General features: G+C 70.4%; 179 protein-coding genes and 2 tRNA genes. 137 read left to right on the top strand and 44 right to left on the bottom strand.

The genetic code is table 11. The annotated features are described in order from the left end of the window. Positions 1-22 precede the first annotated feature (22 nt). From pdxT to ACFWGP_RS05190, 11 genes are all read left to right on the top strand, one after another. Positions 23-664 carry a pyridoxal 5'-phosphate synthase glutaminase subunit PdxT gene (gene pdxT, locus ACFWGP_RS05240; protein WP_376930432.1) on the top strand — a complete coding sequence of 214 codons (642 nt, stop codon included), beginning with the start codon at positions 23-25 and terminating at the stop codon, positions 662-664. A 73-nt stretch (positions 665-737) separates the two neighbouring features. Beyond that, positions 738-1,451, top strand: coding sequence for a hemerythrin domain-containing protein (locus ACFWGP_RS05235; protein WP_231430868.1), 714 nt, complete (start codon positions 738-740; stop codon positions 1,449-1,451). Positions 1,452-1,521: 70 nt separating this feature from the next. Next, positions 1,522-2,058 carry a DUF1697 domain-containing protein gene (locus ACFWGP_RS05230; RefSeq protein ID WP_231430869.1) on the top strand — a complete coding sequence of 179 codons (537 nt, stop codon included), beginning with the start codon at positions 1,522-1,524 and terminating at the stop codon, positions 2,056-2,058. Between the two features lie 111 nt (positions 2,059-2,169). Beyond that, positions 2,170-2,925, top strand: a complete 756-nt coding sequence (locus ACFWGP_RS05225; protein ID WP_231430870.1) for a YebC/PmpR family DNA-binding transcriptional regulator — start codon at positions 2,170-2,172, stop codon at positions 2,923-2,925. Between the two features lie 10 nt (positions 2,926-2,935). Further along, positions 2,936-3,565 carry a crossover junction endodeoxyribonuclease RuvC gene (gene ruvC / locus ACFWGP_RS05220; protein WP_231430871.1) on the top strand — a complete coding sequence of 210 codons (630 nt, stop codon included), beginning with the start codon at positions 2,936-2,938 and terminating at the stop codon, positions 3,563-3,565. Beyond that, positions 3,562-4,185 (top strand): Holliday junction branch migration protein RuvA, encoded by a 624-nt coding sequence (gene ruvA / locus ACFWGP_RS05215; RefSeq protein WP_231430872.1) that lies wholly within the window; start codon positions 3,562-3,564, stop codon positions 4,183-4,185. Before ruvC ends, ruvA begins: the two co-directional genes overlap by 4 nt. Then, positions 4,182-5,249, top strand: a complete 1,068-nt coding sequence (gene ruvB, locus ACFWGP_RS05210; protein ID WP_231430873.1) for a Holliday junction branch migration DNA helicase RuvB — start codon at positions 4,182-4,184, stop codon at positions 5,247-5,249. The genes ruvA and ruvB overlap by 4 nt, the downstream gene beginning before the upstream one ends. Positions 5,250-5,321: 72 nt before the next feature. Further along, positions 5,322-5,732, top strand: a complete 411-nt coding sequence (yajC, locus tag ACFWGP_RS05205; protein WP_231430874.1) for a preprotein translocase subunit YajC — start codon at positions 5,322-5,324, stop codon at positions 5,730-5,732. Positions 5,733-5,924: 192 nt separating this feature from the next. Beyond that, a complete protein-coding gene (gene secD / locus ACFWGP_RS05200; RefSeq protein WP_231432322.1) occupies positions 5,925-7,547 on the top strand; it encodes a protein translocase subunit SecD in 1,623 nt (540 codons plus the stop codon). Continuing rightward, the gene (gene secF, locus ACFWGP_RS05195) at positions 7,547-8,566 is read left to right on the top strand and encodes a protein translocase subunit SecF (protein ID WP_231430875.1); all 1,020 of its coding nucleotides are present in this window, start codon (positions 7,547-7,549) and stop codon (positions 8,564-8,566) included. Before secD ends, secF begins: the two co-directional genes overlap by 1 nt. Positions 8,567-8,642: 76 nt before the next feature. Beyond that, a complete protein-coding gene (locus tag ACFWGP_RS05190; RefSeq protein ID WP_275506907.1) occupies positions 8,643-10,895 on the top strand; it encodes a bifunctional (p)ppGpp synthetase/guanosine-3',5'-bis(diphosphate) 3'-pyrophosphohydrolase in 2,253 nt (750 codons plus the stop codon). A 40-nt stretch (positions 10,896-10,935) separates the two neighbouring features. Here the strand turns inward: ACFWGP_RS05190 and ACFWGP_RS05185 are convergent, their stop codons facing one another. The 3 genes from ACFWGP_RS05185 to ACFWGP_RS05175 form a co-directional block, all read right to left on the bottom strand. Further along, positions 10,936-11,553: a hypothetical protein gene (locus ACFWGP_RS05185; protein ID WP_275506908.1), complete on the bottom strand. Its 618-nt coding sequence runs from the start codon at positions 11,551-11,553 to the stop codon at positions 10,936-10,938. A gap of 97 nt (positions 11,554-11,650) precedes the next feature. Then, complete coding sequence (locus tag ACFWGP_RS05180) at positions 11,651-12,883, bottom strand: DUF349 domain-containing protein (RefSeq protein ID WP_231430877.1); 1,233 nt, start codon at positions 12,881-12,883, stop codon at positions 11,651-11,653. A gap of 241 nt (positions 12,884-13,124) precedes the next feature. Next, entirely contained in the window at positions 13,125-14,042 is a 918-nt protein-coding gene (locus tag ACFWGP_RS05175; RefSeq protein ID WP_308191644.1) for a peptidylprolyl isomerase, read from the bottom strand. On the opposite strand from ACFWGP_RS05175, the gene ACFWGP_RS05170 reads away from it, so the two are divergent. From ACFWGP_RS05170 to aroQ, 12 genes are all read left to right on the top strand, one after another. Continuing rightward, positions 14,041-15,429: a replication-associated recombination protein A gene (locus ACFWGP_RS05170; protein ID WP_376930255.1), complete on the top strand. Its 1,389-nt coding sequence runs from the start codon at positions 14,041-14,043 to the stop codon at positions 15,427-15,429. The genes ACFWGP_RS05175 and ACFWGP_RS05170 overlap by 2 nt on opposite strands. Positions 15,430-15,662: 233 nt before the next feature. Continuing rightward, entirely contained in the window at positions 15,663-16,286 is a 624-nt protein-coding gene (rpsD, locus tag ACFWGP_RS05165) for a 30S ribosomal protein S4 (RefSeq protein WP_231430879.1), read from the top strand. A 142-nt stretch (positions 16,287-16,428) separates the two neighbouring features. Beyond that, positions 16,429-16,629, top strand: a complete 201-nt coding sequence (locus ACFWGP_RS05160) for a hypothetical protein (protein ID WP_231430880.1) — start codon at positions 16,429-16,431, stop codon at positions 16,627-16,629. Between the two features lie 59 nt (positions 16,630-16,688). Further along, positions 16,689-19,346, top strand: coding sequence for an alanine--tRNA ligase (gene alaS / locus ACFWGP_RS05155; RefSeq protein ID WP_275506909.1), 2,658 nt, complete (start codon positions 16,689-16,691; stop codon positions 19,344-19,346). 7 nt (positions 19,347-19,353) lie between these two features. Then, on the top strand, positions 19,354-19,827 hold the full coding sequence (ruvX, locus tag ACFWGP_RS05150; protein WP_231430882.1) for a Holliday junction resolvase RuvX: 474 nt from the start codon (positions 19,354-19,356) through the stop codon (positions 19,825-19,827). Between the two features lie 278 nt (positions 19,828-20,105). Continuing rightward, entirely contained in the window at positions 20,106-21,689 is a 1,584-nt protein-coding gene (gene mltG, locus ACFWGP_RS05145; protein ID WP_376930254.1) for an endolytic transglycosylase MltG, read from the top strand. Further along, a complete protein-coding gene (locus ACFWGP_RS05140) occupies positions 21,682-22,536 on the top strand; it encodes a shikimate dehydrogenase (RefSeq protein ID WP_376930253.1) in 855 nt (284 codons plus the stop codon). The genes mltG and ACFWGP_RS05140 overlap by 8 nt, the downstream gene beginning before the upstream one ends. A 21-nt stretch (positions 22,537-22,557) precedes the next feature. After that, positions 22,558-23,775: a chorismate synthase gene (gene aroC, locus ACFWGP_RS05135; protein ID WP_376930252.1), complete on the top strand. Its 1,218-nt coding sequence runs from the start codon at positions 22,558-22,560 to the stop codon at positions 23,773-23,775. Then, positions 23,768-24,286 carry a shikimate kinase gene (locus tag ACFWGP_RS05130; RefSeq protein ID WP_275506913.1) on the top strand — a complete coding sequence of 173 codons (519 nt, stop codon included), beginning with the start codon at positions 23,768-23,770 and terminating at the stop codon, positions 24,284-24,286. The genes aroC and ACFWGP_RS05130 overlap by 8 nt, the downstream gene beginning before the upstream one ends. Further along, a complete protein-coding gene (gene aroB / locus ACFWGP_RS05125; protein ID WP_376930251.1) occupies positions 24,283-25,368 on the top strand; it encodes a 3-dehydroquinate synthase in 1,086 nt (361 codons plus the stop codon). The genes ACFWGP_RS05130 and aroB overlap by 4 nt, the downstream gene beginning before the upstream one ends. A 95-nt stretch (positions 25,369-25,463) precedes the next feature. After that, positions 25,464-27,041, top strand: a complete 1,578-nt coding sequence (locus ACFWGP_RS05120; RefSeq protein WP_231430888.1) for an MFS transporter — start codon at positions 25,464-25,466, stop codon at positions 27,039-27,041. A 114-nt stretch (positions 27,042-27,155) separates the two neighbouring features. After that, positions 27,156-27,611 carry a type II 3-dehydroquinate dehydratase gene (aroQ, locus tag ACFWGP_RS05115; protein ID WP_231430889.1) on the top strand — a complete coding sequence of 152 codons (456 nt, stop codon included), beginning with the start codon at positions 27,156-27,158 and terminating at the stop codon, positions 27,609-27,611. A 26-nt stretch (positions 27,612-27,637) separates the two neighbouring features. Here aroQ and ACFWGP_RS05110 read toward each other — a convergent pair whose 3' ends face one another. After that, complete coding sequence (locus ACFWGP_RS05110; protein WP_376930250.1) at positions 27,638-28,093, bottom strand: hypothetical protein; 456 nt, start codon at positions 28,091-28,093, stop codon at positions 27,638-27,640. Between the two features lie 160 nt (positions 28,094-28,253). On the opposite strand from ACFWGP_RS05110, the gene efp reads away from it, so the two are divergent. Next, positions 28,254-28,817, top strand: a complete 564-nt coding sequence (gene efp / locus ACFWGP_RS05105) for an elongation factor P (protein ID WP_231430891.1) — start codon at positions 28,254-28,256, stop codon at positions 28,815-28,817. Further along, entirely contained in the window at positions 28,817-29,230 is a 414-nt protein-coding gene (gene nusB / locus ACFWGP_RS05100; RefSeq protein ID WP_231430892.1) for a transcription antitermination factor NusB, read from the top strand. Before efp ends, nusB begins: the two co-directional genes overlap by 1 nt. 146 nt (positions 29,231-29,376) lie before the next feature. Here the strand turns inward: nusB and ACFWGP_RS05095 are convergent, their stop codons facing one another. Beyond that, positions 29,377-30,246, bottom strand: coding sequence for a hypothetical protein (locus ACFWGP_RS05095; RefSeq protein WP_376930249.1), 870 nt, complete (start codon positions 30,244-30,246; stop codon positions 29,377-29,379). A gap of 201 nt (positions 30,247-30,447) precedes the next feature. Here ACFWGP_RS05095 and ACFWGP_RS05090 point away from each other — a divergent pair, with 201 nt between their 5' ends. After that, complete coding sequence (locus tag ACFWGP_RS05090; protein WP_376930248.1) at positions 30,448-30,963, top strand: DoxX family protein; 516 nt, start codon at positions 30,448-30,450, stop codon at positions 30,961-30,963. Here ACFWGP_RS05090 and ACFWGP_RS05085 read toward each other — a convergent pair. Further along, the gene (locus tag ACFWGP_RS05085) at positions 30,938-31,645 is read right to left on the bottom strand and encodes a hypothetical protein (protein ID WP_376930247.1); all 708 of its coding nucleotides are present in this window, start codon (positions 31,643-31,645) and stop codon (positions 30,938-30,940) included. The genes ACFWGP_RS05090 and ACFWGP_RS05085 overlap by 26 nt on opposite strands. 149 nt (positions 31,646-31,794) lie before the next feature. Between ACFWGP_RS05085 and pyrR the strand changes: the two genes are divergently transcribed. From pyrR to ACFWGP_RS04935, 30 genes are all read left to right on the top strand, one after another. Continuing rightward, the gene (gene pyrR / locus ACFWGP_RS05080; RefSeq protein WP_376930246.1) at positions 31,795-32,346 is read left to right on the top strand and encodes a bifunctional pyr operon transcriptional regulator/uracil phosphoribosyltransferase PyrR; all 552 of its coding nucleotides are present in this window, start codon (positions 31,795-31,797) and stop codon (positions 32,344-32,346) included. Continuing rightward, on the top strand, positions 32,343-33,293 hold the full coding sequence (locus tag ACFWGP_RS05075; RefSeq protein WP_376930245.1) for an aspartate carbamoyltransferase catalytic subunit: 951 nt from the start codon (positions 32,343-32,345) through the stop codon (positions 33,291-33,293). Before pyrR ends, ACFWGP_RS05075 begins: the two co-directional genes overlap by 4 nt. Next, positions 33,293-34,636 (top strand): dihydroorotase, encoded by a 1,344-nt coding sequence (locus ACFWGP_RS05070; RefSeq protein ID WP_376930244.1) that lies wholly within the window; start codon positions 33,293-33,295, stop codon positions 34,634-34,636. Before ACFWGP_RS05075 ends, ACFWGP_RS05070 begins: the two co-directional genes overlap by 1 nt. Next, positions 34,629-35,180 carry a hypothetical protein gene (locus ACFWGP_RS05065; protein WP_376930243.1) on the top strand — a complete coding sequence of 184 codons (552 nt, stop codon included), beginning with the start codon at positions 34,629-34,631 and terminating at the stop codon, positions 35,178-35,180. Before ACFWGP_RS05070 ends, ACFWGP_RS05065 begins: the two co-directional genes overlap by 8 nt. A gap of 13 nt (positions 35,181-35,193) precedes the next feature. Further along, the gene (gene carA, locus ACFWGP_RS05060; protein ID WP_376930242.1) at positions 35,194-36,366 is read left to right on the top strand and encodes a glutamine-hydrolyzing carbamoyl-phosphate synthase small subunit; all 1,173 of its coding nucleotides are present in this window, start codon (positions 35,194-35,196) and stop codon (positions 36,364-36,366) included. Next, entirely contained in the window at positions 36,366-39,656 is a 3,291-nt protein-coding gene (gene carB, locus ACFWGP_RS05055) for a carbamoyl-phosphate synthase large subunit (RefSeq protein ID WP_231430901.1), read from the top strand. The genes carA and carB overlap by 1 nt, the downstream gene beginning before the upstream one ends. Continuing rightward, positions 39,653-40,534: an orotidine-5'-phosphate decarboxylase gene (gene pyrF / locus ACFWGP_RS05050; RefSeq protein ID WP_231430902.1), complete on the top strand. Its 882-nt coding sequence runs from the start codon at positions 39,653-39,655 to the stop codon at positions 40,532-40,534. The genes carB and pyrF overlap by 4 nt, the downstream gene beginning before the upstream one ends. After that, positions 40,527-41,447, top strand: coding sequence for a guanylate kinase (gene gmk, locus ACFWGP_RS05045; RefSeq protein WP_231430903.1), 921 nt, complete (start codon positions 40,527-40,529; stop codon positions 41,445-41,447). The genes pyrF and gmk overlap by 8 nt, the downstream gene beginning before the upstream one ends. A 76-nt stretch (positions 41,448-41,523) precedes the next feature. Beyond that, positions 41,524-41,781: a DNA-directed RNA polymerase subunit omega gene (gene rpoZ, locus ACFWGP_RS05040; protein ID WP_231430904.1), complete on the top strand. Its 258-nt coding sequence runs from the start codon at positions 41,524-41,526 to the stop codon at positions 41,779-41,781. 13 nt (positions 41,782-41,794) lie between these two features. After that, positions 41,795-43,036, top strand: coding sequence for a bifunctional phosphopantothenoylcysteine decarboxylase/phosphopantothenate--cysteine ligase CoaBC (gene coaBC, locus ACFWGP_RS05035; protein ID WP_275506921.1), 1,242 nt, complete (start codon positions 41,795-41,797; stop codon positions 43,034-43,036). Next, complete coding sequence (metK, locus tag ACFWGP_RS05030; RefSeq protein WP_231430906.1) at positions 43,033-44,226, top strand: methionine adenosyltransferase; 1,194 nt, start codon at positions 43,033-43,035, stop codon at positions 44,224-44,226. Before coaBC ends, metK begins: the two co-directional genes overlap by 4 nt. A 1-nt stretch (position 44,227) precedes the next feature. After that, positions 44,228-46,186 (top strand): primosomal protein N', encoded by a 1,959-nt coding sequence (locus tag ACFWGP_RS05025; RefSeq protein ID WP_231430907.1) that lies wholly within the window; start codon positions 44,228-44,230, stop codon positions 46,184-46,186. Between the two features lie 58 nt (positions 46,187-46,244). Continuing rightward, the gene (gene fmt, locus ACFWGP_RS05020) at positions 46,245-47,177 is read left to right on the top strand and encodes a methionyl-tRNA formyltransferase (RefSeq protein ID WP_376930431.1); all 933 of its coding nucleotides are present in this window, start codon (positions 46,245-46,247) and stop codon (positions 47,175-47,177) included. Positions 47,178-47,220: 43 nt separating this feature from the next. Next, the gene (locus ACFWGP_RS05015; protein WP_376930241.1) at positions 47,221-48,636 is read left to right on the top strand and encodes an RsmB/NOP family class I SAM-dependent RNA methyltransferase; all 1,416 of its coding nucleotides are present in this window, start codon (positions 47,221-47,223) and stop codon (positions 48,634-48,636) included. A 67-nt stretch (positions 48,637-48,703) separates the two neighbouring features. After that, positions 48,704-49,363: a ribulose-phosphate 3-epimerase gene (gene rpe, locus ACFWGP_RS05010; protein WP_275506922.1), complete on the top strand. Its 660-nt coding sequence runs from the start codon at positions 48,704-48,706 to the stop codon at positions 49,361-49,363. Positions 49,364-49,392: 29 nt separating this feature from the next. Then, positions 49,393-49,656, top strand: coding sequence for a phosphoribosyl-ATP diphosphatase (locus ACFWGP_RS05005; protein ID WP_157424159.1), 264 nt, complete (start codon positions 49,393-49,395; stop codon positions 49,654-49,656). Between the two features lie 43 nt (positions 49,657-49,699). Next, positions 49,700-50,542 (top strand): ATP phosphoribosyltransferase, encoded by an 843-nt coding sequence (gene hisG, locus ACFWGP_RS05000; protein ID WP_231430909.1) that lies wholly within the window; start codon positions 49,700-49,702, stop codon positions 50,540-50,542. 9 nt (positions 50,543-50,551) lie between these two features. Next, a complete protein-coding gene (gene hisF / locus ACFWGP_RS04995) occupies positions 50,552-51,313 on the top strand; it encodes an imidazole glycerol phosphate synthase subunit HisF (RefSeq protein ID WP_231430910.1) in 762 nt (253 codons plus the stop codon). Next, on the top strand, positions 51,310-51,699 hold the full coding sequence (hisI, locus tag ACFWGP_RS04990; RefSeq protein WP_231430911.1) for a phosphoribosyl-AMP cyclohydrolase: 390 nt from the start codon (positions 51,310-51,312) through the stop codon (positions 51,697-51,699). Before hisF ends, hisI begins: the two co-directional genes overlap by 4 nt. A 42-nt stretch (positions 51,700-51,741) precedes the next feature. Then, complete coding sequence (locus ACFWGP_RS04985) at positions 51,742-53,265, top strand: anthranilate synthase component I (protein WP_231430912.1); 1,524 nt, start codon at positions 51,742-51,744, stop codon at positions 53,263-53,265. Then, entirely contained in the window at positions 53,262-53,906 is a 645-nt protein-coding gene (locus ACFWGP_RS04980) for a Trp biosynthesis-associated membrane protein (RefSeq protein ID WP_275506925.1), read from the top strand. The genes ACFWGP_RS04985 and ACFWGP_RS04980 overlap by 4 nt, the downstream gene beginning before the upstream one ends. Positions 53,907-53,941: 35 nt before the next feature. After that, positions 53,942-54,172, top strand: coding sequence for a DUF6704 family protein (locus tag ACFWGP_RS04975; protein WP_231430914.1), 231 nt, complete (start codon positions 53,942-53,944; stop codon positions 54,170-54,172). Then, on the top strand, positions 54,173-54,943 hold the full coding sequence (gene trpC / locus ACFWGP_RS04970) for an indole-3-glycerol phosphate synthase TrpC (protein WP_231430915.1): 771 nt from the start codon (positions 54,173-54,175) through the stop codon (positions 54,941-54,943). A 1-nt stretch (position 54,944) separates the two neighbouring features. Continuing rightward, positions 54,945-56,153, top strand: coding sequence for a tryptophan synthase subunit beta (gene trpB / locus ACFWGP_RS04965; protein WP_275506926.1), 1,209 nt, complete (start codon positions 54,945-54,947; stop codon positions 56,151-56,153). Further along, the gene (trpA, locus tag ACFWGP_RS04960) at positions 56,150-56,944 is read left to right on the top strand and encodes a tryptophan synthase subunit alpha (protein WP_376930240.1); all 795 of its coding nucleotides are present in this window, start codon (positions 56,150-56,152) and stop codon (positions 56,942-56,944) included. Before trpB ends, trpA begins: the two co-directional genes overlap by 4 nt. A 76-nt stretch (positions 56,945-57,020) precedes the next feature. Then, positions 57,021-58,013, top strand: coding sequence for a prolipoprotein diacylglyceryl transferase (gene lgt / locus ACFWGP_RS04955; protein ID WP_376930239.1), 993 nt, complete (start codon positions 57,021-57,023; stop codon positions 58,011-58,013). 163 nt (positions 58,014-58,176) lie between these two features. Then, the gene (gene gltB, locus ACFWGP_RS04950; protein WP_376930430.1) at positions 58,177-62,700 is read left to right on the top strand and encodes a glutamate synthase large subunit; all 4,524 of its coding nucleotides are present in this window, start codon (positions 58,177-58,179) and stop codon (positions 62,698-62,700) included. A gap of 53 nt (positions 62,701-62,753) precedes the next feature. Then, complete coding sequence (locus tag ACFWGP_RS04945) at positions 62,754-64,211, top strand: glutamate synthase subunit beta (RefSeq protein WP_231430918.1); 1,458 nt, start codon at positions 62,754-62,756, stop codon at positions 64,209-64,211. Positions 64,212-64,287: 76 nt separating this feature from the next. Then, positions 64,288-65,703 (top strand): pyruvate kinase, encoded by a 1,416-nt coding sequence (pyk, locus tag ACFWGP_RS04940; protein ID WP_231430919.1) that lies wholly within the window; start codon positions 64,288-64,290, stop codon positions 65,701-65,703. 101 nt (positions 65,704-65,804) lie between these two features. After that, positions 65,805-66,260 carry an SRPBCC family protein gene (locus ACFWGP_RS04935; RefSeq protein WP_376930238.1) on the top strand — a complete coding sequence of 152 codons (456 nt, stop codon included), beginning with the start codon at positions 65,805-65,807 and terminating at the stop codon, positions 66,258-66,260. A 22-nt stretch (positions 66,261-66,282) separates the two neighbouring features. Here the strand turns inward: ACFWGP_RS04935 and ACFWGP_RS04930 are convergent. Continuing rightward, a tRNA-Leu gene (locus ACFWGP_RS04930) sits at positions 66,283-66,368 on the bottom strand. Positions 66,369-66,404: 36 nt separating this feature from the next. On the opposite strand from ACFWGP_RS04930, the gene ACFWGP_RS04925 reads away from it, so the two are divergent. From ACFWGP_RS04925 to rpsA, 5 genes are all read left to right on the top strand, one after another. Next, positions 66,405-67,013 (top strand): ANTAR domain-containing response regulator, encoded by a 609-nt coding sequence (locus ACFWGP_RS04925; protein ID WP_231430921.1) that lies wholly within the window; start codon positions 66,405-66,407, stop codon positions 67,011-67,013. Between the two features lie 143 nt (positions 67,014-67,156). Further along, entirely contained in the window at positions 67,157-69,844 is a 2,688-nt protein-coding gene (polA, locus tag ACFWGP_RS04920; RefSeq protein WP_376930237.1) for a DNA polymerase I, read from the top strand. A 53-nt stretch (positions 69,845-69,897) separates the two neighbouring features. Beyond that, on the top strand, positions 69,898-71,571 hold the full coding sequence (locus tag ACFWGP_RS04915) for a DUF885 domain-containing protein (RefSeq protein ID WP_376930236.1): 1,674 nt from the start codon (positions 69,898-69,900) through the stop codon (positions 71,569-71,571). Positions 71,572-71,585: 14 nt separating this feature from the next. After that, a complete protein-coding gene (locus ACFWGP_RS04910; RefSeq protein WP_231430924.1) occupies positions 71,586-72,575 on the top strand; it encodes an epimerase in 990 nt (329 codons plus the stop codon). A 152-nt stretch (positions 72,576-72,727) separates the two neighbouring features. Further along, positions 72,728-74,179 carry a 30S ribosomal protein S1 gene (rpsA, locus tag ACFWGP_RS04905; protein WP_231430925.1) on the top strand — a complete coding sequence of 484 codons (1,452 nt, stop codon included), beginning with the start codon at positions 72,728-72,730 and terminating at the stop codon, positions 74,177-74,179. Positions 74,180-74,235: 56 nt separating this feature from the next. Here rpsA and ACFWGP_RS04900 read toward each other — a convergent pair whose 3' ends face one another. Then, on the bottom strand, positions 74,236-74,847 hold the full coding sequence (locus ACFWGP_RS04900; protein WP_376930235.1) for a DUF4126 domain-containing protein: 612 nt from the start codon (positions 74,845-74,847) through the stop codon (positions 74,236-74,238). A 50-nt stretch (positions 74,848-74,897) separates the two neighbouring features. On the opposite strand from ACFWGP_RS04900, the gene coaE reads away from it, so the two are divergent. The 12 genes from coaE (at position 74,898) to ACFWGP_RS04840 (ending at position 89,061) form a co-directional block, all read left to right on the top strand. Continuing rightward, positions 74,898-75,527, top strand: coding sequence for a dephospho-CoA kinase (coaE, locus tag ACFWGP_RS04895; protein WP_231430927.1), 630 nt, complete (start codon positions 74,898-74,900; stop codon positions 75,525-75,527). A 9-nt stretch (positions 75,528-75,536) separates the two neighbouring features. Then, a complete protein-coding gene (uvrB, locus tag ACFWGP_RS04890; protein ID WP_231430928.1) occupies positions 75,537-77,603 on the top strand; it encodes an excinuclease ABC subunit UvrB in 2,067 nt (688 codons plus the stop codon). A 121-nt stretch (positions 77,604-77,724) separates the two neighbouring features. Further along, on the top strand, positions 77,725-80,616 hold the full coding sequence (uvrA, locus tag ACFWGP_RS04885) for an excinuclease ABC subunit UvrA (RefSeq protein WP_231430929.1): 2,892 nt from the start codon (positions 77,725-77,727) through the stop codon (positions 80,614-80,616). 7 nt (positions 80,617-80,623) lie between these two features. Then, positions 80,624-82,537 carry an excinuclease ABC subunit UvrC gene (gene uvrC, locus ACFWGP_RS04880; protein ID WP_275506931.1) on the top strand — a complete coding sequence of 638 codons (1,914 nt, stop codon included), beginning with the start codon at positions 80,624-80,626 and terminating at the stop codon, positions 82,535-82,537. Positions 82,538-82,568: 31 nt separating this feature from the next. Continuing rightward, complete coding sequence (gene rapZ, locus ACFWGP_RS04875) at positions 82,569-83,447, top strand: RNase adapter RapZ (protein ID WP_231430931.1); 879 nt, start codon at positions 82,569-82,571, stop codon at positions 83,445-83,447. A 31-nt stretch (positions 83,448-83,478) separates the two neighbouring features. Next, positions 83,479-84,459 carry a DNA-binding protein WhiA gene (gene whiA, locus ACFWGP_RS04870; RefSeq protein WP_231430932.1) on the top strand — a complete coding sequence of 327 codons (981 nt, stop codon included), beginning with the start codon at positions 83,479-83,481 and terminating at the stop codon, positions 84,457-84,459. A 140-nt stretch (positions 84,460-84,599) separates the two neighbouring features. Further along, entirely contained in the window at positions 84,600-85,226 is a 627-nt protein-coding gene (locus ACFWGP_RS04865; RefSeq protein WP_275506932.1) for a superoxide dismutase, read from the top strand. 93 nt (positions 85,227-85,319) lie between these two features. Then, entirely contained in the window at positions 85,320-86,324 is a 1,005-nt protein-coding gene (gene gap / locus ACFWGP_RS04860; protein ID WP_376930234.1) for a type I glyceraldehyde-3-phosphate dehydrogenase, read from the top strand. Positions 86,325-86,335: 11 nt separating this feature from the next. Beyond that, the gene (locus ACFWGP_RS04855; RefSeq protein WP_231430935.1) at positions 86,336-87,550 is read left to right on the top strand and encodes a phosphoglycerate kinase; all 1,215 of its coding nucleotides are present in this window, start codon (positions 86,336-86,338) and stop codon (positions 87,548-87,550) included. Further along, positions 87,541-88,329, top strand: a complete 789-nt coding sequence (tpiA, locus tag ACFWGP_RS04850; RefSeq protein ID WP_231430936.1) for a triose-phosphate isomerase — start codon at positions 87,541-87,543, stop codon at positions 88,327-88,329. The genes ACFWGP_RS04855 and tpiA overlap by 10 nt, the downstream gene beginning before the upstream one ends. 102 nt (positions 88,330-88,431) lie before the next feature. Continuing rightward, positions 88,432-88,683, top strand: a complete 252-nt coding sequence (secG, locus tag ACFWGP_RS04845) for a preprotein translocase subunit SecG (RefSeq protein WP_231430937.1) — start codon at positions 88,432-88,434, stop codon at positions 88,681-88,683. 12 nt (positions 88,684-88,695) lie between these two features. Next, positions 88,696-89,061 (top strand): RNA polymerase-binding protein RbpA, encoded by a 366-nt coding sequence (locus ACFWGP_RS04840; protein ID WP_231430938.1) that lies wholly within the window; start codon positions 88,696-88,698, stop codon positions 89,059-89,061. 73 nt (positions 89,062-89,134) lie between these two features. Here ACFWGP_RS04840 and pgl read toward each other — a convergent pair whose 3' ends face one another. Genes pgl through tkt form a run of 6 tightly spaced genes read right to left on the bottom strand, consistent with a single transcriptional unit; the run spans position 89,135 to position 97,249 of the window. Then, entirely contained in the window at positions 89,135-89,905 is a 771-nt protein-coding gene (pgl, locus tag ACFWGP_RS04835; protein WP_376930233.1) for a 6-phosphogluconolactonase, read from the bottom strand. Further along, positions 89,902-90,861, bottom strand: coding sequence for a glucose-6-phosphate dehydrogenase assembly protein OpcA (locus ACFWGP_RS04830; RefSeq protein WP_275506935.1), 960 nt, complete (start codon positions 90,859-90,861; stop codon positions 89,902-89,904). Before ACFWGP_RS04830 ends, pgl begins: the two co-directional genes overlap by 4 nt. Next, entirely contained in the window at positions 90,858-92,399 is a 1,542-nt protein-coding gene (gene zwf / locus ACFWGP_RS04825; protein ID WP_231430941.1) for a glucose-6-phosphate dehydrogenase, read from the bottom strand. The genes ACFWGP_RS04830 and zwf overlap by 4 nt, the downstream gene beginning before the upstream one ends. A gap of 20 nt (positions 92,400-92,419) precedes the next feature. After that, positions 92,420-94,024 (bottom strand): glucose-6-phosphate isomerase, encoded by a 1,605-nt coding sequence (locus ACFWGP_RS04820; RefSeq protein WP_275506936.1) that lies wholly within the window; start codon positions 94,022-94,024, stop codon positions 92,420-92,422. Beyond that, positions 94,021-95,130, bottom strand: coding sequence for a transaldolase (gene tal / locus ACFWGP_RS04815; RefSeq protein WP_376930232.1), 1,110 nt, complete (start codon positions 95,128-95,130; stop codon positions 94,021-94,023). Before tal ends, ACFWGP_RS04820 begins: the two co-directional genes overlap by 4 nt. A gap of 25 nt (positions 95,131-95,155) precedes the next feature. After that, entirely contained in the window at positions 95,156-97,249 is a 2,094-nt protein-coding gene (gene tkt, locus ACFWGP_RS04810) for a transketolase (protein WP_275506938.1), read from the bottom strand. Positions 97,250-97,568: 319 nt separating this feature from the next. On the opposite strand from tkt, the gene ACFWGP_RS04805 reads away from it, so the two are divergent. Next, positions 97,569-98,489 carry a heme o synthase gene (locus tag ACFWGP_RS04805; RefSeq protein ID WP_275506939.1) on the top strand — a complete coding sequence of 307 codons (921 nt, stop codon included), beginning with the start codon at positions 97,569-97,571 and terminating at the stop codon, positions 98,487-98,489. Positions 98,490-99,013: 524 nt separating this feature from the next. Here the strand turns inward: ACFWGP_RS04805 and ACFWGP_RS04800 are convergent. Beyond that, on the bottom strand, positions 99,014-99,910 hold the full coding sequence (locus ACFWGP_RS04800) for a heme A synthase (RefSeq protein WP_231430946.1): 897 nt from the start codon (positions 99,908-99,910) through the stop codon (positions 99,014-99,016). Positions 99,911-100,163: 253 nt separating this feature from the next. Between ACFWGP_RS04800 and sufB the strand changes: the two genes are divergently transcribed. The 5 genes from sufB to ACFWGP_RS04775 are packed head-to-tail and all read left to right on the top strand — an operon-like array spanning position 100,164 to position 104,275. Continuing rightward, positions 100,164-101,582 (top strand): Fe-S cluster assembly protein SufB, encoded by a 1,419-nt coding sequence (gene sufB, locus ACFWGP_RS04795; protein ID WP_231430947.1) that lies wholly within the window; start codon positions 100,164-100,166, stop codon positions 101,580-101,582. A gap of 30 nt (positions 101,583-101,612) precedes the next feature. After that, positions 101,613-102,767 (top strand): Fe-S cluster assembly protein SufD, encoded by a 1,155-nt coding sequence (gene sufD, locus ACFWGP_RS04790; protein WP_376930231.1) that lies wholly within the window; start codon positions 101,613-101,615, stop codon positions 102,765-102,767. Position 102,768: 1 nt separating this feature from the next. Beyond that, positions 102,769-103,095, top strand: coding sequence for a non-heme iron oxygenase ferredoxin subunit (locus ACFWGP_RS04785; RefSeq protein WP_231430949.1), 327 nt, complete (start codon positions 102,769-102,771; stop codon positions 103,093-103,095). Positions 103,096-103,145: 50 nt separating this feature from the next. Continuing rightward, positions 103,146-103,925 (top strand): Fe-S cluster assembly ATPase SufC, encoded by a 780-nt coding sequence (sufC, locus tag ACFWGP_RS04780; RefSeq protein WP_231430950.1) that lies wholly within the window; start codon positions 103,146-103,148, stop codon positions 103,923-103,925. 20 nt (positions 103,926-103,945) lie between these two features. Then, positions 103,946-104,275, top strand: a complete 330-nt coding sequence (locus tag ACFWGP_RS04775) for a metal-sulfur cluster assembly factor (RefSeq protein ID WP_231430951.1) — start codon at positions 103,946-103,948, stop codon at positions 104,273-104,275. A gap of 66 nt (positions 104,276-104,341) precedes the next feature. On the opposite strand, the gene ACFWGP_RS04770 is transcribed toward ACFWGP_RS04775, so the two are convergent. Next, positions 104,342-106,402 (bottom strand): M3 family metallopeptidase, encoded by a 2,061-nt coding sequence (locus ACFWGP_RS04770; protein WP_376930230.1) that lies wholly within the window; start codon positions 106,400-106,402, stop codon positions 104,342-104,344. 106 nt (positions 106,403-106,508) lie between these two features. On the opposite strand from ACFWGP_RS04770, the gene ACFWGP_RS04765 reads away from it, so the two are divergent. Both ACFWGP_RS04765 and ACFWGP_RS04760 read left to right on the top strand, forming a co-directional pair. Beyond that, positions 106,509-106,949: a YdeI/OmpD-associated family protein gene (locus ACFWGP_RS04765; protein ID WP_376930229.1), complete on the top strand. Its 441-nt coding sequence runs from the start codon at positions 106,509-106,511 to the stop codon at positions 106,947-106,949. Between the two features lie 9 nt (positions 106,950-106,958). Continuing rightward, positions 106,959-107,780: a methyltransferase domain-containing protein gene (locus tag ACFWGP_RS04760; RefSeq protein WP_376930228.1), complete on the top strand. Its 822-nt coding sequence runs from the start codon at positions 106,959-106,961 to the stop codon at positions 107,778-107,780. A gap of 24 nt (positions 107,781-107,804) precedes the next feature. Here ACFWGP_RS04760 and ACFWGP_RS04755 read toward each other — a convergent pair whose 3' ends face one another. The 7 genes from ACFWGP_RS04755 to ACFWGP_RS04725 all read right to left on the bottom strand — a co-directional run bounded on the left by ACFWGP_RS04755 (position 107,805) and on the right by ACFWGP_RS04725 (position 116,473). After that, the gene (locus ACFWGP_RS04755) at positions 107,805-108,029 is read right to left on the bottom strand and encodes a hypothetical protein (protein WP_231430955.1); all 225 of its coding nucleotides are present in this window, start codon (positions 108,027-108,029) and stop codon (positions 107,805-107,807) included. Further along, a complete protein-coding gene (locus ACFWGP_RS04750) occupies positions 108,029-108,475 on the bottom strand; it encodes a GNAT family N-acetyltransferase (RefSeq protein WP_231430956.1) in 447 nt (148 codons plus the stop codon). The genes ACFWGP_RS04755 and ACFWGP_RS04750 overlap by 1 nt, the downstream gene beginning before the upstream one ends. 8 nt (positions 108,476-108,483) lie before the next feature. Next, the gene (valS, locus tag ACFWGP_RS04745; protein ID WP_376930227.1) at positions 108,484-111,066 is read right to left on the bottom strand and encodes a valine--tRNA ligase; all 2,583 of its coding nucleotides are present in this window, start codon (positions 111,064-111,066) and stop codon (positions 108,484-108,486) included. 119 nt (positions 111,067-111,185) lie between these two features. Beyond that, positions 111,186-112,952: a nickel ABC transporter ATP-binding protein NikE gene (gene nikE / locus ACFWGP_RS04740; protein WP_376930226.1), complete on the bottom strand. Its 1,767-nt coding sequence runs from the start codon at positions 112,950-112,952 to the stop codon at positions 111,186-111,188. Continuing rightward, complete coding sequence (locus ACFWGP_RS04735) at positions 112,949-113,815, bottom strand: ABC transporter permease (RefSeq protein ID WP_376930225.1); 867 nt, start codon at positions 113,813-113,815, stop codon at positions 112,949-112,951. The genes nikE and ACFWGP_RS04735 overlap by 4 nt, the downstream gene beginning before the upstream one ends. After that, positions 113,812-114,810 carry an ABC transporter permease gene (locus ACFWGP_RS04730; RefSeq protein ID WP_376930224.1) on the bottom strand — a complete coding sequence of 333 codons (999 nt, stop codon included), beginning with the start codon at positions 114,808-114,810 and terminating at the stop codon, positions 113,812-113,814. The genes ACFWGP_RS04735 and ACFWGP_RS04730 overlap by 4 nt, the downstream gene beginning before the upstream one ends. A gap of 4 nt (positions 114,811-114,814) precedes the next feature. After that, positions 114,815-116,473, bottom strand: a complete 1,659-nt coding sequence (locus ACFWGP_RS04725; RefSeq protein ID WP_376930223.1) for an ABC transporter substrate-binding protein — start codon at positions 116,471-116,473, stop codon at positions 114,815-114,817. 123 nt (positions 116,474-116,596) lie between these two features. Here ACFWGP_RS04725 and ACFWGP_RS04720 point away from each other — a divergent pair, with 123 nt between their 5' ends. The 5 genes from ACFWGP_RS04720 (at position 116,597) to ndk (ending at position 122,804) form a co-directional block, all read left to right on the top strand. Beyond that, complete coding sequence (locus ACFWGP_RS04720) at positions 116,597-117,013, top strand: GntR family transcriptional regulator (protein WP_231430961.1); 417 nt, start codon at positions 116,597-116,599, stop codon at positions 117,011-117,013. A gap of 250 nt (positions 117,014-117,263) precedes the next feature. Next, positions 117,264-120,563 (top strand): isoleucine--tRNA ligase, encoded by a 3,300-nt coding sequence (gene ileS, locus ACFWGP_RS04715; RefSeq protein ID WP_376930222.1) that lies wholly within the window; start codon positions 117,264-117,266, stop codon positions 120,561-120,563. Next, complete coding sequence (locus tag ACFWGP_RS04710; protein ID WP_376930221.1) at positions 120,560-121,924, top strand: bifunctional folylpolyglutamate synthase/dihydrofolate synthase; 1,365 nt, start codon at positions 120,560-120,562, stop codon at positions 121,922-121,924. Before ileS ends, ACFWGP_RS04710 begins: the two co-directional genes overlap by 4 nt. Further along, positions 121,921-122,385 (top strand): DUF4233 domain-containing protein, encoded by a 465-nt coding sequence (locus tag ACFWGP_RS04705; RefSeq protein ID WP_376930220.1) that lies wholly within the window; start codon positions 121,921-121,923, stop codon positions 122,383-122,385. The genes ACFWGP_RS04710 and ACFWGP_RS04705 overlap by 4 nt, the downstream gene beginning before the upstream one ends. After that, entirely contained in the window at positions 122,382-122,804 is a 423-nt protein-coding gene (gene ndk / locus ACFWGP_RS04700; protein ID WP_231430965.1) for a nucleoside-diphosphate kinase, read from the top strand. The genes ACFWGP_RS04705 and ndk overlap by 4 nt, the downstream gene beginning before the upstream one ends. Before the next feature lie 102 nt (positions 122,805-122,906). Here the strand turns inward: ndk and ACFWGP_RS04695 are convergent, their stop codons facing one another. Beyond that, positions 122,907-123,527 carry a vitamin K epoxide reductase family protein gene (locus ACFWGP_RS04695; protein WP_231430966.1) on the bottom strand — a complete coding sequence of 207 codons (621 nt, stop codon included), beginning with the start codon at positions 123,525-123,527 and terminating at the stop codon, positions 122,907-122,909. Positions 123,528-123,799: 272 nt separating this feature from the next. Between ACFWGP_RS04695 and ACFWGP_RS04690 the strand changes: the two genes are divergently transcribed. Beyond that, the gene (locus ACFWGP_RS04690) at positions 123,800-126,322 is read left to right on the top strand and encodes an Rne/Rng family ribonuclease (RefSeq protein WP_376930219.1); all 2,523 of its coding nucleotides are present in this window, start codon (positions 123,800-123,802) and stop codon (positions 126,320-126,322) included. Here ACFWGP_RS04690 and ACFWGP_RS04685 read toward each other — a convergent pair. Further along, complete coding sequence (locus ACFWGP_RS04685) at positions 126,314-126,604, bottom strand: DUF4031 domain-containing protein (protein WP_275506949.1); 291 nt, start codon at positions 126,602-126,604, stop codon at positions 126,314-126,316. The genes ACFWGP_RS04690 and ACFWGP_RS04685 overlap by 9 nt on opposite strands. A gap of 271 nt (positions 126,605-126,875) precedes the next feature. Between ACFWGP_RS04685 and rplU the strand changes: the two genes are divergently transcribed. The 13 genes from rplU (at position 126,876) to ACFWGP_RS04620 (ending at position 135,209) form a co-directional block, all read left to right on the top strand. Further along, positions 126,876-127,184: a 50S ribosomal protein L21 gene (rplU, locus tag ACFWGP_RS04680; protein WP_231430969.1), complete on the top strand. Its 309-nt coding sequence runs from the start codon at positions 126,876-126,878 to the stop codon at positions 127,182-127,184. 28 nt (positions 127,185-127,212) lie between these two features. Beyond that, positions 127,213-127,470 (top strand): 50S ribosomal protein L27, encoded by a 258-nt coding sequence (rpmA, locus tag ACFWGP_RS04675; RefSeq protein WP_056009138.1) that lies wholly within the window; start codon positions 127,213-127,215, stop codon positions 127,468-127,470. Positions 127,471-127,557: 87 nt separating this feature from the next. After that, a complete protein-coding gene (gene obgE / locus ACFWGP_RS04670; RefSeq protein ID WP_376930218.1) occupies positions 127,558-129,093 on the top strand; it encodes a GTPase ObgE in 1,536 nt (511 codons plus the stop codon). After that, complete coding sequence (gene proB, locus ACFWGP_RS04665; RefSeq protein ID WP_275506950.1) at positions 129,090-129,872, top strand: glutamate 5-kinase; 783 nt, start codon at positions 129,090-129,092, stop codon at positions 129,870-129,872. Before obgE ends, proB begins: the two co-directional genes overlap by 4 nt. Positions 129,873-129,934: 62 nt before the next feature. Beyond that, positions 129,935-131,203: a glutamate-5-semialdehyde dehydrogenase gene (locus tag ACFWGP_RS04660; protein ID WP_275506951.1), complete on the top strand. Its 1,269-nt coding sequence runs from the start codon at positions 129,935-129,937 to the stop codon at positions 131,201-131,203. A gap of 70 nt (positions 131,204-131,273) precedes the next feature. Continuing rightward, complete coding sequence (locus ACFWGP_RS04655) at positions 131,274-131,498, top strand: hypothetical protein (protein ID WP_231430973.1); 225 nt, start codon at positions 131,274-131,276, stop codon at positions 131,496-131,498. A gap of 16 nt (positions 131,499-131,514) precedes the next feature. After that, positions 131,515-132,114 carry a nicotinate-nucleotide adenylyltransferase gene (gene nadD, locus ACFWGP_RS04650; RefSeq protein ID WP_275506952.1) on the top strand — a complete coding sequence of 200 codons (600 nt, stop codon included), beginning with the start codon at positions 131,515-131,517 and terminating at the stop codon, positions 132,112-132,114. 218 nt (positions 132,115-132,332) lie between these two features. Next, a complete protein-coding gene (locus tag ACFWGP_RS04645; protein WP_376930217.1) occupies positions 132,333-133,343 on the top strand; it encodes a hypothetical protein in 1,011 nt (336 codons plus the stop codon). A 41-nt stretch (positions 133,344-133,384) separates the two neighbouring features. Then, positions 133,385-133,747, top strand: a complete 363-nt coding sequence (gene rsfS / locus ACFWGP_RS04640; protein WP_231430976.1) for a ribosome silencing factor — start codon at positions 133,385-133,387, stop codon at positions 133,745-133,747. 116 nt (positions 133,748-133,863) lie between these two features. After that, positions 133,864-133,939, top strand: a tRNA-Ala gene (locus ACFWGP_RS04635). Between the two features lie 176 nt (positions 133,940-134,115). Continuing rightward, the gene (locus tag ACFWGP_RS04630) at positions 134,116-134,343 is read left to right on the top strand and encodes an AlpA family transcriptional regulator (RefSeq protein WP_275506954.1); all 228 of its coding nucleotides are present in this window, start codon (positions 134,116-134,118) and stop codon (positions 134,341-134,343) included. A 60-nt stretch (positions 134,344-134,403) separates the two neighbouring features. Beyond that, the gene (locus ACFWGP_RS04625; protein ID WP_275506955.1) at positions 134,404-134,835 is read left to right on the top strand and encodes a hypothetical protein; all 432 of its coding nucleotides are present in this window, start codon (positions 134,404-134,406) and stop codon (positions 134,833-134,835) included. Positions 134,836-134,861: 26 nt separating this feature from the next. Next, positions 134,862-135,209, top strand: a complete 348-nt coding sequence (locus ACFWGP_RS04620) for a hypothetical protein (protein ID WP_275506956.1) — start codon at positions 134,862-134,864, stop codon at positions 135,207-135,209. Positions 135,210-135,626: 417 nt separating this feature from the next. On the opposite strand, the gene ACFWGP_RS04615 is transcribed toward ACFWGP_RS04620, so the two are convergent. Further along, entirely contained in the window at positions 135,627-137,072 is a 1,446-nt protein-coding gene (locus ACFWGP_RS04615) for a DUF1254 domain-containing protein (protein WP_376930216.1), read from the bottom strand. Between the two features lie 883 nt (positions 137,073-137,955). Further along, positions 137,956-138,528, bottom strand: coding sequence for a TetR/AcrR family transcriptional regulator (locus tag ACFWGP_RS04610; RefSeq protein ID WP_255679931.1), 573 nt, complete (start codon positions 138,526-138,528; stop codon positions 137,956-137,958). Between the two features lie 159 nt (positions 138,529-138,687). Between ACFWGP_RS04610 and ACFWGP_RS04605 the strand changes: the two genes are divergently transcribed. From ACFWGP_RS04605 to ACFWGP_RS04565, 9 genes are all read left to right on the top strand, one after another. Next, positions 138,688-140,361 carry a CocE/NonD family hydrolase gene (locus ACFWGP_RS04605; protein WP_376930215.1) on the top strand — a complete coding sequence of 558 codons (1,674 nt, stop codon included), beginning with the start codon at positions 138,688-138,690 and terminating at the stop codon, positions 140,359-140,361. Further along, the gene (locus ACFWGP_RS04600) at positions 140,358-140,837 is read left to right on the top strand and encodes a DUF3237 domain-containing protein (protein ID WP_275506959.1); all 480 of its coding nucleotides are present in this window, start codon (positions 140,358-140,360) and stop codon (positions 140,835-140,837) included. Before ACFWGP_RS04605 ends, ACFWGP_RS04600 begins: the two co-directional genes overlap by 4 nt. Before the next feature lie 56 nt (positions 140,838-140,893). Then, on the top strand, positions 140,894-142,543 hold the full coding sequence (locus ACFWGP_RS04595) for an ABC transporter substrate-binding protein (RefSeq protein ID WP_275506960.1): 1,650 nt from the start codon (positions 140,894-140,896) through the stop codon (positions 142,541-142,543). A gap of 65 nt (positions 142,544-142,608) precedes the next feature. After that, positions 142,609-143,562, top strand: a complete 954-nt coding sequence (locus ACFWGP_RS04590; protein WP_275506961.1) for an ABC transporter permease — start codon at positions 142,609-142,611, stop codon at positions 143,560-143,562. After that, positions 143,559-144,422 (top strand): ABC transporter permease, encoded by an 864-nt coding sequence (locus ACFWGP_RS04585; RefSeq protein ID WP_376930214.1) that lies wholly within the window; start codon positions 143,559-143,561, stop codon positions 144,420-144,422. The genes ACFWGP_RS04590 and ACFWGP_RS04585 overlap by 4 nt, the downstream gene beginning before the upstream one ends. Beyond that, positions 144,419-146,104: an ABC transporter ATP-binding protein gene (locus ACFWGP_RS04580; protein WP_376930213.1), complete on the top strand. Its 1,686-nt coding sequence runs from the start codon at positions 144,419-144,421 to the stop codon at positions 146,102-146,104. Before ACFWGP_RS04585 ends, ACFWGP_RS04580 begins: the two co-directional genes overlap by 4 nt. A 38-nt stretch (positions 146,105-146,142) precedes the next feature. Further along, on the top strand, positions 146,143-146,622 hold the full coding sequence (locus ACFWGP_RS04575) for a DUF3237 domain-containing protein (protein ID WP_376930212.1): 480 nt from the start codon (positions 146,143-146,145) through the stop codon (positions 146,620-146,622). Positions 146,623-146,697: 75 nt separating this feature from the next. Continuing rightward, on the top strand, positions 146,698-148,386 hold the full coding sequence (locus ACFWGP_RS04570) for an amidohydrolase (RefSeq protein WP_376930211.1): 1,689 nt from the start codon (positions 146,698-146,700) through the stop codon (positions 148,384-148,386). 142 nt (positions 148,387-148,528) lie between these two features. Next, positions 148,529-149,317 carry a GNAT family N-acetyltransferase gene (locus ACFWGP_RS04565; protein ID WP_275505763.1) on the top strand — a complete coding sequence of 263 codons (789 nt, stop codon included), beginning with the start codon at positions 148,529-148,531 and terminating at the stop codon, positions 149,315-149,317. A 58-nt stretch (positions 149,318-149,375) separates the two neighbouring features. Here the strand turns inward: ACFWGP_RS04565 and ACFWGP_RS04560 are convergent, their stop codons facing one another. Further along, entirely contained in the window at positions 149,376-150,251 is an 876-nt protein-coding gene (locus ACFWGP_RS04560; RefSeq protein WP_275505764.1) for a GntR family transcriptional regulator, read from the bottom strand. Positions 150,252-150,266: 15 nt separating this feature from the next. Between ACFWGP_RS04560 and ACFWGP_RS04555 the strand changes: the two genes are divergently transcribed. The 9 genes from ACFWGP_RS04555 (at position 150,267) to ACFWGP_RS04515 (ending at position 161,266) form a co-directional block, all read left to right on the top strand. Continuing rightward, positions 150,267-151,604, top strand: coding sequence for an ABC transporter substrate-binding protein (locus ACFWGP_RS04555; RefSeq protein ID WP_275505765.1), 1,338 nt, complete (start codon positions 150,267-150,269; stop codon positions 151,602-151,604). A 79-nt stretch (positions 151,605-151,683) separates the two neighbouring features. Further along, the gene (locus tag ACFWGP_RS04550) at positions 151,684-152,583 is read left to right on the top strand and encodes a carbohydrate ABC transporter permease (RefSeq protein ID WP_275505766.1); all 900 of its coding nucleotides are present in this window, start codon (positions 151,684-151,686) and stop codon (positions 152,581-152,583) included. A gap of 2 nt (positions 152,584-152,585) precedes the next feature. Next, entirely contained in the window at positions 152,586-153,392 is an 807-nt protein-coding gene (locus tag ACFWGP_RS04545; protein WP_376930210.1) for a carbohydrate ABC transporter permease, read from the top strand. A gap of 37 nt (positions 153,393-153,429) precedes the next feature. Next, a complete protein-coding gene (locus ACFWGP_RS04540; RefSeq protein ID WP_376930209.1) occupies positions 153,430-154,218 on the top strand; it encodes a 6-phosphogluconolactonase in 789 nt (262 codons plus the stop codon). 61 nt (positions 154,219-154,279) lie between these two features. Further along, a complete protein-coding gene (locus ACFWGP_RS04535) occupies positions 154,280-155,239 on the top strand; it encodes an N-acetylglucosamine kinase (RefSeq protein WP_275505769.1) in 960 nt (319 codons plus the stop codon). Between the two features lie 19 nt (positions 155,240-155,258). Then, a complete protein-coding gene (locus tag ACFWGP_RS04530) occupies positions 155,259-156,596 on the top strand; it encodes a hypothetical protein (RefSeq protein WP_275505770.1) in 1,338 nt (445 codons plus the stop codon). Between the two features lie 68 nt (positions 156,597-156,664). After that, entirely contained in the window at positions 156,665-159,025 is a 2,361-nt protein-coding gene (locus ACFWGP_RS04525) for a beta-glucosidase (RefSeq protein WP_376930208.1), read from the top strand. After that, complete coding sequence (locus ACFWGP_RS04520) at positions 159,022-160,425, top strand: GH1 family beta-glucosidase (protein WP_275505772.1); 1,404 nt, start codon at positions 159,022-159,024, stop codon at positions 160,423-160,425. The genes ACFWGP_RS04525 and ACFWGP_RS04520 overlap by 4 nt, the downstream gene beginning before the upstream one ends. 13 nt (positions 160,426-160,438) lie before the next feature. After that, positions 160,439-161,266, top strand: coding sequence for an alpha/beta hydrolase fold domain-containing protein (locus ACFWGP_RS04515; RefSeq protein WP_376930207.1), 828 nt, complete (start codon positions 160,439-160,441; stop codon positions 161,264-161,266). A 364-nt stretch (positions 161,267-161,630) separates the two neighbouring features. Here ACFWGP_RS04515 and ACFWGP_RS04510 read toward each other — a convergent pair whose 3' ends face one another. Further along, a complete protein-coding gene (locus ACFWGP_RS04510) occupies positions 161,631-162,320 on the bottom strand; it encodes a TetR/AcrR family transcriptional regulator (RefSeq protein ID WP_376930206.1) in 690 nt (229 codons plus the stop codon). 179 nt (positions 162,321-162,499) lie between these two features. On the opposite strand from ACFWGP_RS04510, the gene ACFWGP_RS04505 reads away from it, so the two are divergent. The 7 genes from ACFWGP_RS04505 to ACFWGP_RS04475 all read left to right on the top strand — a co-directional run bounded on the left by ACFWGP_RS04505 (position 162,500) and on the right by ACFWGP_RS04475 (position 172,176). Continuing rightward, positions 162,500-163,831, top strand: coding sequence for an MFS transporter (locus tag ACFWGP_RS04505; protein WP_275505775.1), 1,332 nt, complete (start codon positions 162,500-162,502; stop codon positions 163,829-163,831). Positions 163,832-163,878: 47 nt separating this feature from the next. Further along, positions 163,879-166,560: an alpha-L-rhamnosidase gene (locus ACFWGP_RS04500; RefSeq protein ID WP_275505776.1), complete on the top strand. Its 2,682-nt coding sequence runs from the start codon at positions 163,879-163,881 to the stop codon at positions 166,558-166,560. A gap of 73 nt (positions 166,561-166,633) precedes the next feature. Continuing rightward, on the top strand, positions 166,634-167,872 hold the full coding sequence (locus ACFWGP_RS04495; RefSeq protein WP_275505777.1) for a glycoside hydrolase family 1 protein: 1,239 nt from the start codon (positions 166,634-166,636) through the stop codon (positions 167,870-167,872). Then, positions 167,869-168,702: an SDR family NAD(P)-dependent oxidoreductase gene (locus tag ACFWGP_RS04490; RefSeq protein WP_275505778.1), complete on the top strand. Its 834-nt coding sequence runs from the start codon at positions 167,869-167,871 to the stop codon at positions 168,700-168,702. Before ACFWGP_RS04495 ends, ACFWGP_RS04490 begins: the two co-directional genes overlap by 4 nt. 3 nt (positions 168,703-168,705) lie before the next feature. Then, the gene (locus ACFWGP_RS04485; RefSeq protein ID WP_376930205.1) at positions 168,706-169,578 is read left to right on the top strand and encodes a sugar phosphate isomerase/epimerase family protein; all 873 of its coding nucleotides are present in this window, start codon (positions 168,706-168,708) and stop codon (positions 169,576-169,578) included. A gap of 133 nt (positions 169,579-169,711) precedes the next feature. After that, positions 169,712-170,515: an SDR family oxidoreductase gene (locus ACFWGP_RS04480; RefSeq protein ID WP_275505780.1), complete on the top strand. Its 804-nt coding sequence runs from the start codon at positions 169,712-169,714 to the stop codon at positions 170,513-170,515. Positions 170,516-170,673: 158 nt separating this feature from the next. Further along, positions 170,674-172,176, top strand: a complete 1,503-nt coding sequence (locus ACFWGP_RS04475; RefSeq protein ID WP_376930204.1) for an MFS transporter — start codon at positions 170,674-170,676, stop codon at positions 172,174-172,176. 57 nt (positions 172,177-172,233) lie between these two features. On the opposite strand, the gene ACFWGP_RS04470 is transcribed toward ACFWGP_RS04475, so the two are convergent. Then, the gene (locus tag ACFWGP_RS04470; protein WP_376930203.1) at positions 172,234-173,451 is read right to left on the bottom strand and encodes a helix-turn-helix transcriptional regulator; all 1,218 of its coding nucleotides are present in this window, start codon (positions 173,449-173,451) and stop codon (positions 172,234-172,236) included. Between the two features lie 149 nt (positions 173,452-173,600). Between ACFWGP_RS04470 and ACFWGP_RS04465 the strand changes: the two genes are divergently transcribed. From ACFWGP_RS04465 to ACFWGP_RS04440, 6 genes are all read left to right on the top strand, one after another. Continuing rightward, positions 173,601-175,850: a glycoside hydrolase family 2 protein gene (locus ACFWGP_RS04465; protein ID WP_376930202.1), complete on the top strand. Its 2,250-nt coding sequence runs from the start codon at positions 173,601-173,603 to the stop codon at positions 175,848-175,850. A gap of 2 nt (positions 175,851-175,852) precedes the next feature. Further along, positions 175,853-177,244, top strand: a complete 1,392-nt coding sequence (gene uxaC / locus ACFWGP_RS04460; protein WP_275505784.1) for a glucuronate isomerase — start codon at positions 175,853-175,855, stop codon at positions 177,242-177,244. Beyond that, positions 177,241-178,683, top strand: a complete 1,443-nt coding sequence (locus ACFWGP_RS04455; RefSeq protein WP_376930201.1) for a mannitol dehydrogenase family protein — start codon at positions 177,241-177,243, stop codon at positions 178,681-178,683. Before uxaC ends, ACFWGP_RS04455 begins: the two co-directional genes overlap by 4 nt. A gap of 2 nt (positions 178,684-178,685) precedes the next feature. Further along, a complete protein-coding gene (gene manD / locus ACFWGP_RS04450; RefSeq protein WP_275505914.1) occupies positions 178,686-179,924 on the top strand; it encodes a D-mannonate dehydratase ManD in 1,239 nt (412 codons plus the stop codon). A gap of 5 nt (positions 179,925-179,929) precedes the next feature. Beyond that, positions 179,930-180,523: a gluconokinase gene (locus tag ACFWGP_RS04445; RefSeq protein WP_275505915.1), complete on the top strand. Its 594-nt coding sequence runs from the start codon at positions 179,930-179,932 to the stop codon at positions 180,521-180,523. 100 nt (positions 180,524-180,623) lie between these two features. Continuing rightward, entirely contained in the window at positions 180,624-180,821 is a 198-nt protein-coding gene (locus ACFWGP_RS04440; RefSeq protein WP_275505785.1) for an SDR family NAD(P)-dependent oxidoreductase, read from the top strand. A gap of 8 nt (positions 180,822-180,829) precedes the next feature. Here ACFWGP_RS04440 and ACFWGP_RS04435 read toward each other — a convergent pair whose 3' ends face one another. Together ACFWGP_RS04435 and ACFWGP_RS04430 are read right to left on the bottom strand one after the other, a co-directional pair. Further along, positions 180,830-181,354: a hypothetical protein gene (locus ACFWGP_RS04435; RefSeq protein ID WP_275505786.1), complete on the bottom strand. Its 525-nt coding sequence runs from the start codon at positions 181,352-181,354 to the stop codon at positions 180,830-180,832. A 136-nt stretch (positions 181,355-181,490) separates the two neighbouring features. Next, positions 181,491-182,267 (bottom strand): metal-dependent hydrolase, encoded by a 777-nt coding sequence (locus ACFWGP_RS04430; RefSeq protein WP_275505916.1) that lies wholly within the window; start codon positions 182,265-182,267, stop codon positions 181,491-181,493. A 135-nt stretch (positions 182,268-182,402) separates the two neighbouring features. On the opposite strand from ACFWGP_RS04430, the gene ACFWGP_RS04425 reads away from it, so the two are divergent. After that, complete coding sequence (locus tag ACFWGP_RS04425) at positions 182,403-182,900, top strand: glutathione peroxidase (RefSeq protein ID WP_275505787.1); 498 nt, start codon at positions 182,403-182,405, stop codon at positions 182,898-182,900. 92 nt (positions 182,901-182,992) lie between these two features. Then, positions 182,993-183,496: a hypothetical protein gene (locus ACFWGP_RS04420; protein ID WP_275505788.1), complete on the top strand. Its 504-nt coding sequence runs from the start codon at positions 182,993-182,995 to the stop codon at positions 183,494-183,496. A gap of 27 nt (positions 183,497-183,523) precedes the next feature. On the opposite strand, the gene ACFWGP_RS04415 is transcribed toward ACFWGP_RS04420, so the two are convergent. The 6 genes from ACFWGP_RS04415 to ACFWGP_RS04390 form a co-directional block, all read right to left on the bottom strand. Further along, positions 183,524-184,972, bottom strand: a complete 1,449-nt coding sequence (locus tag ACFWGP_RS04415) for a dihydrolipoamide acetyltransferase family protein (protein ID WP_275505789.1) — start codon at positions 184,970-184,972, stop codon at positions 183,524-183,526. After that, positions 184,969-185,988 carry an alpha-ketoacid dehydrogenase subunit beta gene (locus ACFWGP_RS04410; protein WP_376930200.1) on the bottom strand — a complete coding sequence of 340 codons (1,020 nt, stop codon included), beginning with the start codon at positions 185,986-185,988 and terminating at the stop codon, positions 184,969-184,971. Before ACFWGP_RS04410 ends, ACFWGP_RS04415 begins: the two co-directional genes overlap by 4 nt. Beyond that, the gene (gene pdhA / locus ACFWGP_RS04405; RefSeq protein WP_376930199.1) at positions 185,985-187,106 is read right to left on the bottom strand and encodes a pyruvate dehydrogenase (acetyl-transferring) E1 component subunit alpha; all 1,122 of its coding nucleotides are present in this window, start codon (positions 187,104-187,106) and stop codon (positions 185,985-185,987) included. Before pdhA ends, ACFWGP_RS04410 begins: the two co-directional genes overlap by 4 nt. Before the next feature lie 108 nt (positions 187,107-187,214). Beyond that, positions 187,215-187,709 (bottom strand): Lrp/AsnC family transcriptional regulator, encoded by a 495-nt coding sequence (locus tag ACFWGP_RS04400; RefSeq protein WP_275505792.1) that lies wholly within the window; start codon positions 187,707-187,709, stop codon positions 187,215-187,217. Positions 187,710-187,723: 14 nt separating this feature from the next. Then, positions 187,724-188,527 carry an oxygenase MpaB family protein gene (locus tag ACFWGP_RS04395; RefSeq protein WP_376930198.1) on the bottom strand — a complete coding sequence of 268 codons (804 nt, stop codon included), beginning with the start codon at positions 188,525-188,527 and terminating at the stop codon, positions 187,724-187,726. Continuing rightward, a complete protein-coding gene (locus tag ACFWGP_RS04390) occupies positions 188,527-189,684 on the bottom strand; it encodes a hypothetical protein (RefSeq protein WP_275505793.1) in 1,158 nt (385 codons plus the stop codon). The genes ACFWGP_RS04395 and ACFWGP_RS04390 overlap by 1 nt, the downstream gene beginning before the upstream one ends. Before the next feature lie 80 nt (positions 189,685-189,764). On the opposite strand from ACFWGP_RS04390, the gene ACFWGP_RS04385 reads away from it, so the two are divergent. Beyond that, positions 189,765-190,934, top strand: a complete 1,170-nt coding sequence (locus tag ACFWGP_RS04385; protein ID WP_376930197.1) for a glycoside hydrolase family 3 N-terminal domain-containing protein — start codon at positions 189,765-189,767, stop codon at positions 190,932-190,934. Between the two features lie 125 nt (positions 190,935-191,059). Further along, the gene (locus tag ACFWGP_RS04380) at positions 191,060-191,623 is read left to right on the top strand and encodes a YceI family protein (RefSeq protein WP_231430999.1); all 564 of its coding nucleotides are present in this window, start codon (positions 191,060-191,062) and stop codon (positions 191,621-191,623) included. Positions 191,624-191,730: 107 nt separating this feature from the next. Here the strand turns inward: ACFWGP_RS04380 and ACFWGP_RS04375 are convergent, their stop codons facing one another. Then, positions 191,731-192,855 (bottom strand): winged helix DNA-binding domain-containing protein, encoded by a 1,125-nt coding sequence (locus tag ACFWGP_RS04375; RefSeq protein ID WP_376930196.1) that lies wholly within the window; start codon positions 192,853-192,855, stop codon positions 191,731-191,733. 114 nt (positions 192,856-192,969) lie between these two features. Here ACFWGP_RS04375 and ACFWGP_RS04370 point away from each other — a divergent pair, with 114 nt between their 5' ends. Further along, positions 192,970-194,568, top strand: coding sequence for an ABC-F family ATP-binding cassette domain-containing protein (locus ACFWGP_RS04370; RefSeq protein WP_231431001.1), 1,599 nt, complete (start codon positions 192,970-192,972; stop codon positions 194,566-194,568). Between the two features lie 42 nt (positions 194,569-194,610). On the opposite strand, the gene ACFWGP_RS04365 is transcribed toward ACFWGP_RS04370, so the two are convergent. Genes ACFWGP_RS04365 through ACFWGP_RS04355 form a run of 3 tightly spaced genes read right to left on the bottom strand, consistent with a single transcriptional unit; the run spans position 194,611 to position 196,045 of the window. Continuing rightward, positions 194,611-195,462 carry an SURF1 family protein gene (locus ACFWGP_RS04365; protein ID WP_231431002.1) on the bottom strand — a complete coding sequence of 284 codons (852 nt, stop codon included), beginning with the start codon at positions 195,460-195,462 and terminating at the stop codon, positions 194,611-194,613. Then, on the bottom strand, positions 195,459-195,713 hold the full coding sequence (locus tag ACFWGP_RS04360) for a hypothetical protein (protein WP_231431003.1): 255 nt from the start codon (positions 195,711-195,713) through the stop codon (positions 195,459-195,461). Before ACFWGP_RS04360 ends, ACFWGP_RS04365 begins: the two co-directional genes overlap by 4 nt. Beyond that, a complete protein-coding gene (locus tag ACFWGP_RS04355) occupies positions 195,710-196,045 on the bottom strand; it encodes a DUF3099 domain-containing protein (protein ID WP_231431004.1) in 336 nt (111 codons plus the stop codon). The genes ACFWGP_RS04360 and ACFWGP_RS04355 overlap by 4 nt, the downstream gene beginning before the upstream one ends. A 104-nt stretch (positions 196,046-196,149) precedes the next feature. Between ACFWGP_RS04355 and ACFWGP_RS04350 the strand changes: the two genes are divergently transcribed. Beyond that, on the top strand, positions 196,150-196,860 hold the full coding sequence (locus ACFWGP_RS04350; RefSeq protein WP_231431005.1) for a beta-ketoacyl-ACP reductase: 711 nt from the start codon (positions 196,150-196,152) through the stop codon (positions 196,858-196,860). Positions 196,861-196,888: 28 nt separating this feature from the next. Here ACFWGP_RS04350 and serB read toward each other — a convergent pair whose 3' ends face one another. Both serB and glgC read right to left on the bottom strand, forming a co-directional pair. Further along, positions 196,889-197,551, bottom strand: coding sequence for a phosphoserine phosphatase SerB (serB, locus tag ACFWGP_RS04345; protein WP_376930195.1), 663 nt, complete (start codon positions 197,549-197,551; stop codon positions 196,889-196,891). After that, positions 197,548-198,795, bottom strand: coding sequence for a glucose-1-phosphate adenylyltransferase (glgC, locus tag ACFWGP_RS04340; RefSeq protein WP_231431007.1), 1,248 nt, complete (start codon positions 198,793-198,795; stop codon positions 197,548-197,550). The genes serB and glgC overlap by 4 nt, the downstream gene beginning before the upstream one ends. Between the last annotated feature and the right edge of the window lie 68 nt (positions 198,796-198,863).

The following is a 198,863-nucleotide window of genomic DNA, read 5'->3' as shown; positions in this document are numbered from 1 at the left end:
CGCCCCGCCGCGCGGGGGGCGGGTGGCCCCGCGCCCCCGGCGCGCCGGCCCCGTCGCGGGGGGGCCGGAAACGGCCGGACCCCGCGTCGGCGTGCTCGCCCTGCAGGGCGACTTCCGCGAGCACGCGCACGTGCTCGCCGCGCTCGGTGCGCGCGTCACGCTCGTGCGACGTCCCGAAGAGCTGGCCGAGGTCGACGGCCTCGTGATCCCCGGCGGCGAGTCCAGTGTGATGGACAAGCTGTCGCGCACGTTCGGCCTCGCCGCTCCGCTCAAGGCCGCGATCGCCGCCGGACTGCCGGTCTACGGCACGTGCGCCGGCCTCATCATGCTCGCCGACACCGTGCTCGACGCGATCGAGGGGCAGCAGTCCCTCGGCGGCCTCGACGTCGTGGTGCGGCGCAACGCCTTCGGCTCGCAGAACCAGTCGTTCGAGACCGACCTCGCGATCCCCGAACTCGGCGACGCGCCGGTGCACGCCGTGTTCATCCGCGGGCCGGTGGTCGAGTCGGTCGGTCCCGCGGCGACCGCGCTCGCGACGCTCGACGACGGCCGGGTCGTCGCGGTCGAGCAGGGGAGCCTCCTCGGCACGAGCTTCCACCCTGAGATCAACGGCGAGCACCGCTTCCACGAGTACTTCCTGTCGAAGGTGCGAACGCGCGTCTGAGCCCCGAACGGGGGAGCGGTTCTCAGTGCCGGCACCGATTCCGGCGGCGGGATGCGTCGATAGCGTCGCCCGCATGACCAGACGACTGCCGAGCACCGGGGCCGACGACCGCATCGTCGACGAGACCGGGTGCGACACGAGCGACATCTTCCTCATCCACCGCATCTTCCGCTGGGGGTATCGCGAATTGCCGAGGGCCGTGCGCGAGGTCCCGGCGGGCGACGTCCGTCGCGCCGAGACCGTCGCGCAGGCGGTCGACCGGATCGACCAGGGCCTGCACGTCCATCACGAGGGCGAGGACGAGCTGCTCTGGGATCGCCTCGAGCGGCGCGAGCCGGGGTGCTCGATGCACGTCGACGTGATGAAGGCGCAGCATGCGCAGGTCGCCGAGCTGCTCGCACTCGTCGACCCGATCGTCGCCGAGTGGCGCACGACGGCCGATCCGGCGACGGCCGAGCGGCTCGCCGCGGCGCTCGACGACGTCGGCTCGACCCTCGGCGTGCACCTCGGCCGAGAGGAGGCGGACATGGTGCCGGTCGCCGCGCGGGTGCTCAGCCAGGCCGAGTGGGAGGAGATCGGCGAGCACGGACGCAGGGCGCTGCCGAAGGACGCGATGCCCGTCCAGCTCGGCCTCATGATCGACGCCGTGCCGACGGCGGAGCGTGACGAATGGGTGCGCTCGAACCTGCCCGCGCCGATCCGCCTGCTCTGGGTGCTGCTCATGCGCCGCAAGTACACGGCGTGGCAGCGTGAGCTGTTCCCGGAGGGGATGCCCGCGCTCGTGTGAGCCCGTGCCCGGTCGCCGGGCGCGGCGGCGCGCGCTCCGCCCGTCGGCGGCGCGCGCTACGCTCGCCCACGTGAGCGAATGGATCGCCCTGCTGCGCGGGGTCAACGTGGGCGGCATCACCGTGCGGTCGGCCGAGCTCGCCGAGCTCTTCAGGGGGCTCGGCTTCGATGCCGTGCGCACCGTGCTCGCGAGCGGCAACGTCGCGTTCTCGACGGGCGCGGCGGGCGAGGCGGATGCCTCGGCGCTGAAGTCGACCATCGAGCGGGCGCTCTCCGACCGGTTCGGGTACGAGGCGTGGATCGTGCTCGTCTCGCGCGACGAGCTCGAGCGGGTCATCGCATCGTTCCCGTTCGACGACGAGCGCGAAGGCTGGCACCCGTACGTGGTCTTCTCGTCGTCGCAGGCCGCGCTCGACGAACTCTTCGCGGCGGCCGTCGGGGTCGATGCGGCCGACGACGTCGTCGCCCCGGGCGACGGGGTGCTCTACTGGCACAACCGTCGCGCACGCGGGGTCGACAGCGCGTTCTCGAAGGTCACGGCGAAGGCGCGGTTCAAACCGAGCATCACGACGCGCAACCTGCGAACGCTGCGCAAGCTCGCCGCGTGAGCACGGAGCGCGGGCGAGACATCCGGACCGTGCGCCCGAGCGCGACCCGCGCGCTCGACTAGAATGAACCGTCGGCGGGCGCCCCCGCCGAGAAGTCGATACAGGAGCAGCATGTCCGGGCATTCCAAGTGGGCGACGACCAAGCACAAGAAGGCCGTCATCGACGCGCGTCGCGCGAAGTCGTTCGCGAAGCTCATCAAGAACATCGAGGTCGCGGCCAAGCTCGGCGGCGCCGACCTGAACGGCAACCCGACCCTGTACGACGCGGTGCAGAAGGCCAAGAAGACCTCGGTGCCGAACGACAACATCGATCGCGCGATCAAGCGCGGCGCGGGCATCGGCGGCGAAGCCGTCGAGTACCTCAGCATCACATACGAGGCCTACGGCCCGTCGGGCGTCGCCCTCATGGTCGAGGTGCTGACCGACAACAAGAACCGTGCCGCCGCCGAGGTGCGCACGGGGCTCAACCGCAACGGCGGCACGCTCGCCGACCCCGGTTCGGTCGCCTACAACTTCACCCGCAAGGGCGTCATCGTCGTCTCGGGCGAGGGCACCACCGAGGACGACGTCATGATGGCGGCGCTCGAGGCGGGTGCTGAGGAGATCGAGCCGCACGCGCAGGGCTTCGAGGTCATCACCGACCCGTCCGACATGGTCGAGGTGCGCAAGGCGCTGCAGGAGGCCGGCCTCGACTACGAGTCGGCCGACATCGAGTTCGTGCCGAACCTCAAGGTCGAGATCGACGCCGACACGGCGCGCAAGGTGTTCCGCCTGATCGACGCGCTCGAAGACAGTGACGACGTGCAGAACGTCTACAGCAACTTCGACCTGACGCCCGAGGTGCAGGCCGAGCTCGAGGCGGAGTAGGTCGATCGCCATGCGGGTGCTCGGCATCGACCCCGGGCTCACCCGCTGCGGCGTCGGCGTGGTCGACGTCCAGGGCGACCGCACGGCGCGGCTGGTCGACGTCGTCGTGCTGCGGTCGCCGACCGACGCGCCGATCGAGCGTCGCCTCGCGCGCATCGCCGACGGGCTCGAGGCGATCTTCGACGAGCACCGGCCGCAGGCGGTCGCGCTCGAGCGGGTGTTCGCCCGGTCCGACGTGTCGACGATCATGGGCACGGCGCAGATCTCGGGCGTCGCGATGCTCATCGCTGCGCGCCGGGAACTGCCCGTCGCGCTGCACACGCCGTCCGAGGTGAAGGCCGCGATCACCGGCTACGGCCGCGCCGACAAGAAGCAGGTCGGGGCGATGGTGGCGCGCATCCTGGGGCTCGAGGCGGTGCCGAAGCCCGCCGACGCCGCGGATGCGCTCGCGCTCGCGATCTGCCACGCCTGGCGCACCGGCGGCGTCGCGGGGGCGGCCATCCGCGAGGAGGCGCTCGGTCGCGCGCGGGGCGGCGCGGCGACGGCGGATGCCTCGGCGCTGACCCCGGCGCAACGCGCGTGGCTCGCCGCGGAGCGCTCCGCCGCCGTGTCGGGGGCGGCCCGTAGGGTGAAGGAGTGATCTCCTCTCTCCGTGGGCGCGTGCTCGCCGCCGCCGGCAGTTCCGTCGTCATCGACGTGGGCGGCGTCGGCTTCCAGGTCAACACCACCCCGGCGCTCGTACTCGCGAGCCGCGAGGGGCACGAGCTCGCGGTGCACACCTCGCTGATCGTGCGGGAAGACTCGCTGACCCTCTTCGGGTTCGGCACCCGCGACGAGCTCGACGTGTTCGAGCTGCTCATCGGCGTGACCGGGGTCGGCCCGAAGTCGGCGCTCGGCGTGCTGTCTTCGCTCTCGCCCGAGCAGGTCGCCGAGGCCGTGCACCGTGAAGACGATGCGGTGTTCCGCAAGGTCAGCGGCATCGGGCCGAAGACGGCGAAGCTCATCACGGTCTCGCTCGCGGGCAAGCTCGCGGCGCCGGCCGCTCGCCCGACGACGGCGCCGGTCGCATCGGGCGGCGTCGCCGAAAGCGTCCTCGCAGCGCTCACCGGGCTCGGGTGGTCCGAGCGGGTGGCCGCAGAGGCACTCGACGAGACGCTCGCCACGGCGGGCGAGGTCGAGTCCACGTCGGTGCCGACCCTCCTGCGACTGACGCTCGCCCGGCTCGGTCCGGCCCAGCAGTCGGGGAGGGGCGGTCGATGAGCCGCCCCGGTGAAGACCTCACCGACCCCGGGCTCGCGTCGGAGGCGGAACTCGCGTTCGAGGGTGCGCTGCGACCCCGGAGCCTCGCCGAGTTCGTGGGGCAGACCCGCGTTCGCGGCCAGTTGCAGCTGCTGCTCACCGCGGCGACGCTCCAGCAGCGTACTCCCGACCACATCCTGCTCGCGGGGCCGCCCGGGCTCGGCAAGACGACGCTCGCGATGATCGTCGCCCACGAGGGCGGCCGCCCCCTGCGCATGTCGAGCGGTCCGGCGATCCAGCACGCGGGCGACCTCGCCGCGATCCTGAGCTCGCTCGTGCCGGGCGAGGTGCTGTTCATCGACGAGATCCACCGCATGGCGCGGTCGGCCGAAGAGATGCTGTACCTCGCGATGGAGGACTTCCGCATCGACATCATGGTCGGCAAGGGCGCCGGTGCCACGTCGGTGCCGCTCGACCTCGCTCCGTTCACGCTCGTCGGGGCGACGACGCGCGCGGGGCTGCTGCCGAACCCGCTCCGAGACCGGTTCGGCTTCACGGCGCATCTCGAGTTCTACGACGAGTCGGAGCTCGAGCAGGTGCTCGGCCGCGCCGCCGAGCTGCTCGGGCTCGACATCGATCGCGCGGCTCTCGCGGAGATCGCCGGCCGATGCCGCGGCACGCCGCGCATCGCGAACCGCCTGCTGCGCCGGGTGCGCGACTACGCGCTCGTGCACACGTCGTCGGGCTCGTTCGACGGCACCGGCCGGGCAGACATCCAAGCCGTGCGCGCTGCGCTCGAGCTCTACGACGTCGACGCCCTCGGCCTCGACCGGCTCGACCGCGCGGTGATGGAGACGATCCTCACCCGCTTCGGCGGCGGCCCGGTCGGCCTCAACACGCTCGCGGTGTCCGTCGGCGAGGAGGCCGAGACGATCGAGGCGGTCGTCGAGCCGTTCCTGGTGCGCATCGGCCTCATCACACGCACGCCGCGGGGGCGGGTGGCGACCCCTGCGGCCTGGCGGCACTTCGGGCTCTCCGAGGGCGTCGAGAGTGCGGCAGCGGTCCTTCCGATCGATGACCTATAATCCTTTGAGGCGTCACCCTCAACGCCACTCGACTTCGTGCGCGAAGCGCACCCCGGAAGGTATTTCACCCTCATGACGTTCGATCCGATCACCATCATCATGCTCGCCGTCCTGGCGGTGCTGATCTTCTTCATGTTCCGCAACTCGCGGAAGCGCCAGGCCGACGCGAAGGAGATGCAGTCGAAGGTCCAGCCCGGTGCGCAGGTGATGACGAACTTCGGCGTCTTCGGCACCATCCTCTCGATCGACGAAGACGAGAACCAGGTGCTGCTCGAGACCTCGCCCGGCACGATCCTGACCGTGCACCGCCAGACGATCGCGCGCGTCGTGGAGCCGACCGCGGTCGCTGACGAGTCCGCGACGACCGATGACGGCGAGCCGGAGTTCGGCGAGCGCGTGTCGGAGGCGCCGGCCGACGAGACGCCGAGCGACACGTCGGGCACCGACCAGTCGAACACCGACGAGACGCCCGACACCAAGTAGTCGGCGGCTCAGACTCACCCAACGAGGCTCGGCCCGCGCGATGTCGCGCGGGCTCCTGCAGAGAAAGCAGAACACGTGGCTGCACCATCGAAGCGGTCATCCCGGCCGACGCCCGTCCGCAAGGCATGGCGATCCCTCATCTGGCTCGGGGTCATCATCGCCCTCCTGTTCGGCATCAACGCGGCCGGCGTGATGTGGGGCGGCGGCTCGTGGACGCCGAAGCTCGCCCTCGACCTCGAGGGCGGCACGCAGATCATCCTCGCGCCGAAGCTCGAGACGGGTGACACGGCGTCGCAGGAGCAGCTCGACCAGGCGGTGTCGATCATCCGCCAGCGCGTCGACGCGTCCGGTGTCGCCGAGGCCGAGATCAACACCGAGGGCCAGAACATCGTCGTTCGGATCCCCGGTGAGCTCGACGACCAGACCCGTGCTCGCATCGAGCAGTCCGCGAAGCTCGAACTGCGCGCGGTGCTGCTCGCCGATGCGGCGACGAACCAGACGATCGACCCGAGCGCGAGCCCGTCGCCGACCGAGGCCCCTGCGGAGGAGCTCGAATCGACGCCGACGGCCGTGCCGACCGACGGCAGCGACCCCGCGTGGATCACGCCCGCGCTGCAGGAGGAGTTCGATTCGTTCGACTGCTCGCAGATGGACGAGACCGACGCGAGCGTCGCGCCGGCCGACGAGCCGCTCGTCACGTGCGACGTGACCCGCACGGCGAAGTACCTGCTCGGCCCCGTCGAGGCGAGCGGCGAGAACATCGTCGACGCGACGAACGGCATGGTCACCACGCAGACCGGTGCCTCCACCGGCCAGTGGGCCGTGAACATCACCTTCGACGAGAAGGGCACCGACGAGTTCGCCAAGGTCAGCACGCGGCTCTTCGCCCTGTCGGGGCAGACGCCGCGCGACCAGTTCGCGTTCGTGCTCGACGGCGCCGTCCTCACGGCGCCCGCGATGAACGGCGCGATCACCGACGGTCGCCCGCAGATCACCGGCAGCTTCACGCAGGAGTCGTCGAAGGCCCTCGCCGATCAGCTGAAGTTCGGTGCCCTGCCGATCAGCTTCACGGTGCAGTCGTCCGACACGATCTCGGCGACGCTCGGTTCCTCCCAGCTCCAGTCGGGGCTCGTCGCCGGTCTCATCGGTCTCATCCTCGTCGTGATCTACACCCTGTTCCAGTACCGCGCGCTCGGCTCGGTGACGATCGCGTCGCTCATGATCGCGGCGCTCATCACCTACCTGATGATCACGATCCTGTCGTGGCGCGAGGGCTACCGACTGTCGCTCGCCGGCATCGCGGGTCTGATCGTCGCGATCGGCTTCACCGCCGACTCGTTCATCGTGTACTTCGAACGCGTGAGAGACGAGTTGCGCGACGGCCGTCCGCTCGTCGGGGCGGTCGAGGCCGGGTGGAAGCGCGCCTTCCGCACGATCCTCGCCTCGAAGGGCGTCAACCTGCTCGCCGCGATCGTGCTGTTCATCCTCGCGGTCGGCAGCGTGAAGGGCTTCGCCTACACCCTCGGCCTCACGACGATCATCGACGTCGTCATCGTCATCCTGTTCACGCACCCGATGCTGCAGCTGCTCGCGCAGACGAAGTTCTTCTCGAGCGGCAACCCGTGGTCGGGTCTCGACCCGAACGCCCTCGGCGCCGTGTACCGCGGTCGTGCCGAGTTCCGCAAGCCGACGGCCCTGCCCGCCAAGAAGGCCGCATCGAGCGCCAAGGAGGCGCAGCGCCGGCAGACGATCGCCGAGCGCAAGGCGGCCGCCGTCGGGGCCGGCAGTACCGAGAACGAGGGGAAGGACTCCTGATGGCGAACCGTCTCACGACCTTCGGTAACGACCTCTACACCGGCAAGCGTTCGTTCAACTTCGTCGGCGGCCGCAAGAAGTGGTTCACGATCGCCGGCGTGATCGTCCTGCTCTCGGTCGTCATCCCGCTCCTGACCGGCGTGAACTTCAGCATCGAGTTCCGCGGCGGGTCGCAGTTCCAGATCTCCGGCGTCGACAACGCGACGGCGCAGCCGGCGATCGATGCGGTGGAGTCGGTCGTCCCCGACACGACCACCAAGGTGACCATCGTCGGCGACGTCGGCGTTCGCGTGCAGACCGACCAGCTCTCGCAGGACGACTCGCACGAGGTCGCCTCGGCGCTGGCCGAGGCGTACGACGTGCCCGAGTCCGAGGTCACGACCTCGTTCGTCGGCCCGAGCTGGGGCGCGGACGTCACGCGCCAGGCCGTCGTCGGCCTCATCGCGTTCGTGCTGCTGGCCGCGCTCGTCATGGCGTTGTACTTCCGCACGTGGAAGATGTCGCTCGCCGCGATCCTCGCGCTCATGGCCGACCTCGTGATCACGACGGGCGTGTACGCCGCGGTCGGTTTCGAGATCAGCCCGGCGGCGATGATCGGTATCCTCACGATCCTCAGCTACTCGCTGTACGACACGGTCGTCGTGTTCGACAAGATCCGCGAGAACACCGCCGAAGACGGGCAGGAGTCGCGGCGCACCTTCGCCGAGTCGGTGAACCTCGCGGTCAACCAGACCCTCGTTCGCTCGATCAACACGAGCGTCGTGGCCGCCCTCCCGGTCGCGTCGATCCTGTTCATCGGTGCGGGCGTGCTCGGTGCCGACACCCTGCGCGACATCTCGCTCGCACTGCTCATCGGCATCCTCGTCGGCACCTGGTCGACCGTCTTCCTCGCGGCGCCACTGTACTCGTTGCTCCGCGAAGGCGAGCCCGAGATCAAGCGCCACGACCAGAAGGTCCTCAAGGAGCGGGAGCGCGCGGGGTCGTCGGCGAGCACGGTCGAGGCGCTGCCCAGCGCATGACGTTCGCCCCCGGCGTGCGCCCTCGTGCACGCCGCACCCTCCGGAGCGGTGATAATTGAGTTCTGGAGGTGCGCGGGTGACGGAGACCGGGGTCAATTCGACGGCGTCGCTGCGCCGTCTCGTGCCGCGGATCTTCTCCAAGGCGCAGCCGTCGGGTGCGGTCGACACGCTCATCCGCACGGTGCGCATGCACCACCCGAAGGCCGACGTCGCGCTCATCGAACGCGCGTACACGGTCGCCGATCGGGCGCACGAGGGGCAGAAGCGCAAGAGCGGCGAGCCGTACATCACGCACCCGATCGCCGTCGCGCAGATCCTCGCCGACCTCGGCATCGGCTCCAAGACGGTGGCGGCGGCGCTGCTGCACGACACCGTCGAAGACACGGCATACACGCTCGACGAGGTGCGTGCCGACTTCGGCGATGAGATCGCGATGCTCGTCGACGGCGTGACGAAGCTCGACAAGGTCAAGTACGGCGACTCCACCCAGGCCGAGACGGTGCGCAAGATGATCGTCGCGATGTCGAAGGACATCCGCGTGCTGATCATCAAGCTCGCCGACCGACTCCACAACGCACGCACGTGGGGCTTCGTGCCGGCCGAGAAGGCGGCGCGCAAGGCGACCGAGACGCTCGAGATCTACGCGCCCCTCGCGCATCGCCTCGGCATCCAGGCGATCAAGTGGGAGCTCGAGGACCTCTCGTTCGCGGTGCTCTACCCGAAGCTCTACGCCGAGATCGAGAGCCTCGTGAAGCAGCGCACCCCGCAGCGCGAGGAGTTCGTGCAGAACGTCATCGACCTCGTCAATGACGACCTCAAGGCTGCGAAGATCCGCGGCAAGGTCGTCGGGCGTCCGAAGCAGTACTACTCGATCTACCAGAAGATGATCGTGCGGGGCCGCGACTTCGACGAGATCTACGACCTCGTCGGCATCCGCGTGCTCGTCAACTCGGTGCGCGACTGCTACGCCGTGCTCGGTGCCATCCACGCCCGCTGGACCCCGCTGCCCGGCAGGTTCAAGGACTACATCGCGACTCCGAAGTTCAACCTCTACCAGTCGCTGCACACGACGGTGATCGGGCCGAAGGGCCGCGCGGTCGAGATCCAGATCCGCACGCACGACATGCACCAGCGCGCTGAGTACGGCGTCGCCGCGCACTGGAAGTACAAGGAGCAGACGACCGGCAAGTCGGCCGGCGGTCCGGCGCTCGCGAACGAGACCGACATGGCCTGGCTCGCCCACATCTCCGACTGGCAGGCCGAGACGGCCGACCCGGGGGAGTTCCTCGATTCGCTCCGGTTCGAGATCGGTGCGAAAGAGGTGTACGTGTTCACGCCGAAGGGGCGTGTGATCGGCCTTCCCTCAGGGGCCACGCCGGTCGACTTCGCGTACGCGGTGCACACCGAGGTCGGCCACCGCACGATGGGCGCCAAGGTCAACGGGCGACTGGTCCCGCTCGAGAGCGAGCTGTCGAGCGGCGACGTCGTCGAGGTGTTCACCTCGAAGAACCCCGACTCCGGCCCGAGCAAAGACTGGCTCGGGTTCGTCAAGAGTCCGCGCGCCCGCAACAAGATCCGGCAGTGGTTCACGAAGGAGCGCCGCGACGAGGCGATCGAGCAGGGCCGCGACGCGATCGCCCGCGCGATGCGCAAGCAGAACCTGCCGCTCCAGAAGCTCATGAGCCAGGAGTCGTTCGCCGAGGTCGCCGCGCAGCTGCACTACGACGACGTCTCCTCGCTCTATGCGGCCGTCGGCGAGGGGCACGTCTCGACGCAGTCGGTGCTCGAGAAGGTCGTCTCGCTCGTGCGCGACATCGACGACGTCGACGAGCCCGACCTTCCGCTGCCGGCCCGTTCGCGGCCGCTTCCGCGACATTCCGACTCCGGGGTGCTCGTGCGCGGAGCGCCCGACATCCTCGTCAAGCTGGCTCGTTGCTGCACGCCCGTGCCGGGCGACCAGATCGTCGGCTTCATCACCCGAGGTGCCGGCGTCTCGGTGCACCAGGCGAACTGCCACAACGTGCAGTCGCTCATGCGCGAGCCGGAGCGGATGATCGACGTCGAGTGGGCGCCGAGCTCGAAGAGCGTCTTCCTCGTGCAGATCCAGATCGAGGCGCTCGATCGATCGGGCCTGCTCTCCGACGTGACGCGCGTCCTCTCGGAGCACCACGTCAACATCCTCTCGGCGAACGTCTCGACGTCGACCGACCGTCTCGCGCTCAGCCGCTTCGTCTTCGAGATGGGCGACACGACGCACCTCGACCGGGTGCTGAACGCCGTCCGCCGCATCGACGCCGTCTACGACGTCTACCGCGTCAGCGACGGCTGAAGCGTCAGCGACGGCTGAAGCGTCAGCGACGGCCGAACCGTCAGCGACGGCCGAACCGCGCCGAGGACGGTTCGCGCGCGAACTCCGCACGCAGCCTCCCCTCGACGCGTACCGCCGTCTCGGCGCGGCCGAGGCGCTCGAGCGCTCGGGCACGGTGCGGCAGCCGGTGTGCGTCGGCGAGACGATCGCGCACCCGTCCGGCGAAGCCGTCGCGAGCGGCGATCATGCGCGCCAGCACCTGCTCGACCGGCTCGTCGCCGATCGTCGGATCGCGCAGCAGGTCGAACGCCGTGCGCACGTCGTCGGTGCACGCGATGCCGTCGTGGCGCACGATCTCGTCGTCGCCGATCGACACCTCGCGGACCACCGCGGCACGGGCGGAGACGACGGCGACGCGGGCCTCGTGCGGCACGCAGAACTGCGCGACCTCCGGCGGAGCGTCGAGCGCGCCGTGCACCCAGGCCGCTGACAACCGCTCGATGATGAGTGCGCGGGGCGCGCGGCGGGCGACGACCGCCGCGCGCAGGCTCGGCAGGTCGGGTTCGTCGATCGGCGCCCAGGCGTCGTCGATATGGAAGAGCTCGCCGTCGATGCGGGCCGCGCACAGCTCGGCGAGCGGCAGGTCATCGGTGCCGAGCACTGCGGGAAGTCGCGCCATCACCCCATGCTGCGGTATCCGCGGTGCCGGAAACGGGCGATCGGCCGCCCTGTGGAGAACGGCCGATCACACGTGGATGTCGCGGAGGAGTCGAACCTCAGCCGCCGACGGCCTTCAGCCAGGCACGGCGAGCCTCGAGCGCCTCGCGTGCCTCTGCGGCGGCCTTGTCGTCGCCGGCCGCCTCTGCGGCGGAGAGCTCGGACTCGAGCTTCTCGATCGCCTCCTGGAGCTGACCGAGCATGCCCTCGGAACGCGCCTTCTTCTCGGGGTCCTCGCGCTGCCAGCGCTCGTCCTCCAGCGAGCGGACATGGTTCTCGACTTTGCGGAGGCGATCCTCGATCGGGCGGACCTGATCGCGGGGGACGCGGCCGATCTCGTCCCACTGGCGCTGGATGCGGTTGAGCGCGGCGCGCGCGGGCTTCGGGTCCTTCTCGCCGAGCAGGACCTCGGCCTCGGTCAGGAGCACGAGCTTCTCGTCGAGGTTCGCGCGGTACGCCTCGTCCTCCTTCGCGTCGATCTCGGCCTTGGCGTCGAAGAGCACGTCGCCCGCGGCCTTGAAGCGTGCCCAGAGCTGGTCGTCGAGCTTCTTGCCGGCGCGTCCGGCCAGCTTCCACTCGTCGAGGAGACTGCGGTAGTCGCCGACCGCGTCGGCGCCGCGCGGTGCGAGCGCCTCGGCGCGCTCGATGAGTCGCTGCTTGCGAGCGCGCACATCGCGGTGGCTCGCGTCGAGCTCGGCGAAGAAGGCCTTGCGATGCTGCTCGATGGTCGAGCGTGCGGCGCGGAACCGCTTCCACAGGTCGTTCGCCTCGCCCTTGGGAAGCCGGGGGCCCTCCTGCTGGTGGCGCTGCCAGCTCGCGAAGAGGGCGTCGAGCTCTGCGGAGGTCTGCTTCCACTGGGTCTTCGCCGGGTCTTGAGCAGCGAGCCGCTCGGCCTGCTCGACGATGCGCGTGCGCTCGGTGATCGCCTCGCCCAGCGCCGCCTTCGCCTCGGCCTGCTGCTGTTCGGTGAGCTCCTTCGTCGTGCCCGAGAGGGCCTCGAGCCGACGGGAGAGCGCGTCGAGGTCGCCGACCGCGTGGGCATCGGCGACGGAGTCGGTGAGCGCCGCCACGGCCTTCGCCACGTCGGCCGCGGGCGCGCCGCGACGCACGCGCTGCTCGAGCAGCGTGACCTGACCGGCGAGGTCGGCGTACTTGCGCTCGAAGTACGCGAGCGCCTCCTCAGCCGTGGCATCGGGGTACTGGCCGACCTCGCGTTCGCCGTCGCTCGTGCGGACGAAGACGGTGCCCGTCTCGTCGACGCGGCCCCACGGTTGCTGATCTGATTCGGTCACGGCCTCACCCTGTCGTAGGTCGGATGCCGCCATCGGCGGCGATGCTGCGGTCAAGCCTACTGAGCGGCGGACACGGGCTGTGCCGCCGCGTCGTAGGTCGGATGCCGCCATCGGCGGCGATGCTGCGGTCAAGCCTACTGAGCGGCGGTCACGGGCTGTGCCGCCGCGTCGTAGGTCGGATGCCGCCATCGGCGGCGATGTGCTGTCAAGCCTATTGCACCGGTCGAAGACGGCGCCGCGCTCACTCGATCGTGACGGAGGTGATCGTCGTGGGGACGGTCGGGGCGCCGTCGGACGCTCCATCGGCCGGTCCGGCATCGGTGATGCCCGCCCGCAGCTCGTCGAGCCCGCTCGTCACCCGACCGATCACCGTGTACCCGCCGTCGTCGGTCGGGAGCGTCGTGTCCTCGTAGACGATGAAGAACTGGCTGCCCTGGCTGTACGTGTTGCCGGGCTGGCGCGCCATCGCGATCGTGCCGGCGGGGTAGACCCCGTCGGCCGGCGCGTTCTCGATGGGGCCGTAGCTGTAGCCCGGGCCACCGCTGCCGTCGCCGTTCGGGTCGCCGCACTGCAGGACCCAGATCGAGTCCTTCGTGAGCCGGTGGCAGCTGACGCCGTCGTAGAAGCCCGACTGGATGAGGCTGATCTCGCTCGACACCGCCTGCGGTGCCGCGGCGCCGTCGAGCTCGACCCCGAGCGGGATCTCGTTGAGCGTCAGCGTCCCGGTCCAGGTCCGGTCCTCGGCGAGGTCGGCCGAGGGCACGTCGCCCTGGTTCTCGCCGGCGGCGGCCGACGGCGTCGGCGTGGCCGAGGCCTCGGGCTCCGGGCTCCCCGGGCCGCCGTTGAAGAAGAAGAGCTGCGCACCGACGGCGAGGGCCAGCACGACGACGAGCGTGATGCTCGCGATGACGTTGTCGCGCGTGCGACGCCGCTGCTTGCCGGCGTGCACCTCTTGCCTGGCCTGGTAGGTGCGGAGGCGTGCGCGTTCCTCGCGTGCCTGACGGTCGTTCGATGCCACGCCTGCTCCTTCTCGGCCGACCCCCTCGTGGGAGTGCTGCTGCGAGCCGACTCTACAAAAGCCCTCGGGCGTGCACCAATCGCCGCGCTGCACGGCGGCGCAGAAGGCGGTGTCGGATGCCGCGGCTACGCTTGATCGCATGGTGGATTCCGGCCCGGGACTGCGCTCGGGCGCGACCCCGCTCGCAGTGCGCATGCGCCCGACCAGCCTCGACGAGGTCGCCGGGCAGCGGCATCTGCTGACCCCCGGTTCGCCGCTCGTGGCGCTGGCCGGCGATCGCACCGGCGAGAGCGGGTCGGTGTCGGTCATCCTCTGGGGGCCGCCCGGTACGGGCAAGACGACGCTCGCCCAGGCGATCGCCCGATCGTCGGGGCGCAAGTTCGTCGAACTCTCCGCCGTCACCGCCGGCGTGCGCGACGTGCGCCAGGTGATGGAGGAGGCCCAGGCCAGCCGCGACCTCTACGGCATCTCCACCGTCCTCTTCCTCGACGAGATCCACCGCTTCACGAAGGCGCAGCAAGACGCATTGCTGCCGGGCGTCGAGAACGGGTGGGTGATCCTCGTCGCCGCGACGACCGAGAACCCGTCGTTCTCGGTGATCTCGCCCCTGCTGTCGCGGTCCCTGCTGCTGACGCTCGAACTCCTGAGCGACGACGATCTCGGTGTGCTCGTCGACCGTGCCGTCGCCGATCCGCGAGGGCTCGCGGGCAAGGTCGTGCTCGACCCCGAGGCGCGAGCGGCGATCGTGCGGCTCGCCTCGGGTGACGCCCGTCGCGCGCTCACCGCGCTCGAGGCCTCGGCGATCTCCGCCGCGGCCGAGCCGGCCGTGGCGGCGGAGACGTCCGACGGCGACTCCGAGTCGGGGGAGCGCGAGGCCGAGGCATCCTCGCCGGTCATCACCGCCGATGTGGTGGCGCGCGCCGTCGACCGGGCGCTCCTGCGCTACGACCGAAACGGCGACGAGCACTACGACGTGATCAGCGCCTTCATCAAGTCGGTGCGCGGCAGCGACGTCGACGCTGCACTGCACTATCTCGCGCGCATGATCGAGGCGGGCGAAGACCCGCGGTTCATCGCGCGCCGCATCATCGTGCTCGCCTCGGAAGACATCGGCCTCGCCGACCCGCAGGCGCTCGGCGTCGCGGTCGCCGCCGCCGACGCGGTGCAGTACATCGGCATGCCCGAAGGGCGCATCCCGCTCGCGCAGGCCGTGGTGCACCTCGCAACGGCGCCGAAGTCGAACGCCGCGTACCTCGGCATCGACCAGGCCATCGCCGACGTGCGCGCGGGCAAGGCCGGGCGCGTGCCGAAACACCTGCGCGATGCGCACTACCCGGGGGCGAAGCGGCTCGGGCACGGCAAGGGCTACCGGTATCCGCACGACAACGCGATCGGCGTCGTCGCGCAGGAGTACCTGCCCGACACCCTGCGCGGCGCGGTCTACTACGAGCCGACCGAGCACGGCAACGAGCGCGAGGTCTCCGCACGCCTCGCGAAGATCCGGCGCATCGTGCGCGGCGAGCGCTGAGTCGGGGCGCCGGCGGGCGTCGCGAGACGGCAGCGCCCTCGAGGTCGGCGCGCCCCCGGCGTGATACGATGGTCGCTGGCCTGAAGCCAGATCCTCGAGCGCGGCTGCGAGAGGGTCACCGGCGAGTGGGTGCGATCTGTAGCCGATCCACCCCTGGCGAATCCCTCTGACACAGATCTGCGGCGCACGAACGCGCCGCGGGTTTCACTTGAGATTCTTCCGAAAGGACATTCGTGTCGAACCGTTCCCGCAGCAAGACCCGCCTCTCCCGTGCGCTCGGCGTGGCCCTCACCCCGAAGGCCGCCCGCTACATGGAGAAGCGCCCCTACGCTCCCGGTGAGCACGGCCGCACCAAGCGCAAGGCCGACAGCGACTTCGCGGTCCGTCTGCGCGAGAAGCAGCGCCTGCGCGCCCAGTACGGCATCCGCGAGAAGCAGCTGAAGATCGCCTACGTCGAGGCCAAGCGCACCGCCGGCCAGACGGGTGAGAACCTGGTCGAGCTGCTCGAGATGCGCCTCGACGCGCTCGTGCTGCGCGCCGGCTTCGCCCGCACCATCTCGCAGGCCCGCCAGTTCGTGGTGCACCGCCACATCCTCGTCGACGGCCAGCTCGTCGACCGCCCGTCGTTCCGCGTGAAGCCGGGCCAGCTCGTGCACGTGAAGACCCGCAGCGAGGGCACCGAGCCGTTCCAGGTCGCCGCCGCCGGCGGTCACGCCGACGTGCTCCCCAAGGTTCCGGGCTACCTCGAGGTCGAGCTCGACAAGCTCCAGGCCAAGCTCGTCCGTCGCCCGAAGCGCGCCGAGGTCCCCGTGACCTGTGACGTCCAGCTCGTCGTCGAGTACTACGCGGCTCGCTGACGCAGGCTGCACCGAACAGGGGTCGCGGGGTTTCCCGCGGCCCCTGTTCCGCATTCGGCGGGCGGCCCGGCCCGCGCCACTAGACTGATCCGAGGCGTGCCGAGCGCCATGGCGTCGGCGAGAGATCGAACAGGGAGCACCCGTGAAGAGCATTCTGTGGTTCACCGTCGGCGTCGCGGCCGGATTCGTGGTCGCGCACCAGGTCAATCAGACCAAGCAGGGCCGCGACTTCTTCGAGTCGATCGACGCGAAGGCCCGAGCGTTCGGCCACGCGATCGCCGAGGGCTACCACGCCCGCGACGCCGAGCTGCGCGCCGAGGCGGGCCCCGCCGCCGAGCGCTGAGCCACCACCCCATCTCCTTCCGGCCCGGGCGACCCCGGGCTCGACCCCAGAACGGAACCATGCAGACTGCCGACATCCGCCAGCGCTGGCTGGACTTCTTCGCCGAGCGCGGCCACACCGTCGTGCCCTCGGCCTCGCTCGTCTCCGACGACCCGACGCTGCTCTTCACGGTCGCCGGCATGGTGCCGTTCGTGCCGTACCTGACCGGGCTGGTGCCCGCTCCGTACCCGCGTGCCACGAGCGTGCAGAAGTGCATCAGGACGAACGACATCGAAGAGGTCGGCAAGACGCCGCGTCACGGCACGTTCTTCCAGATGAACGGCAACTTCTCGTTCGGCGACTACTTCAAGGAAGGCGCCATCTCGATGGCGTGGGAACTGCTCACCACGCCCGAGGACGGCGGCGGCTACGGCTTCGACCCGAACGACCTCTGGGTGACCGTCTACGAAGACGACGACGAGGCGATCGAGATCTGGAAGCGCGTCGCGGGCCTGCCCGACGAGCGCATCCAGCGCCTCGGCAAGGACACGAACTACTGGCACACCGGGCAGCCCGGCCCCGCGGGACCCTGCTCCGAGATCTTCTTCGACCGCGGCCCCGAGTACGGCATCGACGGCGGTCCCGCGACCGACGACGACCGCTACGTCGAGATCTGGAACCTCGTGTTCATGCAGTACCTCATCGACGACGTGGTGTCGAAGACCGACTTCCGCATCGTCAAGGAACTGCCGAAGAAGAACATCGACACCGGCATGGGGCTCGAGCGCGTCGCCTTCATCAAGCAGGGCGTCGACAACATGTACGAGATCGACCAGGTGCGTCCGGTGCTCGACAAGGCCGCCGAGCTCTCCGGGCGCCGGTACGGCGCCGACCACGAGGACGACGTGCGGATGCGCGTCATCGCCGATCACATCCGCTCTGCGCTGATGCTCATGAGCGACGGGGTGAGCCCGTCGAACGAGGGGCGCGGCTACATCCTGCGACGGCTCCTCCGCCGCAGCATCCGGGCCATGCGGCTGCTCGGCGTCGAGGGCCCGACGTTCCGCGAGCTGTTCGCGGCATCGCGCGACGCGATGAAGTCGGCCTACCCCGAGGTCGCGCGCGACTACGCGCACATCGAGCAGCTCGCCCTCGGCGAGGAGGAGACGTTCCTCCGCACACTGTCGGCCGGAACGTCGATCCTGGACCTCGCCGTCGAGAAGACGAAGGACGCCGGGCGCGCGCAGCTCGCCGGCGACACGGCGTTCCTCCTTCACGACACGTACGGCTTCCCGATCGAGCTCACGCTCGAGATGGCCGACGAGGCCGGCCTCGCGGTCGACCGTGCCGCGTTCGACGAACTCATGACGGCGCAGCGCACCCGTGCGAAGGCCGACGCGAAGTCGAAGAAGAAGGTGCTCGCCGATCTCTCGGTGTACGCCGACTTCCGGGCCAAGGGCGAGACGGTCTTCACGGGCTACACCGAACTGGCGACCGAGTCGAGCGTGCTCGGCCTGCTCGTCGACGGCCGGCCGGCGCAGCGCGCCGTCGCCGGACAGACGGCCGAGGTCATCCTCGCCGAGACGGCGCTCTACGCGGAGTCCGGCGGACAGGCGCCCGACCAGGGGCGCATCGTCGGCGACGGCTACGAGCTCGAGGTGCTCGACGTGCAGAAGCCCGTCAAGGGCCTCATCAGCCACACGGTCAAGGTCGTCTCGGGCGAGGTCGGCGTCGGGGAGCGGGCGACGAGCCTCGTCGATGAGGACTACCGGCGAGGGGCGACCCAGGCGCACTCGGGGACGCACATCGTGCACGCCGCGCTGCGTCAGGTGCTCGGTCCGAACGCGCACCAGTCGGGCTCGTTCAACAAGGCCGGCTACCTGCGCCTCGACTACGGCTGGAACTCGGCGCTCTCGGCTGAGACGCGCAGCGAGATCGAGGAGATCTCGAACTCGGCGATTCGCGACAACCTGCAGGTCGTCACGCGCGAGCTCCCGCTCGACGAGGCGAAGGCGCTCGGCGCGATGGCGCTCTTCGGCGAGAAGTACGGCGACGTCGTGCGCGTCGTCGACATCGGCGGTCCCTGGTCGCGCGAGCTCTGCGCGGGCACCCACGTGTCGACGAGCTCCGAGATCGGCATGATCAACATCGTCGGCGAGTCGTCGGTGGGTGCGTCGAATCGCCGTGTGGAGTCCCTCGTCGGTCTCGAGGCGTTCCGGCGATTCGCTGCCGAGCGCGCACTCGTCACGGAGCTCACCTCGACGCTGAAGACGCGACCCGAGCAGCTCGTCGACCGCGTCGGCGAACTGGTGACCAGCCTCAAGGCCGCGGAGAAGCGCATTCAGGCGTTCGAGGCGAAGGCGCTGAACGACCGCGTCCCGGCGCTGGCCGCGAAGGCCACGCGTGTCGGCGACGTGCTGCTCGTGGCCGAGCCGGCCGGAGAACTGGGCTCGGGCGACGAGCTGCGCTCGCTCGCGCTCTCGGTGCGCGCACAGCTCGGCGACGTCGACGCGGTCGTCGCCCTCGCGGGCGAGGTCGGCGGCAAGCCGCTCACGATCGTCGCGACGACGCCGGGTGCGCGCGAGCACGGTGCGAACGCGGGCGCCCTCGCGAAGGCGGCCGCGGCCGCGCTCGGCGGCGGTGGCGGCGGCAAGCCCGATCTCGCGCAGGGCGGCGGCAGCGACCTCTCGGCGATCCCCGCGGCCCTCGAGGCCGTGCGCCGCGGGCTCGGCGGGTAGACGAGCGATGCGATCCGGGGCGAGGCTCGGCATCGACGTCGGGCGCGCCCGGATCGGCGTGTCGCGATGCGACAGCGGCGGGCTGCTCGCGGTACCGGTCGAGACGGTGCCGCGCTCGGCCGAGGGCGACGCCGACGTGCGACGCATCCTCGCCATCGCCGACGAGTACGAGGCGATCGAGCTCGTCGTCGGCAACCCGCTGTCGCTCTCGGGCGCGCCGACGCCGTCGACGGACGATGCCGTCGAGTTCGCGGGCCGGCTCGCGGGCGCGAGCCCCGGACGTCCGGTGCGCCTCGTCGATGAGCGACTGTCGACCGTGAGCGCGCAGCAGGCGCTGCGCGCGACCGGGAAGAAGGCGAAGCAGCAGCGTCCCATCGTCGACCAAGTCGCAGCCGTTATCATTCTGCAACATGCGATCGACGCCGAGCGCGCCTCCGGGCACGCTCCGGGTCGAACCCTCGACACCGATGAAGGGCCCTGACCCCTGTGACCCAGCTCCCCCCAGAGCACCCAGAGGCTGACGCGCTCATGCGCGACTGGCAGGCGATGCTCGCCGGCCAGCAGCCGACGACGACGAAGCCCTCGCCGGTCATGCCGCTCCCCACGGCTCCGCCGGCGCAGTCGACCTCGCCCGGCGCGCAGGCGGCACCGCCGGCGTCTCCCCGGCAGCCCGTCCGACCCGCTGCGGACCGGCCGGTTGCACCCGTCGAGCCCGCACCGGGATCCGCGGCCCCCGACGGACCTCCCGAGGGTCGGCAGATGACCCGTCGAGAAGCCCGCGAGGCCGAACAGCGCCGGGCGGCCGTCGAAGCCGCGACATCGAACGGCGCCGCGCCGGTCGCCCCCTCGACCGGTCCCACCCCGGCGGCGCCCTGGACGGGCCCCGCCCCCGCCGCAGCACCGACCGGCGCCGGAACGGCCGCGCCGTGGGACGGGCCCACGGCGACCGGTCCCGCGCCGACCACGCCGCCGACCGGACCGGCCCCGACGAGTCAGGGCCTCCCGGCCGTGGCCGAGCAGTTCGCGGCGCCGGTCTCCGCCGCCGCAGCGGCGTCGGGCCCGGTGCCGTCGATCGCCCCGGTCTCGGCACCCGGCGCGTCGCAGACCGACGCCACCGCGCTCGCGCCCGACGCTCCGGCCGCCGCCTTCGCGGCGCTGCTCGGCGGGCCCGAGACCGGCGACGGACCCGAGCCGCCGCGGCGCAAGCCCACCCGCGCCGAACGCCGCGCCGCGGCATCCTTCGACCATCACGAACCCGATGGACACGAGAAGCCCCGTCGCCGCGGAGGCTGGGGCTGCCTCATCGGCCTCCTCGTGGTCGCGGGTCTCGGCGTCGGCGCCTTCTTCTTCCTGCAGGGCCCGATCAACGCCGTCATCGAGCGGTTCCAGCCCGCCGCCGACTACGAAGGCCAGGGCACGGGCGAGGTCGTCTTCATGATCCACGAGGGCGACACGGGCGAGTCGATCGCCACGAACCTCGTCGCCGAGAAGGTCGTCGCGAGCGAGGACGCGTTCCTCGAGGCGGTCGCCGACGCCGACCCGTCGCCGATCTTCTACCCGGGCGCATACAAGCTCGCCGAGAAGATGAGCGCCCAGGCCGCGCTCGACGCCCTCGAAGACCCGGCGAGCAAGCTCGAGAACACCTTCGTGATCCCCGAGGGCACCGCGACCGTCGACGCCCTGCCGAGGATCGCAGAAGGCACCGGCATCCCGCTCGAGGAGCTCGAGGCCGCTGCGGCCGAGTCGCCGCAGTCGTACGGGCTGCCCGCCGAGGCGAAGAGCCTCGAAGGATTCCTCTTCCCGGCGACGTACACGCTCGACCCCGACGCCGACGCCCGTGCCGTGCTGCAGACGCTCGTCGACCGGCAGTTCCAGGCGCTCGACGAGGCGGGGGTCGCCCCCGAGGACCGCTGGAAGACGATCGTGCTCGCCGCCCTCGTGCAGCGCGAGGCGGGCCTCAAGGACGACTACTACAAGGTGTCCCGCGTCTTCCTCAACCGGCTCGACCCGGCGAAGTGGGAGAGCGGGCTGCTGCAGTCCGACGCGACCGTCGCCTACGGCACCGGCAACACGCACCTCGTCACGACGACCGACGCCGAGCGCGAGGACGCGTCGAACCCGTACAACACGTACGTGCACCCCGGCCTGCCGGTCGGCCCCATCTCGAACCCCGGCGACCTCGCCATCGATGCGGCGGTCCATCCCGCCGACGGACCGTGGCTGTTCTTCGTGACGTGGAACCTCGACACCGGCGAGACGATCTTCTCCTCGACCGTCGAGGAGCACGATGCCGCCGTCGAGAAGTGGCTCGCCTGGATGGAGGACCACCCCGAGTATGGCTGAGCCGCTGCCTTCTCGACCGGGCGCTCGCCTCGCGGTGCTCGGGTCGCCGATCGCGCACTCGAAGAGTCCGGCGCTGCATCGCGCCGCCTACTCGCGGCTCGGCCTGGACTGGGAGTACTCGGCGGTCGAGATGACCGGTGAGCGACTGCCGGGCTTCATCGACGGGCTGGATGACTCGTGGCGCGGCCTGTCGCTCACGATGCCGCTCAAGCAGGACGTGCTGGCGCTCGTCGACGAGGTCGACGAGCTCGTACGGCTGACGGGGGCGGCCAACACCGTCGTCTTCGACGAAGGTCGGCGGCGGGGCTTCAACACCGACGTCGGCGGGATCGTGCGTGCGCTGGGGGAGTCGGGCGTCGGCCGGGTCCGCACGGGTGCGCTCATCGGCGCGGGTGCGACGGCGGCATCGGCACTCATCGCGATGGCCGAGCTCGGCGCCCGTGAGGTGCGGGTGCTCGTGCGCCGACCGGGTTCGGCGGCGGCGCTCGGCGACCTCGGGCGGCGTGCAGGGGTCGTCGTCGACGAGCTTCCGATCGACGCGCTCGCGGAGCTCGGCGCCGGTGATGCCGAGCTCGTGATCGCGACCGTGCCGGGCGGCTCCGACCTCGGGGTCGCGCCGTCGGCGGTACTCGTCGACGGCAGCGTACTGCTCGACGTGGCCTACGACCCGTGGCCGAGCACCCTCGGCGCGGCCTGGCTCGCGCGATCGGGGCGAGTGGTGCACGGACTCGGCATGCTGCTGCACCAGGCGCTGCTGCAGGTGCGCGTGTTCGTGCACGGCGACCCGTTCACCGAGCTGCCCGACGAGGATGACGTGCTCCGCGTCATGCGCGAAGCCGTGCGCTGACGCTGTGGAAGTATAGAAGGCATGCTCCGTTGGCTCACTGCCGGAGAGTCGCACGGCCCTGAGCTCGTCGCGATCCTCGAGGGTCTTCCCGCCGGCACCCCCGTCTCACTCGATCTCATCCGCGACGATCTCGCGCGCCGCAAGCTCGGCTACGGCCGCGGCGCCCGCATGAAGTTCGAGCAGGACGAGCTGGCGATCTCGGGCGGCGTGCGTCACGGGCTCAGCCTCGGCAGCCCCATCGCGCTGCGCGTCGGCAACACGGAGTGGCCGAAGTGGCAGGAGGTCATGAGCCCCGAGCCCATCGACCCGGCGAAGCTCGGTCGTGGCCGCGGAGCGCCGCTCACCCGCCCGCGCCCCGGACACGCCGATCTCGTCGGCATGCAGAAGTACGGCTTCGACGAGGCGCGCCCCGTGCTCGAGCGGGCGAGCGCGCGTGAGACCGCCGCCCGGGTCGCCCTCGGCGCGGTGGCGAAGTCGTTCCTCGCCGAGCTCGGCATCACGACCGTCGCCCACACGCTCTCGATCGGCCCGGTGCGCGTGCCCGACGACGCGGCGCTGCCCCTGCCGGCCGACCTCGCAGCGGTCGATGCCGACCCGCTGCGCTGCTTCGACGCCGACACGAGCGCCCGCATGGTCGCCGAGGTCGACGACGCGCACAAGTCGGGTGACACGCTCGGCGGCGTCGTCGAGGTGCTGGCCTACGGTGTGCCGCCCGGACTCGGGTCGCACGTGCACTGGGACCGTCGGCTCGACGCCCAGCTCGCGGCCGCACTCATGGGCATCCAGGCGATCAAGGGCGTCGAGGTCGGCGACGGGTTCGAGACCACGCGTCGTCGCGGGTCGGCCGCGCACGACGAACTGCACCTCGCCGACGGGCGGATCGAACGTGCCAGCGATCGGGCCGGCGGCACCGAGGGCGGCATGTCGACCGGCACCGTCCTGCGCGTACGTGCCGGTATGAAGCCCATCGCGACCGTGCCCCACGCCCTGCCCACGATCGACGTCGCGACGGGGGAGCCCGCTCCTGCGCACCACCAGCGTTCCGACGTCTGCGCGGTTCCGGCGGCCGGCGTCGTCGCCGAGGCGATGGTCGCGCTCGTCCTCGCGAACGCCGTCCTCGAGAAGTTCGGCGGTGACTCCGTCGTCGAGACGCGCCGCAATCTCGAGTCGTACCTCACCGCCATCCCCGAAGCACTCCGCACCCAGGGCGCGACCGGTGCGACGGTCGCCGGTGTCTGAGCGCGCACGCCTCGCGCTGCCGATCGTGCTCGTCGGGCCGATGGGCGCCGGCAAGTCGCGCGTCGGACAGCGGCTCGCGAACGACGCCGGGGCGCCGTTCGTCGACACCGACGTGCGCATCGCCGAGCGCTACGGCCCGATCGACGAGATCTTCGACCGCGAGGGCGAGGAGTACTTCCGCATCGTCGAGCGCGAGGTCGTCGCCGAGGCGCTCCGCGAGGAGGCGGTCGTGTCGCTCGGAGGCGGCGCCGTGCTGCACGCCGACACCCGCGACGATCTCGCGTCGCTGCCGGTCGTGTGGCTGCAGGTCTCGCGCGAGGCGGTGACGCCGCGGCTCACCGGGGGCAACCGGCCGCTGATCGCGGCCGGCGGCATCGACGCCTGGGCGGCGATCCTCGAGGCGCGCCGACCGCTCTACGAGGCGGTCGCCGACCTCGCCATCGACACCTCGCGCCGCTCGGTCGCGCGGATCGTCGACGACATCACCGAGCGTTTCGGAGGAGCACGATGACCGCAGGCGACGAGCGCACGAGCATCCGGGTCGGCGGCGAGTCCGGTTACGACGTGATCATCGGACGGGGCGTCACCGCCGGCATCGCCGACGCACTCGGATCGGCGGTCAAGAAGGTGCTCGTCGTGCACCCGGCGACGCTCGGCGCGCGCGCCGCCGAACTGCGTGAATCGCTCTCCGACCGGTTCGAGGTGCTGCTCGCCGAGGTGCCCGACGCCGAGGCCGGAAAGCGCATCGAGGTCGCGGCCTTCTGCTGGCAGGTGCTCGGCCAGGCCGACTTCACGCGCAGCGATGCCATCGTCGGCTTCGGGGGTGGAGCGATCACCGACCTCGCGGGCTTCGTCGCCGGCACGTGGCTGCGCGGCGTGCGCGTCGTGCAGGTGCCGACCACCGTCCTCGGCATGGTCGACGCCGCCGTCGGCGGCAAGACGGGGATCAACACGAACGAGGGCAAGAACCTCGTCGGCGTCTTCCACGCCCCCGCCGAGGTGATCTGCGACCTCGACCTGCTCGACACCCTGCCGAAGAACGAGATCCTCGCCGGGTTCGCCGAGATCGTGAAGGCCGGCTTCATCCGCTACCCCGAGATCCTCGACACGATCGAGGCCGACCCCGAGCGGGCCACCGACCCGTCGACGCCCGAGTTCCGTCGCGTGATCGAGTTGTCGATCCGCATGAAGTCCGACGTGGTCTCCGAGGACTTCACCGAGCATGGCCTGCGCGAGATCCTGAACTACGGGCACACGCTCGGCCACGCGGTCGAACATGCCGAGCGCTACCAGTGGCGGCACGGCGCGGCAGTGTCGGTCGGACTCGCGTTCGCCGCGGAGCTCGGACGGCTCTCGGGCCGCCTCTCCGACGAGGTCGCCGACCGCCACAAGCGAGTGCTCGACCTGCTCAGCCTGCCGACGAGCTACCCGGCCGGGCGATGGAACACGCTGCTCGCGACCATGCAGCGCGACAAGAAGGCACGAGCCGGCCAGCTTCGGTTCATCGTGCTCGACGACCTCGCGAAGCCCACCGTCATGCTGGCGCCCGACCAGTCGCTGCTCTTCGCCGCCTATCAGGAGATCGCGAGCTGAACGCCCCGCCGCGATTCACAGAGATCGCGTGATGCCAGCCCCGTGACGTCGGTGCCAGACTGGCGCCCGCGCAGGGGCGCCCGAGGGGGAACGGCATGAGCAGCACGATGAAGAAGACGGCCACGGGCGCGACACTCGTCACGCTCATCCTCGTGGCGGCGGTCGCGAACCTGCCGCTCGCCGTGGCGAACGTGGCGCTCCCCGACATCGGCAAGGCGTTCGACGCATCCCAGACGGAGCTCAACCTCGTCGCGGTGGGCTACTCGCTCGGCCTCGCCGCGTCGGTGCTGTGGCTCGGCGCGGTCGGCGACCGCTACGGCCGGAAGTCGATGCTGCTCATCGGCGTGCTGCTCTCGCTGCCGGCCTGCCTCGTCGCGGCGTTCGCGCCGACGATCGAGGTGCTCATCATCGCCCGCATCGTCGGCGGCCTCGCCGCGGGCATGGCGTACCCGACGACCCTCGCGCTCATCACGGCCCTGTGGTCGGGTGCCGAGCGCACCAGGTCGATCGCGCTGTGGTCGGCGATCGGCGGCGCCATCTCCGCGCTCGGGCCGCTCATCTCCGGGTTCCTGCTGGAGATCTTCTCCTGGGGGTCGGTCTTCCTCGTGACGCTGCCCCTGATCGTCGTCGCGGTGCCGATGGTGCTGAAGTTCGTGCCCGCGCACGTGAACGAGTCGACCGAGCGGGTCGACAACCTCGGCGGCCTGCTCTCGGCCCTCATGGTCGGCGGCCTCATCCTGGCGATCAACTTCGCGGCAGTACCGAACTCGGGCACCCTCGTGCTCGGCCTGTCGATCATCGGCGCGGCGGCGCTCATCGGCTTCGTCATCCGCCAGCGCCTCGCCAAGAACCCGCTGTACGATCTGGCGATCGCGGCTCGCCCGATCTTCTGGGTCGCGGCCTGTGCGGGGATCATCGTGTTCGGTTCGCTCATGGGCGCCATGTTCATCGGCCAGCAGTACCTGCAGAACGTGCTCGGGTACACGACCGTCGAATCGGGCTTCGCGATCCTGCCGGCCGCGATCTTCATGGTCCTGCTCGCACCCCGGTCGGCGAAGCTCGTCGAGACGCGGGGCGCCCGCTTCACGCTGCTGCTCGGCTACACGGGCGTGCTCCTCGGATTCCTGACGATGCTGCTGCTCTGGCGCGAGGGCGCGCAGTACTGGGTGGTCGGCCTCGGTTACGCGTTCGTCGGCGCCGGCGTCGGGCTCGCCGGCACGCCGGCGTCGAGGTCGCTCACCGGTGCCGTGCCGGTGCGACGTGCGGGCATGGCCTCGGGCACCGCCGACCTGCAGCGCGACCTCGGCGGCGCGATCATGCAGTCGATCCTCGGTGCGCTGCTCACCGCGGGCTACGCCGCGTCGGCGACCGCGCTCATGAAGGGCTCGCCCGACGCCGACCAGATCACGAGCTCGGTGCAGAGCCAGCTGACGAAGTCGTTCGCGAGCGCGACCGACATCGCCGAGCAGTACCCGAAGTACTCCGATGCCATCATCCAGGGGGCGAAGCAGTCGTTCGAGCAGGGGCAGGACTGGGCGTACCTCGCGGGCATCATCGCGGTGCTGATCGGCGCGGTGCTCGTCATCTGGAAGTTCCCGAACGCCCAGCGGGAGCGCGAACTGCTCGCGCAGTACCACGCTGAGGATCAGGGGGAGCCGCAGCCCGCGGAGTGAGGTGGTGCGCGAGTCGGTGAGCATCGGCGGGCCGCGGGGCAGAACGGGCCGACGCGCGCGGCAGCGGTAGGCTGCCCGGATGACGAACACCACTGCCCCGAAGGGACCCGCGGCATGACCGGGCGTCGGCTCCTGCTCGTCAACGGACCCAACCTGAACCTGCTCGGCACCCGCGAGCCCGAGGTCTACGGCACCGAGACGCTCGCCGATGTCGAGCGGCTGGTCGAGGATTCGGCGGCAGTGCTCGGCTTCGACGTCCGGGCCGTGCAGAGCAACCACGAGGGCGTGCTCATCGACGCCATCCACGATGCGCGCGCCGACTGCGCCGGCATCGTGATCAACCCGGGCGGGTTGACGCACACGTCGGTCGTGCTCCGCGACGCACTCGCGGGCGTCGCACTGCCCGTCGCCGAGGTGCACATCTCCGATGTCATGCAGCGCGAGCCGTTCCGCCACCACTCGTACGTCGCCGACGTGGCCGTGGTGCACGTCGTCGGCGAGGGGGTCGCCGGCTACGCGACCGCGGTGCGCCGGCTCATCGCTGCGATCGAGGGCCAGGCCGACGGCTGACCCGATGCCGGCCGGCCGGCCGGCGTTCAGTCGCCCCGAGCGAAGTCGAGGCTCTCGACGACGATCGCCACGACGACCGCGAGTTCGGCCTCGTCGCGCGGACCGTAGACCATGAACTCCGTCCCGTGGTCCTCGTACTGGTGGGGTTCGGCCCACCCCAGCTCGGTCAACCGAGCCCCGCGCCAGGCGGGCAGCACCAGGTGCATCGAGGTGTCGGAGACTCCGTGCAGGTGCACGGGCTCGAGCCGGCCGTCGGGGAACAGCGAGGTCTCGGGGGAGCCTGCGGTCTCGACCTCGGTGAGGAACACCGCGCGCGACGACGTCGGCGACACCTGGCTGTGGCCCTCGACGACGCCGTCGAGGGCGAACACGGCCGCGACGAGCCGCCCCCACATCTCGGGCGGAGCCTGCTGGGTGAGCTGGCGCTGCGGGCCCTCGGTGGAGACCTGCGGCCGGGGGCCGCGTCGGGGAGGTGCGATCATCCCGTCAGCGTAGGTCATCGGCGCAGGCCCGGCACGAGGCATCCGCCTGCGGCCCGCGCGCGTTGGCGCTGCCGGAGCCGAGCGACTAAACTCGACCGACTGAACTCTCTCGGGCCGATCTCCGGCCGAGCCTCTTCGCAACCGAACGGATCGTATACGCATGGCAAGCACCGCTGACATCAAGAACGGCGTCGTCCTCTCGATCGACGGCCAGCTCTGGAGCGTCATCGAGTTCCAGCACGTCAAGCCCGGCAAGGGCGGTGCCTTCGTGCGCACCAAGCTGAAGAACGTCGTCAGCGGCAAGACCGTCGACCGCACCTACAACGCCGGCGCGAAGGTCGACATCGAGAACGTCGACCGCCGCGACTTCACCTACCTCTACAACGACGGCGACGGCTTCGTGTTCATGGACGCGACCGACTACGACCAGATCACCGTGCCCGCGACGGTCGTCGGCGACGCCGCGAACTTCATGCTCGAGAACCAGGCCGTCACCATCGCCCTGAACAACGGCAACCCGCTCTACGTCGACCTTCCCGCGTCGGTCGTGCTCGAGATCACCTACACCGAGCCCGGCCTGCAGGGCGACCGCTCGACGGGTGGCACGAAGCCCGCGACCGTCGAGACCGGCTACGAGATCCAGGTGCCGCTCTTCCTGGAGACGGGCACCAAGGTCAAGGTCGACACCCGCACGGGTGACTACCTCGGCCGCGTGAACGACTAGTGAGCGCACGCACGAAGGCGCGCAAGCGCGCGCTCGACATGCTGTACTCGGCCGACATGCGCCAGGTGCCGGTCGAGCAGATGCTCGTCGTCGAGGCGGAGAAGGCCGCGAACGAGCCCGAGCGGGCCGCCTCGTGGCTCTACGCGCGCGAGATCGTCGACGGCATCGTCGACCATCGCACCGAGATCGACGAGCTCATCGAGACCCACTCGCGCGGGTGGACGCTCGAGCGCATGCCGGCGGTCGACCGCGCCCTGCTGCGCATCGGCGTCTGGGAGATCGTCTACAACGACGAGGTGCCCGACCCGGTCGCGATCGCCGAGGCGGTCGAGGCCGCGACGGTGCTGTCGACCGACGACTCCGCCGGCTTCGTCAACGGGCTGCTCGCCGCGGTCTCGCACGCCAAGGCCTGATCTCCACCGCCGCCGCCATACCGCACGCGGCTCGATCGCCGCTCACGCCCGCGGGTCGCGGACGCCCCGAAGCATCCGCATCGTGTACTCGACGACCTCGCGAGGGGCGTCGTGCGTCCTGAGCGACCGACCGATCGCACGCGCGTTCACCCGGTACGCGGGGTCCCGTGCGAGCCGGCGAACCGCGCGGGCGACCGCTCGCGCCGTCGGCCGCCCCGTGTGCAGGTCGACGCCGGCGCCCGCCCATGCGACGCGGGCGGCACCTCGTGCCACCAATCCGGCCGCTCGAGGTCGTCGTCGCCCGGTCGGGCCAGCCGGCCGACGAAACGAAGGCGACCGGATGCCTCGGGGCGGGGGTTCTCGAGCTCGGCGACGCCGTTCGCGCAGACGAGTTGCGGTGAGTAGCACGCCTCGTCGAACGTCGTCGCGGTCGGCGGGAGTCCCGCCGCGAGCCGCTGCTCGGCGTACGCCCGCTGGATGGGCCTCGTCACGAGCCGGGCGACCCGGTGCAGCAGGCGGTCGCGCGCGCGGCCCGGGCCACCGCGAGCGGGCCGAAGGGCGAGCCCCGGAGGCGGCAGCGCGATGCTCGGCAACGTGAGCGGCGTGAGAGCGACCGTCGCCCACGGGGTGCCCGTCGACTCGGCCACGAGTGCCGCCCCGAGGCTCGTGGACTCCGCGACGATGACGTCCCATGGGCGCACGGCGAAGGCCGCGCGCAGGTCGTCGAACTGCCCCGAACCGGTGCGCACGAAGAGGTGCTCGACGTTGAGGAGCAGTTGCCGGGGACCCTTCCGGCCGGCGAGCGCGGGGAACGTCGCCGCGAGGTCGTGCTCGTCGAAGTCCGGCGCCGTCCGCCACCGCAGCACCTCCGCGCCGACCGCCTCGAATCGGGCCGCATACGCCTCGCCGGTGTCGACGCGAACCGAGTGGCCGGCCTCGACGAACGCCGCGGCGACCGCGGCCATCGGAGCGGCGTGACCGTGGAACGGCGTCACGGCGATCATCACGTCGGCCATGCACGATTCCACCACCGACGGTGCCACGGCCGCGGCCCGTGAACGGGGGGAGTGCGAGGCCGACCCCGAGCGCGGGCTCGGTGTCCGCCCCGAGCGGGATTCAGCGGTACTCCGGGCGACGGCGACCCGAGCCCGCGATGGGATGGGGAACCGTCGCCCCCTCGGCGTGCATCCCATCACCCAGAACCGAAAGGCTCCGTCATGTCCTCCACCACTCTCGGCACCGGTCGCACCGCACCGACCGCCGGCCTCGACCACGTCCTCGAGCGCGCCGACGCGGCCCAGGCCGTGCTGCAGCGCTTCTTCGCCCGCACCGGAGCGCCGGCCCTGCGGATCGCGCTCGGACTCGTGTTCGCCGTCTTCGGCGCACTCAAGTTCATCCCCGGCGCGAGCCCCGTCGACGAACTCGTGACGCGCACGTGGAACGCGCTCTCGTTCGGCATCGTCGACGGCTACGCGGCGATGGCCCTCACGGCCGCGCTCGAGGTGTTCGTCGGCCTCACCTTCATCACCGGCTGGTTCCTGCGCATCGGCCTGCTGGCCCTCGCGGCGACGTTCATCGGCATCTTCTCGCCGCTCGTCTTCTTCACCGGCGAGCTCTTCAGCACCGCCGGGCCGACGCTCACGGCGCAGTACATCCTCAAGGACGTCGTGCTCGTGGCCGCGGCGATGGTCGTGGCCGCTGGTGCGCTCACGCGCCCGATCCGCCGCCGTTGAGCGCACGGGCCGTACCGCCCCGGCCGACATCGCCCGAGCCGGAACGGCTCCCGCCCCGTGCGGGAGCCGTTCCGGCGTCGGCATCGTCGGCACGCTCGCCCCAGGCCGCGAGGGCGGCGGCGACGAGGCCGAGGCCGACCAGGCTGCCGTGCGGCCAGTACGTGAGCAGCACCGTCGAGCCGACGATGATCGGCAGCGTCGCCGCGAGCAGCAGCCGCTCCCAGAGCGGTGCACCGCGGCCGTTCGCCAGGGCGACGACGATCGCCCAGACGCCGATCGCGAGGAGGGCGAACAGCTCCGCGCCCCAGATCGCGTGCCACGGGGCGTCCAGCGGATGGTTCGCGTACGAGAGCGCGGTGATCGGAGCAGTGGCCAGTACGAGCCAGCCGAGCACCCGTCCGGTCCAGCCGAGCGCCGCGAAGGCCGGGCCCGTGGCGAGCCACACGAGCACGAACGACAGGGCCGAGGCGGCGCCGAACACGAGGTAGAAGTCCCCCCATCCGATCGAGGCGAGCGCCGACCGCAGCGCGTCGTAGACGGCGGAGTCGTCGAGTGCCGCGAGCCAGTCGGGCGAATCCGCGCCCGACCACACCGCCTGCTGCGGTGGAAGCAGGAAGAAGGCCCATGCCGCCGCCGCGAGGGCGGCGACCACGCACCAGGGTCTCGAAGGGTGCCGTCGCATGCCCGAACCCTAGCGCCGACCGTCGCACCGCGACAGTCCGGCGCACCGCGGTGCGGCCGCGCCGCGACATGCTGCGTGCGGCCGACCCGGTAGACTGGCTGGACTTGGCAACCTTTAAGGCCGTCCTGAGAGGCGGAGAAGGGAGTCGGTTGATGGCACGTGCTGTGCTCAGTCAGGCTGACATCCAGCGGGCGTTGACCCGCATCTCGCACGAGATCCTCGAATCGAATCGCGGGAGCCGCGATCTCGTCCTCCTCGGCATTCCGACGCGCGGCGTGTTCCTCGCCCGCCGCATCGCCGAGACCATCGCGCGCATCGAACCCGATGCGCCGGAGCCCGCGGTGCTCGCCGGCGCCGTCGACGTCACGATGTACCGTGACGATCTCGGCCGCACCCGCACCCGCACGCCCTCGCCGACGCAGTTGCCCCCGGGCGGCATCGACGGCAAGACGGTCGTGCTCGTCGACGACGTGCTCTACTCGGGTCGCACCATCCGCGCCGCCTTCGACGCGCTCGCCGACCTCGGCCGGGCGCGCGCGGTGCGCCTCGCCGTGCTCGTCGACCGTGGGCACCGCGAGTTCCCGATCCGCGCCGACTTCGTCGGCAAGAACCTCCCGAGCTCGACGCGCGAGCGCATCAACGTGCGCCTCATCGAGACCGACGGCGACGACGCCGTCACGATCGAGGGGGGCGACGAATGAAGCACCTGCTCGGCACGCGCGACCTCGCACGCGACGAGGCGATCGCCCTGCTCGACATCGCGGAGGACATGGCCGCCGTGCAGGAGCGCGAGGTCAAGAAGCTCCCGACGCTGCGCGGCAAGACCGTCGTGAACCTCTTCTTCGAGGACTCGACCCGCACCCGCATCTCGTTCGAGGCCGCCGCGAAGCGGCTCTCGGCCGACGTGATCAACTTCAGCGCGAAGGGCTCGAGCGTCTCGAAGGGCGAGAGCCTCAAGGACACCGCCCAGACCCTCCAGGCGATGGGCGCCGACGGCGTCGTCATCCGGCACCACGCGTCGGGCGCCCCGCACACGCTCGCGACGAGCGGCTGGATCGACGCGGGCGTCGTCAACGCCGGCGACGGCACGCACGAGCATCCGACTCAGGCCCTGCTCGACGCATTCACCATGCGCCGGCGCCTGCACGGCCCCGCGTCGCGCGGGAAGGGGCTCGACGGCGTGCGCGTCGTCATCGTCGGCGACATCCTGCACTCGCGGGTCGCCCGCTCGAACGTGTGGCTGCTCGACACCCTCGGTGCAGAGGTCCAACTCGTCGCGCCGCCGACGCTCGTTCCCGTCGCGACGGGCTCCTGGCCCGCCGCGGTCGGCTACGACCTCGACGCCGCCCTCGCGAGCTCGCCCGACGTCGTCATGATGCTGCGCATCCAGGCCGAGCGCATGCACGCCGCGTTCTTCCCGAACAGCCGCGAGTACACCCGCACGTGGGGGCTCGACGACGCCCGGTTCGACGCGCTGCCGCCGACTACGATGGTCATGCACCCCGGCCCCATGAACCGCGGGCTCGAGATCTCGGCCCGTGCGGCGGATTCGCCGCGGTCGACGGTGCGAGAACAGGTCGCGAACGGAGTATCAGTGAGAATGGCCGCGCTCTATCTGCTGCTGTCGGGCGAACGGGGTGAGGTCTGATGGGCGAGCGTCACCTCATCACCGGCGCCACGCTGCCGAGCGGCGAACGCGCCGACATCCTGCTGTCGGACGGCGTCATCGCCGAGGTCGGCACCATCACGGATGCCTCGGGCGCGACGGTCCACGACGCCGACGGCCTCGTGGCACTGCCCGGACTCGTCGACCTGCACACGCACCTCCGTGAGCCCGGCTACGAGCAGAGCGAGACCGTGCTGACCGGCACCCAGGCCGCCGCCGTCGGCGGGTTCACCGCCGTGTTCGCGATGGCGAACACCTTCCCCGTCGCCGACACCGCCGGTGTCGTCGAGCAGGAGGCGAGCCTCGGTCGTGCCGCCGGCTTCGCGACCGTGCAGCCGATCGGCGCGGTGACCGTCGGGCTCAAGGGCGCGGAACTCGCCGAGCTCGGGGCGATGGCGCGGTCGCGTGCGAACGTGCGGGTGTTCAGCGACGACGGCTTCTGCGTCTTCGACCCGCTGCTCATGCGCCGCGCGCTCGAGTACGTGAAGGCGTTCGACGGCGTCATCGCCCAGCACGCCCAGGAGCCGAGGCTCACCGAGGGCGCGCAGATGAACGAGGGTCCGCTCTCGGCGGAGCTCGGGCTCACCGGCTGGCCGGCCGTCGCCGAGGAGTCGATCATCGCGCGCGACGTGCTGCTCGCCGAGCACGTCGGCAGCCGCCTGCACGTCTGCCATGTCTCGACCGCCGGCTCGGTCGAGGTGATCCGCTGGGCGAAGGCCCGCGGCATCGACGTCACCGCCGAGGTCACGCCGCACCACCTGCTCCTCACCGACGACCTCGTCGCCGGGTACGACCCGCGCTTCAAGGTGAACCCCCCGCTGCGCCGCACCGAGGACACGCTGGCGCTGCGCGAGGCCCTGGCCGACGGCACGATCGACATCGTGGCCACCGACCACGCCCCGCATCCGGTGGAGGCGAAGGAGAGCGAGTGGGACGCCGCGGCCAACGGCATGGTCGGGCTCGAGTCGGCGCTGCCGGTCGTGCACGCGGCGATGGTCGAGACCGGCCTCATCGGCTGGGCCGATGTCGCCCGGGTGCTGTCGCAGGCGCCCGCCAGCATCGGCCGGCTTCGCGGGCACGGAGAGGCGATCGCCGCCGGCGCCGCGGCCGAGCTCACGCTCTACGACCCGCAGTCGAGCGGCGTGTTCGACCTCGACCGGCTCGCCGGCCGCAGCGTGAACTCGCCCTACCTCGGCCGCACCCTGCCCGGTCGCGTGGTCGCGACCTTCCATGCGGGCTACGCGACCTGCCTCGATGGACGTGCGCGTCCGGCCGACGAGGTCGCGCGACTCGCGGCCGAGGCCGCAGGAGGCGCGCATGGATAAGGTGATCGGCGCGATCGTCGCCGTCGCGGTCATCGCGCTCGTCGCCTGGCTCGTGCTCCGATCGTGGCGCCGACGAACGCGACGCGACGCGACGCTGTCGGCGCACCCGGTGCCCGCCGACCTCGGCGTCGCGACCCTCGAGTCCGAGGTGCTCTACGTCGCCACGACTCCGGCGGGCGTGCCGCTCGAGCGGCTCGCGATCCCCGGCCTCGCGTTCCGCGGGTCGGGACGTGTCGAGATCGTGCCGGAGGGGCTGGTCCTCCGCATCGCGGGGGAGCCGGTCACCTTCATCCCGGCCGACAAGCTGATCGGAGCGTCCACGGCGACGTACGCGATCGACCGTGCGGTCGAACCCGAGGGCCTCATCGCCGTCGGCTGGATCGCCGCCCTCGACGACGCGGAGGCCGAACCTCCCCGCGTCGACAGCTACCTCCGCGCCCGGTACCCGGGCGACCAGGCCCGGATCATCCGGGCCATCGACGACATCGCCGCCGCGCCCGACGCGCCGCGGCCGGAACACGAGAGCGAGGCCTCGGATGACTGAGACCGCCACCCCAATGTCAGAGCCGGCCGTGCTCGTCCTCGAGGACGGCACCCGCTACGAGGGCCGTGCCTACGGCGCCCGCGGGCGCACCGTCGGCGAGGCCGTCTTCGCCACCGGCATGACCGGCTACCAGGAGACGCTGACCGACCCGTCGTACGCCGGGCAGATCGTCATGATGACGGCGCCGCACATCGGCAACACGGGCATGAACGACGACGACGAGGAATCGAACCGCATCTGGGTGGCCGGCTTCATCGTCCGCGATCCCTCCCGGGTCGTGTCGAACTTCCGCTCGCAGCGGAGCCTCGACGACGACCTCGTGCGCTCCGGCGTGGTGGGCATCTCGGGCATCGACACCCGCGCGCTCACCCGGCACCTTCGTTCGGCCGGCGCCATGCGGGCGGGCATCTTCTCCGGTGACGATGCGCGCCTGAGCGCCGGTGAGCAGCTCGCCGTCGTGCAGGCGGGTGCCGAGATGGCGGGGCAGAACCTGTCGGCCGCCGTCTCGACCGCGGAGCCCTACACCCTGCCGGCGGAGGGCGAGCGCGTCGGCTCGGTCGCCGTGCTCGACCTGGGCGTGAAGACGTCGACCCTGCACTACCTCGCCGAGCGCGGGTTCGACGTGCACGTGCTCCCGCAGACGGCGACCGCCGACGAGATCCTCGCGATGCAGCCCGACGCGCTCTTCTACTCGAACGGCCCCGGCGACCCCGCGGCGTCCGACCAGCACGTCGAGATCCTGCGCACCGCGCTGCGCGCCGGCGTGCCGTACTTCGGCATCTGCTTCGGCAACCAGCTGCTCGGCCGGGCGCTCGGCTTCGGCACCTACAAGCTGACCTTCGGGCATCGCGGCATCAACCAGCCGGTCCTCGACCGCGCGACGGGTCGCGTCGAGATCACCGCCCACAACCACGGCTTCGCCGTGGATGCGCCGATCGACGCGGTGAGCGAGTCGAGCGAGGGCTTCGGGCGCGTCGAGGTCAGCCACATCGGCCTCAACGACAACGTCGTCGAGGGACTCAACTGCCTCGACATCCCCGCATTCAGCGTGCAGTACCACCCCGAGTCGGCGGCCGGCCCGCACGACGCGAACTACCTCTTCGACCGGTTCCGCGACATGGTCGCCCTTCGACAGGCCCAGGGCGAGTCGCCAACCACCGAGACCAGCCAGGAGGCAGGCAACTAATGCCCAAGCGCGACGACATCAACTCCGTCCTCGTCATCGGCTCCGGACCGATCGTCATCGGCCAGGCGGCCGAGTTCGACTACTCCGGCACCCAGGCGTGCCGGGTGCTCCGTGCCGAGGGCGTCCGCGTCATCCTCGTGAACCCGAACCCGGCCACGATCATGACCGACCCCGACTTCGCCGACGCGACCTACATCGAGCCGATCACGCCCGAGATCATCGAGCAGATCATCATCAAGGAGCGCCCCGACGCGGTGCTCCCGACGCTCGGCGGGCAGACCGCGCTCAATGCCGCGATCGCGCTGCACGACGCCGGCATCCTCGAGAAGCACGGCGTCGAGCTCATCGGCGCGAAGGTCGAGGCCATCCGCAAGGGCGAGGACCGCCAGCTCTTCAAGGACCTCGTGATCGAGGCGGGCGCCGACGTCGCCCGCTCGCACGTCGCCAAGACGCTCGACGAGGCGAAGGCGTTCGCCGAAGACCTGGGGTACCCGCTGGTCGTGCGCCCGTCGTTCACGATGGGCGGCCTCGGCTCGGGCTTCGCCTACACCGAGGACGACCTCGTCCGCATCGTCACGCAGGGCCTGCACGACTCGCCCACGACCGAGGTGCTCCTCGAGGAGTCGATCCTCGGCTGGAAGGAGTACGAGCTCGAGCTCATGCGCGACACCCACGACAACACCGTCGTGGTCTGCTCGATCGAGAACGTCGACCCCGTCGGCGTGCACACGGGCGACTCGATCACCGTCGCCCCGGCGCTCACGCTCACCGACCGCGAGTACCAGAAGCTCCGCGACATCGGCATCGACATCATCCGCGCCGTCGGCGTCGACACCGGCGGCTGCAACATCCAGTTCGCGGTCGACCCGGCCGACGGCCGCATCATCGTCATCGAGATGAACCCGCGAGTGTCGCGTTCGAGCGCGCTCGCGTCGAAGGCGACCGGCTTCCCGATCGCGAAGATCGCCGCGAAGCTCGCGATCGGCTACCGGCTCGACGAGATCCCCAACGACATCACCCGCGTGACGCCCGCGAGCTTCGAGCCGACGCTGGACTACGTCGTCGTCAAGGTGCCGCGGTTCGCGTTCGAGAAGTTCCCGGCCGCCGACCCGACCCTCACGACGACCATGAAGTCGGTCGGCGAGGCGATGGCGATCGGCCGCAACTTCTCGACGGCGCTGCAGAAGGCCCTGCGTTCCCTCGAGAAGCGCGGCTCGTCCTTCCACTGGGGTGAGGAGGAGCGCTCGGCCGACGAGCTGCTCGAGCTCGCGTCGGTCCCCACCGACGGGCGCATCGTCCTCGTGCAGCAGGCGCTCCGCAAGGGCGCCACGATCGAGCAGGCCTTCGAGTCGACGAAGATCGACCCCTGGTTCCTCGACCAGATCGTGCTCATCAACGAGGTCGCGGCGCACGTGGCGGCCGCCGAGGCGCTCGATCACGACACGCTGCTGCTCGCGAAGGACCACGGGTTCTCCGACGCGCAGATCGCCGAGCTCCGCGGCTTCGGCAGCGAGGCGGACGCACGAGAGGTGCGCCACATCCTCGGCATCCGACCGGTGTACAAGACGGTCGACACCTGCGCGGGCGAGTTCCCGGCGCTCACCCCGTACCACTACTCGAGCTACGACGTCGAGACCGAGGTCGAGCCGAGCGAGCGTCGCAAGGTCGTCATCCTGGGCTCCGGTCCGAACCGCATCGGCCAGGGCGTCGAGTTCGACTACTCGTGCGTGCACGCGTCCTTCGCGCTCTCGGCCGCGGGCTTCGAGACGATCATGATCAACTGCAACCCCGAGACGGTCTCGACGGACTACGACACGAGCGACCGCCTCTACTTCGAGCCGCTCACGCTCGAGGACGTGCTCGAGGTCATCCACGCCGAGTCGCAGACGGGCGAGCTCGTCGGCGTGGTCGTGCAGCTCGGCGGCCAGACGGCGCTCGGCCTCGCCAAGGGCCTCGAGGCGGCCGGCGTGCCGATCCTCGGCACGACTCCCGACGCGATCGACCTCGCCGAGGAGCGCGGGCTTTTCTCCGGCATCCTCGAGAGCGCCGGGCTGCTCGCGCCGCGCAACGGCACCGCGATCGATCTCGCCGGTGCCCAGCAGGTCGCCGAGGGCATCGGCTACCCGGTGCTCGTGCGTCCGAGCTACGTGCTCGGCGGACGCGGCATGGAGATCGTCTACGACACGGCCTCGCTCGCCGACTACTTCGTTCGCATCGAGGGTCAGGGCATCGTCGGGCCGAGCCATCCGCTCCTCGTCGACCGCTTCCTCGACGACGCGATCGAGATCGACGTCGACGCGCTCTACGACGGCACCGATCTCTACATCGGCGGGGTCATGGAGCACATCGAGGAGGCCGGGATCCACTCCGGCGACTCGAGCTGCACCCTGCCGCCCGTGACCCTCGGCCGCGCCGAGGTCGACCGCGTGCGCGAGGCGACGCGCGCGATCGCCGAGGGCGTCGGCGTGAAGGGCCTGCTCAACGTGCAGTTCGCGATCGGCGCGGGCGTGCTCTACGTGCTCGAGGCGAACCCGCGCGCGAGTCGCACGGTGCCGTTCGTGTCGAAGGCGCTCGGCATTCCGCTCGCGAAGGCCGCGAGCCGCATCATGGTCGGCGCGACCGTCGCCGAGCTCATCGCAGAGGGCATGCTGCCCGCGTCCGACGGGTCGCGCGTCCCGCTCGACGCACCGGTCGCCGTGAAGGAGGCCGTGCTGCCCTTCCACCGGTTCCGCACCCGCGAGGGCATCATGGTCGACTCGGTCCTCGGCCCCGAGATGCGCTCGACCGGCGAGGTCATGGGCATCGATCGCGACTTCCCGCGTGCCTTCGCGAAGAGCCAGCTCGCGGCCTACGGCGGCATGCCAGACTCGGGCACGGTCTTCGTCTCGGTCTCCGATCGCGACAAGCGCGCGATCATCCTGCCGGTGCTCCGCCTGCAGCAGCTCGGCTACGAGATCACCGCGACCGAGGGCACCGCCGAGGTGCTGCGTCGCAACGGCATCCGGGCGAGCGAAGTGCTGAAGTTCCACGACAAGCCCACCGCGGACGCGACGAGCGTGGTCGAGCTCATCCACCGCGGAGAGGTCGACGTCGTCGTGAACACGCCGAGCGGTCGCAGCTCGCGCGCCGACGGCTACGAGATCCGTGCCGCGGCCGTGGCCGCCGACATCCCCCTCTTCACGACCATCGCCGAACTGTCGGCCGCCGTGGCGTCGCTCGACGCGAAGGACGGCGGCTTCGAGGTGACGAGCCTGCAAGACTACGCCCGCAAGCGGGAGGAGACGGCGTGACCGACGAGCTCATCCCGTTCGGCGAGCGGCTCGGCGCCGTCTTCGCGGCCTACGGTCGGCTCTGCGTCGGCATCGACCCGCACGCCTCGCTCCTGTCGGCGTGGGGCTACGACGACTCGGCAGCAGGCGTCCGCGAATTCGGGCTGCGCGCCGTGGATGCCGCGGCCGGACGCGCCGGCATCGTCAAGCCGCAGGTCGCCTTCTTCGAACGGCACGGCGCCGCCGGCTACGCGGCCCTCGAGCGCGTGCTCGCCGAGGCGCGCGACGCCGGGCTCCTCGTGATCGCCGACGCGAAGCGCGGCGACATCGGGACGAGCGTCGACGCCTACGGCGAGGCGTGGCTGCGGCCCGGCTCGTCGCTCGAGGCCGATGCCATGACGATCAGCGCCTTCCAGGGCCTCGGGTCGATCGAATCGGTCATGGGCGCGGCCGAGCGATGGGGCAAGGGGCTCTTCGTGCTCGCGGCGACCTCCAACCCCGAGGCGGCCGCCATCCAGCGCGCCGTGCTCACCCAGTCGAGCCGCGAGGGGTCGACGGTCGCCGGCGCGATCGCCTCGGGCGTGACGAGCTGGAACCAGGGTCGTCCCGACGCGGCGGAGCGCGAGTTCGCCTCGATCGGCCTCGTGCTCGGCGCGACCGTCGACCTCTCGGCAGCGGGGATCGACGTGCACGGCGACGTGCCCCGGCCGGGTCTCCCGGTCCTCGCTCCCGGGTTCGGCCACCAGGGCGGCGAAGTCCGCGACCTGCGCGCGATCTTCGGCGCCCTCTCGGCAGGCGTCATCGTGAGCGAGTCGCGGTCGCTGCTCTCGGCCGGTCCCGACGGCCTCGCCGACGCCGTCGCGCGCCGCATCGACGAGATCGGCGCCATCGATGTCTGATCGTCCCGTCACCGCCGCCAACCCGCCCGAGGTCGACCGCGTCGCAGCCTCGCGCGCCGCCGTCGCCGCGCGACGGGCGCGCGCGGGCGTCAAGGCCGAGGTCGCCGCCTCGCGAAGGAGCCCGCTCGATGTCCTCCGCGTCGCCTACGAAGAGCCGGAGGGCGTCGAGGGGCGACTCCGGGTCACCGAGTTCCTGACGTCGATCCCCGCGATCGGCGCGACGAAGTCGGCCCGCATCATGCAGGACCTCGAGATCTCGACGTCGAAGCGTCTCGGCGGCCTCGGCCGCCTGCAGCGACGTCGGTTGCGCGAGTTCATCGCCGAGTGGGTCGCCGCCCACGGCGGCACCGGCGATCGTCTCGTGGTGCTCGCGGGGCCGACCGCGGTCGGCAAGGGCACCGTCGCCGGGTACATCCGCCAGCACCACCCCGAGGTCCGGCTCTCGGTCTCGGCGACCACGCGCGCGCCGCGGCCGGGCGAGGTCGAGGGCGAGAGCTACTACTTCGTCGACGACGCCGAGTTCGACCGCATGGTCGAGGCGGGCGAACTGCTCGAGTGGGCGACCGTGCACAACGCGTACCGCTACGGCACCCCTCGCAAGCCGGTGGAGCAGGCGATCGCCGCCGGCCAGAGCGTGCTGCTCGAGATCGACATCCAGGGCGCACGCTCGGTGCGACGTGCGATGCCCGACGCGACCCTCGTGTTCCTGCTGCCCCCGAGCTGGGACGAGCTGGTGCGCCGGCTCGTCGGCCGGGGCACCGAGACGGCCGCCGAGCAGCAGCGTCGACTCGAGACGGCGAAGGTCGAACTGGCCGCCGTCGACGAGTTCGACCACCAGGTCGTCAACCACGACGTCGGCGAGGCCGCCCAGAAGGTCGTAGACTTGATGCGACCTCGCAAGGGCCGACGCTGAGCCGTTCCCGGTTCGGCCTCCCTCGCCACGAGCTTTCGAGCGCCACGAGCGCATCCCACGATCAAGGAGTCATTCCATGGCTGAGAAGCAGTCCGGCATCATCGACCCGCCCATCGACGACCTGCTCTCGAAGGTCGACTCGAAGTACCAGCTGGTCATCTTCGCGTCGAAGCGCGCGCGCCAGATCAACGACTACTACGCCGACCTGCACGAGGGCAGCCTGTTCGACAACGTCGGCCCGCTCGTCGACTCGTCGATCGACGACAAGCCGCTCTCGGTCGCCATGCACGAGATCAACGAAGACAAGCTGCGGCTCCGCCCCCTCGGCGAGTGACGCCGAGGGCCGCATGACCCTCAACATCGTCGTCGGCATCACCGGCGGCATCGCGGCGTACAAGGCCGTCGGCGTCGTGCGGGCCCTCGTGCTCGCCGGGCACGACGTCCACGTCGTGCCGACCGAGGGAGCCCTGCGCTTCGTCGGCCGCCCGACGCTCGAGGCGATCTCGCGCAACCCGGTGCACACCGATCTCTACGAGGGTGTCGCCGAAGTGCGCCATGTCGCGATCGGCCAGGCGGCCGACCTCATCGTGATCGCGCCGGCGACGGCGAACACGATCGCGAAGCTCGCCGCCGGCCTCGCCGACGACCTGCTCGGCAACACGGTCCTCGCGAGCGAGGCGCCGGTCGTGATCGCGCCGGCGATGCACACCGAGATGTGGCGGAACCCGGCGACCCGGGCGAACATCGCGACCCTCGAGGCGCGCGGCGTCACCGTCGTCGGCCCGGCGGTCGGCCAGCTCACGGGCGCCGACAGCGGACCGGGCCGGATGGAGGAGCCCGAGGTCATCGTCGCGGCGGCGCTCGAGCGCGCGGCATCCCCGTCAGAGGGCGACCTCGCCGGACGCCGCATCGTCGTGACGGCCGGCGGTACGCGCGAACCGCTCGACCCCGTGCGCTTCCTCGGCAACCGATCGAGCGGCAAGCAGGGCGTCGCGATCGCCGAGGCGGCACGGGCCCGCGGGGCCCGCGTCACGCTCGTCGCCGCGAACCTCGAGATCGCCGAACCCGACGGCTGCGACGTACGCCGCGTGTCGAGCGCCCTCGAACTGCAGGCGGCGGTGACCGAGGCGGCGCAGGGCGCCGACGCGGTCGTCATGGCCGCGGCGGTCGCCGACTACCGGCCCGCGAGCGTCAGCGAGTCGAAGATCAAGAAGGATGCCTCGAACGACGGCCTCACTCTCGAGCTCGTCCGCAATCCCGACATCCTGGCCGGCCTCGGCGCGGCACCGCACGACGGCACGCTGCTCGTCGGCTTCGCCGCAGAGACCGAGCCCGACGACGACCGGCTGCTCGAACTCGGCCGGGCCAAGCGCCGGGCCAAGGGCGCCGACCTGCTCGTCGTGAACCGGGTCGGCTGGAGCGAGGGCTTCGCGACCGACGAGAACGCGGTCGTCGTCATCGACGGCGACGACTCGATCGTCACACGGCTTCACGGAACGAAGGCGTCGGTGGCCGGTGGCATCCTCGACGTGGTTGTCTCGAAGCTGACGAGCACCGCCGAACGCACGAAAGAAGCCGACCCCGCATGAGCGCCCTCCGACTGTTCACCTCCGAGTCCGTGACCGAGGGGCATCCCGACAAGATCTGCGACCAGATCTCCGACTCGATCCTCGACGCACTGCTGGCGGTCGACCCGCACAGCCGCGTCGCGGTCGAGACGCTCGTGACGACCGGCCTCGTGCACGTCGCGGGCGAGGTCACGACCTCGGGCTACGTCGAGATCCCCGCGATCGTCCGCGAGCGGGTCACGTCGATCGGGTACGACTCCTCGGACGTGTGGTTCGACGGTCGCTCCTGCGGCGTCTCGGTGTCGATCGGCGGCCAGTCGCCCGACATCGCGCAGGGGGTCGACCACGCCTTCGAGGCGCGCGAGCGTTCGAGCGAAGACGCGCTCGACCGGCAGGGCGCGGGCGACCAGGGCATCATGTTCGGCTACGCGACCCGCGAGACGCCCGAGCTCATGCCGGTGCCCATCTGGCTCGCGCACCGCCTCGCCGAGCGGCTCGCGCAGGTGCGCAAGGCCGGCGAGCTCGACTACCTGCGCCCCGACGGCAAGACCCAGGTCACCGTCGGCTACGACGGCCAGGTGCCGAAGACGATCGAGACCGTCGTGCTCTCGACGCAGCACTCGCCGGCGGTCTCCAACGAGCAGTTGCGCGCAGAGGTCGAAGAGCTCGTCATCCGCCCGGTGCTCGACACCGTCGAACTGGCCCGCCCCGAGCTCGCGGTGCTCATCAACCCGACCGGCCGCTTCGAGATCGGCGGGCCGCAGGGCGACGCGGGTCTCACCGGCCGCAAGATCATCATCGACACCTACGGCGGCGCGAGCCGGCACGGCGGCGGCGCCTTCAGCGGCAAGGACCCGTCGAAGGTCGACCGATCGGCGGCGTACGCGATGCGCTGGGTCGCGAAGAACGCCGTCGCGGCGGGGCTCGCGGACCGACTCGAGCTGCAGGTCGCCTACGCGATCGGCAAGGCCTCGCCGGTCGGTCTCTACGTCGAGACGTTCGGCACCGGTGCGCTGCCCGACGAGCAGATCATCGCGGCGATCCGCGAGGTGTTCGACCTGCGCCCGGCCGCGATCATCCGCGACCTCGACCTGCTCCGCCCGATCTACGCGCAGACCGCCGCCTACGGCCACTTCGGCCGTGAGCTGCCCGACTTCACGTGGGAGCGGCTCGACCGCGTCGCCGATCTCCGCACGGCCGCCGGGCTCTGAGGTGACGGGCGGCCCGGTCGCCAGGGTGCTCGTCGACTCGCCGCTGCCGCAGCTCGACCAGCTCTTCGACTACCGCGTGCCCGATCGCCTCGCCGAGGCCGCCCGGCCCGGCGTCCGGGTCCGGGTTCCGCTGCGTTCCGGGGGGCGGATCGCCGACGGCTGGCTCGTCGAGCTCGCCGCGTCGAGCGAGTACGAGGGCCGTCTCTCCGACGTCGACGATGTCGTGTCCGAGGTGCCGCTGCTGACGCCCGACGTCTGGAGGCTCGCCCGCGCGGCAGCCGACCGTGCCGCGGGCAATGCGAGCGACATCCTGCGCCTCGCGATCCCGAGCCGGTATGTGCGGGTCGAGCGCGCGTGGCGTGCCGCCGAACCCGATGCCGGCCCGTTGCCTTCCGAGGCCGTCGCCGTCGGCGGCTTCGAACCCGGTGCCGTCGAGGCGGGCATCGCGGCCGGGGAGCGCTTGTCGCTCGCCGCCGACCCGCGACCGGTGCGACTGCCGAACGGCGAGTGGGTCGGGGCATGGGCGGTCACGCTCGCGCAGGCTGCCGCGCGCACGCTCGCGGGCGACCGGTCGAGCCTCGTCATCGTGCCCGACTACCGCGACCAGGAGCAGCTCGAGGCGGCGCTGGCCGCCGTCGTCGACCCGAGACGGGTGCTGCGCACCGACGCCAGGCAATCGGGCGGCGCGCGCTTCCGGGCCTTCCTCGACGCGACCGGCGACGCGGCTCGCATCATCATCGGCAACCGGTCGACGGTGTACGCACCTGCCGCGCGCCTCGGGCTCATCGCGATGTGGGACGACGGCGACGCGCTCCAGCACGAGCCGCTGTCACCGGGGGTCCACCCGCGCGACGCGGCGCTCATCCGCCAGGAGCAGTCGGGTGCCGCGCTGATCTTCCTCGGCCACACGCGAAGCGTCGAAGTCGAACGGCTCGTCGAGATCGGCTGGGTGCGCCACGTCGCGTCGCACCGGCACACCCGGCCCCGAGTCATCCTGACCGAGCAGCAGTCGAGCCCCGAGCCGGGGTCGGCGCGCATCCCGTCGACCGCGTGGCGTCAGGCGCAGGAGGCCGTGCGGGAGGGCCCCGTCCTCGTGCAGGTCGCCCGTCCCGGGCACACGCCGATGCTCGTGTGCGACCGCTGCCGCGAACCCGCCCGGTGCGCCGCCTGCGGCGGCGGCCTCGCCGTGCCGCGGTCGGGCGGTGTCCCGCGCTGCACGCTCTGCGGCGCGAGCGCCGCCTCCTGGACGTGTCCCGTCTGCGAGTCGACGAAGCTCCGCGCCGCGACCGTCGGAGCAACCCGCACCGCCGACGAGCTCGGGCGAGCCTTCCCTCGGGCGAAGGTCGTGCTCTCCGACGGCGAGCGCCCCGTGCTGCGGGTCGGTCCAGAACCGGCACTCGTCGTCGCGACCCGCGGGGCCGAACCCATCGCCGACGGTGGATATCGTGCGGTGCTGCTCCTCGACGGCGAGCGGATGCTGCTGCGCGAATCGCTCCGCGTCGCGGAGGACTGCCTGCGCTGGTGGTCGAACGCCGCGGCCCTCGCCGCGCCGGGCGCACCAGTCTTCCTCGTCGGCGTCGCGGGCGCGCTCGCGCAGACGCTCGCCGGCTGGCGCCAGCTGGAATGGGCCGGCACCGAGCTCGCCGCCCGCCGGGCGCTGCGATTCCCGCCCGCGGTGCGGGTGGCGAGCGTCACCGCCCCGCACGCGGGCGTCGAGCGGGCGATCACCGCGTCGAAGGCGGCCGCCCCCGGCGTCGACGTGCTCGGTCCGACCCCCGCCGAAGAAGACCTCGAGCGGGCGATCGTCCGCTTCGACTACGGTGCGGGCAACGCCGTCGCGAAGGCGCTGCGGGCCGAGATGATCACGGTCGCGACCGAACGGCGCCGACCGGTGGGCGGTCGCCCGCCCCGCCGGCCCCGGGTGCTGCGCGTCCGCTTCGACGATCCCGACGTGCCGTAGCCGCACGTCGCCGAGCGAGCCCGTCGTCGGGATCCGGAAGAATGGCCGGGTGAACACCCTGCGCCTCGTCTTCGCCGGAACGCCCGCCCCGGCCGTGCCCAGCCTCGAACGCCTCGCCGCGGGCCCCCACGAGATCGTCGGCGTCGTCACGCGGCCCGACGCCCCGCTCGGCCGCAAGCGAGTGCTCACGCCGTCGCCGGTGGCGGCCGCGGCCGAGCGGCTGGGGCTTCCCGTCGTGAAGGCCGCTCGGCTCGACGACGCGGCGACGGCCGGCATCGAGGCGCTCCGTCCCGATCTGGGCGTCATCGTCGCGTACGGCGGCCTCGTGCGCGAGCCGCTGCTCTCGCTGCCGCGACACGGGTGGATCAACCTGCATTTCTCGGCGCTTCCCGCCTGGCGCGGGGCCGCTCCCGTGCAGCACTCGATCATCGCCGGCGACGCCGAGTTCGCGGCATCCGTCTTCCAGCTGGTGCCCGAGCTCGACGCGGGCGACGTCTTCGCGGTGCACCGGCGCCCGGCCGCCGACGGGCTGACCGCCGGCGGCGCCCTCGAGCTGCTCGCCGACGAGGGGGCCGAGGTGCTCGCCGCGGTGGTCGACGGCATCGCCGGCGGCACGGCGGTCGCGGTGCCGCAGGCGGGCGAGCCGAGCTTCGCGCCGAAGCTCACGATCGACGACGGCCGCCTCGACTGGACGGGTGACGCACGCGCGGTGCTCGCGAGGTACCGCGGGGTGACCCCCGAACCGGGTGCGTGGACGACGATCGGCGGCGAACGGCTCAAGGTGCTCGAGGCGCGGCCGGTCGAGTTCGGGCAGGCGGGGGAGCAGGGCGTGCTCGCCCCCGGCGAGCTGCGCCCCGAGCGCCGGCGCGTGCTCGTCGGCACCGCGACCGAGCCCGTCGAGCTCGTGCGCGTGCAGCCCGCAGGCAAGGGCGCGATGGCCGGGGCCGATTGGGCACGCGGACTCGCGCCGGAGACGCGCACGCTCGAGTAGTGGCGCATCGCCGGGCCGGGCCGGCGCCGCGTACAGTTGACGGGTGAACGACGAACGCCGCTCCCGCACGCCCGACCGCAGACGCGCACCCGCGCAGGTCAGGGTGTCGCCGCCGCGCATCGTCGCATTCGAGGTGCTCGAGGCCGTCCGCGACGACGAGGCGTACGCCAACCTGCTGCTGCCGAATCGCATCGAGCGCTCCCGTCTGACCGAGGCCGACGCCGCGCTCGCGACCGAGCTCACGTACGGGACCCTCCGGATGCTGGGCTTCTACGACGCGGTCATCGCGATCGCCGCGGGCCGTCCCGTCGACCGCATCGACCCGCCCGTGCTCGACGTGCTCCGCCTCGGCGTGCACCAGCTGCTCTCGACTCGGGTGCCCACGCACGCGGCCGTCAACGAGCAGGTCGTCATCGCGAAGCGCGTCGCGCCGACGGCGAGCGGGTTCGTGAACGGCGTGCTCCGCACGATCTCGCGCACGAGCGCCGAGGAGTGGCGCGACGCGGTCGCCGCCGAGTACGACGGCGACGCCCGCACGGCCGTGCTCGCCTCCCACCCCGAGTGGGTCGTGCGCGCCCTGCGCGCCGCGCTCGACGGCGAAGGTCGCGCCGACGAAGTCGATGACCTGCTCGAGGCCGACAACGCCGCTCCGCGGGTGAACCTCGTCGCCCTGCCGGGTCTCGGCGACGAGGATGCCGCGGCGCTCGGCACCCCGAACCGTTTCTCGCCGATCGGCTTCACGGCCGACCGGCCGCTCGCCCTCGTCGCCGCGCACGAGGGCCGCGTCCGCGTGCAGGACGAAGGGTCGCAGCTCGCAGCACTCGCCCTCACGAGGGCGGCGCCGGTCCGTCCGGGGGAGCGTTGGCTCGATCTCTGCGCCGGCCCCGGGGGCAAGACCGCGATCCTCGCGGCGGAGGCGCTCGCCGCCGATGCGACGCTCGTCGCCAACGAACTCGTGCCCGCCCGGGCAGAACTCGTGCGCCGCGCGATCGCCGGCGTCCCGCTCGAGGTCCACGTCGCCGTCGGCGACGGACGCGAGACCGCGGCCGTCGCACTCGGTGCGGAGGGCGGCTTCGATCGCATCCTGCTCGATGCGCCGTGCACCGGACTCGGCGCGCTCCGGCGCCGGCCGGAAGCACGCTGGCGCAAGCAGCCCGCCGACGTGCCCGAGCTCACGAGGCTCCAGGGCGAGCTGTTCGACCATGCCGTGCGCCTGCTCGCACCCGGCGGCGTCCTCGCCTACGTCACCTGCTCGCCGCACACCGCCGAGACGCGCGGCACCCTCCGCGCGGGGCTGCAGCGCCACCCCGAGCTCGAGCAGCTCGACACGCGCGCGGTGCTGCAGTCGGTCGCGCGCGAGCAGCTCGATCTCGCCGGCGACGCCGAGACCGTGCAGCTGTGGCCGCACCGGCACGGCACCGACGCCATGTTCATCGCGCTCGTCCGCCGCAGCGCCTGAGGGCGGCACCACGCGGCCGAGGTCGGCGCCGGCACGAGGCATCCCGCCGCTGGCTAGGCTGCTGCCCATGACGACGCGCATCAACCCGAGCATCCTGGCCGCCGACTTCGCGAACATCGAGCACGAGCTCACCCGCATCGCGACCGCCGACCTGGTGCACGTCGACGTCATGGACAACCACTTCGTGCCGAACCTCACGTTCGGTCCGCAGATGGTCGAGCGCATCCAGGCGACGAGCCCGATCCCGCTCGACGTGCACCTCATGATCGACGATCCCGACCGCTGGGCGCCCGGCTACGCGGAGCTGGGCGCTGCGAGTGTGACGTTCCATGTCGAGGCCGCAAGCGATCCCGTCGCCGTCGCTCGCCGCCTGCGCGAGATCGGGGCCCGAGCCGGCATCGCACTGAAGCCCGGGACCGAGGCCGAGCCTCTCCTCGAGGTCCTGCACGAGTTCGACCAGGTGCTCGTGATGACGGTCGAGCCGGGGTTCGGCGGGCAGTCGTTCATGCCCGAGACCATGCCGAAGCTGCGGCGCGTGGCCGACGCCGTTCGCGCTCGCGGCCTCGACGTGTGGCTGCAGGTCGACGGCGGCGTCACGGTCGACACGATCGGCATCGCGGCCGAGGCGGGGGCCGACACGTTCGTCGCCGGCTCGGCGGTGTTCCGCGGCATCCCCGAGGACCAGATCGCCGCCCTGCGGGCCGCCGCAGCGACCCACGCGCACTGACCCCTCGCCGCCACCGGTAGTCTGTGAGCGTGAAGACCTTCGACGAACTCTTCGTCGAGCTGAGCGACAAGGCCCGCACCCGCCCAGAGGGTTCCGGCACCGTGCGCGAGCTCGACGCCGGCGTGCACGCCATCGGCAAGAAGATCGTCGAAGAGGCCGCCGAGGTGTGGATGGCCGCCGAGTACCAGAGCGACGCCGAGACGGCCGAAGAGATCTCGCAGCTGCTCTACCACCTGCAGGTGCTCATGCTCGCGAAGGGGCTCTCGCCGGCCGACGTGTACCGACATCTCTGATCGCGCCATGCCCGATCAGTTCCGTCGACACGAAAGCTCAGACATGCTCAGAATCGCCGTGCCCAACAAGGGTTCGCTCGCCGAGACCGCCGCGCAGATGCTGTGGGAGGCCGGGTACACCGGTCGCCGGGACCAGCGCGACCTGCACACCGCCGACCCGCGGAACGGGGTGGAGTTCTTCTACCTGCGGCCGCGCGACATCGCGACCTACGTCGGGTCGGGCGCGCTCGACGTCGGCATCACCGGTCGCGACCTCCTGCTCGACTCCGGGTCGGATGCCTCGGAGATCGCCCCGCTCGGTTTCGGCGACTCGACCTTCCGGTTCGCAGGCCCGGCCGGCCGGTTCGCCGAGCTCGGCGACCTCGAGGGCGTCCGCGTCGCGACGAGCTATCCCGGCCTCGTCGGCGCCTTCCTCACGGGCCGGGGCGTCACCCCGTCGAAGCTCGTGAAGCTCGACGGCGCGGTCGAGTCGGCCGTGCGGCTCGGCGTGGCCGACGCGGTCGCCGACGTCGTGTCGACGGGTGCGACCCTGCGTCAGGCCGGGCTCGAGATCTTCGGGCCCGTCATCCTCGAGTCCGAGGCGGTGCTCATCGGCTCGGGCGTCGACAAGCCCGGCGCGGCGACGCTGCTGCGGCGCCTCCAGGGCGTCCTCGTCGCCCGGCAGTACGTGCTCCTCGACTACGACGTGCCGGTCGAGCACCTCGAGCAGGCGACCGCTGCGGCGCCCGGCTTCGAGTCGCCGACGGTGTCGCCCCTGCACGACCCCGAGTGGGTCGCCGTGCGCGTCATGATCCCGCGCGTCGACATGAACCACGTGATGGACGAGCTCTACGCCCTCGGCGCTCGTGCGATCCTCGTGAGCGCCATCCACGCGGCACGGTTGTGAGGTGAGCGCATGAGCCTCGCCGTCCGCGTGATCCCGTGCCTCGACGTCGCCGCCGGCCGCGTCGTGAAGGGCGTCAACTTCCAGAACCTGCGCGATGCCGGAGACCCCGTCGAGCTCGCCGCCCGCTATGCCGAACAGGGCGCCGACGAGCTGACGTTCCTCGACGTGACCGCGACGGTCGACGACCGGTCGACGACCTACGACATGGTGCAGCGCGTCGCCGAGCAGGTGTTCATCCCGCTCACCGTCGGCGGCGGCGTGCGCTCGACCGACGACGTCGCGCGGCTGCTCGGCCACGGCGCCGACAAGATCGGCGTGAACAGCGCGGCGATCGCCCGGCCCGCGCTCGTGGCCGAGATCGCCGACCGCTTCGGCGCGCAGGTCTGCGTGCTGTCGCTCGACGTCAAGCGATCCGAACGCACCGAGTCGGGCTTCGTCGTGACGACCCACGGCGGCCGCACCGAGACCGACCTCGACGCGCTCGAGTGGGCCCGGCGTGCGATCGGGCTCGGCGCCGGCGAGCTGCTCGTGAACTCGATCGACGCCGACGGCACGAAGCAGGGCTTCGACCTCGAGCTCACCGCCCTCATGCACGAGCTGTCGACGGTGCCCGTCATCGCCTCCGGCGGCGCGGGTCGCGTCGCCGACTTCCCGCCCGCGATCGCAGCGGGCGCCGACGCGGTGCTCGCGGCCTCGGTCTTCCACAACGGCGAGCTGACGATCGGCGAGGTCAAGCAGGCGCTCGCGGCCGACGGAAGGATCGTGCGATGAACGAGAACCCGTCGACCGCGGAGCAGGCGCTCGAACGTGCCGTCTTCAATGATCAGGGGCTCCTGCCCGCCGTGATCCAGCAGTGGGACACCGGCGAGATGCTCATGCTCGGCTGGATGGACCGCGAGGCGCTGCGCCGCACGCTCACGGAGGGCCGGGTCACGTTCTGGTCGCGCTCGCGCCAGGAGTACTGGCGCAAGGGCGACACGTCGGGCCACGCCCAGTACGTGCGCTCGGCCGCGCTCGACTGCGACGCAGACACCCTGCTCGTGAAGGTCGAGCAGATCGGTGCGGCCTGCCACACGGGCACCCGCACCTGCTTCGACGGCGACCCGATCGACGTCGTGCAGGGGCGGCTTCCCGATGATCCGGCGCCTGTCGGCTGACGGACCGGCCACCCCGACCGACACACGCGACGAGGAGACACGATGACCGCCACGACGACCTTCGACGAGTTCTCGGGCCTGCTCGCCGGCCGTCGGGTGGTGCCCGTCGTGCGCGAGCTCTTCGCCGACGGCGAGACCCCGGTCGGCATCTACCGCAAGCTCGCCGAGGGGCGCCCGGGCACCTTCCTGCTCGAGTCCGCGGAGCAGGGCGGCATCTGGTCGCGCTACTCGTTCGTCGGCGTCTCGTCGTACGGCGTCATCACCGAGCACGACGACCGCGTCGAATGGCACGACCACGGGCTGTCGGCGGAGCGGGCGCTCGGCGAGGCATCCCGGCTGCCGCCGCTCGCGGCGCTCGAGGCGCTGTTCGAGCGCTGGCGCACGGAGGACGTGCCGGGCGCGCCGCCGCTGACCGGCGGCCTCGTCGGCTTCATCGGCTGGGAGGCGGTGCGCCAGATCGAGCACCTGCCCGACCGGCCGCCGGCCGAGTCCTCGATCCCTGGGCAGGCGTTCGCGTTCGTCGCCGAGCTCGTGGTCATCGACCACCGCACGGGCACCGTGCAGCTCATCGCCTCGGTGCTGAACGACACCGGCGCCGACGCCCGCGAGCTGTGGGACGACGCGCAGGAGCGCCTCGACCGCATGCAGCGGGGCCTCGCCACCCCGGCGGAGGCGTGGCTGGCCGAGATCGACCTCGCCCGGGCCGCGACGCCGACGCATCGCACCGCAGAGGCCGACTTCCTGGCGGCGGTGGACCGGTCGAAGGACTTCATCCGCGACGGCGACGTCTTCCAGGTCGTCATCTCCCAGCGATTCGAGCACGAGGCGACCGCGCCGGCGCTCGACGTCTACCGGGTGCTGCGCAGCCTCAACCCGAGCCCCTACATGTACTACCTCCACCTCGAGGATGCAGCGGGCGAGCCCTACTGGATCGTCGGGTCGTCGCCCGAGGCCCTCGTCAAGGTGCAGCACGGACGCGTCTTCACGCACCCGATCGCGGGATCCAAGCCCCGCGGTGCGACCCCCGAGGAGGACGCCGACCTCGAGGCGGCGCTCGTCGCCGACCCGAAGGAGCAGGCCGAGCACCTCATGCTCGTCGACCTCGCGCGCAACGACCTCGCGAAGGTCTGCGCAGCCGGCTCGGTCGAGGTGACCGAGTTCATGCGGGTCGAGCGGTTCAGCCACATCATGCACCTCGTGTCCTCGGTGGAGGGCGACCTCGAGCCCGGTGTGAACGCGATCGAGGTGTTCCGGGCGACGTTCCCCGCCGGCACCCTCTCCGGCGCGCCGAAGCCGCGGGCGCTCGAGATCATCGACGAGCTCGAACCCGCCCAGCGCGGACTGTACGGGGGAGTGGTCGGGTACTTCGGATTCGGCGGCGACGCCGACCTCGCGATCGCGATCCGCACGGCGGCGATCTCGGGGGGTGTCGCCCGCGTGCAGGCGGGTGCGGGCCTCGTCGCGGACTCCGACCCCGCGAGCGAGTTCGAGGAGTCGCGCAACAAGGCGGCCGCGCCGCTTCGGGCCGTCGCCGTCGCCAACGCGATGCGGAGGGTGGAGTCGTGAGCCGCGCCCGCATGAAGCTCCCCGCGATCATCGCCTCCGTGGTCGGATCGGGCCTCGCCCTGCTGGCGTGGAGCCAGACCTGGTTCGGCCTCGTCCTCGCGAGCGGCACCGGCGCGCACGTGAACGCCGAGGTCATCGCGGTACCCGGCAGCGTCGCCTCCCCGGCGCTGGCCGCGCTCGGCCTCGCCGGCCTCGCCCTCGCCGCGGCGCTCGCCCTCGCCGGTCCCGCGATCAGGGTCGTGCTCGGCGTGCTCGAGATCGTGCTGGGCGGATGCCTCGTGCTCGCCGCCTGGCTCGCACTCGCCGACCCCGTGGCCGCCGTCTCGGCGTCGGTCACCGAGGCGACGGGCGTCGCCGGCGACGGACCGACGGCCGAGCTCGTGGGCGCCGCCGTGGCGACCGCCTGGCCCGCCGTCGCCCTCGTCGGCGGCGTGCTCGTCGCCGCCGCCGGAGGACTCGTGCTCGCCACAGGGACCCGCTGGCCCGGATCCTCCCGCCGCTACCGCAGCGGCCTCGAACCCGCCGACGGCGCACCCGCCGTCGAGCGCGGCGCGGCCGAGCGCGCCGTCGACGACTGGGACGAGCTCAGCCGGGGCGACGACCCGACCGATGACACGACCGGCCCCGAACCGACCCGCTAGACTTGCGGGCGAAAACCCCCGCACGAAGGAGCATCATGAGCATTGAGACCGCAGATCCCGGCCACGGACACTCGCCCGCGGCGTGGACCTCCGTCACCATCATGCTCATCGCGTTCGTGATCGGCACGGTCGCGTTCTTCCTCGACGTGCAGTGGCTCGTCTGGGCGTCGGCAGGACTCCTCGTCGTCGGCCTCATCGTCGGCTGGGTGCTTGCCCGTGCCGGCTACGGTGTCGGCGGCGCGAAGGTCGCTGAGAAGGCGCACTAGGTGCTGGCCGAGCTGACGGCGAACGCGGTCGCCGACGCGCTCGCGCGCCGTGAGACGCGTCCGCTCGACGAGGTCGAGGCCGCCGCCATGGCTCGCCCGGCCGCACTCGACGCCCTGGCCGCCCTCCGGCCGGCGTCGCACGTCAAGGTCATCGCCGAGATCAAGCGCTCGAGCCCCTCGCGCGGCTCGCTCGCCGCGATCGCCGACCCTGCTGCGCTCGCGCGCAGCTACGAGCTCGGTGGCGCGAGCGCGATCAGCGTGCTCACGGAGCAGCGCAAGTTCGGCGGATCGCTCGCCGACCTCGAGGCCGTGCGCGCCGCGGTCGCGCTCCCGGTGCTGCGGAAGGACTTCATCGCGACGCCGTATCAGGTGTTCGAGGCTCGCGCCGCCGGTGCGGACCTCGTGCTGCTGATCGTGGCCGCGCTCGACGACCGGGTGCTGCGCGAGCTCTTCGACCTCATCGTCGAGCTCGGCATGACGCCGCTCGTCGAGACGCACTCGGCCGACGAGCTCGATCGGGCCGCCGCGCTCGGCGCACGCCTGATCGGCGTGAACGCCCGCGACCTCTCGACCTTCGAACTCGATCGCGACCTGTTCGGCCGACTGGCCGACCGATTCCCGGCCGACGCGATCCGTGTCGCAGAGTCGGCGGTGCTCTCACCGGCCGACGTCGCGCACTACCGCTCTTCGGGCGCCGACGTCGTGCTCGTGGGTGAGGCGCTCGTCACGGGCGACCCGATTGCCAATCTCTCAGCATTCCTGGCGGTGTGACATGGCGCTCAGAGCGCAGACCGGTCCGTACTTCGGCGACTTCGGCGGGCGCTTCGTGCCCGAGTCCCTCGTGGCCGCCCTCGACGAACTGGGTGAGGCGTACGACCTCGCGAAGCTCGATCCGGCGTTCGGCGCCGAACTCGCGGAGCTCGGCCGGAGCTACACGGGCCGGCCGTCGATCATCACCGAGGTGCCGCGGTTCGCGAAGCACGCCGGTGGTGCGCGCATCATCCTGAAGCGCGAAGACCTGAACCACACGGGCTCGCACAAGATCAACAACGTGCTCGGGCAGGCGCTGCTCACGAAGCGCATCGGCAAGCAGCGCGTGATCGCCGAGACCGGTGCCGGCCAGCACGGCGTCGCGACGGCGACGGCGGCGGCCCTCTTCGGGCTCGACTGCACCATCTACATGGGCGAGGTCGACACCGAGCGGCAGGCCCTCAACGTGGCCCGCATGCGCCTGCTCGGCGCCGAGGTCGTCGCGGTCACGGCGGGCTCGCGCACGCTGAAGGACGCGATCAACGAGGCGATGCGGGACTGGGTCACGAACGTCGAGACGACGAACTACATCTTCGGCACGGTCGCCGGCCCCCACCCGTTCCCCGAGATGGTGCGCGACTTCCAGAAGATCATCGGCGAGGAGGCCCGCCAGCAGGTGCTCGACCTCACGGGTTCGCTGCCGACGGCGGTGGCGGCGTGCGTCGGCGGCGGCTCGAACGCGATCGGGATCTTCCACGCCTTCCTCGACGACGAGGGCGTCGGCCTCTACGGCTTCGAGGCCGGCGGCGAGGGCGTCGACACTGAGCGGCACGCGGCCACCATCACGATGGGCCGGCCCGGTGTGCTGCACGGCGCCCGCAGCTACCTCCTGCAGGACGAAGACGGCCAGACGATCGAATCGCACTCGATCTCGGCAGGACTCGACTACCCCGGCGTCGGACCCGAGCACTCCTGGCTCGCCGCCATCGGGCGGGCCGAGTACCGCCCGGTCACCGACGACGCTGCGATGCAGGCGCTGCGCCTGCTCACCCGCACCGAGGGCATCATCCCGGCCATCGAGTCGTCGCACGCGCTCGCGGGCGCACTCGAGCTCGGTCGCGAGCTCGGCGACGGCGCGACGATCCTCGTGAACCTCTCCGGCCGCGGCGACAAGGACATGGACACCGCGGCGCGGTACTTCGAGCTCTACGACGAGGAGGCCGGCGAATGAGCGCCCGCAGCACGGTCGGCCCGGTCATCGCTCGGCGCAACGTCGAGGCATCCGGAGCCCTCATCGGGTACCTCCCGGTCGGATTCCCGACACTCGACGAGAGCGTCGAGGCCGCCGTCGCCCTCGTCGAGAACGGCGTCGACGCGCTCGAACTGGGCCTGCCGTACTCCGATCCCGTGATGGACGGCCCGGTGATCCAGGCGGCGACCCAGCAGGCGCTCGCGAACGGCTTCCGCCTCGCCGACGGCTTCGAGGCCGTCCGGCGCATCACCGAGCGGGTCGACGCTCCGGTGCTCGTCATGACGTACTGGAATCCCGTCGTGCAGTACGGCGTCGAGCGGTTCGCCGACGACCTCGCCGCCGCCGGGGGAGCAGGCCTCATCACGCCCGACCTGATCCCCGACGAAGGCGCCGAGTGGATCGCCGCATCCGAGCGAACCGGGCTCGACCGGGTCTTCCTCGCGGCACCGACGTCGACCGATGCGCGCATCGCGCGCGTGGTGGAGGCGAGCCGGGGCTTCGTGTACGCCGTGTCGACCATGGGCATCACCGGTGCGCGCGCCGATGTCGACCGTGCGGCGCGTGGCGTCGTCGAGCGCCTGCAGGCCGCCGGTGCGCCCGCCAGCTGCGTGGGCGTCGGCATCTCGACGGCCGCGCAGGTCGCCGAGGTGCTCGAGTACGCCGAGGGCGCGATCGTGGGCTCGGCGCTCGTGAAGGCCCTCGCCGACGGCGGGGTCCGCGGGGCGGGCGACCTCGCCGCGGAGCTCGCACGCGGCACTCGACCCGAGTGATCGATCCAGCCCGAGTGAAGTACGCTGACTGAGGCCCTCGCGGCCGACGTCTCTTTCGAGGAAAGGCAGCCCCCGAGTGATCGCACCGCTCAGCATTCCGAGCCCCGACGAGCAGTGGCGGATTCTGGTCGAGATTCCGGTCCCGTGGGGGGTCATCCCGATCCATACCTACGCGATCTGCATCCTCATCGGCATGGTGCTCGCGGTCATCATCACGTCGCGGCGGCTCACGAAGCGCGGCGCTGAGCCGGGCATCGTAATCGATGTCGCACTCTGGGCGATCGTGCTCGGGATCATCGGCGCCCGCATCTATCACGTCCTGACGCACCCGAACGACTACTTCGCCGGACAGGAGTGGTGGCGAGCGTTCGCGATCACTGAGGGCGGAATCGCGATCTACGGTTCGCTCATCGGCGGTGCGGTCGGCGTATTCATCGGATGCCGCATCACCGGCCTCCGGTTCCTGTCGTTTGCCGACGCACTCGCCCCCGGCCTCCTCGTCGCGCAGGCGTGTGGCCGTCTCGGAAACTGGTTCAATCACGAATTGTTCGGTCAGCCCACGGACCTGCCGTGGGGACTCGAGATCGAATCGTCGAACGCCGCCTGGCCGCAGGGACTCGCAGAGGGTACGTTGTTTCATCCGACCTTCCTCTACGAGATCGTCTGGAATCTCATCGGTGTTGCGGTCATCGTCATGCTTGAACGGAAGATCAACCTGCGCTGGGGCAAGGCGTTCGCGATCTACCTCATCTGGTACGGGCTCGGTCGTTCGTTCTTCGAGTCGATCCGCGTCGACCCGAGCGAGATGTTCCTCGGCATCCGCGTGAACGTCTGGACCTCGTTCGCCGCGATCGTGCTCGGCATCGTGCTGTACCTCGTGCAGCGCCGTCGCCACACGGGTGACGAGCCCAGCCCGTACGTTCCCGGACGTGAATGGAAGGGCCCCGACGCTGAGGTAGACTCAGACGAAATCGAGTCCGACTCAGACTCTCTCGACGACGGCGTCGAGGGCGAGAACGACCCCCAGGGCGAGACGGCGGCCACAAGCCCGAGCCGTACCACCTCGTAGGCAGGCCGCCCCACCCGTTCTCCGAAGCGACGCCGCACCATGCGTCGTGCATCCCCGTGTAGGGCCGATGGCGTCCCCGCTTCCCCTTAGTTGATGAGGACGGTTCCCTGTGTCGCTCACTCCTCCCTTCTCGCGGTTCGGAACCGTTCCGCCTGCCCAGGGCATGTACGACCCCGCCGCGGAGAAAGACGCGTGCGGCCTCGCGATGGTCGCCACGCTCCGCGGCACCGCGGGGCATGACATCATCACCGCGGCGCTCGACGCGCTGCGGCATCTCGAACACCGCGGTGCGGTCGGCTCCGACGCCGGCACCGGCGACGGAGCGGGCATCATCACCCAGATCCCCGACGAATTCCTGCGCGCGGTGAGCTCGTTCCCGCTGCCCGAGGCGGGGGCCTACGCCGTCGGCAACGCGTTCCTGCCGGTCGACCCGACGACGCGCAGCCGCGTGAAGCAGCAGCTCGCCGAGCTCGCGGCCTCCGAGGGCCTCGAGGTGCTCGGCTGGCGCGAGGTCCCGGTGCGCCCCGACGAGCTCGGCACGCTCGCTCGCGCCGCCATGCCGGCGGTGCAGCAGCTCTTCGTGCGATCGTCCGCGACGACGTCGACGGGCGCGCGGCTCTCCGGCATCGCGCTCGACCGGCTGACCTTCCGGTTCCGCAAGCGGGCCGAGCGCGAGCTCGAGCTCTACTTCGCGTCCCTCTCGTGCCGAACCATGGTCTACAAGGGCATGGTGACGACGCTCCAGCTCGAGCCGTTCTACCCCGACCTGTCCGACGAGCGGTTCGCCTCGAAGCTGGCGCTCGTGCACTCGCGGTACTCCACGAACACGTTCCCGTCGTGGCCGCTCGCTCAGCCGTTCCGCATGATCGCGCACAACGGCGAGATCAACACCATCCAGGGCAACCGCAACTGGATGCGCGCCCGCCAGTCGCAGCTCGAGTCCGAGGTGCTCGGCGACCTCGACCCGATCCTGCCGATCGTCACGCCCGGCGCCAGCGACTCGGCCTCGTTCGACGAGGTCGTCGAACTGCTCACGCTCGCCGGCCGCAGCCTGCCGCACGCCATCATGATGATGGTCCCCGAGGCGTGGGAGAACCAGGCCGAGCTGAGCCCCGAGCGCCGCGCGTTCTACGAGTACCACTCGATGCTCATGGAACCGTGGGACGGCCCGGCCGCGATCGTCTTCACCGACGGCACGCTCGTCGGTGCGACGCTCGACCGCAACGGCCTCCGCCCCGGTCGCTACGTCGTCACCGACGACGGCCTCGTCGTTCTCGCGAGCGAGATCGGCGTGCTCGACCTCGAGCAGTCGCGCATCGTCCGCAAGGGCCGGCTGCAGCCGGGGCGCATGTTCCTCGTCGACACCGAGCACGGCCGCCTGATCGAGGACGACGAGGTCAAGTCCGAGCTCGAGCAGGCATCGCCCTGGGGCGAGTGGCTCGAAGAGGGGCGCATCCGCCTCGCCGACCTACCCGAGCGCGAGCACATCGTGCATCCGCCCGCCTCGGTCAACCGCCGCCAGCGCACCTTCGGCTACACCGAAGAAGAGGTGAAGATCCTGCTCACGCCGATGGCGAAGACGGGGCAGGAGCCGCTCGGCGCCATGGGGTCGGACACGCCCATCGCGGTCCTCTCCAAGCGCCCGCGCCTGCTCTTCGACTACTTCACGCAGCAGTTCGCGCAGGTGACGAACCCGCCGCTCGACTCGATCCGCGAAGCGGTCGTGACCTCGCTCGGCACCTCGCTCGGGCCCGAGCGCAACCTGTTGAGCGCCGGCCCCGAGCACGCACGGCAGGTCTCGTTGACCTTCCCGGTCATCGACAACGACGAGCTCGCGAAGATCGTGCACATCGACCCGATGCCCGGTCGTCGCACGACGGTCACGATCCGTGGCCTCTACCGGTTCGACGAGGGCCCCGACGCGATGCGCGACCGGCTCGCGGCGATGTGCGCCGAGGTCGACGAGGCGATCGAGGAGGGCGCGAAGTTCGTCGTGCTCTCCGACCGTGACTCGAACAAGGACCTCGCGCCGATCCCGTCGCTGCTCATGCTGTCGGCCGTGCACCACCACCTGATCCGGTCGGAGAACCGCATGAAGGTGGGGCTCGTGGTCGAGGCCGGTGACGTGCGCGAGGTGCACCACGTGGCACTCCTCGTCGGCTACGGCGCTTCTGCCGTCAACCCGTACCTCGCGATGGAGACCTGCGAGGACCTCGTTCGAGCCGGCATCATCAGCGGGGTCTCGCCGGAGCAGGCCGTGCACAACGTGATCAAGGCGCTCGGCAAGGGCGTGCTCAAGATCATGTCGAAGATGGGCGTGTCGACGATCTCGTCCTACGCCGGAGCCCAGGCGTTCGAGGCTGTCGGCCTGTCGCAGGCGCTCATCGACGAGTACTTCACCGGCACGACGTCGAAGCTCGGCGGAGTCGGCATCGACGTCATCGCAGCCGAGAACCTCGACCGCCACACCCGGGCCTATCCGCAGGACCAAGCGGTCCGTGCCCACGAGCGGCTCGCCACCGGCGGCGAGTACCAGTGGCGTCGCGACGGTTCGCCGCACCTGTTCAACCCCGAGACCGTGTTCCGGCTCCAGCACTCGACGCGCAACCGCCGATACGACGTGTTCCGCGAGTACACCTCGCTCGTCGACTCGCAGGCCGAGGAGCTGCTCACGCTGCGCGGCATGTTCGCGCTGCGCACCGGCACCCGGCCCGCGGTGCCCATCGACGAGGTTGAGCCGGTCTCGTCGATCGTCAAGCGGTTCTCCACCGGCGCGATGAGCTACGGCTCGATCTCGAAGGAGGCGCACGAGACCCTCGCGATCGCGATGAACCGCCTCGGCGCCAAGTCGAACACCGGTGAGGGCGGCGAGGACCTGGACCGCCTGCTCGACCCCGAGCGCCGCAGCGCGATCAAGCAGGTCGCGTCCGGTCGATTCGGCGTCACGAGCATGTACCTCACGCACGCCGACGACATCCAGATCAAGCTCGCGCAGGGCGCGAAGCCCGGCGAGGGCGGCCAGCTGCCACCGACGAAGGTGTACCCGTGGGTCGCCCGCACGCGGCACGCGACCGCGGGCGTAGGGCTCATCTCGCCCCCGCCGCACCACGACATCTACTCGATCGAAGACCTCAAGCAGCTCATCTTCGACCTCAAGCGCGCGAACCCGAAGGCTCGCATCCACGTGAAGCTCGTCAGCCAGTCGGGCATCGGCGCGGTCGCGGCGGGCACCGCCAAGGCCCTCGCCGACGTCATCCTCGTCTCGGGGCACGACGGCGGCACGGGAGCGAGCCCGCTCAACTCGCTCAAGCACGCGGGCACCCCGTGGGAGCTCGGCCTCGCCGAGACGCAGCAGACGCTCATGCTCAACGGCATGCGCGACCGCGTCGTCGTGCAGGTCGACGGCCAGCTGAAGACGGGTCGCGACGTCGTGATCGGCGCGCTGCTCGGCGCCGAGGAGTTCGGCTTCGCGACGGCGCCGCTCGTCGTCGAGGGCTGCGTCATGATGCGGGTCTGCCACCTCGACACCTGCCCGGTCGGCGTCGCCACGCAGAACCCCGAGCTCCGCAAGCGATTCAGCGGCAAGCCCGAGTTCGTCGTCAACTTCTTCGAGTTCATCGCCCAGGAGGTGCGCGAGTACCTCGCCGAGCTCGGCTACCGCTCGATCGACGAGATCATCGGCCGCCGCGAGCTGCTCGACGTCGACCGCGCGGTCGACCACTGGAAGGCGTCGGGGCTCGACCTCACGCCCGTGCTCGTCGGTCCCGACTTCTCCGAGGCCGACGCCCGCCGAAACGCCCGCGCTCAGGACCACGAGCTCGACGAGCACTTCGACAACGAGCTCATCCGCCGGGCCGGCATCGTCCTGGAGGAGGGCGGGTCGGTCTCGATCGAGCTGCCGATCAAGAACACCGAGCGCGCGGTAGGCACGATGCTCGGCCACGAGGTCACCTCGCGGCACGGCGAGCAGGGGCTGCCGACGGGCTCGATCGAGGTCACGCTCAGCGGATCGGCCGGCCAGTCGCTCGGCGCCTTCCTGCCCGGCGGCATCACGATCCGGCTCGAGGGCGACTCGAACGACTACGTCGGCAAGGGCCTCTCGGGCGGGCGGATCGTGGTGCGACCCGCCCGCGACAGCGGGTTCGTCGCCGAGCGCAACGTCATCGCAGGCAACGTCATCGGGTACGGCGCGACGAGCGGCAGCATGTTCATCCGCGGCATCGTGGGCGAGCGGTTCCTCGTCCGCAACTCCGGCGCGACTGCGGTCGTCGAGGGCGTGGGCGACCACGCGCTCGAGTACATGACCGGCGGGCTGGCGCTCATCCTCGGCGAGACCGGGCGCAATCTCGGGGCCGGCATGTCGGGCGGCACCGCCTACGTGCTCGACCTGCGCGAGGGACGGGTCAACCGCGAGTCGCTCGCGGCCGGCGAGCTCGAACTCCTCCCGCTCGGCAGCGCCGACGGCGAGATCGTGCGCGACCTGCTCGAGCAGCACGTCGCCGAGACCGACTCCGCGGTGGCCGCGGCGCTCCTCGCCGAGGGCGACGCCGCGTTCGACCGCTTCACCAAGGTGCTGCCGCGCGACTACGCGGCAGTGCTCCGTACCCGCCAGAGCGCGGTCGACGAGGGGCTCGACCCCGACGGCGACGTCGTCTGGGGTCGAATTCTGGAGGTGACCAATGGCTGAGATCCTTCAGACGCTGGGAACGGCTGCGCACATGAACTGCCTGGAGGTGACCAATGGCTGACCCCAAGGGCTTCCTGAAGGTCACCGAGCGGGAGCTGCCGAAGCGGCGGCCCGTACCGGTGCGCATCATGGACTGGAAAGAGGTCTACGAGCAGGGCGACCCGGCCCAGCTCCGTCGGCAGGCGGGACGCTGCATGGACTGCGGCATCCCGTTCTGCCACCAGGGCTGCCCGCTCGGCAACCTCATCCCCGAGTGGAACGACCTCATGTACCGCGGCGAAGGCCGCGCGGCGATCGAGCGGCTGCACGCGACGAACAACTTCCCCGAGTTCACGGGCCGGCTTTGCCCGGCACCCTGCGAGTCGGCGTGCGTGCTCGGCATCAACCAGCCCGCCGTCACGATCAAGCAGGTCGAGGTGTCGATCATCGACCAGGCGTTCGGCAACGGCTGGGTGCAGCCGCAGCCGCCAGGGCGTCTCACCGGCAAGACGGTCGCCGTGGTCGGCTCAGGGCCCGCCGGGCTCGCCGCGGCGCAGCAGCTCACCCGCGCCGGTCACACGGTCGCGGTCTTCGAGCGCGACGACCGCATCGGAGGCCTGCTCCGCTACGGCATCCCCGACTTCAAGATGGAGAAGAAGCACCTCGAGGCCCGTCTCGCCCAGATGACCGCCGAGGGCACCCGCTTCCGGGCGGGCATGAACATCGGCGTCGACATCACGTGGGACCAGCTCCGCGAGCGCTACGACGCCGTCGTGATCGCGACCGGCGCCATGGTCCCGCGCGACCTGCCCGTTCCCGGCCGCGACCTGCCGGGCGTGCACTTCGCGATGGAGTACCTCACGCAGTCGAACCGGCACATCGCGGGCGACGAGGTCTTCGACCAGCTCACGGCCGAGGGCAAGCACGTCGTCGTCCTCGGCGGCGGTGACACGGGCGCCGACTGCATCGGCACCGCGCACCGTCAGGGCGCGCTGTCGGTGACGAACCTCGCGATCGGCAAGCAGCCGGGGCAGGAGCGGCCCGACCACCAGCCGTGGCCGATGCACCCGACCGTCTTCGAGGTGCAGAGCGCCCACGAAGAGGGCGGCCGTCGCGAGTTCCTCGCCTCCACGGTCGAGTTCCTCGCGAACGAGGCGGGCGAGGTCCGAGCCATCCGGGTCGCCGAGACCGAGTACCTCGACGGCCGCCGCGTGCCCAAGGCGGGCACCGAGCGCGAGATCCCCGCCGACCTCGTGCTGCTCGCCCTCGGATTCACCGGTCCCGAGACGAACGAGCTCGACGAGCAGCTGCAGCTCGCGGTCACCGACCGCGGCAACCTCTCGCGCGACGCGGCGTACGCCACGGCCGAGCCGGGCGTCTTCGTGGCTGGCGACGCGGGTCGCGGCCAGTCGCTCATCGTCTGGGCGATCGCCGAGGGCCGTGCTGCGGCCGCCGCAGTAGACCGGTACCTTGAAGGCGAGACCTCGCTGCCGAGCCCCATCGCGGCGACGGCGCGCGCCATCGCCGTCTGAACCCCAGGCGCGCCGCTCGGCGCGTCGTCCGAACCACGATCAGCGCCTCGGCGCGGAACACCGGGAGTAACACCACATGAGACGAGCGAAGATCGTCGCCACCCTCGGGCCGGCGACATCGAGCTACGAGCAGATCCGGGCGATCATCGATGCGGGCGTCGACGTCGCCCGCATGAACCTCAGCCACGGCACGTACGACGTCCACGAGGGCGTCTACCAGAACGTGCGCAAGGCGGCGGCCGACTCCGGCCGTGCGGTCGCCGTCCTCGTCGACCTGCAGGGGCCGAAGATCCGCCTCGGCAAGTTCGCCGACGGGCCGCACGAGCTCGCCGAGGGCGACATCTTCAAGATCACCACTGAAGACATCCTCGGCACGAAGGAGATCGTCGGCACGACGTTCAAGGGGCTGCCGCAGGACGTGAAGCCCGGCGACTTCCTGCTCATCGACGACGGCAAGGTTCGGGTCGAGGTGCTCGAGACCGACGGCACGGTCGTCACGACCAAGGTCATCGTCGCGGGTCCCGTCTCGAACAACAAGGGCATCAACCTGCCCGGCGTCGCGGTCAACGTCCCGGCCCTCTCCGACAAGGACGAGGCCGACCTGCGCTGGGGCCTGGAGCTCGGCGCCGACCTCATCGCGCTGTCGTTCGTTCGCAACGCCGCCGACATCACCCGCGTGCACGAGATCATGGACGAGGTCGGCCGCCGCGTGCCCGTCGTCGCGAAGGTCGAGAAGCCGCAGGCGGTCGACGCGCTCGAGGAGATCACCGAGGCGTTCGACGCGGTCATGGTCGCGCGCGGCGACCTCGGCGTCGAGCTGCCGCTCGAGGCCGTGCCGATCGTGCAGAAGCGCGCCGTCGAGATCGCCCGCCGCCTCGCGAAGCCGGTCATCGTCGCGACGCAGATGCTCGAGTCGATGATCCACAGCCCCGTGCCGACGCGCGCCGAGACCTCCGACGTCGCGAACGCCGTCCTCGACGGCGCCGACGCGGTCATGCTCTCGGGCGAGACGAGCGTGGGGGAGTACCCCGTGATCACGGTGCAGACCATGGCCCGCATCATCGAGTCGACCGAACAGCACGGGCTCGACCGGATCGCCCCGCTCGGCACGAAGCCGCGCACCCAGTCGGGCGCCATCACCGCCGCCGCGGTCGAGGTCGCCGACTTCGTCGAGGCGAAGTACCTCTGCGTGTTCACCGAGTCGGGCGAGACGGTGCGCCGCATGACGCGCCTGCGCTCGAAGATCCCGATCCTGGCGTTCACGCCCGACCCCGCGATCCGACGCCGCATGGCGCTCAACTGGGGCGTCGAGTCGTTCGTGGTCTCGCGCGTCACCCACACCGACCAGATGGTCGGGCAGGTCGACGAGGCGCTCGCGAAGACCGGCAAGGCGGTCAACGGCGAGAAGGTCGTCATCATCTCGGGTTCGCCTCCCGGCATTCCGGGCACCACGAACGACGTGCGCGTGCACGTCGTCGGCGAGGTGCTCTAGCGGTTCCTCGGTGAAGGGTCGGTCAGGAATGACCGGCCCTTCGCCGTCTTCCGGGCACCGCGGCGGGATGCCTCGGTCGCGCGTCGTGGCAGAATCCGATCGTGGTCGTGAGATTCGAGTGCCGGACGGTCCTCGCCCTGAGCCCGTCGGAGGCGTTCGAGCGCTCGCTCGACATCGACCTGCACATGGCGTCGATGGCACGCTCCCGCGAGCGCGCCGTCGCCGGGGTGACGTCGGGCAGGATCGGGCCCGGCGAGCAGGTGACCTGGCGCGCGTGGCACTTCGGCGTTCCGCTCAGCATGACGAGCCGCATCACCGCGTACGACGAACCGCGATGCTTCATCGACGAACAGGTGCGCGGCCCGTTCCGGTCGTTCCGTCATGTGCACCGGTTCGAACCGACCGCCGACGGCACCGGCGCGATCATGACCGACGAGGTCGAGTTCGTCGCGCCGTTCGGCCCGCTCGGTCGGATCGCGGAGGTCGTGCTCGGGCCCTATCTGCGGCATCTCATCGAGGCTCGGAACGCCCACCTCGCGGAGCGCGGGACGGGCTGATCCGCGAACGCCGCGCGGGCGATGGTGCCGGTGGTGGGGGTCGAACCCACACGCCCTTTCGGGCAAAGCATTTTGAGTGCTCCGCGTCTGCCATTCCGCCACACCGGCCAGAGGCCTCGCCCAGAATACCGTAGGCTTTCCTGCGTGACTGACACCGAATCAACTCAGCCGGCAGCTCCGCGCCGCGTGGTCGTGGCAGAAGATGAGTCGCTCATCCGCCTCGACATCGTCGAGATCCTGCGCGACAACGGCTACGAGGTCGTCGGCGAGGCGGGCGACGGCGAGACCGCTGTGGCGCTTGCGACCGAACTGCGCCCCGATCTCGTCATCATGGACGTCAAGATGCCGCAGCTCGACGGCATCTCCGCGGCCGAGCGCCTCTCGAAGGGCCACATCGCCCCGGTCGTGCTGCTGACCGCCTTCAGCCAGAAGGAGCTGGTCGAGCGCGCGAGCGAGGCCGGTGCACTGGCCTACGTCGTGAAGCCCTTCACCCCGAACGACCTGCTGCCGGCGATCGAGATCGCCCTGGCCCGCCACGCGCAGATCATCGCCCTCGAGGCCGAGGTCGGCGACCTCGTCGAGCGCTTCGAGACCCGCAAGCTCGTCGACCGGGCGAAGGGCCTCCTCAACGAGAAGATGGGCCTCTCCGAGCCCGAGGCGTTCCGCTGGATCCAGAAGGCGTCGATGGATCGCCGCCTCACGATGAAGGACGTCTCGCAGGCGATCATCGAACAGCTCGCGCCCAAGAAGTAGGGCCCGCAGAACATCGAACGGCGGATGCCTCGACGAGCACGGTCTCGTCGAGGCATCCGCCGTTCGTGGTCGCGGCACGTGGGCCGGGGCCGGGAGCCGGCCGGACGTCCGGCGGTGTCGGCGGCCGCTTGTAGGCTGGTGCGGTGACGGACGCAGACAAGCCCACCCTCCTCGTCGTCGATGGCCACTCGCTGGCCTTCCGAGCCTTCTACGCCCTTCCGGTCGACAGCTTCACGACGCGCGACGGTCAGCACACGAACGCCATCCACGGCTTCCTCTCGATGCTGCTGCTCCTGCTCCAGAACGAGAAGCCCACGCACCTCGCGGTCGCGTTCGACGTGTCGCGGCACTCCTTCCGCACGCGCGAGTACGCCGAGTACAAGGGCACCCGGGGCGAGACCCCGCCCGAGTTCAAGGGCCAGGTGCCGCTGCTGCAAGAGGCCTTGCAGGCGATGGGGATCCAGGTCCTCGAGAAAGAGGACTTCGAGGCCGACGACATCCTCGCGACCCTGGCGGCGCGCGGGCGCACCGAGGGCTATCGCGTGCTGCTCGTCTCGGGCGACCGCGACACCATCCAGCTGGTGAACGACGACGTCACGCTGCTCTACCCGAACGCCCAGGGCGTCTCGCAGCTCAAGCGGTACGACCCCGAGGCGGTCGTCGAGCGGTACGGCATCCGCCCCGAGCAGTACCCCGACGTCGCGGCACTCGTCGGCGAGACGAGCGACAACCTGATCGGCATCACGAAGGTGGGCGAGAAGACCGCGGTCAAGTGGCTCGGGCTCTACGGCGACCTCGACGGCATCCTCGCCCACGCCGACGAGATCAAGGGCGTCGTTGGGCAGAACCTGCGCGACGAGAAAGAGAACGCGATCCGCAATCGCAAGCTCAACCGTCTCGTCGACGACGTCGAACTCGACGTCGTGATCCCCGAGCTCGCCGCGCGTCCGATCGACATCGAAGCGGTCCGCCCGCTCTTCGAGCGGCTCGAGTTCCGCACGCTCTTCGAGCGCCTGCGCAAGCTCGCGGCGGGCGAGACGAACGGCAACGGCAACGGGGCGGCGCCCGCGGCCGAGCCGGCACCGCTCATCGCCGCGCCGACGATGCCGACCTCGCAGAGCCTCGCCGGCGCCGAACTCGCGGCGTGGCTCGAGCGCGCCGTCGCCGCAGAGCCCGCGGGGCTCGGCCTCAGCCTCGAGGTCATCGACGGCCTCGTGGTGGGTGCCGGCATTGCGACGGCGACCGAGACGGTGCACCTCGCCTGGCGATCCGGCGCGGCCGAAGCAGGGCCGTTCGAGGCGTGGCTCGCCTCCGACTCCCCGAAGATCATGACCGATGCGAAGCCGCAGCTCGAGGCACTCGCGCGATCCGGTCTCGCCCTCGACGGGCTCGTCCTCGACACGCTCGTGGCCGGCTGGCTCGTGCGACCGAACCTGGTCGAGAAGACCCTGCCCGACCTCGTCGACCGCTACCTCGGCGAGACGGTGCCGCAGGCCGATCCCGCGCAGCTCGTCCCCGAAGAGGGCACCGACGCCGGCGCGCCGGAGTACGCGTGGTTCACGGTGCGCGTGGCGCCCGCCGTTCTGCGTGCCCTGCCCGAGCGGTCGCGTCAGCTGCTCGCCGACATCGAGATGCCGCTCGTCCCCGTGCTGGCCGCGATGGAGTTGCGCGGCGTGACCGTCGACCACGCCGAGCTCGCAGCGCTGTCCGCCGAACTCGGCGAGCGGGCCGCCGGCCTCGCCGAGGCCGCGTACGCGGAGATCGGTCGCGAGGTGAACCTCGGCTCGCCGAAGCAGTTGCAGGAGGTGCTGTTCGACCAGCTCGGCATGCCGAAGACGCGCGCCACGAAGACCGGCTACACGACGGATGCGAGTGCGCTGGCCGACCTCCAGGAGTCCAGCCCGCACCCGTTCCTCGGCTACCTGCTCGAGCACCGCGATGCGACCAAGCTGCGCCAGATCGTCGATTCGCTCGACAAGTCGATCGCGGCCGACGGCCGCATCCACACGAACTACGGCCAGATTGGCGCGGCGACCGGGCGCATGTCGTCGAACGATCCGAACCTGCAGAACATCCCGATCCGTACCGAAGACGGGCGACGCATCCGAAAGGCGTTCCGCCACGGTGCCGGGTACGCAGAACTCCTGACGGCCGACTATTCGCAGATCGAGATGCGCATCATGGCGCACCTCTCCGGCGACCCCGGGCTCATCGAGGCGTTCAACGCGGGCGAAGACCTGCACCGGTTCGTGGGTGCGCGCGTGTTCGCGGTCGACCCCGCCGACGTCACGCCGCTCATGCGCACGAAGGTCAAGGCGATGTCGTACGGCCTCGCCTACGGCTTGAGCGCGTTCGGCCTCTCGAAGCAGCTGCGCATCGATCGCGCTGAGGCGCAGCAGCTCATGCGCGAGTACTTCGAGCGCTTCGGAGCGGTGCGCGACTACCTGCGCGGCGTGGTCGAGCAGGCGAAGATCGACGGCTACACGGAGACGATCTTCGGCCGGCGCCGTCCGTTCCCCGACCTCAACAGCCCGAACCGCGTGCACCGCGAGAACGCGGAGCGCGCCGCGCTCAATTCGCCGATCCAGGGTTCGGCCGCCGACATCATGAAGATCGCGATGGTCGGCGTCGAGCGCGAGATCCGCGCGCAGGGGCTCGAGAGCCGCATGCTGCTCACCGTCCACGACGAGCTCATCTTCGAGGTGGCGGGCGGCGAATCCGAGGCGCTCGAGGCGCTCGTGCGAGACAAGATGGCGAACGCGGCCGAACTCAAGGTGCCGCTCGACGTACAGGTCGGGCGGGGCAGCGACTGGGAGGACGCGGCGCACTGATCGAGGGATCCTCGACGTCGACACGGGCGGGTTCGCTGTCCTAGGTTCGGAGGATGGCATCGAGTGAGCGCACCCCGACCGACGTCGACCGCATCGCCGAAGGCTGGGTCGACACGCTGGTCGACCTCGACCCGAGCATCGGCACCTACATCGGCCGGACGAGCCACGACGACCGGCTCGCCGACTACTCGCCGGCCGGGCACGAGCGGCGGGTCGCCGCGATCCGCGAGGCGGCCGCCGCGCTTCGGACCGCCGACCCGGCCGACGACGTCGACCGCATCACGGTCGCGGACCTCGGCTCCGAGCTGGAGCTAGAGCTCGCCCGGCACGACGCCGGGCTCTACCTCCGGGACCTCAACGTGATCGCGAGCCCGACGCAGGAGATCCGCGACGTGTTCGACCTCATGCCGACCGCCGAGGTCGACGACTGGTCGCGCATCGCGAATCGCCTCGGAGCGGTCCCGGGCGCGCTCGACGGCTACATCGAGACCCTGCGCGCGGGCGTCGGGGCGGGCATCGTCCCCGCGGTCCGGCAGGTGCACGAGGTCGCGGCGCAGGCGCGGCGCATCGCGAAGGCCGACGGCTTCTTCGCGACGTTCGCCGCGAGCGCGAAGGCGGGGGAGTCCGAGCTCCCCGACGCGCTTCGGCGCGACCTCGAGGCGGGCGCCGGCACGGCGAGCGAGGCGTACGACCGGCTCGCCGAGTTCCTCGAGTCCGAGCTCGCGCCGGTAGCGGGCGACGCCGATGCCGTCGGCCGCGACATCTACGCCCTCGAGTCGCGGCGCTTCCTCGGCGCCGTGATCGACCTCGACGAGACCTACGAATGGGGCATCGAAGAACTCGCGCGCATGGTCGCCGAGCAGGAGTCGATCGCCAACGAGATCAAGCCCGGGGCATCCGTTGCCGAGGCCATCGCGTTCCTCGACGACGATCCGAGCCGCAAGCTGCACGGCACCGACGCACTCCAACGGTGGATGCAGGAGACCAGCGACCGCGCGGTCGCGGAGCTCGCCGGCACGCAGTTCGACATCCCCGCCGAGATCCGCACCCTCGAGTGCATGATCGCCCCCACCCAGGAGGGCGGCATCTACTACACGGGCCCGAGCGACGACTTCTCACGGCCAGGTCGCATGTGGTGGTCGGTGCCGGAGGGCGTCACCGAGTTCGACACCTGGCGCGAACTCACCACGGTCTACCACGAGGGGGTCCCGGGTCACCACCTCCAGATCGGCCAGGCGGTCGTCAACCGCGGCCAGCTCAACACCTGGCGCCGGCAGCTCGCCGGCACGTCGGGTCACGCCGAGGGATGGGCGCTCTACGCAGAGCGTCTGATGCAGGGGCTCGGCTACCTCGACGATCCGGCCGACCGGCTCGGCATGCTCGACGGCCAGCGCATGCGCGCCGCCCGCGTCGTGCTCGACATCGGCGTGCACCTCGGCAAGCAGCGCCCCGACGGGCAGGGAGTCTGGACGGGCGACTACGCCTTCGAGTTCCTCGGGCAGAACGTCAACATGAACGAGGGCTTCGTGCGCTTCGAGGTGCACCGCTACCTCGGCTGGCCGGGGCAGGCACCCTCGTACAAGGTGGGCCAGCGCATCTGGGAGCAGCTGCGCGACGAGGTCGCCCGCCGGGAGGGCTCCAGCTTCGACATCCGCGACTTCCACCGGCGCGCGCTGGCGCTCGGCGGCGTCGGACTCGACACACTGCGCTCCGCGCTGCTCGGCTGAGTCCCGGGCGCGACGTGGCGCGTATCGTCATCGCAGGCGCGTCCGGGTTCATCGGCGCGCACCTCGTGCACCGCTACCGCGTCGCGGGCGATTCGGTGGCGACGATCGGCCGGTCCGGCGGGGACGCCTCGTGGTCCGATCCTCACGCGATCCGCCGGCTGCTCGACGGCGCCGACGTGCTCGTCAACCTCGCCGGGCGGAGCGTGAACTGCAGGTACACGCCTGCGAACCGTGAGGCGATCATGCAGTCGCGGCTGACGACGACCGCCGAACTGCGCGAGGCGGTCGCCGACGTCGACGAGCCGCCGGCCGTCTGGTTCAACTCCTCGACCGCGACGATCTACCGGCACGCCGACGACCGGCCGATGACCGAGTCGAGCGGTGAGCTCGGCACGGGGTTCTCGGTCGCCGTCGCGAAAGCGTGGGAGCGGGAGTTCTTCGACGGGGAGCTGCCGATGACCCGGCGGGTCGCGCTGCGGATCGCGATCGTGCTCGGCGACGGCAGTGCGCTGCGCCCGCTCGCGATGCTCGCCCGGCTCGGGCTCGGCGGCGCGCACCTCGACGGCCGGTGGCCGTCGTCGCGGGCGCGCCGCGGGGCCGGCACGCAGCACGTGTTCCGCACGCCCCGCGGCCGGCAGCGCTTCAGCTGGGTGCATGTCGAGGATGTCGCGCGCGCGATCGACTTCCTTCGCGACCGCGCCGACCTCAGCGGTCCGGTGAACGTCAGCTCGCCGAACCCGAGCGATGACCGCACCCTCATGCGCACCATCCGTCGACTCGTCGGTGCGCCGGTCGGCCTGCCCACGACGCGATGGATGCTCGAGCTCGGGTCGGCGGTCATCGGCACCGAGACCGAGCTCCTGCTCAAGAGCCGGTGGGTGCTGCCGCAGCGGTTGCTCGACGCCGGCTTCGAGTTCAGGTACCCCGAGCTGGAACCGGCGCTCGCGAGCATCCTCCGACCGACGGAGGGTGCCGTCGCCGCCGGCCCGGCTCGGCTCGGATGAGCCCCGGAGCCGTGCGGTTGCCGCGCACGCAGCGGTTCCGTTAGGATGGAGCGTCACTCGTGTGACATCCCTGTCCGCATGCCCATCGCGGAAACACATAACGCTCTACCGCGCGATGGGCTCGATATTGTCCTTTACGGAGCATTCACTACATGACAACCGCAACGACCAAGGCGCCCAAGCAGGTCGCGATCAACGACATCGGATCTGCTGACGATTTCCTCGCCGCGGTCGAGAAGACTTTGAAGTTCTTCAACGACGGCGACCTCATCGAGGGCACCGTCGTGAAGATCGACCGCGACGAGGTCCTCCTCGACGTCGGCTACAAGACCGAGGGCGTCATCCCCTCGCGCGAGCTTTCCATCAAGCACGACGTCGACCCCAGCGAGGTCGTCGGCGTCGGCGACACCGTCGAGGCCCTCGTTCTCCAGAAGGAGGACAAGGAAGGCCGCCTCATCCTGTCGAAGAAGCGTGCGCAGTACGAGCGCGCGTGGGGCGACGTGGAGAAGATCAAGGAGGCCGACGGCGTCGTGACCGGTTCGGTCATCGAGGTCGTCAAGGGCGGCCTGATCGTCGACATCGGCCTCCGCGGCTTCCTCCCGGCGTCGCTCATCGAGCTCCGCCGCGTGCGCGACCTCACGCCGTACCTCGGCCAGGAGATCGAGGCGAAGATCCTCGAGCTCGACAAGAACCGCAACAACGTGGTGCTCTCGCGCCGCGCGCTGCTCGAGCAGACGCAGTCCGAGTCGCGTTCGACGTTCCTCGCGAACCTGCACCCGGGCCAGATCCGCAAGGGTGTCATCTCGTCGATCGTCAACTTCGGTGCGTTCGTCGACCTCGGCGGCGTGGACGGCCTCGTGCACGTCTCCGAGCTGTCGTGGAAGCACATCGAGCACGCCAGCGAGGTCGTCGAGGTCGGCCAGGAGGTCACCGTCGAGGTGCTCTCCGTCGAGCTCGACCGCGAGCGCGTCTCGCTGTCGCTCAAGGCGACGCAGGAGGACCCGTGGCAGGTCTTCGCCCGGACCCACGCGATCGGCCAGGTCGCTCCGGGCAAGGTCACCAAGCTCGTGCCGTTTGGTGCGTTCGTTCGCGTCGCCGACGGCATCGAGGGCCTCGTGCACATCTCGGAGCTGTCGGGCAAGCACGTCGAGCTCGCCGAGCAGGTCGTGTCGGTCGGCGAAGAGGTCTTCGTCAAGGTCATCGACATCGACCTCGAGCGTCGCCGCATCTCGCTCTCGCTGAAGCAGGCGAACGAGGGCGTCGACCCCGAGGGCACCGAGTTCGACCCGGCGCTCTACGGCATGCTCACCGAGTACGACGAGCAGGGCAACTACAAGTACCCCGAGGGCTTCGACCCCGAGACCAACGAGTGGCGCGAGGGCTTCGAGGCCCAGCGCGAGAAGTGGGAGCAGGACTACGCTGCCGCCCAGGCTCGCTGGGAGGCGCACAAGAAGCAGGTTGCTGCTTCGCTCGCCGCCCAGGCTGCCGACGACTCGTTCTCGGCCGGCGGTGCCTCCTACTCGAGCGACTCGGCCGGCACGGGCACCCTTGCCGACGACGCCTCGCTCGCGGCGCTGCGCGAGAAGCTCTCGAGCAACAACTGATCGCACCTGCGACACGACTGAAGGCCGGTTCCCTCGGGAACCGGCCTTCGGCCGTTTCAGGGCGTCGTCGCGGGATGCCTCGCGGCTGCCTCGCGGCGGGCGCGACGACGCCGCACGACGAACACGAGCGCGATCACGAGCGCCACGATGCCGAAGACCACGAGCACGGGCGCCAGCACTGCGGCGAACGCGAGCGCGAAGCTCCCGGCGTCTTCCGCGGCACTCACGACCGGGCCGCCGAATCCGAGTGTCGCTGTGTTGACGACCGGCCGGGCGGCGGCCTTCGCCACGTGCACGAGCAGCGCGAGGCCGACGCCGATCGCGACGGGAACCCAGGCGTTCGAGCTGAAGAACGACCCGGGATCGGTCACGACGGCGGTCGTCGAGTCGATCCCGGTGCCGAAGACGATTCCGCCGGCGGTCGGCCTGACGACCGTCTGCACGACATCGTTCGCCGAGTCGAGACCCGGCACCTTGTCGGCGATGAACTCGACCGCGAGCAGGAGGACCAGCACGAGCAGGACCCACTCGTTCGAGAGCCACGCCCACGCGGGCGGCAGTTCGACGAGGGTCGTGAAGCGATCGAGCGCACCGAGCACGACGAGCGGGATCCAGGCGTTGAGACCGGCCGCGAGCGCGAGCCCGGTGCCGGTGAGCAGCTCGAGCATCCGCGCCTCCTCGTGGGTCGAGTCGAGTGTCGCACGATTAGAGTGGTGTCGTGTATCTGATCGGGCTCACTGGTGGTATCGCCTCGGGGAAGTCGACCGTCGCGCGCAGGCTGTACGAACACGGGGCGGTTCACATCGATGCCGACGACCTCGCCCGGCGGGTCGTCGCACCGGGCACCCCCGGGCTCGCGGCGGTCATCGCGGAGTTCGGCGAGGGCGTCCTCCGACCCGACGGCTCACTCGACCGCGCGAAGCTCGGCGAGATCGTCTTCAAGGACGACGCCGCGCGGGCCCGCCTGAACTCCATCGTCCACCCCGCGGTGCGGGAGCTGTCGTCGCGGCTTATCGCCCGCGCCGAGGCCGATGACCCCGATGCCGTCGTCGTGTACGACGTGCCGCTCCTCGTCGAGGCATCCGTCGATCACCCGTTCGATCTCGTCGTCGTGACGAACGCGCCGCGCCGCACCCAGGTGAAGCGGCTCGTCGAGGAGCGCGGCCTCGACCTGATGCAGGCCGAGGCGCGAGTCGACGCGCAGGTCGACAACACTCGGCGGCTCGCGATCGCCGACGTGGTCATCGACACCGACGGCTCGCTCGCGCACACGATGAGCCAGACCGACGCCCTGTGGGCGCGGGTCGTGGCCGAGCGCTCCGGACGCGATGTCGGAGGCCGCTCCTAGACTTGGAGCATGCAGGCCACGCGCTCAGTTCGCCCGTTCGAGGTCATCAGCGAGTATCGACCGAGCGGTGACCAGCCGCAGGCGATCGCCGAACTCGCCGGCCGCATCAACGCGGGTGAGACCGACGTCGTGCTGCTCGGAGCGACCGGTACCGGCAAGTCGGCGACGACGGCCTGGCTCATCGAGCAGGTCCAGCGTCCGACCCTCGTGCTGGCCCACAACAAGACCCTCGCCGCGCAGCTCGCGAACGAGTTCCGCGAGCTGCTGCCGAACAACGCGGTCGAGTACTTCGTCTCCTACTACGACTACTACCAGCCAGAGGCCTACGTCCCGCAGACCGATACGTTCATCGAGAAAGACAGTTCGATCAACGCCGAGGTCGAGCGGCTGCGCCACTCGACGACGAACTCCCTGCTCAGCCGGCGCGACGTCGTCGTGGTGTCGACCGTGTCCTGCATCTACGGCCTCGGCACGCCCGAGGAGTACCTCGGGGCGATGATGCCGCTGCAGGTCGGCCAACGGGTCGACCGCGACTGGCTCATCCGCAAGTTCGTCTCGATGCAGTACCAGCGCAACGACGTCGACTTCTCGCGGGGCACGTTCCGCGTGCGCGGCGACACGATCGAGATCATCCCCGTCTACGAAGAGCTGGCGATCCGCATCGAGATGTTCGGTGACGAGATCGAGGCGCTCTACAGCCTGCATCCGCTCACGGGGCAGATCGTCCGCCAGCTCGACGCGGTTCCCGTCTTCCCGGGATCGCACTACGTCGCATCGACCGACGTGATGCAGCGCGCCATCGGAACCATCCGCGACGAGCTCGACGAGCGCCTCGCCGAGCTCGAACGCGAGGGCAAGCTGCTCGAGGCGCAGCGGCTGCGCATGCGCACGACCTTCGACCTGGAGATGATGGAGCAGATCGGGTTCTGCTCGGGCATCGAGAACTACTCGCGGCACATCGACGGGCGCGCGCCCGGCGAAGCGCCGCACTGCCTGCTCGACTACTTCGCCGACGACTTCCTCGTCGTGATCGACGAGTCGCACGTGACGGTGCCGCAGATCGGTGCCATGTACGAGGGCGACTCGTCGCGCAAGCGCACCCTCGTCGAGCACGGGTTCCGGCTGCCGAGCGCCCTCGACAATCGCCCCCTCAAGTGGGACGAGTTCAAGGCGCGCGTCGGCCAGACCGTGTACCTCTCCGCGACGCCGGGCCGATACGAGATGGGCATCGCCGACGGCGTCGTCGAGCAGATCATCCGGCCGACCGGCCTCGTCGATCCGCAGATCGTCGTGAAGCCGTCGAAGGGGCAGATCGACGACCTGCTCGAAGAGATCCGCAAGCGTGCCGAGCGCGACGAGCGGGTCCTCGTCACCACCCTCACGAAGAAGATGGCCGAAGAGCTCACCGACTTCCTCACCGAGGCCGGGGTCAGGGTGCGCTACCTGCACTCCGACGTCGACACGCTCCGGCGGGTCGAACTGCTCACCGAGCTTCGCGCAGGCGTCTACGACGTGCTCGTCGGCATCAACCTGCTGCGCGAGGGTCTCGACCTCCCCGAGGTGTCGCTCGTCGCGATCCTCGACGCCGACAAAGAGGGGTTCCTCCGGTCGTCGACCTCGCTCATCCAGACGATCGGGCGCGCCGCGCGCAACGTCTCGGGCGAGGTGCACATGTACGCCGACGTGCTCACCGACTCGATGAAGCAGGCGATCGACGAGACGACGCGTCGGCGCGACCGGCAGCTCGAGTACAACCGCGTCAACGGCATCGATCCCCAGCCACTGCGCAAGCGCATCGCCGACATCACCGAGGTGCTCGCGCGCGAAGAGGCCGACACCGCTGCGCTGCTCGCGGGCCGCGACGGCCGTAAGAAGTCGCCGGTGCCGAACCTCCGTACCGAAGGCATCGCCGCCGAGGGCGCGAACGACCTCGAAGAGCTCATCCGCGACCTCAACGACCAGATGCTCGAGGCGGCCGGCGAGCTCAAGTTCGAACTCGCCGCGCGACTGCGCGACGAGGTGTCCGAGCTCAAGCGCGAGCTCCGGCAGATGGAGAAGGCGGGGCACCTGGGCTGACGGGTACGGCGGGCGCGCTGCAGTCTCGACGGGGGCGCCCGCCGGTCCGATTCGAACATCTGTTCGCCGACAGCGCATCGGTCGAGGCATCCGTGTCGGTGGGTCTCTCTAGACTCGAAGGGTGCCAGTTTCACGTCTCGATGCCCATTCGCGCCTGAGTGTCCGCGGTGCCCGCGTGCACAACCTGCACAACGTCGACGTCGAGATCCCGCGCGACGCGATGGTCGTGTTCACAGGCCTTTCGGGTTCGGGCAAGTCGTCGCTCGCGTTCGACACGATCTTCGCCGAGGGGCAACGACGCTACGTCGAGTCGCTGTCGGCATACGCCCGGCAGTTCCTCGGGCAGGTCGACCGGCCCGACGTCGACTTCATCGAGGGCCTGAGCCCCGCCGTGTCGATCGACCAGAAGTCGACGAACCGCAACCCCCGCTCGACGGTCGGCACGATCACCGAGATCTACGACTACATGCGACTGCTGTGGGCGCGCATCGGCGTGCCGCACTGCCCGGTCTGCGGCGAGAAGATCCAGCGGCAGACGGTGCAGCAGATCGCCGACCGGCTGATGGAGCTCGAGGAGGGCACCCGGTTCCAGGTGCTGAGCCCCGTGGTGTCGAAGAAGAAGGGCGAGTTCGTCGACCTCTTCCGCGAACTGGCGGCGCAGGGCTATTCGCGTGCCGTCGTCGACGGCGAACTCATCCGCCTCGACGAGCCGCCGAAGCTCAAGAAGCAGATCAAGCACGACATCTCCGTCGTCGTCGACCGGCTCGTCGCCGGGCCCGACGTGCTGGGCCGGCTCACCGACTCGCTCGAGACGGCGCTCCGGCTCACCGACGGCCTGGTGCAGGTCAACTTCGTCGACGAGTCGGGTCCTGACGCCTGGCACACCTTCTCCGAGAAGCTCTCGTGCCCGAACCAGCACCCGATCCAGCTCACCGAGATCGAGCCGCGCACCTTCTCGTTCAACGCGCCGTTCGGCGCCTGTCCCGAGTGCTCCGGCCTCGGCACGCGCATGTCGGTCGACGAAGAGCTGCTGCTCGGCGACCCGGCCCTCTCGATCACCGACGGCGTCATCCTCCCGTGGACCTCGCAGGGCAAGAGCCTCTACAACTACTACGAGAAGCTGCTCGACGGGCTCGCCCGCGACCTCGGCTTCTCCCTCGACACGCCGTGGGCCGAGCTCCCCGACGAGGCACGGCAGGCGGTCCTGCGCGGGCAGAACTTCGAGGTCAAGGTGCGCTGGCGCAACCGGTACGGCCGTGAGATGAGCTACACCTCGGGCTTCGAGGGCGTCGTGCCGTACATCGAGCGGCAGTACCTCCAGGCCGAGACCGACGTGCAGCGGGCGCGGTGGGCCGAGTACCTGCGCGAGGTGCCCTGCCCCGTGTGCGACGGCAAGCGGCTGAAGCCCGAGGTGCTGTCCGTGCTGATCCACGATCACAGCATCGCCGACGTCGGCCTGCTGAGCCTCACCGATGCGCGCGCATTCATGGACCGCCTCGAGCTCACCGATCGCGAGCAGGCCATCGGCGCCCAGGTGCTGCGCGAGATCAAGGTCCGCCTCGACTTCCTCATCCGGGTCGGCCTCAGCTACCTCGACCTCGCGCGCGCCGCCGGCACCCTCTCCGGCGGCGAGGCGCAGCGCATCCGCCTCGCCACGCAGATCGGCTCGGGCCTCACGGGCGTGCTGTACGTGCTCGACGAGCCGAGCATCGGCCTGCACCAGCGCGACAACCGGCGTCTCATCGACACCCTCGTCGCGTTGCGCGACCTGGGCAACACGCTCATCGTCGTCGAACACGACGAAGACACCATCCGCACGGCCGACTGGATCGTCGACATCGGCCCCGGGGCCGGTGTCAACGGCGGTACCGTCGTGCACTCCGGCAGCTACGACGACCTGCTGAAGAACACGCGCTCGCTCACTGGCGACTACCTGTCCGGCCGCAAAGAGATCGCGACCCCGGCGCGACGCCGGCCGATCGACCGCGACCGCATGATCTCGGTGCAGGGCGCCGCGGCGAACAACCTCCGCGGCATCGACGTCGAGTTCCCGCTCGGAACGTTCACGGCGGTGACCGGCGTGAGCGGCTCGGGCAAGTCGTCGCTCGTCAACGACATCCTCTACCGCGTTCTCGCGAACAAGCTCAACGGCGCACGCAAGGTCCCGGGCAAGCACCGCCGGGTGACCGGCCTCGAGCAGCTCGACAAGGTCGTGCACGTCGACCAGGCGCCGATCGGGCGCACACCGCGATCGAACCCCGCGACCTACACGGGCGTGTTCGACCGCATCCGCACGCTCTTCTCCGAGACGACCGAGGCCAAGGCCCGAGGCTACCTTCCGGGGCGGTTCAGCTTCAACGTCAAGGGCGGGCGCTGCGAGGCGTGCTCGGGCGACGGCACGATCAAGATCGAGATGAACTTCCTGCCCGACGTCTACGTCGCGTGCGAGGTGTGCGGCGGCAAGCGGTACAACCGCGAGACGCTGCAGGTGCACTACAAGGGCAAGAACATCGCCGAGGTGCTCGAGATGCCGATCTCCGAGGCGGCCGAGTTCTTCGAACCGATCTCGGCGATCCACCGCTATCTCAAGACGCTCGTCGACGTCGGACTCGGCTACGTGCAGCTCGGACAGAGCGCGACGACGCTCTCGGGCGGCGAGGCGCAGCGCGTGAAGCTGGCGACCGAGCTGCAGCGACGGTCGAACGGCCGCAGCGTCTACGTGCTCGACGAGCCGACGACCGGCCTGCACTTCGAAGACGTGCAGAAGCTCCTCCGGGTGCTCGGCAAGCTCGTCGAGAAGGGCAACACCGTGATCGTCATCGAGCACTCGCTCGACGTCATCAAGTCGGCCGACTGGATCATCGACCTCGGGCCGGAGGGCGGCTCGGGCGGCGGCCAGGTCGTCGCCACCGGCACTCCCGAGCATGTCGCGACGGTCGCCGAGAGCCACACGGGCTACTTCCTCCGCGAGATCTTCGACGCCGCCGCCGAGCGCGCCGACGTCGCCAGCTGAGCCGATGGTGAGCGCGCGACCGAGCTCCGACACGGTTCCGTACCGCCCGAAGCCGGGCGAGATCCCGACGAGTCCCGGCGTGTACCGCTTCCGCGACGCCGACAGGCGGGTGCTCTACGTCGGCAAGGCGAAGAACCTGCGGGCGAGGCTCTCGAACTACTTCGCTCCGCTGAGGAGCCTCCACGAGCGCACCCGGCGCATGGTCACGAGCGCCTCGTCGGTCGAGTGGACGGTCGTCGGCAGCGAGGTCGAGGCGCTCCAGCTCGAGATCACGTGGATCAACGAGTTCCATCCCCCGTTCAATGTCCGCTTCAAGGACGACAAGTCGTACCCGTACCTCGCCGTGACGATGGCCGACGAGGCGCCGCGAGCCTTCGTCACGCGCAATCGCAAGATCCGCGGCGCCCGCTACTTCGGGCCGTACCCGAAGGTGTGGGCGATCAACGAGACGCTCGAGATCCTGCTGAAGCTCTTCCCGATCCGCACGTGCAAAGACAGCGACTACCGGCGGGCGATGGCGAGCGGCAAGCCGTGCTTCGCCGGTCAGATCGGTCGCTGCTTCGGGCCGTGCTCAGGGCTCGTCACCATCGAGGAGCACCGCGAGAACGTCGACCGCTTCGTCGGGTTCATGCAGAATCAGGACCGGCGCATCGTCGGCGAGCTGACCGATCGCATGCAGGCCGCCGCCGCCGCGCAGGAGTACGAGGCAGCCGCCCGCTACCGCGACCGCCTGCAGGCGGCGAACGCCTTCTTCGAGAAGAGCGCGGTCGTGCTCGGCGACAAGGTCGACCTCGACGTCTTCGGCGTCGACCACGACGAGCTCGCCGCCGCCGTCCAGCTGTTCATCGTCCGGGGCGGTCGAGTGCGCGGCGTGCACTCGTGGACCGTCGACAAGGAGCTCGACGTGCCGCTCGGCGACCTCGTCGACTCGATCGTGCAGAACGCCTACGCCGATGGGCTGACTCCGCCGGCCGAGGTCGTCGTTCCCGAGCTCCCCGACGACGCTGCGGCGCTCGAGGACTGGCTGGGCGCGACCGCCGGACGGAAGGTGCGCCTGCGGGTGGCGCAGCGCGGCGACAAGGCCTCGCTCCTGCAGACCGCGACGCAGAACGCACGCCAGACGCTCATGCTCTACAAGACCCGTCGTAGCGCCGACTTCACGACGCGCTCGCGTGCCCTCGAAGACATCCAGGAGGCGCTCGGCATGGCCGATGCGCCGCTCCGGATCGAGTGCTACGACGTCTCGCACCTGAGCGGCACCAACATCGTGGCATCCATGGTGGTCTTCGAAGACGGCCTGCCGCGCAAAGACGAGTACCGCCGGTTCACGATCCCGCAGTCGAGCGACGACACCGACTCGATCCATCAGGTGCTCACCCGACGGTTGGCGTACCTCGCGAACGCGCACGAGGCTGCGGCCGAGCGCGAGGGAGACGCCGGCGACGCTCCCGAGCGGCGCAAGAAGTTCGCCTACCCGCCGAACCTGCTCGTCGTCGACGGCGGGCAGCCGCAGGTCGCGGCCGCGGAGCGCGCCCTGCGGGAGTCGGGAGTCCAGGGCATCTACCTCTGCGGCATCGCGAAGCGTCTCGAGGAGATCTGGACGCCCGAGAGCGACTTCCCGGTCATCCTGCCGCGCAACAGCGACGCGCTCTTCCTGTTCCAGCGGGTGCGCGACGAGGCCCATCGGTTCGCGATCACGCACCAGCGGCAGCGTCGCAAGCGCGACATCGGGTCGGTGCTCGCCGAGATCCCGGGCCTGGGCCCCGCCCGGGTGAAGGAGTTGCTGCGCCATTTCGGCTCGGTCGCGCGGTTGCGTGCGGCCGACGAGCACGCCATCGCCGAAGTGAAGGGCATCGGCCCGACGCTCGCGGCGACCGTCCACGCGCAGCTGCACGCCGATCCCGCGCCCGCACCCCGCTAGGCTGGTGTGTCGGTACGAGAAGGGGGCTGGCATGGCGGCGGGGGAGCCCGAGCGGCAGGAGATGCTCATCGTCACGGGGATGTCCGGTGCCGGACGATCGACCGTGGGCAATGCGCTCGAGGACCTCGGCTGGTACGTCGTCGACAACCTGCCGCCGCAGATGCTGCGCCCGCTCGTCGAGCTCGTCGAACGAGCCGGCACGTCGCTGCCGCGCATTGCGGCGGTCGTCGACATCCGCGGCCGTGACTTCTTCGCCGAGCTCCAGGACATCATCCAGGCGCTGCGCACCGGCGTGAACGTCCGCGTCGTCTTCCTCGACGCGAACGACGCGGTGCTCGTGCGGCGTTTCGAGGCGGTCCGCAGGCCGCACCCGCTGCAGGGCAACGGCACCCTCCTCGACGGGATCGGCGCCGAACGTGCTCGCCTCGCGACCCTTCGCGAGGCGAGCGACTTCGTCGTCGACACCTCCGACCTCAACATCCACCAACTCGCCAACCTCATCACCGAGACGTTCGCCGACGCCGACCATGCGGGCCTCCGGGTGACGATGCAGAGCTTCGGCTTCAAGTACGGTGCTCCGACCGACGCCGACCTCATCGCCGACGCCAGGTTCCTGCCCAATCCGTTCTGGAATCCCGAACTGCGACACCTCACGGGCGAAGACGCCCCGGTGCGCGACTTCGTGCTCGGCCAGCCGGGCGCCATGGAGTTCATCGACGCCTACGCCAAGGCGCTCGAACCCGTCCTCGCCGGCTACCAGCGAGAGAACAAGCGGCACGCGACGATCGCGATCGGCTGCACGGGCGGCAAGCACCGCTCGGTGGCGATGGTCCGAGAGCTGAGCGAGCGCGTCGCGAACATGCCCGGCGTCGTCGTGAGCGTGAAGCATCGCGACCTCGGTCGCGAATGACGCCGGGCCCGCAACACAGATTGGAACACAGGTGCCATTGACCGCTGATGTGAAAGAGGAGCTCGCCCGCGTCGAGGTCTCCAAGACGAGCGTACGAGTCGCGGAACTCGCGTCCGTGCTGCGCTTCGCCGGCGGACTCCACATCATCCAGAACCGCATCGCGATCGAAGCGGAGCTCGACTCGAAGACGGTCGCCAAGCGCGTCACCCGCGATCTCGGCGAGATCTACGGTGTTCGTCCCGACGTCTCGGTGATCTCGCCGTCCGGTGTCCGCCGCACCAACCAGTACCTCATCCGCGTGCTCGACGGCGGCGAGACCCTCGCCCGTCAGACGGGGCTGCTCGATGCGCGTCGCCGGCAGGTGCGCGGCCTCCCGAACAAGCTGACGACGGGCTCGCGCGACGAGATCGCCGCGGTCTGGCGCGGCGCCTTCCTCGCGCAGGGGAGCCTCACCGATCCCGGCCGCTCGGCCGCGCTCGAGATCACCTGCCCCGGCAACGAGACGGCGATGGCGCTCGTCGGGGCGGCCGGGAGACTCGGCATCTCCGCCAAGGCGCGCGAGGTGCGGGGCGTGCACCGCGTCGTCATCCGCGACGGAGAGGCGATCAGCGCGATGCTCTCGGCCATGGGGGCGACCGGCACCGTCCGCAACTGGGAGGAGCTCCGCCAGCGCCGCGAGGTGCGGGCGACGGCCAACCGGCTGGTCAACTTCGACGACGCGAACCTGCGCCGGTCGGCCCAAGCCGCAGTCGCCGCGTGCGCGCGGGTCGAGCGGGCGATGGAACTGCTCGGCGACGACATCCCCGACCACCTGCGCTACGCCGGCGAGCTCCGGCTCGCGCACCGCGATGCGAGCCTCGACGAGCTCGGCCACCACGCCGACCCGCCGATGACGAAGGACGCCGTCGCCGGACGGATCCGGCGACTGCTCGCGATGGCCGACAAGCGTGCCGCCGACCTCGGCGTCCCGGGCACCGAGGCGAGCCTGCCTGCTGATCTCGACGAGGTCTGAGCCCCAGTCGTCCTTCCCGCCGTTGCCCCGCGTGACGAGCCCCGATGGCGGCGTCGGGGTCGGGCATAGACTCGGGAGAGCGGCCGTGGAGACCCGGGTGAGACGCCCGGGTGCCCCGGCGCGTCTGACAAGGAGAAGCAATGGCTGACTACACCCTCCCCGATCTCGCCTACGACTATTCGGCGCTCGAGCCGGCGATCAGCGGCACGATCATGGAGCTGCACCACTCGAAGCACCACCAGGCGTACGTGACCGGCGCGAACACCGCGCTCGCCCAGCTCGCCGAGGCGCGCGACTCGGGCAACCTCGCGAACGTCAACAAGCTCGAGAAGGACCTCGCGTTCAACCTCGGCGGCCACGTCAACCACTCGATCTTCTGGACGAACCTGTCGCCGAACGGCGGCGACAAGCCGACCGGAGAGCTCGCCGCCGCGATCGACGACCAGTTCGGCTCGTTCGACAAGTTCCAGGCCCACTTCACCGCGACGGCGCTCGGCGTGCAGGGCTCGGGCTGGGCCGTGTTGGCGTGGGACTCGCTCGGTCAGCGCCTGATCATCGTGCAGTTCTTCGACCAGCAGGGCAACCTGCCGGCCGGGATCGTTCCGCTCCTCATGCTCGACGTCTGGGAGCACGCGTACTACCTCGACTACAAGAACGTGCGCGCCGACTACGTCAAGGCGTTCTGGACGATCGTCGACTGGGAGAACGTCCAGCAGCGCTTCACCGCAGCTGGTGAGAAGACCTCAGGGCTGCTGCTACTGTCGTAAATCGGATGGTGTCCCCGGCATCGTCCGGGGACGCCGTCGTCCGATCCGTCCATCCGTGAAACGGCGCGATCCGCGCCACGTCAGGAGACATCCGTGTCTGTAAAGATCGGCATCAACGGCTTCGGCCGTATCGGCCGCAACTACTTCCGCGCGGCACTCGCCCAGGGCGCCGACCTCGAGATCGTCGCGGTGAACGACCTCACCGACAACAAGACGCTCGCCCACCTCCTGAAGTTCGACTCGGTCACGGGCCAGCTCGACGCCACCGTCGAGTACGACGACGAGCACATCATCGTCGACGGCACGCCGATCCGCGCCTTCGCGGAGCGCGACCCCGCGAACCTCCCGTGGGGCGACCTCGGCGTCGACATCGTCATCGAGTCGACGGGCTTCTTCACGAAGGCCGCCGACGCGCGCAAGCACCTCGAGGCCGGGGCGAAGAAGGTGCTGATCTCCGCACCCGCGACCGACGAGGACGCGACGTTCGTCATGGGCGTGAACGAAGACACGTACGTGCCAGAGCGCCACCACATCATCTCGAACGCCTCCTGCACCACGAACTGCCTTGCGCCGCTCGCCAAGGTGTTCAACGACGCGTTCGGCATCGAGCGCGGTCTCATGACCACGGTGCACGCCTACACCGCCGACCAGAACCTGCAGGACGGCCCGCACAAGGACCTGCGTCGCGCACGCGCCGCGGCGATCAACATCGTGCCGACCTCGACCGGCGCCGCCAAGGCGATCGGGCTCGTGCTGCCCGAGCTCGTCGGCAAGCTCGATGGCTTCGCCCTCCGCGTGCCCGTGCCGACCGGCTCGATCACCGACCTCACCGTGACGGCCTCGCGCACCGTGACGGTCGACGAGATCAAGGCCGCCTACAGGGCCGCCGCCGAGGGGCCGCTGAAGGGCATCCTCAAGTACTCGGAGGACGAGCTCGTCTCCTCCGACATCGTCTCCGACCCGCACTCGTCGATCTTCGACGCCGGACTCGTGCGCGTGATCGGCGACCAGGTGAAACTGTCCGCCTGGTACGACAACGAGTGGGGCTACTCCAACCGCCTCGTCGACCTGACCGAGTACGTGGCCGACCGGCTCTGAAAGCGAGAAACGTGACCCTGCGAACCATCTCCTCACTCGGCGACCTCGCGGGCAAGCGCGTCGTCGTCCGCTGCGACCTCAACGTTCCGTTGAACGACGGGGTCATCACGGACGACGGCCGCGTGCGCGCGTCCGTCCCGACGATCGACGCCCTGCGCTCGCAGGGCGCCCGCGTGATCGTCATCTCCCACCTCGGTCGCCCCGACGGCGCGCCCGACCCCAAGTACAGCCTGGCGCCCGTCGCCTCGCGGCTCGGCGAACTGCTCGGCGCCCCCGTGGCGTTCGCGACCGACACGGTCGGCGAGGATGCTTCGGCGAAGGCGGCGGCGCTCGGCGACGGCGACGTGCTCGTGCTCGAGAACCTGCGCTTCAACCCGGGGGAGACCTCGAAGAACGAGGCCGAGCGCACCGCGTTCGCCGGTGAGCTCGCGGCCTTCGCCGACGCGGTCGTCTCCGACGGCTTCGGCGTCGTGCATCGCAAGCAGGCGAGCGTGTACGAGCTCGCCGAGCTGCGCCCGAGCGCCGCGGGACTGCTGATCGCCGCCGAGCTCGACGTGCTCGACCGGCTCACCGAGAACCCCGAGCGCCCGTACACGGTCGTGCTCGGCGGTTCGAAGGTCTCCGACAAGCTCGGGGTCATCGCCCACCTGCTGCCCCGTGTCGATCGCCTCCTCATCGGTGGCGGCATGCTGTTCACGTTCCTCGCCGCCCAGGGGCACAAGGTCGCGTCGAGCCTGCTCGAGGCCGACCAGATCGACACCGTCAACGGCTACCTCGCCGAGGCCGCCGAGCGCGGGGTCGAACTCGTGCTGCCGACCGACGTCGTGGTCGCGGCATCGTTCTCGGCCGATGCGGAGCACGTCGTCACCCCGGCCGACGCGATCGAGGAGACGCCGTTCGGTGCCTCCGGGCTCGGCCTCGACATCGGTCCCGAGACGGCGGCGCGGTTCGCCGAGCTCGTGCGCGACTCGAAGACGGTGTTCTGGAACGGCCCGATGGGCGTCTTCGAACTCGCCCCGTTCGCCGCCGGCACCCGTGCGGTGGCCGAGGCGCTCACCGAGGTCGACGGCCTCAGCGTCGTCGGCGGAGGCGACTCGGCCGCTGCCGTGCGCGTGCTCGGCTTCGACGACGAACGATTCGGACACATCTCGACGGGCGGGGGCGCGAGCCTCGAATTCCTCGAGGGTAAGAAGCTCCCCGGACTGGAGGTCCTCGGATGGCAGTGAAGCGCACCCCGTTCATCGCAGGCAACTGGAAGATGAACCTCGACCACCTGCAGTCGATCGCGTTCGTGCAGAAGCTCGCGTGGGCGCTCGGCGACGCGAAGCACGACTTCGCCGACGCGGAGGTCGCGGTCTTCCCGCCGTTCACCGACCTGCGCAGCGTGCAGACGCTCGTCGCAGCCGACTCGCTGTCGATCGGCTATGGCGCGCAGGACCTGTCGAAGCACGACTCCGGCGCCTACACGGGTGAGATCTCGGGCGCGTTCCTGAAGCAGCTCGACTGCGGGTACGTCATCATCGGCCACTCCGAGCGGCGCACGCTGCACGGCGAGACCGACGACGACGTGAACGCGAAGGTCATCGCCGCCCACCGCCACGGCCTCGTGCCAGTGCTCTGCGTCGGTGAGACCGCGGACGACCTCGAGGCGCACGGTGCCAGCGCGGTGCCGGTCGCACAGCTGCGCGCGGCGCTCGAGGGCGTCGATGCGGCCAAGGGCCTCGTCATCGCCTACGAGCCGGTCTGGGCGATCGGATCGGGTCAGGCGGCGACGCCCGCCCAGGCCGAACAGGTCGCCGCCGCCCTGCGCGCGGTGCTCGCCGAGATCGCCGGCGACGAGATCGCCGCGTCGACCCGCATCCTCTACGGCGGATCGGTCAAGGCGGCCAACATCGCCGCGTTCCTGCGCGAGCCGAACGTCGACGGTGCGCTCGTGGGCGGTGCGAGCCTCGACATCGACGAGTTCTCGAGCATCGTCCGCTTCAAGAAGCACGTCGGCGCCTGACCCGCGTCGGGGGTCGGCGCGAGTCTCCGACCTCCGACGCCGCGCCCGGCTATACTCGATTGTCGGCATCGACCCCCTGCGTCGTGCCCGGAAAGGTTCACCGTGGAGATTCTCCAAGTCGTGCTCGAGGTGCTGCTCGGCCTCACGAGCCTGCTGCTGACGCTGCTCATCCTGCTGCACAAGGGTCGCGGCGGCGGTCTGTCCGACATGTTCGGCGGTGGCGTCACCTCGAGCCTGGGTGCGTCGGGCGTCGCCGAGCGCAACCTGAACCGCATCACGGTGGTGCTGGGCCTCGTCTGGATCACGTGCATCGTGATCCTCGGGCTCATCACGAAGTTCCAGACCGGCGCCTGACGAGGAGGAGACATGGCATCAGGCAACAGCGCCATCCGCGGATCCCGCGTGGGAGCCGGACCGATGGGCGAGCAGGACCGCGGCTTCCACGCCGATCGCGTCGCGATCAGCTACTGGGACGCCCAGGGCAACGAGACCGTCCGGTACTTCGCGGCGAACCTGCCCGAAGAGGAGATCCCCGACGTCATCGACAGCCCGTCCACGGGGCTGCCGGCTGGTCGTGACCGTGAGAATCCTCCCGCGGTGACCAAGCTCGAACCGTACAAGACCCACCTCGCGTACGTGAAGGAGCGTCGTACCGAAGACGAGGCGGCCGCGCTGCTCGACGAGGCGCTCACCCAGCTCCGTACCCGGCGCGGGCAGCTTCCCAAAGACTGAATTCGCTCCCTGGGCGACGAGAACGGGGCGGGCCATCGGCCCGCCCCGTTCGTCGTGCGTGGGGTGATCCGCGTCAGTACTCCCGGGCGATGAGCGCCTCGGGCACCTCGGCCGCGGCGTCGCGGTCGACGAAGAACACGGTGCGCCGGCGTCCCTTGATGCCGGCGACCGGCACCTCGTCGCGGCTCGCGCCGGCGAGTGCGAGCCCGAGGGCGGAGGCCTTGTCGGCACCCGCGAGCACCATCCATACGCGCTGAGACGCGTTGAGCACCGGGCGGGTGAGGCTGAGGCGCTCCGGCGGAGGCTTCGGCGAATCGCGCACGGGGATGACCGTCTGGTCGGCGACCTCGATGCCCGACCGGTGCGGGAAGAGCGAGGCGATGTGTCCATCGGGTCCGACGCCCAGGAACGTGATGTCGAAGATCGGGTGCTCGACGCCCTCGGCGGCATGGTCGGCCAGCTCGGCCGCGTACTCGACGGCGGCCTCGTCGAGCGTCAGCCCGGAGTCGGAAGCCGGGAACGGATGCACGTTCTCGTCGGGGAGGTCGAGATCGTCGAGGAGGGCGTCGCGCGACTGGCGATCGTTGCGATCGGCATCGCCGTGCGGAACCCACCGTTCGTCGCCCCACCAGAAGTGCACGCGCGACCAGTCGATCGACATGCGAGCGGGGGAGGCGGCCACGGCCTCGAGCACGGCCGAGCCCATCGACCCGCCCGTGAGCACGACGTGCACGACGGGCTGCGCGTCGAGCAGGTCGAGCGTCTTCGTGATGAATCGCGCGGCCACCGCGCCGGCGAGCGTCGCCTTGTCGGGGTGCACGAGCACCCGGCGTTCGTTCGTCACTCGATCTCCTCCGCACCGTCGTCGGCGAGGAGCCGGAGCCCCTTCGCGATGACTTCACCGTACAGCTCGTCGGGGTCGAGTCGGCGCAGCTCATCGGCGAGGCAGTCGCGAAGGCTGCGTCGGGGGAGCGCGACGTCGTGCAGCGGCTGGTCGGGCTGACGCAGCGTCGCAACTCCCGGCACGTCGCGCACGAGCTCGATGGGGCCGCTCGGGCGATCGAGCCGCACACCGTGGATGCCGTGCGACCCCTCGTCGACGCCGGTGAGCTCGACCTCGGTCGAGCAGCCGAGCTGCAGCCGCAGCCAGGCGCCGAGCAGGGTCGTCGACGGCGAGTCGATCGCGCCCGACACGTGCACCGCGGTGATCGGCTCGTAGGGCGGCTGGTCGAGCACGGCGGCGAGCTGGGCCCGCCAGAGCGTGAGCCTCGTCCACGAGAAGTCGGCGTCACCGGGGGTGTAGCTCGCCGCGAGCGCATGCAGGGCCGCCTGCGGATCGGGCTGGGTCGAGGCATCCGTGATGCGTCGCTGCGCGATGCGCCCGAGCGGTGAGCGCCCGGGCACCGCGGGCGCGGCGCCGGGCCACCACGTGACCACCGGGGCGTCGGGCAGCAGCAGGGCCATCACGAGGCTCTCCTCGTAGCGCGCGGCGTCGCCGTGCGCGCGGAGGATGATGACCTCGCTCGCACCCGCGTCGCCGCCCACCCGGATCTCGGCGTCGAGTCGGGCTTCGATCGCGTCGGATTCGGTACCGGGCTCGATCGAGACCACGATGACGCGCATCGGATGCTCGCGCGAGGCGTCGTTGGCCGCCTCGATGGCCTCCTCCTCGGCGTCGGGCGTGGTGGCGATGACGAGCGTGAGCACCCGGCCGAGGGCGACGACGCCGCCGTCCTCCCGGATCTTCACGAGCGTCTTCGAGACCTGGCTCGTGGTCGTGTCGGGCAGTTCGACGATCATGGGCGTCTCCAAGTGCGTCCGTCGCGGGCGAGCAGCTCGTCGGCCGAGCTCGGCCCCCAGGTGCCGGGCCGGTACTGTTCGGGCTGACCCTGGGTCGCCCAGAACTCCTCGATCGGGTCGAGGATCTTCCAGCTGAGCTCGACCTCCTCCTGGCGGGGGAAGAGCGGCGGGTCGCCGAGCAGCACGTCGAGGATGAGCCGCTCGTACGCCTCGGGGCTCGCCTCGGTGAACGCGTGGCCGTATCCGAAGTCCATCGTGACGTCGCGCACCTGCATGCCGGCGCCCGGAACCTTCGAGCCGAACCGGATGGTGACGCCCTCGTCGGGCTGCACGCGGATGACGAGCGCGTTCTGGCCCAGCTCGGAGGTCTGGCTGTCGGCGAAGAGCTGCTGCGGCGCCCGCTTGAACACGACGGCGATCTCCGTGACGCGACGCCCGAGGCGCTTGCCGGCACGCAGGTAGAACGGTACGCCGGCCCAGCGCCGGGTTCCGATCGTGAGCTTCATCGCCGCGTAGGTCTCGGTCGTCGAGGCGGGGTTCATGCCGTCCTCCTCGAGGAAGCCGACGACGTGCTCGCCACCCTGCCAGCCGCCCGAGTACTGACCGCGCGCGGTGCCCGTCGCGAGGTCCTCGGGGATGCGCACGGCGGCAAGGATCTTCTCCTTCTCAGCGCGCAGGTCGGCGGCGTCGAACGAGATCGGCTCCTCCATCGCGGTGAGCGCGAGCAGCTGCAGCAGGTGGTTCTGGATGACGTCGCGGGCCGCGCCGATGCCGTCGTAGTAGCCGGCACGACCGCCGACCCCGATGTCCTCGGCCATCGTGATCTGCACGTGGTCGACGTAGTTGGTGTTCCAGATCGGCTCGTACAGCTGGTTGGCGAAGCGCAGGGCGAGGATGTTCTGGACCGTCTCCTTGCCGAGGTAGTGGTCGATGCGGAAGACCGAGTCGGGCGGGAACACGCTCGCCACGACGTCGTTGAGCTCGCGCGCCGACGCCAGGTCGCTGCCGAACGGCTTCTCGATCACGACCCGCCGCCACTGGCCGTCGCGCTGCTCGGTGAGGCCCGAGCGCTTGAGCTGCTCGGTGACGAGCGGGAACGACTTCGGCGGGATGGACAGGTAGAACGCGTGGTTGCCCATCGTGCCGCGTTCGCGGTCGAGCGTCGCGACGACGTCACGCAGGCGGTCGAACGCCGCGTCGTCGTCGAACGTCCCGGTGACGAACCGGATGCCTCGCGCGAGCTGCTGCCAGACGTCCTCGCGGAACTCGGTGCGGGCGTACTCCTTCACGGAGTCGTGCACGATCTGTGCGAAGTCCTCGTCCTCCCAGTCGCGGCGGGCGAACCCGACGAGCGCGAAGCCCGGGGGCAGGAGCCCGCGGTTCGCGAGGTCGTAGACCGCCGGCATCAGCTTCTTGCGCGAGAGGTCGCCCGTCACGCCGAAGATGATGAGGCTCGACGGCCCCGCGATGCGGTTGAGCCGGTAGTCCTTGGGAGATCGGAGGGGGTTGTGGTGCGCCGAGATCTCTGCCGAAACCACGTGCCGGTCCTTTCGTTCGGTCACCCGATGGCGTCGATGAGCGGGCCGAGGTTCGCGGCCGGGTCGGTGAGCGTCAGTGTGAGCACCGGGCGCCCGTGCTCGGCGAGCACGCTCGCGTCGCCGGAGGCCTGGGCTGCGATGAGCTGCCCGAAGGTGAACGGGCGCTCGGGGATGGCGAGGTCGTCGACCGGCGTCTGCGTGATCTGCAGGAACACGCCGACCGCGGGGCCGCCCTTGTGGAACTGGCCCGTCGAGTGGAGGAACCGCGGGCCCCATCCGAAGGTGACGGGGCGACCGGCTCGCGCCGCGATGAGGTCGCGCAGCTTCGCGACCTCGGGGTGGGCGACCCGGTCGACGTAGGCCTGGATCGACACGTAGCCGTTCGCCGGCAGCTCCTCCAGCAGGACGTCGACGGCCGAGACGAGGTCGCTCGCGGCGCCGATCACCTCAGGGGTGCCGCGCACCTCGATGCCGTCGGCGACGAACGCGGCGGGCTCGGGTGCCGGACGCGCGTCGAGGAGGCCGCGCGCGGCGACCTTCGCCGATTCGACGTCGGGCTGGTCGAACGGGTTGATGCCGAGGAGACGCCCCGCCACGGCGGTCGCGTACTCCCACACGAGCAACTGGGCGCCGAGCGTGCCCGACACGCGGATGTCGCCCGACCGGTCGTGGGTGAAGATCGAGTCTCCTGCGTCGTCGACGAGGCGCACGACCTGCAGGTCGGGGAGCGACTCGCCGAGCTCGGGGGCATCGGCGTCGAGCACCACGGGCAGGATGCCGGTGCCCTCCTTGCCCGTGGACTCGGCGATCAGCTGCTCGGCCCAGTCGGCGAACCCGACGATGTGGGTGCCGTCGGCGACGATCGCGAGCTTGTCGCGCAGCGGCGCGGTCGCGGCGATCGCGGCGCCGAGCACGAGTCCGGGGTTGTCGGGCGTATCGATCGCGAGCGAGAGCTCGATGGTCTCGGCCTCGTCGAGGATCTCCGCGATGTCGACGCCCGCGAGGCCCGAGGGCACGAGGCCGAAGGCCGTGAGCGCCGAGTAGCGGCCGCCGACGTTCGGGTCGGCGTTGAAAACGCGGTATCCGGCCGCGCGGGCCGACTCGTCGAGCGGTGAACCCGGGTCGGTCACGACGATGATGCGGTCGGTCGGATCGATGCCGGCGTCGCGGAACGCCTGCTCGTAGGCCCGGCGTTGGCTGTCGGTCTCGACGGTCGAGCCCGACTTCGACGAGACGACGAGGGCGGATGCCTCGAGCCGGTCGCCGAGCGCGGCGCGGACCTGCCCCGGCTCGGTGGAGTCGAGGACCGTGAGATCGACGCGTGCGGTGCGCGTGATCACCTCGGGTGCGAGCGATGAGCCGCCCATGCCGGCGAGCACGATGTGGCGCACGCCGGCGGCCTCGAGTTCGTCGCGCAGGGCTTCGATCTCGGCAACGAGCGGGCGCGAGACCGCGACGGCCTCCGTCCAGCCGAGGCGCTTGCCGGCCTCGTCTTCGGCCGCGGGGCCCCAGAGCGCGGGGTCCTGCGCGGTGATGCCGCTCGCCACGAGGTCGGCGACGAGTGCCGGGACCGTGCGGCGCACCGCATCGGCGGCCGCGCCCGAGACGGAGATGCGGAAGCTCATCGGGCGGCCTCCAGCGCGGTGCGCACGGAGTCGAGCAGCTCGCCCCAGGAGATGTTGAACTTCTCGACGCCCTCGCGCTCGAGGAGTGCGGTGACGTCGTCGTAGTCGACGCCCACGGTCGCGAGCGCGTCGAGCACCTCGCCGGCGCCGGCGTAGTTGCCGGTGACGGTGTCGCCCTCGACGACGCCGTGGTCGAACGTCGCCTCGAGCGTCTTCTCGGGCATCGTGTTGACGACGCCTCGGGCGACGAGCTCGGTCACGTAGAGCGTGTCGGGCAGCGTCGGGTCCTTGACACCGGTCGAGGCCCAGAGCGGGCGCTGGAGGTTCGCGCCGGCGGCGATCAGCGCCTGGGCGCGCTCGGTCGCGAACTGCTCCTCGAACAGCTCGTACGCGAGCCGGGCGTTCGCGACGCCCGCCTTGCTCTTGAGGGCCAGCGCCTCGGGCGTGCCGATGGCGACGAGCCGCTTGTCGATCTCGGTGTCGACGCGGGAGACGAAGAACGAGGCGACCGAGTGGATCTGCGACAGGTCGTGACCCGCCGCCTTCGCCTGCTCGAGGCCGGAGAGGTAGGCCTCGATGACCTCGCGGTGGCGGTCGAGGCTGAAGATGAGCGTGACGTTGACGCTGATGCCGGCGCCGATCGTCTCGCGGATCGCGTCGAGGCCCTCGACGGTCGCGGGGATCTTGATCATCGCGTTCGGTCGGTCGACCTTCGCCCACAGGGCCTTCGCCTGGGCGACGGTGCCCTCGGTATCGTGGGCGAGACCGGGCTCGACCTCGATCGAGACGCGGCCGTCGACGCCGCCGGTGCGGTCGTAGACGGGCCGCAGCACGTCGGCGGCCGCGCGCACGTCGTCGGTCGTGATGTCGAACACCGCGGTGTTGACGTCGGCGCCCGCGACGGCGAGCTCGTGCAGGTGCTCGGTGTAGCCGTTGCCCGCGGTGAGCGCGTTCGCGAAGATCGTGGGGTTCGTGGTGACGCCGACGACGTTGCGCTCGGCGATGAGGCGGGCGAGGTCGCCCGTCACGAGGCGCTCGCGCGAGAGGTCGTCGAGCCAGATGCTGACGCCGGCCTCCGAGAGGGCGGCGGTGGGGGAGCTGGTCATGGGGTGTCTCCTCTTCTGGCTCGCGTCAGGCCGACGCGAGCGATTCCTTCGCGGCGGCGACGACGGCCTCGGCCGTGATGCCGAACTCGCGGAACAGGGTCTTGTAGTCGGCGGACGCGCCGAAGTGCTCGATCGACACCGACCGGCCGCGATCGCCGACGTACCGGTGCCAGGTGAGCGCGATGCCGGCCTCGACCGACACCCGTGCCGTCACCGACGCAGGAAGCACCGACTCGCGGTACGCGGCATCCTGCTCGTCGAACCACTCGAGGCTGGGGGCGGAGACGACGCGGGCGCCGATGCCCTCAGCGGCCAGCGTCTCGCGGGCGGCGAGTGCGAGCTGCACCTCGGAGCCCGTCGCGATGATGATCACGTCGGGTTCGCCCGACGCGGCGTCGGCCAGCACGTAGGCGCCCTTCGCGGTGTTCGCGGCGCTCGCGAGCACGTCGCCGGATGCCTCGCCGTCGCCCCGCTCGAACACCGGGATGTTCTGGCGGGTGAGGGCGATGCCGGCCGGTCCGCCGCGTCGCTTCAGGATCTCGAGCCACGCGTGGGCGACCTCGTTGGCGTCGGCGGGACGCACGACGTCGAGGCCCGGGATCGCGCGGAGCGTCGCGAGCTGCTCGATCGGCTGATGGGTCGGTCCGTCCTCGCCGAGGGCGACCGAGTCGTGGGTCCAGACGAAGATCGAGGGGACCTGCATGAGCGCGGCGAGCCGGACCGACGGCCGCATGTAGTCGCTGAAGATGAGGAACGTGCCGCCGAACGCACGGGTCGGGCCGTGCAGCACGATGCCGTTCACGATCGCGGCCATCGCGTGCTCGCGGATTCCGAAGTGCAGCACGCGGCCGTAGGGGTTGCCCGCCCACTCGTGCGTCGAGTGCTCGGTCGGCACGAACGAGCCGCCGCCGTTGATGGTCGTGAGGTTCGACTCGGCGAGGTCGGCCGAACCGCCCCAGAGCTCGGGCAGCTCCGCGGCGAGGGCGTTGATGACCTTGCCGGAAGCGGCACGCGTCGACACCTCGGTGCCGCCTTCGAAGACGGGCAGCGCGTCGGCGATGCCCTCGGGAAGCTCGCCCGCCTCGAGGCGATCGAGCAGCGCCTTGCGCTCGGGATTCGCCGCGGCCCAGGCGTCGAACGTCTGCTGCCACTCGGCGTGCGCGGCAGCACCGCGCTCGCGCGCGGCGCGGGTGTGTGCGATCACATCCTCGGCGACGACGAAGCTCTCCTCGGGGTCGAAGCCGAGCACCTCCTTCGTCGCCGCGAGCTCGGCGCCGCCGAGGGCGGAACCGTGGATCTTGCCGGAGTTCTGCTTGCCGGGCGAGGGCCAGCCGATGATCGTCTTCAGGATGATGATCGAGGGCTTCGCCTGCTCGGCCTTCGCGGCATCGATCGCGCGGTGGAGCTCGTGGACGTCTTCGACGTACTCGCCGGTCTTCTTCCAGTCGACCGTCTGCACGTGCCAGCCGTACGACTCGTAGCGCTTCGCGACGTCCTCGGTGAAGGCGATGTTGGTGTCGTCCTCGATGGAGATCTGGTTCGAGTCGTAGATGACGACGAGGTTGCCGAGCTGCTGGTGGCCGGCGAGGCTCGACGCCTCCGAGGTGACGCCCTCCTGCAGGTCGCCGTCGCCTGCGATCACGTAGACGAAGTGGTCGAAGGGGCTCTCGCCGGCCGGGGCGTCGGGGTCGAAGAGGCCGCGCTCGTAGCGGGCGGCGTACGCGAAGCCGACGGCGGAGGCGAGGCCCTGGCCGAGCGGGCCGGTCGTGATCTCGACGCCGGCGGTGTGGCCGTACTCGGGGTGGCCGGGGGTCTTCGAGCCCCAGGTGCGGAGCGCCTTCAGGTCGTCGAGCTCGAGGCCGTCGCCGGCGAAGTAGAGCTGCACGTACTGGGTGAGCGACGAATGCCCCGCCGAGAGGATGAACCGGTCGCGGCCCAGCCAGGCGTGGTCGGCCGGGTCGCGGCGCATGACCTTCTGGAAGAGGAGGTAGGCGGCGGGGGCCAGGCTCATCGCGGTGCCGGGGTGGCCGTTGCCGACCTTCTCGACGGCGTCAGCCGCGAGCACCCGGGCGGTGTCCACCGCGCGATCGTCGATGGATTCCCAGTGCAGAGTTGCCACGAGGTGCAGTTCCTTCCGTTCGTGACGGCGACGGGGAACTCGTCCCCGACCCGCCGAGGACGTTGCGGCGCGGTACCGCCGGGCGCGTGAACCGGTTGGGATGCCTTGGGGGGAATCGTGGATCACGGCGCCAAGCGCGCATTCCTCAGTATATGGACTTCGTGACGCGCGATGACGGGGTATGACTCACACCGCGCAGTGTCTCGTGTGAGGGTTGCGGTGGCGCCGAACCGGGCCCGGCCGGCCGGATGGCCTAGAATCGTCGGGAGGCGGCGCGGCGCCCGGCACGAGCCTGCGCGCGCGCCTCGGAAGAGGAACGATGCAGGCAGCCGTAGACACCCGTGAAGCCCGACCGGCGATGACCGTTCGGCGCAAGCTCGCCGCCTATCTCGCGCTCACTAAGCCGCGCGTCATCGAGCTGCTGCTCGTCGTGACGGCGCCGACCATGATCCTCGCGCAGCAGGGGCTGCCGAGCCTGTGGCTGATGCTCGCGACCCTCATCGGCGGTGCCATGAGCGCCGGTTCCGCAGGGGCGTTCAACTGCTACATCGATCGCGACATCGACCGGGTCATGAAGCGCACCCAGGGGCGCCCGCTCGTCACCGGTGAACTCAGCGACCGCGAGGCGCTCGTCTTCGCGTACGCGCTGGGCGCGGCATCCATCGTCTGGCTGTGGGTCTTCACGAACTGGCTCGCCGCACTGCTCTCGCTCGCGGCGATCCTGCTCTACGTCGTCTTCTACAGCCTGATCCTCAAGCGCCGCACCGCGCAGAACATCGTCTGGGGCGGCATCGCGGGCTGCATGCCCGTGCTCATCGGCTGGGCGGCCGTCACCGGCAGCCTCGACTGGGCACCGTTCATCCTGTTCCTGATCATCTTCCTGTGGACCCCGCCGCACTACTGGCCGCTGTCGATGAAGTACAAGGACGACTACGCGGCGGCCGGTGTTCCGATGCTCGCCGTCGTGCGCGGTCGGGCGCAGGTCGGACTCCAGGTCATCCTCTACGCGTGGGCGACGGTCGCCTGCTCGCTCCTGCTGATCCCCGTTGCCGACATGGGGCTGGTGTACTCGACCGTCGCGATCGTCACGGGCGTCTGGTTCATCTACGAGACGCACCGCCTGTACAACCTCGCGATCCGGCACGTCCAGGTCTCGCCGATGCGCGTGTTCCACGGCTCGATCGCGTACCTGTCGCTGCTGTTCCTCGCGGTCGGCGTCGACCCGCTGCTGCCCTTCTGAGTCAGGGTCTCACCTCCCTTCCGGGCGCAATTTGCGCCCGTCGCCTCTTCGGAGATCGCCACCGACTCGGAAGGGTGTCAGCCCGTGGCTCCGAAAGCTGGATTATCTCCGATCGGGCGGCGTCGGGCGGACTCTGGGTACTCGAGGACGACGGCGCGCACGTCGCGAAGGACGCGCACGGCGCCGTGCCGCCGCTCGCCGCACGAGTCCACTGGTCGAGACCGCTTGTGCCGCGGCATCCCGACGCGCTCCTCGACCCGATCGAGAACGTCCTTGCGCTCGTGGCTCGTTCTGCTCGGCTACCACGTCATCAGGGTGGGCTCTCACCACGTCGTCCACGACTGGCCGGGAGTGCAGGACCGCATCGCGCGGGCGGTCGCGCAGGGCCTGCACCGGCGCTGACTGCTGTCTTTGTCATGGCATCCGGATCGGGAGTGCGACAGAGATCGGGGATCGCCGTGAACGCGGAGCGATCGGGCTCCAGGTGCCCGAACCTGCGCTGATCTCCGAAATGGTGGCGCGGGTCAGGCGGATGCCGCGACCGGGGTACGCGACACCTCGGCAGCGATCGGGCGCTTCAGGTGCAGGATGACGAGGGTCATCGCGGCAGCCGAGAGGGCGGCGAGCACCATGTGCACCCCGACGGCGAGCGGCGGCAGGCCGTTGCGCGCCTGGTAGAGGCCGACCGCGATCTGCACGAGTTCGACGACGAGCAGCGCGGTCGCCCAGCGGCGGGTCGGCAGGCCGTCGCGCCATGCGGCGATGACGAGCACGAGGGTGAGTACGAACAGCAGGTAGCCGGGCCACGCGTGCACGTGCTCGAGGACCTCGGAGTCGAAGCCGGTGCGACCGGCTGCCGCGTCGCCCGAGTGGGGACCCGACCCGGTCGTGAGGACGCCGAAGACGATCGAGATCGCGAGCACCGCGCTCGTCGCATGCGTGAGTCCCGCGTACCAGGCGGGAACGGCCCGCTCACGAGGGCCTGCGGGTTCGTCGAGACGGGCGAGGAAAGCTGCGGTGACGCAGACGAGCACGAGCGAGGAGACGTAGTGGAAGCCGACGATGAACGGGTTGAGGCCTGTCCAGACGGTGATGCCGCCGACGATCGCCTGCGCGACGATGCCGATGCCGACGATCAGCGAGAGCACGAACAGGTCGCGCCGCTCGCGCCGGATGCGCCAGACGAGCAGGAACACGATGAGGGCGAGGACGCCCACGACTCCGGTCATCGTCCGATTGCCGAACTCGATCAGCGAGTGGTAGCTCAGCTCCTCGGTGGGCACGAGCGACTCCGGCGTGCACGTCGGCCAGGTCGGGCATCCGAGACCCGAACCGGTGAGGCGCACCGCGCCGCCGGTCGCGATGATCGTCACCTGCGCGACGAAGGAGGCCCAGGCGAAGAAGCGGAGTGAACGGGGCACGCGGGTCGTTCCTGATCCGGGTCGCGCTGTGACGGGGCTGGGAGTCCCAGGACCCACACGGCGGCGACCCTATAGACTTGAGTGGTTGGCGCAACTGTTGCGACGCGCGCAAGAGCGCGGCACGCAGGCACCAGCCATCTTAGGTTCGCACTGGAGCCACCCGCACATCATCACCCGCTCACCGAGTGCCTCGACTGGCGAGGGGGATGAGCCGGACTGATAGCCGGTCGCACGGGAGGAGAAGAGGGAGAGCATGACGGACGTACTGATCGACCGCCCCGAGCTCGAAGGGCTCGGCAATTACGAGTTCGGCTGGGCCGACTCCGACGCCGCGGGGGCCTCGGCCCGTCGCGGAATCTCGCCGGAGGTGGTCGCCGATATCTCGCGGTTGAAGGACGAGCCGGAGTGGATGCTCCAGCGCCGCCAGCGCGGCCTGCAGCTCTTCGAGCGCAAGCCCATGCCGACCTGGGGCGCCGACCTGTCGGAGATCGACTTCGACAACATCAAGTACTTCGTGCGCTCGACCGAGAAGCAGGCCCAGACCTGGGAGGACCTGCCCGACGACATCAAGAACACCTACGAGCGACTCGGCATCCCCGAGGCCGAGCGCCAGCGCCTCGTCGCGGGCGTCGCGGCCCAGTACGAGTCCGAGGTCGTCTACCACCAGATCAACGAAGAGCTCGAGCGCCAGGGCGTCATCTTCATGGACACCGACACGGCGCTGCGCGAGCACCCCGAGTTCTTCGAGGAGTACTTCGGCACCGTCATCCCCGCCGGCGACAACAAGTTCGCCGCGCTGAACACGGCGGTCTGGTCGGGCGGCTCGTTCGTCTACGTGCCGAAGGGCGTGCACGTCGAGATCCCGCTGCAGGCCTACTTCCGCATCAACACCGAGAACATGGGCCAGTTCGAGCGCACGCTCATCATCGCCGACGAAGGCTCGTACGTGCACTACATTGAGGGCTGCACCGCCCCGATCTACAAGAGCGACTCGCTGCACTCGGCCGTCGTCGAGATCATCGTGAAGAAGAACGCCCGCGTTCGCTACACGACGATCCAGAACTGGTCGAACAACGTCTACAACCTCGTCACGAAGCGCGCCACGGCTGCCGAGGGCGCCACCATGGAATGGGTCGACGGCAACATCGGCTCGAAGGTGACGATGAAGTACCCGTCGATCTTCCTCATGGGCGAGCACGCCAAGGGCGAGACCCTCTCGGTCGCCTTCGCCGGCCCGGGCCAGCACCAGGACGCGGGCGCGAAGATGATCCACATGGCGCCGTACACGCAGTCGTCGATCGTCTCGAAGTCGATCGCACGCGGCGGCGGCCGCGCCGGCTACCGCGGCGAGGTCCGCGTCGACGCGAACGCCCACCACGCGGCCAACACCGTGCGCTGCGACGCGCTGCTCGTCGACACGATCTCGCGCAGCGACACGTACCCGGCGATCGACATCCGGGTCGACGACGTGCAGCTCGGACACGAGGCCACGGTCTCGAAGGTCTCGGAGGAGCAGCTGTTCTACCTGATGGCCCGCGGCATCCCCGAGGACGAGGCCATGGCGATGATCGTGCGCGGCTTCATCGAGCCGATCGCGCGCGAGCTGCCGATGGAATACGCGATGGAACTCAACAAGCTCATCGAGATGGGCATGGAAGGATCGGTCGGCTAAGCGATGACCACCGCAATGCAGAGCACCGCTATGCCCACCGCAGAGCAGCACGGGCTCGTCGCGCACTCCGACGGCGCGTTCGTCCCGGTCCAGACCCGTTCCGAGCGCTTCCGCTCCGTGAACGTCGAGGACTTCGAGCCGGTCAACGGCCGCGAGCACGAGTGGAAGCTGTCGCCCGTCGCGGCGTTCGCCGACCTGACCTCGGGTGCGCTCGACGGCTCTCGTCCCGACGTCGAGGCCGATGAGGTCGACGGCGTCGCCGTCTCGTGGATCGCCCGCGACGACGCCCGCATCGGCACGGCCGGCACGCCGGAGGAGCGCGCGAGCGCCAACGCCTGGTCGAGCTTCGACGAGGCGCTCCTCATCTCCGTGACCGGTGAGGACGACAAGGTCGCGACCGTCACCCGCTCGGGTCTCGGCGCCACGCCTCGCGCGGCCCACACGATCATCGAGATCGCGCCGAACAGCCGCGGCCTCGTCGTCCTCCGAGGCACCGGCGACGCCCGCCTGTCCGAGAACCTCGAGATCCTCGTGGGCGAGGGCGCTCAGCTCACCGTCGTCTCGCTGCAGGAGTGGAGCGACGACTCGGTGCACCTCGCGAGCCAGTTCGCGAAGGTCGGCCGCGACGCCTTCCTCAAGCACATCGTCGTCTCCCTCGGGGGCAAGGTCGTGCGGGTGAACCCCTCGACCCACCTCGCCGAGCAGGGCGCCGACGTCGAGGCGCTCGGCCTCTACTTCGCGGACGCCGGACAGCACCTCGAGCAGCAGGTCTACGTGCACCACGACGCGCCGCACACCAAGAGCCGCGTGACCTACAAGGGTGCCCTGCAGGGCGAGGGCGCGCGCACCGTCTGGATCGGCGACGTGCTCATCGGCCAGAAGGCGACCGGCACCGACAGCTACGAGCAGAACCGCAACCTCGTGCTCACCGAGGGCACGCGCGCCGACTCGGTGCCGAATCTCGAGATCGAGACCGGCGACATCGAGGGCGCCGGCCACGCGTCGGCGACCGGCCGGTTCGACGACGAGCAGCTCTTCTACCTGATGGCCCGCGGCATCCGCGAAGAGGAGGCGCGTCGCCTCGTCGTGCGTGGCTTCCTCACCGAGGTCGTGCAGAAGATCGGCTCGCCCGAGCTCGAATCGCGGCTCACCGCCGCCATCGAAGCCGAACTGCAGGGGAACTGACGTGGCATCCGTTCGTGTCTGCGCCGTCGACGAGCTCGTCGAGAACCAGGCGTCGCGATTCGTTCTGGACGGCGTGCCGATCGCGGTCGTGAAGGACTCCGCGGGCGACGTCTTCGCGATCGGCGACACATGCACCCACGGCGACATCTCGCTCGCCGAGGGCTTCGTCGAGGACGACACGCTCGAATGCTGGGCCCACGGCTCGAAGTTCTCGCTGAAGACCGGCAAGCCCCTCACCCTCCCGGCCTACGAGCCGGTTCCCGTCTACCGGGTCGAGATCGAGGGCGGCGACGTCCACATCGACCCCTCGGTCACGCTGACCGTCTGACCCACGCTGTTCCGGCCGCGGCCGGCTACCGAAAGAGAATTCCCAAGAACATGTCTGTGCTCGAGATCAAGAACCTGCACGTCAACGTCGAGACCGACCAGGGCACCCGCGAGATCCTCCGCGGCGTCGACCTCGTCATCAACGAGGGCGAGATCCACGCCATCATGGGCCCGAACGGATCGGGCAAGTCGACGCTCGCCTACACCATCGCCGGCCACCCCAAGTACACGGTCGTCGAGGGCGAGATCCTCCTCGACGGCGAGAACGTCCTCGAGATGTCGGTCGACGAGCGTGCTCGCGCGGGTCTCTTCCTCGCGATGCAGTACCCGGTCGAGATTCCCGGCGTCACCGTCACGAACTTCCTCCGCACGGCGAAGACGGCGATCGACGGCGAGGCGCCGAGCGTCCGCACGTGGGTGAAGGACGTCCGCGAGTCGATGTCGAACCTGAAGATGGACTCGGCCTTCGCCGAGCGCAACGTCAACGAGGGCTTCTCGGGCGGCGAGAAGAAGCGCAACGAGATCCTCCAGCTCGAGCTGCTGAAGCCGCGGTTCGCGGTCCTCGACGAGACCGACTCGGGCCTCGATGTCGATGCGCTCAAGATCGTCTCGGAGGGCGTCAACCGCGCTAAGGCGAACACGGGCCTCGGCATCCTGCTCATCACGCACTACACGCGCATCCTCCGCTACATCAAGCCCGACTTCGTGCACGTGTTCGTCGCCGGTCGCATCGCCGAGCAGGGTGGCCCCGAGCTCGCCGACCGCCTCGAGGACGAGGGCTACGACCGCTACCAGGTCGCCGAGCCGGCGTCCGCGGCCGCCGCCGAATAGTCCACGGGTAGAATCGCACCATGGTCACCTCACTCGCGCCCGAGCGCTACGACGAGGTCTCCGAGGCCCTGAAAGACGTCATGGACCCGGAGCTCGGGGTCAACATCGTCGACCTCGGCCTCATCTACGACCTGGGCTGGGACGACGAGAACGACGCGCTCGTCATCCACATGACGCTCACGAGCGCCGGCTGCCCGCTGACCGACGTCATCGAGGAGCAGACGGCCGAGGCCCTCGACGGGGTTGTCGAGGCGTTCCGCATCAACTGGGTGTGGATGCCGCCGTGGGGCCCCGAACGCATCACCGACGACGGCCGCGACATGATGCGGGCGCTCGGCTTCGCGATCTGACCCGGTCGCCCGAACCACGAGCACGGATGCCTCGTGCAGCAGTCGCTGCACGAGGCATCCGTCGTTTCAGGTCAGGCCGCGGCGAGCGAGCAGCGCGTCGATCCGCGGCTCGCGGCCGAGGAAGGCGCGCACGGACTCGCGCGGATCGCGCGAGCCGCCCGGGCCGAGGATCTCCGCCCGGAACCGGTCGCCGTTCTCGCGCGTCGCGCCGCCGTGCTCCTCGAACCAGGCCATGATGTCGGCGCCCGGCACCTCGCTCCAGACGTACGAGTAGTAGCCCGCGTCGTAGCCGCCCGCGAAGACGTGGGCGAAGTAGCCGCTCGAGTACCGCGGCGGCAGCAGCGGGTCGGCGAGCCCGGCGGCGTCGAGCACCGCGCGCTCGAATTCCGCGACGTCGGCGGGCGCCAGTGCCGCGGCGGTCTCTGCGTCGAGCCGGTGCCAGGCCTGGTCGAGGATCGCGGCCGCGAGGTATTCGGTCGTCGAGAATCCCTCGCCGAACGTGCGCGACGCGAGGAGGCGCTCGACGAACTCGGTGGCGAGCCGTTCTCCCGTCTCGTGGTGCACCGCATAGTTCCCGAGGACCTCGGGCCGCAGCATCCAGAGCTCGTTCACCTGGCTCGGCAGCTCGACGAAGTCGCGGAAGACGTTCGTGCCCGCGGCGCTCGGGAACCGCACGCGCGCGAGCAGCCCGTGCAGGGCGTGGCCGAACTCGTGGAAGAGCGTCTCGGCCTCGTCGAAGGTGAGGAGCGTCGGGTCGCCGTCGGCGGGCTTCTGCACGTTGAGGTGGTTGACGACGACGGGCAGGTCGCCCGTGAGCTCCGACTGCTCGACGAGGGAGCTCATCCAGGCGCCGCCGCGCTTCGAGGAGCGCGCGTAGAGGTCGAGCACGTACAGCCCGACGGCGGCGCCGTCCGCCTCGCTCACCTCGAACACCCGCGCGTCGGGGTGGTGGCCGACGAGGTCGGGCCGTTCGGCGAACCGGAGCCCGTAGAGCAGGGTCGCCGCGTGGAACACGCCGTCTCGGAGCACCCGGTCGGCCTCCAGGTACGGGCGCATCGCCGCGAGGTCGACGTCGTGGCGTTCAGCCCGTTCGCGCTGGGCGAGGTAGATCCAGTCGGATGCCTCGAACGGGCGCAGTCCGTCCCGCTCGGCCCGTCCGGCGAGGGCGGTCGCCTCTCGCTGCGCGTTCGCCATGGCGGTCGGCGCGAGCCTCCCGAGCAGTTCGGCGACGGCCTCTGCCGTCCCGGCGGTCTCGTCGGCGGTGACCGCGCTCGCGTGGTCGGCGAAGCCCAGCAGCTTCGCCCGCTCGGCGCGGAGCGCGACAAGCGCGAGCAGGATCTGGCGGGTGTCGTGGTCGCCGCCCGAGGTGCCGCGACCCCGCGACGCGGCGAACAGCTGGTCGCGCGACGCTGGAGAGTCGAGCTCGGCGAGTGCGGGCTGCTGCGTCGACAGGACGAGGGGGAGGAGCCAGCCGTCGAGCCCGCGGGCCACCGCCGCCGCACGAGCCGTCGCGCGGCGCCGGTCGTCGAGCCCCGCAAGGTCGTGTTCATCGGTGAGATGGAGCGCCCGCTCGTTGGTGTCGGCGAGGAGCGTCTGCTGGAAGGCGGTCGTGAGTCCGGCGATGCGTTCGTTGAGGCGTTCGAGCGCGGCGCGCCCGTCGGGGTCGAGGCGGGCGCCGGCGAGCACGGCGACGCGATGCCGGCGGCGCAGCAGGTATGCCTCGTCGTCGGCGAGCTCCAACCCGCCGGCGTCGAGTCGCGCGACGAGCGCGTCGATTCGCGCGAACAGGCGGGGTTCGAGAAGCAGCGCGTCGCGGTGCGCGGCGAGCCTCGGCGCGAGTTCGGCCTCGATCGCGTCGACGGCCTCGTCGGCGTCGGCCGAGCTGCGGTTCTCGAAGACCGGGAGCACCCGGCGGAGCGTCGCGCCGGAGCGCTCGAGGGCGACGATCGTGTTCTCGAACGTCGGCAGGTCGGCGTCGCCGGCGATGCGGTCGAGCTCTTCGCGCTGCTCGCCCATGCCGAGTTCGAGCGCCTCCCGGAAGTCGGCGGGGGTGATGAGCTCGAACAGGGGCAACCGGTACGGGAGCGGACTCGGGTCGAGCAGCGGGTTGCGATGGGCGTCGTCCATCCGTCAACACTACGGGCGCGGCCGATCGGGGCGGCGGCGCGTGGATCCGTGTCGCCGCGCGGCGCCGGGCTTCTCATCCGCGCGTCGCGCGCGCCATGATCGATCCATGACCGTTCGCATCAGCACCGTGCTCGTCCCGTTCGGCCCGGCGACCGCCCTCGAGCTGACCGATGCCCAGGTCGACGCGCTCGGCGGCGGAAAGCGCGCCGCGGTCGTCGTCGGCATCGCCGGCCGCTCCGCGCGGGTGCGCCTGGCCGTGATGGACGGCCGCAACGTCATCGGGCTGTCGAAGGCGGTGCGCGCCGAGCTCGGCGTCGACATCGGTGATGCGGTCGAGGCGACCGTCGACCTCGACACCGCCGAGCGCGCGGTCGACGTGCCGGCCGACCTCGCGGCAGCCCTCGACGCCGAGCCGCCCGCGAGGAGGGCCTTCGAGGCGCTGTCGTACTCACGGCGGAAGGAGCTCGCACGCGGCGTCGCCGAGGCGAAGCGCCCCGAGACGCGCGAGCGCCGGATCGCGGCCGCCGTCGAAACGCTGCGCGCGTAGGCTCGGGTCATGGAGAGCGAATCGCCGTCGACCCGCGACGCGTACACCCACGGCCATCACGCGAGCGTCCTGCGCATCCACGCGTGGCGCACCGTCGAGAACTCGGCGGCGTACCTCGCCCCGCATCTCGATGCCGGCGCCCGCATCCTCGACGTCGGCTGCGGCCCGGGCACGATCACCGTCGACCTCGCGCGCCGCGTGCGCCCGGGAAGGGTCGTCGGCATCGACGCGTCTGAAGACGTCGTGGCGCAGGCCGCCGGCCTCGCAGCGAGCGAGGGGGTCGGCAACGTCGAGTTCCGCACGGGTGATGCCTACGAGCTCGACGTCGACGACGACGCCTTCGACGTCGTGCACGCCCACCAGGTGCTGCAGCATCTCGCCCGGCCCGTCGACGCGCTGCGCGAGTTCCGGCGCGTGCTCAGGCCCGGGGGACTGCTCGCCGTACGCGACGTCGACTACGGCGGGATCATCTGGAGCCCGGCCTCGGCGGGCCTCGATCGCTGGCTCGCGCTGTACCACGACGTGCACGACTGGAACGGCGGCGACGCTCACGCCGGCCGCCACCTCAAGCGGTGGGCGCGCGAGGCGGGATTCGCCGACGTGACCGCGTCGGGCTCCGTCTGGGTGTTCGCGAGCGACCTCGAGCGCGAGTGGTGGGGCGGTTCGTGGGCCGAGCGGGCGACCGAGTCGAGCTTCGCCGCACACGCGATCGAGTCGGGACACTCCAACCCCGACGAGCTCCGGCGGGTCGCGCAGGCGTGGCGCGACTGGGCGGCCGATCGTGACGGGTGGCTGCTCATGCCGCACGGCGAGGTGCTCGCCCGGGCCTGAGCGGGTACCGCCGGTCGAGGAGCGCTACCAGTCCTCGTCGGCGTCGAGCGCGTCGGCGATGACCTCGCGAACGACGGTGCCGTCGTCGAGCTCGGCGATCGGGCGTCCCTCGAGCCAGGTGAGGGTCCAGTGGCGACCAGCGGGATCGCCCTCGAACGCGGCCTCGGCTGCGGCGATGCGCGGACGGAGGTCGCCCGGCACCGAGGCCGGAGGCTCGTCGCCGAACGCCCACCTCGTGCCGAGTCGCATCAGGCCTCCATCTCGTAGGTCACCCAGCTCGTGCGCTTCGCGAGGCGGTCGTAGAGCTGCTGCGCGGTCTCGTTGTCGGCGGCCGTGATCCACGCCACGCCCCCGTGGCCGACCTCGGCTGCGCGAGCGTGCACGAACTCGATGAGCGCACGGCCGGTGCCCGTGCCGCGCTGCGACTCGGCCACGTAGAGGTCGTCGAGGTACATGCCGTAGGTGGCGCTCAGCGACTCGGGGACCTGGCGGAAGTGCGCGAGCCCGACGGGCGTGCCCTCCTCGTCGACGGCGAGCGCGGCCTGCAGCGGATTGTGCTCGTCGCGCAGCCAGTTCCAGACGATGAGCGCCTTCTGGTCGTCGAGCTCGGTCTCGTAGAACGTGCAGTACGCCTCGAAGAGCGGCAGCCAGCCGAAGAAGTCGTCGTCTCCGGCCATCCGGATCTCGTTGGTCATGGTTTCCCCTATTCGGACGGCGCCTCGAAGACGACGTCGCGGACGTCGAACTCGTCGGCCTCGGTGAAGGCGAGCTCGGCGATGCGCCCGACCGCGCGCAGGTCGGATGCCACGTGCTCGAGCAGCGCGGTCGTCGCGGCGGGCGCGGCGATCGTCGCGTGGGCGACGGGCGTCTTCTGCGAGGCCTTGACGTCGGTCTTCGCGCGCCGGATACCGGTGAGCGCGAGGCTCGCGAGCTCGAGCAGCTCGCCGCTCGCCTCGCCGCGGGCCGAGAGCTCGTCGGCGGTCGGCCAGGCGGCCCGGTGCACCGAGCCGTCGTGCGACCAGCTCCACGCCTCCTCGGTGGCGAACGGGATGACCGGGGCGAAGAGCCGCAGCAGCACGCCGAGCGCCGTCTTCAGCGCGGCGACGGCCGAGGCCTGCTCGGGGCTGGGCTCGCCGTACGCGCGCTCCTTGACGAGCTCGAGGTAGTCGTCGCAGAAGGTCCAGAAGAAGGTCTCCGCGACCTCGAGCGCACGAGCGTGGTCGTACGACTCGAGCGCGCGGGTGGCGCGGTCCACGACCGTGGCGAGCTCGGCGAGCATGCTGCGGTCGACGGGCACCGTCACCGGGGCGTCCGCCGAGCCCTCGAAGCCGAGGATGAACTTCGCGGCGTTGAGGACCTTGATCGCGAGCCGGCGCCCGATCTTCACCTGGGTCGGGTTCTGCGGGTCGAACGCGGCGTCGGTGCCGAGTCGGCTCGACGCGGCCCAGTAGCGCACGGCGTCGGAGCCGTGCTGCTCGAGCAGTCCGGCGGGCGTCACGACGTTGCCCTTCGACTTCGACATCTTCTTGCGGTCGGGATCGACGATGAAGCCCGAGATCGCCGCGTTCGCCCACGGCGCGACCCCGTGCTCGAGCTCGGCGCGCAGCGTCGTCGAGAAGAGCCAGGTGCGGATGATGTCCTGGCCCTGCGGGCGCAGCGAGTAGGGGAAGACGAGGCTCCAGAGCTCGGGATCGCGCTCCCAGCCGCCCGCGAGCTGCGGGGTGAGCGACGAGGTCGCCCACGTGTCCATCACGTCGTGCTCGCCGATGAAGCCGCCGGGCGCTCCGCGCTGCGCCTCGTCGTAGCCGGGCGCGGGTGCGGACGACGGGTCGACGGGCAGCAGGTCCTGGGTGGCGACGATCGGTTCGTCGAACACGGGGTCGCCCTGCGCGTCGAGCGGGTACCAGACGGGGATGGGCACGCCGAAGAAGCGCTGGCGCGAAACGAGCCAGTCGCCCGAGAGGCCGCCGACCCAGTTGTCGTAGCGCACGCGCATGAAGTCGGGGTGCCAGTCCATCTCGCGGCCGTGCGCGAGGAGTCGCTCGCGCAGCGCCTCGTCGCGCGCGCCGTTCTTGATGTACCACTGGCGCGTCGACACGATCTCGAGCGGCTTGTCGCCCTTCTCGAAGAACTTCACCGGATGGGTGATCGACTTCGGGTCGGCGAGCAGGTCGCCTGAGTCGCGCAACTGCTGCACGACCGCCTGCTTCGCGCTGAACGTGGTCTTGCCGGCGAGCTCGGCGTAAGCCGAGCGCCCCGCCTCGGAGGTGATCGCCTCGGGCGCCTCGGCGATGACCCGGCCGTCGAATCCGATGATCGCGCGGTTGGGCAGGTCGAGCTCGCGCCACCAGACGACGTCGGTCACGTCGCCGAAGGTGCAGATCATGGCGATGCCGGTGCCCTTGTCCTTCTGGGCGAGGTGGTGCGCGACGACCGGCACCTCGACGCCGAACACCGGCGTCGTCACCGTCGTGCCGAAGAGGGGCTGGTAGCGCTCGTCGTCGGGATGTGCCACGAGCGCGACGCACGCGGGGATGAGCTCGGGCCGGCTCGTCTCGATCTCGACGATGCCGCCGTCGGGGCGGTGGAACGACACCCGGTGGTAGTGCCCAGGCTGCTCGCGGTCTTCGAGCTCGGCCTGGGCGACGGCGGTGCGGAAGGTCACGTCCCACAGCGTCGGCGCGAGCGCCTGGTAGGCCTCGCCGCGCTCGACGTTGCGGACGAACGCGAGCTGCGAGGTGAACAGCGCCTCGTCGGCGATGGTGCGGTACGTCTGGGTCCAGTCGACCGAGAGGCCGAGCGTGCGCCAGAGCGCCTCGAACTGCTGCTCGTCCTCGACGGTCAGTCGCTCGCAGAGCTCGATGAAGTTGCGGCGCGAGATCGGCACCTGGTCGGCGGCCTTCGTCGACTTGCCGTCGCCGCCCTCGAACGGCGGCACGAAGTCCTCGACGTAGGGGAGAGTCGGGTCGCAGCGCACGCCGTAGTAGTTCTGCACGCGGCGCTCGGTCGGCAGGCCGTTGTCGTCCCACCCCATCGGGTAGAACACGTGCTTGCCGCGCATGCGCTGGAAGCGGGCGACGACGTCGGTGTGGGTGTACGAGAAGACGTGGCCGATGTGCAGCGAACCCGAGGCCGTCGGCGGGGGAGTGTCGATCGAGTAGATGCACTCGCGCGTGGCCGATCCGCGGTCGAACCGGTAGGTGCCCTCACGCTCCCACGCGCCTCCCCAGACCGATTCGAGGCCTTCGAGAGCGGGCTTGTCGGGGATGCGCGAGGTGTCGGTCATGATGCTCCGGTTCGATATCTGCGGCACCGAGTCCGTGATGAGGTGCCTGAATGTGACGCTCAAGCCTAGCGGAGCGCACCGGGGAACGCCCCGTGAGGCGGGGTTGCGGCGCGGCGCGGTCAGTGCGCGAGGCGCGGTGCGTCGGCCAGCAGCCGCGCGGTGTAGGGATGCTCGGGCGCGACGAGCACCCGGTCGGCCGGCCCCTGTTCGACGATGGTGCCGGCCCGCATCACGGCGACGCGGTCGGCCATGTGGCCGACGACGCCGAGGTCGTGCGAGATGAAGAGCATCGCGAGCCCCTGTTCGCGTTGGAGCTCGTCGAGCAGGTCGAGGATCTGCGCCTGGATGGTCACGTCGAGTGCGGAGACCGGCTCGTCGCAGACGAGCAGATCGGGGCGAGCCGCGATCGCGCGAGCGATCGCCACGCGCTGCCGCTGGCCGCCTGAGAGCGTGAGCGGCTCGCGATGGGCGACACCGGAGGTGAGGCCGACCCGGTCGAGGAGCTCGGCGATGCGTCGGGCTCGGCCGGTGCGGACGGCGGTGCGGTCGGCGGTCGGGGATGCCGCGACGCCGTACTGATCGGCATCGGAAGGCGCTTCCGCGTCGGCGTCGGCGAGGATGCGGCCGACGGTCCATCGGGGGTCGAACGAGCTCAGCGCGTCCTGGTAGATCGCCCCGACCCGCCGTCGCCGTGGTCGTCGTGCGCGCTCGTCGAGGGCCGACCACGGTTCGCCGTCGAAGGTGATCGTGCCGGTGTCGGGCGAAGTCAGCGCGAGCACCAGGCGCGCCAGCGTGGTCTTGCCCGATCCGGACTCGCCCACGAGCCCGACCGTCTCGCCCCGTGAGACGACGAGCGACACGTCGTCGACGGCGGCGAACCGCACTCGGCCGGGAAGGGTGAACGACTTGCCCACGCGATCGACGACGAGGAGCGGTGCGGCGCTCAGCGCCGCACCGCGGTGGTCGTCGCTCGGGGCGGCACCGACGACCGACGATCCGCGTGCCGGCTTGGTCGGACCGGTCGGCACGGCCGAGCTTCTCGGCTCGGTCGGATCGGATGCGGGCTTCGGGCCCGGTCCGCTGAGCGCGACACCGCGCGGCACGTCGGCGGGCACGGCGGCGATGAGCTGCCGCGTGTACGGGTCGCTCGGCGCACCGAGCACCGCGGCCGTCGCGCCCTGCTCGAGCACGCGCCCCTCGCGCATGACGAGCACGCGATCGGCGAGCCGCGACACCACCGCCAGGTCGTGGCTGATGAGCAGCAGCCCGGTGCCGCGATCGCGGATCGCAGCCAGCAGGTCGAGCACGCGCGCCTGCACCGTCGCGTCGAGCGCCGTCGTCGGCTCGTCCGCGATGAGCAGCGGTGGGTCGAGCGCCAGGGCCGAGGCGATGAGCGCGCGCTGGCGGAGTCCGCCCGAGAGCTCACCGGAGCGCCGGCGGGCGGCCGTGGCCGGGTCGGGCATGCCGACGGCGTCGAGGACCTCGCCCGCCCGGGCGCGGCGTTCGGCACGAGGCATCCGGTCGTGGATGCGCAGGGCGTCCTCGACCTCGCGGCCGACGGGGCGCAGTGGGTCGAGCGCGACGAGCGCATCCTGCAGCACGAGGCCCGCGGTGCGGCCGCGCACCGTGCGCCAGTCGCGTTCGGTCGCTCCGCGCAGGTCGCGGCCGTCGATGCGCAGGACGTCGGCGCGGACGCGGGCGCCGTCGCCGGCCATGCCGAGCAGGCTCCTGGCGGTGACCGACTTTCCCGAACCGGACTCGCCGACGAGGGCGACGCACTCGCCCGGCGCGATCGAGAGGCCGACGCCGTCGACGACGCGGGCGTCGCCGAAGTCGACCGAGAGGCCGTCGAGCTCGAGCACGGGACGGCGGGTCGTCGTGTTCATCGGACGCCCCGTTCCCGCCTGGCGAGCGCGCGGCCCAGCACCGTCGTCGCGATCGTCGTGCCGACGATCATGAGGCCGGGGAACACGGTCATCCACCACGCGGTGGCGAGGTAGGTGCGGCCGGCCGAGAGCATCGCGCCCCATTCGGCGGCCGGCGGTTCGGCGCCGAGTCCGAGGTAGCTGAGCGCCGCGGCCCAGACGATCGCCTGCCCGATGCCGAGCGTCGCGAGGACGACGAGCGGGAGGAGGGCATTGGGCAGGATGTGCGCACCGAGGATGCGGGGCCTGGTGCGTCCGAGCACCGTGGCCGCCTCGACGTACGGCGCGGAGCGGATCGAGATCAGCTGACCGCGGATGATCCGTGCGTACCCGGGCGCCGTCGACAGGCCGACGGCGATCGTGGCGGTGACGGGCCCCGGCCCGGCGACGACGATGACGAGGAGGGCGAGGAGCAGGCCGGGGAACGCGAACAGCACCTCGACGAGCCGACCGACCCCGAAGTCGACGGCACGGCCGCCGAAGCTCGCCGCGACGCCCAGCACGAGCCCCAGCGCGAGCCCGATCGCAGTTGCGGCGACGCCGATCGCGAGCGAGGTCGCCGTACCCGCGATCACGCGGCTGTAGAGGTCGCGTCCAGATTCGTCGGTTCCGAACCAGTGCGCTGCCGACGGCGGCTTGAACGCGTCGGCCGGCGCGATCGCGTTCGGATCGTACGTCTCGAGCAGCCACGGGAAGCACGTGGCCACCAGCAGGAAGGCGACGAACGCCCCCGCGATGATCGTGCCGACTCGCGGGCGCCCGGTGGGTCGGGCCTCGGCCGCAGCAGCATCGACGGTCGCCTGCTGGAGTTCGAGATCGCTCATCGCGCCTCCCCGGCGAGGCGCGGATCCGCGACGCGCATCGCGAGATCCGTCACGACGGTCATGACGACGTAGACGAGCGCGACGAGCAGTACGACGCCGGTCACGACCGGGATGTCGCGGAGCGTCACCGCCTGCAGGAGGGTTCGGCCGAGCCCGGGCATCGCGAAGATCGTCTCCACGACGACGGCGCCCGAGAGCAGCCATCCGAGCGCCCAGCCCGACAGGCTGATGCCGGGCAGTGCGGCGTGGCGCAGCGTGTGCCGGAACCGCACGCCGAGCGCGCTCTCGCCGCGGGCGCGGGCCGAGACGACGAACGGCTGCCGCATCGCGTCGAGGAGGCTCTCGCGCATGACCTGGGCGAGGAAGCCGGCGAGGGGCACGGCGAGGGTCACGACCGGGAGGACCAGGCCGACCGGCGTGCCGGTCGCGACGGGGGGCAGCCAGCCGAGTCCGGAGCTGAAGACCGCGATGAGCACGGCGGCGAGGAAGAAGTGCGGCAAGGCCGCGGCGAAGAGCTCGATGCCCTGTCCGACGGCCGTGGCGATGCGCCCCCGGCCGGTCGACCAGAGCGACAGCGCCAGCGCGAGCACCCACGCGAGCGCGAGCGAGCAGACGGCGAGCAGCATCGTGCCGCCGACCTGGGCACCGAGAAGCTCGGCGACCGGCACCTTGAGCGCGTACGAGGTTCCGAGGTCGCCGGTGACGAGGCGGCCCAGCATCGCGAGGTACTGCGCCAGGAGCGGCTGGTCGAGCCCGTAGTCGAGGCGCACCTGGTCGAGGGCCTCCTGCGAGGCCTGCGAACCGGGCCCGCCGAGGATCGCCTGCGCCGGATCGCCCGGGATCAGGCGGATGGCGAAGAAGGTGAGGGTCGCGACCGCCCACATGACGAACACCGCCCCGCCGACGAGCAGCGCGACGTGGCGCACGGCCGGTCCGCTGCCGCGGGCGGCCCGGCGGCCGGTCGACGACGGGGATGACCCGCCGTCGACCGGCATCGTGTCAGTCGGCGATCCAGGCGTCATAGAAGGTGGGCGTCGACACGGTCGGCAGTGCACGCGCTCCGTGCACCGAGTTCGCCACGAGGAAGCTGTTCTGCTGGTCGTAGAGCGGCAGCAGGTAGTGCCCGCCGAGGATGAGCGCCTGGGCCCGTTCGTACAGGTCGGCCCGCTCGGCGGCGTCGCTCGTGGACGCGGCGTCCGTCAGCAGGGCATCGATCTCGGGGTCGTTCACCTGCGCGAGGTTCGCGAAGTAGCCGCTCGGCGCCGGCGTGATGCTGTCGGAGTGGTACAGGATGCGCAGCACGTCGGGGCCGACCTTCGTGTACGGCGCGCTCACGATCTCGTACTCGTGGGCGAAGAGCGCCCCGTACCAGCTCGACAGGTCGAGCAGGGAGATCTGCACGTCGAACCCGGCCTCCTTCGCCGTCGCCTGCACCTGCTCGAAGAGCGACTGCTCCGCGGGCACGGACTGGTTCGTGCTCACGGGGAACCGGACCACGAGGCGCTCGCCGTCCTTCACGCGGGTGCCGTCGTCGTCGCGCTCGGCCCAGCCGGCCTCGTCGAGCAGCGCGTTCGCGCGGTCGAGGTCGGTCTCGAACAGGTCGGGGTCGGAATAGGCGAGCGCCTCCGCCGAGGAGAGCGGCGAGTACGACCGCTCGGCGGTGCCGAAGTAGAGCGAGTCGATGCCGTCGTTGACGTCGACGGCGGCGATGAACGCCTCGCGGACCCGCTCGTCGTCGAAGGGCGCCTGGCCGGAGTTGAGCTCGATGCGGTTCGATGCGCCGGGGCGGGGCGCGTCGATCCATGTCGGGTCGCCCGACTTCTCCGCAGCCGCCGCCGTGTCGGGCTGCGGGTTGTCGATGACGTCGACCTGGCCGGCCTGCAGCGCGGCGTAGCGCGAGGCGGCGTCGGGGATGAACCGCCAGTCGATCGCCTCGAGGTACGCGGCCCCGTCGTGCTGGGCGTCGGCGGGAGGCGAGACGTAGTCGTCGTTGCGCACGAGCGAGATGCGCTCCTGCTTCTCCCAGCCGTCGACCACGAACGGGCCGGTGCCGATGGGCGCTTGGCAGTTCGCCTCCATGCCCCGGGCGAGGCCGGCCGGCGACTCGATCGCGAGCCAGGGCTGCGAGAGCGATTCGAGCAGGGCGCTGTCGGGCGCCGTCAGCACGAATCGGGCGACCTCGGGGGAGACGACCTCGACCCGGTCGACCTTGCCGAGCGCGAGGTAGCCGGTCGACGACTGGGTCGCCGGGTCCTTCAGGTGCTCGACGTTCGCCTTCACGGCTTCGGCGTCGAACGGCGTGCCGTCGGTGAACTCCACGTCGTCGCGGAGCGTGAACTCCCAGGTCAGCCCGTCGTCGGAGGCCTGCCACGACTCGGCGAGCCAGGGGATGATCTCGCCCGACTCGTCGAGCGAGACGAGCGACTCGAGGAACTGGGTCGCGACGAGGGCCTGCGGGTAGTTGCCGCCGACGTGCGGGTCGAGGCACGTCGGTTCGGCGTCGCCGGAGGCGTACCGCAGCGTGCCGCCGGCGACCGGCTCGTCGGAGGCGTCGGGTTCGGCCGCCTGGCAGCCGGCGAGCGCGACGGCGCCGACGAGTGCCGCGACGGCCAGGCCGAATGTGCGGGGGCGGCGGAGGGGGTGGAGTGCAGCGTGCATCGAGTCCTCGAAGGGGAGATGGGATGTGAGCGGGACGACGCCGGCCCTGGGCCATCCTGACACCGCGTTTCGGCCACGACAAGCAACTTGTTCGCATTGCAGTAGAACAATTAGGATGTATCGGTGCTGATCAGACTCGACGCCGCATCACCGACCCCACTGGCCGATCAGCTCGCGTCCGCGCTCAGGTCGTCGATCATCGACGGTCGGCTCACCGGCGGCGAGCGTCTGCCGGCGGCGCGCACGCTCGCGTCGGAGCTCGGGCTCAACGTGCACACGGTGCTGCGCGCCTACCACCGGCTCCGCGACGAGCAGCTCATCGAGGTGCACCGCGGACGGGGCGCGGTCGTCGCGGTGCGCATCGGCGGGCACGCGGCGCTCGCGGGCGCCGTGCACGACCTCGTCGAGGAGGCCCGCGAGCACGGGCTGCCCGAGGCGGCGCTGCTCGAACTCGTCCGCGCGGCCTACCGCTCGGCCCCGCAGATCGGCGTCGTGCGCCCGATGCGTCCCGCGGGCCCGCCGTCGACACGGTATTCTTGAGGCCAACGACGTCGATCCGGCCATCACCGGGGAGTCTTCGGAAGAACGCGGTCGTCGTTCGCTGAGCCTGTCGAAGCGAGCGTCGAGCGTCAGTAGAACCGAACGGGGCGGCCCGTCACAGCCGGCAATGAGGGGTGAATCGGTGCCCGAGCCTGTCGAAGGGCCGATTCGCAAACGAGGTGGTACCGCGGTGGCGGCTCGATCGAGCGGCCGGCGTCCTCGTGAAGCATCCGTCCCACAAGGAGCGAGCGTGTACCCCCGCACCCCAGACGACCACGGTGTCGCCCCCTCACCCGACTTCCCCGCCGTCGAGCGCGAGGTGCTCGCATTCTGGAAGGCCGACGGCACCTTCCAGGCCTCCATCGCCCAGCGCGAAGGCGCCCCCGAGTGGGTCTTCTACGACGGCCCCCCGTTCGCGAACGGCCTGCCGCACTACGGCCACCTCCTGACCGGCTACGCGAAGGACCTCTTCCCGCGCTTCCAGACGATGCGCGGCCACCAGGTGCACCGCCGCTTCGGCTGGGACACGCACGGCCTGCCCGCCGAGCTCGAGGCGGAGCGCCAGCTCGGCATCACCGACAAGAGCGAGATCGAGGAGATGGGCATCGCGGCGTTCAACCGCGCGGCCCGCGAGTCGGTGCTGCGCTACACGAAGGAGTGGGAGGAGTACGTCACCCGCCAGGCCCGCTGGGTCGACTTCGAGCACGACTACAAGACCCTCGATGTCACGTTCATGGAGAGCGTGATCTGGGCGTTCAAGACCCTCTACGACAAGGGTCTCGCGTACGAGGGATACCGGGTGCTGCCCTACTGCTGGCGCGACCAGACCCCGCTGTCGAATCACGAGCTGCGCATGGACGACGACGTCTACAAGATGCGCCAGGACCAGACGGTGACGGTCACCTTCCCGCTCACCGGCGCGAAGGCCGAGTCGCTCGGGCTCACCGCGGTCCGGGCGCTCGCGTGGACGACCACGCCCTGGACGCTGCCGACGAACTTCGCGCTCGCCGTCGGGCCCGACATCGAGTACGCGGTCGTGCCCGCCGGCCCCAACGGCACGCCCGACGCGACCGTTCTCCGCGAGCAGGCCGAGGGAACCGAGGCCCCCGAGGTGCTCGGCGGCGAGTACCTGCTCGCCGTCGACCTCGTCGGCGGCTACGCGAAGGAGCTCGGCTACGATTCCGCCGACGACGCCCGTGCGGCCGTTTCGCGCACGGTGCGCGGCGCCGACCTCGATGGCGTCACGTACGACCGCCTCTTCGACTACTACGCCGACGTCGAGGCGTACGGGCTGCAGAATGCCTGGCGCATCCTCGTCGCCGACTACGTCACGACGGAAGACGGCACGGGCATCGTGCACCAGGCACCTGCCTACGGTGAGGAGGACCAGAAGATCGGCGAAACCGCAGGCATCCCGGTCGTCATCTCGCTCGACGAGGGCGGCAAGTTCCTGCCCGCCGTCACCGACGTCGCCGGGATGCTCTGGAGCGACGCGAACAAGCCGCTCACGCAGCTCCTGAAGGCCGAGGGGCGTCTGCTCCGCCAGGCGAGCTACGAACACTCGTACCCGCACTGCTGGCGGTGCCGCAACCCGCTCATCTACAAGGCCGTCTCGAGCTGGTTCATCAAGGTGCCCGAGTTCAAGGGCCGCATGGGCGAGCTCAACCAGGACATCAACTGGGTTCCCGACAACGTGAAGGACGGCCAGTTCGGCAAGTGGGTCGCGGGCGCTCGCGACTGGTCGATCAGCCGCAACCGCTACTGGGGCTCACCGATCCCGGTGTGGAAGAGCGACGACCCCGAGCACCCGCGCATCGACGTCTACGGCTCGCTCGAAGAGCTCGAGCGCGACTTCGGGCGGCTTCCGGTCGGTCCCGACGGCAAGCCCGACCTGCACCGTCCCTATATCGACGAGCTCACCCGGCCGAACCCCGACGACCCGACCGGGCGGTCGACGATGCGACGCATCACCGACATCTTCGACGTCTGGTTCGACTCGGGCTCGATGCCGTTCGCGCAGGTGCACTACCCGTTCGAGAACCGGGAGTGGTTCGACACGCACAACCCGGCCGACTTCATCGTCGAGTACATCGGGCAGACGCGCGGCTGGTTCTACGTCATGCACGTGCTCTCGACCGCGCTCTTCGACCGCCGGGCGTTCTCGAACGTCGTGAGCCACGGCATCGTGCTCGGCAGCGACGGGCAGAAGATGTCGAAGTCGCTGCGCAACTACCCCGACGTCTCGGAGGTGTTCGATCGCGACGGCTCCGACGCCATGCGCTGGTTCCTCATGTCGAGCTCGGTGCTGCGCGGCGGCAACCTCATCGTCACCGAGGAGGGCATCCGCGAGGGCGTCCGCCAGCTGATGCTGCCGCTCTGGAGCACCTGGTACTTCTTCTCGCTCTACGCCAACACGGCGAAGGACGGCGGGTACGAGGCATCCCGATCGACGACGTCCACCGACGTGCTCGACCGGTACCTGCTCGCGAAGCTGCGCGACCTCGTCGAAGCGGTCACGGCCGACCTCGACGACTTCGACTCGCCGCTCGCCGCGCAGAAGCTGCGCGACTTCGGCGACGTGCTCACGAACTGGTACGTGCGCCGCTCGCGCGACCGGTTCTGGCAGGGCGTGGCCGACGACGGCTCGGGCCGTGAGGCGTTCGACACCCTCCACACCGTGCTCGAGACGCTCACGCGCCTCGCAGCGCCGTTGCTGCCGCTCGTGAGCGAGAAGATCTGGCGCGGCCTCACCGGCGGACGCAGCGTGCACCTGACCGACTGGCCAGAGGCGAGCGAGTTCCCGGCCGACCCGGCGCTCGTCGCCGCGATGGACGCGGTGCGCGAGATCAGCTCCACCTCGCTCGCGCTGCGCAAGCAGGCCGGGCGCCGGGTGCGGCTTCCGCTCGCCCGGCTCACGGTCGTCGGTGCGGATGCCTCGGCCCTCTCGCCGTTCGAGGCCATCCTGCGCGACGAGCTCAACGTGAAGAACGTCGACCTGGTGCAGCTCGACGAACGGAGTGCCGAGACGTACGGCGTGACCAAGCGCCTCACGGTGAACGCACGCGCCGCGGGTCCCCGCCTCGGCAAGCAGGTGCAGCAGGCGATCCAGGCCGCGCGCTCGGGCGACTGGTCGCTCGACGGCGAGACCGTCGTCGCAGCCGGCATCGCCCTCGAGCCGCACGAGTACGACCTCGTGCTCGAAGCCGGATCGGGCGACGGCGAGCGCGCCCTCGGCCTGCTCGCCGACGGGGGCTTCGTGATCCTCGACACCACCACGACGCCCGAGCTCGAGGCCGAGGGCCTCGCGCGCGACGTCGTGCGAGCCGTGCAGGAGGCCCGCAAGGCCGCCGGCCTCGAGGTCGGCGACCGGATCGCCCTCACCCTCACGCTCGACCCCGTCGGCGCGCGCGCCGCCGAGACCCACCGCGAGCTCATCGCGGGCGAGACCCTCGCGACCTCGCTCGAGGTGCTCGCCTCGGCCGACCTCGACGGCGAGGCCAAGGCCGTCGGCGACGACTCGCGACTGACCATCGGATTGGAGCCCGCATGACCGGCCCCGACGACCTCGAGGCGCGCGACGCCGCCGACGCGGTGTACGCGTCGCTCATCGCGCGCGTCGGCGAGGGCGCACCGCGCCCCCGGCTCGAGCCCACCCGGCGCACCGTCGAGCTGCTCGGCGACCCGCACCGGTCGGCGCCCGTGATCCACATCACCGGGACCAACGGCAAGACGTCGACGAGTCGCATGATCGAGAGCCTGCTGCGCGCATCCGGCCTGCGCACGGGCCTGCTCACGAGCCCGCACCTCGTGCGGTTCACCGAGCGCATCCGCATCGACGGCGAGTCGATCACCGACGAGGCGGTCGCCCGCAACTGGGAGGAGATCCTCCCGTTCATCGCGATCGTCGACGCGGAGCTCGAACAGGCGGGGGAGCAGCCGCTCACCTACTTCGAGGCGCTCACGGTGCTCGCGTTCGCATGCTTCGCCGACGCGCCCGTCGACGTCGTGGTGCTCGAGGTGGGCATGGGCGGCGAGTGGGACTCCACGAACGTCGCCGACGGCCAGGTCGCGGTCTTCACCCCGATCGCGCTCGACCACCAGGCACGGCTCGGCTCGACCGTCGAGGCGATCGCGCGCACCAAGTCGGGCATCATCAAGCCTGCCGCGTCGGTCGTGACCGCGCGACAGTCCGACGAGGCGCTGCGCGTGCTCGAGGACGCCGCCGAGCTCACCGAGTCGACCCTCGCGGTCGAGGACGACGCCTTCGCGGTGCTCTCGACCGCGGTCGCGATCGGCGGCCAGCTCGTGTCGATCCGCGGGCTCGCGGGGGAGTACCGCGATGTGGTGCTGCCCATGTTCGGAGCCCACCAGGCCGAGAACGCGGCCGTCGCGGTCGCCGCGGTCGAGGCTTTCATCGGCGGCGGTTCGATGCGGCTCGCCGACGAGGTCGTCGAGCGAGGCCTCGGCGAGGCGACCTCGCCCGGGCGCCTGCAGGTCGTCGGCACCGAGCCCACGATCATCGTGGATGCCGCGCACAACCCGCACGGCGCCCGCTCGCTCGTCACCGCCCTCGACGAGGTCTTCGACTTCGACGAGATCGCGGTCGTGTTCGGTGTCGTCGACGACAAGGACGCCGCCGGGATCGCCGGTGAACTCGCCGCGATCTCGGGGCCGTTCATCGTGACCTCACCCGATTCGGAGCGGGCGCTGCCGGCTGACGTGCTCGGCCCGATCGTCGCCGCTCGCGCAGGCGACCGGGTGGTCGTCGTCGACCGGCTCGAGGACGCGCTGGAGCAGGCCCGCGGCTGGGCGGCGGCCGGGCCGAAGCGCGCCGTGCTCGTCACCGGTTCGATCGTGCTCGTCGGCGAGGCGATGGCGTACGCCGAGGACCACGAGTGGGGGAGCGCATGAGCGGCGACGACGTGCAGGGCTTCGACGAGGTGGAGGGCTCCGAGCCCAACGCCTCGGCCGCGCCCGCCCGGCCGCCGCGCTCGATCCGCCAGAGCCTCGCCGCGATCGTGCTCGGCTTCGAGACGATCGTGGTCTTCCTCGCCGCGCTCGTCGTCTGGGGCCTCGCACAGGGCGATGCCGCACTGGGCGTCGAGTCGGCCCTGCCGCCGTGGGTGGCCCTCGTCGCGGGCGGCGTCATCATTCTCGGCCTGATCGCGACGATCGGACTGCTCCGCTTCGACTGGGCGTACACGCTCGGCTGGGTGCTGCAGGTGCTCATCGTCGCCTCGGGCTTCATCAACCCGGCGATGTTCGTCGTCGGGGCGCTCTTCGGCGGCATGTGGTGGTACTGCATGGTCGCCGGGAGTCGGATCGACCGACAGCGCGCGGAATTCACCGCGCCGGGGAAGGAACAGCAATGACCACTGCGATCGAAGAGACCCTCGTGCTCGTGAAGCCCGACGGCGTCGCGCGCAACCTGACCGGCGAGATCCTGCGCCGCATCGAGGCGAAGGGCTACTCGCTCGTCGACATCCGTCTCGTGCAGGCCGACCGCGAACTGCTCGCGAAGCACTACGCCGAGCACGAGGGCAAGCCGTTCTACGAGCCGCTCGTCGAGTTCATGGAGTCGGGTCCGGTCGTCGCGATCCGCGTCGCGGGCAACCGGGTCATCGAGGGCTTCCGCGTGCTCGCGGGTACGACCGACCCGACGACCGCCGCGCCAGGCACGATCCGCGGGGACTTCGGCCGCGACTGGGGGCTCAAGGTGCAGCAGAACCTCGTGCACGGTTCCGACTCGCCCGAGTCGGCCGAGCGCGAGCTCGCGCTCTGGTTCGCCTGACGTTTCGTCGTTCGAGGAGCGGGCGACGCCGGAGCACGCGTATCGAGACCGCCACGCGTGGTCTCGATACGCTCCTTCGTCGCTCCTCGACCGGCCGGATGCTCAGAGATTCTGCAGGTCGATCATGACGCGGGGGATCGCGTTCATCTGAGCCTGAGCGAGCACGATCACGATGGCGTAGCAGACCACCGTGATGAGCGGTACCCACTTCAGCCACGCCCCGGCGAGCCGGCGAACGCGTGCCGAGCCCGGAATATGCCCTTCGCGCAGGTTGTACAGCGTGACCGCCCAGAAGGTCGGGATGGTGACCGCCCACGTGAGCATGCACCAGGGGCAGAGCACGTCGAGCACGTAGATGCTCTGGTAGATGAGCCAGCCGACGAACGCGAGCGCGCCGGCCACGCCGACGTTGAAGCCCACCCAGAACCAGCGGGCGAACGTCGCGCCGGCGAGGATCGCGACGGCGATCGTGATGACGACCGGCCACGCCATGAGCCCGACGAACGGGTTGGGGAAGCCGAACACGGAGCCCTGCCACGACGCGAGGTTCGTGCTGCATCCCACGAGCACGCCCACGTTGCAGTTCGGTACATGACTCGGATCCTCGAGGGTGAGCACCTTCTCGACCGAGAGTTCGAACGCGGCGAGCAGCCCGAGGGCGCCGGCGATGAGCAGGAAGATCGCGAGGGCGAGCGGCCGACGGCGCTCGAGGGTGTCGGGCATGCTCGGATTATGGCACGCCGATTCCCCACGTCGCTGTCAGAGCATGCGATAATCGAGGGAGTCGTCCGGGCCGCGCCCGGCACGGCGCCAATGAAGGCTTTGAGGGTGCGATGCATCCGAGTGGGCGGGAGAAACCCGCAAGACGTGGCGATCACGGCAACCGCCGATCGCAGAATTGATGGTTCAGCGGCACTGCGCGAAGCGCGGGGCCGCTCCAGAGGAGTACGGATCCACGGCGCGGCCGAGGCATCCGGTGTAGGAGTGCACCAGAGATGGTGGAAGGCAACGAGAAGAACAGCAACGAACCCGATTCGCGCGGTGGCGCCCCGAAGCGGCGAGGCGGCCTGTTCGGCGCCCGGCGGTCGCGTCGGGTCACGACGGAGCCGGTCGCCGAGCAGGTGACGGCCGAGGCCGCCCCCGACATCGACGGCGCGACCGAGGCGGCGTCGAGCACGGTTGCGTCGACCGAGTCCGCGGTCCCCGCCGAGGCCGAGCAGACGGCCGGCCTCGAGGCGACCGACGCCGCGGCACCGGTCGTCGAGGAGCCCGCGGCCGAGGCGTCCCCGTCCGAGCCCGCAGCGTCGCCGATCCCCGCGACGCTCACGACGACGTCGCTCATCTTCCACGCGCCGCCCGTGTTCGAGGTGCCCGAACGCGACGAGCCGCAGACGGAGGACGGCTCGAGCGTCCGCCGTCGTACCCGTCGCCGTTCGGGCGAAGAGGGCCGGCCGACCGGCGACGAGCCCGCGAACACCGTCGTCAAGGTGCGCAAGCCCCGCGAGCCCGAACTCATCACCGAGCCCCAGAAGGTCAAGGGCTCCACCCGGCTCGAGGCGAAGAAGCAGCGTCGCCGCGACGGCCGCGACGCCGGCCGCCGTCGCGCGGTCATCACCGAGGCCGAGTTCCTCGCCCGCCGCGAGTCGGTCGACCGCTCGATGGTCGTCCGCGAGAAGGGCGGCCGCATCCAGATCGGCGTCCTGGAGGACGGCGTGCTCGTCGAGCACTACGTCGCCCGCAACCAGGACGCATCCCTCATCGGGAATGTGTACCTCGGCCGGGTGCAGAACGTGCTGCCCAGCATGGAGGCCGCCTTCGTCGACATCGGCCGAGGCCGCAACGCCGTGCTCTACTCGGGCGAGGTCGACTGGGAGGCGGCCGCCGAGAACGGCGAGAAGAACCAGCCGCGTCGCATCGAGCTCGCGCTCAAGCCCGGCGACCGCGTGCTCGTCCAGGTCACGAAGGACCCGGTGGGCCACAAGGGCGCCCGCCTGACGAGCCAGGTGTCGCTGCCGGGCCGCTATCTCGTCTACGTGCCGAACGGCTCGATGAACGGCATCAGCCGCAAGCTCCCCGACACCGAGCGCGCGCGCCTCAAGAAGATCCTGAAAGAGGTGCTGCCCGAGAACCAGGGCGTCATCGTGCGCACCGCGGCCGAGGGTGCCACCGAAGAGCAGCTCACCCTCGATGTCAATCGCTTGATCGCCCAGTGGGCCGACATCCAGCAGACGCTCGAGAAGGTGCAGGCGCCCGCGCTCCTGCACTCCGAGCCCGACCTGCTCATCAAGATCGTCCGCGATGTCTTCAACGAGGACTTCCAGAAGCTCATCATCGAGGGCGACGCCGCGCGCCAGACGATCGAGCGGTACCTGCGCGCCGTCGCACCCGACCTGCTCGAGCGCGTCGAGGCGTACGCGGGCGACCGCGATTCGTTCGACGAGTTCCGCATCAGCGAGCAGATCGAGAAGGCGCTCGACCGCAAGGTCTGGCTGCCGTCGGGCGGCTCGCTCATCATCGACCGCACCGAGGCGATGACCGTCGTCGACGTCAACACCGGCAAGTTCGTCGGCTCGGGTGGAAACCTCGAAGAGACGGTCACGAAGAACAACCTCGAGGCGGCTGAAGAGATCGTCCGCCAGCTGCGCCTGCGCGACATCGGCGGCATCATCGTCGTCGACTTCATCGACATGGTGCTCGAGTCGAACCGCGACCTCGTGCTGCGACGCCTCGTGGAGTGCCTCTCGCGCGACCGCACGAAGCACCAGGTCGCCGAGGTCACCTCGCTCGGGCTCGTGCAGATGACTCGGAAGAAGCTCGGCCTCGGACTCCTCGAGTCGTTCAGCGAGCCGTGCGAGGTGTGCGCCGGCCGCGGCATCATCGTGCACCACGAGCCGATCCTGAAGCACCGCGCTCCGCAGCAGCCCGAGCGTCGTCGCAACCGGGGCGGGGGCGGCCAGTCGCAGCCGCAGCCGGCTGCGACGACCACAGCGCCGCACGCCGGCACGCATGCGATCACCGACGACGCGAAGCACGCGCTCGCCCAGATCGCGGCGTCGACGATTCCGCACACCGACGCGAAGGACGAGGAGTCCGTCGCGGAGGTTCTCGCCGAGGCTCCCTCGACGGCGCAGCCGGCCGCCGACGTCCCGACCGGTCGTCGGCGCGGCCGCCACCGTCGCGTCTCGCAGGAGGCCGGTCGGCCCGACACGGAGGCCGCGACGACGTCGGTCGCCGAGTCGGCGCCGACGACCCCGGCGACCGACGAGGCCGAGCCGGTGCTCCCGATCATCGACCTGCCCGTTCCGGCCGCCGATCGCAAGCGCCCGGTGCCGACCGCCGAGGCCGAGGTGCTCCTCGACTCGGTGCTCGACGCGCTGCCCGCGCCCAAGAAGGCGGGGGAGGGCCGGGCGCGCAGCCGCCGGGTCTCGACCGCGGCGCTCAGCACGGGCGGCTCGATCCCCGTGATCACCCGGCGTGACGGAGACGTCGACGCCGAGGCATCCGACGGCTCAGAATGACGTGCGGCCCGCGCGGTCGCGTCGCTCGCGCGGCGTGACCCGCAGGCCGCTCCCGCGCAGGCGACGTACGAGTTCGCGCGGGCTCACCGGCTCGGCTCCGGCCGCCACGAGCTCGTCGTACCGCTCGACGGGCACGTCGTAGTGGTCGAGGTCGAACGCACGCGGCGGCAGGTCGACCCGGCGGGCGAACGCCTGCAGCTCCTCGATCGACTCGTCGCTCACGAGGTGCGCCCATACCGTGCCGTGCTTCGGCCAGAGCGGCGTGTCGATGAGGACGGTCATGAGGGGATGCTACGCGCAACGCCGCGCGACGCGCCGTCGGCGCGCGTTTGACCCCCTCCGGGTCATCCGGTAAACTCGACCGTTGGTGCCGCTGCTTATCCCAGTGCGCGCCACTTCGCGGTTCACTCCGCAAGCAGGTCATTCTGCACGCAGGACAACCCGCACAGTGTTTTCTCGCAGTCACCACCCTTCTTCCCGCTGGGGCGACCGCGCAGTGACAATCCCTTCAGGCAGACGGGGCCGAGAGGCCCCCCAGAGATAGGTACGAGTAGTGGTTTACGCAGTAGTGCGCGCCGGCGGTCGGCAGGAGAAGGTCGAAGTCGGCACCATCGTGACGATGGACCGCATCAAGGCTGACAAGGACGGCAACGTCCAGCTCACCCCGGTGCTCCTCGTCGACGGTGACAAGATCACCTCCGACGCCAAGTCGCTCGCGAAGGTCACCGTCACGGCCGAGGTCCTGGGCGACCTCCGCGGCCCGAAGATCGTGATCCAGAAGTTCAAGAACAAGACCGGCTACAAGAAGCGCCAGGGCCACCGCCAGGAGCTCACGCGCGTCAAGGTCACCGGCATCAAGTAACCGCCGCGGCGTCCAAGGAGAATCAGACATGGCACACAAAAAGGGAGCGAGCTCCACTCGCAACGGTCGTGACTCGAACGCGCAGCGCCTCGGCGTGAAGCGCTTCGGCGGCCAGGTCGTCGGCGCCGGCGAGATCATCGTCCGCCAGCGCGGCACCCACTTCCACCCGGGTGCGGGCGTCGGTCGCGGTGGCGACGACACCCTGTTCGCGCTCGAGGCCGGCGCGGTGCAGTTCGGCAACAAGGGCGGCCGCAAGGTCGTCAACATCGTGGCGGTCGGCGAATAGCCGACCGACGACGGTCTTCGTGAGGGCGGGCTTCGGCTCGCCCTCACGCGTTTCATCACCCGGTTCAACGCTCAGGAGGGGTTCGGCATGGTCAGCTTCGTCGACGAGGTGACGCTGTATCTGCGCGCCGGACATGGCGGTAACGGCTGCGTCTCGGTACGCCGTGAGAAGTTCAAGCCGCTCGCCGGCCCCGATGGTGGCAACGGCGGGCACGGCGGCGACATCGTGCTCGTCGCCGACCCGCAGGTGACGACGCTGCTCGCGTACCACGGTCGTCCGCACCGCTCGTCGGCGAACGGGCAGCCCGGCCAGGGCGACAACCGATCGGGTGCCGCCGGCGAGGACCTCGAGCTGCCGGTGCCCGTCGGCACCGTGGTGAAGGACGAGGAGGGCAACGAACTCGCCGACCTCGCCGAGCCCGGGCTCCGCTTCGTCGCGGCAGCGGGCGGCCTCGGCGGCCTGGGCAACGCGGCACTCGCGAGCACGAAGCGCAAGGCACCCGGCTTCGCCCTGCTCGGCACGGACGGCGACGAGCACGAGATCCGCCTCGAGCTGAAGACCATCGCCGACGTCGCCCTCGTCGGCTTCCCGAGCGCCGGCAAGTCGAGCCTCATCGCAGCCCTCTCGGCCGCTCGTCCGAAGATCGCCGACTACCCGTTCACGACGCTGCATCCGAACCTCGGGGTCGTGCAGGCGGGCGATCACCGCTTCACCGTCGCCGACGTGCCCGGGCTCATCGAGGGCGCGAGCGAGGGCAAGGGACTCGGGCTCGAGTTCCTGCGGCATGTCGAGCGGTGCGCGGCGCTCCTGCACGTGATCGACTGCGCGACCCTCGAGCCGGGTCGCGACCCGATCAGCGACCTCGACGTGATCCTCGCCGAGCTCGCCGCGTACCCGGTGCCCGAGGGCCAGATCCCGCTGCTCGAGCGGCCGCAGCTCGTCGCCCTCAACAAGGTCGACGTGCCCGAGGCCCGCGAGCTGGCCGACTTCGTGCGGCCCGAACTCGAGACGCGGGGTTACCGGGTGTTCGAGATCTCGACGGTGAGTCACGAGGGGCTCCGCCAGCTCGGGTTCGCCCTCGGCGAGCTCGTGGACCGCGCCCGTGCCGAGGCCGCGGCCGCACCCGAGCCCGAGCGCATCGTCATGCGTCCCAGGGCGGTCGACGAGGTCGGATTCACGGTTCGCGCCGAGGGCGGCTGCTACGGCACCATCTACCGGATCCTCGGCAAGAAGCCCGAGCGCTGGGTGCAGCAGACCGACTTCGCGAACGACGAGGCCGTGGGCTTCCTCGCCGACCGGCTTGCGAAGCTGGGCGTCGAGGACGAGCTCGTGCGCGCCGGCGCCGTGGCCGGTTCGACCGTCGTCATCGGAAAGGGCCAGGGCGTCGTCTTCGACTGGGAGCCGACGCTCACCTCGACCGCCGAACTCATCACCTCGCCGCGCGGCACCGACGTGCGACTCGACGAGAGCCGTCGTGCGACGCGCGCCGAGCGCAAGAGCGACTACCACGAGCGCATGGACGCGAAGGCCGAGGCCCGCGCCGAGCTCGAACGCGAACGCGAAGCCGGCATCTGGGGCGACGAGGGCGACGGCGAGGTCGGCCCCGACGGGGGCGATCGATGACCCTCCGTTCCCATGCAGACATCCCGACCGCGCGTCGGGTCGTCGTGAAGGTCGGCTCGTCGTCGATCAGCGGCGAGAACACCGGGCAGATCGCCCCCCTCGTGGAGGCGCTCGCCGCGGCGCACGCCCGAGGGACCGAGGTCGTGCTCGTGTCGTCGGGCGCGATCGCGACCGGCATGCCCTACCTGCGACTCGACTCGCGACCGAACGACCTCGCGACCCAGCAGGCGGCGGCCTCCGTCGGCCAGAACCTGCTCATGGTGCGCTATCAGGACGCGCTCGACCGCTACGACATCGTGGCGGGTCAGGTGCTGCTCACCGCGGGCGACCTCGAGAACGACACGCCGCGCGTGAATGCCCAGCGGGCGATCGATCGGCTGCTGGCACTGCGCATCATGCCGATCGTGAATGAGAACGACACCGTCGCCACGCACGAGATCCGGTTCGGCGACAACGACCGGCTCGCCGCGCTCGTGGCCGAGCTGATCGGTGCCGACCTGCTCGTGCTCCTCTCCGATGTCGACGCCCTGTACACGAAGCCGCCGCACCTGCCGGGTGCGGAGCGCATCGACCGGGTCGCGTTCGGCGACGGACTCGAGGGCGTCGAGATCGGCTCGATCGGCCGCGCGGGCGTCGGCACCGGCGGCGCCGAGACGAAGGTCTCGGCCGCGCGCGTCGCAGCCGAGGCGGGTGCTGCCGTGCTCATCACGGCGACCCCGCTCGTCGCCGAGGCGCTCTCGGGCGCCGACGTCGGCACGTGGTTCGAACCAGCCCGCTGACCGTCCGCATGCGGCCCGGTCATACGACGCCCCGCTCGCCTCGCCTCGCCTAGGCTGGGACCATGGCGAATCCCGACCTCGATCCCGACGTGCTCGACGAGCGGCTCGCCGCCGCGAAGACCGCTTCGCTTCGGCTCGCCCGGGCCTCGACTGCCGAGAAGGACGCCGCCCTCGCCGAGGTCGCCGGGATCCTGCGCGAGCGCGCCGCCGACATCGTCGCGGCCAACGCCCTCGACCTCGCGGCCGGTCGCGAGGAGGGCCTCTCGACGGGCCTGCTCGACCGGCTCGCCCTCGACGTTCGCCGGGTGAACGCCCTCGCCGACGCGGTGCTCGAGGTGATCGCACTGACCGATCCGATCGGCGAGACGGTCAGCGGCCGATCGCTGCCGAGCGGCGTGCGCATCGACCAGGTGCGGGTACCCCTCGGCGTCGTCGGCGCGATCTACGAGGCCAGGCCGAACGTGACGATCGACATCGCGGTGCTCGCGCTCAAGAGCGGCAACGCCGTCGTTCTGCGCGGCGGCAGCGCGGCCGAGCAGACGAACGCGGTGCTCGTCGAGGTGCTGCGCGCCGCGCTCGAGCGCACCGGCCTCCCGGGCGACGCCGTGCAGACGGTCGACGACTTCGGGCGCGTCGGCGCACGGCACCTCATGCAGGCACGCGAATACGTCGACGTGCTGATCCCGCGGGGGAGCGCCGGGCTCATCCGCGCCGTCGTCGACGAGGCGCGCGTGCCCGTCATCGAGACGGGCGCGGGTGTCGTGCACATGTTCCTCGACGAGAGCGCGCCCGAGTCGTGGGCCGTCGAGCTCGTGCACAACGCGAAGGTGCAGCGGCCGAGCGTCTGCAACGCGCTCGAGACCCTGCTCGTCCACCGCGACGCCGCCGAGCGGCTCCTGCCCGCCGTCATCGACCGCCTCGAGGCATCCGGGGTGACCGTGCACGCCGACGAACGCGTGCGGGCGATCCGGCCCGAGACGGTGCCGGTGACCGACGACGACTGGGCGACCGAGCACATGAGTCTCGACCTCTCGGTCGGTGTCGTCGACTCCCTCGACGACGCACTCGCCCACATCCGCCGGTACTCGACGAAGCACACCGAGGCCATCGTGACGAACGACCTCGGCAACGCCGAGCGCTTCCTCAACGAGGTCGACGCCGCGGCCGTGATGGTGAACGCCTCCACGCGCTTCACCGACGGCGCGGAGTTCGGCTTCGGCGCCGAGGTCGGCATCTCGACGCAGAAGCTCCACGCACGCGGCCCGATGGGCCTGCCGCAGCTCACGAGCACGAAGTGGATCGTGCGCGGCGCAGGCCACGTGCGCGCCTGAGCGCGCCGCACCGCTCGACCTCGCTAGACTGGCGGGAGCGTTACCCGCAGGATTCGAAAGGAACGGCCGAATGAGCCTCACCACCGCAGCGTTGACCGGAACGGTGCTCACCGAGACGGTGCACGCGCGAGAGCTGCCGGTCGAGTCCTGGGTGTACGGGCTCATCGCCCTCATCATCTTCGCCATCCTCGGGTTCGTCGCCGCGTCGTACCGCGACGTCGCCAACCGCCATCGCGCCAAGGCCGAGGCGTACGCCGCCCGTCACTCGGGCGACGCGCACGGGCACGGTCACTGAGGCGAGTGGTCGCCCGGTGACGGTGCCGGGCCGCCGATCCCGCGTCGGGATCATGGGCGGCACGTTCGATCCGATCCACCACGGCCACCTCGTGGCCGCGAGCGAGGTCGCGCAGTCGCACGACCTCGACGAGGTGATCTTCGTGCCGACCGGCCAGCCGAGCTACAAGACGGTCGTGACCCCGGCGGAGCACCGCTACCTCATGACCGTCATCGCCACCGCGTCGAACCCCCGCTTCACGGTGAGCCGGGTCGACATCGACCGGCAGAAGGCGACGTTCACGATCGACACCCTCCGCGACATCCGTCGCGAGCGACCCGACGCCGACCTGTTCTTCATCACCGGCGCCGATGCCATCGCCCAGATCCTCTCGTGGAAGGACGTCGACGAGCTCTGGGAGCTGGCCCACTTCGTTGCTGTGAGTCGCCCGGGACATGTCCTGAGCGTTTCGGGTTTGCCGGAGCAAGACGTAAGCTTGCTTGAAGTTCCGGCTCTGGCGATTTCGTCGACCGATTGCCGGAGCAGGGTGCGCCGGGGTTTCCCGGTGTGGTACTTGGTCCCCGATGGGGTCGTCCAGTACATCTCCAAGCACCATCTCTACCGGAGTGTCGAATGACGTCGTCGAACGAACCGCCGCTCACGCGCCGTGAGTTGCGGGAACGAGAGCGCCTGCGCGAACAGCAGGCAGCTTCGACGACCCCCGACGCTCCTGCACAGCCGTTCGCCGCACCGCAGCCGCCCCCCGCTGCACCCCAGGCGCCGATTCCCGCACCGCAGCCGGCGGTCGCACCGGCATCCGCACCGCAGCCGGTGAATCCTCAGTTCGCGGCCCCCGTGGCCGCCGCCGCCCAGGCCGCGCCGAGCCCGAGCTACGCCCCGCCTCGTCCGGCGGGCGGATTCGATGCGGTCATCGCCGCCCCGCAGGCGCCGACCCCGACGCAACTGCCGCAGCAGAGCCCGTTCGCGCCGCGTCCGAGCGCTCCCGTTCCGGCGCAGCCCGCCGTACCGCCCCAGCCGCAGGCTCCTGCGCAGCAGCAGGCGGCGCCGATGCCAGCGGTTCCGGCGCCGGCGATTCCCGTGCCGGCCGAGCCCGCCCAGGCGGCCGTGCCCGCCCCCGGGCAGACGCCCGAGCGCACCCTGACGCGACGCGAGCTCCGCGCGATGCTCGAGGGCACCGCGCTCGACGACTTCGACGACGAGTTCGACGACGCCGCGCCGCCTGCTGCCGCAGCGCCGGTCGCGTCGGCCGCACCCCAGATCGTGAACCCGCAGACCGGGCAGCCGTTCGCCGCTCCCGCATCCGCCGCGCCGCGGCCGCAGCCGGCCCCGACGCAGCTGCCTGCCGCCCAGCCCGCTGCGCCGGCAGCACCGGCCCACTGGACCTCGCAGCTCAACGTGCCAGACGACCAGCCGTCCGGCCCGTTCGACCAGCTCCTTTCGCGCGGTTCGCTGAGTCACGGCGTGCCCACGACGACGAACGCGCTCATCCTGCCGTCCCTGCCCGACCAGGGCGCCTTCGGCGACACGCTCGCGCAGACCGGCGAGGTCATGGCGACCGGCTCGATCGACCTTCCCCGCAGCTACGGCGCGACCGGCGTGCACCCGAGCCAGATCGACTCGTCCGACGTCGACCGGCTGTTCGACAGCATCGAGGAGGTCGGCACCGGCGTCGCGCCGGTGGCCGCGACGAGCGCCATCAGCACGCAAGGCGCGGCGCGCACGATGATGGCCCCGCCGAAGAAGGAGGGCATGAACGTGCCCCTCGTGCTCGCAGTGACCGCCGGAGTACTCGCACTCGGCGTCGTCGGCACCCTCGTCATCGGCGCCATGTCGGGCCTGTTCTGATCCCCGGCGCCAACGCCGACCGTCTACCCGGAAGTGAGCGAATGACCGCATCCTCTGAAGCCCTCGACTCCCTGGCCCGTGCGGTGCGCGCGGCCGACGCGAAGGGCGGCGAAGATCTGGTCGCATTGGATGTCTCGGGGCCGCTCCCGTTCGCCGACGTGTTCCTGCTCGTCACCGGCAACTCCGAGCGCAACGTGGTGGCGATCGCCGACGCCATCGAAGAGGTCCTCGGCCGTGCCAGTCGCCGCGAGGGGCACGACGCGGGCCGTTGGGTGCTGCTCGACTTCGGTGACCTCGTCGTGCACGTGTTCCACCGCGAGGAGCGCATGTACTACGGTCTCGAACGCCTCTGGAACGACTGCCCGGCGCTTCCCGTCGAGCCGCTGCTCACGGCGAAATCCTGATCGCGGCGCGAATCGCCCGGGGTGCACCGCTCGATTTCGCACGGCGGCATCGCCTGGTGTAAGCTCGTCTCGTTGCCCGCGAGAGCGGGAAGCACCGAAACGGGTTCATCCCGAACGGGTCTGTGGCGCAGCTGGTAGCGCACCTGCATGGCATGCAGGGGGTCAGGGGTTCGAGTCCCCTCAGATCCACCAAGAACCCCTGACGAATCGCAAGATTTGTCAGGGGTTTTCTCGTTGAACAGGGCGAGAAGAGGGTCGTTGGGGCCTTTTTGGGGCCTTTTCGATTCGGGGGACAGGCTTCCACAGGATTCCACATGTGAAGTCCCCGGACAGCAAGCATTTCGGCGTGATGCGCACTCCCGAGGAGTATGACCACATCAACCGATCACACCGTTCCGGCGGCCCGGTTCGTCGACGAGCTCGGGGACTATCTGAGCGTCGACGAACTGGCGCAGTACTTGCAACTGTCCAAAGAGACGATCTACCACTGGCGTCTCGAAGGAACCGGCCCGAAGGCCACCAAGCTCGGCAAGCATCTGCGATACAGCCGCGAGAACGTTCAGGCCTGGTTGCAGGCCCGAACGGACCGACGGTGACGATGGTGATGGCTTCCTACCCTGCGAATACAGAGGGTGAGCATGATGCCACGCAGAAGAATGGAACCCGGCTCACGCGGGGAGATCACGTACCATGACCTGCCCGACGGTCGAGTTCGTGGCACCGTCGTCTTCCGTCGCATCGATGGGAGCTACGGCAAGGTCCGCACCCGCGCGACATCTCGGGCGCGAGCACGTCGCACGCTGGTCGCAGCGGTCGGCGATCAGTACGAAGCGGCCTACGGGGCGAATGACGGTCTCACGCCGGAGTCGCTCTTCATCGAGCTCACGCACGAGTACATGCAGCACGTCGCGTTCACCGGGGAACAGCGAGACACGACACGGCACGAGAACTCCCGCCTGATTGAGAAGAAGATCGCACCGCTGATGGGATCGCTCGCCCTACGGGAGGTCAAGGCGAGCACAGTTCTCCGGTCTACAAGGCAAACCATCGGCGCACGCCTCGACAAGCCGACACATGCAAGGCGCTGATCAGCCAGATCTGCTCGTATGCCGTGATGAATGACCTCATGGTCGCCAGTCCGGCGTGGGAGGTGAAGAGCGCTAAGCGGCGCCCGAAGCCCATCTACGCTCCCGACGCGGTGGAGTTGCAGAGTTTCCGGGCGATCATTCGCGACTACCAGAACCGCGCGGATCGGATGGGACCGCGGCCATCCGATCTGCTCGGCGATGTCGTGGATCTGATCCTCGCCACCGGCGCCCGCGTGAGCGAGGCAGTCCGACTCAAGTGGCAATTCGTGGATCTCGACTCGGACCGGCCGAGCATCACGATCGCCGGGAAGGTCATTGACTCCAAAGGCCTGCCCAAGCGCTATGAGGACTATCTGAAGACGGAGTCTGGATGACGGCGCATCTCAGTTCCGGACGAACTCCTACCGATGCTCCGCCGTCGCAAGATCGCATCGGGCGACAACGAGTTCGTCTTCCAAACCCGCACCGGGGCACCCAGCGGAACCAAGATGTGCACCGTTCCCTGCGGCGCGTCCGGGAATGGGCTGGGCTCGACGAGGCACTCGTGCCGCACGCGCTCCGCAAGTCCGCGGTGACCGCGGTTGCAGACGCACTCGGCATCGAAGGGGCCGCCCGGTTCGCCGGCCACAAACGGTCTAGGGTGACCGAGCAGTACTACGAAAAGCGCGCCGTTCAGGCTCCGGACACCTCGATAGTGCTCGGCAACCTTCAGCGATCTCGGCCTGTGGGACACGCAACCACGGCACCCGGCGAACGGGCGCCGTGGCCGCGTACTCATCTGCAATCGCGACTCACTCGCTCACACGAACGATCTCGGGCAGGCGCCACGTGTTGTCAAACCATGACTCGAGCGGGCCGTAGAGGCGCAGCAGGGGCCACCACGACTTGCCAGGCAGCGTAGGGATCCAATTGGACTCCTTGCCATCGGGGGCGGTCGGCGCGAACCACAGGACGTACGAACCGTCGGCTTCGGCCTGGAGGCCTTCGCCGAGGCTCGACAGAGCTGGGTAGAGCGTCGACTGCAACAGCGACCGGGTCTGGGTGTCATAGAGGTCGAACGCCCAGAAGTTCTTCGCCGGCGGGTTCGGAGGGATCGTCAGCGAGTACGTGGCGGCTCCATCGAGCAGCGCGCCGTCGGCGTCCTGCGCGGTGTAGATGTAGGCCGAGCCGGCACCAACCTGCGCGTGCGCCATCGCCGGCGTGATGACGGTCGCCGCGTAGTGGAACAGCGTGCGGGCGTCGAGATTGCGCGCACCGTCGCTCAGGAACTCGTAGCTGCCGCCGACGAACCCCTCCTTCCACGAGGATCCGTCCCAGCGGTACGACTCCGGGTTGCGAGGCCGGTAGAGGTTGGCGCGCGCCATCCCGGCACCAATGCGGGCGGCGGCGTCGAGCACGCCGCGCCGATGCTCATCGGGCGCGAAGGGCTTCCCGTGTGCGATGCCGAGGGCGGCCAGCGTCCCCGCGCGCTCGGGGTCGAGTGCCGCGGTGGGTTCTTCGGCGACGATCTCGGCGACCTCTTCGAAGAACGAGAAGTCGTTCGAGTGGATCGTGTTGAACACCTGGTCGGCGATGTTCACGAAGGTGTTCTCCGGCGGAGCGGCGGCATCGCTCAGTCGATAGATGCGGGACTGCTTGATGGCGGGCACCCCGCCCAGGGCGCGGATCACCACGAAGTTCGTGAACGTCGGGCTTTCGTAGGTGAAGTACCCGTCGGGCCGCTCGCCGTCGTATCCCGGAGGGAGGAAGAGGTACTTGCCGCCGGCGCCCTTGTCGGGGCCCGCGATTCCCATGTCGGCGACGTACCGGAACCAGAAGTCGTCGACGACGCCGAGCGCCTGCGGGGGTGCCTCGATGACCGTTGGACCCCACGCCCGCAGGTCAAGGAACGCAACTCCGTAGGTGGTCTCGGTGTTCGGCGTGAGCCACAGCGCACCAGAGTTGCACTTCGGATCGGTGAATGCGATCTTGTCGGGCGAGTCGACGCCGGCGACGCGCAGCCCGTGCCGCATGGCGACAAGCGACGCACCCGGGATCGTGTCGAGGAAAGCTGTGATGCCGCGGACGAGGTCGAGCCCGTCGAAGATGGTCTGAACCGATTCGGGCGTAGGCACGCCGTCGAAGAACTCGAAGTCACCGAACGGCGTCGACAAGCGGTCGGGCGTCGAAAGGCGCGTCACCTCCTCGGCCAACTGATCCCTCGTCAGCCCCGTCCTGGTGCTTGCTTCGATCGACATGCGCATTCCCCCTCGCTGGTCACGTCCCGTCATCATGACACCGGGCCCATGATGGTGCATCACCAAGATCGCACGACGGAGTCGGTGACTGCCGTCGGCCCGCTCGCCAAGAATCCGAGATCGATCGTCGGTGCGGGGATTTGCGGGTCGACATAGGGTCTGGTGAGGCACGGCGCATCGGCTCGCGAATCACCTTCAGTTTCCGCGGAGTGGGCCCGCGGGGGTGAATGAATGGCTGATCGAGCGGGCCCCGCTCGCTTCGAGAGTCCGTGGTCGATGCCTCGCTTGCGGCATGGGCTTGTGACGCCGGAGCTTGTCTCCGGCATGGTGCTCGTCAGCGTCGTCATCGCGGTGTCGGACGACAGTGGGCGTTCGTTGAACACCATGGGCGTCACCATCGTCAGCATGCTCGTCCTTTGGCTCTCGCAGATGTATATCGTTGCCATCGCCGTCCAGGGAGCTCGCGCGGAGGGTGAGCCGATCCGTGTGCGGGAGTCCATCCGGTTCGCATTTGGGCGATCGATTGGGTTGCTGTACGCGACGGTCCCGCCGTTGATCTCGCTCGCCCTCGGGGCTCTCGGAGTGTGCTGGGAGTGGAGGTCGCATCTTTGTCCACCCTCTGGATGGGTGTTCTCGTTCTGGCCATTCTCAGGTGGATCGCGTTCGCCAGCCGACGGGTCGTCTGGTACTGGCGATGGGCGGTGCGTGTGCCACCGCTGCGCTCGGGCTGCTGATCATTCTGTTGAGGATCTTCCTCAAGTGATCAGCGACCGCAACCGAGTGTCGGCAGGACGTCCGCAGTCCGAACTGATCAAGCCCGAGGAGCGGCGCACAATTGCATGGACGTCGCGGCGGTGCGCATTGGGCGTGTATGCGCCCAACCTCAGAGCGCGGCGAGAAGCGCTTCGGCGGCCGCGCGGGAGCGCGCGGCGCGCGTGGGGTCGGCGTCGAAATCGCCGAGAAACACCGAGCCGAGTGCGCAGGTCAACACGCCGTACGCCGCGGTCGTGCAGGTATCCGGCGATGCATCGGGATGGTCTGAGGCGACGAGGTCGGCGAGCTGCACCCGCGTGGCTGTATAGGCGCTGGTGAGCACCTGCGCGATTTCGGGGTCCGTGCGTGAGAGCTGTACGAACCCCAGCACGACCGCGTTCTCGCGGTCGGGTGAGTTGAACGCCGGGCCGAAGAGGTAGTCGAGCGCCGACTCGAGGTCGGACGTGCCGGCGGGCAGTATCGTGCCGACCTCGCCGGTCTGGTCGGCGAAGAGTGCGGTCGCTGTGTCGAGCAGGAGCTTGTCGCGGTTGCCGACGAAGTGGCGCACGTGGCCGCGCGACATGCCGGTCGCGGTGGCGATGCGGTCGAGCGTCGTGCCGTGGATGCCGTGCTCGGCGATGGTCGCCATGGTCGCGTCGAGGATCTGCTCGCGGCGCTCGGCGGCGACGGAGGGTCGTGCCATCGGCGGGTTTCTCCTCTCCTGCGATGCGGATGCCTCGCACTCGACTCTGCCGAGTGTAGCGGTTCTGCGATTCTTGTCTAGTCAGACTTGACTATTTAGACCCACGTCCGTAACGTGACCGTCACCGCGTCGCAGGACGCCCCGTCTCGAAGGAGTGACATGCCCGACATCCAGCGCATCCCCCCGGCGCCCGAGAGCCCGCTCTCGGTCCCCGCCCGGATCCGAATGCGCGACGGGGTGCTGCTCGCCGGCGACGTCTACCTTCCCGGCGCACCCGATGCCGCCGACACTGCACCCGGCGACACCATCCTGATCCGACTGCCGTACGACAAGTCCGGCGTCTACTGCTTCATCCCGCAGGTCGCCGAGTACCTCACCGGACACGGCTACCGGGTCGTCGCGCAGGACGTGCGCGGCAAGTTCCGGTCCGAGGGCGATGCGCTGCTCTTCGTGAACGAGGTCGACGACGGCTACGACACGATCGAGTGGATCACCTGTCAGCCGTGGTCGAACGGCCGCGTCGCGATGTGGGGCGACAGCTACTACGGCTACACGCAGTGGGCCGCCGCCGCGAGCGGGCACCCGGCGCTCAAGGCCATCGCCCCGCGCGTCACGGGCACCGGCCTTGGCGAGCCCGTGCACCGCGACCCCTCGCGACGCACGCGCGCGGTCGAGTGGGGGGTCACCTACATGTACCCGCTCACGCAGTTCTTCGACAACGACATGCTGCAGTGGGAGCCCGACTGGTCGCGCCGCGACTTCGCCGCCCAGGCCGAGGAGTTCATGAGCCAGGTCGGCGCGCGCGGGCTGAGCTACGACCAGTGGTACCCGAACCCCGTCCTGCTCAGGCGCTTCCCGAACGGCGACCCGTTCGCCGGGCGCTCGGTGCCCTCGCTGCACACGATCGGCTGGTGGGACAACTGCGCACCGCTCTCGTGGGCCGACGTCGAGCGGATCTCGCAGCGCCCGAACTGGGACGCGCACCACTACCTGCGCATCGAGTCGATCGACCACGAGAGCTACCAGCTGCACGAGGCCGACGGCGACCGGGTCGCCGATCGCAGCGACGCGCAGATCCGCGACCTGCTGCCGCGCACGCTCGACCCGGCGCTCGCGTTCTTCGAGGTCTTCGTGCGCGGCAACGGGGCGGCGGCCGAGCTGCCGCGCGTGACCTGGAGCCTCGCGGGCACCGGGGAGATGCGCGAGAGCCCGGTCTGGCCGCCCGAGGGTGCGCGTCGCGTCAGCCGGTACGCGACGGGCGACGGATGCCTCGCCGCCGCGCCCGCCCCGACCGAGTCGGTGCTCAGGTGGACTCACGACCCGGACGACCTCGTGCCCTCGAGTGTGCCCGATGCGTTCTCGTTCCTGCTCTTCGCCCCCGACGAGGCGGAGCTCGGCGACCGCGCCGACGTGCTGCGTTTCGAGTCGGACGAGGCCGTGGCCGACGTCGACCTCGCGGGCCCGGTCTCGGCGCGGCTCCGCATCGCGTCCGACGGCCCCGTCATGGACTGCTTCGTGCGGGTGCTCGACGTCGCACCCGACCGCACCGCGCTCCGCATCGCACGCGGCCAGGTGCAGCTGCTGGAGGCGAACGACGCCGACCCCGCGGTCATCGAGATCGACCTCGGCCAGGTCGGGTACCGGCTGCGGGCGGGGCACCGGTTACGTGTTCACGTCTCGAGCAGCGACTACCCCGAGTTCCTGCCGCAGACCGGCACGGGTGCCGATCCGTGGACGTGGGGGGCGACCCGCCCGAACACCCAGTCGCTCGTCGTCGGCGGAGCCGACGGATTCCAACTGCACTTCACCGTCCTCGAAGGAGAACTGCCGTGAACCCCATCGCTCCCACGTCGTGGCCGAACCTCGAGTACGTCTTCGAGATCCGCGCCACGATCGACCCCGACTTCCACATCGGCCGCGGCCCCGACGAGCAGCTCTCCTTCACGCCCGTCTCGGGCGGCAGCGTCACCGGGCCGCGGCTGAACGGCGAGGTGCTCGCCGGTGGCGGCGACTGGGCGGTCGAACGATTCGGCACCGCCCAGCTCGAGGCCCGCTACCTGATCCGCGCCGACGACGGCGCGGTGATCGACATCCTCAACCGCGGGTACTTCCGGGCGACCCCCGAGGTGCTCGAGCGGATGGACCGTGGCGAGCACGTGCCCGAGGACGACCCGGGCCTCTACTTCCGCACGGCGCCGGTCTTCCAGACCGACGCGCCCCAGCACCGCTGGCTCGCCGAGCACCAGTTTCTCGGCATCGCCCGCGACGAGGACGGCCAGGTCTGCATCCGCGTCTTCCTGCTCGCCTGAACACCGGCGGCGTCATCCCCATCACCCTCGCATCACCGACCGAACGGACCCCCACCATGAACCGACCCCGACTCGCGGCAGGCGCCGTCGCCTGCGCCGCGTTGCTCGCCCTGACCGCATGCACCCCGCGTGACGGCACCGATGTCGACGGAGACACCGGCGAGCTCACGATCGTCGACTCGCTGCCCGCCGGCACGAAGGCCGTCGACGAGGTCACGTGGGCGATCGCCGAGGGCGAGCCCGCGACCCTGAACCCGGCCGCCTCGGCGAACCTCATCATCCCGAACCTCTGCGACAACCTGCTCTCGCTGCAGCCCGACTTCTCGATCGAGCCGGGCATCGCGACGAGCGCGGAGTTCGTCGACCCGGTGACCTTCGTCATCGAGCTGCGCGACGACGTGACGTTCTGGGACGGCAGCCCCGTGACCGCTGACGACGTGGTCTACAGCCTCCAGCAGGGCACGAACCCCGAGTCGCAGTGGTACGGCGCCTTCGCGCTCGTCGTGCCCGACCCCGCCACGGGTATCGTCGCGACCGGCCCGAACGAGGTCACCGTGCACTTCGTCGCGCCCGACTCGACCTTCCGCGACGCGCTCGCCGGCCAGGCCGGCGCCGTCATGCAGAAGGCCTTCGGCGAGGCGGCGGGCGATGCGCTCGGCACGCCCGACGGCGGCCTCATGTGCACGGGTCCGTACGAGCTCGCCGCCGGCGGCTGGAAGCCCGGCAGCGAGATCACGACGACCGCGAACGCGGACTACTGGAACGGCGCACCCCTCGTCAAGACGCTCAAGTACACCTTCGTCAACGACGGGTCGACGCTCGCGACCGCCCTCACCCAGGGCGAGATCGACGGGGCCATCAACGTTTCGCCGAGCTCGCGAGCGGTCTTCGAGGGCGACGGCGCCGGCACGCTCACGATCGGCCACTCGACCGCGTCGTACAGCTTCGGCCCGACGACCGCCACGGGTCCGGCGGCGAACCCGAAGATCCGCCAGGCGCTGAGCCTCGCGATCGACCGCGACCAGTACCTGCAGACGGTCGTGAACGGCCTCGGCTACGTGCAGAAGACCCTCGTGCCCGAGTTCTCGTTCCAGTCGATGGCGGAGGCCGACGTCTACCAGGCCGGCTACGACGAACTCGCCGCACCCGAAGTCGACCTCGAGCAGGCGAAGCAGCTCGTCGCCGACAGCGGCGAGGACGTGAGCGAGCCGCTCGTCGTCGCGGTGCCCGCCGGCGCCAAGGAGTTCGAGCAGACCGCGACGATCATGCAGGCCGCGGGCGAGAAGATCGGCCTCGACCTCGAGATCGACGAGATGCAGGCCTCCGACTTCGGTGCGCTGTTCTACGACCCGACCAAGCGCGAGGGCGTCGACTTCGTCGCCACCCAGGGGTACCTCGAGACCCCGGGCGTGCTCGGCTACCCGTCGCTGTTCGTGCTCCCCGCCGAACAGGGCGGCATCTTCAACTGGAGCGGCTACGACGACGGCGAGGCGACTGCGCACATGATGGCCGCGCGCAACGCGACCGACGCGGAGGCGGCCGCGAACGAGTTCGTCGCCGCGCAGGCCGTCTATGCGCCCGACCAGCTGCAGGTCACGCTCGCGGGCACGTACCAGCTCACCTACCTGAACGACGACCTCACGGGCGTCACCACGTCGGTCGCCGCGTACAGCAGCCCCTGGGCGCTGCACCTCGGCGGCCAGTAGGCCGGCCGGCGCTTGCGCATGCGGGGCTGCGTCCGCGAACAGAGCACGAAGAGAGGAACGGTGCGGTGAACACCCTGACCCGGATGCTGCTGGGGCGGCTCGGCGGCCTGCTGCTGACGCTCTTCCTCGCGAGCATCGTCATCTACTCGGCGGTGCTGCTCACCGGAGACCCGATCGCGGCGCTCGCCGGGGGCGCGAAGCCGACGCCCGAGCTCATCGCCGAGATCCGGGCCGAGTACCACCTCGACGACCCGGTCTGGCAGCGGTACTGGGAGTGGCTCACGGGCGCGATCCAGGGCGACTTCGGGCGGTCGTTCGTCTACAAGACGGCGGTGACGACGCTCGTGGCGCCGCGGTTCGCCATCACCCTCCAGCTCGTGCTGCTGACGGTCGTGCTGATCCTCGTGTTCGGCGTGGGCTCCGGCATCCTGGCCGCGACCAGGGGCCGCGCGGTCGACGGTGCCGTGGCGACGGCGACGTCGCTGGGAATGGCGCTGCCGACGTTCGTCGTCGCGATCCTGCTGATCTGGGTCTTCGCGAAGAGCCTCGGCTGGTTCCCCGTGTACGGCGAGGGCGAGGGGGCCTGGGATCGCCTGTGGCACCTCGTGCTGCCGGCGATCTCGCTCGCGGTGCTGTTCATCGCCTACATCAGCCGGGTCACCCGCAGCGCGCTCGTCGCACAGCTCCACTCGGAGCACGTCGACACGGCGAGGGTGCGCGGTATCCCGCGTCGCCGGGTGTTCGGGGCGCACGTTTTCCGCAACGCGTCGCCGCAGATTCTCGCGATCGCGGGCACGACGATCGCCGGGCTCTTCGCGGCGTCCGCGATCGCCGAGGTGGCCTTCGGGCTCGGCGGCATCGGGTCGCTCCTCGTGCAGGCGGCGGCCCGCGCCGACCTGCCGGTCGTGCAGATCGTGTCGCTCCTGCTCGTGACGGTCTTCGTCGTGCTGAACGCGGTCGCCGACCTCGTGAGCGCGCTCATCGACCCGTCGAGCGTCGAAGGAGGTGCCCTCGCATGAGCGTCGCGCAGATCGCACAGGCGGCCGTGCCCGCCGCCGCCCGTCGCGCGGCGAAGCGCGACTGGACGTTCGTCGTCGCGCTCGCCGTGCTCGGGGTCGTCGTCATCGTCGCGCTCGCCGGCCCGTGGCTCGCGCCCTACGACCCGTACGAACTCTACGTCGGCCCGGTCAACGGGGCGCCGAGCGCCGAACACCTCTTCGGCACCGACGACCTCGGCCGCGACATCCTCTCGCGGGTGCTCGTCGGCGCCGGGGCGAGCGTGTTCGCGCCCGTGGTCGTGGTGCTGCTCTCGACTCTCCTCGGCGTGGCGCTCGCGCTCGCCGCGGCGTGGTTCGGCGGGTGGGTGTCGGGCGGCATCGCGCGTCTCGTCGACGTCATCTTCGCGATCCCCGGCCTCGTGATCGCGGTGCTCGCGGTGACGCTGTTCGGCAAAGGGCTCGTCGCCCCGGTCGTCGCGCTCGCGATCGCCTACGTCCCCGTCGTCGCCCGGCTGACCCGTACCGCCGCCTCTCGCGAGCTCGGCAAGCCGTACATCGCGGCGCTCCGGGTGCAGGGCGTCTCGAGTCTCGCGATCTGCTTCCGCCACCTCGTGCCTGCGATGATCCCGATAGTCGCCGCGCAGATGGCGGTGGGCTTCGGGTACGCGATGCTCGACCTCGCCGCGATCTCGTTCCTGGGCCTCGGGCAGCAACCGCCCGCGCCCGACTGGGGATCGATGATCTCGAGCGGCCAGGCGAGCATCCTCGCGGGCGCCCCCGAGCAGTCCGTCTTCCCGGCGATCCTCGTCGTCGTCACCGTCCTCGCCGTCGGCATCGTCGGCGCGCGCGTCACCGTCTGGGCCGAGGAGAAGGAACGATGAACGCATCCGTGCTCGAGATCGAGGGTCTCGACGTGTTCGCGCCAGGCGCCGACGGGCCCCGTCAGCTCGTCTTCGGCAGCACGCTCGCGGTCGGACGCGGCGAGGCGGTCGGCCTCGTCGGCGAATCCGGCTCGGGCAAGACCCTCACCGTGCGCGCCGTCGCGGGCCTCCTGCCCGACGGGTTCACCACGAACGGCACGATCCGCGTCGACGGGCACGATCTCGGTGCGATGGGTACGCGCGCGCTGCGCGACCTGCGCGCCCGCCGTCTCGGCATGGTGTTCCAGACGCCGCGGGCGCACCTGAACCCGCTCCGCACGATCGGCGACTTCATGACCGAGGCGCTCGTGCACGTCGCCGACGTGAAGCCGGAGGCCGCCGCGAAGCGCGCAATGGACCTCCTCGACGAGGTCGGCATCACCGATCCCGCCCGGCGCATGCGGCAGCATCCCGCCGAGTTGTCGGGCGGCCTGCTGCAGCGCGTCATGATCGCCGCGACGCTCGCGATGGACCCCGACCTCCTGCTCGCCGACGAGATCACGACGGCGCTCGACGTGACCACGCAGGAGGAGGTCATGGCCGTCATCGCCGACCTGCGCGCCCATCGCGAGCTCTCGCTGCTGTTCATCACGCACGACCTCGCGCTCGCCGGGGCCGTCTGCGACCGGGTGAACGTCATGCAGCACGGGCGCATCGTCGAGACGCTGCGCGCCGCGACCATGCGGCAGGACGCGCGGGGGGACTACACGAGGGTGCTCATGTCGGCGTCGCTCGACGAGGCGCCCCCGATCGAGGCGGATGCCCCGGCGTCGCACCCGATGATGACGCTGGCGAACCTCCGCAAGGCGTACCAGGTGCGCGGTGCGAACGGCCGCCGGGAGACCCTCGTCGCCGTCGACGACGTGTCGATGGAGCTCGCACCAGGCGGCTCGCTCGGCATCGTGGGCGAGTCGGGGTCGGGCAAGTCGACCACCGCGCGCCTGCTGCTCGGGCTCGAGCGCGCCGACGGCGGCACGATCACGGTCGACGGCGAGGACTGGAGCGTGCCCGCGCGCCGCGGCGCCGAACGACGGCGCCGCGCGAAGATCGCGCAGATGGTGTTCCAGGACCCGTACCAGTCGCTCGACCGCCGCCAGACGGTGCGGCAGTGCCTCGTCGAGGCGGTGCGGGTACACCGACCGCGCGACGCGAAGGTCGCCGTCGAGGCCCGCGTCGCCGAGCTCATGTCGCAGGTGCGGCTCGACAAGAGCCTGCTCGACAGTCGGCCGCGCGCCCTCTCGGGCGGGCAGCGGCAGCGCGTCGCGATCGCCCGTGCGCTCGCGGCCGACCCCGTGCTGCTCGTGCTCGACGAGGCGGTGTCGGCGCTCGACGTGACGACGCAGGTCGAGATCCTGACGCTCCTCGACTCGATCCGTCGCGAGACGGGCGTCGCGCTGCTCATGATCACACACGACCTCACGGTCATCCGGCGCCTGTGCGACCAGGTCGTGGTCATGCGGCAGGGGCGCATCGAGGAGCGCGGCACCGCCGCGCAGATCCTCGACGATCCCTCGGCCGAGTACACCCGACTGCTGCTCGACTCGATCCCGCGCGAGGGCTGGACGCCCAGACGGCGCAGACTGGGTCGTACGCAGTCACTGCCGACCGTCACGCGCTCGAGCGCCATGGTCCCCGACGCCTGATCCCGCCTGATCCCCGAACGAAGGGAGCCACCACACCCATGTCGACCTCGCTGATGGAACCCGCCTTCGAGTACTGCTTCGAGCTGCGCTGCCAGGTCGACGAGGAGCTGCCGCTCGGCGGGTCGACGCCGGGGGAGGGGCGGCACTTCGCCCGTGTCTCGGGCGGCACGTTCGACGGGCCCCGGCTGGGCGGTGTCGTGCTGAACAGCGGCGGCGACTGGTGGGTCGGTCGCGGGCTCGTCGTCGAGCTCGACGCCCGCTACGTCATCGAGGCCGCGCTCGATTCGGGCCCGGCCGCCGTCGAGGTCGTGAACCGGGGCATCTGGCGCACCGACGAGGCGACCTGGGCGCGCATCGAGGCCGGCGAGGACGTGGCCGAGCAGGACCTCTACTACCGCACCGCGTTCCAGTTCCGCACCGACCACCCCGAGCTGCAGTGGCTCACCGAGTCCCAGTTCGTCGGGTACGCCCGGGCCGAGCCGGGCTTCGTCATCATCCGCGTGTTCCGACTCGTCTGAGGCGGCGTCACCCGACCGGATGCCTCGCCCGAGGGATCCCGAACCCCGAGCTTGATGCAGAGAATCGAGACCGACATGACCGAACCCGCCGACCTCGTCATCGTGAACGGGCGCGTCTTCGACGGGCGCGTGCGCACCGTGCACACCGCGGTCGCCGTCGCGGGCGACCGAATCGTGCGCGTCGGTGCCGATGCCGACATGCTCGCGCTCCGCGGTGACGCGACACGCATCGTCGACGCCGCAGGCGGCGTCATCCACCCCGGGTTCGTGGACGCGCACGTGCACGCGGCGTTCGCGGGTGTCGAACGGCTGAGCCTCGACCTCACGCCGGCGCAGAGCGTCGAGGAGACGCTCGAGCTGATTCGCGCCGGCGCCGAGCGCAGCGACGCCGGATGGCTCACGGGTGGCGGGTGGAGCCACGAGCTGTTCCCGGCGCCCACCAGGCAGGTGCTCGACGCGATCGTGCCCGACCGCCCCGTCGCGCTGAGCGACGCCGGGCACCACACGCTGTGGGTCAACTCGCGGGCGCTCGAGCTCGCGGGCGTCGATCGCGACACCCCGCAGCCGCACAACGGGCATATCCACCTCGACGCCGACGGCGACCCGACCGGGTACCTCAACGAGACCGCGGCCGAGCTGGTCGGACGGGTGATCCCGCCGGCCACCGAGGACGAGGTGCTCGCCGGCCTGCTGAACGCGCAGGAGTACCTGTGGTCGATCGGCGTGACGGGCTGGCACGAGGCGATCCTCGGCGAGTACAACGGCAAGGCCGACTGCACGCCCGCGTACCTGCGCGGCATCGCCTCGGGCGAGCTGCGGAGTTCGGTTTCGGGGGCGCTCTGGATCGCGCCCGGGCTCGACCTCGACGAAGTGCCCGCGCTCGTCGCCCAGTTCGTCGAGTCGCGCGATCGGAATGCTCGTGCGGGATTCTCGACCTCGACCGCGAAGGCGATGATCGACGGCGTGCCGCACGGCGAGACGGCGGCGCTGCTCGAGCCCTACTGCAACAACGGCGACGGGTTCGCCGGCGAACTGCACTTCGACGAGGACGTGATCCGGGCGTTCGTCGCCCAGCTCGATGCGGCGGGCTTCGCATTGCACCTGCACATCATGGGCGACCGCGGCATCCGAGTCGCGCTCGACGCGATCGAGGCGGCGCGCGCGGCGAACGGGGCCGCACGTGGCTCCGGGGCGGGCCGCCAGGCGCCGCGCCACCACGTCGCGCATCTCTCGATGGTGCAGCCCGGGGATGCCGCGCGCTTCGGCCCGCTCAGCATCACCGCGAACATCCAGGGCCTGTGGGCCGCTCCCGACCCGTACGTCGTGCCGATGATCGGCGAGGAGCGGATGCTCGCGGGCTACCCGTTCCGCGCGATGGCCGACGGCGGGGCGGAGCTCGCGATGGGCTCGGACTGGCCGGTGTCGCCGCCCGACCCGTGGCTCGCGATCCACGTGGTCGTGAACCGCTGGGCGCCGCCGCCTCCCGGCGTCGAGGTGCCGCCGCTGCCCGAGGGCGCCGAGTCCGGCGCCCTGCCGCCGACCCTCGACGCCGAGCACCAGGCGCTCACGCTCGAGCAGGCGTTCGCGGCCTACACGTCGGGATCGACCGAGCTCGTGCTCGGCCGCCCGGGCCGCGTGCGGGTCGGCGAGCGAGCCGACCTCGCGGTCGCCACGGGCGACCCGTTCGAGCTGCCCGCCGAGGCGATCGTCTCTCTGCAGACGGCAGTCACCGTGGTCGGGGGCGAAATCGTGTACGAGCGGTGAGCCCGTGGTGGGCGGCACCCCGTCCCCATAGTGGGTCCAACCCGATCCGTCCCTTGAGCAGGGAAGAATGCGGTGGACACCGCTCGCGGCTGAACTATCGTGAGGGACAGATGACTCGCCCAGAGCGTCGAAGGAGGAGCTCGTGAGCGCGAGGACGACCATCACCGAAGTCGGCTTCGAGTCGATCGACGTCGTGGCGCCGCTGTGGGAGACGCTGTTCGACCATCATCGCTCCATCGGCGCGGCCGGGTTCGCCATCATTCCTCGGGAGCGGACATGGTCGCTTCGCCGCGCCCACTACGAGCGTGTATTCGCGGGGGAGGCGAACCCCACTCTCTGGATCGCCCGGCGGGATTCCACGGCGATCGGGTACGCCTTAGCGTTCGACGAGTTCGTCGCCGGATCCGAGGGCAGGATGCTGGAGACGCTGAGCGTTGCTCCCGACGCGCGGGGGAGTGGCCTGGGAACACGACTGATGGCGGCGTTCGACGGCGAGGTGCGCCGACGCGGCCTCGTCGCCGCGCTCGACGTCATGAGTGGAAACGATCGAGCGAAGTCGCTCTACCTTCGGCATGGATTCGAGCCACACTCGGAGATCTGGATGCGGTCAAGACCAGCCGCCGGGAAAGGAACCGAGCAGGCGCCTGCGAGCTTGTCGGAACTCGTTGGGCAGGCAGGATTCCAGTTGACGATCGTTCCAGGTCCTGACGACACTTGGCGGTCGTCCGATCGAATCGCAGTACTCAGCGCTTCAGCGATCGAGGCCGGTTCCAGCCAGCTTGCCACGCTCGACGCGATCGATGCATTGCAGCGTGCCGGTTACTGGACCATTCAGGTCGTGATGCCGGCGTCTCCCAGCGGGGTGTCGTTTCGAATGAGCTTGCGCGCCGCCGGGTTCGCGCCCTGTCTGGAGCGAATGGTCCGGCGTTGACGAAGCGATGCGGCAGTTGCCCTCGAGAGCCGGCTCCTCGCAACGAGATCGTGAACGCTCAGGCTCGCCGGAAGAGGTCGGCCTGGAATCGGTAGGCGTCGCCCCGGTACGTGTTCGTGCCGAGGAGGATGGGAGTGCCGTCGGTCGTGTAGGCGACCTCTTCGCCGATGAGCACGGCGGCGCCCACGACCGTGTCGAGCAGCCGGGCCATCGACGCATCGGCGGTGGCCGCCATGACGCTGTACGCGCTGCGGTGGATGGCAATACCGCAGCGCTCGCGAAGCGTTTCGTAGAGCGAGGCGTTGTCGAGTGGAGCATCGGCCAACTGGGGCGCTCGTTCCTCGGCCACGACGACGACATCGAAACACACCGGACGCCCATCAAGACCGCGAAGCCGATCGATCTGAATCACGGGGGAGGTGGGTGCGACACGGAGGGTGTCGGCTTCGGACAACGTGGCCGGGCGCACCTCCTGGCGGAGGACTCGCGCCGTCGGTCGCAGCCCTCGGGCGCGTGCCATCTCGGTGAACGACTGCAGGGTGCTCGGCGGCTCGCCGACCACATTGGCGGGAACGAACCAGCCGCGCTGCGCCGAGCGGGTGAGGCGACCCTCGTCTTCAAGCGCGGTGAGCGCTGCGCGAAGCGTGACGCGGCTGACGCCCAAGCGTGCAGACAGCTCGCGTTCGCCGGGCAGCCTCGTTCCAGCGGCGTAGGCGCCCTGGTCCAACTCCTGAGCGAGCTGGTCATAGGCCTGCGTGGCGGCGGCAGCGAGAGTCACGACGACACGGTACCACATGTCGAGACTGGTGCAAGATTTCGGAGTATTGGTTCGCAACTGGAATAACTGGTTTATTCGTGGTAGCTTGCCCGTGACGGTCCCCCCGCCGTCCGGGCTGCTGCACCAGGCCTGATGAGGTTTCTCGTCCCCACACACCACGACGGAGTGAAAATGTTCTCGAAGAAGACTCGCCTCGCGGCGGTCGCAATCGGCTCGATGGCGGCGTTCGCGCTCACCGCGTGCGCCCCAGCGGCGAGCACACCAGGCCCGGCGGCGCCGACCTCGGTCTCAGACGATGTGGCCGCCGCCGGCGACGTCACGCTCAAGCTCTCGGACTTCTGGACTTCGGCCGAGGAGGAGTGGATTGTCTCCCTCATCGACCAGTTCGAGGAGAAGTACCCGAACGTCACCATCGAGCGAACGCGTGAGGACTGGGGCCAGCTCACGAGCACGCTGAACCTGCAGCTCCAGGACGAGGGCGGGCCTGATATCGCATCCGCGAACAACGGATGGTCGTCCCTCGGGACCCTCGCCAAGGCCGGCCTCGTGCTCAACCTCGACGCGTACGCCGACCTGTATGACTGGAACGACACTGTGCCGACGACGATCGCTCGGCAGAACCAGTTCACGACCGACTTCACCACGATCGGCGAAGGTTCCTGGTTCGCGACCCCTCCCGCCCGCGCATCGCTGATCGGCATCTACTACAACGCCGCCAAGCTCAAGGAACTCGGCATCGAGGCGCCGACGACGCTCGATGAGCTCGAGGCCGCCGCTGCTGCGGCGAAGGAGGCCGGCGAGATCCCGTTCAGCTACAGCGGACTCGACGGCAATACCGCAGCCCTCCTGGGGCTCCAATCGCTCTACGGCCCCGAAGCCGACATCAATGATTTCGTCTACGGCGACCCCGACGTGACGGCGGAGGAGACGGGTCTCACCGACGCCGCCACCACACTCGAGGACTGGAACGAGCAGGGCTGGCTGACCCCGGACTTCGAGGGCATCGACTACCAGACCTCACTGGCCGACTTCCTCGACGGAGACGGCGTCTTCCGCTTCGACTACACCGGTGCACTCGGCCTGAGCGGTGACCAGCTCGACCAGTTCGGTTACATCCAACTGCCGCAAGCAGCGGACGACACCACGGTCGGCGTTGGCGCAGCCCCCGGCGCCATGGTGATCTCGGCGAAGGCCGAGCACCCCGATGTCGCCGCCGCGTTCCTGGACTTCCTCATGTCGGAGGACGCGAGCCAGACTGCAGTCGACCTCGGCCTTGTCCCGATGCTCAACGAGGTCACCATCCCCGATGTGCTCAGCCAGAGCGGCGAAGCCGCGGCCACCGCGACGCTCGATGCCGATGACGGATACGTGCCCTACTTCGACTGGGCGAGCCCCACGATGCTCGACATCCTGACGCAGAACACGCAGCTCCTGCTCGCAGGAAAGACCACGCCGGAAGACCTCACCGCCGCCGTGGATGCGGACCGCGACGCCTTCCTGGCGCAGTAAGCAACGGACGATGAGCATCACGCAGGTTGGGGCCGCCGCGACTTCGGTAGCGGACGGCGGCCCCACGGCCACTCGGGCGATGCTGCTCCCTCGAAAGCGGCGCCGCGGTTCGCACGCGAATCGCAGGACGCGTCGGGTCGGGCTGCTGATCGCGGCGCCCGGGCTGCTGCTGTACGCGGCCGTCGTGCTCTGGCCGCTGCTGCAGTCACTGCAGTACTCGTTCTACAAGTGGGACGGGTTCAGCAGCGCCACATGGGTGGGTCTCCAGAACTACGTGAACTTCTTCACCGATCCCGTGCTGCGTTCGACCTTGGGGAACGTGCTCGTCCTCCTCGTCTTCTTCGCGATTCTGCCGATCGCGCTCGGTCTGCTCTCGGCGGCGATGATCACGAGCGCGAACCGACGCGGAATGGCCGTGTTCCGGTGGATCTTCTTCCTGCCGCAGGTGCTGACGAGCGTGGTCATCGCGCTCATCTTCAAGCGCATGTACGCACCTGAAGGTCCGATCAACGAAGCCCTGCGCGCGGTCGGCCTCGGCGAACTCGCCCAGAACTGGCTCGGAGATTTCACCTGGGCGTTGCCCGCCGTCGGACTGATCGGAACCTGGGTGACGTTCGGCTTCTGCATGGTGCTGTTCATCGCCGGAGCGTCTTCGATCTCCCCGGAGTTGTACGAGGCCGCCCGCATGGACGGCGCCGGCCCCGTGCGCGAGTTCTTCGCGGTCACCCTCCCGGGGCTGCGCGGTCAGCTCGCCGTCGCCCTCACCCTGACGATCACCGCCGCGTTGCGCGCCTTCGACCTCATTTGGATCACGACTCGGGGTGGCCCGGGCACGTCCACGCTGACTCCAGCGGTCGCGCTCTACAAGGCGGCCTTCGTCAACCCGAATGTCGGCCAAGCGGCCGCGATCGGGGTCGTCATGGCCGTCCTCTGCCTCGTCATCGCTCTCGTGATCACCCGCATCTCGGAGAAGGAGTGAACATGTCCTCCCGTGCGGAGAAGATCTGGAACTATCTCATTCTCGGCCTACTGGCACTGGTCGTGCTGTGGCCGGTCGGCACGTTCCTGGCCGCGGCCCTCAGCCCAGACCGCGCCGGGCGACCGAGCGCCGATCTGCAATGGGGCAACTTCGTCACCGCCTGGGAGAACGCCGAGTTCGCCCGTTCCATGACGGTCTCGCTCGTGATCACCGTCTCCGTGGTGGTCGTCGGCGTCATCCTGGCGCTCATGGGCGGATACGCGTTCGGCGTCCTGGGCGTCATCGGCGATCGATGGTTCTTCCCCCTGATCCTGCTGGGGATGATGATTTCCCTCGAAGCGATCATCGTGCCGCTCTACTACCAGTTCCGGACTCTCGGGCTGACCGACAATCTCCTCGGCGTCATCCTCATCCACCTGGGAATGGGTGTGCCGTTCGGGATCTTCTGGATGCGGGCGGCCTTCAGGGCCCTGCCGCGCGGGATCTTCGAGTCGGCCTCACTGGATGGTGCCGGGCCGATGCGGATGCTGTGGTCGATCGCCGTGCCCAACCTCATGCCGGCGGTGTACACGCTGGTCCTGCTCAGCTTCATGTGGACCTGGAACGACTACTTCCTCTCGCTCGTGTTCCTCCATGGCGACAACCAGACCGCAACCGTCGCCCTCGGCGTCTTCCAGGGCAAGTACGTCACGCAGATCAACCTGATGGCGGCAGGCGGCCTCATCGTCGCCGCACCGGTCCTCGTCCTCTACGTGATCTTCCAGCGCAAGTTCATCTCGGGCATGCTCGCCGGGGCGATCAAGGAATGACCGCGCTCGGACGCGAATCTCAAGCAAAGGCAACAACGTGCAACTGACACCACATATCCTCCCTACCGCGAACGCGATCGGCGACCTCCTCGCGGCGCGCATCGTCGACCGGATGACGGCGAAGGGCGATGCCCCCTTCCTGCTCGGCTGCCCGAGCGGCCGTACGGCGTCGCCGGTCTATGCCGCCCTCACGCGTCATGCCGCCGAGGGAAGCGACTTGTCCCGACTGGTCATCGTGATGATGGACGACTACGTCGTTCCCGACGCGCGCGGCGAGTTCCACATCGTCGACCCCGAGGCGTCGTACTCGTGTCTCGGCTTCGCCCGTCGCGACATCCTCGCGCCCATCGCCGAGGCCTGCGCCGCTGCCGGCACCGTGCCCCCGACCGAACTGTGGACTGCGGATCCGAAGGCTCCCGAACAGTTCGATGCGCGCATCGCCGCGGCCGGTGGCATCGACCTGTTCCTGCTCGCATCAGGCGACAGCGACGGCCACATCGCGTTCAATCAGCCGGGCACCCCTCGTGCGACCAAGACGCACATCGTCGACCTCGGCGAGGCGACCCGCCGCGACAACATGGGCACATTCCCCGAGTTCACCCATCTCGACATGGTGCCGCGCAACGGCGTCACGGTCGGCATCGACACGATCGCGCGACTGTCCGCGGAGGTCGCGATGATCCTGTGCGGCGAGCACAAGCGCGAGGCGTTCGCGCGCATCACGACGGCGGAATCGTACGAAGCGGATTGGCCGGCCACGATCGTCACCGAGTGCCGCAATGCGGAGTTGCTCGTCGATCGTGAGGCCGCAGCCCTTCCGGTCTGACCCGATTCGACAGGACCGGCGGCAACCTCGCCGATCTCAGCAGCACATCAAGGAGCCTGACATGACCCTCCCGATCGCGGGCGACGGCACGGCACTGTCGGGTCACGTCGTCGCCGTCGACATCGGCGGTACCAAGACCCAGGTCGCGGTCGCACCAGTCGAAGCTGCCGGGAGCTGGCGGACCCGCGAGTTCGTCGTCCCCTCGGTCTCCTGGCGGGGTGCGCTCGGGGACTTCCGCGCCGACGGTGTCGCACTGCGAGACCTTCTCGTCGGCCATCTCGGCGAGTCAGTGCTGTCAGCGCCGCTCGCGGTGGGGGCGCACGGCTGCGACAACACCGACCAATGCCACGAGCTCGAGCACGTGCTCCGCCGGCTCTTCACCGGTCCCGTCGTCGTGGTGAACGACTCGGAGCTCATGGCTCCGGCCATGGGCGTGGACGGCGCGATCGGCGTGGTGGTCGGCACGGGATCGATCGCAACGGCCCGCGACGGCGGCGGCGAACTACTGACGGCGGGGGGCTGGGGCTGGCTGCTCGGTGACGAGGGCAGTGCGCCCGCCCTCGTGCGCGATGCCACTCGGGCCGTACTGGCCCATCTCGACCGGGGCGAGGCGATCGACGTGCTCGGGCAACGGTTGCTGGCCGCCTTCGCCGCCCGTGACGGTGTCGAACTCGCGCTCGCGGTCACGCGGGTCGCGTCGGCCGGGGCTTGGGGGGTTCATGCGCCCGAGGTGTTCGCCGCCGCGGACGAAGGGTCCGTGATCGCCGCCGACATCATCCGGAACGCGGGCGAGGAACTCGCTGGACTCGTCGACCGGCTCCTCGCGCGCGGCGTCCGAACGAATGCCGTCGTCGCGGGCGGCTCGGTGATCGAACGCCAGCCCCGCCTGCAGAACGCGTTGCGGTCGGCCCTCGTACGGCACCATGTCGACGTCAAATTGCACATCCTTTCCCGGTCGCCCGTGATGGGCGCCGTCGCACTCGCGCGCGGCATCGCCGGAGAAGCCACCAACAACCCCTGAGAACGGAGCGTTCGCGCACATGAAAGTCACCTTGATCGGAGCAGGCAGCCGCGAGTTCGCCGGAAAGATCGTCCGCGACCTCCTCTTGAGCGAGCCCATCGCCGAAAAGGGCCTCGAGATCGTGCTGATGGACATCGCCGCCGAGCCGCTCGCGGAGATGGAGACGTACACCCGACAGCTCATCGAGCGGCTCGACCATGCCGCCACCGTCTCGGCGACCACCGACCTGAACGACGCCGTAGCCGGGGCCGCTTTCGTGGTCACCGCGATCGAGGTCGACCGCTACCACTACTGGTCGCAGGACTTCACGATTCCGCGCAAGTACGGCTTCAAGCAGGTGTATGGCGAGAACGGCGGCCCCGGCGGCCTCTTCCACGCCCTTCGCCAGTTCGGCCCGCTGCTCGAGATCGCACGTGCGATCGAGGCACATGCCCCCGACGCGATGTTCCTCAACTTCTCGAACCCGGAGCACAAGGTCTGCGAGGCGATCTCGCGGCTCACCTCGGTGAAGGTGGTCGGGCTCTGCCACGGCTACTTCTACGGCGTACGGCAGATCTCGGCGCTGCTCGACATTCCGAGCGATCAGCTCGAGCTGCCCGCCGCCGGCATCAACCATTTCACGTGGTTCCAGGCGGTCCGCGACAAGGTCACGGGCGAAGATCTCTACCCGCGACTGCGCGAGCTCGAGCACGAGGCGAACTGGGTGTCGGACTGGCACGAGATCGGGCTCTCCCGCATTCTCTTCCGCCGTTTCGGCCTGTGGCCGTCGCCGAGCGCGAACCACATCGGCGAGTACATCTCGTGGGCCGACGACTACGTGCCCGCGCAGCTGCAGTACTTCAACGACCCCGGCGATGGTTCGCCCTGGCGTGAAGGCGCATCGACGCCCGAGTGGCATTACCACATCGGGCTCGCCGACACCGACCGTCCGTTCCATGCTCCGCGCCCGAGCGGCGCGCTCGAAGACCAGCCGCTCGAAGCCTCGGAAGAGCTCGCGATCCCCATCATCGAGTGGGTCGCCTGCGGCGTCGAGCGACCGCTCCCGGCGGTGAACATCCCGAACCGAGGGGCGATCCCGGGTCTCCCCGACGACATGGTGGTCGAGGTGCCCGCGCGGGCTGAGAACGGCACCCTGGTGCCCCTGCCGATGGAGGCTCTCCCCGAGGGCATCTTCGCGATGGTGCGCCTCCAGGGATCGATCCACAAGCTGCTCGTCGAGGCCTACGTCGAGCAGTCCAAGGCGAAGCTGCTGCAGGCGATCCTCCTCGACCCGATCGTCGACAACCATAACCGCGCAGTCGCAATGCTCGATGAGTTCCTCGAACTCCAGAAGGACGCCCTGCCCCCGCTGGCCTGAGCATCCGGGCGCGGGCCCACGTCGGGCTCGCGCCCGTGCCAACACGACCTCCACCAGAAAGCAGAAACATGACCCTCCCGCCGTTCGACGTCGACACCGCACTGTCAGAGCTCACGCTCGAGGAGAAGGCGTCGCTGCTCTCGGGGCGCGATGACTGGTTCACACAGCCGATCGACCGCCCGGGGCTGACCGACCCGGTGCCGCCGATCGAGGTCGGTGACGGCCCCCACGGACTGCGCAAGGAGACCGGTGTCGACATGGTGTGGGTACCGGCGACGGGCTTCCCGACCGCGTCGGCGATGGGCGCGTCGTGGGACCGCGACCTGATGCGCCGCGTCGGAGCCGCGATCGGCGAGGAGGCGCGGGCGCAAGGCGTCCAGGTGGTGCTCGGCCCGGGGGTCAACATGAAGCGTTCACCGCTCTGCGGCCGGAACTTCGAGTACTTCTCGGAGGACCCGATGCACTCGGGCGAGCTCGGTGCGGCGTACGTCGTGGGAGTCCAGTCGACCGGCGTCGGCACGTCGCTCAAGCACTTCGCGGCGAACAACCAGGAGATCGAGCGTACCCGCATCTCGGTCGTCGCCGACGAGCGGACGCTTCGCGAGACCTACCTGGCCGCATTCGAGCGGGTGGTTCTCAAAGCGGACCCATGGACGGTCATGTGCTCGTACAACCGCCTGCGGGGTGTGCACGCCTCGGAGAACCGTTGGCTGCTGACCGAGGTGCTGCGTGAGGACTGGGGCTACGAAGGCGCAGTGGTTTCGGACTGGAACGCCGTGCACGACCGCGTCGCCGCCGTCCGCGCGGGGCTCGACCTCGAGATGCCGGGCACGGAGGGCCGCACTGATGCCGACGTCGTCGCAGCGGTGCGCGCCGGTGAGCTCGACGAGTCGGTGGTCGACGAAGCCGCCCGTCGAGTGTTGCGTCTCGTGGCGCGCGCCTACCCGGGTGCCGACCTCGTCGACGGCCCCGTAATGCGTCTTGGTCATAAGGCCGGTGACCGCCTCACTCCCGCGCAACTGGAGCTTTTGCGCGCGGACGAGCACCATGCGCTCGCGCGTGAAGCCGCCGCAGCGTGCATCACCCTGCTGCGCAACGAACCCGCACCCCACGGCGCTGCTGCCCTGCCACTGGCCGAAGACGCCACCGGCACGGTCGCGGTCGTCGGCGCCTTCGCCGAGCACGCCCGCATCCAGGGCGGTGGCTCGTCGGGCGTGGATCCCACCCGAGTCGACGCGCCGCTCGACGCCATCCGCGCGATCGCCGGGGAACGGGTCGTCTACGCGCCCGGCTACGTCTACCTGCCCAAGAACGCGTACCAGGACGACAACATCGCCACCCTCGCCGCGCACGAGGTCGAGTTCGTCGAGGAGCGCCCGACCGTCGCACGCCGCTCGGCGACCCTCGCACGAGAACTCCAGCTCGCCGAGGCCGTGCAGCACGCCGTGAACGGCCCGGTCTCAACGACCGCAGCGCGGCTCATCGACGAGGCCGTCGCCGCTGCCGAAGCCGCCGAGACGATCGTCGTCTTCGGCGGCCTGCCGCTCGCCTTCGAGCAGGAGGCCAACGATCGCGACACTCTCGCCCTACCGCAAGACCAGGTCGCCCTCATCGGTCGCCTCGCCGACCTCCGGGAGCGCACCGGCGCATCGCTCGTGGTCGTCCTCTCCAACGGCACGGCCGTCACGATGGACCCGTGGCACGACCGCGTCGATGCGGTCGTCGAGTCATGGCTCACGGGGCAAGCACTCGGCGGCGCCGTCGCCGACGTCCTCTTCGGACGCGTCAACCCGGCCGGCAAGATCTCCGAGACCTTCCCGGTCGCCCTCGAGGACACACCCGGCCAGCCGAACTGGCTCGGCGAACGTGGCACCGTGCTCTACGGCGAGGGAGTGTTCATCGGGTATCGCTGGTACGACGCTCTGAACCGGTCGGTGCGATACCCATTCGGTCACGGACTGTCGTACACCTCGTTCGAGTACTCCGACCTCTCGGTCGAGATCGCGGATGCCGCGGCCGGACTCGTTCTCGCGTCGGTCACGATCGCGAACGACGGGCCTGTCGCCGGCGACGAGATCGTGCAGCTCTACGTCGGTGACCCCGACGCCGAGGTGTACCGTCCCGTCCGCGAGCTGCGGGGGTTCGAGAAGGTCCGACTCGCGCCGGGGGAGTCCACCCGCGTCGTGTTCGAGCTCGAGAGCCGCGACTTCGCGTACTGGGACTCGGTCGCCGAGCGCGGCGACGGCCGCCTCGGGCTCTGGCGCAGGGAAGGGGGCGAGTTCCGCGTCGAAGTCGGGGCGTCCTCGCGCGACATCCGTCTGTCCGAGGTCATCGAGCTCCCAGATGATCCGACGATCCCGGCGTTGATCCCCGATGCCGAGTTGCAGGGCTCGAGCACGTCCCGCTTCGTTCAGGGACACGCCGGATGAGCGGCATCCCTGATCTCCCCGCCGTGCTGACGGCACGCGCCCGTGATCTCGGCGGGCGCTTCCCTGCCGACTTCGTCTGGGGTGCGGCGACCGCCGCGCCCCAGATCGAAGGCGCCGTCTCCGCAGGGGGCCGCACTCCCAGCATCTGGGACACGTTCGCCCGCGTGCCGGGCGCCGTCGCGGGCGGCGACACGCTCGATGTCGCCGACGACCACTTCCGGCGGTGGCGCGACGACGTCGCACTCATGCGCGACCTCGGCCTCGGCGCGTACCGCTTCTCGATCGCGTGGCCCCGCGTCGTTCCCTCGCCGTACGGCATCGTGAACCGGTCCGGACTCGACTTCTACGACCGACTCGTGGACGAACTGCTGGCGGGCGGAATCGATCCGTTCGTCACGCTCTATCACTGGGACCTGCCGCAGTGGCAGCAAACCGTCGGAGGGTGGACCGATCGCTCCACAGCACACCGATTCGCGGAGTTCGCCACGCACGTCGCGGAGCGGCTCGGCGACCGGGTACAGCACTGGATGACGCTCAACGAGCCGTGGGTGTACGTCTTCCTCGGGCATCTCGCCGGTGTCCACGCCCCGGGCCTGACGTCCGAGGACAGCGCCGTCCGCGCGATGCACCACTCGCTGCTGGCGCACGGCCTCGGCGTGCAGGCGCTCCGCGCCACGCTCCCCACCGAACGAGAGGTCGGGATCGCGCTCAGCATGAGTCCGACCGAGCCGGCGACTCCCGCGCCCGAGGACATCGCGGCAGCCGAGCGGAACGACCTCTACCGCAACTGGCTCTTCCTGCACCCGATCACGCACGGCGAGTACCACCCGCTCACGGAGGACCTCTTCCGCGAGAAGATCCCCGTCGAAGCGGGCGACCTCGAGACGATCGCCGAACCGATCGACTTCGTCGGCATCAACTACTACTCGCGAGCCGTGGTGGTGGGTGACGATTCCGTCCCAGTGACTCGTGCTCGGGAAACTCGACCCGATGGCACCTACACGGCCATGGACTGGGAGGTGTACCCGAAGGGGCTCACCGACATCGTCGCCCAGACGCACGAACGCTACGCCCCGAAGGCGATCTACATCACGGAGAACGGATCCGCATGGGCCGACGAGCCGGCCGCCGACGGATCGATCGTCGATCCGTCCCGGGTCGCCTACCTCCTGGACCATCTTGCGGCGGCGGCCCGGTGCACCGATGCTGGGATGCCGCTACGGGGGTACTTCGCCTGGTCGCTCATGGACAACTTCGAATGGGCGGAGGGTTATGGCAAACGCTTCGGCATCGTCGGCGTCGACTACGGAACACAGCAGCGCACGGTGAAGCAGTCGGGTGCGGCATACCGTGAGGTGCTCGACGCTCATCATGAGGCGCACTTCCCGATCGGGGCGTAGGAATGGAGTCTCGGTGAGGTTCGTGGTGCACGACCGACAGCTCGCGGACTCACGGACGCCCGTTCGTGACTACATACCCGAGCACCCGCAGGGCGCCGCGTTGCTCTGGGTGCACGGGGGCGGTTTCGCCGGCGGCAGCATCGACATGCCCGAGTCCGATGCCGTCGCCCGTCGGCTCGCCGCCGGCGGGCGGCTGGTCCGGACGGTGGAGTATCGGCTGGCTCCGCCGTGGCCGGAGCACGGACCGCTCGACCTGGGGCCTGCGCCGGGGCGCTATCCCGCCGCGCAGGACGATGTGACGGCCGCCTTCCTCGACCTCGCGCAGCAAGGTGCGGCGTTCTTGGGCGGCGCAAGCGCCGGAGCCTGCATCGCCGCGAGCGTCGCCGCGCGGCTCAGCGACGAAGGCAGCGTGCCTCCCTTGGGGCTGGTTCTCGCCTACGGGGTGTTCCATGCGAGCCTGCCGGTACCCACTGAGGCCGAGCCCGATCATCCGCTGTCCCCGTCCGGCGCGCAGGCCGGGGAGTGGGTGGAGCGCATGACGCTGAACTACGCGGGTTCGCGGAGCCTCCTCGCCGACCCGAAGGTGTTTCCAGGAGCCGGCGACCCAGCAGGGCTCCCCGCCACGCTGATCCTGGATGCCGAGCGTGACAGCCTGCGCGCGTCGGGCCGGCGCTTCGCGGAACAACTCCGAGCGTTCGGCGTCTGCGTGACGGAGACAGTCGTTCCCGGCTCGTCGCATGGATTCCTCAACGATCCTCTGAGCGGAGACTTCGAGCAGGGGATCCTCAAGATCACGCGCTGGCTCGAAACAGTCGGTACAGGGAACCCGCATGGCGCTTGACACTCCTGGATATCAGCCGGGCATTCGGTAACCCGGCCCCGCGCGGAGCACGTCATCGCGACGACGCTGATGCCGACGTAGGCGATCAGCAGGATGACCTTCGTGAGGATCGCGGCCGGGCAGGCGACGCGGGTCCTTCGTCTCCTCGGTGAGGGCGAGGCACGTGTCCCAGCACGAGCAGGATCGCCTGTACCAACCGGCGGGATAGTGGGTCGATGGGAGACGTCACGCTTCTTCTGCGACAGTGGATTCGAGGGACGGGCTCGGAGCCGGTTCCGGCGATCGGCGCCGCGTGCCCTCGAGTGGGTGCTGTGCCTCGATGGGCTGCCCGTGCGGCTTCCCCTCGTTCTGCGAGACGACTTCGTCAGTCGCGTGCGTCGTCGTCGGTAATGATGGTGCGCATGAACGTCTCCAGGAGCGGGAGGGTCGCTCGACTCGGGTCGAGCAGCGCCTGGATGCGCAGGCCGTCGATCATGGCCAGCAGCATGGTGATCCTGTCGTCGGCGGTGACCTCTTCGCCGTCATGAGCGGTGGCGAGACGGCCGCTCGAGAAGTGCTGGCGCAAGCGTTCGCGTCGCGCGATGAAGAAGTCGTGCGCGGGGTGATCCGGGTTCGTCGCCGCGACCGTGACGGCGAGCCAGTTGCGCTGGTGCTCGGGGTGCGAGAACTCGTCGGCGAGCACGCTCGAGAGCACCTGCTCGGCCGGCACGCGCGACTGCATGATGCGGCGCGCCATCTCTTCATCGTCGTCATCGCGCTGCGCGAGTGCGGCCAGGAGGAGTTCGTCCTTGCTGGAGAAGTGGCGCAGGAGTGCGGCATGCGTCAGTTCGGCGCGCGCGGCGATGTCGCGAAGTGACGCGCGTTCGTAGCCGTGCTCGGCGAAGCTCGCCAGCGCGGCGCGCACGATCTTGGCGCGACGCGCCGGCGTGCTCGCATAGGGACCCCGACGAGTTCGGGCCGGGCTCGCGGGGGATGATCCCGATGCGTGGTCGTCGGCGACGCGCGTGCCGGCCCCCTGCGTGTACGCCGTCATCAGCGAGGTGGAATCGTGCATGCCTTCACCCTGTTCACCCATCTCTCGAGTCTCGCAGACCCGTGTTCGAAGCCGACTTGCCAATAGTAACCGCGGTGGTTACTCTTGGCCACACGTAACCAACATGGTTACTTTTGCGCAATCCCTCAGCACGACCCGCGTACGATCGCGTGGTCGGATCACCGCCGATGAAGGAGTCAATGGTGACGAAGAACGAGCCGGCCGCGGACCTTGCCGCCGGCCTCGCCGTGTCCGACGAGGAGACCGCGCCGCCGGTCGAGCATCTCGTGGCAGAGCCGCAGCAGCCGATGAGCCGGGGGTACATCCTCTGGCTGATGCTTGCGAGCTTCGGCGCATCCATGGCGATGATGGTGCCGCTCTCGTACGGCATCGCCGTCCGCATCACCGAGCTCGCACCCGGTCACGAAGAGGTGCTCGGATTCATCACCGGGATCGCGCAGGCCGTCTATCTGGTACTCAGCCCGCTCGTCGGCATCTGGAGCGACCACACCCGGTCGCGCTTCGGGCGTCGGAGCCCGTTCATCTACCTCGGCGCGGCGATCGGCCTGGCTGGCCTCGTCGTCATCGGTCTTGCTCCGAACCTGCCGATCGTCGGCGCCGGCTGGGTGCTCGGCATGGTCGGTTGGTCGATCGCCGGCGCCGCCCTGCAGAACATCCAGGCCGACAAGCTGCCCGAGAGGCAGCGCGGCAAGGTCTCTGCGCTCACCGGCCTCATGACGCAGATCGCTCCGGTGCTCGGCATCGGCGTCGCCTACGCGGTGTCCTCGAACACGTTCCTCGTCTTCTTGCTGCCCGGCGCGATCGGCGCGGTGCTGCTCGTACTGTTCCCGCTCATCAAGCCCGAGGGCAGTTCGAAGGACCTCGCGCCGTCGACGCAGGTCACCGTGAGGTCGGTCGTCGCGAGCTACGGGTTCAACATCCGCAAGTACCCCGACTTCGCGTGGAACTGGCTGGGCCGCTTCGTCTTCTTCATCGGCCTCTACTTCAACACCACGTTCGGCACATTCTTCTACGCACAGCGTCTCGACATGCCGGTCCGCGAGGTGGCCGGCGTGGTCGCGACGGTCGGCATGGTCGGAGTGCTCGCCGCCACGGGCGGCGCGCTCGCAGGCGGATTCCTCTCAGACAGGCTCCAGCGTCGCCGCCTCTTCGTGATGATCGCCGCCGTGCTCTTCGTCGTCGGCGCGCTCGTCGAGGCTACGGCGTGGTCGCTCGCGCAGATCGTCGTCGGCGCCGTGCTCATGCAGTTGACGATCGCGGTGTTCGCGACAGTCGACCAGGCGATCGTCTACGCGACCATCCCCGAGCGCGACCAGGCCGGCCGCTACATGGCGGTCATCCAGTTCGCCCAGAAGATCCCGAGTGCCATCGCGCCGCTGCTGGCCGGTGTCGTGATCACGTTCGGCGCGACCGGCGGTGAGAAGAACTACACCCTGCTCTACCTGCTCGGCGCCGCGTTCGCGCTCATCGGCGGTCTCGTCATCATGTTCAAGGTCAAGTCGGTCCGTTGAGCCGAGCTCGACATTCCGAACCGGCATCCCAACGGAAGCGAACCCGCATGCCCAGTGCCCCGTACGACCTCGTCGTCGACCGCGGCGGTGACGAATTCCCTGTCACCGGCGCCGCCCCCCGCCTCTCCTGGAAGGACCCGGTCGACCGCGACCCCCGCGACGCCTACCGGGTGGAAGCGGTGATCGACGGAGCACCGCCGATCGTCGCGGAGGTCGCCGGTCGCCGCTTGACGGCCTGGCCGTTCACGGCGCTCGGCAGCGCACGGCGTGTCCGGTGGCGCGTCCGCGCCGATGCACCGGATGCTGCGTGGTCGGAGTGGGCGGGGTTCGAGTCGGGCCTCCTCGACGAGGACTGGACCGCACACTGGATCTCTCCCGTCGAACCCGCCGTGGGCGCCGACGGCGACGCCGGCTACGGGCGGCGCGCGGCCCATGTACTCGCGGGCGGATTCACGATCGCCGGCGCCGTCTCGTCGGCCCGCCTCTACACGACCGCGCTCGGCGTGTACACGGCGGACGTGAACGGCGACCGCGTCGGCACGATCGAGCTCGCACCAGGGTCGACTTCCTACGACCGCACCCTCTATGCGCAGGCGGCGGACGTCACCCGGCTCCTCCGCGACGGGGCGAACACGATCGCGCTCGAGCTCTCCGACGGCTGGTACCGCGGGCAAGTTGGCGCGTTCCGGCTGCCCTCCGGGTGGGGCACGACGCTGGGCGCCCGGGTCGAGCTGCACGTCGAGTTCACCGACGGGTCGCGGCAGGTCGTCGTGAGCGACGCCTCCTGGACCAGCCGGCGATCGGCGATCACCCGTGCCGACCTCATGGACGGCCAGACGCTCGACCTGTCCGCGCCGTCCGCCGCCGAGGCACGCGTGCTGGTCGATGTCGTCGAAGCGCCGCCGATCGACTGGTCGCCGGCCCCGCCGGTGCGGGTCGTCGAGACGCGCGCACCCGAGTCGCTGCGCGCGATCGCCGACGGTGTCTGGCTCGCGGACTTCGGGCAGAACGCGTCCGGATGGATCCGGCTGACCGACCTGGGCGCGCCGGGCACCCGCACCGTGCTCGAATACGGCGAGGCGCTGGGCCGCGACGGCGACCTGGACACCGCGCACCTCGATTCCGAACGGCCCGATGGTGGGCGCAAGGCCTTCGTGCAGCGCGACGAAGTCGTCGCGGGGGAGCAGGGCAGCGTCTTCGAGCCCCGCCATACGGTGCACGGGTTCCGCTACGCACGCATCACCCGCTCGGACGGCAGCGCTCTCGCTGCGGCATCCCTGGAGATGTGCGTCGTGCAGACCGACCTCGCGCGCACCGGCACTTTCGCGTGCAGCGACGACGAGCTGAACCGGTTGCACGAGATCGTCGACTGGAGCTTCCGAGGCAACGCCGTCGACGTGCCGACCGACTGCCCGACCCGTGAGCGGCTCGCATGGACCGGCGACTATCAAGTGTTCGCGCCCATGGCCACACGCCTGTTCGACGTGCATGGCTTCAGCCGCAAGTGGCTGCGCTCGGTGCGCGACGACCAGCTCGACGACGGCCGCGTCGCGAACTTCTCGCCCGACGGGCGCCGCATCAAGCATCACCTCGATGACCAGTTCGCCATGATGACCGGTTCGTCGGGCTGGGGCGACGCGATCGTCGCCGTGCCATGGGAGCTCTACCTCTCGTACGGCGACGAGCAGGTGCTCGCCGAGAACGTCGACGCGATGGTGCGCTGGGTCGAGTGGGTGCTCGAGCAGGCGCGGACCACCCGGCACTTCGCCCGCGTGCAGGCCTCGGATGAGCCAGAGCCATTCGAGCAGTACCTCTGGGACGGCACCTTCCACTGGGGCGAATGGACCGAGCCGAGGCAGCGCGACGCCGAGGGGAACCGGATCGACCCGATCAAGCACAACCCGATGGCCTGGTTCATGGCCGACAAGGGTGAGGTCGGCACCGCGTACCTGCACCGCTCGACGGCGACCCTCGCCGCCGTCTCGCGCATCCTCGGCCGCGTCGAGGATGCCACCCGCTACGCGGCGACCGCCGACCGCATCGCCGATGCCTGGCGACAGGCCTACCTGAGCGCCGACGGCACGACGACGACCGACACCCAGGCCGCCTATGTGCGGGCCCTCGCGTTCGGGCTGATTCCCGAGGAGCTCCGCGACCGCGCGGTCGACCGGCTCGTCGAGCTGATCCGCGACGCCGGCACCCATGTCGGCACCGGATTCCTCGCGACGGGCGACCTGCTGCAGGTGCTCGCCGACCACGGCCGCGCGGACGTCGCGTACGAACTCCTCCAGCAGCGCACCGCCCCATCATGGCGGTACATGCTCGACCGCGGCGCGACCACGGTCTGGGAGGACTGGGAGGGCATCGACGAGCACGGCGACGCCCACGAGTCGCTCAATCACTACAGCAAGGGTGCGGCGATGCGGTTCCTGCACACGCACACGCTCGGGCTGCGGCAGGAGGCCGGTTCGATCGGCTGGGAGCGCGTCGTGATCGCGCCCGTTCCAGGGGGCGGCGTCACCTGGGCACGCGGGCGTCACGAGGGGCCGCAGGGCACGATCGCGGTCGACTGGCGCATCGAGGGCGAGCGGATGTCGCTGTCGGCCGAGATCCCGTCGGGCACCACCGCCCACGTCGTGCTGCCCGACGGCACCGAGCACCGGATCGGGGCGGGCCGGTTCGAGACGACCGCCACGCTCCCCGCCCGCGCGTCGACCGCGAAGGCATGACCCCCGCGGCAGCCTCCGCACGCCGCATCCATCTTTCGAAATCGACGATTCAACGAACGAGAGGAACCAACTCATGACGACCTTCCCCGATGGATTCCTCTGGGGCGCCGCGACCGCGGGTCACCAGATCGAGGGCAACAACGTGAACAGCGACTGGTGGGCGCGCGAGCAGATGATGCCGGGCATGGAGCTCTCGGGCGATGCTGTGGACAGCTACCACCGCTACCGCGAGGACATCCGACTGCTCGCGGACTCGGGCCTCACGTCCTACCGCTTCAGCCTCGAGTGGTCGCGGATCGAGCCGGTGCGCGGTCACTTCTCGAGGGCTGAACTCGCCCACTACCGTCGCATGATCGACTACTGCCTCGACCACGGCGTCGCACCAGTCGTCACCCTGCAGCACTTCACGACGCCGCAGTGGTTCGCCGCGCTCGGCGGCTGGGACGGCCCCGACGCCGAAGCGCTGTTCTGCGCGTACGTCGAGCAGGCGTGCACCATCCTCGACGGCGTCGAATGGGTCGCGACCATGAACGAGCCCAACATGCAGGCGGCCATCATGACCGCGATGCGGCACCTCTCAGCATCCGGCGGGGAGTGGACGAGCCCCACGGTCGAGGCCGAGGGCGATGCGGAGAAGAAGCAGACGCACAGTGAGTTCCTGACCTACGCCGACCCCGAGATCGGGCGCATGTTCACGCGGATCCACCACGCCGCCCGCGCGATCGTGCGCGAGCGCACCGGTGCGAAGGTCGGCTGGACGATCGCGGCAGGCGCCCTCACGGCAGCGCCCGGCGGCGAGGAGAAGCTGCTGCAGATCCGGTACGGCAAGGAGGACGTGTACTGGGAGGGCAGCCGCGGCGACGACTTCGTCGGCGTGCAGGCGTACTCGAGCCAGCAGGTCGACGCGAACGGCCTCGTGCCGCACCCGCCGCACCCCGATAACACCCTCGTCGGCACTTCCTTCCGTCCCGACTCCCTCGCGATGGCCGTGCGTCACGCGTGGGAGGTCAGCGAGAATACGCCCGTCGTCGTCACCGAGAACGGCATCGCCACCGCCGACGACGCGCAGCGCATCCGCTACACGGAAGAGGCGCTGCGGGGCCTCGCGGGCACCATCGCCGACGGCGTCGACGTGCGCGGCTACCTGCACTGGTCACTCCTCGACAACTTCGAGTGGGGCCACTGGGAGCCCACCTTCGGCCTCATCGCGGTCGACCGCGAAACCTTCGTGCGCACACCGAAACCGAGCCTCGCCTGGCTCGGCGAGGTCGCGAAGCGCAATGGGCTGGACTCGGCGGAGGCTGCAGCATGAGCTTCCCGTTCGCCGACGTCTCGGCCCGTTCGCTCACCGAGCTGCTCTCGCTCACCGGCCGCCGGGCCGTCGTGACCGGCGCGGCGCAGGGCCTCGGCAAGGCCATCGCGGCGCGACTGGCCGAGGCCGGGGCCGACCTCCTGCTGATCGACCTCGACGAGGATGCGGCGCAGTCCGCCGCCGTGGAGCTCGCCGACCGGTACGGCGTTCGCGTGGCTGCCACGCGCGCCGACGTCGCCGATACGGCTTCGGTCGCGGCGGCCGCCGACGTGGCCGTCGCCGAACTCGGCGGCATCGACATCTGGGTGAACAACGCCGGGATCTTCCCGAACGCGCCGGTGACCGTGATGCCCGACGAGATGTGGGACGCGACCTTCGCCGTCAACGCGCGCGGTGTGTTCCTCGGTTCGCGCGAGGCCGCACGCCGCATGTCGGCCGACCGATCGGGCGGCGTCATCGTCAACATCATCTCGACCGCGGGCGTGCAGGTGGCGTTCCCCGGCATGGCCGCCTATGTCGGGTCGAAGCACGCCGCGCTCGGCATGACCAAGTCGCTCGCGGTCGACCTCGCCCCGCTCGGCATTCGCGTGCTCGGCGTAGCGCCGAGCTTCGTACCCACCGAGGGCAACATCGCGGCGGCGAAGGCCGGCGCCGAGGCGGCGGCCGCGGCCGGCATCGAGATGCCGACCCTCGACGTGATGAAGACGAGCATGATCGGCCGCATGGGCACCCCCGACGACATCGCGCGCGTCGTACTCTTCGCCGCGAGCGACCTCTCGATGATCATGACCGGCAGCACGCTCCTCGCCGACGCCGGTGAGACGGTCTGACGCGTGCCGTCATCCACTCGGCGGCCGCTGCGGGCGATCCAGCAGATCCAGATCGGCCGGATCTCGTCCACAGAAGACCAGGCGCGCGAGACCCTCGCGCGCCTGGTCGCGGCCGGATTCGAAGGCATCGAACTCAACGGATTCATGACCCGGCCGACCCCACTGATCGTCCGGGCCCTGACGCGAGTCGCCGGAATGCCGGTCGGCGGCGGCGGGCGGCTCGACTGGCCGCGCCTCGTCGCCGACGCGGGCCTCTCGGTGGTCGCCCTCCACGAAGACCTCGGGACGATCGAGTCCGCACGGGCGGAGGTCGTGGCGCGGTGCGCCGAGTTCGGCACGCGCAACGTCGTGGTCACCGGAATGCACCGCTTCGACTACGGCGACGAGGAGGCGGTCGCCCGGCTGGCGCAACGGCTCACCGTCGCCGGCCACGCCTTCGCAAACGACGGCCTCCGCCTGCTCTACCACAACCACACCGCGGAGTTCCGGCGGCTGCCCTCAGGCGGCACCGCTTTCGCGGCGCTGCTCGAGCAGACGGATGCCGAGGCGATCGGATTGGAGCTCGACTGCTATTGGGCGGCCACTGCGGGAGCGGATCCGCTGCTGCTGCTCGACACGTTCGGCGAACGGGTTCGTCTCCTCCACCTCACCGACCGCGGCTCGCGCGTGACCGGCCCGACGATGACGCCCATCGTCAAAGCGGACAGCGTCGAACTCGGCACCGGCAACTTGGCCGTGGACCCCATCATCGAGCGAGCCATCGCGCTGCAGATGGAAGCGGTGATCCTCGAGACCCACAAGAACTGGATCGACGGGTCGCCGCTGCGCAGCGCGGAGGTGAGCGCCGACGTACTCCGGCGACTGCTCCCGTCCTGATCGACGAGTTCGTCGCCGAACCTCCCTCGAGCAGTTCATTCGTTTCGACCGGCGTCACCGGATCCGGCGTCACGCGAGGCCCCGCGATTCGGCTCGACCGGCAACCCCCACCCCGACCAGGCAGGAATCTCACATGGACACCACCAACAAGGTCTTCGTCGTCACCGGCGCCGGCAACGGCATCGGACGGGAGACCACCCTCAGGCTCCTCAGCGGCGGAGCTTCCGTCGCCGGCGTCGATCTCAATGCCGACGGTCTCACCGAGACCGCTCGGCTCGCTTCGGCCGGCGATCGGTTCTCGGGGCATGTCGTCAACATCACCGACCGTGAAGCGGTCGCGGCGCTGCCCGATGCTGTCGAGAACGCGCACGGCGCGGTCGACGGCATCGTGAACATCGCGGGAGTCATCCAGCAGTTCGTGAAGGTCGTCGACCTGCCGTTCTCCGAGATCGACAAGGTGATGAACGTCAACTTCGGCGGGGTCATGAACATGTGCAAGACGTTCCTTCCCATACTCCTCTCGCGCCCCGAGGCGGCGATCCTCAACGTGGCGAGCATGGGGTCGTACGCGCCGGTGCCCGGTCAAGCCGTCTACGGAGCGTCGAAGGCGGCGGTGAAGCTCCTGACGGAGGCGCTCTACGCCGAACTCCTCGGGACGAACGTGCAGGTGACCGTGGTGTTCCCAGGGGCGATCGGCACGGACATCGCAGCGAACTCGGGCGTCAGCCTCGCCGGTGACACGTCCGCCGAGACAGCGACGTTCAAGACGACGAGCCCGGTCGAAGCAGGACGCGTCATCGTCGCCGCCATCGAGAAGGGACGGTTCCGCGCGACGATCGGTTCGGATGCCGCGGCGATGGACCGGCTTTCGCGTCTGAACCCGCGGTTCGCGACGACCCTCATCGCCAAGCAGATGGGCGACCTCCTCGAGGCCTGACGGATTCGAAGGCGGGTGCCGAATTCGTACTAGATCCGTCGACACGGTTCTATCACCGGCACGCGCCGCATTCTTAGTGTTGCTCTCGGCTCAGTGAAGCGACCGATGGAACAACCCGTTCGTCGCACGAGCGGAATTCCCGAAGGAGCGAAAACGCAATGGCGCGTAACCCGAAGCAGACGGCAAGCGAGGCGGACGGCGTGACCTACCGCCGCGCCAAGACGTGGGAGATCGCCCTCTCCCAGATGAACAACGGCTCGGCGATGATCTTCTACGTCCTCGTCGGCCTCATGAGCTACCTGCAGAACGCCGGCTACGGCATCGCGGTCGCCGCGGCAGGCCTGATCCTCACGTTCACCCGCGTGTTCGACGGCCTGATCGACCCGCTGATCGCGCTGCTCATCGAGAAGGTGAACTTCCGGTTCGGCAAGCTGCGCTTCTTCATGCTCGGTGGATGGCTGATCAGGTCGCTCGCGATCCTGATGCTGTTCGTCTGGGCCTCCGACAGCGGTCTGGGCGCCGTGTTCTTCATTGCGATGTACGTCGTCTACATCATCGGTTCGTCGATGAACGACATCGCCGGGCAGATGACCGGCCCGGTGCTCACCAACGACCCCCGACAGCGTCCGACCGTGCAGGTGTGGTCCACGGTCTACGCGTACTTCGTGCCCGCAGTCTTCTCGATCCTCTCGACCGTGGTGTTCCTTCCGCGTCACGGCAACCAGTTCACGGTCGAGATGTTGAGCGAGACGGCGATCGCCTACGTGGCCTGCTCGCTGGCGTTCCAGATCCTCGCCTGCGTCGGCGTCTCGCGCATCGACAAGCCGGAGAACTTCGCGCACCTCGACGTCGACAAGGCCAAGGCTGACGTCTCGATGCGCGACATGTGGAACCTGCTCACGAAGAACGGGCCCTTCCAGCGCTACTTGATCAGTGGTGCCTCCGACAAGCTCGCGCAGGTCGTGAAGTCGCAGGCCGTGATCGGCACGCTCATGTGGGGCATCCTGCTCGGCAACATGCAGCTCGGTTCCGTGCTCGGTCTCATCGCGATCCTCCCCGGCATCGTCTTCGCCATCTGGGGCGCCCGGTACACCGGCAAGCACGGGTCGAAGGCCGCGACTATCACCTGGACGTGGATCTGCCTGATCCTCGCCGTGATCCTGACCGTGTTCTGCCTCGTCGTCGACATGGGGTCCATCCTCGGCAACCTGGCACTCACGATCGGCTTCTTCCTCGTCTACCTGCTCCTCAACGGCGCTTCCATGGTGGTCACCGTCGCTCAGGGCGCCATGCGGGCCGACGTCATCGACTATGAGCTGGAGCGCTCAGGCAAGTTCCTGCCCGCGACAGTCACCGCGACGTACAACTTCGTCGACCAGGTCATCACGTCGCTCGGTGCGACGCTTGCGCTCGGCGCAGTGGCACTCATTGGCTTCACGACGGTGATGCCGCAGCCCACCGATAGCCCGTCGACGCCGATTCTGCTGATGAGCCTGGCGTTGTTCTTCGGCTTGCCGATCCTCGGCTGGGTGGCCTCGCTCATTGCCATGCGCGGCTACAAGCTCGACCGTGCCGAGATGGTCGAGGTGCAGAAGCGCGTCGGCGCGCGCAAGGCCACCCTGCAGGCCGCGGAGGTAGAGGGCGAGTCAGTGCTCACCTGACGAAGCGCCGACAATGGAGGGCCGCGGATCCAATGCGATCCGCGGCCTTCGTGCGGGTCAGGCCGTGTGAGCCTCGCGATAGGCGGTCGGCGTCATGCCGTGCGTCTCTCGGAACACCTTCACGAAGTAGTTGGCGTCGTCGTAGCCGACGAAAAGCGCGATATCGCGCACGCTCTGCGTCGTCGTGGCGAGCAAGCGGGCCGCGCGTTCAGCCCGTTGCTGGGCGGTGTACGCGACGATGGTCAGGCCGGTCGCGGCCTTGAAGCGGCGAGCGAGCGTGGACGCGGACACCCCTAGCCGGTCCGCGAGCTCCGTCGTCGAGACTTGGCTGCTGAGATGCAGGTCGATCTCGTCGGCGACCCGACGCACCACTGGCGGGTACTCGCGTTGGTTGTGACGTCGGACGTGCCGGCAGAAGTCCGTGACCATCTGCGCGGTGAACGCTGCAGAACGCTTGGGGTCGGAGGAATGGCCGATGCGGTGCAGGCGCTGCGCATACTCCTGGGAGATCGCGTCGACGGTCACCGGTGGCAGTCCGCCGCGCTGTGCCGCGACCCGGGCCATGATGCGCAGGATGGTCGTGCCGAGGAAGGGCGTGTTCAGGTAGCTGATGGTCTGCGGCATCCGTCCCATGCGTTGCAGGGCTGCGAGGGCTCGATCGGAAGAGCCCTCCGCGACCGCATCCATGAATTCCCGTTCGAGTCGGTACCGCTCCTCGATCACGGTGAATGCGGCGGACTGCGGGGCCTCCCGAACTCCGGGGGCGATCGTCCCCCCTTCGGCCTCGATCTCGCGAAGGCTGCCGAGTGCGTCCTCGGCGCCGCCGGCGCGGAGCAGGCTCGCGGCTCCGCGGTAGACGTACTCTGCATCGACGATCGGGTATCGGGTGCGGTAGAGCTTGTAGATCTGGAGGTGGGCACTGGGAACCCCCAACCGGCTCATGGCCTCTTCTGCGACACCCGGATGCATGGGTTCATGCGTGTACGGGCCGATGATGAGGAGGCGATCGCCCCACCGAACGAGCGCGATCGCCATGCCGAGCGGCTCACGGATCTCGTGAACGACCTGCATGTCCATGTCGCGCACGAATCCTCGGAGCACCGACGCGGTGAAGGCGGGCTGGATGCGAGGGTTGAGGCAGTGTGCCGACTCGAATGCGTCGAGTGCCGGTGCGATGTCGGTCGTGAGCACTATCGGGCAGCTCAGGACCTCCGCCATAGCGGCGGCGATTGGCTCGAGTGCGTTCTGCGTATCTGCGTCCGACGTCGTCGTCATGGAACTGCCTCGGTTCGTGTGATCGGCAAGAAATTGCCGATTCAGTTCTGATCGTGCGTGATCAGTTCTATCACGAGCCCGCTGATCGTTCGTATCGTGGTGGAGCCCAGCCGGCGCGCGCCGGCGCATTCACGTCGAAGGAGACTCCCATGACGCAGCCTGCTGTCCCTGTCGCCCGCCGGGCAACGTCGATCCCCGAGGGCTGGGCATACGCACCCGTCGAACTGCCCGCAGGATCGAGCTGGGACGTGGTCGCCGCGGGAGGGGAGCAAGTCGTGCTTCCGCACACCTGGAATGCGATCGACGGGCAGGCGGGCGGCGACTACCGCCGTGGCCGCTCGACGTACGCACGCGTGATCGAGGCAGAGGCGTCCGACGTCGAGACCTGGATCGAGTTCGCGGGCGTGAACTCGTCGGCCGAGGTGTACCTCGACGGCCGTCTCCTCGCGAGCCACGACGGCGGCTACTCGACCTTCCGCGTGAACCTGACCGACCAACTCACGGACGGATCTGGCACGCTCGTCGTCATCGTGGACAACGCGAAGAACGAGCGGGTCTACCCGCAGCAGGCCGACTTCACCTTCTACGGCGGCATCTACCGCAACGTGCGCCAGATCACCGTCGGCCGCGAACACTTTGAACTCGAAGGCCACGGCGGCCCTGGCCTGATCGTGACCCCGAGTCTCGACGGCGACCGCGCCGAGGTCGCGCTCAGCGCGGCCGTTGCCCCGACTTCCGGCGTGTCGGCGACCGGCGTGCGCTTCCTCGTCGACGGCGAAGCGGCCGTCACCGTGCCGATCCTCGATGGTGCCGCGAACGCGTCGCTTACGATCGAGCACGTGCGCCGTTGGCACGGCCTGCGCGACCCGCACCTGTACACGGCCCGAGCCGAACTCCTCGCCGACGACGTGGTGCTCGACGTCGTCGAACTGCGCTTCGGCTGCCGCGAGTTCGCGGTCGACCCGCAGCGCGGATTCCTGCTGAACGGCGAGGTGTACCCGCTTCGCGGAGTGTCGCGCCATCAGGACTTCGAGGGCGTCGGCAACGCGATCACCGAGGAGATCAAGCAGGGCGACCTCGCGCTGATCCGGGAGCTCGGTGCCACGACCGTGCGGCTCGCGCACTACCAGCACGACCAGCGCTTCTACGACCTCTGCGACGAAGCGGGCCTCGTGGTGTGGGCCGAGATCCCGCAGATCACGGTGTTTCTCCCCGGAGCGAGCGACAACGCCCGCGATCAGCTCGTCGAACTGATCGTGCAGAACCGCCACCACGCGAGCATCGTCTCGTGGGGCCTGTCGAACGAGATCACCCTCGCCGGATCGGGCGAGAACGTGGTTGCCGCCCACCGGGAACTGAACGACCTCGCCCATGAGCTCGACCCGACCCGCCTGACCGCGATGGCGAACCTCTTCCTCCTCGAGACCGACCACCCATTGGTCGGGCTGCCCGACGTCATGTCGTACAACCTCTACTTCGGCTGGTACGTCGGCGAGGTCGCCGACAACGACTCTTGGCTCGACGACTTCCACGCCGCGAACCCCGAGATCGCGATCGGGCTCGCCGAGTACGGGGCCGACGCGAACGCGCAGTTCCAGTCCGCCGCTCCCGAGAAGGGCGACTACACCGAGAGCTACCAGGCGCTCTACCACGAGCACATGGTCGGCATGATCGAGGCGCGGCCGTGGCTCTGGGCCACGCACGTGTGGAACCTTGCGGACTTCGGATCCGCCGGACGTGACGAGGGGGGCGTTGCGGGCCGCAACCAGAAGGGCCTCGTCTCGTTCGACCGGTCGCAGAAGAAGGACGCGTTCTACGTGTACAAGGCCGCATGGTCGAGCGAACCGTTCGTGCACATCGCAGGCCGCCGACGCGCCGAACGGGCAGAAGATGTCACCGAGGTGATCGTGTACTCGAACCAGGACCGGGTCGTGCTGTCGGTCGACGGCGTCGAGATCGGTGCGGCCTCGGGTCGCCGGGTCTTCCGCTTCCAGGTGCCACTGACCGGCGAGCATGAGGTCACCGCTCGCTCGGGTGCATCGACCGACACGATCACGCTGCGCAAGGTCGACAAGGTCTCCGCTGCAAGCGTGATGCCCACGACGACCATCGCCAACTGGTTCGACGAGGCCGAGCTGCCGAGTCCCGCCGGGTTCTTCTCGGTTCGCGACTCGCTCGGCGACATCAAGCAGTCCGAAGCTGGCGCCCGCGTCATCGCCTCGGTGATGGAAGCCGTCGCGACCAGCCGCGGCGAGGTCGGCCAGGGCGTGGAGATTCCGCCGGCCATGCAGGCCATCGTCGACCGGATGAGCGTCGAGAAGCTCATCAAGCAGGCCGGTGGCGTGTCGCTCGAGCACGTCGCCGCATTGAACGCCCAGCTCAACCTCATCGCGAAGTGACCATGCCGCTCCGAGATCCCGCACGGCTGCTGCCGGCCGACCCCTCGACCAGGTCGATTGCCCTCGACCTTCACGCGAGAGTGGCGGACAGCCCCATCATCTCGCCGCACGGGCACGTTGCGCCGTCGCTGCTCCTGCGCGACGAGCCGTACAGCGACCCGGTGGCGCTGCTGGTCACTGGGGACCACTACGTGACCCGCCTCCTGCACGCCGCCGGGGTCGACCTCGCCGAACTGGTCGTGGACGAGGCGGCCGGGCGAGATGCGCGCACGGTGTGGCGAACGCTCGCGGCGCACTGGCACCGGTTCGCGGGCACCGCGTCGGGGTACTGGATCGAGGAGGAACTCGACGGGGTCTTCGGCATCAGGACACCGCTCGGGACCGAAACCGCGGACACGATCTACGAGGAGATCGCCGCCGCCCTCGTACGTCCGGAGTTCCGGCCGCGCGCGCTCTTCAAGCGGTTCGGCATCGAGTTCCTCGCGACCACCGACGATCCGCTCGATGACTTGTCCGAACATGCTTTGCTTGCTGCATCGGACCTTCCCGGGCGAGTGGTGCCCACCTTCCGACCGGACCGGTACCTCGATCCCGACACGATCGGATTCACGGGCAACGTCGAGCGACTGCTCGCCGCGACCGGCCGGCCCGCTGACTTCGCCGGATACCTTGACGCGCTCGAGGATCGTCGCGCGCACTTCATCCGGCATGGCGCGGTCTCGACCGACAATGGCGTCGAGGAGTTGCTCACGGTCGACCTCGACCCGGGTGAGGGGGAGCGACTCTTCCAGGCCGCGCTCGCCGGCACGGCGGATGCGGGGGAGCGGCGGGCGTTCCGTGGGCACATGCTCGTGCAGATGGCGCGCATGAGCGTCGATGACGGGCTCGTCATGACGATCCACCCGGGGGTGCTGCGCAACCACTCCACGGCCACGCACGCCGGGTTCGGGCCCGACACCGGACACGACATCCCTGTCGCGACCGAGTTCACCCGCGGCATCCGTCCGCTGCTCGAGCGATACGGCCTCGAGCGCGACTTCCACCTCGTGCTGTTCGCGGTCGACGAGACCACCTACTCGCGCGAACTCGCGCCGCTCGCGGGGTTCTACCCGAGCGTGTACCTCGGCGCACCGTGGTGGTTCCTCGACGCGCCTGACGCGATCGCCCGCCATCGGTCCGCCGTGACCGAGACCGCCGGCTTCTACCGGTCGAGCGGCTTCATCGACGACACGCGCGCGTTCCTGTCGATCCCGGCCCGGCACGACACGGCCCGCCGCGTCGACGCCGGGTTCCTCGCGCGGCTCGTCGTCGAGGGCAGAGTGCGAATGGATGCCGCGGAGCGCATCATCGACGACCTGGTCGACGCCATTCCCCGAGAGGTCTTCAAGCTGTGACCGCCACAACCGATGTCCGCCTGTCGCGCGCCGCGGCTGGGCTCCCGACTCCGCCGGCGCGGATCGTGCACCTCGGTCTCGGCGCCTTCCACCGCGCGCACCAGGCCTGGTACACCGCTCACGCGGCCGATGCCGACGACTGGGGGATCGTCGCGTTCACCGGTCGCAGCCGAGACCTGGCCGACCGGCTCACCCCGCAGGATGGCCTGTTCACCCTCGTCGAGCGGACCGCCGATGGCGACCGAGTCGAGCTCATCCCGTCGATCGTGCGCGTCGAAGCGGGCGACGACGTGCCCGCGTTCGTCGCGGCCGTCGCCGACCCAAAGGTCGCGATCCTGACGCTCACGATCACCGAGGCCGGCTACCGGCTCGCCGCCGACGGCACTCCGGACCTCGAGGATGCGGCCGTGGCTTCCGATGTTGACCTGCTTCGAAGCGCGCTCACGGGCGACGCGCCTGGCTGTGCGACGGACGCCGCCCGGCCTGCGACCGCGCTCGGTCGGGTTCTGCTGGCGCTCGATGCCAGGCGTCGCGCCGGCGGAGGCCCGATCGCGCTCGTGCCCTGCGACAACCTCCCCGACAACGGTGGGCTCCTGCGACGCGCGCTGGCCGACCTCGCCGAGCGAACATCGCCCGACCTCCCCGCCTGGTTGAGGGCGTCGGTCTCAGTCGTCTCGACCTCGATCGATCGCATCACGCCGGCGATCGACGCCGAAGCCGAGTCGCACGCCGTCCTCGAGGCCACCGGATGGCTCGACGCCGCGCCGGTCGTCACCGAGCCGTTCTCCGACTGGGTGCTGGAGGGCGACTTCCCTTCCGGCCGCCCTGTTTGGGAATTCGCGGGCGCCACGTTCGTCGACGAGATCACCCCGTGGGAGAACCGAAAGCTCTGGATGCTGAACGGCGCCCACACCGTGCTCGCAACGTTCGGTCAGACTCGCGGCCACACCGTCGTGAGTGAGGCGATCGACGACCCGGTGTGCAAGGTTCTCGTCGAGGGGCTCTGGGATGACGACGCGCGACAGCTGCCAGGGTTCGACCTCGCCGACTACCGGGGCGCACTCGTCGAACGCTTCCGCAATCCGCGCATAGAGCACCGCCTCGCGCAGATCGCTCAGGACTCGACCACCAAGGCGCGCCTGCGTATCGTGCCGGTCGCGCTGGGCGAACGCGCGGCCGGCCGTGAGGCGCCCGGGTGCGCCGCCGCGATCGCCGCGTGGATGCTCGGCGTTCGAGCCGGCACAGCCCCGACGCCCGAGGGCATCGACCCGGCCGTGGTGGCCGAACTCGACGTATCCACGCGGCGCGCCCTCCTCGCCACGTTGGATCCACGCCTCGCGGCTGACGCCGGCTTCGCCGAACGTGTCGCCGAAGCGGTCACCGCGCTCGACATCCTGAACACATCCCGCTCACCCACGATCCACGGAGCAACACCATGAGCATGATCATCGACCAGGCTGAAGTCATCGTCACCAGCCCTGACCGCAACTTCGTCACCCTCAAGATCACGACGGACGACGGGCACACCGGCCTCGGCGACGCGACCCTCAACGGGCGCGAACTCGCCGTCGTCGCCTATCTGCAGGAGCACGTCGTGCCGCTGCTCGTCGGCAGCGACGCGAGCCGCATCGAGGACACCTGGCAGTTCCTGTACCGCTCGGCCTACTGGCGTCGCGGGCCGGTCACGATGGCCGCGATCGCCGCCGTCGACATGGCGCTCTGGGACATCAAGGGCAAGGCCGCAGACATGCCCGTCTACCAACTCCTCGGTGGTGCGTCCCGCAACGGGCTCATGGCCTACGGGCACGCTTCGGGCAAGGAACTGCCCGAGCTGTTCGACTCGATCCGGGCGCACCAGGAGCAGGGGTATCGAGCGATCCGCGTGCAGACCGGCGTGCCCACGCTGAAGGCGATCTACGGCATCGCGGCGCAGGGCGCCGATGTCGGCGACGCGACGGTGCGCTACGACCACGAGCCTGCGCGGCGCCGTGCCAAGCCCGTCGAGGAGGACTGGGACACCCGCGCCTACCTCAACCACCTGCCCGGCGTCTTCGAGGCGGTCCGCAATGAGTTCGGACCGGATCTGCCGTTGCTGCACGACGGGCACCACCGGATGACCCCCATCCAGGCTGCACGACTCGGCAAGGATCTCGAGCCCTACGACCTGTTCTGGCTCGAGGACTGCACCCCGGCCGAGAACCAGGAGGCGCTGCGCCTCGTGCGCCGGCACACCACGACGCCACTCGCGATCGGCGAGATCTTCAACACCGTCTGGGACTTCAAGGACATCATCCGCGACCAGCTCGTCGACTATGTCCGCGGGGCCGTCACGCACATGGGCGGCATCTCGCCGCTCAAGAAGACGCTCGACTACGCGGCGATGTACCAGATCAAGTCGGGCATGCACGGGCCGACCGACATCAGCCCGGTCGGCATGGCCGCAGCCATGCACCTCGGGCTGTCGATCCACAACTTCGGCATCCAGGAGTACATGAAGCACGGGGCGAAGACCGACCGCGTCTTCGAGCAGTCCTTCACCTGGACCGACGGATACCTGCATCCCGGCGACAAGCCCGGACTCGGGGTCGAGCTGAACGTCGACGAGGCGGGCACGTACCCGTACGAGCAGGCCTACCTCCCGTACAACCGGCTCCTCGACGGAACGGTCCACGACTGGTGACCGATATGCCGAATCGAATCTCGGCGACCGGTCCGGAAGCGGTTGCCCCTGCGACACCCCCAGCGATCGTCGTGATGGGGGTCGCCGGCGCCGGCAAGTCGACCCTCGCTGTCGCCCTTGCTGACCGGATCGACGGGGTGTTCATCGAGGCCGATGATCTGCACTCGCCAGAGGCGAAGGCGCAGATGGCTGCCGGGATCCCACTCACCGATGAGGACCGATGGCCCTGGCTCGCCCGCGTGGCAGCTCGAGCGCGGGACGAGCACGCCGAGGGACACCCGATCGTGGTCTCATGCTCTGCGCTCAAGCGGAGGTATCGTGACTTCCTCATCCGGGTCAGCGAGACGAACCTCGCGTTTGTGCACGTGCACGGCACCGAGGCAGAGCTCACCGAACGAATCGCGCGGCGAACCGGTCATTTCATGCCCGCGTCGATGCTCGCCTCGCAACTCGAGGCGCTCGAGCCGCTCGCGGCGGACGAGCGCGGCTTCATCGTGGCGCACCGCCTTCCGGTGACGGAAGCCGTCGAGGTCGCCCTCCGCGATCTGGCTGCGGCAGGTGTCAGCGGCACGCTTCCCTCAAAGAGGAACGAAGCATGAACGAGAGGCTCGACCGCGTGCACGGGTTCGGGGCATGCCGCTCTGATGACCGGAGCAAGCTCCGGGATCAGGGCCGAGCTCGCCGTGCAGTTCGCTCCAAGTGCTCGTCGACAACGCCGGGATCGGCGCCGATGCTGACGTCATCGAAACCGAACCGGACCGTCTCGACGAACTGCTGCGGCTGAAGGTGCTCGCACTCACCGGACTCTCTCGCCCCTACGCCGCCGACATGGTGATGAACGGCGGTGAAGCCATCGTCAACCTTTCGAGCGTTGCTGCGACGGTCCCCACTCCGTAAATGGCCGTCTATTCCGCTAGCAAGAGGTAGGTCTCCAGCCTTACCCAGGCGTCGACGTCGAACTCACCGGAACCGGTGTCCGCGCGATCGCCGTGATGCCCGGCCGCAGCGCGTGTGCGTGGCGACCCGATGAACCTCGCCGGTTCGCGTGTCGATTCCGTCGCGACGCATGCGACTGGCTGGGGCGAATCGTCGTCGATTATTCTCCAACCGTGAAGCAGCCCCGAGTCCGCTTGATCCACCGGGGCGACCCGGCGCGAACCGTCTACACCCTCTCCGGCGCCGTCTTCGTGGTCGGGCTCGCGCTGGTCCTCGTCGAGATCATCGTCTTCGGCGTGATCCTCGGCGCGCCCGACTGGGTGTATCCGCCCCTGTGGGCGACCCTCGTCGCGTGGATCGGTGGCACGCTCGTGATGTGCGTGATGATGATCGTCGAGGTGATCGCACGGATGCGCGGCAAGCCCGCCACCTTCGGGATCGCCACGCTCGGAGGGCGCAGCATCGGCGACGTGCGAGCGGATCGAGCGGATCACGAGTCGTACTCCACGCAGCGCGAAGGCCGAGAGGTTTCCGGCCGGCTCCGGCGCCGCCGGTCGCGTTCCGGCCGGCTCCGGCGCCGCCGGGTAGTCCCGCCGTCGTCCTTCGGGCCTCGGGCGGACTCGACCAGGGTCACGCCCCGAGTTCGACGCCGATCGCGCGCAGCACCTCAGCGGCGACCGCGACCGTGCAATAGAGCGCCAGCAGCCCGCCGAGGGCCTTCTCGCGCCACGACCCGGTGTCACCGAGCAAAGGCAGCGCGACGAACCCGTTCGGCAGCCAGACGCGGTTCACGAGCGGCACGGCACGCACGAAGGACGGCGGCCGCGGCATCCACGGCCAGAGAAGACCGGGCAGGCCGCCCGTCGTGAGCGCATCGCCGGCGAGGTGGGCGACGAACCCGAGCGCGACCGCGAGCGGGAACCAGACGAGTCCGCCCGGCGCCACGACGATGAGCACGAGTGCGAGCGCGAGACCCGCGATCCATGCTGTGAACCACGAATCGACGAAGTCGCGCGCCTTGACGCCGAAGCACGTGAGCGCGGCGACGCCTGCGGCGACGCCGATCGAGAGCGGACCCACTCCGTCGACCTCCACGGTCGCGAAGGTGAGCGCCCACGCCGCGCCCGTGACCACGAATGCGCCAAGGAGTGAGTGAGCCCCGTGCCGGTGCCCGCCGGAGACGGCCTCGACGGTGCGGGCGGTCAACCGGCCGAGCACCGGCACCGACTGCGCGATGGTCGCGCTGTGATGATCGGCGTCGGGGAGGAGGGCCGCTCCGGCGCAGACCAGTGAGCCTGCGAGCACGGCGACCGGGTCGAGCGGAAGGGCACCGCTCGAGAGGTACGGCACGGTGCCGGTCACGGCGATCCAGGCGGCCGCTCCGCTCACCGCATGACTGACCCCCATCATCGCCGGCCGCCGTCGGAGGAGGCATGGACGGCGATCGGGGCGCGGTGCATCGGGTCGGATCCTTCCGGTAGGGCGTTGCGATCGTAGCGGCACCCGCCCACACCGAGCGCGCGGCGGCGTAGGCTCGAAGGCGTGCAGATCCGAGACATCCCGCTCACGACCATCGACGGCGAGCCCGCCTCGCTCGCCGACCACGCCGACGAGGTCGTCATGGTGGTGAACGTCGCGTCGCGCTGCGGGCTCACCCCGCAGTACGAGAAGCTCGAAGCCCTGCAGCGCGAGTACGAAGACCAGGGCTTCACCGTCATCGGCTTCCCGTGCAACCAGTTCGCCGGGCAGGAGCCCGGCGAGGCCGACGACATCAAGGAGTTCTGCTCGATGACGTACGGCGTGAGCTTCCCGCTCATGGAGAAGACCAAGGTCAACGGCCGTCACCGTCACCCGCTCTACGAGGAGCTGACGAAGGTGCAGGATGCCCGCGGCAAGGCCGGCCGCGTGAAGTGGAACTTCGAGAAGTTCGTCATCCTCCCCGATGGCGAGGTGCACCGCTTCCGGCCGACCACCGAGCCCGACGACCCGGCGATCATCGCCACGATCGAACGCGGCCTCGCCAGGCGGCGCGCCGCCTGAGGCATCCGCCCGCGCCCGGCGCGGTTCCTTGACCCCCCGACAGGGGCGGCCCAGAATTGGGGGGTCGATCAGAACGTAGGAGCGGAGTCCGAATGTCAGACGCGTACGCCCGTCCGAGCCACGACGACCAGCCGACGGTGCCCGATTTCGCACCGGCACCCGAGTCGACCGACGACACCGTTGCGATGCCGCCCGCCCCGTCGAACGACGTCCGTCCCTGGGGCCGCGACCTGCGATTCATGCTCGTCGTGCTCGTCGCGATCGTCGTGCTGTTCATCGCGTTCGCGTTCGTCGTCGCCTTCGGCCCGTCGGCCGGTGCGATCAGCGCGCTCGCGATCGTCGCGGCGCCGATCGCGACCATGGTGGCCGCCTACTACGGCATCTCGCTCGCGCTGCGCCAGGTGCGCGACGCGCGCGACGCGGCCGAGTCGGCCGACGCGCGCGCCCGCGCCGCAGAGACGAGCGCCCGCGAGTCCGACGCCTGGGCGGCGCAGATGGAGTCGGGCCTCCGGGTGTCGGTCGCCAAGCTGCGCGCCGCGGGTGTCGACACCCGCGACGTCGAGCGCGCCGCGGGCACGCCCGACGAGTTCTTCTGATCGGCCGATCGACGGGGCCCGCCCGCCTCAGAGCTCGGCGAGCACTGAGATCGGGTGCTCGATGCAGCGCGCCACGAACGTCAGGAACGCCGCGGCCTCGGCGCCGTCGCACACCCGATGGTCGAACGACAGCGTGAGTTCCGTCACCGTCCGCACGGCCAGCGCGCCGTCGACCACCCAGGGGCGCTCCACGAGGCGCCCGATGCCGAGCATCGCCGCCTCGGGGTGGTTGATGATCGCAGCCGAACCGTCGACCCCGAGGGTGCCGTAGTTGTTCAGCGTGAACGTTCCCCCCGTGAGGGCGTTCGGGGCGAACGCGCCCGTCGTCGCCGCCTCGGTCTGCACGCCGATCGCGTCGCGCAGTTCGCGCAGGGTCATGCGCTCGGCGTCGTGCACGACGGGCACCATCAGCCCACGTGGCGTCTGCGCGGCGAGTCCGAGGTTGACGGCGCCGTGCAGCACGAGCTCGCCGCGTTCGGCATCGTAGCTCGAGTTGAGCCGGGGGTGACGGCGCAGCCCGGCCACCACGAAGCGCGCGACGAGGGCCGTGGTGCCGAAGCGTTCACCGGTCGCCTCGTTCAGGTGACGCCGGGCCTCGACGAGCGCGGTCGCGTCGACGTCCATCCAGACGGTCGCCTCGGGGATCTCGCGGCGGGAGCGCGAGAAGTGCGAGGCGGCGGCCCGCGCGACGCGGTCGAGCGGCAGCCGCTCGTCGCCGGCCGCCATGGTGGGGGCGGGGGCGGGGGCGGCGTCGGGTGCGGATGCCCCGACGCGAGTCGGCGCAGTGTCGGCTCCGGGGCGTTGCGCCTGCTGCTCGCCGATGTACGCCTCGACGTCGCGCCGCATGACGAGGTGGTCGGGGCCAGTGCCGGTCAGCCGGCCCGCGTCGAACCCGTGCTGACGTGCGAGACGGCGCACGATGGGGGAGACGACGGGGGAGCGTCGCGCGGGGTCGAGCATCGTCGGCGCGTTCGCACCGGCGCCGGTCGAGGCTCCGCCGCCAGCGCCGCCGCTGCGGCGACGGCCGAATCGTGCGGGCGCGGAGGCCGCGCGCTTGGTCGCGCCGCTCGTGCGGGTCCCGTAGCCGATCAGCACGGCGCCCGATGCCTCGGTCGCGACGTCGGTCGGGGCGGCGACGCCCGGTTCGGCGGCCACCGGAACCGCACCCGGCGAAGCGACGTCGGCCGCCGAGGCCGCCGTGGTCGAGTCGTCCCCGGCGGTCGCCGCGGTCGCGGCGGTCGCGGCACCGAGCGTCAGCAGCACCGCGCCGGCGTGCAACGTCTCGCCGACCTCGCCGCCGAGCGACTCGACGACGCCGGCGAAGGGCGTCGGCAGCTGCACGACCGACTTCGCCGACTCGAGTTCGACGACGGGCTGGTCGATCGCTACCTCGTCGCCGGGCGCGACGAGCCAGGCGACGATCTCGGCTTCGGTGAGGCCCTCGCCCAGGTCGGGCAGGATGAACTCGCGGGTCATGCGTCCCACTCCCAGGTGTCGAGTGCTGCGAGCACGCGGTCGGCCGTCGGCAGGTGGTGCTCCTCGAGCTTCGGCGACGGGTACGGGATGTCGAAACCCGCGATGCGCAGGATCGGCGCCGCGAGATGGTGGAAGTTGCGCTCGGTCACCCGGGCTGCGACCTCCGCTCCGTAGCCGCCGAACTGGGCGGCCTCGTGGATGACGGCGGCGCGCGACGTCTTGCGCACCGACGCGCCGACCGTCTCGTCGTCGAAGGGGGAGAGGCTCCGCAGGTCGACGACCTCGATCGAGAGCCCTTCGTCGATCGCCGCGTCGGCGGCCTCGAGCGCGGTGCGGACGGTCGGCCCGTAAGCGAGGAGCGTGACGTCGTTGCCCTCGCGCACGACGACGGCACGATCCATGGGCGCCGTCGTCACCGGCAGTGCGAGCGGGGCCCTCGCCCAGTACCGGCTCTTCGGTTCCATGAACACCACGGGGTCGTCGCTGTCGATCGCCTCGCGCAGCATCGAGTAGGCGTCGGCGGGGTTCGAGGGCATGACGACCGTGAGGCCCGGTGTCGACGCCCAGTACGACTCGGAGGAGTCGGAGTGGTGCTCGACGCCGCCGATCGCGCCGGCGCACGGGATCCGCACGACCATCGGCAGCGTGACGCGGCCCTTGGTGCGGTTGCGCATCTTGGCGACGTGCGAGACCATCTGCTCGAACGCGGGGTAGCTGAACGCGTCGAACTGCATCTCGACGACCGGGCGCAGGCCGTACATCGCCATGCCGACGGCGGTGCCGATGATGCCCGACTCGGCGAGCGGCGAGTCCCAGATGCGGTCTTCGCCGAACTGCGCCTGCAGGCCGTCGGTCACCCGGAACACGCCGCCGAGCGGGCCGACGTCCTCGCCGTAGACGACGACGCGGTCGTCGGCGGCCATCGCGTCGCGCAGTGCGGCGCCCAGCGCCCCCGCCATCGTCAGTTCGGTCGGGGATGCCTCGGCGCGGGCGCCTGCGGTCGCGGTGGCGGTCATCGACCGGCCTCCTGCCCGGCCTCGGCGAGCTCGGCCTCGAGGAAGGCGCGCTGCTCGGCGAGGGCGGCACGCGGCCGCGAGTAGACGTGATCGAACAGCTCGAGCGGGTCGAGCTCGGCCTCGACGGTCATGACCTCGCGCGTCGCGGCCGCGAGCTCTTCGGCGGCGTCCGTGATGTCGGCGCGCAGGCTCTCGGTGAGGGCGCCCTCGGAGACCAGGTACTTCTCGAGCCGCTCGATCGGGTCGCGCCGCTTCCAGTGCTCGACCTCGCGCGAGGAGCGGTAGCGGGTCGGGTCGTCGGAGTTCGTGTGCGATTCGATGCGGTACGTGACGCCCTCGACGAGCGTCGGGCCGCCGCCGGCCCTCGCCCGTTCGACCGCGGCCGTGGTGACCGCGTACATCGCGGCCACGTCGTTGCCGTCGACGTGGAACCCGGGCATGCCGTAGCCGACGGCCTTGTCGGCGAGGGTCGCCGCGCGCGTCTGGCGCGCGAGCGGCACGCTGATGGCGTACTGGTTGTTCTGCACGACGAAGACGGTCGGGGTCTGCCAGACCGCGGCGAAGTTGAAGGCCTCGTGCGTGTCGCCCTCGCTCGTCGCGCCGTCGCCGATGAAGGTGAGCGCGACGATCGGGTCGTGGCGAAGTCGGGCGGCGTGCGCGAGCCCGACCGCGTGCAGCGCCTGGGTCGCGAGCGGCGTCGCCTGCGCGGCCGTGCGGTACGCATGCTGGTCGTAGCCGTTGTGCCAGTCGCCCCGGAACGACTGCAGGATCTCGCCGGGCGCGATGCCGCGAGTGAGGAGCGCGATGCTGTCGCGATAGGTCGGGAAGAGCCAGTCGACGGCGTCGAGGGACGCGACGGCGCCGATCTCGCAACCCTCCTGGCCGAACGCCGAGGGATAGGTCGCGAGCCGACCCTGCTTGGTGAGTGCCGTGACCTGCACGTCGAAGCGTCGTGCGACGACCATCTTTCGGTAGAGGTCGAGGAGGGTCTCGACGTCGGGCAGCGAGAACCCGCCGGTGGACTCGCCGGACACCGCGTGGCCGGCGTTGTCGAGGAGCCGGAGCGGCTTCTCGGCGGGAAGGGTGCGCGTCGGGAGGTGCTCGACATTGAGGCTCATGTGCCCATCGTGCGACATGCTCGCCCGCGGCGGCGGGCGTGTCACGCAAGCGTGAACGAACGGCTTGCGACGATCCGAATGCGTGCCGATCGTCCGCGACCAATGCGGTCAGGTGCGCCAGATGTCCAGGGTCTGCGCGGGTGGTCGCCCGTCGATCTCCTCGAGGATGAGATGGCTGCGCGTCGACACGACACCGGGCATGTCGTGGATGTCGCGCAGGATCGCCTGGCTCAGCTGCTCGTGATCAGGCGCGCTCACCGTGAGGATGATGTCGATGTCGCCCGAGACCGCCTGCACCTTCTCGACGAAGGGGAGCGTCGCGAGCTTCGCCGCGATCTCCTCCCAGGACACCTCGCCGATGCGCACGACGACGAGCGCCGAGATGTGGAGCCCGATCGAGCGGCGGTCGATCTGCGCCCCGAAGCCCGTGATGACGCCGCGCTGCTGCAGCTGCTGCAGGCGGTTATGGGCGGCCGTGCGCGAGATGTGCACGCGGTCGGCGAGCGTGCGCACGGAGAGCCGTCCGTCGCGGCTGAGTTCGGCCACGATTCGGCGATCGATGCTGTCGAGCGCATCGTTGCGGTGCGGTGCCTGCGGGGTCATCGTCGTCCTCTGCCTCACCGCCCAGCGTACCGGTTCGCGCGGCTCGCGCGCGTGAGCGAGGCCCGCATCGGGGCGTGCCTGATGCTCGCCGGCAGGTGGGGCCAGGCGATCGCGACGGCGCGCAGCCAGGCGTGGCTCACGCGCTCGGCGCGCGGCGTCCAGCGGAAGCCGTACGCGTCTCGCACCGAGGGCGGCAGCAGCGCCGCGGTGATCAGCCTGACGAACGGCAGGAGGAACCGCGAGCCGGGTGGCAGCGCCGGCGAAGCGGTGAGGAGGGTGCGTGCGATGCGGCGTGCCTCGTCACCGACCTCGACCGTCGCCAGGCGGCCGCTCCACCAGGCATCGAACCCGGCCCGGGTGGAGGGCCATCCCGCGCGGCCGGCCTGCAGGCCGATGCCGAGTTCGCCGTAGCCTCGCACCACGACGTCGGCGACGTGCGGGTCGAGCGGACCCCAGAGACGTTCCTGGAGGGTGAGGGCCGTCGCGAGGATCGTCGACGCCACCCAGCGCTGGGCATCGGCGTCGAAGGCGCTGTAGGCGGGGGATTCCGCGCCCCCGCCGTTGCGCACGGGGCCATGGCGTCGGTTCACCCGCCGCACGGCCTCGCGCACGATCGCGTCGTCGCCGAACCCGATCGCGTAGACGTAGTCGAGCGTGCCGAACAGCCGGTCGAGCGGCCGATGCGCGAAGTCGCTGTGCCGTGCCACGCCGTGCGCCACACGATCGTCGGCGAGCTGCAGCAGGATGGCCGCGCCGCCGCCGAGGAGGAGCACACCCTCGGCGGCATGTCGGCGGAAGAGGAGGTCGTCGGAATCCATCAATACCAATTGAACTGCTCGGAGTGCGCCCACGCACCGCACGGGGCGCCGTAGCGGCCCGAGATGTACGACAGGCCCCATTCGATCTGCGTCGCGGCGTTGGTGCGCCAGTCGGCGCCGGCGGCGGCCATCTTGCTGCCGGGCAGCGACTGCGGGATCCCGTACGCTCCGCTCGACGCGTTGTACGCATCGGCCCGCCAGCTCGACTCGCGCGTCCACAGCAGCACGAGGCACTCGAACTGGGCGGAGCCCCATCCGAAGCGACCGACGGCGCCCGCGGCGTACGCCTTGGCCGCATCGGGGTCGACGACCATGCCCGGCGGCGGAGCATCGCCGCCCGAGCCGCCGCCGGAGTCGGCGGCGTTCTCGGCCGCCTCGGCCGCCGCGCGTTCGCGGGCCTCGGCTTCGAGACGCGCCTGCTCGCCGATGCGGTACCGGCGTTCGAGCTCGACCGAGCGGTCGCGCAGGCTCGCGAGCTGCGCGTAGAGCGTGTCGAGCGCCTGCCGCTGTTCGGCGACGCGCGCTTCGGCCGCCTCATGAGCGGCGCGCGCCTGATCGGCCGCGGTCTCCGCCGCCGCCGCGAGACGCCCGCGTTCGCGCTCGGCGACATCCGCCTGCGCACTGACCGAGGCCGACTCGGCCTGGGCGGCATCGGCTCGCGCGGCGAGTCCCGCTGCGAGGTCGCTGAGCTGCGCGCCGCGACTCAGTCCGTCCAGGAGATCTCCGACATCACCGCCGTCGCCCGCCTCGACGAAGAGCCGGAGTGCGACATCGGCGCCCCCGGTGCGCGCGAGCACCGAACTCAGATGGGCGAACCGTGCGGTGGCCTCGTCGGCCGTCCCGGCCGCCGCGTCCGCGTCGGATCGGAGTTGCCGGGCCCGAGCGGCGGCCGCGCGGTGCTCGGCTTCCGCCGTCGCGGCGGTCGCGGCGGCCTCCACGGCGACGTCGCCGAGCCGGCCGGCCTCCTGCTCGAGACCGTCGACGATGGCCGTGATGCGATCCGCCTCGGCCGCCCTGGCCGCGACGCTCTGCTTCGCCGCCTCGACCTCGTCCCAGCTGGGATAGTCTTCAGCCGCAGCGGGCGACGCCGTCGCTCCGATGGCCGCGACGAGGATCAGCGCGGTCGCGGCGTGCACGATCAGGCGTCTGCGGCGCATCGACTCACCCCTCCCGAGGCCGCGAGTCTACCCACGCCCCCGCTCGGCGCCCGATCAGACACGCAGCGTACACTCGCCGGGTGCGTTCCCCCCGCCTTCTCCCGCCCGCCGTGCTCGCCGTCGCAGCGGCGCTCCTCGTCGGGTGCGCACCCGCGAGCGCGCCCACGCGAGCGACGACCGGCCCCGAGGGATCCGCGACGCCGACGGCCATGGCCACGCCGACGGCCGACGCCTCCGAGGACTGGGTCTCCGACCGGGTCTCGACGATGACCGCGGCCGAGAAGGCGGCCGCACTCCTGATGCTGCACGCACCCGGCACCGATCCTGGACCGCTGCGCACCTACCTCGACCAGGGGGTGTCGGGAGTCATCCTCATGGGCGACAACATCGCGGGCGACGCGGCGTCGCTGCGCGCACTGACCGGTGCGCTCACGGTCGATCCCGCGCTCCCGCCGCTCATCGCCGTCGACGAGGAGGGCGGCGAGGTGCAGCGTCTCGACTGGGACACGGCGGCGAGTGCCGGCACCCTCCGCGCTGCACCGCCGTCCGACACGACCGCGGCGTTCGCGGCTCGCGCGCAGAGCGTCGACGCGGGCGGGGCGAACGTCAACTTCGGCGTCATCGCCGACGTCACGGACGACCCCGACTCGTTCATCGCCGGACGAGTGCTCGGCACCGACCCGCAAGCGGCGGCCGATCGCGTCGCGGCGGCCGTCCGAGGCGAGCGCGGCGTCGTCGCCACGACGCTCAAGCACTTCCCCGGGCACGGTGCCGCGCCCGGCGACTCGCACTCGAGCGTTCCGAGCGCGCCGCTCGACCTCGCCGCGTGGCGTGCCGGCCCGGCGCTCCCGTTCACCGCCGGGATCGACGCGGGGGCGGAGCTCGTGATGACGGGACACCTCGCGTATCCCGCCATCGACCCGGCGCCGGCGTCGCTCTCGCCCGCGTGGCACCGCATCCTCCGCGACGAGCTCGGGTTCGACGGCGTCGTGGTGACCGACGACATGCTGATGCTGCAGCACAACGGGCTCCCCGAGTACGCCGACCCCGGGGAGAACGCGGTGCGCGCCGTGGCGGCCGGTGCCGACCTGCTGCTCTACGTGCTTCCCGCCGATCCCTCCGAGTTCGGCATCTCGGTCGACGGGCTCGTCGGGGCGATCACGGACGCCGTGGCGTCCGGGCGCATCTCCGAGGCGCGGCTCGACGACGCCGTGACGCGCGTGCTCGCCCTGCGGCGCGAATTGAGCTGAATGTCGAGCGGGTCGGGAGTCCGCGAAGAAAGTTCCCCGGTTCCGGGAATAGATCCGGCAGATCCATGCGTTTGCATACGTGAGGCCGATCGGCCCCGAGATATCGAACTGGAGAACAGCGACCTATGACGACCACCGCCCCGACGATCGAGATCCCCGGCTATCGCGCTGGCACCTGGAAGATCGACACCGCCCACAGCGAGGTCGGCTTCCAGATCCGCCACCTCATGATCAGCAAGGTCAAGGGCAAGTTCGAGCGCTTCGACGCGACCTTCGTGACCGCGGAGAACCCGCTCGAGTCGTCCGTGACCGCCTCGGCCGAGGTCGCGTCGGTGTCGACGAACGAGCCCAACCGCGACGCCCACCTGCGCACCGGCGACTTCTTCGAGGCCGAGACCTACCCGACGATCGACTTCGTCTCGACCGGGGTGCGCGTCGAGAAGGGCGACTTCAAGGTCGACGGCGACCTCACGATCCGCGGCATCACGAAGCCCGTCACGTTCGACTTCGAGTTCGGCGGCTTCGGCGGCGACCCCTACGGCAACTACAAGGGCGGCGCGTCGGCGAAGGCCGTCATCAACCGCGAGGACTTCGGCCTCCTGTACAACACCGCCCTCGAGACCGGCGGCGTGCTGCTCGGCGACCAGGTCACCATCACGCTCGAGCTGCAGGCGGACTTCCAGCAGTAGTTCGCGCGGCGCGATCGACAGGGTCGGATGCCTCGGGCGTCCGACCCTTCGTCGTTCCGGCGGCGCCATGGGGACGCGTCCCCGCGCGAGTGTGCGGCGCCGTGCCGTCAGGCGGTCGGCCCCACCTCGGTCGGCTCCACCTCGACCCCGGCGAGCCGGGCCGACCAGAACGCCGCCCAGCGATCGAGGGCGGGCCGGAACCCGTCGAGCTCGCACCCCGCCAGGAAGGGTGCGAGCGTCACGGTGGTGCCGGCACGCCGCTCGGGGGAGCGGCGCCACGTGCCCACTACTTCGCCGTCGCGCACCAGGATCGGCAGGAACAGGCCGTTCTTGCCCGGCACGACGCGCAGCGCGTCGTCGGGGGAGCAGAAGGCGGAGCGATCGCCATAGCCGAGGAAGTACTCGTCGAACGGCGCGAGCACGTGATGCCCCGACGCGGAACCGCCCGTGCTCGGCGCGTCGGCTGCGACGAATCGCTCGTCGTCCCATGCGGTGACCGCGCCGCCCGCCAGATCGACCGCGGCGCGAGCCTGCGTGAGCGTGAGCCCGGTCCACCAGGCGAAGTCGCGAGCCGAGACGGGACCGTGCCCCCGGGCGTACCCCGCGAACAGCCGGGCGAGCGCCTCGTCGTCGCCGAGGTCGGACGCGCCCGCTGGCGACCACTCGTCGAGGAGCACGAAGCGCTGTCGCGCACGCGTCTCGATCGGGCCGTTGCACAGGAGCCCTTCGCTCGCGAGCAGCCAGATCAGGTGATAGCCGCGCTGGCCCGTCGTCGAGACACCGGCAGCGCTCCAGGCGGCCTGCAGTTCGTCGCGGGTCGCGGAGCGCCCGCCCTCGAGCAGCGCGACCGCGATGCCCCGGACGGTGGCGAGCACCTGCTCGTCGATGCCCTCGTCGCGCTCCATCTTCGCCGAGCGCATGCGGACCCGGGGCGACGCGAGCCGGAGGATCGGACGCAGCATCACCGGGTCGACGAAGTGCAGCGTGCCGCGCATCGGCCACGACCTGAGCAGCAGCCGGCCCTCGATCGCGGCGTCGATCGACGCCTCGCTCGAGTCGCGGACGCGCGCGCCGAGCACCCACTTCGCTGCGGCGAGGTCTTGCGCCTGCACGCAGACGAGCCGCTCGATCGCGTCGGCGGGGGAGCCGAACGGGGTCACGAGCCCCTGCGCCCGGAGCCGGGCCGCGCGCAGCGCCTCGACCGCGGAATCGTGCGAGGCATCCGTCGTCATGCTGCGAGTCTGCCCGACGCTGCCGACATCGCGCGAGGCGGCCGCGCGCCGCCGGTTAGACTGGGAGGCTGTGCCACTCGGCACCATCGAACCCACCCCGCCAGGAGGCCCGCCGTGCTCGCCGTCCACGACCTCGAGATCCGCGTCGGCGCGCGCCTGCTCATGGAGAACGTCTCTTTCCGTGTATCCGACGGCGACAAGATCGGCCTCGTCGGCCGGAACGGCGCCGGCAAGACGACCCTCACGAAGACCCTCGCGGGTGAGACCCTGCCCACCGACGGTCGCATCGACCGCTCGGGCGAGATCGGCTATCTCCCGCAGGACCCGCGGTCGGGAGATCCCGAGATGCTCGCACGCACCCGCATCCTCGACGCACGCGGCCTCGGCTCGCTCGTGCTCGGCATGCACGAGGCATCCATGAACATGGGCAGCGACGACCCGGTCGTGGCCGAGAAGGCGATGAAGAAGTACGGCAACCTCACCGACCGCTTCAACGCGCTGGGCGGGTACGCCGCCGAGGCGGAGGCCGCGTCGATCGCCTCGAACCTCAACCTGCCCGACCGCATCCTCGACCAGCCCCTGAAGACCCTGTCCGGTGGCCAGCGCCGGCGTATCGAGCTCGCTCGGATCCTGTTCAGCGACGCCTCCACGATGATCCTCGACGAGCCCACGAACCACCTCGACGCCGACTCCGTCGTGTGGCTGCGCGAGTTCCTCAAGGGCTACAAGGGCGGTGTCATCGTCATCTCGCACGATGTCGAGCTCGTCGGCGAGGTCGTGAACCGCGTGTTCTACCTCGACGCCAACCGATCGGTCATCGACGTCTACAACATGGGGTGGAAGCACTACCAGCGCCAGCGCGCCGCCGACGAGGAGCGCCGCAAGAAGGAGCGCGCCAACGCCGAGAAGAAGGCCGACGTGCTGAAGCTCCAGGCGGCGAAGTTCGGCGCCAAGGCCTCGAAGGCGGCCGCGGCCCACCAGATGGTCGCGCGCGCCGAGAAGCTGCTCGCAGGGCTCGACGAGGTGCGCCAGGTCGACCGCGTCGCGAAGCTGCGCTTCCCGACGCCCGCGGCCTGCGGTCGAACGCCGCTGCAGGCCTCGGACCTGTCGAAGAGCTACGGCTCGCTCGAGATCTTCACCGCCGTCGACCTCGCGATCGACCGCGGCTCGAAGGTCGTCGTGATCGGCCTGAACGGCGCCGGCAAGACGACGCTCCTGCGCATCCTCGCCGGCGTCGACCAGCCCGACACCGGGCAGCTCGAGCCCGGCCACGGCCTGCGCATCGGCTACTTCGCGCAGGAGCACGAGACGATCGACGTCAAGCGCACAGTGCTCGAGAACATGGTGTCGGCCTCGCCGAACCTCACCGAGACCGAGGCGCGCAAGGTGCTCGGTTCGTTCCTCTTCACCGGCGACGACGTGCACAAGCCGGCCGGTGTGCTCTCGGGCGGCGAGAAGACGCGCCTCGCGCTCGCGATGATCGTGGTGTCCGGCGCCAACGTGCTGCTGCTCGACGAGCCCACCAACAACCTCGACCCCGCGAGCCGCGACGAGATCCTCGACGCGCTCTCGCACTTCGAGGGCGCCGTCGTGCTCGTCTCGCACGACCCGGGCGCCGTCGAGGCGCTCAACCCCGAGCGCGTGCTCATCCTGCCCGACGGCGTGGAGGACCACTGGTCGGCCGAGTACCAGGAGCTCATCGAACTGGCTTGACGCGCGCACGCGGCCGCACCGCAGCGATCGACCGGGAGCGCCCTACCGGCGGTCGAGGATCCCGTCCTCGACGTCGGCGTCCTCGTCGCGGCGGGCCTTCCGCTCGGGTCGCCGCGGTGCGCGGCGCTGCGGACCGCGGTCGCCGCCGCTGCCCGTGGATGCCTCGGCGAGGCCCTTGCGCTCCTGGTTCGCCGCCCAACCCAGGCCGATGAACGCGAGCAGGGCGAACACGAACCACTGCAGCGCGTACGACAGGTGCGGCCCCTCGTCGCGCTCGGGGCGTGGGGCCGCGAGCGGCGGCTCGGCGGCGTCGTCGGGCGACTGCACGAGCAGGCCGTACGCGCCGGTGTAGGCGGGGGCGTCGATCCGTGCGGCGAGTTCGTCGAGATCGATCGTCGCGAGCTCGGTGCCCGTCGACGTTCGGCCCGCGATCGTGCCCTCACCCGCCTTCAGGCGCGCCTCGACCACGACCTCGCCCGAGGGCGCGGCCGGAATATCGCCCGGTCGTCCGTCGGGCGCCTCCGGGATCCACCCGCGGTCGACCATGAACACCGTGCCGTCGTCGAGGCGGAACGGGGTGATGACCTCGAAGCCCACGTTGCCGCCCAGCGGTCGGTTCCGCACCACGACCTCGTCGGCGGCCAGGTACTCGCCCTCGAGCGACACGACCTGCCAGCGCTGGTCGATGTCGAACGCGCCCGGGTCGGGGAGCGCCTCGGCGACGGGAACGGCGTCGGCGTCGTAGTTCGCGTCGATGCGGGCGACCTCGGCGAGCGCCTCGGCGCGGCGGTTGAGCTGCCAGGTGCCGAGGGCCGAGCACGCGATCGCGAAGATCACCACGAGGACGAGGTACCCGGCCCAGCGGCCGCTGAGGAGGAAGCGCCAGTCGTTCACGAGCGGCCTCCCGTCGAGGCATCCGCGCCGCGCTCGTCATGACCGAAGGCGGCGACGGAGACCGGGAACGAGCGGGCCTCGAGGAACCCGCGCAGGTAGTCGACGTGCTCGTCGCAGGCGAGCCACGTCTTGCTGCGGTCGCCCGTGTGGATCTTGGGGTTGCGCCATTCGATGCGCCAGGTCGCGGCCGTCGTGCACGCGGCGCGGGAGCAGACGGCGCCGTCGGGGGCGCCGGAGAGTCCGCCGATCATCGGGTTCCGTCGCCTTCGTCCGGTGAGGGCGCGGACGGTCCGGCGGGCAGGGCGCGATCGGGACGGACGGCACGGCCCGCGCGACCCGAACCCTGCGCGTTCGCGAGCACGACCGCGATGTAGGGGAGGAAGATCGCCCCGGCTGCGAAGACCGCGAGCCACCATCCCTTCGCGAAGAGCATGGCGAAGATGCAGGCGACCCGGATCGTCATCGCGATCGTGTACTTGATCATGCGTGCGCGCCGCTCCGCTTCGGGGGAGGGCGGCAGCGAGGTGATCGACTGCTGCTTCATGGTGGTCGCCGGGATCTGACGGCGCTCCTCTTGCTTCAAGCCTACGTCCGTCGCGACCCGACGGATGCCGAGAACGGGACACTCTATGCTGGGACGGGCCGCACGGCCAGTTCCCCGCATCGACCCTTGAAACGGAGTCCAGCATGACGACGAGCCGTACCGTCCTCGTGACCGGTGGCAACCGGGGCATCGGCTACGCCATCGCCCGCGAGTTCATCGCCCAGGGGCACCGCGTCGCCGTCACCGCCCGCTCCGGCGAGGGGCCCGAGGGCTCGCTCACCGTGCGGGCCGACGTCACCGACGCCGAGTCGATCGACCGCGCGTTCACCGAGATCGAGGCCGAGCTCGGCCCCGTCGAGGTCGTCGTCGCCAATGCGGGCATCACCCGCGACACCCTCCTCCTGCGCATGAGCGAGGACGAGTTCACGAGCGTCATCGACACCAACCTCACGGGCGCGTTCCGCGTCGTCAAGCGGGCGTCGAAGGGCATGCTGAAGGCGCGGTTCGGCCGCATCGTGCTCATCTCGAGCGTCGTCGGGCTCTACGGCTCGCCCGGCCAGATCAACTACTCGTCGTCGAAGGCCGGCCTGGTCGGCATGGCCCGCTCGCTCACCCGCGAGCTCGGCGCCCGCAACATCACCGCGAATGTCGTCGCGCCGGGGTTCATCGAGACCGACATGACCGATGAGCTGCCCGAGGCGCAGCAGGCGGAGTACAAGAAGAACATCCCGCTCGGACGATTCGCGTCTCCCGACGAGGTCGCGCGGGTCGTGGCCTGGCTCGCGGGCGACGACGCCGGGTACATCTCGGGTGCCGTCATCCCCGTCGACGGCGGCCTCGGCATGGGGCACTGAGCGCGTCCGACGCTCCCGCCGACGCGGCTCAGCCGCGCAGGCCGAGCAGCGCGAGCACCTGAGCGAGGTCGGGTCGGTCGACCGCGACGTCGGCCTGCGCCCTCACGATCGGCTTCGCGCAGAATGCGACGCCGAGCGCCGCGCGGTCGAGCATGCGGAGGTCGTTCGCCCCGTCGCCCACGGCGACCGTTCGGCCGAGCGGGATCGCGCTGCGGTCGGCCCATTCCTCGAGCGCGAGGCGCTTCGCCTCGGCGTCGATGATCGGCCCGTCGACCACGCCCGTGAGCCGGCCGTCGACGACCGCGAGCCGGTTCGCCCGGCAGAAGTCGAGTCCCAGTCGTTCGGCGAGGGGGTCGAGCAGCTCGTGGAAACCGCCCGACACCACGCCGACGCGACCACCCGCGGCGTGCACGCCGGCGATGAGGGCCTCGACGCCGGGCGTCGGGGTCATGCGGGTCCGCACCTCGTCGAACACGGCGGTCTCGACACCCGCGAGGGTCGCGACGCGCTCGCGCAGGCTCGCCGCGAAGTCGAGTTCGCCGCGCATGGCCCGCTCGGTCACGGCGGCGACGTGCTCGAGGCTGCCGGCGGTTTCGGCGAGCAGCTCGATCGCCTCCTCTCGGATGAGCGTCGAGTCGGCGTCGAGCACGACGAGCGGGCCGCCGGAGCGGCCTGTCTGCGCGGCGCTCACGCGTGCGTCCGGACGCGCGAGCCCTTGCCCACGACGGTGATGCCGCTGTCGGTCACGATGAAGCCCCGCGCGACGTCCTCGGCGCGGTCGACGCCGATGCGTGCGCCGGCTTCGACGACCACCTCCTTGTCGAGGATGGCGCGCTGCACCGTCGCTCCGGCCTCGATGCGTGCGCGATCGAAGAGGATCGAGTCGGCGACGTGCGCCCCCGAGCCGACGATCGCCCACGGGCCGAGGACGCTCCGTTCGACGTGCGCACCCGAGATGACGGAGCCCAGCGACACGATCGAGTCGATCACGGTGCCGAGCGAACCCCGCGCATCGCGCGTGAACTTCGCCGGGGGCGAGTTGAGCTGCTGGCTGAAGATGGGCCATTCCCGGTTGTAGAGGTTGAAGACCGGCAGCACCGAGATGAGGTCCTGATGCGCCTCGAAGAACGAGTCGATCGTTCCCACGTCGCGCCAGTAGTAGCGATCGCGATCGGTCGAGCCGGGCACCTCGTTGCGCTGCAGGTCGTAGACCCCCGCCTCGCCGCGGTCGACGAAGGCGGGGATGATGTCGCCGCCCATGTCGTGGCTCGACGAGGACTGCTCGCCGTCGCTCAGCACCGCGTCGATGAGGGCCTGCGCGTCGAACACGTAGTTGCCCATGGAGGCGAGCACCTCGCCGGGGGAGTCGGGCAGGCCGACGGGGTCGTTCGGCTTCTCGAGGAACCGGTTGATGCGCTCGGGGGAGGCGGGATCGACCTCGATGACGCCGAACTGGTTCGCGAGCGCGATCGGCTGCCGGATGGCGGCGACCGTGGCGGCGGCCCCAGACTCGACGTGCGCGTCGATCATCTGCGAGAAGTCCATGCGGTAGACGTGGTCGGCGCCGACGACGACGATGAGGTCGGGCCGCTCGTCGTAGATGAGGTTGAGGCTCTGCAGGATGGCGTCGGCCGATCCCGAGAACCAGCGCTTGCCCAGACGCTGCTGCGCCGGCACCGACGCGACGTAGGAGTTCAGGAGGCCGTTGAGCCGCCACGTCTGCGACACGTGCCGGTCGAGCGAGTGCGACTTGTACTGGGTCAGCACGACGACCTGGCGAAGGCCGGAGTTCAACAGGTTCGACAGTGCGAAGTCGATGAGCCGGTACTGGCCGCCGAAGGGCACGGCGGGTTTCGCCCGGTCTTCCGTCAGTGGCATGAGCCGCTTGCCCTCGCCGCCGGCGAGGACGATACCGAAGACCTTGCGCGCAACCATGTGCCCACTGTAACCAGCCGGCGGCGATTCGGTGCTCCCGGTTTCGGAGCGTGTCACCGGCCCCTGCG

Origin of the sequence: Agromyces sp. NPDC127015 (assembly GCF_042725165.1) — a bacterium.
Lineage (GTDB): Bacteria > Actinomycetota > Actinomycetes > Actinomycetales > Microbacteriaceae > Agromyces > Agromyces chromiiresistens.
Note: the sequence above shows the minus strand (reverse complement) of the source record. Positions and strands in the feature narration are given on the sequence as shown.

Bases quoted from the DNA above. Each gene is read 5' to 3' on its own strand.
- carB (WP_231430901.1), top strand. From the start codon at position 36,366: ATGCCCAAGCGCGACGACATCAACTCCGTCCTCGTCATCGGCTCCGGA.
- rsfS (WP_231430976.1), top strand. From the start codon at position 133,385: ATGACCGCATCCTCTGAAGCCCTCGACTCCCTGGCCCGTGCGGTGCGC.
- ACFWGP_RS04900 (WP_376930235.1), bottom strand. From the start codon at position 74,847: ATGCTCGAGCTGCTCACCGGCACCGGGCTCGCGCTCGCGGCCGGTCTC.
- ACFWGP_RS04395 (WP_376930198.1), bottom strand. From the start codon at position 188,527: ATGGATTCCGACGACCTCCTCTTCCGCCGACATGCCGCCGAGGGTGTG.
- valS (WP_376930227.1), bottom strand. From the start codon at position 111,066: ATGACCGACACCTCGCGCATCCCCGACAAGCCCGCTCTCGAAGGCCTC.
- ACFWGP_RS04375 (WP_376930196.1), bottom strand. From the start codon at position 192,855: ATGACGACGGATGCCTCGCACGATTCCGCGGTCGAGGCGCTGCGCGCG.
- ACFWGP_RS05185 (WP_275506908.1), bottom strand. From the start codon at position 11,553: ATGGCGCGACTTCCCGCAGTGCTCGGCACCGATGACCTGCCGCTCGCC.
- ACFWGP_RS04500 (WP_275505776.1), top strand. From the start codon at position 163,879: ATGCCCAGTGCCCCGTACGACCTCGTCGTCGACCGCGGCGGTGACGAA.
- ACFWGP_RS04690 (WP_376930219.1), top strand. From the start codon at position 123,800: ATGGTGGAAGGCAACGAGAAGAACAGCAACGAACCCGATTCGCGCGGT.
- rapZ (WP_231430931.1), top strand. From the start codon at position 82,569: ATGGCGGCGGGGGAGCCCGAGCGGCAGGAGATGCTCATCGTCACGGGG.
- ACFWGP_RS04820 (WP_275506936.1), bottom strand. From the start codon at position 94,024: ATGAGCTTCCGCATCTCCGTCTCGGGCGCGGCCGCCGATGCGGTGCGC.
- ACFWGP_RS04580 (WP_376930213.1), top strand. From the start codon at position 144,419: ATGAACGCATCCGTGCTCGAGATCGAGGGTCTCGACGTGTTCGCGCCA.
- rpe (WP_275506922.1), top strand. From the start codon at position 48,704: ATGACGACGCGCATCAACCCGAGCATCCTGGCCGCCGACTTCGCGAAC.
- uvrB (WP_231430928.1), top strand. From the start codon at position 75,537: ATGCAGGCCACGCGCTCAGTTCGCCCGTTCGAGGTCATCAGCGAGTAT.
- ACFWGP_RS05070 (WP_376930244.1), top strand. From the start codon at position 33,293: ATGGGCGAGCGTCACCTCATCACCGGCGCCACGCTGCCGAGCGGCGAA.
- ACFWGP_RS04575 (WP_376930212.1), top strand. From the start codon at position 146,143: ATGTCGACCTCGCTGATGGAACCCGCCTTCGAGTACTGCTTCGAGCTG.
- ACFWGP_RS04525 (WP_376930208.1), top strand. From the start codon at position 156,665: ATGACCCTCCCGCCGTTCGACGTCGACACCGCACTGTCAGAGCTCACG.
- ACFWGP_RS04510 (WP_376930206.1), bottom strand. From the start codon at position 162,320: ATGCACGATTCCACCTCGCTGATGACGGCGTACACGCAGGGGGCCGGC.
- ACFWGP_RS05085 (WP_376930247.1), bottom strand. From the start codon at position 31,645: ATGCGACGGCACCCTTCGAGACCCTGGTGCGTGGTCGCCGCCCTCGCG.
- ACFWGP_RS04605 (WP_376930215.1), top strand. From the start codon at position 138,688: ATGCCCGACATCCAGCGCATCCCCCCGGCGCCCGAGAGCCCGCTCTCG.
- nikE (WP_376930226.1), bottom strand. From the start codon at position 112,952: ATGAACACGACGACCCGCCGTCCCGTGCTCGAGCTCGACGGCCTCTCG.
- ACFWGP_RS04400 (WP_275505792.1), bottom strand. From the start codon at position 187,709: ATGACCCCGCAGGCACCGCACCGCAACGATGCGCTCGACAGCATCGAT.
- gmk (WP_231430903.1), top strand. From the start codon at position 40,527: ATGTCTGATCGTCCCGTCACCGCCGCCAACCCGCCCGAGGTCGACCGC.
- secD (WP_231432322.1), top strand. From the start codon at position 5,925: ATGTGGGGCGGCGGCTCGTGGACGCCGAAGCTCGCCCTCGACCTCGAG.
- ACFWGP_RS04625 (WP_275506955.1), top strand. From the start codon at position 134,404: ATGGAACCCGGCTCACGCGGGGAGATCACGTACCATGACCTGCCCGAC.
- rpoZ (WP_231430904.1), top strand. From the start codon at position 41,524: ATGGCTGAGAAGCAGTCCGGCATCATCGACCCGCCCATCGACGACCTG.
- ACFWGP_RS04550 (WP_275505766.1), top strand. From the start codon at position 151,684: ATGCTGCTCCCTCGAAAGCGGCGCCGCGGTTCGCACGCGAATCGCAGG.
- ACFWGP_RS04985 (WP_231430912.1), top strand. From the start codon at position 51,742: ATGACCGCCACGACGACCTTCGACGAGTTCTCGGGCCTGCTCGCCGGC.
- yajC (WP_231430874.1), top strand. From the start codon at position 5,322: ATGACGTTCGATCCGATCACCATCATCATGCTCGCCGTCCTGGCGGTG.
- mltG (WP_376930254.1), top strand. From the start codon at position 20,106: ATGACCCGTCGAGAAGCCCGCGAGGCCGAACAGCGCCGGGCGGCCGTC.
- hisG (WP_231430909.1), top strand. From the start codon at position 49,700: ATGCTCAGAATCGCCGTGCCCAACAAGGGTTCGCTCGCCGAGACCGCC.
- ACFWGP_RS04535 (WP_275505769.1), top strand. From the start codon at position 154,280: ATGACCCTCCCGATCGCGGGCGACGGCACGGCACTGTCGGGTCACGTC.
- ACFWGP_RS04530 (WP_275505770.1), top strand. From the start codon at position 155,259: ATGAAAGTCACCTTGATCGGAGCAGGCAGCCGCGAGTTCGCCGGAAAG.
- ACFWGP_RS05235 (WP_231430868.1), top strand. From the start codon at position 738: ATGACCAGACGACTGCCGAGCACCGGGGCCGACGACCGCATCGTCGAC.
- ACFWGP_RS04630 (WP_275506954.1), top strand. From the start codon at position 134,116: ATGACCACATCAACCGATCACACCGTTCCGGCGGCCCGGTTCGTCGAC.
- ACFWGP_RS04945 (WP_231430918.1), top strand. From the start codon at position 62,754: ATGGCTGACCCCAAGGGCTTCCTGAAGGTCACCGAGCGGGAGCTGCCG.
- ACFWGP_RS05065 (WP_376930243.1), top strand. From the start codon at position 34,629: ATGGATAAGGTGATCGGCGCGATCGTCGCCGTCGCGGTCATCGCGCTC.
- ACFWGP_RS05140 (WP_376930253.1), top strand. From the start codon at position 21,682: ATGGCTGAGCCGCTGCCTTCTCGACCGGGCGCTCGCCTCGCGGTGCTC.
- ACFWGP_RS04655 (WP_231430973.1), top strand. From the start codon at position 131,274: ATGAGCCTCACCACCGCAGCGTTGACCGGAACGGTGCTCACCGAGACG.
- ACFWGP_RS04975 (WP_231430914.1), top strand. From the start codon at position 53,942: ATGAGCATTGAGACCGCAGATCCCGGCCACGGACACTCGCCCGCGGCG.
- sufB (WP_231430947.1), top strand. From the start codon at position 100,164: ATGACGGACGTACTGATCGACCGCCCCGAGCTCGAAGGGCTCGGCAAT.
- hisI (WP_231430911.1), top strand. From the start codon at position 51,310: ATGAACGAGAACCCGTCGACCGCGGAGCAGGCGCTCGAACGTGCCGTC.
- ACFWGP_RS04475 (WP_376930204.1), top strand. From the start codon at position 170,674: ATGGCGCGTAACCCGAAGCAGACGGCAAGCGAGGCGGACGGCGTGACC.
- uxaC (WP_275505784.1), top strand. From the start codon at position 175,853: ATGCCGCTCCGAGATCCCGCACGGCTGCTGCCGGCCGACCCCTCGACC.
- ACFWGP_RS04660 (WP_275506951.1), top strand. From the start codon at position 129,935: ATGGCGAATCCCGACCTCGATCCCGACGTGCTCGACGAGCGGCTCGCC.
- manD (WP_275505914.1), top strand. From the start codon at position 178,686: ATGATCATCGACCAGGCTGAAGTCATCGTCACCAGCCCTGACCGCAAC.
- tal (WP_376930232.1), bottom strand. From the start codon at position 95,130: ATGACCAGCTCCCCCACCGCCGCCCTCTCGGAGGCCGGCGTCAGCATC.
- ACFWGP_RS05170 (WP_376930255.1), top strand. From the start codon at position 14,041: ATGGTGGATTCCGGCCCGGGACTGCGCTCGGGCGCGACCCCGCTCGCA.
- ACFWGP_RS04915 (WP_376930236.1), top strand. From the start codon at position 69,898: ATGGCATCGAGTGAGCGCACCCCGACCGACGTCGACCGCATCGCCGAA.
- ACFWGP_RS04445 (WP_275505915.1), top strand. From the start codon at position 179,930: ATGCCGAATCGAATCTCGGCGACCGGTCCGGAAGCGGTTGCCCCTGCG.
- ruvB (WP_231430873.1), top strand. From the start codon at position 4,182: ATGAGCCGCCCCGGTGAAGACCTCACCGACCCCGGGCTCGCGTCGGAG.
- ACFWGP_RS04380 (WP_231430999.1), top strand. From the start codon at position 191,060: ATGACGACCACCGCCCCGACGATCGAGATCCCCGGCTATCGCGCTGGC.
- ACFWGP_RS04620 (WP_275506956.1), top strand. From the start codon at position 134,862: ATGAATGACCTCATGGTCGCCAGTCCGGCGTGGGAGGTGAAGAGCGCT.
- ACFWGP_RS04615 (WP_376930216.1), bottom strand. From the start codon at position 137,072: ATGTCGATCGAAGCAAGCACCAGGACGGGGCTGACGAGGGATCAGTTG.
- hisF (WP_231430910.1), top strand. From the start codon at position 50,552: ATGAGCCTCGCCGTCCGCGTGATCCCGTGCCTCGACGTCGCCGCCGGC.
- ACFWGP_RS04465 (WP_376930202.1), top strand. From the start codon at position 173,601: ATGACGCAGCCTGCTGTCCCTGTCGCCCGCCGGGCAACGTCGATCCCC.
- ACFWGP_RS05225 (WP_231430870.1), top strand. From the start codon at position 2,170: ATGTCCGGGCATTCCAAGTGGGCGACGACCAAGCACAAGAAGGCCGTC.
- ACFWGP_RS05075 (WP_376930245.1), top strand. From the start codon at position 32,343: ATGAAGCACCTGCTCGGCACGCGCGACCTCGCACGCGACGAGGCGATC.
- ACFWGP_RS04750 (WP_231430956.1), bottom strand. From the start codon at position 108,475: ATGACCAACGAGATCCGGATGGCCGGAGACGACGACTTCTTCGGCTGG.
- aroQ (WP_231430889.1), top strand. From the start codon at position 27,156: ATGACCGGGCGTCGGCTCCTGCTCGTCAACGGACCCAACCTGAACCTG.
- ACFWGP_RS04520 (WP_275505772.1), top strand. From the start codon at position 159,022: ATGAGCGGCATCCCTGATCTCCCCGCCGTGCTGACGGCACGCGCCCGT.
- ACFWGP_RS04390 (WP_275505793.1), bottom strand. From the start codon at position 189,684: ATGCGCCGCAGACGCCTGATCGTGCACGCCGCGACCGCGCTGATCCTC.
- tpiA (WP_231430936.1), top strand. From the start codon at position 87,541: ATGGCAGTGAAGCGCACCCCGTTCATCGCAGGCAACTGGAAGATGAAC.
- ACFWGP_RS04505 (WP_275505775.1), top strand. From the start codon at position 162,500: ATGGTGACGAAGAACGAGCCGGCCGCGGACCTTGCCGCCGGCCTCGCC.
- ACFWGP_RS04830 (WP_275506935.1), bottom strand. From the start codon at position 90,861: ATGATCGTCGAACTGCCCGACACGACCACGAGCCAGGTCTCGAAGACG.
- pdhA (WP_376930199.1), bottom strand. From the start codon at position 187,106: ATGAGCCTCAATGTCGAGCACCTCCCGACGCGCACCCTTCCCGCCGAG.
- ACFWGP_RS04775 (WP_231430951.1), top strand. From the start codon at position 103,946: ATGGTCACCTCACTCGCGCCCGAGCGCTACGACGAGGTCTCCGAGGCC.
- ACFWGP_RS04610 (WP_255679931.1), bottom strand. From the start codon at position 138,528: ATGGCACGACCCTCCGTCGCCGCCGAGCGCCGCGAGCAGATCCTCGAC.
- proB (WP_275506950.1), top strand. From the start codon at position 129,090: ATGACCCTCCGTTCCCATGCAGACATCCCGACCGCGCGTCGGGTCGTC.
- ACFWGP_RS05175 (WP_308191644.1), bottom strand. From the start codon at position 14,042: ATGCGATCAAGCGTAGCCGCGGCATCCGACACCGCCTTCTGCGCCGCC.
- glgC (WP_231431007.1), bottom strand. From the start codon at position 198,795: ATGGTTGCGCGCAAGGTCTTCGGTATCGTCCTCGCCGGCGGCGAGGGC.
- ruvC (WP_231430871.1), top strand. From the start codon at position 2,936: ATGCGGGTGCTCGGCATCGACCCCGGGCTCACCCGCTGCGGCGTCGGC.
- ACFWGP_RS04805 (WP_275506939.1), top strand. From the start codon at position 97,569: ATGCAGGCAGCCGTAGACACCCGTGAAGCCCGACCGGCGATGACCGTT.
- ACFWGP_RS04410 (WP_376930200.1), bottom strand. From the start codon at position 185,988: ATGACCGCCACCGCGACCGCAGGCGCCCGCGCCGAGGCATCCCCGACC.
- alaS (WP_275506909.1), top strand. From the start codon at position 16,689: ATGCAGACTGCCGACATCCGCCAGCGCTGGCTGGACTTCTTCGCCGAG.
- ACFWGP_RS04865 (WP_275506932.1), top strand. From the start codon at position 84,600: ATGGCTGACTACACCCTCCCCGATCTCGCCTACGACTATTCGGCGCTC.
- sufC (WP_231430950.1), top strand. From the start codon at position 103,146: ATGTCTGTGCTCGAGATCAAGAACCTGCACGTCAACGTCGAGACCGAC.
- ACFWGP_RS04710 (WP_376930221.1), top strand. From the start codon at position 120,560: ATGACCGGCCCCGACGACCTCGAGGCGCGCGACGCCGCCGACGCGGTG.
- trpA (WP_376930240.1), top strand. From the start codon at position 56,150: ATGAGCGCCCGCAGCACGGTCGGCCCGGTCATCGCTCGGCGCAACGTC.
- ACFWGP_RS05110 (WP_376930250.1), bottom strand. From the start codon at position 28,093: ATGATCGCACCTCCCCGACGCGGCCCCCGGCCGCAGGTCTCCACCGAG.
- ACFWGP_RS04555 (WP_275505765.1), top strand. From the start codon at position 150,267: ATGTTCTCGAAGAAGACTCGCCTCGCGGCGGTCGCAATCGGCTCGATG.
- ACFWGP_RS04760 (WP_376930228.1), top strand. From the start codon at position 106,959: ATGGAGAGCGAATCGCCGTCGACCCGCGACGCGTACACCCACGGCCAT.
- ACFWGP_RS04765 (WP_376930229.1), top strand. From the start codon at position 106,509: ATGACCGTTCGCATCAGCACCGTGCTCGTCCCGTTCGGCCCGGCGACC.
- ACFWGP_RS04570 (WP_376930211.1), top strand. From the start codon at position 146,698: ATGACCGAACCCGCCGACCTCGTCATCGTGAACGGGCGCGTCTTCGAC.
- aroB (WP_376930251.1), top strand. From the start codon at position 24,283: ATGACCGCAGGCGACGAGCGCACGAGCATCCGGGTCGGCGGCGAGTCC.
- ACFWGP_RS04545 (WP_376930210.1), top strand. From the start codon at position 152,586: ATGTCCTCCCGTGCGGAGAAGATCTGGAACTATCTCATTCTCGGCCTA.
- pyk (WP_231430919.1), top strand. From the start codon at position 64,288: ATGAGACGAGCGAAGATCGTCGCCACCCTCGGGCCGGCGACATCGAGC.
- ACFWGP_RS04685 (WP_275506949.1), bottom strand. From the start codon at position 126,604: ATGACCGTCCTCATCGACACGCCGCTCTGGCCGAAGCACGGCACGGTA.
- aroC (WP_376930252.1), top strand. From the start codon at position 22,558: ATGCTCCGTTGGCTCACTGCCGGAGAGTCGCACGGCCCTGAGCTCGTC.
- carA (WP_376930242.1), top strand. From the start codon at position 35,194: ATGTCAGAGCCGGCCGTGCTCGTCCTCGAGGACGGCACCCGCTACGAG.
- ACFWGP_RS04770 (WP_376930230.1), bottom strand. From the start codon at position 106,402: ATGGACGACGCCCATCGCAACCCGCTGCTCGACCCGAGTCCGCTCCCG.
- ndk (WP_231430965.1), top strand. From the start codon at position 122,382: ATGACCACTGCGATCGAAGAGACCCTCGTGCTCGTGAAGCCCGACGGC.
- ACFWGP_RS04350 (WP_231431005.1), top strand. From the start codon at position 196,150: ATGACGACGAGCCGTACCGTCCTCGTGACCGGTGGCAACCGGGGCATC.
- ACFWGP_RS04735 (WP_376930225.1), bottom strand. From the start codon at position 113,815: ATGAGCGATCTCGAACTCCAGCAGGCGACCGTCGATGCTGCTGCGGCC.
- ruvX (WP_231430882.1), top strand. From the start codon at position 19,354: ATGCGATCCGGGGCGAGGCTCGGCATCGACGTCGGGCGCGCCCGGATC.
- ACFWGP_RS04415 (WP_275505789.1), bottom strand. From the start codon at position 184,972: ATGACCCGCGAGTTCATCCTGCCCGACCTGGGCGAGGGCCTCACCGAA.
- ACFWGP_RS04430 (WP_275505916.1), bottom strand. From the start codon at position 182,267: ATGGGGGTCAGTCATGCGGTGAGCGGAGCGGCCGCCTGGATCGCCGTG.
- ACFWGP_RS04360 (WP_231431003.1), bottom strand. From the start codon at position 195,713: ATGATCGGCGGACTCTCCGGCGCCCCCGACGGCGCCGTCTGCTCCCGC.
- ACFWGP_RS04705 (WP_376930220.1), top strand. From the start codon at position 121,921: ATGAGCGGCGACGACGTGCAGGGCTTCGACGAGGTGGAGGGCTCCGAG.
- ACFWGP_RS05120 (WP_231430888.1), top strand. From the start codon at position 25,464: ATGAGCAGCACGATGAAGAAGACGGCCACGGGCGCGACACTCGTCACG.
- ACFWGP_RS05090 (WP_376930248.1), top strand. From the start codon at position 30,448: ATGTCCTCCACCACTCTCGGCACCGGTCGCACCGCACCGACCGCCGGC.
- sufD (WP_376930231.1), top strand. From the start codon at position 101,613: ATGCCCACCGCAGAGCAGCACGGGCTCGTCGCGCACTCCGACGGCGCG.
- ACFWGP_RS04420 (WP_275505788.1), top strand. From the start codon at position 182,993: ATGTCAGACGCGTACGCCCGTCCGAGCCACGACGACCAGCCGACGGTG.
- ACFWGP_RS04595 (WP_275506960.1), top strand. From the start codon at position 140,894: ATGAACCGACCCCGACTCGCGGCAGGCGCCGTCGCCTGCGCCGCGTTG.
- ACFWGP_RS04840 (WP_231430938.1), top strand. From the start codon at position 88,696: ATGGCATCAGGCAACAGCGCCATCCGCGGATCCCGCGTGGGAGCCGGA.
- rpmA (WP_056009138.1), top strand. From the start codon at position 127,213: ATGGCACACAAAAAGGGAGCGAGCTCCACTCGCAACGGTCGTGACTCG.
- ACFWGP_RS04585 (WP_376930214.1), top strand. From the start codon at position 143,559: ATGAGCGTCGCGCAGATCGCACAGGCGGCCGTGCCCGCCGCCGCCCGT.
- ACFWGP_RS04730 (WP_376930224.1), bottom strand. From the start codon at position 114,810: ATGCCGGTCGACGGCGGGTCATCCCCGTCGTCGACCGGCCGCCGGGCC.
- obgE (WP_376930218.1), top strand. From the start codon at position 127,558: ATGGTCAGCTTCGTCGACGAGGTGACGCTGTATCTGCGCGCCGGACAT.
- ACFWGP_RS04755 (WP_231430955.1), bottom strand. From the start codon at position 108,029: ATGCGACTCGGCACGAGGTGGGCGTTCGGCGACGAGCCTCCGGCCTCG.
- ACFWGP_RS05095 (WP_376930249.1), bottom strand. From the start codon at position 30,246: ATGGCCGACGTGATGATCGCCGTGACGCCGTTCCACGGTCACGCCGCT.
- ACFWGP_RS04495 (WP_275505777.1), top strand. From the start codon at position 166,634: ATGACGACCTTCCCCGATGGATTCCTCTGGGGCGCCGCGACCGCGGGT.
- rpsA (WP_231430925.1), top strand. From the start codon at position 72,728: ATGACAACCGCAACGACCAAGGCGCCCAAGCAGGTCGCGATCAACGAC.
- gltB (WP_376930430.1), top strand. From the start codon at position 58,177: ATGTACGACCCCGCCGCGGAGAAAGACGCGTGCGGCCTCGCGATGGTC.
- ACFWGP_RS04695 (WP_231430966.1), bottom strand. From the start codon at position 123,527: ATGCCCGACACCCTCGAGCGCCGTCGGCCGCTCGCCCTCGCGATCTTC.
- ACFWGP_RS04480 (WP_275505780.1), top strand. From the start codon at position 169,712: ATGGACACCACCAACAAGGTCTTCGTCGTCACCGGCGCCGGCAACGGC.
- ACFWGP_RS04725 (WP_376930223.1), bottom strand. From the start codon at position 116,473: ATGCACGCTGCACTCCACCCCCTCCGCCGCCCCCGCACATTCGGCCTG.
- ACFWGP_RS04470 (WP_376930203.1), bottom strand. From the start codon at position 173,451: ATGACGACGACGTCGGACGCAGATACGCAGAACGCACTCGAGCCAATC.
- coaBC (WP_275506921.1), top strand. From the start codon at position 41,795: ATGACCCTCAACATCGTCGTCGGCATCACCGGCGGCATCGCGGCGTAC.
- trpB (WP_275506926.1), top strand. From the start codon at position 54,945: ATGGCGCTCAGAGCGCAGACCGGTCCGTACTTCGGCGACTTCGGCGGG.
- secF (WP_231430875.1), top strand. From the start codon at position 7,547: ATGGCGAACCGTCTCACGACCTTCGGTAACGACCTCTACACCGGCAAG.
- ACFWGP_RS04490 (WP_275505778.1), top strand. From the start codon at position 167,869: ATGAGCTTCCCGTTCGCCGACGTCTCGGCCCGTTCGCTCACCGAGCTG.
- metK (WP_231430906.1), top strand. From the start codon at position 43,033: ATGAGCGCCCTCCGACTGTTCACCTCCGAGTCCGTGACCGAGGGGCAT.
- efp (WP_231430891.1), top strand. From the start codon at position 28,254: ATGGCAAGCACCGCTGACATCAAGAACGGCGTCGTCCTCTCGATCGAC.